Origin of the sequence: Paenibacillus sp. MER 99-2, assembly GCF_023714095.1 — a bacterium.
GTDB lineage: Bacteria > Bacillota > Bacilli > Paenibacillales > Paenibacillaceae > Paenibacillus.
The window spans coordinates 230,686-461,371 of record NZ_JAMAUZ010000002.1; the positions used below are offsets into that span (position 1 = coordinate 230,686).

Below are 230,686 nucleotides of genomic sequence, written 5' to 3' on the forward strand. Positions count from 1 at the left end.
AAACCTGGAAACCGATGTGGCATATAACGGACAATCAGGAATGCTACAAGTAATCAATGAAAAAGATACTTATTCGCTAATTATTTTAGATGTGATGTTACCGAAAATGGACGGTTTTCAAGTATTATCTGAAATAAGAAAGTACAGTAATGTACCCGTACTTATGCTGACGGCTAAAGGAAGTGAGCCAGATAAGGTAACAGGTCTTAGCCTTGGAGCAGATGACTATTTAACAAAACCGTTCAGTATTAATGAACTTATCGCTAGAATACAATCTTTGATTAGAAGATATACCACGTTTAATCCTGGAGATTCCGTAAGCATTCTTACCTTTAAAAGGATGGTTATTGATAAAGAAATAAGAACTGTTCAAGTTGAGGGCAAGCTAATAGATCTAACAGGCAAGGAGTTTGATTTATTAGTATTATTAGCTTCTAATAAGGGGCGTGTGTTTACGAAGAAACAAATCTATACACAAGTTTGGAAAGATGATTATGCTTATGATGACAATAATATTATGTCTTTTATAAGCAAGTTGAGGAAGAAAGTAGAGCCTAATTCAGAACAGCCATTTTATATTTTAACGGTACACGGAGTAGGTTATCGTTTTAATAAGGAGGCTTAATTATGGATTGGATTTATATTCTACTTTTGGTTCTAGCTTTTTGTCTTGTTGTTATCATTTATTTGGGAACGAAACTATTAACAATTTCTGAACAACTCATAATTATTGAGGATTCTTTACTGGATATTAAAAAAGGAAATTGGAATCGTCGTATTTTGGTAAATGAAAATGATATGACTAAAAGAATTTGTTACTCCATAAATGATATGGCAATGAATAGTCAGGCTCAACTCATACAGTTAAAGCAATCTGAACAGGTTTATAAGCGACTTATGACGAGCTTATCTCATGATGTAAGAACACCTTTGACTTCTTTAGTTGGCTATTTAGAAGCAATTCAACAAAAGTTTGTTACAGGCAAAGAAAAAGAAGAATATCTTGAAATCGCTTTAAACAAAGCACATCATTTGAAGGGTTTTGTTGAAGCTTTATTTGATTGGGTCAAACTAGACGCAAAAGAACAAGTTTTTAAACTTGAACAACAGGATATAAACGAATTTACTCGTGATATATTAGTGAATTGGATATCAACTTTTGAGGAAGAAGATTTAAAATATAGTATTGATATTTCTGAAGAAGAATGTTTTATCCAATTAGATCCAAATGCTTATACAAGAATTATAAATAATTTAATTCAGAATGTTATTGAACATAGTGGGGGAACCAGTATTGATCTACAAATAAGTGAAAATGAACAAAGCGTTATGATCCAGATTAGTGATAATGGGAAAGGGATCTCTCCTCATGACCTGCCACACATATTTGACAGACTGTATCAAAGTGACGAATCTCGTTCGACTAACGGAAATGGTTTAGGGCTTGCTATTGCGCGAGAACTTGTTCTTTTGCATAAAGGAACAATCCATACTCAAAATCAATTGTCTGGTGGTACAACATTTATAGTAAATCTTCCGAAAGCTCTTTAATTATTGAGGGCTTTTTTATTATCAAGAAACAAACAAGATTTCAGCAAGGTTTTGGCAAGTTTTGTTTGATAAACTTTAATTAAAAGGAGGGATCCGTATGACAGAATATATCATAGAAACTAAACGACTTACTAAAAACTATAGGGATCAGAAAGCTGTAAATAATGTGAATATGCATGTGAAAAAAGGACGTATTTACGGTTTACTCGGTCGTAATGGTGCTGGTAAAACGACAATTATGAAAATGATTTTAGGGTTAACGTCTACCTCTTCTGGTGAGGTAGATGTATTTGGTAAGAATATTAAAGGTAGAGAAAAGCAGGTATATCCCAGAATTGGAGCAATTATTGAAACCCCTGGATTTTATCCAAACTTAACTGGAACAGAAAATTTGAATATTTTTGCAAAATTACGTGGTACAGCTGCTCCTAATGCTGTGAAGAACGCATTGGAAGTCGTAGGATTACCATATAAAGATAAGAAGCTTTTCGCTGAGTATTCCCTCGGCATGAAGCAGCGTCTGGGTATTGCTAACGCTATTTTGCATGACCCAGAACTATTGATTTTGGATGAACCCACAAACGGTCTTGATCCTATCGGTATTGCAGAAGTTAGAGATTTTATTAAGAAGTTGAGCATTGAACGTGGAAAAACGATTCTTATTTCTAGCCATATTCTTTCAGAAATTTCATTACTTGTGGATGATATTGGAATTATCGACAATGGTATTCTGTTGGAAGAAACCAGTATGGATGAACTTAAACGTAAAAATGGCAAGTACACTCTGCTTCAAGTTTCTGATGCTGCTAAAGCTAGCTTGATTTTGGAGCGTCAATTCGATTTGAAAAATTATTCTGTGCAAGACGATCATACGTTGCAAATCTACGATAATTCTCTGGATATGGCTTCTGTTAATAAGGCTCTTATAATGGGAGATGTGTCGGTTATTAGTTCCCAGCTCTGTAATGATACTTTAGAGGACTACTTTAAGAAAATTACGGGAGGAGATGGCATTGCTTAAACTTATTCAAATCGAATTTTTTAAGTTGCGACGCAGAAAATTTGTGTGGATGATGCTGTTTTCAGCTCTTATCATGCCATTTTTATCATACTTACTATTTAAATATGCGTGGAGTACAGGCGGTGACCCTGTACAGTTTTATAAATGGTCGGCGTTCGGACTTACACTTTTTATTGTCTTGCCTGTTGTTTTAGGAATACTAAGCACAATGCTAATGTACAATGAAAATCAATACGATATGCTTAAACAAATTTGGATTGTGCCTGTCAGCAAAATGAGGTATTTCTTTAGTAAATTTTTTGTGGTTCTAATTTATTCTATTTGCTTCATGATTGTTACAGCTTTAGGTTCCGTTATATTTAGTATACTTCTTGGCGGCCTTGCATTGGATTGGCAAAATACTTTGTTTTTGATAAGAAAGTCTTTGGAGATTGGTGTTATAACAGCTTTTGCTATGTTGCCGATCCTGGCAATTGCTACCACGCAAAAAGGATATATTCTTCCCGTTGCTATAACCCTAATTTATGCTTTTCTTGGTTCGATTATAGTGTCGATAAATATGTATATACATCCTTTACCTAGTATGGCATTGATCGTTGCTCGAAACGGAGATATTCCAGGTCTGAATGATACACAGGTAATTAGCATTCCTTTGGCGTTTTTTAGCATTTTTGTCTGGGGGATTGGTTCCGTTCTCCTTGCAAACGTTGCGTTAGCAAGAAGAAAGTGAGGTGTTCATCATGCGAACATTACTTTGGGCGGAACATCAGAAGATTCGGCGTTTAAGTTTTGTTTGGATTGCAATTTTCGCAACAGTTATGGTGGCAGTTATTGTGTTTTTATCCGGATTAACAGACAATGACGGCATCAGAGATATAGATACTGCTGGTTGGTATATGGCTGTGGCTCAGCCACTGGGAACATTTTTCGTTCTTCCAGCGGTTATTGCTCTCTTAGGTAGTTACATGATATGTCGCGAAGAACAGGAGCATACAATTGAATCTCTTCGACTTATCCCCGTGAATGAGGCGAAGTTGACCCTTGCAAAAATGATCATAACCCTCATATATAGTATTCTTTTTTACTTATTACTCTTTGCTATAACATTGTTAACTGAAGCGGGTTTACATTTTTCTGATTTATCCATAGGGATGGTCATGAATTTTTTGAAAGCTTATATTTTGGATGGTCTATGCATATTCCTTGCGATCTCACCTATTATTGCTTTGGTATCGTACATGAAAAAGGGATATTGGATTGCGTTAGTGATCACGGAATTTTATTCTTTTATTGGATTATTTGCGAGTACATCAAATACCCTAAAAGCTTTATATCCTATCACAGCTGTATTTACCATCTCTGGCTACTATGAAGCATCGGCCAGTCAGGTTATTCTTAGTTGCATTAGCTTACTGTTTTGCGTAGGGTTTTCTTCTGTAATACTTGCTAGCATGAAAAAATACAAATGAAATAAATCATCTATCTATCAAACCTAAAAACCATGCTCCAAAAGAGCATGGTTTTTAGGTATCTCATTTACGGAGAAGAAATATTTCGACCCTCTCAAGTAGATCAATATACTTAAAACAAAGTACCCAGATATCTGAAAAGCAACATTAGAATATGTTAACAGATTAGAGGAAATCATGTGACTTTGAAAGAAGAAAGATAAGGATATATAATCCAAAAAACAGCAAGTGTGATGATAGTTAAATGATTTTAATTGAAGTAACGATAACCTTTGACAGGAAAGGTGGATTACATTGTTTTATGTTAATACAAGAGCAATCATTGAAAGACAGTTTGATGATCATATCGAAATTGTGATTCAGAATAGAGTAAAACCGAATGAGCCATTAACTATTGAACTTCCTGGAGGTCGCATCGAACCCTTTGAATCATTAACAGAAGCATTGAGGAGAGAAGTTAAAGAAGAAACGGGTCTAGATATATCTGAAATTGAAGGAGAGGAATTAAGAATAGTTACTGAAGGAAATCACTTTGAAGTAGAATGTGTTAAACCATTTGTAGCGTACCAAACTATAAAAGGGCCAGTGGATTCTCTAGGTTATTACTTTAGATGTAAAGCAAACGGAGAGTTGCTTGAAACGGGAGATGAAACATCAGGGATTAGATGGATCAAGATAAGAGATCTAAAAGAACTATTGGAAGAAAATCCTCTTCAATTTTCAGAAATAGATCGAGCTGGAATACAATATTATATAAACGAAACACTCGTATAGAATTTTGGGAGGTATGTATCAATGGGGAAAATAGTTGCAATCGGTGGTGGCGAAATGCGGTTTCATGAGACTCTGCCAATAGACAGGTACATCGTTGAGTTTGCAAATATTGAAAACCCAAAGCTACTATTCATTCCAACAGCAAGTAATGATGCTCAAGGCTACATTGATACTGTTACGGCTATATATGGTGAGCAATTGGGTTGTACAGTTGATACGCTATGTCTTGTCGATCAAGACATCTCGGATGAAACCATTAAGAACAAGATCCTATCCTCAAATATCATTTATGTAGGTGGCGGAGACACTGTTAGAATGATGGAAATATGGAGAACTAAAAAAGTAGATCAATATCTTAAAGAAGCATTTGCACATAATATAGTATTATCGGGTTTGAGTGCTGGTTCAATTTGTTGGTTTTTGGAAGGCCATAGCAACAGTAGTATAGAAACCAATCGTGATGGATGGTGGGATAGAGAGCAAGTCATAGGACTTGGGCTCATTCCCGCTAATCATTGTCCGCATTATAATGAGAATGGACATGAAACATTCGATGACAATATGATCAATGAAGAAGTTCCTGGCATTGCTCTTGAAAACAATGTCGCTATTGTAATAGAGGAAGATATGTTCAAGATAGTAAAGAGTAATATAGAAAGCAAGGCATATGTATTGAAAAAATGTAACGGTACAATGAATAAGACTGAATTGGATAATTGTGATTTCCAACCATTATCAGATATTTTATAACTTCTAATTGAGGAAACTGTCGAGAGCTGAAGAAGTAGCAATTCAACGTAAGAGTGTAAGGAATAAAAAGGATTAGATCACAGTTCATAGAATACTACCTTTATACTTGAAGAAAGGTGGTATTAACATGTATTTTCCAATAAAGATTCGTCACCTCTCTCAATTCTAAAAAATTGAGGAGGATAAATATGAAAGTAAACGATAATTATTTAAAAGAACAACTAAAGCATGTTTATTGGTTAAATGGTGGTTGTTGCGCGGGGAAGACCACCATGACAAGGAAATTTGTGGAGGAATTGAGATTTCAAACTCTTCGGGATGATGTCTTGAAGTATAGACCATTCACTAGCCATCTTGAATACCCTGCGCTTCAATACCCTCATCCTAAATTGGATTGGGACAAATGGTTTAACAGACCGAATGATGAACATTGTGAATGGCTTTTTCAAATTGTCAAAGAAATGATGGAGTTTTTTGTCATCGATTTGTTGAAGATGCCTAATGATCAGCCAATAATAATAGACCTAGGGATCATGCCAGAGGAAATATTGCCGTTTATCCCCAAGGAAAGAATGGTATGCCTCTATACTTCTGATCAAGAGATTGAGAGGCTATATTATTTTAGAGAAGATCATAAAATGATTCTGGATGTTATTAACCGTACGGCTAATCCAGAGGAATCAATAAAGAATGGTAACAAAAACATGGTGAAGTTTTCTCACGATATTAAAGAAGCCTGCATTAAACATGGTATCAAAACAATAGAAAGAACACCTGAATTGAGTGTTGATGAACAATTTAAATTAGTTCGCGGGCACTTTGGAATATGAATTAATGAACTCTATTAATGAACGCCACCAGGCTGCCGAGATTAGGCAGCCTGGTGCATTAACGCAACTTTTATATCAATTTAGTTCAACTAAAAAATGTAGGGGATGATTACATTGCAGATCAGAGAAGCTACGATTCATGACGCTGAAGGAATTGCAAAAGTTCATGTGGATAGTTGGAGAACGACATACAAGGGGATTATTCCAGAGGAGTTTTTAAAAAATCTATCTTATGAACAAAGAACTGAATTATGGATTAATAATATCAAGAGAACAGACAGTTTTGTGGTAATAGCAGAGAACACTGAAGGAGAAATCATTGGATTTGCAGATTGTTGGAAGAGAGAGACCAATACGATCCCTGACTCAGGAGATCTAACTTCAATTTATATACTTGATGAATACCAAGGGCAAGGAGTAGGAAAGGAACTACTTAAACATTTATTTTTTCGATTCAATTCATTGGGTTACCAGAAAATATTCGTTGATGTTCTAGAGGATAACAAGACACGCTTTTTTTATGAGTATTATGGAGCTCACTTATCTACATCAGTTCAAATAAAAATTGGAGGGAAAATTCTTAACGAATTAATCTATGAATGGGATAACGTTGATGAAGTATTAGCAAGATTAACTAAAACCGATTAGGGGGAAGTTATGAATTATCAAATCATTGACTTGAGAGATTATCCCGACCTTTTAAAGGAAACTATTGAGTATGTTTCCGAACGATGGGGATTAAATAGAAGAATATTTGAGGATTGTATAACTTCCAGCATGACAACGAAAAGTCCATTACCCCGATGGTATTTTATGATGAATCAAGATGAGATCATTGGTAGTTACTCATTAATGAATAATGATTTTGTAAGTCGACAAGATCTGTGGCCATACTTATCCAATTTATATATTGAGGAAAAAGAACGAGGAAAGGGTCTTGGGTCAGTCTTGATGACGCACGCGAGACAAGAAGCTTACAAACTCGGTTTCAGTAAATTGTATTTATGTACAGATCATATTGATTATTATGAGAAGTACGGCTGGGTACATTTATGCAATGGGTATCATACGTGGAACAGAGAGTCCCAAATTTATGTGATTGATACACAATAGGAGGAGAAATGAATAAGGTAAATCATTTTGAAACGAAGCTTGCACCTCGTTATGATGACAGTGACCCTGATCAAGAAGGAAATAAAAATGTGGTTTTTGCTGATTGGATCATTGATGGGAAATCCCTCTATCAGATGTTTAAAAAGTACGATTTTGTACCAAGCTTAGGCTGGGGGACAGAAGAGGAACAGCAAGAGTCAATTGATTACTTTCTGCTGAAGCAACTACACCCAGACTTATATTATAGGTACCCCATATTAGTGTGTCCTTGGTGTAAGGATGAAGAGTGCGGTTATGTATCAGTATTGATTGAAAGGGAAGGGGATTTTGTAAGTTGGAGCGATTTTAGATTAGAACCACATAATAGAAAAATTGATCTAGAATCGTTCACTTTCAAGTGGAAAGATTACGAGAGAGAGATTATTCGTACATATAGAATGGCAGCGATGCATAACTAGAGATGAAGTTAAAAAAAGAAGACAGGAAGGCGAGAAAATTGAATTTAATGCAACTTAAGATTCCAGCAGGTTATGCAGTAACATATAACAAATTCTACGATGTAGATCCTATTCTTAGTGCAGATCGTGACTACTTTATTGAGAATTGGGGATTCTTCACAGAAGATTTATTACAGATCGTTAAAATGAAAATCAACAATGGGAAGTGGGTTATTCCTGAAAGAGAAGACACGCAACTTTTTGATCTAGGATGGTATCCAGATTCAGATATTAACGGTTATTACCGTCTGGAACTAGTTGATGGGGATTGGAATGAAATTAAAAGCATTTCTACTAAAGATCGATTTGTAATTAAAGAGCAACTTGAAGAATGGTTGGAAGAACAACTAAGAGTGTAAACAGAAACAACCGAGATCTGAAGATTATTTGAATAAATACGCTCAGAAGGCATACAGGGAGGTTACTTCAATAATAACTCCAGGAGGATTCTACTAATGAGGAAGAGACATTCTATTGAAAAAGCAGAGTGGTCAGAAACAAGAGAAAAGGAGTATGAGCAAGACTGTAGAGATATTGTGTTTAAGTTCAACGATGAGCTTGTTCAGCGGGAAGGCGTCATTTATTTAAATAGAAAAGATGGTCAAACTGTAGTAATAGAGTCTTTGAATCAAAAAACATTATGGTATGAAACATGGTTAACGATCAAAGACATCTACAGTACATAGTGATATGAAGATTTAATAAACGCTCAAAAGCAGGATAAATTTGTTGAAGACCCTAAGATCCTATGAGAGTAACATCAGGTAGTTGATAACTACGTATTATTGAAAGGTTAGAGAGCCAGATGGCCGATGTCACCGTCCAACATTAACAACTTGCCTGATCCACTCAGGCTCACTGGTTGCTGCCCGCACTAAACAATCGGCACAGTCTGCAAAGGGAAGTGCTCCAAGAGGATTTATGCGAGCTAATGGGCCTGCTGTATATTTTAAAGTACCCTCGGCGTATTGAAGCACGGATGCCCGTACAATGACCCATTCTAGCTCACTTTGTATTAACGCATGCTCTGCAATTGATTTATCCTCAATGGCTTTCCAGAATATACGGCGCATCATACGAACTGCCAATCGATGGACGGGAGACAGCTCTCTGCCGTTGCTCAAATTAATGCCGCTCTGCATGATTAGGCGCTTCACACCCGCACGTTGACAGGCTGCTATCATATTGGGCATACCTTCGGACATGACAGTACCGGGTGAGAAGTTAGCCGCCATAACATTCATGCCAGCTCTTAGATTTAGAAATTTCTTGGCAGCATCCGGCGAAACGTTACTGGGCGGGCCGATGCAACTGATGACTACTTCTGCACCAGCAATGGCTCTGACCAAACTGGATTCGTCAAATACATCTCCCTGTCTGATGGTGAGTCCCTCCAAGGGAGATATCATCTCTGGCCGACGAGCTATGGCTACAACTTCATGGCCAAGTTCAAGTGCACGTTCCATCACTTTCCTTCCCGTTCCTCCTGTTGCTCCAATAACTGCAATTTTCATAATAATGAACTCCATTCCCATCCATGCATAAATGCACAATAGTGTATTAATAGTCTATTACGTATAATGATAGACAGAAATGAGAACGCTACAAGTCTTAAAATGAGTGATTTTGTGCATTAGTTCACAGTTCCTCTAGAAGTGTGTAGTATTTATTTAGGAAGCTGGTGGTTGTGAAGTGACAAAGGTAGATCGCAGAATTCGCAAATCCCAAGAGGCTATAAAAATGGCTGTTATTCATTTGATGATGGAAAAAGAATTTGATCAAATTACGATTCAAGATATTTCGGACAGAGCAGATGTTAGTCGAAGGACCATCTATCTTCACTACATGGACAAATTCGATCTCCTGGATCAGCTCATCAAAGAACATATTGATGACTTAAGAAGGATCTGCAATTCTACAGACGATGACGCGGATTATAAGGATATGGGGTTGGTGTGGTTCCAGTACTTCGAGAAGCATTCGATGTTCTTTTCTGCATTACTAGCCAGTAAAGGTAGCCCTTTTTTCCGCGAGCAGTTCCTTATGTTCTTCATTGAAGAATTGGAGAAAGGAAACGGCATGTCCGAAGAGGGGAACCCCGAATTAACGGAGGGGATGAATGTGGATATTCAGTTTCTGGGATCAGCGATCGTTGGCGTAGTGGAGTGGTGGTTTAAACAAGGTGAGCCACTTGCACCTTCTTTTATGGCGCAGCGAGTGGGCGTTTTGCTTGAAAGAAATCTTGAGGTTTGAATGTTAAATCAAAGAAGAATGTTAGATGGAATTCGAGTAGAATAATTCTAAGAGGGGGGATATACATGGAAACATGTGAAATGCAGAAAAATCAATCTTACAAAGGAGAGGTAATATGTTTATAGACCTTTTTAACAGACTCAGTATCACAGTACCTATTGCATTCATTGAGGAGTTAGAAACTCACCATAAGAAACAGAAGGATCAAGATTACTTGTTAAGATTAATGGCATTTGACGAAGTCATTGAAATGGCCGAATTATTGTCTGAAATGAAGGCGTATCAAGACATTATTCCTTTATGGACAGATGATCATTCGAACTACATAGGTTTACAGGTTCAAGGTGCTTGCAAATACAGAATTAGTTATATCGATCATGAAGAAACAGATATATCTCCAGGTTTTAGAAGTATACGTTCATTTATATCTGAACTCGAACAACATCCTAGTTTTTATTGGGATGAATTGAAGAAAGACTATCCGTCAGATATAGAAGTTAGTCATGCTGAGATGGAGGAAGACTTACGTTGTATTGATGCGTTAAACAAGTTGGTAAGTTCTAACCAACAAATAGATGACGATATTCGTTGTCAGTATATTTTTTCAATTATGGCGTTAACACCGAAAAGAAATCTTGATTCATTAATAAAATATTTAGATGATGAAGATATGTTTGTTCAAGAGAGGGCATGTGAGATTCTTGGTTTTCATAGATACATTCCAGCGAGAGATAAGTTAATAGAGGTTTCGACAAACGGAATGCATAATGGGAAACTCGCAGCGAAAAGAGCGTTAGCAAGAATAAGAGAATAGACCCGAGGAACATTTTAATGGAGCAAAAATATAAAGGAATAAGAGAATATAACGATGAAGAAATCCAAGATATATTGGAGCGGGAATCAATAGAAGAGCTAATTTTATTATCGCTGTCCGTGGGACTATATCACCCCAATTGGAAGTATGCTCAAAACCTATGTCTAAAGTTGTGAAGGAGAGTGAACCTTTGCATAACACAGCATTTTGGCATATCCGTATGCCTTATCATCGGTCACTAATACTAATACTAAATGATAAAGGAATTCATCGATGAAATTGTACTTATTTATTATTCAAGGCTTTTATGTATTAACTCTAATTCCTTGGTTCATCATTTGGGGATTATCTTTTATGGCATTTGACAGTGGAGTTTCAATGTGGGGAATAACATTAGTGACGATCGTTACGTTGTACCCTCTGGCTGTTGTAATTTGTTCGGTTTTATCTTGGTTATTAAAGAAAAAGGTGAAGACGATAAGTCTAATTCTTATTAGTGCATTTCCATTACTGTGGGTGGTTTCTTTCGCAGCATTGATCCTAGGATAGGACACCAAGAATATGAGAGTAAGTTGTGAGCAAACAGTTCGAATCAAGGAGGTGCGAGAGATGGAGTCTTTATCCGTTCGATTGGAGATTGAAGAACTCATTAAAAAGTTTTCAATCAACAGGAAAGAGGTGTTCGAAGTTCGAAAAGATCAATGGAAGACAATTCTAGATCATATCGAAAAGCATTTTCTACATAAGACTCATTACACTCAAGACTTGCATTGGGGATGGAATAGACTTCAAGAACCGTATTACGCATTGAGGTTTATCGAGCAACCTTATAAATCTGTTAAAGAGATTATTGAAGATGAATCTATTTGGTTTATTGCTGAAGACCACAACGATAAAATGTGGGTTTATGAAGGGGAAAAGAATATTATTTTCGATAAAATAATTCCTGAACTTTGTCATTTGGACGAATACTTTCTGGTATCGAAGAAATATGAATGGCTTGTATGTGAGGATCATCATGAAATTGTACATTTTTCAGGTGAAGGCATTATTCATCAAGCGAAGAAGTTTGAATTAGAGAACGAGAGCAAGATATTTAAGTAAATACACAGTCATCACGCTTCGTACTTCATATTACATATTTTTCACGCTGTGACTCCTCACGGGTCTTATTGAAAGGGTGGATGGAAGTTGATACAAGGAGAATTAATTTATAAAACAATAGACTCGCTTAAGAAAAGATTGAAAAATAACAACCTGCTAGAATTACAGCTTCAGGAGGGTTATTTAACTCAAGCTACCTGTACGTTTAATGATCCGGCAGATGAAAGTGATTTAATCGAATTCCAAAGGAAATTAGGGTTTGAACTTCCGAATGATTATATTAACTTTTTGAAGATAAGTAATGGTTGCTCGTTATTTGACCATCCGCAATACGGAGGAGAGGCGTATTTATATAAGTGGCAGGATATCCAAGAAGCAACGTATGAGAGTTCAAACGAGGGGTATCTGAAGATCGCCTATATCTACCAAGATAATATCGTAATTGATCTGAAAAAATACAGCGAAGGCTCAAATAATTACTTAATGGTTAAGGGGCACATAGACAACTTTGATGAGTCGAGACCCTTTAATATGAACTTCGAGTTGTGGTTTGATCGATTTATTATCAGTCAGGGAGATAAATTTTGGGACTGGTCAATATATACGGCAGAAAATTACTATAAATTAAAAGGATAAAGTACGCCTAGGCGATGTACTTTGTATGAGAGGAATTCAGAATGAATTATAAATTTATGTTGAAGGGTTACCCATTATATTATCTATTTATATTTTTACCAATTGGCTTTCTCTCTGTAATTACTCTATTAAGTAAATATATTGGGGATGGCCTTCGAGTAATACTACTGATAACAACTGGAGTGATTATGATCGCTCTAGTTATTAAAAATTGGATAGATTCACAAAAGGATTATGAAGTCGTTCTATTGCCCGAGGGAATAACAGTAAATAAGACGAACTATTCGATTAAACAAATTAGTGAAATGCGAATAGGTACTAATCTTCTTCAAATTCAACTTTCCGATAAAAATAAAAAGCTATCTTTCTCGTTAAAAAGTCAGGATAAAGATAGCGTAATCAAGGCATTCAAAGAATACTGTGAAAACACCGGGATAAAAGCAAAGGATTATCGAAGAATATAAAAGTTGCTTAGAAAAGCATAAGTAACCTGTAACATGAATACCATCGGTGAAAGTGGTGTCCCATTTCCAATAATACATACTGCCTCAAAAATAAAAAGATGCTGCCATTTAATTATAACTGCAGCTTATGATCGTGCTGCATGACCAATTGGCATCATACAGCAGGAAGAAGCGCCACGACGATACACGCGTGGCGCTTTTTGCCATGCATCACGATGAAGCTCTCGTGATGCTCCAATGACAGCATCGTGGTATTCATACACGACCCAATGCGTTAAGGTGCTACCTCTTTGACACAGCACCTTAACCATATGTGGCTTGCCAATGTACAGGCTGCAAATGCAAGGAAATGCTGTGAAATGAAACAAACGAGACTAGGGCGTGTCTCAAAACTCGCTGAAGTGCATCTTTCACCGCCTTTTCGCCCCCTGCTGCGTCACTTTCCCTTGACGTGCCCCGGCACGCCTGCGGAAAACTTCCTGACTTGGAACGAAAATTCGGCAAAATCTGCGGTCTTCGGAGTTTTCAGACACGCCCTAAAATATTCTAAAAAATATCAGAATGTGTACTGACTTAAGGATTGTAATAATACTATAAATGAAATGGGTTTCATGAAATCCTTTTCAAGTATACTCTACAACTTGGCTAATGCTCTTCAAAGCGAAGTGTGAATCTAGGTTTTCAAATCCCATTAAGGCGGCCTTGTAATGATTCAGATTGTTCAGGGCAGTCATCAAAAAGCATTTTGTAAGCTTGATTCAGTTTTATCAACTTTGAGGGGGAGCGTGTGTAGGATGAAGTTTGAGCCAGAAGAAAAGATCACTTTACGAGGAATCGAAATGGATGGCTGGGGTGGTGGAGGTACATAATCCAACACCGGGAAGTGTACTTTGTTCAATATTTGTAAGCGCTTAACAAGCCCTGAACAGGCTATGGCGCTCACGTTTGCATTGGAACAGATTAAGATCACTTACTTGAGGGAGGCCGCCCATGTTGAAAAAAATGATGTCTAACCCAATGATGATGCTCGTTTTATTTGCCATGTTAATCATGCTTTTGTCTGCATGTAGTGGTACAAATAACAAACCAGCCGATCCAGTTGCTCAACCAGCTGAAGTAGAGACGAACACAACACCAGTACAGGAAGAGGAAGAGGACAAGGAAGAGGCTGTGCCGGTGCCAGATTTAGACGGTCGTGTTATTCGAATTTCTCACTGGTGGGATGCTACACCAAAAGGAGATTCAGAATCGGATGAACTTGCCCGCGAGCGTATTCAAATGGTGGAAGAAAAATATAACGTAAAGATCAAATATTTGAATACGGAATATTGGTCTACCTCTGAAAAGCTGTCTTCCTCTGTGCTCGCGAACGAGCCATTTGCTGAAATAGTCCGGGTTCCTGATGGATTTATCTGGGGACTTATGCATGGTGGTTTTCTGACACCACTGGATGATTACCTTCAAGATACTCGTGTGGAGCAGGATGTTGTTAATGCTATGCGCTTTGGAGGCGACAAGGTGTACGGACTCGAAAGCTGGTATACACCTAATGATAGTGGCATGTTCTACAACAAGCGTATATTCAAGGAGGCTGGTCTGAAAGACCCCCAGCAATTGATGGACGAAGATAACTGGAACTGGGATACAATGCTGGATGCGGCGAAAAAGCTAACGGTTGATCGTAACGGTGACGGTAAAATGGATCAGTACGGACTGGCTGGAGCGCATTACGTACTTTCTGAGATGCTGGTCGCGAGCAACGGAGGCAAATTATATGATGAGCAAACAGGTACAGTGACGTTTAATTCACCCGAATCTATGGAAGCGCTTAATTTCCTGCATGGTCTGTACAATGAGCATAAAGTGGTGAAGGCCAACGGAGGTAACGACTGGGAAGATCCAGCCAAATTCTTCGGAGAAGGCATCATTGCCATGTATCCGGGTGGACTCTGGGAGATCGAAGGCCGGATTCTAGATAAGATGAAGGATGAGTGGGGTTATGTATACATGCCGAAGGGACCTCAAGCGGAGTCGTACTACGAACCATTCGGTCAGGCTACAGCTTACGTTGTTCCAAAGGGAGTGAAGGACGCAGATGTGATCGTGAAGATTTGGGAAGATCTACAAGACTTCGATAATTGGCAAGATAACCGTAGGCTCTCGCTCGAAAATATTTTGCCGGATGAAGAATCCATTGCCAATGCGATGAATGATAATGGCCAGGTGCAGCGCCTGTTTGGTGGTCGCTTTGGTGGTCTGGGCATTAAGGATCAACTGGACAAAGTAACTGAGAAATTCATCAAAGGCGAGATTACACCTTCAACAGGTGTTGCCCAGGTTATCGGACCTGCACAGGCTGCGGTGAAAAAAGTGTTAAGCGGGGAACCATCCGAGAAAAAATAGTTCGAGTAATCAGCGTTAACCAACAGGACGGCCTCATTTCTGATTTCATCCCAAAATCGCTATGCGGGCCGTCTATCTAATTCACTACAGTCTGCTAAAGGGGGGCATCGGGTGAAGTTTACATTATCCCGAGTGACGCTTATCGTCGTTATGCTAATCCTCGTCATGGTGTACACGATATCCAGTTCCGGTGCAAGCGGCAATGCAAAGTCCGGGAATCGAACATCAGATCCGAGCCGTGTGATGCCGATCTCTGAATCTGCTTCTGAGGGTAGCTACGATTATTATTTGCAGCAATTCCAGAACGAGAAGCGACCTTCCAGGGAAATTGTCATTCGCGGAGCTGACTATACAGCTGCGGAAGGAATGGAACCTAAGATGATCACGGAGCTTGGTGGTGAGAATGGCAAGTTCATAAGAACAGAGGAGAGCGGTTCCGTGCAATGGGAAGTGCATGTTCCTGAATCGGGCATGTATCACATGACATTGCGTTATTACCCGATCCAGGGTAAAAGTTCCGCAATAGAACGTGAACTATGGATCGATGGCAAATTGCCTTTCGATAGCGCACGTAATCTGAGTTTTCATCGTGTATGGGTCAACGAGAAATTCGAGATCGAACAGGATAACAGAGGTAACGACCTGCGCCCACGTCAGACGGAGGCACCGATGTGGCAAGAATCGCTTCTGAGAGACAAGGAGGGCTATTATGAGGAGCCGTACCAGTTTTATTTTTCTGCAGGCAAACACTCATTGACGCTTGTGTCCACCCGGGAGCCTATGGTTATTGATTCGATCATACTACACCAGTATGAACAACCGATATCCTATGCAGAAGTGAAGCAGGAGTATGAGAGACAGGGATATACGGAAACCAGTGGACACGTGATCAAAGTTCAAGGTGAACACGCCAAGTACAAGTCATCACCAACGTTGTATCCAATCACTGATCGATCAAGCACATCCACGGAACCGTACGATGTATCCAAAATCAGAATGAACACCATCGGCGGAAACAACTGGCGTGTGCCAGGACAATGGATTGCATGGGAAATGGATGTGCCGGAGGATGGACTATACAAGATTGCGATCAAAGGTAGACAGGAATTGCTGAGGGGGATTTATTCCACCCGTTCGCTGCAGATCGACAATAAGGTTCCCTTCCGTGAAATGATGCAAATTCCGTTCTTCTATGACTCGAATTGGCAGATGAATGTGCTTGGCAGTGAGGACGAACCCTACTTATTTTATTTGACTCAAGGAAAACATGAATTGCAGCTTGAGGTCAGTCTGGGAGCGATTGCGCCTCTGATCCGTCAGGTGGAAGCCAGTGTGCTCGATATCAATGCGATGTATCGCAAAATTCTGATGATCACAGGCAACGTACCTGACCCCTATCGGGATTATCAATTAGAGAAACAGATTCCGGATATGGTGAAGGTATTTCGCGAACAAAGTGACATCCTAAATGCCGTATCTGAAGAGTTAATTCGTTTAACGGGGGAAAAAAGTGATAAGACCGCGATATTGACTAAAACAGCCTATCAACTGTCCGATCTGGCCGATAAGCCAGAAACCGTGCAGAAGCGGCTGGGTCAATTCAAAATCAATGTAGGCAGCGTTGGCTCTTGGCTTCTGGAGGTACGCGAACAGCCGCTGGAAATTGATTATCTGCTGCTTGCTTCACCTGATGAGAAGCTACCGAAAGCGAATGATTCGTCCTTCCGAAAAGTTGGACACGAAATTTCGTCTTTTTTCCATTCATTTTTCGAGGATTATGACACCATTGGCAGCACATCTGATGAAGACAAGTCTGTTACGGTATGGATTGGTACAGGCCGGGATCAGGCACAGGTGTTGAAGGCCATGATTGACGATACGTTTACCCCGCTTACAGGCATTGGTGTGAACCTCAAGCTGGTGAATGCGGATGTTTTGCTGCGTGCTTCCCTGGCAGGAGAGGGGCCGGATGTGGCTATGCAGGTCGGAAATGATGTGCCTGTCAACTTCGGAATGCGTAACGCGGCAGAAGATCTGTCCAACTATCCCGGCTATGACGAATTAATTAGGCAGTTCAGGGATAGTGCAATGGTTCCCTATAACTATGAGGATCAAGTATTTGCACTGCCGGAGCAACAAATCTTCAATATGTTATTTTACCGGAAGGATATTTTGGAACAGCTTGATCTGGAGCCGCCGCAGACATGGGAGGACGTCTACGCCATGATCCCGGTGCTGCAGAAGCATAATATGGAAATGGCTTTGCCGCTTGCTCAAACGACAGGTGTACCCGTATTGGAAGTGAATCGGGCGTATGCCATGTTGCTGTACCAGATGGGCGGTTCGTTTTATTTGGACAATGGCTCCAAAAGCGGTATGGACACGGAAACGGGGCTGGAGGCGTTCAAGGAGTGGACGAATTTCTATACCAGCTACAAGCTGCCACTCACCTTCGATTTTCCAATGCGCTTTAGAACCGGAGAAATGCCTATAGGCATTATGGATTACACCTTTTATAACTATCTGTCCGTATCTGCGCCTGAAATCAAGGGGTTATGGGAGTTCATTCCGGTTCCCGGCCTCAAGCAGCAAGACGGAAGTATCAAACGAGATGTGGCGAGTGGAGGCACGGCGACCGTTATGCTCAAGCAATCGAAGCATAAGGATGCGGCCTGGGAATTTATGAAATGGTGGGTCAGCAAGGATGCCCAAGTTCGCTTCGGACGTGAAATGGAAGGTCTGATGGGGGCGGCGGCGCGGTATCCAACGGCGAATATTGAAGCGTTGCAGGAGTTACCTTGGCCTGTCCGCGATTATCGAAGTCTGGAAGAACAATGGGAATGGGTTCAGGGGGTTCCAGAAGTTCCCGGAGGTTACTTTACGGGTAGGCATCTGGACAATGCTCTGCGTGAGGTCGTCAATAACGGGACGAATTCCACGGATGCCTTATACGATTATGTGCAGGAAATTAACTACGAAATTCAGGAGAAACGAAAAGAGTTTAAATTGGACGGAATGCACTAGGGAGGGACTCTTTTGCAGAAGGCTAATATGGTGACCAAAACTGGTTCTCAGCCCAAGCGTACGCCTGCCGGCTTACCCGGGAAGTGGGAACTTTTTAGGAGAGATATCAAGCGGGATAAGCATCTCTATATCCTTCTTTCGCCCTACATGTTGTTATTCTTCTTGTTTACCGTGTTTCCAGTCATGATCTCCATCTTCTTCAGCTTCACCAATTTCAACATGCTGGAGTTTCCAGAGTGGGTTGGTTGGGAGAACTACTCCAAGCTGCTCTGGAATGATGATGTGTTTCTAATAGGTCTTAAAAATACAATTATTTTCTCGGTGATCACCGGTCCAATCAGCTACATTGCCTGCTTTGTATTTGCCTGGCTTATTAATGAGCTGAATCCAAAGGTGAGAGCCTTCATGACACTGATCTTTTTTGCACCGTCTATTTCAGGCAATGTGTTTTTTATTTGGCAAATTATTTTCTCAGGAGATTCGTACGGCATTATGAACGGTTTCCTTATGAAAATAGGCATCATTTATGAGCCAATCCTGTGGCTACAGAATCCCAAATACATGCTTGCGATCATTATGCTTGTACAGCTATGGCTCAGCCTTGGAACCAGTTTTCTTGCGTTCATTGCCGGTTTGCAGACCGTGGATCGCACCTTGTATGAAGCAGGAAGTATCGACGGGGTTCAAAATCGCTGGCAGGAGCTGTGGTATATTACCTTGCCTTCGATGCGTCCGCAGCTCATGTTCGGAGCTGTTATCCAGATTACCTCGTCCCTTGCCGTTGCCGAAGTGGCTACTGCGCTGGCAGGTTTCCCGAGCGTACAGTACGGAGCACATACGATTGTTACTCACTTGATGGATTACGGCACGATCCGCTTCGAGATGGGCTACGCTTCTGCTATTGCAACGGTGCTGTTCAGTCTGATGCTAGGTTCCAACCTGCTTGTTCAAAAGCTGTTAAAGAGAGTGGGGGAATAGCAGATGAAGATGGCCTTGCGTATGAAAAGGAAAATCAACAGATCCTGGCAGGTCGATATCTTGCTTTTCCTTTTGCTCGGCGGATTTGGCGCTTTTATGGTCATTCCGCTTATCTATGTGATCAATAATGCGTTTAAGCCGCTGGATGAACTTTTTATTTTCCCACCAACGCTGTTTGTCCGGAATCCAACGTTTGAAAATTTTTCAGATCTATTTCAAGTGATGAAAAATTCATGGGTTCCATTCTCAAGATATATTTTCAACACGGTGTTTATTACTGCGGCAGGCACGTTCGGACATATTATGCTAGCCTCTGCGGCGGCTTATCCACTGGCTAAATACAAGTTCCGTGGGCACAAAATCCTGTTCACCATCATCGTGTTGTCTCTGATGTTCTCCCCGCATGTAACGGCTATTCCCAATTACATGATCATGTCCACGCTAGGCTGGCTCGATTCCTATCAGGCCATGATTATTCCCGCCTTTGCTTATCCGCTGGGTCTGTACTTGATGAAGCAGTTTATGGAGCAAATACCGGATGCGCTTCTGGAGGCGGCAAAAATGGATGGAGCCAGCGAATATCGGATTTTCTTTCAGGTGGTCATGCCACTTGTCAAACCTGCGTGGTTAACGCTGCTCATTTTAATGATGCAGATGTTGTGGGGAACGGATGGCGGCAGCTTTATCTATAGTGAGCAACTCAAAACGATGCATTACGCCATGGGACAGATTGTCCAGGGTGGAATAGCTCGTGCGGGTGTGGGCGCTGCCGTCGCTGTCATCATGATGACGGTGCCGATCGTGACGTTTGTATTGTCTCAGAGCCAAGTCATCCAAACGATGGCATCATCCGGCATGAAGGACTAAGTGAGGGGGGTGTTAGAGATGAAAGTAAGATCATGGCTAATCGTTCTGGCAGCTTCCCTGCTGATCTCCGGATTCGGACATAACGTGGCTCATGGGGCACCGTATGAGGGATATACCTACAATTACTGGGGTAATTCGGTCAAGTCTCCGATTGCTTTTCTCCCCTCCAGAGTGATCACGGGTAACGACGCCGGAACGGGAGCATGGCAGTCTCCACTGGATTTGTATGCTGCACATAATGGCTTGCTCTATGTCCTGGATTCAGGCAATGGACGCATTGTCGTATTGAACGATAAATGGGAAACGATGCGAGTCATCCAACATTTTGAGCACGAAGGCAAAGAGGATAGCTTTCTGAATCCTGAAGGGCTGTTCGTTACGGAGTCAGGTCAGATTTACGTTGCCGACACCGAGAACAGACGAGTCGTGGAGCTGAATCCGGACGGGACGTTCGTTCGTGCCATTGGTGCGCCAGAGTCGGATGTCATCAGTGATACATTTGAATATTTTCCTAGGAAAGTGATCGTCGATAAGGCTGGACGCATCTATGTTGTCGGTCGGGGTGTCTATGAAGGGCTGATCGAATTTGATAGTGATGGGCGCTTTACGGGGTTTATGGGCACGAATCGTGTGCAGTTTGATCCGGTTGATCTATTCTGGAAAAGCGTGTCCACCAAGGAACAGCGGGAAAAGATGATTCGATTTATTCCACTGGAGTTCAATAACGCAGATATTGATGAAGGCGGTTTCATCTATACAACGACGGCAGATAAAAACACAGCTTCGGCGGTGAAAAAACTTAATCCGTCCGGCATTGATGTACTTCGGGTCAACGGGGAATTTGCCCCAGTGGGGGACTTGAGTATCAATCGCTCCTCCTTCATTGATATTCAGGTGTCCGACAATGGGGTCTACCGTGCTCTCGATTCGACGAGAGGGCGCGTGTTCACGTACAACGAGGATGGCAACTTGCTGTATGTGATTGGTCAGCTCGGCAATCAGAAAGGTACATTCAAAAATCCGGTTGCCGTTGAAAGTTATGGGGACGCCATCTATGTGCTGGACCGTGATCTCGGCCAGATCACCGAATTCAAGCCGACAACATTTGGAAGCCTGGTGAACGAGGCCAATCGTTTGTACAGCTCAGGCAAACATTCGGAAGCTGCAACGTTGTGGCAAGAGGTGCTGCGACTTGACGCCAACTATGAAATGGCCTATGTAGGCATCGGCAAATCAATGCTGAGAGAAGGGAAGTACAAGGAAGCGATGACCCACCTGAAGCTTGGCAATGATCGGGAATATTACTCCAGAGCTCTGGCGAAATATCGGAGAGAATACATGCGGGAATATTTCGGAATCTACATGACGGTGGCGATCGGAGTGCTTGTCAGCCTAATCATCTGGCGCCGAATCGCTAGATCGAGGAATGAGAGGGGAGCCCGAGATGTCGCTAATTAAGGAAATCAAATACTCTCTACATGTCGCTGTACGTCCATTCGACGGATACTGGGATCTGAAGTATGAAAATAAAGGCAGGCTGCGTGTGGCGTTACTGGTGCTGCTCGGTGTTACCATAACGATGATTCTGAAACGTCAGTACGCCGGATATGTCGTCAATGACAATTACCCCCTCTCTTTGAACAGTATCAATGAGTTGAAATACATCATTCTCCCCTTCCTGCTCTGGTGTATCTCCAATTGGTCACTGACCACGCTGATGGACGGAGAAGGCAAGTTCAGGGATATTCTGATTGCAACGGGATATGCCATGCTTCCCCTTATTCTGATCAACATTCCGAATATATTACTGAGTAATGTGATTACACTACGTGAATCTTCTTTCTATTATTTATTTGACTCAATAGGGGTCATTTGGTTTGTCTGGCTGCTTTTTATAGGAACCAAAACGGTGCATCAGTATTCAGTGATCAAAACGATTAGCACGATGCTGCTCACCCTGGTTGTTATGGGGATCGTTATCTTTCTGGGCCTGCTTTTCTTTAGCTTGATTCAACAGATTATCAGTTTTGTGTACACCCTCTATCAAGAGATCACGCTGCGCAAATAGGAGAAGGAAGGAGGTGTCAGAGGTGAACAAAACTCGTACGATGTTTGCCATAACCATCATGATCGGCAGCTTGTTGATGACTCAAAATATCAACTATGCAGAGTCGGTCTATGAACGAGCGGTGACCACAACAGTTGAGTCTGAACAAAAGACGACAGAGTCTATTCAGGCTGACGCAGATCCATCCATAACCAAAGAGCTGGCAAATAAAGCTGCAAGCCACAACGTAATAACTGTTCCTGACGGTATGGAAGCCGTAGCTGAGAATGAGGAGCTGATTCTGTATCTCCAGCCGGAAACAACAGAGATCGCGACGCTCGATAAGCAGCATGGTGAGATGTGGTTTTCCAATCCGCAGGATCGGGAACTGGATGCCGTCGCAACTGGATACAACAAGTCCCAGCTGAATGTACAGCTCGAATTGACGTATTACGATAACGCCGGAAATGCACTCAAATACGACAATTATACACATAGTGTTCAGAGTGGTCAGTTTGAGATCGAAAAAGTCGAAGACGGCGTTAATATCGTGTATACGCTGGGTGAAGTCAAGAGCGATATTGAAGCCATTCCCAAATATATTAGCGAGGATCGCTTCAGGACTTTAATCCTCGATAAACTGGAGGAAAAGGATCAGAAAGAGTTAGAGAAGCGTTTTCGTTATGATGAGCAGAACAAGCGTTACGAAAGACGGGATTCATCGCTGAAAGGTGTTGGTTTGTCCAAAGTAACCCGAATTCTGGAATCCATTGACTATGATGATGTGCAGATCGCGATTGACAAGGAAGCCTACGGGGAGGAAGGAAGCGGGCTTGAGAATGTCATCGTACCAGTGCACTATCGACTCGAAGATGGACGTCTGAGGGTATCGATCCCTGAGAACGGTATCCAGTATCCGGATTCCATGAAGATTCAATCCTTGTCACTGCTACCTTTTTTCGGAGCAAGCGGGCCTTCTGATGAAGGATACAGTCTGGTGCCGGACGGATCAGGATCACTGATTTACTTTAATAACCAAAAGACGTATGCATCACCGTATAGCACTACCTTGTATGGTGATGATCATGCTGTTAATCAACTTACCCAGATTCAGAAGGAACAGAAGGCTAGAATTCCTGTGTATGGCATGAGTTACGGAGACAAAGGGTATTTGGCTATCATTGATAAAGGCGATACAGTCGCATCCGTCGAGGCGGATATCAGTGGCAGATTGAATGAATACAATACCGTGCATTCAAGCTTTTCGCTGAGCAGTATGGAGGAAGTTACGCTCACAAATGGATGGCGTTCCAGCACGGTCAAACGGTTTCAGGCACAGCCTTTCCATAACGAGATGGCAGTCATCTTTGAGTTTCTGGGTGCGGATAATGCGAGCTATTCAGGTATGGCTTCGGCGTATCGGGATTATCTGGTTGAGCACAAGCAGCTGATGCGTTTGGCTGATGATACAGCACTGCCATTTTACTTAGAACTCATTGGCGGCATTCCGAAGAAAAAGTTCTTTCTGGGCATACCCTACAATGCTTATGAGCCGTTGACAACCTTTGAGGAAGCACAGGAAATCTTGAAGGAGATGCAGAGCTACGGTGTGAGCGACATTCAGCTTCGTTACTCGGGGTGGTTTAACGGAGGAATCCATCACGACATGCCTCAGTCGATTGATGTTGATAAGAAGCTTGGGAGGGCTCAGGGTTTGCAAAGCCTGCAGGCATACACGGAGCAGAATGGCTTCGGATTTTACCCGGATGTGTCTTTTCTGGAGGTGTTTCCGGAAGCTAAGGCGTTCAAGAAATCATATGCTTCACGTCAAGTTACAGGCAAGCTTGCTCAGTTGTTCCCATACCGGATATCTACATTTACGCGGGATGAAGAGGCTTCACCAGGATATGTCGTCAGCCCACAAGCCGTACCTGGCATTGTGGATGGATTTTTGCAAGACTATACCCGGCTGGGACTTTCGGGCGTGTCACTTCGAGATTTAGGGGATCAGTTGAACTCCGATTTCAATCGTACAAGTGTGGTGAATCGGGAGCAGGCGAAGAAGGTTGTAGTCGAGCAGCTTGAGAAGCTTCATCGTTCCGATGCGTCACTTCTTGTGGAAGGTGGCAATGTGTATGCAAGTGCCTACACCCGGCATATTGTGGATGCACCTATGAGTAACAGCGGCTTTAACATAACCGACGAAGCAGTTCCTTTTTTCCAACTGGTATATCACGGCTACATCCAATATGCGGGAAAAGCATGGAATATGGCTGACGATCAGGATTCCCTTGTACAGATGCTGCGAGCGATTGAAACCGGATCAGCACCTTACTACACATGGTTCTATGCGGATCCATCTGCAATTAAGATGACTGGATTTGACGAGTTGTATTCAGCAGATTATCGGCGCTGGATTCAGGAATCAGCCGAGCGGTACCAGCAGATTAGCGATGTCCTGAACGACGTGCAGAATCAAACGATTGTGAAACATGAGAAGCTGAGCGATGGTGTCTATCAGACGACTTTTGAAAAAGGAAAAACGATCATTGTCAATTACAACGATGTTACTGCGAACATTAACGGCGTAAGTGTGGCAGCGAAGAGCTACCATGTAGGAGGAGGTGACATGCCGGAATGAAAATCAAAAAGTTATCTCTTGAACAAAAAAACAGATATTACGGTTTGTATTTCATTCTGCCCTGGTTCATCGGGTTCCTAATTCTGTTCATGGTGCCGTTAATCTCGTCGTTTCGATACAGTATGAGTAATCTTCAGGTGTCTAATGAAGGGTTCACCCTAGAGTTTATCGGTTTGGGCAATTTCCGCGAGGCTCTGTTATCCCATGAATCCTATGTACGAATGTTGACGGAATCGGTTCTGAATATTGTGGTAAATACACCACTGATTATTATTTTCAGCCTGTTTTTTGCCGTCATTCTGAATCAGAAGTTTCGCGGACGGGTTTTGGCAAGAGCAATCTTTTTCCTGCCGGTTATTCTGGCTTCGGGCATCATTGCTAGTATTGAAAACGGGGATTTGATGCAATCCGTTGTACGCAATGCCAATGATATGACCGGTGGGGGACTGTCCGTCTTAAAAAATCTGGATCTGACCATTATGCTGCTTGAATCCGGTATGAGTCCGATTCTGGTTGAATATTTAACTGGTGCGGTAAGTCGAATTTATGAGATTGTCAGTCAGTCCGGAGTACAAATTCTGATTTTCCTTGCAGGCTTGCAGTCGATCTCACCATCACTGTATGAAGCGGCCAAGATTGAGGGGTCGACGGGATATGAAGCCTTTTGGAAGATAACATTCCCCATGCTGAGTCCATTAATTCTGACCAATCTGGTCTATACGATTGTGGACAGCTTCATCAGTGACCAGACCAGTCGGCTTGTGGTGGATACCGCCTTCAAGAGCTTTAATTTTGGGCTCAGTGCGGCGATGTCCTGGATATATTTTGCCGTTATTGCACTGATCTTGTGGGTGACGACTGCCCTTGTGTCTCGCAAGGTCTTTTATCAGAATTAGCAATCTCGAAGGAGGCATGACATGAAGACAGGAACCGCATCAGGGCAGCGAACTGCAAAAAAAGAAGGGCTAGAGCGCCTAACCTCTACAGCCTACTGGTTTGAATCCATTAAAAAGTGGCTGTGGATTTTGGTACGATTCGTCCTGATATTTGGCATTTCATTCGTTATTCTGTATCCCATTTTATTGAAGATATCGATTTCCTTTAAAAGTATGTCCGATCTGTATGACCCGACAGTAATCTGGATACCCCGCGAATTCACGCTGGATAACTTTAAACTGGTATTCACAGCAATGAACTACCCCAGTGTGCTGATGAATACCCTATGGTTGTCGTCTGCTGTTATGCTGCTTCAGACGATAACATGTGTACTCGCAGGCTATGGGTTCGCAAGGATCAGGTTCAGAGGAAGTGGTTTGTTGTTTGCCGCGGTGATCTTTACCATTTTGGTTCCTTCACAGACGATCATGATTCCACTTTATCTGAATTTTAAAAATTTTGATGTGCTTGGCTTGATTGAACTGTTTCGGGGCAGTCCTGCGAATCTGATTAATACGTATTGGCCGTTCCTGATCTCTGCATTATTAGGCATGGGTGTGAAAACAGGTCTGTATGTATACATTTTCCGCCAATTTTTCAGGGGCATACCGCGTGAGATTGAAGAAGCAGCATACGTTGATGGTGCAGGCTATTTCAAGACGTTTGGACGCATTATTTTACCAAATGCAATACCCTCTATGGTTACTGTAATGCTGTTTTCGTTTGTATGGCAATGGAATGACTCGTTCTTCACCAATATGTACCTGAACGAGCCCAAGGTGATGTCATCGATGATGTCTTCCTCCGGATATACGATCGCAACGTACCTGACAGGCGGTGGGCAAGCCGCAGAATCGTATACGCAGGATCCATTTTTCATGTCCATGATGATGAATACAAGTGTGTTGATGGCTATTCTGCCACTGCTTATCATCTATCTGTTCGTTCAGCGACATTTCGTAGAAAGTGTGGAACGTTCCGGACTTGTGGGCTAGACATGATTATAGAGAATGGCTGCAAGAGAAGAGGCTGGAAGGTTAGGACAGTAAGCTTGCAATCGCATGGGTGCCACTGTACCGAGTGGTGCCTGTATTGCAAGTAAATGTAGATGCTTTGGCTGGCAAAGAGGAGGAGATCATAGATGGGGAAAACGCTATCGAAGTCAGAAGGGTCACCGGATGCGGTGGTAACGGTTAGTGGGGAGCTTCGCTACCAGATGATGGATAACTTTGGCGCATCGGATGCATGGTCCATGGAACCGTTAGGCAAGCATTGGACTGAGGAGAACAAAAACCGGTTGGCGGATCTGTTATTTTCGAGAGAGAAGGGCATCGGATTATCTGCATGGCGTTTCAATATTGGTGCAGGTTCCGCAGTAACCGATCAAGACCGAATTCCCGACCCTTGGAGACGCGCAGAAGCTTTCAAAATGTCGGAGGATGGAGAATACGACTGGAGCAAACAGTCCGGACAACAATGGTTCCTGCAGGCTGCACGTGATCGGGGGGTGGAGACGCTCATTGCATTTGTGAATAGTCCGCCGGTATGGATGACCAAAAACGGTCATGCCCAGCCAGATTCCGAAGTGGGCTCGACCAATCTGAAACAGGGGTACGAGGGGACATTTGCAACTTTTCTTCTACATATATTGAACCATTTCCATGAGATTGGACTGTCCTTTGAATATATCAGCCCGATTAATGAGCCTACCTGGGACTGGAACCAGGCTTGGCAGGAGGGCAATCGCTATAACAACGAGGATATGAGACGTGTTATTCTGGAGCTGCATCGACAATTGCGGTTAACCCATCTGGGAACACGGATCAGTGCGCCCGACGGGGTGGAAATTACTTCACTGCTGGACGACGCGTATTATCGCCAGTTTGCAGGCAGTGGTACGTATTCGAGTGGTGCCAACAAGCTGGGTACAGGCCAATACCGGGAATACATTAAGGCACTGATTGGTGATCCTGAGATGAAGGAAGCGGTGGGCAACAAAATAGCTTCACACTCCTACTGGTCGGATTACAGCCATCCAGGCGACGATCGGCTAGTTCGACTCAGACGGTTATTGAGTGACAATATGAAACATTATGATGCAAGTTCCAAATATTGGGTGACGGAATATTGCATTTTGGGTGATTACGGTCCTGGTCGGGACCTGGGCATGGAGCCTGCACTGCATGTTGCACGAACCATTCATTTCGACCTGGTGGAAGCAAACGCAGCTGCGTGGCAGTGGTGGACAGCGGTATCCAAAGTGGACTATAAGGACGGACTGATCTACACCGATTTTCAGGAGGAGGGCGATGAACAGAGCATTGTAACCTCCAAAATGTTGTGGGTGCTGGGCAACTACAGCAAGTTCATTCGCCCCGGCGCACAGCGAATCGGCCTGACGGGTCTTGGTGAAGAAGCAGACAGCGGATTGCTGGGCTCTGCCTATGTGCATGATGAAGAGCAGACGGTGACCGTGGTCTTGGTGAACCATGGAGAACGTGACAAATGTATTCAGCTTAACCTGCATAATCTCGGCGTGAACGGAGTCGTTAACACACTTGAATGTTACGTGACGAATGCCGGGCTGGATTTGGTTGATATGGGGCGTGTTAAGGCAGGCGATGAACAATCCTTTCTCGTAACGATTCCAGAGCAATCGGTAGTGACTTTGACTGGTGTAGTGGAGCTAGGCTAGGTGTGATGTCGTGCAGCATATTCAGTAAATTCAGTAGTTTTACACGCTGCTGCTAGATTAATAAACTGCTGCCATGTCGGTACAGTAGCTTTAGATTTGTGCTTCAATTCGCATCATGCATCAGCACAAAAGAAGCGCCACGACGATACAAACGTGGCGCTTTTTGGCATCCCATCATAACGATGTACTCGTGGTGTTGCTGCAATGTATTCGCACACATTTAATAATTGAATCGTCATATAGAACTTATCTATAAGCAATCCGTTGACGATGAATCGGCTGAAATGATATTTTTAGACCAATTCCTACTTAACAAGTAAGAATTGGTGGTATAAAAATAATAACCAACATGACGGGGGAAATATTCATGAAAAAATGGTCACTTTTAACGGTTACTACTGCACTGCTTGTGGCATTGACAGGATGCAGCACTGGAGAGGAAACTTCAACAGCAACGGGAGCAGATGGAGCACAGGCGCCGACCAAAATTATTGTAGGGACAGGCACACAGTTTCCGAATGTAGCCTTTATTGACGATAATAACAAGCTGACAGGTTATGATGTAGAGCTGGTCAGAGAGATTGATAAACGTCTGGATGATTACGAGTTCGAGTTTCAGACCTTGGAGTTCACCAACTTACTGTTGAGCCTAGAAACGAACAAGATTGATATGGTTGCACATCAAATGGAGAAAAATCCGGAGCGTGAGGAGAAGTATCTGTTTAACAAAGAAGCATATTCACATTGGAAAAACAAAATTGCTGTTCTCAAAGACGACAACTCCATTCAATCGATTGACGATTTGAAGGGCAAAAAAGTATTTACGACAGCAACCAGTGCACAAGCGATCCTGCTGGAAAACTACAATAAAGAGCATGACAATGCACTTGAGATTGTTTATTCAAGCGGTGTAGCCAACGATTTCATCTCACAACTCAAGTCGAAACGGGTTGCAGCTTCGATTGCTGCGGACTTCACGCTTCCACTGATTGATCCTAACAACGATTTGAAGCTAGTCGGTGCGCCGCTTAGTGAATCCGACACGCTGTTTATGTTCCGCAAAAATGACCCTGAAGAGCAGAAGCTCGCTGACCGTGTTGACGAGGTGCTGAAGGAAATCAAGGCGGACGGTACATTGAAGCAACTGAGTGAGCAATGGCTTGGGTTTGATGCTACGGAATCGGAGACCAAATAACACGTAGAGAGGTTGTTCAAAAAATTCGCTTTTGATTACGAAGGATGCCATGAGGCATCTCAGCATCGAATATGGGATTCAGCCGAAATAAGTGGAGGCTTACGAAGCTTGTTTCCGTTGGAAACAATGTAGTTGCTCACGTAGTTTTGCCTACGCTCCGCTACTCCATTTCTATCTTTATCCCATCTTCTCGGTACTGAAAACCGATCTTTTTGAACACGCATTTAGAGAGGTTGTTCAAAAAGTCCGCTTTTCAATAAGCGTACTTTGAACAACCTCTTAGAGGAAAGGCAGGCCGCAACGATGGGCGCAACATTTGAGTTCAGCTATATCATTGACTACTTTATTAAACTTCTACCCACCATCAGCACTACGCTTCTGATTGTAGTTAGTGCGATGGTGCTGGGACTTGTTATTAGTTCTATCGCAGCACTGCCTCAAATGTATAATATCCCAGTGCTGAATCGGTTATCGAAACTGTATGTATCCTTTTTTCGTGGTACGCCGATCTTGATTCAGTTGTTTTTATTCTATTATGGATTTCCAGAAATATTGAAGTTGTTTGGTGTAAATACGGATCGTGTACCAGCCCTGTATTTTGTTATTTTGACCTACGCGCTGAACAGCGGAGCATTTATGGTGGAGATGATTCGTGCCTCCGTCGCTTCTGTGGATCGTGGTCAGGTTGAGGCTGCTTATGCAATTGGCATGTCGGGGCCACAAGCGTTTTTCCGCATTGTATTGCCACAGGCGATTGTCACGGCGTTGCCGATCTTCTCGAATATGGTCATTGGCAGCTTGAAGGATACTTCGCTTGCTTTTAGCGTGGGTGTTATGGAGATGACAGGCAAATCTTCTACGCTGGCAACGATGTCCCGGCATTTTATAGAAGCGTACATTTCACTGGCTCTCATTTATTTCGTCTTAAGCTTTGTGCTAGAGAGACTGTTCCGTGTACTTGAGCGGAGAGTGCAGAAAAGGGGGTTTGCTCCAATATGAGCTTTGATCTCTCTTTTGTGTGGACCGCCTTTGTGGAGCTTCTCGGTGTAATCCCGATTACGCTGGCAATTACGGTTGTATCAGTTGTTTTCGGTTTCCTCATCGGTACGGCCGTTGCACTTGTTCGTCAATTTCGAATTCCTGTGCTGAGTCAACTGGCGGCTGCCTACGTTACATTTGTTCGCGGCACACCGATGATTACCCACCTCTTACTGATTTATTTTGGGGTGCCCATGTTGCTGGATAGTGTGTCGGAATCGCTCGGGCTTGGATTTAATTCGGCATCTATTCCGTTGATCGGCTTTGCTTATCTGGCATTTTCACTTACGGCTGGAGCTTATGCGTCCGAGATTGTCAGATCTGGTTTGCTTTCGGTGGATCGCGGGCAGATTGAGGCCGCTTATTCTCTTGGTATGACTGCGACAAAGGCCTTGCGCAGAATTGTGTTGCCGCAGGCTTTTGCAGCGAGTCTACCCAACATTTCGAACATGCTGATTGGTATGTTGCATGGTTCAACGTTGGCATTTGCCGTATCGGTGGTCGAGATTAATGCCAAGGCACAGATTGTTGCATCAACGAATTGGAAGTTTTTTGAGGCATATGTGGCAGCTGCTCTTATTTTCTGGGGTCTGACCATTGGTATTGAAAGACTGAGCGCGCTGGCAGAGAAGCGGTTCAGAGCGTACAGTCGGGGAGGCGTGTCATGATTGAACTTAAGCAAATACACAAAAGCTTCGGGAACAACAAGGTGCTGACCGGAATTGACCTAAATGTGGCACGTGGTGAGGTAGTTGCGATTTTGGGGCCAAGCGGTTCGGGCAAAACTACACTTCTGCGCTGCATTAACTATTTGGAAAAACCGGATTCCGGACATATCACACTCGGAGATTTCACCTTGGATTATAAGAAGCATGGCAAAAAGGACATCCATGCCCTACGCCAAAAATCAGCAATGGTATTCCAGCAATACAATTTGTTCCGCCACAAAACGGCGCTGCAAAATGTGATGGAAGGTCTCGTTGCTGTCCGCAAAGTGCCAAAGGATGAAGCACGGGCGCGTAGCGTTGCCTTGTTGGAGAAGGTGGGTCTCGGAAATAAGCTTGATTCGTACCCTAGTGAGCTGTCAGGTGGACAACAGCAGCGCGTTGGCATTGCACGAGCCTTGGCGATGAATCCGGAAGTTATTTTGTTCGATGAGCCAACCTCTGCTCTGGACCCGGAACTTGTCGGCGAGGTGCTGGCTGTTATCCGTCAAATTGCGAAGGAAGGCATTACGATGATCATCGTTACCCATGAGATGGGTTTTGCTCAGGAAGTAGCGAATCACGTTGTATTTATGGATGGTGGAGTCATTGTTGAGGAAGGGGAACCCACTCAGTTATTCCGATATCCAAAAGAGGAACGTACGAAACAGTTTCTTAAACGAATTACGCCTGATAGCGCGTATTCCATATAGGGCACATTTGAGGAGGAAGGCATATGTCATTTACATTGGGGATTTTGGATCAAAGCATTGTGTTTCCCGGCCAAACGGCTGCGGAAGCGCTGAATAATACAGTAGAACTTGTGAAGCTGGCAGAGTCGCTTGGTTATGATCGGTTTTGGGTAGCTGAACATCATGACTCGGAAGGTGTTGCCGGGTCGTCGCCAGAAGTACTGGTATCTTATTTGCTCGCACAGACCCGTACGATCCGGATTGGCTCTGGAGGCGTAATGCTCCAGCACTACAGCCCATATAAAGTAGCGGAGAACTTTAATGTACTTGCAACGCTGGCACCTGGTCGAGTGGAACTGGGCATCGGGCGTGCACCGGGAGGTTTACCTCGTTCTACGAAGGCGCTGCAAAAAGGGATCGCCGAACCAGAAACGTTGGAAGAAAAATTGGTGGAACTTCAAGACTTCTTGCATTCCTCTGCGGGTGAACACCATGCACAGCCTGGGCTATCTGCTCATCCGTTGCCGGTAAACCCAGCAGGTATTTACATGCTGGGTACGAGTGTTTCCAGTGCTGAATTAGCAGCAAGGCAGGGGCTGCCTTATGTATTTGCACTGTTTATTAATAGTGATCCTGAGACAGCGCGAGCTGCGCTGGACACCTACCGCGATCTATTCAATCGTGAGCAGCATGGGGAGCCACAAGCCACTCTGGCCTTATCTGTTATTGCAGCAGATACGGAAGAAGAGGCAGCAGAACTGGCAGGACAGCACAAAAGCGTACGTGTGACATTGGCCAGTGGCAAAACCGTTAATGTGCAGACACTTGAGCAAGCGGAGGAATTCGCAAGACAAGCGGGAGAATCGTATACAGCGGTTGAGCGTGAAGCGGACATCACCCGTGGCACGAAGGAAACCGTACGGGAGCGGTTACTTGAACTGTCGGAGGAATACGGTGTAGATAGCTTTGTATTTACAACGATTGTCCCTGATTTTAATAAAAGAGTTCGTTCCTTCCAGTTGCTTAAAGAGGCGTTTACAGAAGAATTGGTGTGACCATATCACGTTTAAATTAATGATACAGATCGGAGAGCGGTAATTATGGGGAACACAGTAAACACGACGGAGTCAATCATTTCCGCATATACACAGGCGTATAACGAGATTGAACAGGAAATTGCGGGACTAAGCGAGCAGCAGGTGAGATGGAAGTCATCTCCAACTTCGTGGAGTGTTACGGAGGTGCTGGCACATCTGGTGGATCATAGCATCGTTGTTTCCTTTCGAATCCGTGAAATATTAGCGGGATCACAGGTAAAGTTACCTGCGTTTGATCAGGATGCATGGGTTGCTGGACAAAAAGCGAATGAGGAACACGTATCCAAACTTATTGCGATTGCTCACGGTTTGGTTCAATACAATTCTGGACTTCTGGAGCGGCTTGACGAACAGGAATGGAACAAAACCGGTATTAATTTTAAAGGCGAGACGGTTTCTCTTTCCGCGATCATTCCAGCATTTGTTGCTCATGTGCAGCACCATGTGAACCAGATTCGGAGAATTAAGCAGGAAGCAGCCGGAAAGCAGGTGCTGTGATGGGAAATATAGAGGCAGAGTTCAATGGAAGGCAGCATACGACGGAGGGTGCGAATGGTAGCGAACCTTTCATTAGAGAGGCCACTCCCGAAGACATTCATGTATTGGAGGCAGTTCTGCTGGATGCGTATAGCCAATATGAACAGGAACTACCTGATGATGTATGGATTGCGTATAAAGCAAGCATTGTAGAAGCGATTGAGCAATCGTCAACGGTAGCGAAGCTGGTAGCTGTGCTTGACGGAGAAGTTGTAGGCAGTGTGTTTGTGTATGCCTCATCCGAAACGGCTTACGGTAGGCCAGAGCTTGGCATTCACTCCCCTGTTATTCGTCTGCTCGGCGTGACAAGCAAGGCACGTGGTAGAGGCGTGGCTACGGCGTTAATTCGAGCTAGCGCCCAATTCGCTAGAGAGAGTGGAGCGCAAACGTTGCACCTTCATACGTCGGATATGATGGGGGAGGCTATCCGTCTCTATGAGCGACTGGGCTTTGAACGAGCCTACGATAAAGAATTTACTACAGGGCAGGCGCTAGTCAAGAGCTATTGCTTGCAGCTAGCCAACACTCCACTGCTTCAATAAATGCGACACTGCGGGAGGTATGAATCATGAGTAAACCCAAACAGCTTAAATTAGGCAGTATTATTCTGGGCGTTGGTGGAACGATGTCTAGTTGGCGTCATCCGAGTGTACCCGTGGATGCCAGCGTTAATCTGGACTTTTACACACAGCAGGCACAGACGGCGGAGCGAGGTAAATTCGATCTTGTGTTTATTGCTGACGGATTGTCTATTAATGAAAAGTCCATTCCTCACTTTCTGAATCGCTTCGAGCCATTGACGATTCTGTCCGCGCTTGCGGCAGTCACCACTCGAATCGGGCTGGTGGGGACGTTATCCAGCACGTACAGTGAACCTTTTAACGCAGCTCGTCAGTTTGCTTCTCTTGATCATATCAGCAAGGGACGTGGAGGCTGGAATCTGGTGACATCACCGCTGGAAGGTTCGGCAGCCAATTATAGCAAGGAGCAGCACCCATCTCATGGGGATCGTTACGAGATTGCAGAGGAGTTCTTGGACATTGTGCGTGGTCTCTGGGATTCATGGGAGGATGATGCCTTTGTACGGAACAAGGAGACGGGTGTCTTTTTTGATGCTGATAAGCTACATGCGCTTAATCATGAAGGCAAACATTTCAAGGTAGCGGGGCCACTCAACATTGCACGTACCAAACAGGGACAGCCTGTCGTGTTCCAGGCGGGTTCATCAGAGCCCGGCAAACAACTCGCGGCGAAGGGAGCCGACGCAGTATTTACGGGACAGAACTCCATCGAAGATGCCAGAGCATTCTATCAGGATGTGAAGCAGCGTACGCTTACGGAAGGGCGCGGAGTTGATGACCTTGCCATTATGGTAGGCATTGTTCCCATTGTTGAGCAAACGGACGAAGCGGCGGAGCAGAGATACCAGGAGTCTATAAACCGCATACCGATTACGGAAGCGCTGGATGTGCTGGCCCGGTTCTTCGACCATCATGATTTTCATCAGTACCCGCTGGACGAGCCATTCCCGGAGCTTGGCAATATAGGACAAAACTCATTCCGCAGCAGCACCGATCGCATCAAAGCGAGAGCTCGTGAACTAGGACAGACGTTGCGACAGGTCGCGCTGGAAGCGGTGGCGCCGCGTACTCCTTTTATCGGATCACCTGAGACGGTAGCAGATACGCTACAGCACTGGTTCGAGACGGGAGCAGCCGACGGCTTCATTGTGCATCCGATTAGACCGGAAGACCTTGATGTTTTTGTCGATAACGTTGTGCCCATTTTACAGGAGCGGGGTGTGTTTCGTAACGATTATGAGTTTGACACACTGCGAGGCCATCTCGGGTTGCCAATACCGGAAAATCGTTATGCCCAGCTGAAGGAAGCGAATACCGCATTTTAAAATGTGTGTTCAAAAAGAGTTGAGAGGAGAACGGTTATGTCTAGAGAGGGTCAATTAAAGCTGGGCACATCCTTGCACGGCGTAGGTTCCAGTGTTTCGGGCTGGAGACATCCGGATCTACCGGCAGATGCAAGTATTAATATCGATTTTTATATTCAGCAGGCTAAGCGGGCGGAGGCAGGCAAGCTTGATTTTGTATTTATTGCAGATGGTTTACATATTACCGAGAAGTCAATTCCTCATTTTTTGAATCGTTTTGAGCCACTTACGGTTTTGTCTGCCCTGGCAGCATCAACTCGAAACATCGGTCTTGCGGGAACGCTGTCCACTTCCTATAGCGAACCGTTTACCGTGGCTCGTCAGTTTGCGTCTCTGGATCATCTCAGCGGTGGACGTGCAGCGTGGAATGTGGTGACCTCGCCATCGGAGGGTGTGGCCGACAACTTCAACAAGGGAGGCCATCCCGATCATGAAACCCGTTATCGCATGGCAGAAGAGTACGTAGAGGTTACGCGGGGACTGTGGGATTCGTGGGAAGATGATGCGTTAATTCGAGACAAGGAAAGCGGCGTTTTCTTTGATCCGGAGAAGCTGCACAAGCTCGATCATAAGGGTGAGTTTTATCAGGTAGCTGGCCCGCTGAACATCGCGCGTTCGAAACAGGGTCATCCTGTCATTTTCCAAGCAGGTGCGTCGGAATCAGGACGGAATTTTGCTGCGAGTACAGCAGATGCTGTCTTTGTTCATGGGAATTCATTGGAGGAAGCCAAGACGGTATATGATGACCTGAAGCAGCGGGCTGTCTCCCACGGACGCAAGCCGGAGGACATTCTGATTCTGCCGGGCATTGCACCCATTGTAGGGCATACCGAAGAGGAGGCGCAGCGTAAATATGATGAGGTTGTCCGTCTTGGCTCCGTCGAAGATGCGGTTCAATACTTGAGTCGTTACTTCGATTATCATGATTTTACGCAGTATGCTCTGGATGAGCCTTTCCCGGATCTGGGCGATTTCGGCTCTAATGGCTTCCGAAGTCTGACGGATCAGATCAAAAGAGATGCGAAGGAGCAAGGGTTAACGTTGCGCGAGGTTGCTCTACATGTGGCACAGCCCCGCCCCCTATTTTTTGGAACACCTGAAACGATTGCTGACAGGATGCAGCTATGGTTCGAGCAGCAGGCGGTGGACGGCTTTATTATTCTCCCAACGGTACCGAATGGTCTGGAGGATTTTGTAGAGCTGGTTGTACCTGTGCTGCAACAGCGTGGTCTGTTCCGCACGGAGTATGAGCGCGATACGTTACGTGGCAATCTGGGACTTTCTGTTCCGGTTAACCGTTATGTTGCTCAGGGTAGCTGAATTGGTTTCTAATCGTGGAAGGGTGGTTTCCAAACGAAGGACAGGTGGAATTTCATTATGAAGGACAAGAGGTTGTCCCATTAGTCATGAATCATGACGGGGATGGCCTCTTTTTGCTTCTGACGGATTGTCAAGCCAAGTGCGACAGTTCATCTGAAAAGGATTCGTGAGCGGTTCTCCACCCCAGGCATTTTCGTGGTCTGTGATTGATCAAGTCCAGAGCATTTTCCAGAGCTTCATCCGTGATTTGGGCGAAATCCGTTCCCTTGGGGAAGAACTCTCGCAGGAGTCCATTAGCATTTTCATTTGAGCCGCGTTGCCAGGAGGAATAGGGATCTGCAAAATAAACCTGCACGCCATGAACGGCTTCTAGGCTGGTGTAACAGGCAAATTCCTTGCCACGGTCTGCCGTAGCGGTTTGAAATGCATGGACAGGATACTGTGAAGCCGCTACTCCAAAGGCAATCTCCATGGACAACGCGGTACGATCCGGCATGCGAATCGCGGTGTACAAGCGGGTTTTCCGTTCGATAAATGTCGCTACGCAGCCCTTGCTTTTCCCACGATTTGAAACCACCGTATCCAGTTCCCAATGGCCGAAGGTCTTCCGGTGACGAACCTCTTTCGGACGTTGAGAGATGGGCGTGCCTACAGCAAACTTGCCGCGTGTCTCTGCTGGCTTCTGCCGTTTCCCTTTGTGTCTGAGGATGGCAAGCACGCCTTTCACCAGACGTCCGGTATAAAGCCAACGATAGATCGTTTTAAAACATACCATGGATTGACCCTCCTGACGCATTCGTTCTACGATCTGCTCTGGAGACCAGGTTGCGTGGAGCTTATCTTCAATGCGACTCGCGAGTTCCAGATTCCACTTACCTGTGGAAACGGACGCCTTACGGCGCTGGACATAGCCCTCTTGAGCGTTCTCCACGCCGTACAGGTGATCTACTGTATTTCTGCGGAGTTCCCGGCCAATGGTGGAATGATGTCTGCCCAGTTCTTTGGCAATCGCTCGGGTACTTCTCCCCTGCCGATGGAGGATTTCTAGCTTGCTGCGCTCAATTATGCTAAGATGTGTGTAGCTCATGGTGGATTCTCCTTGTGTGAATGTGGTGTAGGAACCTTCATTCTACACGAATCCGGCCATGGGCCATTTTTTATTTATTTCCAGTAGGTGTCGCACTTCATATTACAATCCGTCTTCTAAAAATAACTAGTTTAAATCCACTCCATATGACCACTACAATATTTAGTACTAATAGACCGATATACCCGTCTGTGATCCTCGTACGTTCAACCCACTTATTCACTAACTCTCCTGAGAGAGCTTGTTTGTGCAAATACGTTTCTAGTGTGTCATGGTTGATCTCGTCGATATATATGAGTGGAAATTCCATGCTGTTGGTAGAAGCTAACGGTGGATAGAAGTCTACCCATTTCTGCCCTGCCCATCTGTCATACTTATAGAGGTTGTTCAAAAAGTCCGCTTTTGATTACGAAGGATGCCTAGCGGCATCATCAGCATCGAAGCTGGGATTCAGCCGAAATGTCCGTTGCTCACGTAGCTCCATCTACGCTCCGCTACTCCATTTCTAGCTTCACCCCATCTTCTCGATACTGAAAACCGCCCTTTTTGAACACGTACTTATACCTAAAGTCTACGCTGGAATCGAGGTCAACCCACCTGGAATTACCTAATATAAGTAAAATACATAGTGTAACGATACTCAAAATTAACCCCTTATTCTTCAAAATAAAGCACATCCTTATGTTGTTTGAATTACATTTATTTTCAAGTATACCTTGTGTTTTTGAAAATAGATATTTTGAAATGATGTCGCTTTAGTCCGGTTGAAATGTCGCAAAAGTACATGGTAACGCGATGTGAAGATCGTTTATACTCGCCATATACTACGATAATGAAAATCATTATCACATATAAGGGGGATTCATCTTGATTAAAGGAACAGAGGGGAAAACGGCGATAAGTAAGGTATACGCTACCCAAAAATCACGATTTTTAATGGGTCTGATGCTGGCACTTGTGCTTGTATTAACGGCTTGTGGTGCCGGAGCAGGTACAAACGGGAGCAATGAGTCTGCTGCAACGCCTGCGGAGACACCTTCGAATACAGAAACTCAAGCTGCTGGAGCTTTTCCTGTAACGCTCAAACATATGAAGGGTGAGCTAACACTAGATGAGAAACCACAGAGAATTGCTGTGCTTGATGTTAAGTTTCTGGATCAAATGTTAGCTGTTGGCGAGAAGCCGGCAGGTAGTGTAATCGCTGGAGGTAACACCGACTTTCCAGAATACTTAGGTGATGAGCCGAAGGATGTGCAAGTTCTAGGTACGCGGGACGAGCCTAATTTGGAAGCCATTGTAGCTTTGGACCCGGATCTGATCATCATGACCGACTTCCAAGAGAAGCAGTATGAGAGTGTGAGCAAAATCGCACCTACCCTCGTTCTCGACTTCTACGAAGACTGGCGTGATACGTTAGCTACGATTGCTCAGATTACAGACAAGCAGGATGAGGCAGAGAAAGTACGCACAGCGTATGAAGAGAAAGCGGCTGGAGTTAAGGCGCAACTGACAGAGAAAATGGGAGATGAAACGATAGCCCTTATTCGTCCGAGAAAAGAAGGCATTCGTGTTCATGGTATCGAGCATCGTACAGGAGAAATTCTGTATAAGGACTTAGGTTTGAAAATGCCTGCACTTGTTGAGGAGATCAAAGGTGATACTTCTGTTGAAATCTCGATGGAGAAAGTTCCTGAGATCGGCGCAGATCGTTATTTCGTACTGTCAGATGAGCTGTTTGCAGCAGAGGCAGAGGCAATGGTTAGTAATCCAGTATGGCAATCTCTAGATGCAGTGAAAAACAACCTTACTTATGACGTAAACTCAACTCTATGGATCGCATACTATGGTCCTATCGCGATTAACCTTATTGTAGATCAAGCCTCAGAAGCGCTGCTGGGATCGAATTAATATGGATCAGTATCTCTCGAGTGACTTATGGAAAGAAACCGTGGAGGATCATTCGATTCTGCTTGGTAAGCCGCCTGAGAATAGTGTTCGTACCATTGCTTTGAGTGAGTTACATGATGAAGCGGCATGCCGAGAGTATATCAGCTGGTTTCAGGAGTATATTGATGCGCCTGACATGAAGGTTGCCGCTTCCATGTTAGCTAAGCGAATTGGTTATCTGTGGACAGCTCCACTCGTGACCGCAATGACGTTTCATCATCAGCATGTGTCGTTTCAGCTGGAGAACAGCTTCCTTTATCATCCGACGCTCTCACCTAATGAGGGCGGTACACGTTTTCCTTTTCTAGCGGTGAATGGGCTTCAAGCAAAAGAACTAACGGGAGAAAGAAACGTGTGGCGGGAAAAGGTAGTACAGGAGATGTTTGCACAGCAGCTTACACCGTTGTTACAAACGCTTGCTGTGGTTGCTCCTCTTTCCATGAGCATTCTCTGGGAGAATATTATGGTACGTATTGGCCCGCTGTATACTCCTGATGAAGACGAAGAAGAGCAGAACATTCAGAACATTCAAGCCGATTTTTCATATCTCACGCAGGTGGCATCTGGGCAAATCTTTGGTGTGAGAAAGAATCCGTTAACACGCTTCACGTACATTAAAGACAATGTTCCAGTTGCGAAAAGCGAACGAATCACGTGTTGTTTCTATTACCAGATGTCAGGGGAATATTGCAGAAAATGTCCGAAGATTGACAATGAGAATGAATCTCAATTAAAATGACAAGAGCAACAACTTTACTTTTGCTAAGGGACTCGCTTGGATGTTAAAGGTGTACACCTATTCGGGCGATCTGCTCTAGCAAAGAATGCTATTGTCAGGAGATGAGAGAAATGCCGCTGCAAGAACAGACAAGTCTATGGAGTAATACGGCGATCAAGGTGCTTGACGTGCATAGCGGAATTTTGCAGACAGGCAGCGTTCTTAGCGAAACCGAATTAACATCCAATGTGTTGCTGCTGGCAGGCGGCGCAGAAAGGGAGCTCTTAATAAATGGTGAGGTTTGCCATGTAGGGGCTTCTTTTGCTGCCCATGTGGCTAAGGGGGCATCCTTTACGCTGACTGCTAGAGCGGACCATATTCAATATATTGTGATCATGTACGAGGCTTCTTCTATGGAAGGAGCTTCCCTTATCATGCCCTCCTATTGCAAACATCCACTGAACATTTCATTTGTTCAGAATTCGGTAACCCAAGCGGAATGGGTTCAGGTGGCTGAGAAAATCGTAGTGAAATGGAGTCGTGGAGAAGGACTGGAACGGTTTCATGCCAATGCATTGTTGCAGGGAGTAATCTACGAGCTCATTATGGAGTATGAAGGCAGTCAGGGCGGAGCAGAATCAGATGTGGTGAATGTTGTCACTGCATATATATCGGGACATTATCGCCAGAACCTGGAGCTGAAGGAGCTTGCCGCACTTGCTGGATGTAGCGTGAGGCAGCTACAGCGACGCTTCAAACAAGAGAAAGAGCTCGGGCCGATGGAGTACGTCATTCAGCTACGGATGGAGAGTGCGGCGAGGATGCTGCGTCATACGGATGTTTCCATTGGTGAAATTGCTGACAAAATGGGCTATCGCGACATGTACTATTTCAGTCGAGCGTTTAAAAAATATTTTGGAGTGCCTCCGCAGCGCTATAGGCTTTCGGTCGCTTCGAGAGATACACGCTTAACTAATCCCTTACTGCGAGACCGCACAGCTTCTTCCTATGAGTCTGCACAAGGCCCGGTGATTTGCCATATGCGTGGTGAATACTGTGTCACGAGTACTCCTCAGCGTATCGCTGTACTCGATGTTCAATATGCGGATCATATGCTTGCGCTGGAGTTATCTCCAGCAGGTAGTGTAGGAACGGGAAGTACGGTGATCAATTTTCCTCAATACATTAGAGCCGGATTGCAAAATACCGCATTACTCGGAACGTATGAGTACCCTGATCTGCCTGCGGTGGAACGGTTGGCACCGGATCTGATTATCTGTACCGAGGTGCATGATCAGCACTATGAACGATTAAGTCGCATTGCTCCAGTTCTCATGTTCAAGCGTAATGAGAGTTGGCAGACCATTCTGAGCTTGTTCGGTGAACTAACGAGTAAGCGAGCAGAAGCCAAGCGTATTATTGCCGATTATCATCGACGAACGGCACTCTTGTCAGAAGAGCTTGCTCCAGTATTAGCAGGCAAAAGCGTGGCATTAATTCGTCCGCTGGAGTCTCTGGTTCGCGTACATTCGCCGTCTCATCGTACAGGTGCTGTGCTGTACCGTGATCTAGGTCTGCCTGCTCCGTTAATTGTCGCAGATACCTCCGACACGGCCTATCATATTTCGGTAGATAGACTACCCGTTGTACATGCTAGTCACTACTTTTTACTCAGTAATGAACTCATTCAGGATGGCATATCTGCGACAGAGCACCGTGTGTGGGGCATGCTTGATGAGGGTGAGCGACAACACATACACTCGGTCGACGCCGCAACCTGGATTGGCTGTTATGGACCGACAGGCATTAATGGAATTGTGGATCAGATTGCGCAGGCCTTTTTGGCTTGAGGGGGAGTACACTGTAACCCACCCTATTTGCAGTCTGGTTCCTTGGCACGTACGACCTCAGGGAGCGATAGTGTCTTAGTACTTAGAGAATCGTATTTCACAAGAACAAATCCTAATCATCAGGATGAACATTTAATAATGTGATTTTTGATTAAGCAGAAGCTTGAAAAATAGAAGTGTTTTTGATATCTGTTAAAATTCAGCCTAATCTTTCCGATATAATTGTTACATACTTATGGGAATGGAGAGGTGAAATGTTAGAAAATATCAGTAACTATCAAGCTTATATAGCTTTCTTAACTCCGTTATTAATCGCAATTATTTCAGGCACTTTGTTATTACTAACAAATAAGCATGAGAGAGTCTTACTATCTCCAAGAAAAAATCTCTATCGAGTAATAGTAAAGATTAGTGCTTTATCTGCAATTGGAACTGTTATTGCTTTATTTTTTATTTTGCTTGGAGATACGTTTCTTAGCGACAGCACCTTTCAGTTCACATTGCCTTATATCCTTTTAGTCTTTGTGATATATTTTGTCGTCATGTCTTTCTTTAATGGATGGTTTGAAAAGAAAGAGGCAATATATCATTGGGTTTATCTTGAAAAATATAATTATGAACCACTAATAATACATAAAGTTACTTTTAATAATAAATTGATGCTAACATCTGTACCTTCACTTACTGATGATATTCACGACCTCGGTCACATTGTCGTTGAAGATATTTCAATTTTAAACGATGTAAAGATTCACTTTATAGGGCCTAAAAAATACAGAAAAATCTTTTTTAAACGACCTGAACTATCAGATGTTATTAATGCAATTAAAAATAAGAACCCACACAAACCGGACGAGATGATCATTCAATAATCACTTCTTCTTCTTAAAATGTTATTGTACATTTACTTAATGTAAAATCTTAAAGTCTTCATGTTTTCAATTCAAGAACTGGCATGTATCTATGTGGTCTTCTCTCCGCGCTATAAATACTCTTTTTAACGTGGAAATGCGATTTATAAATTTCTTGTATCAAAATGTTACTGAACAAGATCCTCTTTCTAAATAGTCCTGCTTTCTAAATCAATTAGATTATTTTTTATAAAGGGATATTGAATAATTTAGGAGAATTTCGAAATAATGAATGTAACCGCTATGCTATCCTTGTTAGGTGCAACATCATTTATCGCTCTGTTTGGTATGCTGATTAAATCTTTAGCTATGATTAAATCATCAAAATTTGAGAAGATCATTATGAATGATCAACAAAGAATAACCAGAGGAATTCTTATAGTTTCATACTTAACATTAATTAATGCAGTTGCTTTTGGTATCTGGATTTTCTTTTTCAGAAACCCTGTAAGTTGGAATTATATTATGATTCAGTTTCTTATCATGGTAGTGTTTGGCATAATTATTTTCACTATTACAATGTACCCTTCAATAGTTAGAATAAATTATAATTTTTTCTTAAAACTTGAAAATAGGAAGTACTACATTATAAAAAGCACTTCTACTGGAGAAATAATATTAAGTACAACCCCCAAACTTTATTCAGAAATAATTTTGATAAAGAGAGAGGACTTGTATAATAAGACAATTTATCAAGAACGATCTACTTAGTTGTAGGTCGTATTTTTTTAGAAACTGAATAAGAAATGATTTGGAGGTAAACTTGAGAAGGCTGCCGCCCACTTTATAACATTCACGCATCGGGCTTACGCTTTTGGTAGCTGACATGGGTTCGAGGAAATGGTTGCTTCCCCACCTTCTATCGCTCTAGCACCAATAGAGCAGATTTCTTCCTATACGTTGAAATGATACAGTAATCTTCGAATAGGAAGAAGGTGGATAAATAGAATTGCTAGTTGAATTTGAGTTTATTTCTAGTTATAAAAAGATTGAAAATTCTAATTGGGAAGATGAAGTTAACTTAAAGGAGTCACATTAAAATGATTATGTGTTAAGGCTTTTAGATTTTTTTCAAGGAAGCAGGAAACTAAAGAAGAAGCTAGAGCAGGTAGAGAACGCAATCATCTGAAGTTACTAATTTTTTTTCCTTTCTGAAGCCTTAGTTGGCGAAGTTTTTCCCTTTCTCTTTTTCTTGATTCTTCAAGTTGTAATTCTTTTTCTTTTTCTTTAATAACTATCCGGATAACAATTAAGTGACGATCCATTAGATTAACGTTAAAAGTTTTAATTGCCAATTCAGCCATAAAATAAGCAGCGAGACCAATAACTATAATGCTAGTGGTAGCAGTTACTACTACATTCTGGTCGAATTTTAAAGAATTTGAAATTGTTGCATATGCTGCAATTGTCAAACCGAAGATAGTAACTAAGGAAAGAATATAGTTTGTCATTTGATTATTCTCAACATATCGCGGACTTTTTAGTGTAATCTCCTTTTCAAGATCTTGTAAAGATTCTAAATTATACTCGCGATAATATCTGAAAAAATCTGAATTTACATCAGATAATTTATATTCAGGTGTGAATGAAAGTCCTTTTAAGAATCTTCTTGATGGTCTTCTCAAATTCAAATGAACCCATTTGAAATTCGAGATATCCACAAGCATAAAAAATAGAAAAACGATAACGGGTATAGCATAAAAAGTCAGCGATGTCATTAAGAGATCCTCTTTTCATCTTTTACATTGTTATACGAAGCAAATTTAACTGAAGATTCAGATTTTTCAGCATAATTTTTCGGGAATGCTTTGTTATTTTACATTGATCCGAGAGGAGCAGATTAGGATACTTTTATGGTCAAATAACAATAACTCGTTATTAGAATACCAACCTCAATTTATGTAGAGAGTTAGTAAAGGAAAAACACAATAACGGCTAAACAGTCGGGCAGGAAAATAAGTAATGTTAAGGTTTAGGTTTGTTATAGGCGAAATTACAGCCGATATGGTTTTACATATCTGGGAAGAGTTTGGGAGCAGCGAATCTAACGGCATCAACCGAGACAGAAACTATGTGGTATTAATTGCTAATATCTACACCGAGCTTAAGATACTGAATTCAAGAAACAATCAGACGCAGATGAGGCTTAAAATGGTGATGCAAATTAGGGAAGGGTGATGGAGACGTTCCCCTCCACTAATGAATAACGAGCAAGATACAGGTATTTAAAGACAAAATATTATTGATTGAACTTAGCACTGTTTACATGGTCAGCGCCCTGAATCTTCATTTAAAAACTCGAGCCGAAGCGTGTATAGCCGCTTCGGCTCGGGTTTTAATGCTCTACTTTTCCCAAATCCCAATCCTTACTTCCCACTAACCGACTTGAACCAATCATTCACTTCTTGCGTAATCTGGTCTCCGCCGTTGGATTTCCAGTTGGCGACGAATTGGTCGAAGGCATCGACTGGCAGTTTGCCGTAGATGATCTTATTGAACGTTTCCATCTCGGACTGGCGGAGCAGGTTCCATTTGGAGACCATGGTTGGTGTGGCTGCGCCAGTGAAATAGTTTTGTTTGCGAATGTCGATCTGAGACATGACGACTTTGGCAGCGGCCCAGTTTTCAGGTTTGCGGAACTCGGCCATTTGTTTCTCGTAAGGCGTTTCGGGCTTCTCTCCGTCAGCCAGCTTCACGAGGGTTTTCATGTACAGGTCTGGAATGCGTGCTGGACCCGTCAGGAACGGGAATTCGTTGGAGAAGTCTTTGATTTTCTCCTTGTCACTGGTTGGTTGACCGTCAATGATATCCCAGTCGTATCCTTTGGCGAAGCCGTATTCGTAATCACTGCCTGCAGCCGGGTTAGCCAGGTTATCAAGCAAGTAGTTATAGTACAGGAAAATCGCTTCTGGATGCTTGGCATCCTTATTGATCATGATACTGGCGTTCACACCAGAGTTCTGCCACTTCGTACCGATCTTGCCTTCTGGGCCAGCCGGAATAGGATAGGCTTTGTATTTGGCACCAGGTACGTTCTTCAGCAGATCAGGTGCAGGCCAGTCAGGTACCCAGTTCGCGCCAGGCAGAATGCCAGCGGTGCCAGCAGTCCAGCTTTCAGCGGATTTACCTTCGTCCCACAGTGCGGAGTCGGCGTGGATGTACCCTTTGTTCATCCATTCATTTAGCTTGGCAAGAGCTTGCTTGGCACCTGGATTAATGGAGCCGTATTCGAGATTACCATCGGCGTCCTTATTCCATTGTTCCTGGATTGTGCCGTATGCACCGAATAACCAGTCGAGCGAGCCCATCCAGGTATTCGTGTTATTTTTCAGCGAGATCGCCAGTGGGAATACTTTGTCCGGAGACAGACCATCCGGGTTCTCGTTCTTGAATTTGTCCATGATATTTTCAAGGTCTGCGATGGTTTTCGGAGCTTCTAGATTCAGCTTCTCCATCCAGTCCTCTCTGAGCCAGAGCAGGGTATCGTCGTTATCCGTGTACTCCATGATTGGCATGTTGTATTTTTTGCCGTCTTTGGTAAACGGGTACCACAGCTCAGGATGCGCTGCTGCGTGATCTTTGAGTGTTTGGTTCGCGTACTTGTCGAACAACTCATCAATGGCGATGAATTGACCGGAGTCGATCAGCTGATTCGTCAGAACAGCGTTGGTTGGTACGGTTACGAAATCAGGCAGTTTCTCACCAGACGCAATCGCGAGCTGCAGCTTCTGTCTGTACTGATCGTCATTGGCCGGATACCATGTATCCTTATGCTTCATACCCAGCGTTTCCAGCATCCACCGATCGTGCACATTGTTTTCTTTTGTATCGCCTTGCACGTATTTCTTCGGCATCAACACCGAACTGAATTCGATAGGTGGATCGTATTTTCCATTAGCAAAAGCAGCTTCTGCTTCAGCCGAACCGGTTGCTGGTGTATTATCGTCAGTACCATTTTCACTCGCAGTCTCACCGCTGCCGCACGCAGTGATCGTGATGAGTGCGATAACCATGAGCAGTGACCACCATGTTTTGAATTTGATCATTGTTCAATCCCCCTACGATGTATGATCTTTACTAATGCATGTTCAAAAAGGCCGGTTTTCAGTACCGAGAAGATGGGATGAAGCTAGAAATGGAGTAGCGGAGCGTAGATAGAGCTACGTGAGCAACTACATGTTTCCGAAGGAAACAAGCTTCGTAAGCATCCCGCTTATTTCGGCTGAATTCCATATTCGATGCTGAGGATGCGTGAGGCATCCTTCGTAATCAAAAGCGAACTTTTTGAACAACCTCTACAAGTGTAACTGTACCAATTTGGGTGGGAGGGCATCTATATGAGTTTGTTAGTTTTGATAGGACTCTATTATGTTATTAATGCTGGTCTCTATACTCCTGCGGCGTAACGCCGAACTGACGCTTGAATACTTTGATAAAATAAGCCGGGTCCATATAGCCAATCTCCATGCTGATTTCATATACTTTTTTGCTGGTTGTCACCAGCTTGTGACACGCTCGATCCATACGTAGGCGCGAGATATATTCACTAATGCCTTCGCCTGTTTCAATCTTATATATCTTGGATAGGTGAGTCGGATGCAGATTGACATGATCGGCCAAGGCACGCAAAGACACATCCAAATGCAGGTTCTTATCGGTATAATCCTGAATTTTCTTCACGTACTCGGAGCGAATATCTTTGATCTCGTTGGACGTGCCTTCTTTGAGTTTGCCAAGCACGCTAAGTGACCATTTCCGCAGTTTTCCAATCGTGGAGAAGGCTTCTCCGCTCTGAAGAAACTCGATATCGCTGCCCATTAAATTTGCCAGTGTGAGCTTGTTACGGTGTGCGAGATTAGTGAATGAAGCCGTAATGAGAAAACCAGCCTCCATGCAGTGTTCCCACGATTCCGACCATTTCTCATCTAGTTCTGTGCAGACAGCGAGAATTTTCTCTTCCGCAGCATCCCATTGCCCACTCTCTAGCAGTTGTACTAACGTAGGCGGGGTATACAGTACGTCCAGCGGTCCTTGCGCTGTGGGGGATTCCACGTCGCTGACCCGCATCACGAATTCGCGCTCGTCTCCAACGATCTGCCGAAAATAGGCTGAGGCTTGACAAAAACGGGGATAGAGCTGATCCGGGAAAGCAAACCATTCAGTCATAACGATAGAGAGGGAGCCCTTGAGGAACTGCTTGACCTTGGATTGAAGCTGAATCGATAGCTTCTCCAAAATGGTTTCTTTGCCAATATCGCCTTTGCGCTCCTTTAGTTGCAGTAAGAACACCAGATAGCCATGCTCTTCTTTGACACCCCATACCTCCATAAACTCACCCATAATCTCCTCCGCCATATTGATGATGGCATATTCGATCAGTGTCTGATCATGGCTGTCATATTGACCGAATTCCTCTTCCAAACGCACCAGCATGAGCGCAGCATCCCCCGCATGGAAAGGTAAACCATAGTTAGCAAGCTTACGATCCCATTCACTAGCTGAGTAGCGATGTCCCTGCAAAGCCTCCAACAGGAGTCGTCCCCGCAAATGAGGCAGATTCTCCCGTAACGTAAACTGAGTTCGCGTAAGTGAGCTTACAAGCTCCCATTCATTATTGAGTTGGTCGATTGCCTTCTGCACGGCACCCATTAATTCATCATCTGTAGGCGGCTTGAGTAAATAATCTACGGCCTCATACTGGATAGCTTTTTTGGCATATTCAAATTCGGAGTACCCGGATAAAAGAATGCATTTTATTTTTTTGTCACGGACTCGAATCCGTTCAATCAGTTGAATTCCCGTCATTTCAGGCATTTGAATGTCTGAGATCACGATATCAATCGGGTGTGTATCAATCATTTGTAAAGCTTCATGCGCCGAATAGGCTTTATGCACCTGTTCGATCCCCAGCGTATGCCAGGGTTTGGTCATGGATAGATTATCTACCCAGTGTGCTTCGTCGTCTACGATGATCATCTGCATGATGTTAGTCTCCTTGGGTGTATATAAGTCTTGAGGTTAAAATCAAGGGATAGATGATGTGAACAAGGGTGCTACGGATTTGAAGGGTTCTTTCGATCGCTGTTATCCCCAGATTTTATTGAATCTTTTCTAAAGGTGAAATCCGGGGATAAAGGTGAACGCTTCGCTTCTACAGAATCCCTTCAATCCTTCGCTTTGGTTCACATAAAGTTTAAGCCTTTATTTTAAAGAAAGACTTTTATAAAGGTGAATTAGTATTAATTTAAGGGCGAAGCATAACCTCTTATGTTAGTTTCGGTTTCCTCGTTCGGGATCTGTATCTTCCTTTGAAATCTCCCAGACGATCTCGGTTCGGAATCCGCCAAGGGGGGATGATCCGAATCGGAGGTAGGATTGGGTACCGAATAGGTGCATGATGCGCTGGTTGGTATTCCAGAGACCGCAGCCCATTTCCTCTTGCAAGGGCTCCTGCATTTTCATGTTCAGTGCTTCGTACTGTTCTGGGCTTAGGCCAGGGCCGTCGTCATCGATATATATTTTGCCTATTCCGTCCTCGCTCTCGCCAGTTATTCGAATTTCCCCGGAAGAATAGGACTTCGCCACGCCGTGAATGACGGAATTCTCGACCATCGGTTGCAGCATTAATCGCGGCACAGACTGCTGGAGCATGTTCTCCGGAATGTCAATGTGATACTCAATGCGACCGTTGCGCAACTTCTGAATATCCAGATAGTTGATGAGCAACTTAATCTCTTCCTGAAGGGAAGATGTCTCTCGTTCCATTCGGGTCGTATAGCGGTAATACGCACTTAGGTTATGCGCCATGGACACGACGGCTTGCTCGTCCTTCATCTGAGCCATATTAATGATATAACCAAGACAGTTATATAGAAAATGCGGATTAATCTGCGCCTGCAACTGCTTCAGTGTAGCTTCTCTGGCTCTAATTTTCTCATGAAATACATTCTCGATCAGATCTTGAATCTGATGGGACATGTCGTTGAACCGACGGAACAGGAACGAGAACTCGTTCTGCTTGTTACTATGCAAACGCACGGAATAGTCTCCTTGCTCTACACGGCGTAAGCCTTTGATCAGTTTTTTGATCGGATATTGCACGTTCCGGTAGAGCAGGATCGACGCCGAGATGCCCACCACCAATAATAAAATCATACAAGCATAGAATAGATTCCGGCTGAGTGAGATTGGCTGAAGAATCTGATAGAGCGGGATGACATCAACCAGATGCCAGTCCAGATACGTGGATTTCACGGAGCTAACCAAGTACTTTTTCCCACCCAGCTCAACGACATCCTGCGTTGTATCTTCTGAAGAGTGTGTATCCAGATAACGAATGAGTTCTTGGGATAACTGCTCATCGGCACTACGATTCAGAATGGGGGCGTCACCCTTGTGATAAAAGAACGGATCGCCTTGTCCGCCAGCTTTATACGTATCCAGCATATTTTGAATGTTCTCATAACTGAAACTTGCTTCAATGACGAGGTTGCTTCCTGTGAGTGTCCCCGGTTGAGCCAAGGAGTCGGTAAAGAACCAGTAGAAGGACTGCAGCCCTTCTTGAGGTGTTGTCCCTTGATCCCCATAGGTCCACTGTCCACTCATATTTTTCTTCAAATAATCCTCATCATACCCGGATGAACGGTTGTAGTTGGCGATAACATCCTGATTCTGTTGGGAATACACGGCATAGCGAGTAGGCCATATATCTGTAACGCCGGATTGCAGCGTCATCTTCTCTTGTATGACATAACGGGTCTGCATCTGATCATACCGATCGTCCCACATGTTCAATCCGTTGAAGGCTCGCACATTCGGATCGCGAGAGAGAATCAGGCTGAAATCCATCATCTGATTAATGCGCGAATCGATCTGGCTGGACAGGAACGTCAGCTGCTTCGTGTTCGAGATCTGCAACTCATTACTCACCACGTCATAGGTGACGCTATTCGAGTAGGTGTACATGATGAGGATGGGGATGAATAACACCACTATTAACAAATTTATTTTGGCAAACAGGCTAAAGCGTGATCTCGCCTTGGCTGGAAATAATATTAAGCGCTTCCATGTATGCATGAAAATTCTCCTTTACCTTCACTTTCAGACTACATAGGCTGAACTAAACATTCACACGGAAACGGAGAGGACAGAAAGAACCTGGAGAAGCGGAGCGGTCGCTTGAAAGCTTTCTGAAGGAAAGCTACATCGGAAGCATAGGCTATCCCCGGATTTTTCCCTTTGAAGAAGGGAATCAAAAAAAATCTGGGGGTAACAGCGATCGGAAGGTTGTTCTGTCATCGGAGTGATCGTGTGATATAAGTTTAGATCAAACTAACAAAACCCTATCGAGCCTAACAATGTTATATAGTCAGACCTCAGAATGGCTTGATACTATTTATATCAGAGAACCCCATCACACACAAAAACTTTTTTTGGGAACAGGAGAAGCGCTATGGAGGCTAAATTGGAGGGTAAACGAGTCCCGCAGGCCAGTCTTGGAAACAAGCTGGATCATAAGAGAAAAAAACGTTACAAACAGCCGTGGATTCTACACTTCATGGTGTTGCCTGCGGCCATTATGGTCTTTATTTTTTCATATATTCCGATGTCGGGCATTCTGATGGCATTTCAAGATTACAAACCTGCACTAGGTTTTTTTAATTCGGAATGGGTGGGTCTGAAGCATTTCAGGTACATGTGGGAAAATGATTACTTCCTGCAAATTACGTGGAACACACTGTTTTTTGCCTGCTCCAAAATTGTCATGAACCTGATCATTCCATTTGTCTTCGCCTTATTGCTCAATGAGGTACGGAAGATGGCGCTCAAAAGAACAATCCAGACACTCGTGTATCTGCCACACTTCTTGTCCTGGGTAACACTGTCCGGTATTTTGATCGACATTCTGGCGCAAACGGGCATCGTCAATCAGTTCCTGGTCTCGGTATTCGGCATAAAGCCAATCTTCTTCCTTGGGGACGGTAACTGGTTCCGGTTCACGGTCATTGCGAGTGATGTCTGGAAAGAGTTCGGCTTCAACACAATCATCTTTCTTGCAGCCTTGTCAGGCATCAATCCATCACTCTATGAAGCAGCGGAAGTGGATGGAGCAGGGCGCTGGAAGCAAACGATCTATATTACCATCCCGGCACTAATCCCAATTGGGATTGTAATTGCAACACTGGCACTGGGTAATGTACTCAACGCGAACTTCGACCAGATCTTTAACTTATACAGTCCATTGATCTATCAGCAAGCGGATATCATTGATACGTTTGTGTATCGGGAAGGTCTGTTAAGTGGGCAGTTCAGCTTCGCTACCGCGGTGAATCTGTTCAAATCGGTCATCAGTCTGATCCTGATCGTAATCTCTTACCGACTGGCTTACCGTTTCGCCGGATACCGAATTTTCTAGAAAGGATGACGAGCCATGTATCATAAAACGCTGCCCTATCGCATATTCAGCATCTTCAACAATGTGTTTCTGACCATCCTTTCGCTGCTCTGTCTGCTGCCGCTTTATCACTTGCTGATGGTATCGCTCAGCGCGTCTGCACCTGCTAATGCCGGATTGGTCACGTTCTGGCCGATTGGATTCACGCTCGAAGCGTATGCCAAGACATTTGATAATTCCAACTTCCTGTCCTCGTTGTGGGTATCCGTAGAACGGACGGTACTGGGTACCGGGCTTGCGCTCATCGTCAATACGCTTGCGGCGTATGCGCTGTCCAAGGAGACACGGGTGTTCCGTGCACGTAACATCTATCTGTGGTATTTCGTAGTTACCATGCTGTTCAGCGGAGGACTCATTCCGGGGTATATCCTTATTCTAAAGCTGGGACTGATGAATACGCTGTGGGCGCTGATTCTGCCAGGTCTTGTGGCGGTGTTCAACATCATTCTGCTACTGAATTTCTTCCGCACGGTGCCGAAGGATCTAGAAGAGGCAGCGTTTATTGATGGCGCAGGACACTTTCAGTCATTTATCAAAATCTATCTGCCCGTCTCCGTGCCTGTTATCGCCACCGTGTCTCTGTTCATGATGGTTGGGCATTGGAACGCATATTTTGACGGGATCATCTATATCCGTGATTCGGAAAAGCTGCCACTCGCGACGTTTATGCAGACGATCATCGTGCAGGCAGACATGACCAAGCTTGATCCTGAAGCGATTGCGAACCTGTCGCAACGGACGATCCGGGCATCACAGATTTTCATCAGTGCACTGCCAATCCTGCTGGTATATCCGTTCCTGCAACGGTATTTTGTAACCGGGATTGTGGTTGGAGCGGTGAAGGAGTAGGTGGACGGTTGTATGTAGTAGAGCGAACAAGAGGATCGTAAAAAGGGAGCTACTGAACTGGGGAAGGCCAGGGAGGTAGCTTCTTTTTTGCTGAAATATTTCGTAGGAATTATGAATAATTGAATCCTTATATTTATCCATTTTAATAGTATAATAATGGAAATATACGTTAGATCATCATTCGTAGATAAGGAGAACAAATACAATGGTCATAATGGTTGAGCCATCCGCTGAGCGGATTGGGCGTTGGATCGACGCCTATGTTCCTAATAAAGATCTATTTTTTCTCAGGGAAGAGCATCTCATTAAACTAGAAATGCACCTTAACGATGTGTTGATTTTTCCGAGCAAAGAATTCTTTCGTCATTCCTCATTTAATCAGATACAGTTTGTTAATAGCTTTGAATATTGGAAAATAGACAAAGAAATACAATACGTACTTGTCGCTAACCCGAATTGGTTGTGTTCTCTCTCAAGTGAAATGCAGAAATGGATTAACCATATTCAGCTTACGGTACATCGTGGTTTGATCTTACCGATCTCGTTGCTCACTACTCCTTATACATTTCCTGAGGAACATCTGGTGAAGGATCATGAAGAGGAATATGTCGTTCTACACAGTAAACTATGGAGTGAGCTTCCCTATGAGGTGAAGTTGGATCTGCTCAAAGGATATGCTAAGAAGTGGGATGATTGGAACGGTTATGCGCTGGATGATTCTATTCCTCTTCACTTGCAAAGATATGCCAATACGTTCCCAGCTGAGGGAGGTGGGAATTGTTTAGCTGCAACATTGTTCGCTGTATCTCAGCAAGAATGGATTCTGAATGAATGGGTGCATCCAGAGACATTTGCAGAAGGACTTAAGAGAGCCAATTATGTCATGAGAGATACAGAGGAGCTTCGTACGGGTGATGTTGTTGTATGGATGGATGCTAACGATATCGTTCAACATGCCTCGTATCATATGGGACAAGATCTGTTCTTTAATAAGGATGGTCAGACTTTTTTTAACCCTTGGAAAGTAATTGATTGGAAGGCACTCAAGCTGGAATGGGCGAGTTACACCTATAAGGTGTATCGGAAAGAAATTTAACATAAAGAAACGCAGCCCGATGCTAATAAATTGTATGTTATACATATCGTTTGTCGCTGACACAAACCATTACACTGAACTGAAGCTGTCATATAGAAGTTTTAAAATTTGGTAGACGATGTTTAAAAGGGGCTGTACGAATGTCAGAGTATACTATTAGGTTCATTCAAATCACAGATGTTCATGATATTTATATATTAAATCAGCATTTTAATTCTCAGTTTGTAAATTTCGGTGTTGAACAGGTTAAGCAAAAAATCGAAACCATTCTTGAACATACCAGAGATGTGGTCTGGGTTTATGAGCAGAATAATGAAGTTCTTGGATATATCCACGGTAGCCCGTATCAACTGTTATTCTCAGAGCCGTTGGTCAATGTACTGGGGTTTGTTGTTAAAGAAGGATATCGAAATCAGGGAATCGGGGGACGTTTAATTCAACATTTGGAATCATGGGCTCAGGATGAGGGTTATTATGGGATTAAACTGTTGTCACACCCTAGTAGAAAGAATGCACATGCCTTTTATGAGAAACGAGGATACCAGTTTACCAAAGATCAGAAGAATTTTATCAAGGTGTTGATTGGAGTAAAAGTAGGAACATACCTTTTGAATTAGGGACATATATTATACATGCATGGAATTATCAAATAGAGGAGGGAAGTACCATCAATCCAAAACTTGATAAAGATGCGCAGCGCTTTATTACTGATTATATTCGTACATTTAATCATAACGTATTAAAATATGATCCTAATAAAAGTAGGTTAATAAAAGAAAAAGAAATAATTAACACAATAAATTATATTTGTTCTATGAATAGAAAGAGCTATAGAGAGATTCATAAAAATTTAAATGAAGATATAACATTAGCATTGGTCGGACTGACATACACTACTTATTTTAGTTTAGCTGTAAATCAAGAAGACCACAAAAACCCAATGCTTGATGATTTTTTGGATATAACATCTGATAGTTTAACACCTAGTATGCTCTATCAAAATATGATAACTATAATTAGCAATCATGTATTAGCTATCATTAGATTAGTCGAGGGTGGACTGGACACTTCAGCAAGAGCATTAATTAGAGTGTTGGCAGAAACGATTTTTATTTTTATTATTGTGTTCTCTAGTAAAGATCACTTTGATAACTACTGTAATGGAACAAACGATGAAGAAGCTAGATCTATTTGGTACAAGTTCTTTAGTAAAAAGAAAATACACGTAGAACTTAAAAAAATTGAAAAAAGAATTGGATTGCCAGAAGAAATTGTTAGTGAAATTAACGAAATTAGAACATCTATTTATAAAGAATATTCTAGCGTAGTTCATTCGTCAGCATATACTAGTGTTTTAGGTTCATATGCTTTTGATTTTAATGTAGATCAATTACAAATAGGCGTGGGAGGAAAAGCCTCTAAAGCTTCTAAAAATACTTTGTCCACATTGAATTGGTTGTTATTCTATTTCGCAATAATGACTAAAGGAATCGTTAGCAACATATTTGAATTTAGGCCTAAATCAGATAACGAAACGTGGAGAATTGTCCTCCCTATAAGAGAATGTTTTATTGAATTGTATCTAAAAGTCACTTATAAAGATGATCACAAAAGCATTATCTCAAAATTGTAACATAGCGGTAATACAGTTCAGAACAAGTGTAAAGTTATGTATGAATTAGCTGTAAATTTAAAGACCATTGCCCCCACATTCTCAACTCTGTTATAATGCCGGTATATCTACTGCATTGGGGGTTATACCGTGGCAATATTGGCTGTGCCGGATTGCTCGTTCGCTAGAAAGGCCTTACGCAAAGCCTGAATAGGGGCGGACTTTGTGTAGGGCGCGACGAGAATACAATCGATCGCCCTGTGAGTACGTGAGTACCATCAACAACATTTTTCATCCCGCTGGCTTTGCACCTTATTGGATTGATCAATAACTATAAGGGGCTGAACGCCATGCAAACACCATTTATTCATAATCACCAATTTAATTATATTAACAAACAAGCAGAATTCCTGATCAAAACGCTACGCTCTGTCGTGGATCCTAAAGTATTGGAAACCGTTCGTTATACGGTCGGCACGAATGTCATTGAAGTCTTTGATGAGCTGACATCGGAACAGAAGCATCTACTGGAGCGGTTATCCACGTATGATACGCCGCATGACGTGCAATTGTATCTGAACGAGCTGGAAGCATATCTGATTTCGTTTCCGCAAATATCGGCGAAGCAGATTCAGAAGTTGTTTCCTAAGGCGAAAAAGCTCAAGTTGCCTGATCTCGAATCTATCAATTATGCACATACGACCTATCTGAGATGGATCGACATTGCGACAAGTCGTTTGTTCATCGTGTACTCTCACGAAGGCCAATTCTTCGGTATTGAGGGACGGATTACGGCTACGAACAAGAAGGGATACTGTATGTTCTGTCATCGCCATCAGGAACTCGGATTCTTCAACGTCAAGACCAAGAAGCATTCACCAGATCACTTTAGTGCCATTGGCCAGTATGTATGTATGGATAACGATGCTTGTAACCATAGCATTAGTGATATAACGATGCTGGAGAAATTTCTTTTCTCGGCAGTAAAATAAGGTAGTTACACAGCAAAAAGGTCGCTCTTCGGAGTGACCTTTTTTCGCTACATTGATGCGTTATGATCCTTATTGCGCCGGAATATCCTTAGCATAATCCAATCCTAGCTGATACGCGTAGTTAAGCAATTGATCATAATGCTCTGGCTCGGAACCCAGCGTTTCATACAGAAATTCAACCCTTGAACGAGACACGCCGCAGTAATCGGCAATACCGACGTTGAGCAGATTCTGAATGGACTCATCATAATTACGCTTTTGCATCTGTTGTTCTGTCACACCTGAAAGGGCAATCCATAATATTTGCTGATGATGAAGCTTATTTGCGCCGTAGGCAAATCCGTTATTAAATACACGATCAATATAACCCTTCAGCATAGCTGGCAGATGCCACCACCAGAGAGGGAACACAAAAGCTACGGCATCATGCTTCTTCAATCGGGCCATCTCCGTTTCAATCTCAGGAGAGTACACTTGAACTTGTTGGGTAAGGTTTGGTTCATCTCCTTCTAGGAGGAGAGGGTCGAAGCCAATGCCGTGTAAATCCAATATCTCCGCACTGTGACCAGCCTCAGTTAGACCTTGCACAAAACGATCAGTAACCTGAAAAGTCAGGGAATTCTTCCTCGAATGCGACACAACAACTAATACGTTCATACGTATAGTTCACTACCTTTCTCGATCACGATTAATAGTCATACCCTATTGCCAATGCTATTATAGACAAGGAATGAAATCGTTGGGAAGAACGCACTTTGAAGTTCTATAGGAAGAAATAAGTTCTATAGGAACATGAAAGTACCCTAGTTAACTGCAATTAACATTCAATACACAATAGTAGTACGCAAGAAACAAGAGGTTATGTTTTCGCCTAGCAATAGCTTGAATCAGGAGGGAAGAACGTTGACAGAGGATGGACATACGAGTGCTCCCAAGAAATACAAAGTAGGCGTGGAAGCTGCCTTGGAAGTCATGGGTGGGAAGTGGAAACCTTTAATTATCTACCATTTGACGACAGGGCGGAAACGTACATCGGAGCTGCGAAGGTTGATCCCCGAAATCACGCAGAAGATGCTGACAACACAGCTTAGAGGTCTGGAAAAGGATGAGATTGTGCAGCGAAAGGTATATTCGGAGATTCCGCCTAAAGTGGAGTATGAGTTAACGGACTATGGCTGGGGACTTAAGCCTGCCCTAGATCTATTATGTTACTGGGGTGAGGAGCACCTGGACAAAGTTTATGGAGATAAGTCCAAGGTGCTAGAGGAGTTCGACTCTTCAGAGAAGCGTTGACCCTGTAGCGAGGGAATAGGAGAGTGGCTTCTATTGCACGGCAAAATTTCGGTTGACACCGTTTTCATGAAATGATACATTAAGGCTATAATTTGAAATGGGTGTTACTGATTAGATCAGGCATTACCATGTTGAAAATACCTTATGTATTTTCAAGATGGATTTTTGTGTTTTTTAAGAGGTGGGGTCAGTAAAGTGAGGTATATTAAAGCCTTCAACAATAACGTGGCTTTAGTTAAAGATCTCTCTGGACTTGAATGGGTAGTGATGGGTACTGGAGTAGGTTTCCAAAAGAAAAAAGGAGATCTGATCGAAGAAGAGAGTATTCGCCGGAAGTTTGCAGCAGAGGATTCAGCAGCGAAGAAACCTCTCGTGCAGGTATTGGATCATATGGACCCTGATGTTCTCGATGTAGCGGTAGAAGTGGTTAAAAATGCGGAAGTTTCGCTTAATACGACGTTCGAGAATAACATTTATTTAACCATCGCCGATCATTTGAACTTTGCGATCAAACGAGCAAATGAGCAAATTGAATACGTTGAAACGAATCGTTGGGAAGTCAAAAATCTATATCCGAAAGAATATCTCGCAGCTCAAGAAGCTATCAGGCTTGTATTCGATCGCCTTGACGTTCTTTTGCCCAAAAGTGAGGAAACCTTTCTAACCTACCATTTCGTAAATGGACAGCAGACTAAAAAGACACGGATTGAAGAAACGTTGAAAATGACCGAAGTTATTAATCGAATTATTGAGGTTATCCAATATCATTTTCAAGTCAAGCTGGATGAAGAATCGTTAAGCTACACGCGGTTTATCACCCATCTGCGTCACTTTTTTATTCGTCAATTCAAGCAAAATCACATCGAAGACCAAGAGGTTGATCTCACGATCGTCGAAGTGGTCAAGAGCAAGTATCCTCGTTCCTATCAGGCAGTTGAGAAAATTGCACATCTGCTCGAACGGAAATATGGTTGGTCGCTGTCGCCTAATGAAAGACTGTATCTTGCTCTTCATATCTGGCGTTTAACCAGCCAACTAGAAACTAAATAGGTCAACCGTGGAATTGTTACTGAATCATCGATTCAGGCGTTACCCAAACATATGAGAGCCAACGAGGCTCTACGTTGTTTGGGTATTTTTTTCGAAATTGTGGAGAGGGGATTCGCGATGAAAGCATATCAAGAGCTAGCTAAACAGATTGTAGAGAAAGTCGGAGGGAGGGAAAATGTCGAGCAGTCCTGGCATTGTGTGACGCGCTTGCGCTTCTTGGTGAGTGACAAGGAGAAGATTAAGCTAGAAGAGATCAAACAGTTAAAAGGAGTCATCGGTGCTCAATTTTCGGGTGATCAATTCCAAGTCATTATCGGTAATCAGGTCGCTGATGTATTCGCAGAGGTGGAACCTCTAGTCGGCACAGGTGGAGCGCAGGCAGCGAGCGGAGAGAAAAAAGGCATAATCTCCTCCGTCTTTGACTTCATCTCAGGTGTATTCACCCCGCTTATTCCAGCGCTTGCCGGTGCGGGTCTGCTTAAAGGCTTCCTGGCGATGTTTGTGACATTTGGCTGGTTGAGTAATCAAAGCGAGACGTATCAAGTATTGAACATGATCGGAGACGGGCTCTTTTACTTCCTGCCCTTGTTCCTTGCTGTAACCGCTGCACGCAAAATTAAGACGAATGAGTATGTTGCACTCGCGCTTGCTGCACCGATGCTGTATCCAACCATGGTCAACGCGGTCAATTCGGGTGGAGAGATTACGAGTTTTACCATTTTCGGTGGGATTACCATTCCGGTGATCAATTACTCTTCATCAGTTATTCCGATCATACTTGGTGTCATTCTTCTGAAATACGTAAGTGCTTTTGTAAAGTCTTGGATGCCGAATGTGCTGACGATGATGTTCACACCGTTGCTGTCCCTAATCATTGTGGCTCCGATTACGCTGTGGTTGATTGGACCAATGGGTACCTATGCAGGTAATTGGGTCGCAAGTGGACTCGTATGGTTGTTCGATGTGGCTGGGCCATTAGCAGGCTTCCTGGTTGCTGGATTCATGCCGCTGCTCATTATGACAGGTATGCACTATGCCCTTGTTCCCATTATTTTTCAGAATTTCGCGAGCTACGGGTTCGATCCCATTGTCTCTCCGATGATGCTGCTTAGTAATGTGGCACAGGCGGGGGCTGCATTCGCAGTTGCAGTGAGAAGTAAAAATTCTCAATTCAAACAGTTGGGTGCATCTACCGGCTTCTCTGCTCTTCTGGGTATCACGGAGCCTGCGATGTACGGGGTTAACATGAAATTGAAAAAACCGCTGTATCTCGCCATGATCTCTGCTGGGGTTATGGGCGGCATTGCCGCATGGCTTGGAATTAAGAAACAAGTATTAGGCGGACTGCCAGGGCTCTTCGTTTTACCGGCATATGCCGATCCGTTGGGTAATTCGTATAACTTGGTCATGACCTCGATTCTTTTTGTTGGAGCTTTGCTGGGTGCCTTTGTGCTTGTCATGATCTTCGGTTTCAAAGATATTCCGGCTGAAGGGAAGCAGGAAGAGAAGAGCGCACAGAAAGTTCCGACGAAACCGAAAGCAACGGGTGCCAATCTTACAGAAGCTGCAACGAAAGGGCCAATCAACATCCATTCCCCATTGAAAGGACAGATTGTGAATCTTCATGACGTATCCGACCCGACGTTCTCAGAAGAAGCGATGGGTAAAGGTATTGCAATTGAGCCAGACGAAGATCGCATCGTTTCGCCGGTTAATGGAGAGGTCAGCATTATGCCGAAGTCCGGTCATGCCATTGGTATTAAAGGAGACGACGGCGAAGAACTGCTTATCCATATCGGAATTGAGACCGTTTCGCTAAAAGGTAAGCATTTTACAAGTTTGGTGAAGCCAGGAGATCGTCTTGAAGTGGGACAACCTTTGATTGAATTTGACCGCGCCGCCATTCGTGAAGCGGGTCTTGAGACGGTAACGATGATGATTGTCACCAATACCGCCGACTATTTAGACGTACTGACGATTAACGAAGCAGGTCCTATTTTTGAAGGAGAACGCGCATTAACCATTATGAAATAAAACACAAACTAAGGAGTGATTGAATATGACAACAGTTCAAACAGGCTTTCCAACGAACTTTCTCTGGGGTGGCGCAACTGCCGCAAATCAGGTTGAAGGGGCGTATAACGTAGGTGGCAAAGGGCTCACAACAGCTGACATGGTTCCTTTTATACCAAAAGAAAAACGTGGGTTAAACTTCGCCATTGATGTAAACTCTGATTATATCGAGAAGGCTCTCAACGGAGAAGTAGAAGACCGCTATCCGAAACGTGACGGCGTCGATTTCTATCACCGCTACGAAGAAGACATTGCGCTATTTGCGGAGATGGGTTTCAAAGCCTTTCGCTTGTCGATTAACTGGGCGAGAATTTTCCCTAACGGTGATGATGTAGCTCCAAGTGTCGAAGGACTGGAATTCTATGATCGAGTATTCAATGAGCTAGAGAAGTACGGCATCGAACCAATCGTTACGCTGTCTCATTATGAGACTCCGCTGGCGCTGACTCGCAAATATAACGGTTGGTACAGCCGTAAGTTGATTCTGCTTTTTGTTACGTATGCAGAAGTGCTCTTCAAACGCTACCGTCATCAAGTCAAATACTGGATTACATTTAACGAGATTAATATGATGGGACATAGCCCATATACAGGTGGGGGCGTACTAGTCGATAAGCTTCCGAACCAAACCAAGGAACAAATCGCTTATCAGGCGTTGCACCATCAATTTGTAGCAAGCGCATTGGTGACGAAGCTCGCGCACGAGATCAATCCAGATGCTAAAGTAGGATGTATGCTGGCTAGGGGACAAACCTATCCAGTGACGAACAATCCAGAAGATGTGTTACTCGCACAGCATTATAACGACCTGAACCTGTTCCACACGGATGTGCATGTTCACGGCGAATACCCATCCTTTATGAATCGTTACTTTGCTGAGAACAATATTGTGATTCAGAAGGAAATCGGTGACGATGAAATATTGAAGCAGTATCCTGTTGATTATGTATCGCTGAGTTATTACATGTCCAAGTCGGTTGCATCCAATTCCGAAGATTATGAACAGGTATCTGGTAATCTCACGACGTATGCTGTGAAAAATAAATATCTGGATACGTCCGACTGGGGATGGCAGATTGACCCGAAAGGGCTCCGTATTACGTTGCGAGACATGTACAACCGCTACAGAAAGCCTCTTTTCGTTGTAGAAAATGGTTTGGGTGCATATGATAAGGTCGAGGAAGATGGCTCGATTCATGATACGTACCGAATTGATTACCTTAAGAAGCATATTGAACAAATGAAAGAAGCAGTCATAGAGGGTGTAGACCTGATCGGGTATACGGCTTGGGGGCCAATTGATCTGATCTCCATGTCCACCTCCGAAATGTCCAAACGATACGGATTCATCTACGTGGATCAAGACGACGAAGGTAACGGTACACTGAACAGATCCAAAAAAGATTCGTTCGAGTGGTACAAGCGGGTTATTGCCACCAATGGAGAAGAGCTATAAGTTTGAACAGGTTCAAGAGAATATGAGTTTTGAGTAAAGAAAAGTGTCGGTCCGTGCATTTGTGCATGATCGGCACTTTTTGCCGTTGATATAAAGTTGTTTGTCTGTTATTTATCTGTTCTTCTACATGTTTCCACATGATTAGGGCAGGCTATTTGAAGTGTTTGGAATGGGAATGATGTAGAAAGGGCTGACAGCATGAGTAATGCATCCAAGACTCCAACAAAGGAAAAGAAACTAAAATGGTGGCAACTAAGTCTGCTCGGCGTGGCAGGAACGATTGGAACGGGATACTTTTTAGGTTCAAGTCTTGCCATCTCGTTTGGTGGCCCTGCGGTATTGATCGCTTATGTATTTGCAGCTTTGGGTACATATATTGTTTTTGATGCGCTCGCGCGAATGACGTCAGAACATCCGGAAGAGGGTTCCTTTCGCTCTTATGCAAAGAAGGCTTTTGGGAATTGGGCTGGTTTTTCCAGCGGATGGGTGTATTGGTTTTCCGAATTGCTCATTATGGGGAGTCAGTTGACGGCTCTGTCGATATTTTCCCGATTCTGGTTTCCTGCTGTTCCGCTATGGGTCTTTGCCGCTGGATTTGGCGTAATCGGCCTAGGTATCGTGTTTTTTGGCAACAAAGGATTTGACCGGGTTGAGAATGTGCTCGCCATCATTAAGATGGCAGCTATTATTATGTTTTTGATTCTGGCAATTGCGCTCCTTGCCGGTTGGATTGGAGGAACGAAGTACGATCATAAGGTACCCATGGATATGGCAGCGATTTTCCCCAAGGGTGGAGTAGGTTTGTGGTCTGCATTTCTTTTTGCGTTCTACGCCTACGGTGGTATTGAAGTGCTCGGGATTATGTCTTATCGATTAGAAAAACCTGAGGATGCACCCAAGGCAGGCAAGGTTATGCTCATTTCTTTATCCATTGTATATATCGTATCTATTGGTTTGGCGTTGATCATGGTTCCACTGAGTGCATTTAATCCCAAAGAAAGTCCATTTGTCCTGGCACTGAGTAGCGATCATCTGGCCTTTGTTCCGCACCTGTTCAATGGCGTACTGATTGTGGCGGGTTTCTCGACTATGACGGCATCGCTCTATGCGGTGACATCCATGATTATGACGCTGGCGAAGGAGGGAGATGCTCCGTCGTTATTCTCGCGTAAGTGGAAGCAGAAATATCCCTTATTTGCACTTTCACTCATTGGGTGTGGGCTTATCGGAACTATTGTTATGTCTTTGTTACTGCCTGGTAAAGTGTATGAATATATTACGACTGCAGCGGGATTGATGCTGTTATACAACTGGTCGTTTATCTTACTATCCTCTGGTCGGCTGCTGCAGTCCAAAAAGTTCGATGTCGTTAAACGCTGGATTGGGCTGCTGCTCATTGCGTTTGCAGTGACCGGTGCGCTCTTCCACACACTGAGTAGACCTGGTTTTTTTGTAAGTCTCCTGCTGGTCCTGCTCATTGGAATCAGTGATATCATTGTACAGCGCAGACGAAACAAAAAGCCCTCGGCTCAGTCAGCAAGTACCGAAATGGAAGACGATGAAGCGTATGAATCAAGTACCGAGGAGACAAATGGTTATCACATCACGGGTATACGGCTTCGTAAAAGTAAAGTGAAGTAAAGAAAATTTATGTTATAGTGCGTGTTCAAAAAGAACGGTTTTCAGTACCGAGAAGATGGGATGAAGCTAGAAATGGAATAGCGGAGCGTAGGCAGAACTACGTGAGCAACTACATTGTTTCTGAAAGAAACAAGCTTCGTAAGCATCCACTTATTTCGGCTGAATCCCATATTTGACGCTGAGATGCCATCAGGCATCCTTCGTAATCAAAAGCGAACTTTTTGAACAACCTCTTATAGAAGCAACAAAACAAAGTTCCGAATAACCTCCTCTCCTCGCAATGAGAATGAGGTTTTTTTGGCTTTTAATTACATTTATATAACAGCCAAAAACCACTAATATATCCTTATTATCTCAAACGCGGAGAGTGTGGTAAGATGCTATTAAGATGAGATGATCAGTTAGAGGGGGATAACGATGAGTTATTTGACTGTCTATCCGAGAGCCAAGTTGATGTTAGTATGCATGCTGATTCTTGGATTTTATATGGGTAGAAATTTTTACACTAGCGGCGATGGTTTCTATAAATATACTGCCTTATGTATTATGGCTTTCGCTGTACTTAATGTGGTGATTCTAATCCGTCGTGTATTTTCGCCCAAGCCGAGCATTACTCTATGCGAAGATTATGTGATATCGACCAAAAACAAGAGGTATGACGTCTCCCAAATCGAGTGTGTCTATATGAATTACAAGCGAATTGGTATTAAGCTTCATGGTCGTAGACTCGTTCCTTCGGATCTATGTTTTTATTTTGAATCTAGCCAAGAGAACGCAGGGTTAGAAGAGTTAGAGGAATGGGCAGCACGGAACCAAAAAGAGGTGAAACACAAGTTTTTCCAAACCTTCACGTAGACCTGTGCGTCTAAATATAGGGAGGATTTTCTAATGAAGACATTTGAACAATTGCTAACAAGTGATTGGTATCAGGCCGTTATAGCAGAATTGCTTCAACTTAAACCTCACATCAAATTTGTCGAGCATGGCAGCTATGAAGCGAGCTTATTAATGGATGCTTTTAAGGAACGGAAGTATGTGCTTGAAGGGTTTGGGGCTTCTCTGCCAACAGAAGAAGAATGCATTCGGTGGTTGCTGGAGCAATACAACAATGACAAGGATAACATCATCGCGTTTGTGGTGGCTCGGATCACGTTTAGTGAAGAATTAGATGATGATCCAGACGGGGAATTTCCTGAGGGCGAGGAGCTTGATGAAGGTGATCGTTCTGAAGTTGTTGAGATTCTAGGTTTTGCGAGGTCGGTCATAGCGAGTATGATCATCGAATATGATTTTGTCAAAAATCATCCTAATCAATTAACCGCTTATTATAAACGGACACGAATTCCAGGTGCAGCACAATTTTCGTCACAGATTAAGAAGGTGTATGCCTGCCTGAACTGATTGTTCGTTGTAAGGATTTTCTGGTAGAAATAGAGTAGGGCATATTGAATGCGATCTGTTTAGAAAAATTGAGATAAGCATTCATGTGCAATCACAGATATATAGTTTTAGTTAGTAAGGAGTTGTACTTGTATGGGATTGTTCGGTGTTCTAATAGTATTATTATTGAGCTTTTTTGCGTTTCTCATCATTGCCTTTGTTATACGTTATGCCATAGATTCATCCCAAACGTCAAGAAGACTTGATGTTCTAATTAAAGAAGTCAGGTACTTAAGAGCTGAAGTGAAAAGACAGAATCAAGGTAATTCAGATGACAACAACCATATTATTAATAAAAAAGTGTAGTACCTTTTCAGATCGCTAAGTAAATGATGTGGCAATTGGACGTAAGTACCGTTATAACCAGAGGGGGATTTTAAGAATATGGGCATGTCTGACTATTACCAAAATCTAAGAGACAAGATTGGCAACCAGCTTATTTTTATGCCAGGTGTGGCTGGGATTATTCGTAATGAGAAAGGGGAGATATTGTTTGGTCGTAAGCATAAGGAGTCGACTTGGGGATTGATTGCCGGAGCTATTGAACTAGGTGAGATACCAGCTCAAGCGATGGTTAGAGAGGCGATGGAAGAGACGGGGCTTGTGATCGAACCAGAGAAAATCATTGGGGTTTACGGTGGTGAAGATCAACGGTTTACCTATGCGAACGGCCATCAGGTTGAATACATAACGATTATTTTTGAATGTCGAATTGAATCTGGACAACTTTCTCCCGATAATGACGAAATGAAAGAGCTTCAATTTTTCCCTACACATCAGCTTCCTCCCATGGTAAACAAGTATCCAGATTATATATTTAGTTCCCAGCAGGAAGAGCGGGCGCATTTTGATAAATAAAAGATTAATGGATCTGTATCCTTATAAAATGAAAATGATCGAGATGGAATGGGACAGCAGTACATTTGGTTATTTATCCATTCCAATGTTTATCATGGGTGTGATCGTTTACTTTTTTCCAGACATTTTATATAGGTGCTTCGTCTTCTTGAGATACAGACGTATTAAACCCAATGCGGAATTTGAGGATAACCCACCGAGTGACGATATTCCAAGTTGGATAGAAGTGTTATTAAAAATATGCGGAAGCGTTATGATGATCCTGGGAATTGTATGGTTTTGGTTTTCGGAAGAGTTTTATGCATTTTGGTTTTGAGCAATAAATGAGAACAACGAGAGAGGAAGAGCTATTCTGAGAAGTTCCAAATATACACCATATTACAGTTACATTGGTATTGCTTTCTTTATTCTAACCCTGATTGTCAATTTGAGCTTCAAATGTGGTACAACTTCGGATGAGGGCGTGCTGTTTCTCTTGTCTGTTTCAAATGCGGTATTATTGATGTTTACGTTGCTCTGGGCAGTATTCGGAATCATTGAGTTGCACTTGATCTTGAAAACAAAGAACAGGCTTCAATCCCGACTACGTCATGGTAGGATCAGTACAGAGGAGTATAGGGTCAGCCAGAAAAGTATTAAGTTCAGCCTCGCTATAGGGATAAGTTATCTGGTTATGATCGTCATTCAAATTGGCTACGTCATTCTGAACTGGGATGAAATTAACATCTAGGGAGCAATGTAGTGAGAGTTTTTTTAAGTGTTCCTTATTGGGCTAAGAGCATGGAACAATTTGTACCCAGGAGAGAATAAAATGAATAATCAATGCAAATCAACAATGTACTGAGTTCTTTCAATCCAAAATCAATCATACGTTGGACTTCACCAAGTATAGGTACGGATTACACGCTGGTTGTTAATTCAGATAAATACATATGATAGAAAAAGAAAGGTAGTCATTCATGCAAAAGGTAATTCATAGTAAAATAATGGGTTCGTTTAAGTATGACGAGCAATTTAATACATACGAGCATACGGAAGGGAAAGTGTATTATACGTTAAGGCTTGAGCAAGATTGCGCGAATGTAGACGAGTTAATGAGCAGAGCAGAGAAGATATTCTGTGAGACTGCGGAATTTGAAAACAAGGCTAAGGCACAAGTAGCACATCACTTAATCGATTATAAAAATGATTTTTGGCCCGAATATGATGAGGATGATGAAAACTTAAATTGGGATGATGTTGATGCTGGCAAATATGACGTGTCTATTGAAGACTTTGTAAAAGCTATTATACTGCTCGATATTGAGATTCGGAAGAATCAGATCTACTGTGAGTTCTCGGACGGAGACCTATTTGGTGGGCATCGTATCCATGCAGGGTTTGATTATGAGTATCGTTTGATCCAAGCAGATGTGTAGCTGTGTAATAGATAATTAGATTCATAGAGAAGGGGTGAACATCGAGATGGAGAATGGGATCTTTGAGCATATCGCGTTCCAATCTAATTTAACATTAGAGGAGTTCACGAAAAGCTTAAGTGCATTAATTGATACTGATGCCTTCCAGTTTGATTTTGAAAATGAAAATAATTGGAGCTGGGCGTATGATGAAGACCAGATAGAAGTAAATATATCTAAGCCATTTAAAGAAGGAACTCTGCAAGAATGGGATGACACCGTGCCTGAAGGCTGCAACTTTGGTGTTTCTTTACGTACCAGTAATACGAAAGAACTTCGTCAAAGTGATACATTTTATGAACTCTTCGTACTGGGGAATTTAATTCCGAAATATATCAAAATGATCGAAATGATCATAGGCGGTAAAGCTTATTATCATAGAGGGAAATATAAAAAGTAGGGTAGGTGAACCCATGGGATACGATTTTAGAGGAATAGTCACATCACTTGATGTTATGAAACGATTAAAGGACAAGTATACGAGCGCTAAGGTCATCCCGTTATACAATGGATTAATCGTTATCCCCCTAACAGATGAGCTATATGACGAGATTAATAAGAATCAAGGTACAACCATACCTAACTATGAGTATTTGACGGATATCATTAGTTCCTATTGTAGAGAAATCTCTAAGCTCGGCTTGGTCGCTTATATTGAAGCTGAATATTTCGGAGGAACAGGCTCACAGAATGCAATGGTATGGGACTCCAGTCAGGTTATTTTCGAGGAGACGTTAAGTCAGTCTGCAATCAACCGATCACTTGAAATTTTAGGAGTATGCAAATTACAGGGCAAAGACGAGTTTGATACTGTAGGTTTAGGTAGGCATCGCGATACAGAAGATTGGTAAAGTAAAGAATGGTGAATGATGATGAACATCTATGGTCGTATCAAAAAAGCGAGCTCGTAAGAGAAGGGATTATCTAGGTTACTTAGAATGAGGTGATTAGGTTTACATGGAGATTTCATACCATACGATAGATGTATTGAAACGGAGATACACAGGTACGAGTCAGTTTTACTTTTCGTTGTTTAGACATACTAAGCCTATGGATTTTGCATTACATACAGAGAAAACGTACTTGTTGAAATGCCTTCTTTCCAGTGAAGAATTCATGGAAGAGTATGCTGACTTTTTTCCAATTAACGAGGATGTGTTGGATCAAGCAATGGTGCTAAATCGCTATGAGTTGGAAGGTTCGCTAATCAGTATGTTTCTCCAAGGCACATGTACAGAGCCCATTGTAACTGATGAGATTGAGGCAAGGAAACTATCACAGGCACTGCTCTCAGATCTGAGAGTTGAATTGGATCAATGGGTTGTCTTTAAGTTAGGAAATCCAGGTTGGTCCAAAGCTTCAATGGAGGCAACATTATCCTGCTTCTATATTGTGTTTTACGCAGCACACAGATGTTGGTTCATATTGGGGTTCGAGGATGTTTATTAGATATATGGCATTACGAGATAGATAAAACGAAAGTTTGATTGAATATAACAAAAAAAGCCCACGGTGGACATCTTGTGAGTTAGAAATTTCACTACCCTATCCACAAGCTATATTCCACCGTGAGTTACTTTACATATGTGTGTGACTGTATTACTTCGTAAAGAATGGCAAAGCCTCTTTCAAGACTTCTGCTCCAGACAACGGACCTTTACCTAATGCCCATACTTCGTCATTCACAACCAGCACATGGTTGTTTTTCACCGCATTGATCGTTTGGAAAGTGCTGTTACCCATCCATTTATCAAGGTCGGCCTGAGCGCCGTATATTACCAGATAATCTGGGTTTTCCTGTACTAGTGTCTCCAGATCAACATCGGCAACATCAATTTTACCTGGTGTTTGCTGCTGACTGGATTTGGTTTCATCGAAGCTATATTCTGCCCCCATTTTCTCTAGCAGTGTAGCGATATAGGATGTTTTCATCCAGATATAAAAGTTCTTCTCCAGCACTTTCACTACCATAACTTTAGGAGTGCCGGTAATTTGGGAATGCGTTTGTTCTATATTCGAATTGAACTCACTCATCACCTGATCGTGCTCTTTGTCTTTACCGAGTAATGTTCCGAGCACAGCAAAGTTCTGCTCCATATCACCATAACCGTTGGTGTAGAGGGCGATGGTTGGTGCGATCTTTTCTAGATCATCACGAATCGCTCCATGGACATCAGCATTCGCAATAATGAGATCAGGTTTGAGGGAAGAGATGACCTCCAGATTAGGCTGCTGATGATTGCCTACGAAGGTATAGTCCGTCACTTTGTCTTTCAGATATCCAAGCACCTCTGCATTGTAAGAGCCAGCGATGCCAACGGGTGTAATCCCCAGTGAAACTAACTCATCTGTAAAGGAGAAGTGCAGTGTCACAATTTTTTGTGGTGAACGAGATAATGTAGTGTCTCCCCACGCATTTTTGACGACATAGGAACCATCGGAATTCGAAGTAATGGACGGTGCATTAGTTGCACTGTCTTCACTTGAGCTTTGATCTGTGTTTGCATCGGAAGCAGAAGTCGTCTCGTTATTGTCTGTATCAGCAGTATTGGTAGTTTGCCCCTGATCCGCTGTCCCGCCTGCGGTGTTTCCCGCTGTCTGTCCCCCACAGCCGGCGAGAACCAGTGTCATGATTAAGATGAAGCTCCAGAATAGTGATTTACGGTTCATTAGGTGTTTTTCCTCCATATAAGTTATTTTTTCTGTCCTTGCTTGATGATTAGATATACAAAATAAGGTGCACCAATAAGTGACGTGATGATGCCGACGGGAATCTCCATCGGTGGTACAATGACACGACCTAGAAGATCGCCGAGCATGACAAGTAACGCACCCAAAGCTGCGGTAAAAGGTAGGGAACGGATGAAGTTCTCCCCGGTCAATTTATGGGACAGATGCGGAATGATCAGTCCAACAAAGCTGAGATTACCCGAGATGCTGGCAGCACTTGCGGATAATGCCAATGCCACGAGTAGCAGTAATGTCCGGACGGTACGTACGCGGGTGCCTAATGACACAAGTATCGACTCATCCAGCTTCAACACATTCAGATATCGCACAAGCAGCAAGGCGGCGATTAGTCCAGCTACCGTCCATGGCCATAATAGCTCGGCGTGTTGAAGATTACGTGCGTAAAGGCTGCCTTTGAGCCAGACGAGTGCCTGACTGGAGCTCATGGCGTATTTGACAATTAACATTTTGATGATGGCTTGCAGAGCCGCACTCACAGCGATCCCCACTAGCGCCAGTCGAATCATGGAGTTGCCTTGACGCCGATAAGCCAAAAGGAAAATAAGTACACTTGCTGCTGCGGAACCTGCCATCGAGTAGACTGGAAGCCAGATCGCTGGCGTTAAAGGTGCAAGCAGAATAATAAGCACGGTTACAAGCCCACCACCTGCCGTCGCGCCAATGACATCGGGTGAAGCAAGTGGGTTACGAAGCACGGTTTGCAGAATAGCTCCTGCCACAGAAGCAGAAACACCTACAAGTAGGGCGCAGAGTACACGCGGCAACCGAAGCTCATAGATGGTGCCGGCTTGTGCGCGAAACTGGTTAGCAATCTCGCCAAAGGTAACCGGTGTAGCCCCGAAGCGAAGTGACAGGATAAAGACAACAACGATCATCACGAGTACGGTAGCCATTAGAAGAGAGTAACGACCTTTGCTACGGAAAGATATAATCTTCATATTGCTCATCCGTTCTTCCTCCCACGCATACGCATCAGGACAATGAAGAAGGGAGCTCCAATGAATGCAGTGATAAGTCCAACAGGCGATTCAATCGGGTAGAACAACATTCGTCCAACGAGATCAGCGTATACCAGCAGAACGCTGCCCGTAAGTGCTGCGAGTGGCAGAATGATACGGTAATCTATACCTACCAATGTACGAACGATATGTACGGCCATTAGACCGATGAATCCAATCGGACCGCATATGGCTGTTGCTGCACCTACCAGTACGATAATCGCAATCATAATCCCGCTGCGAACAACAGTGAGTCGCTGTCCCACAGAGATGGCTGTGTCCTCACCCATCGATAACACGTTTAACTGAGCGGCAAATAAACAGCAAACGATGCTCATAGGAGCAAGCGTGAACAGAGAGAATATGACGTCATCCCAGGACATACCTGATAGATCACCCGCCATCCAGCGAAGAAGCTGATACAGATCCGTATCATGGAAGATGATGAGGGTAGTTGTCATCGAGCTGAAGAACAGACTGTTTACAAGCCCTGTCAACACCACACTACTGGAACTGAAACGACTGCGCACACTGAGCAAATAGATGATCATACCGCTTAGTGCTGTCCCAAGCATGGAGGCTGTAACTGTAAAAAATCGAAACGTCTGAAATTGCAGCAAGACCAGCAGTACAGCAATCGCCATATTGGCGCCCTGATTAATGCCCATGACCTCAGGATCAGCCAGATCATTAGACGTTAACGACTGTAGCAGGCAACCAGCAATGCCAAGTGCCGCTCCGACTAGAACTGCTGAGATGATGCGTGGCAGACGTATTGTCATGACCGAGCGCAGCAGTGATTCGTTATCATACCAGCCGAACCAGTTGAACAGAATGGGATCTTTGCGGCTGGACTGCAAATGAAATATCATGGCTAAGTAACAACCACACAGAAGTAGCACGATCAAAGTCAGGTAGATCCATACCCGTTTCGATAGACCCCAGCGTTTTTGAGCAGGAGAGGAATGAGATGTGCTATGAATTGAGAGAGACATGCTGGAACACCTTCATCTCCTTTTCAACGTTCAATTTTAATGAAAATGATTATCATTGTTGCTATAATACATTACAGTTGTGTGATTCATGTGTTTTTAGTGGCAGTTCAAAACGTCCACATGCTAAACCGTACATTTTGAACATGCACTTTTAGGAGGAGTATTGTGAGACGTTCCGTTTTAATAATAGAAGATGAGGAATCCATTCGCGAACTGGTCAGCGATTATTTCACGCAATCCTCTTGGCAAGTAATCGAAGTGGCCAACGGGGAAGAGGCACTGGAGTTATTCGAGACTCGTCCAGTTGATCTCGTCATTGTGGATCTGATGATTCCGAAAGTGAGTGGCTGGAATGTGTGTAAGCAGATACGCTCACAATCCACGGTGCCCATTATCATCCTGACTGCCAAATCCGAGGAGGAGAACAAGCTGCTTGGTTTTGAACTGGGAGCGGATGATTATGTGACCAAACCCTTCAGTCCAAGAGTGCTGGTTGCTCGTGCAGAGACGCTGATGAAACGTGTGGAGCACACGGTGGGTCAGGAGGATCCGATGATTTCTTTTGGAAATACGGTCATTTACGAGAGAAAACGTCTTGTGGAGATTAACGGTCAGCCTATTGAGCTGTCTTATAAAGAGTATGATGTGCTGCTGCATTTGCTGAAAAATAAGAACTTTCCGTTAACGCGTGAACATCTGTTAAATCAGGTGTGGGGCGTGGACTATTTTGGTGACCCTCGTGTCGTGGATACACATATCAAAAATCTACGCAAAAAGCTCGATGCAGACGCTCGTTACATTCGCACGGTGTTTCGCATCGGTTACAAATTTGAGGTTGAGTCATGAAGCCAAGAGGCATTGTATTTAAGCTGTTTGTGGCGAACCTGGTATTCTATATCGTCTTCTTCGCGGCAGTTGTGGCGGGGCATTTCTGGTTCTTCGAACGTTTCTACCAGCATGAGCGTACGACTGAACTCGGGAAAAAGTTAGCCTCCTTCGCTTCGGATTACACCCAGCAGAAATGGCCTGCTGAGAAGACGCCAACCGTTATGGGCAGCTTCATTACGCAAAATCATGTGCAAATGGCGATTCTGGATACAGACGGAGAGGTTCGTTACGATAACCCGTTCCGCATTCAACTGAGTACAGACGCAGGGCAGCCGTTATCCATTGCAGTCTCCTTTTTTCCGGATATGTCCGCATTGGCGGCATATGGCTTGCAGCCTGGCGATCGCATAACGGTACAGGGAGAGTATTATGTGGAGCAAGGGCATTCGTTATTCTCTCCCTATGTCATTCGTAAGAATGGCTCGCCTGCGGTAGGATCACTGCCGTATAATGCGAATCGAGAAGGCGTTATCGAGGTGAGCGGAACGATTGATTCTCTATTGTTGCCAGCACCCGGACAGTGGAATAACAGAGAAGGCATTATGGCTGCTGCGCTTAAGGTGTGGTTTCCTCTGCCAACAGAGTATAACGAGCAGGTGAACCGGGGAGAAGCATTTCATATGGAGTGGAAGGAACCCATTAGCGGGGTACATAATCTCGTGTTTGTCCAGCCCATCTTGCGTGATGGGAAGGTGACCGAGTATCTTTTTGCACTAACACCGTTAACCCAGCTGGGCGAGGCATTTGGCGCACTTGAGGTATATTATGCCTTTTTCAGTATTACCGGGGGATTGCTGCTTATTGTGGTTCTTTCGTTCTTATTCTCCAAAATGGTCTCACGTCCGCTATTACAGCTGAACCGAAACGCGGCACGTATGGCGAAGCTTGATTTCACTGCGATCTCTTCTATTGAAAGTAAAGACGAACTGGGCAGTCTGTCAGAGAGCCTGGTCAGCCTCTCTTCGAATCTGGATCGCACACTGAAGGAGCTTCAATTGACGAATGAGAAGCTCGTCCTGGAGATGGAATACAAAAGTAAGATGGAAGAGCTGCAAAAGCGCTTTGTTTCCGATGCATCTCATGAGCTCAAGACACCGATTAGTGTTGTGAAGGGGTATGCCGAAGGGCTTCTGGACCAGATCGCCGAAAATAAAAGAGAGCGATACATCCGTACCATTTTACGAGAAGCGGATCGCATGGAGAAATTAGTGCTAGACATGTTGGAGCTTACTCGGCTGGAAGCCGGAGCAGTGAAGTTACATGGTGAGTTATTCTCGGTGAATCAACTTGCATTAGAGTCCATGGAGAAGATGGAGCAGCTTGCGAAGGCGAAGCGCATGGAGATTCAAATTCAGGGAGATCGGAATGTGCATGCTTGGGGAGACCCCGAGAAAATCGAACAGGTACTCCTGAACTATCTCAGTAATGCCATTCATAACGGTACCGAAGGAAGCCAAATTCAGATTCTCATCCAGCATGATGTACAGAAGCAGAATGTCTGTGTTTCGGTAGAAAATGAGGGGCCGACCATTGCAGAGCATGAATTATCTCTGATCTGGGATCGTTTCTATCGGGAAGAGGACGCTCGCAGTCGCCAGGCAGGGGGAACCGGTTTGGGATTATCCATTGTGAAGGAAATTATACAACTGCACCAGCAATCGTACGGGGTTGTGAATACGCCTAATGGAGTCAGATTTTATTTTACATTAGATGTTCCATTGGAGGGGTGAGCTTATTAAAGTACAGAACTATAAAATCGTACCAACACCTAATGACACGTTCCAATTATATGTTAATGGTCAATTGATCACTCAAAATCTGTACGATCTGGGCGCAGAACTCAATATGATTCAAATTGATGTGTGTGAACATTGTTTTTACCCCGGATGCTCGGATTCGGGATATGTAGAGGTTCTGGATCTCGGTGAATATGTTGTTTGGAAAGAACCACTCCGTAATCAATATTCATCTTTGAACCGAGAATTTATGGCGGCCTCGGGCATTCGATATGGAAGTATATTTTGGAGTCGAGAATTATACACGGCATTGCAGCAAGAGATCCAATCCTTAGGAAGAACAGTACATGTGGATGGAGAGCGTTATTTGATGAGTGAGGATGTCTATGATCTGTGGAGAATCAATGGTTCAAGATCATATTCACCAGAACGGCATGATACGTTTTCGCTCGCGACACTATTGGAGAACCAGATTGGGATGTACGCAGAAGATTTGACGGAAGAAGAATGCAGGGCTTGGTTTAATGAAGCGAAGAAACAGCGAACAGTGCCGAATCGTCAGGTCATTCGAGTTCAAGAAATCAATTATACCATGAAGAAAATCGTGATGATGTTCGACCAACCTGTATACAGAGAATGGGATTGCTTATATATTGATGGGAGCGCGTTGTATTACAATGTGGGAGAAGGTGTCGTTGCGAGTATTGCAACGAATTAGTGTCATATTGGGTGTGTGATCAAGTTATAAGGAGGAATGCCTGTGGAATTAAGACCAATCATATCGATAACGATGGATGAATTTGCTCAGCTCGGTCATTTTGGATATGTATCCACGCGTAAATTAGAATGTTCAAGAGAAGAGACGGAGATACCTTACTCTTACACGGTACGACTCCATCTCATTGATGTAGATCCGCCGTATGTGAAGGAAGAAATGAATGATGAAGAGGATCTGAAGCGATATAACCAGCTTGTTACATTAGGTTATTCGTATGGGGTGTATGTCGATCAGAAGTTAGTAGCGCTTGCGATTGCTGAGCCTCAATACTGGAATAATACGTTGTTAATCTGGCATCTTCAGGTTCATGAGCGCCATCAGCGGAAAGGGTACGGCAAGATTCTTATCGATAAGATGGCCGACTTGGCTAGAGACAACGGGTTACGAGCGGTGACGGTTGAGACGCAAAATACCAATGTAGCCGCAGTACAGTTCTATATGCAATGCGGATTTCAGATCGAAGGATTTGACCTCTCGCTATACTCCAATAACGATACAAGAAGTGAAGAGGTCGCACTGTATATGCGCAGGAAGATTCCACAGCATGAATAACTAGAAGGAGTTGCAACGTTGAAGAGGTACGATAAGGGAAGAGTAAGACTGAAATGGTACGAATACACCATTATTCATTCATTTAGCTTGATATTACTAGTGCTATTCTTGAGTTTAATAAGTGTAGAACCAAATGAACTCCAAGGTTTCATTGAGTTGTTCGTTCAGGTCAACATCACCGGGGCATTAGCCATCGCCGCACTTGTGGCGAGCATTGGTACCTTTAGATGGGATCATTATATCAAAGGATTAAAAGGGGAAGGCATGTTATCCAGTAACTATAGAAAAGCTTACATAAATAAGAATGCTAAAAATCCATTGTATCTCATTTTATTTATGATCAGTGCCTTTATTCTTCTAAGCATTGTGACGTTAATTGCCAGTGTGTTCCTTGGTGCAAGTGAAGTATCTATTCTCATGGTAAATATTAATATTGCACATGTGGTTAGATGGGCATGTCTTAGTCTGGTTGCAATCAACTTAGCCTTGAGCATTATTATGATTCAGTATTCACTGAAATATATGAAAGAGCTTCTCTATAGATAGAGGATAGCAATGAATTAGGAGCGAAGAAATATGGGACAGAAGCAGTTCTGGTTTTATATCAAACGAGAGATGACGGATTTTATCCAGGACGTTAACCTGTTCAGTGGCTTGGATGACTCTCATCGAGATTATGAAGACACATGGGAATGGTACGAATATGGCTCTAACGATCTGAGTAATGAAGAGGTGTATATCAATATCTCAAGAGAGCACAACGGGGGACAAGCTAGTTATGAATGTGCGGTCAGATTAAAGTATCATAACTCAGAGGTTGAGATTCATACAGTTGGACTAGGCATCTCAATAGAATTAGGTGTAAAAGTATATTATGGTCAAGTCGCCTATGAAGGCGGGAATCAGTATACATATCAAGAGGAGCTTAGTTGGGGACTATAAACAAAAGAGGAGGTAGTGAAGATGAGCAGTGTTACGCTAAAACAACTTTCGACCCAGGATCAAGCAGCCATGTTGGATCGTGAATTCGTTAATCATTTTCCATGGTATCGTTCGGGCAATTACTTTGCAAAGTGTTTGGAAGAGAATGTACAAGGAAAGCGAGTAACCTTAATGGCATTCCACAACGGGGGACTAGCGGGCGCTTGCCACCTGTTACATCACTCCGAGTATCCGTTTTTTAGTCATGAAAATATTCCGGAAATTAATGATCTCAACGTATTTCCTGAATTCAGAAGAAAGAAAATTGCCAGCGCATTACTCGATGAGATGGAGAAGATTGCAGCTCAAGATTACACACGTATTGGTCTCGGCGTAGGGTTATACCAAGATTATGGCAATGCCCAAATGATGTATACCAAGCGTGGCTATGTCATGGATGGGAAAGGGATCATGTATAACAATGTTCAAGTGGTACCTGGACAACCTGTGATGGTAGATGATGAATTATTGCTGTATTTAGTGAAGGACTTGGGCATATAGTGTTGTAAAAGGATTGCATTCTAGAGGCAACACCGTATTGTCTCTAGTCATCGGGGAGAGTGGCCGTATTGATTATCATGTCAGAGATCATATTTGCTATATTGATCGGTGTGGTCATTCTCTTCCAAGCTGCATTAGCTGCTGGTGTGCCATGGGGCGAATACGCAATGGGTGGAAAATTCCCCGGTCAATACCCCCGGTTTATGCGTATTATTTGTTTGTTTCAGATCGCCGTTCTAATTCTGATCGGTGTCATTGTTTTGAGTAAATCAGGTTTGCTATTGCCTGCATGGTCAGCGTTTGCAGATACGGCGATTTGGTTTATTATTGCCTACTTGGTGCTCGGCACGATAATGAATCTTATGACACCAAGTGTGTGGGAACGAAGAATCTGGACACCTGTAACCCTGCTACTTCTTATAACGAGTCTAGTCATTGCATTGTCATAAGATGATATGTAGCAATAACATAGCAACGATAACGCCCTGGCATGTATGCCAAAGGGCTCTTTTCATTGTTAATGATCCTCATTTATACTAAATGGAAGTTATGAATATACATAGAGAGAATCAGGAAGGGGAGACTGTATTGTGGTGTGGATCTTTTACTTTGGAGCAGCGATATTCATTATCATAGGCATTGTAGTAGGGCGTAAGATGAAAGGAAATCGTTCCATAAGAGGCCGAAGAAGACGTCGGAAGAACATGTACAGAAGTACCAATTTACCTCAGAATCTTGGATTACGCAAAGAGATTGCATATAACCAGACCATTCAGAGACTGGAAGCTAGCTTCCAAACACATTTCTATACACATTCTGAAGACAAACTGGAATTACGGCTGCAACAGGAGCATCCTTACATGAGCAAACTAGAGTATCAGTGGAAGCTGCTGGAGCTCAAGCGGTATTTCATTATGGCCTCACTGCTGAAGCAGGTGCCTATGTTCAGTGAACAGGTGGATCAGTTGTGGCATGAAATGCTGATGTTTACAAGATCGTACGCCGATTTTTGTGCAGAATTCATGGGTGCCATGGTACACCATGAGCCAGCAGTTACTCGCAGTGATACGCCAGGTGCGCGTGCTTGGTTTGACTGGGTGTATTGTCAGCTATTTGAATTCACTCCCTACAGCTCTGCGATCTGGGGTGATTTCTTCAGATATCCGTTATCTAGTGATGTACAGAGGCTGATTGTGAAGGGGGAACGTTCTGAACTGGTGAACCAGCTTTTCCATGCTAGGCGTACACAGGAGGAGCCTGAGACAGCGCAAGTGGTTTCTTATCTAATGGAACAGTTACAACGATCAGCCAACCTGAACGAGAAAGAGTTATCTCTTGGAACCTCAGGTTCAGGTACAAGTAATGTGGCTCTTCTCATGGCAAGTGCAATGGTATATTACTCCATACAAGATGAGTTAACGTATGAAATGCATATGGACAGTCTGGAACAAGACATGTTCCCGAGGGAGAAGGGGGCTTCGTCAAGTAGCGGTTGTTCGAGTAGTTCCAGTTGTTATGCAGATCATTCCAGCGATCATCACAGTCATTCTTCTGGAGATTCCGATTCCTCATCAGGTTCATCCTCAGACTCCTCTTGCAGTTCGTCCAGTTGCTCATCTTGTGGCGGTGGTGGAGATTAAGACACGGACTATGGAGCAGTGCGAATGCACGAATCAGCGAAAAAAAGGAAAGGGGCTATTCCCACTTGCGGGAATAGCCCCTTTTTTGAATGGACATGTTGGCTGTCCAATTTAATGATGATGGTGCGCATGCGCATCCGGTGCGTCGCCTTTTACGGTGCATAATACGGAACGATCATGCATGTGTTTCTCCGATTCAACCTGTAAAGTCACATGTTTAATTTCTTTATGCTCTAGCAGATGTTCAATCTTCTGAACCAACACTTCGGATGCATACACATCCATCTTGCCATCTACTACGATATGAGCGGTTAATGCGTTTAGATTGCTGGTAATCGACCATACATGTACATCATGTACACCTTGCACGCCGTCTACGTTTTGGATCGTTTGTACAAGGTCATTCAGATCTACATTCTTAGGTGTACCTTCCATGAGGATATGTAAAGATGATTTGGTAACGAAGAATCCACTTCGTAACACGAGTACAGCCACAATTACACTTGCTAATGGATCTGCCCAGCCCCAGCCGAAGAACATCATGAGCAGAGCTGCAGCAATAGCCCCAACAGAGCCGAGCATATCACTGATGACATGTAAGTATGCGCCGCGCATATTCAGATTTTTCTCCGTGTCACTGCCTCGCATCATAATCCAGGCAACCAGAATATTAATGAGCAATCCAATCGTACTGATAATCAGCATGCCTACGGTGGCTACTTCGGGTGGGTTAATGAAGCGACCAATGGCTTCGTAAAAGATATATAGGGAAATACCGATAAGGGTAATTCCATTCAGTGTAGCGGCTAGAATCTCAAAACGCCGATAACCGTAGGTTTTACCTGTGTTCACGGCTTTCTCACCAAATGTGAATGCTAACAAAGCAATTCCCAAGGCAATGGAGTCTGAGAGCATGTGGCCTGCATCTGATATTAATGCCAGGCTGTTTGTTATAAACCCACCAACGGCTTCAACGAACATATACAGGGTAATAATGATAAAGGAAACGAGCAGTACTTTCTTGTTGTTGGTGTCAGCATGAGTATGACCATGGTCGTGATTGTGATGATGTCCAGACATACGATGTTCTCTCCTTTTTGCATAAAGTGTCTCATTAAGAAGTGGGTAATGAAAATAAAAAAGTTATACTTACGAACTTATTATGAACATATGAGCAATCGTTCATATGATATGTTTTTATTATAAAAGCACCTCATATCAGTGTCAACCAGTTTCATTAGAAATATGAGTATAAAAATGTGTCAAGGTATACTCACAATCATTACATTTTATTTAACCTGAAGTTATTGAATGCAGTTGATTAAGCTTGTGGTATGATAAAATATAAAATAAGGGAAAAACATGAAAAAATGGCTTATCGTATCAGTACATAAAGAATCCTACTTGTATTATTAGAGGAAGAGAGCGGTTAAGTGGAGGACATGTATGCAAAATCAGACTAAGAAAATATTGATGTGGATTAATGTTATGTTGTTATGTGCAATATTAATTTGCATCTTAATCTATTTTATGAACAATAGTAGGCAATATAACGAGGGGAGTCCAGCAACAGCTGATTCTACAGCTGTGAACGATACCCTGTTGTCCCCAGATGAAGCTCCGTTAGAAGCGGAAGAAGTAAATATGATCGGAATGATTGAAACAAAAGATAGCAAGAACCTGGATATTTACATGAGTGCTTCAAGAAGCAATAACTTTGGGCAACTGCCATTCAAGCAAGATGAATCATTCAAAATGGATGTAACGAGTGAAAAAGTGAATGAACTTGAAATTGGACTTATGTCGATCTCCAGTGAGCAAATCTATAGTGAAATTGTTGCATCCGGAACAGGCAGCGTAGTTATCAAGGTATCTGAAAGTGGGATGTACCGAATTTATGTAAATAATCTATCGCCTGATTCTGTACAATTTAAGTTGAAATTAGGGAAGGCGATCGAGGGGCCGATAGATTAAGCGCTGGATTCTAGACTCGGCTTAGGCAGGGTGCTGTCTGTCTTTCTGTTAACGCTAACAATAGAGAGGTAGTTAACTCATGAATGAGATTCAGTATAATCTAAACTTTGAAAAATTGTGCAGTGAGTTAGCGCTTGGCGATGTAGTAGGAACGCCTACAGCCATCTCAGGAGGGTTATTACATAGGACTTATGCCGTAGTTACTAGTCTAAATAAGTATGCCGTGAAGGCACTCAATCCTCAAATTATGCTCAGACCTGAAGCGGTTACGAATTATATACAGTCGGAACGAATTGCGAATAAGCTAGCCGGCTCTATTGCTGCACAACCAGCTATGATCTTCAATGGTAATGCTGTGCACCGTATTGAAGGTCAATACTATCTCGTTTTTCAATGGATTGATGGGAAGACTCTACAGTCTAAGGATGTTACTTCGTTTTATTGTGAACAGATGGGTACGATTCTCGCACAGATACATCGGACGGATTGTTCTTCGGTAATTGATACAAGTCTTCAGCAAGCCCAACAACTAGAAATCGACTGGAACGGCTATATGAAACGAGGTCTGCACGAAAATATAGAGTGGGCTCCGCTATTGGAAAACCATGCGCACAAGCTCTATGAGTGGACGGCAAAGGCTAACATTGCTTCAACAATATTGAGCGTGGATCAGGTGGTCAGCCATCGGGATCTGGAGCCCAAAAATGTCATGTGGCGGCATAATAAACCTATTATTATTGATTGGGAATCGGCAGGATTGATTAATCCACTGCATGATCTCGTTGAAACTGCAATTTATTGGTCTGTGCTGGGTACGGGCAATGTCAGTCAAGTTAAATTCATGGCATTTGTCCATGCGTATCGGAAGCAAGCAGGTGAACAAAAGGCCGATTGGGGCATGGTGTTGAATCATGGTTATGAAGGTAAGTTAGCATGGCTGGAATATAGCTTGAAGCGATCCTTAAAGATTGAATGCACCGATCAAACAGAACAACAGCTGGGAACATCTCAAGTCATTGGAACGTTAGAAAGTCTGCAAAGGTACGAAAATATGAGTGCTGAGATTGAAGGCTGGCTGAATGCTTAATAATCTCTGGAGAGGGAGATGAATTCATGACAAAAGAGGGCTTTACACATTGTTTACAGATGTTTCCGAGTGTGAATATGGCTGCTACAGCAGGGTTTTACGAACGTATGGGCTTCCGGGTTGTACGTTATCTGGATTCAAGTGAACCTCATGTGTGCCTATATATGGATCAGGTTGAAATCGTATTAACTCAATCGAACCAAGAAGCAATTATACCTAATCGAGAAGTGCACGGTTATGGGTACGATGCGTATTTCATCACAGATGCCCAGGAGCAGATGGAGAACACGTTAAGAGAGTTAGGTGTGAATATTGTACGTCCGCTATCTACCACGGATTATAACAATAAGGAATTTGTGTTTGAGGATATTGATCGAAGATGGATTGCGGTAGGTAACAAGCAGTAAGAAGTAGCTGTGAAAAGCTTATTTCTCATTCAAATACGAGTTTTCTGAGACAGGGATGTTAAAAGTGCTAGTCATTTAAAAAACCAGTTGATAATGAGCAACTGGTTCTTCCTAAATTTAGATGGAGTATTCCTTCAACCACTTCAATGCTTGTTCATCATCAGCGAAGAATTTAACGGATTCGGTCGTATTCGATTGTTCTAAATAGTTCATGATCTCGCCTTCTTCAAGGAGAAAAGCAATAGCCTGAGTGTGTTGCAGAAGCTGTTTGTTGAAGAACTTATCCTTCCACGCCTTTTGCACAGAAAAATGATCTGGAATGTATCCTTTTCGATCGACCAACAATTTAAATGTCCGACCTTCGGAAACAAATTGCTGGCAAGCTTGCTCGAAACCTACAAACCATTCGTTAACGTCATCTGTAGTAATCTTACCAGTTAGGTGAGTAACGATTAAATCTGCTGAAATGGTTGTGCTGATATTTTGCTTGTTAATTTGGAATCATCTCCCTTAGATATCATTATACGAATTAGAGGGCTGGAATCAATTATTATGACTGCCAACGATGTATGATTTTATGGATGAGCTTGATATGGAGGGGATTTAACATGATAACCAAGAAGATGCCAAGTCAAGGAATTCAAAATGATCATTTTCCTAATCATATCGCTATGATGATGGATGGCAATGGTCGATGGGCTAAACAGCGTGGATTACCACGAACGGCAGGGCATTACGCTGGTATGAAAACGATGCGGAAAATTATTCGGATCTGTTGCAAGATGAATTTGAAATATCTCACGCTGTATGCATTCTCCTCTGAGAACTGGAAGCGCCCCAAGGATGAAGTGGATTATATTCTGAGTTTACCAGAGCAATTTTTTGATGAAGCAACGTTGCAGGAATTTGACGAAAATAACATCCGAGTACAATTTCTGGGGGATATTCGTAAATTCTCGACGGGGTTAACGGATATGATGCAATCAACTGTGGAACGAACCAGGAACAATGATGGAATGATCTTGAATTTTGCGATGAATTATGGAGGTAGGGCTGATATTATGCATGCCATGGAGCAAATAGTGGCATCCGGCATTCATCCAGATGAGATAACGGAAGAGCTGTTCGAATCGTATTTGTATACCGAAGGTCAACCTTCACCTGAACTCATCATTCGTACAAGTGGGGAGATCCGTCTGAGCAACTTTCTGCTATGGCAGTCAGCCACCTCCGAACTATGGTTTACGCCAACGTATTGGCCCGATTTTAATCAAAAGTTACTGGACAGTGCGATTCAGGAGTACATCGAACGAAAAACAAGAGAATGATCGTTTAGCTTTGCAATCAAAGAGTTGAATTTCCTTTGAAATTAGGAGGGATGAAATATGATCTATCGTAGGAAGACGTACATCATATATTCTTCATTTGTTGAGGAATTTAATGCTTTGTTTAATGAAATCTTGCTGCCTTCACAGCAGAAATATGGTGCAAGATTGATAGGAAGATGGCATATGCCCATCGATGATGAGATTAGCGAGATTTTTGCGATGTGGGAGTACGATTCAATGGAACAATATGAACAGATTGAAGAACAGATTAAGGCAGATGAAGCGCATGTTAATCGGGTTCAGGCGCGGTTTGACCTTATAGGAAGAGATCGTATAAAAACTGCATGGCGAGAAAATATCCAGCAACAGTTCTTCACTTCTACAGTAGATAGAAAGGATACCATTTTATCGCCTCGACCTTAATCAGATGATACAGTCCAATGAAAGGGTGAGTCGTGTTGGCAGAAACCAATAAAACATTACGAACATGTGCACAAGGTCACCAATATTATAAAAGCAGCGACTGTCCTACATGTCCAGAATGCGAGAAGAAACGCAAACCCCTAACGGGATTTTTAAGTCTTCTTAGTGCACCGACTCGGCGGGCATTGGAGCATGAAGGGATCACAACGCTAGAGAAGCTTTCTAATTATCGAGAGAAGGATATTTTGAAGTTGCATGGTATCGGGCCTTCCTCAATGCCGAGCCTTCGCAAGTCCATGGAGGAAGAAGGGTTACGCTTCAAAGATTAATCACAACATCAATTTAATTAATAGGGGGCTTATATCCATGAAGACGATTGCGAGGTACTTTGATCCATTCCCTATCCTGGAAACAGAGCGTACACGTTTACGACCAATCACGTATTCAGATCTGGATGATATGTACGGCTACTGTTCTCACCCGGATGTCTCCCGTTATACCACATGGGACAAGCATGAGAGCAAGGCGGATACAAAGGGCTTTATTGATTTTATCTTAAGTCGGTATGAAGCTGATCAGTTGGGGCCATGGGGAATCGAGTATAAGCCAACTGGGAAGCTGATTGGTAGCTGCAATTATCTAAATTGCGATAGTCATACGATGAAAGTTGAAATAGGGTATGTTCTCTCAAATGATTATTGGAATAAAGGTATTATGACCGAGGTTGTGAACCGAATCATTCAATTTGGTTTTACAGAAGTAGGTCTTGTAAGGATTCAGGCGATGTGTATGGTCAATAATACAGGTTCCGCGAAGGTTATGGAGAAAGTGGGTATGAAGTTCGAAGGTGTTCTGCGTAATTATGCCAAGGTGAAGCAAGAGCTCCATGACTTGAACATGTACGCTATTACCATCGAAGATTACAGATCGCTAAGGGGTGTATGATTGGAGGATATTATGAGGAAAGGAGGAGAACCTTATGCACTTTTATTGCAATTGCGGCAATCGCATTTCAGACACAACCGATTATTTATCTTATAAGGGATATGTCATCTCAGATCAGGACGAGTTTGATTTTCTGGATGAGATTGATCGAGCCATTGAGCAATCGGGGCCTTCCGCGGAAGACAAAGAGAGCGCAGCGATGAACGTCCGAAGGTTATGGGGCGATCTGACTCGAACGGTTTATCAATGTCCAGAATGTGGCACGATTTACTTGGATAATGATAAGAATCAGTTAAGAGGGTTTGCTAGAGGTAACGAGAACACGGAGAAAAATCTATTACGCTCTGCAAAAGGCGATGCATGGCCAGGATTCATCTATGGTGATTGGGTTGATCAGAAGCCGGAATGGAGAGAGAAAGGTTACATACATGCCTCTATTCTGCCTGAGATGAAGATTTACGAAGATTGGGAGAGTCTTGAATCCGACTATATGGTGTTATTTCAGGAGTTGAAGGATAAGAACCTTCTACGATCAGGTCTATTGAAGAAAAATGGAGAATGGATTCATTCATGGTGGAGAGATCAGGAGTCATAGAATCATAGAAAATAACTACATAGAATAGGAAGTGTTAGTGTAATGCAACCACATATGGAAGAGCAAAAAGTAGATTCACGTCCGTTAGGTATATCTGGGCTTGGTGGGTGGCTGGTTCTTGTACAGATTGGACTTTATCTTACAATGATTATGGTTCTAGTCCAATTATTTCGGTACTCCTTAACAGCTTTGAACCCAGAGACATGGGAGATTTTAACGTCGAACCAATCGAGCTTTTACCACCCTTGGTGGGGGCCGATCATTATGTTTGAAGCCACATATAATGCGCTGTTCTTCGTATTTAGCATAGTTACGCTTGTTATGTTTTATCGAAAGAAATCGGTATTCCCTCGTCTGATGATCATATTTTATAGTGTTAGTTTAGTTGTGAGCATCATCGATTATCTGTTGTTGCTTCAGATTCCTATTGCGAGAGAACTTGAAGATGGAAGTGGTTTAACCGGAATTGTAAGGTTGATTATCACCTGCGCAATATGGATTCCTTATTTTATAAAGTCAGAAAGAGTTCGAAATACGTTTATCCGGTAAGCGGAGGTTACTAATCAGAATTTACCTGTACAGTAGCCCCTGTCGTAAGCTTGAATTTTCAGCGATAGGGTTGTCGCACATTCAGTCAAAGGAGAGATTTAATGAAGCTTCATTTAGAGTATGGAGATACCAACTTCATCGGATTAGTTAATGCAGACCGATACCAATCATTTGTAGGCGAAGATTGGGAGCTGAGTATGCTGTTACAACATTTTGCTGATGAGATGAAGAAAGGTAATATATTGGTTTGTCAAATGACAGAAGAGGGGATAGAGCACTCCTGGACAGTCGAAGTAACGTTTGAAGAAGAATTCACTGTCGAGCATTGTTACCGAAGAGCTGCAGGCTATATTCAAGTAACGGATGGTTTATTAGTTCTGGTGGATTATACCTGTCTAACGATGGCTGCTCAATTTGATGATTGTGCGGTACCTGACGAGAATTGTTCTACATATACCATTTCATTGAAGAACGGGATGTACAAAGTGCATATCGTACAATTCTATAATGCAGATCGTGAAGAATATGTCGGCGGTGATGGCGCTGAACTAATTATAAACTTTACAGAAGTGCATGAGCTGGGTGCAAACGAAGAGAAGGTCATATGGTGCAGTTACACTTAAAAGTATAGAACGTACATAATGTCATATCGGACATCACCTGTAATCCGTTATAATCTCCAAGTTGAAAAACATGGAATAACGCAATCAGGAGGTACACCGAATTGGCAGCTAAAAATAGGTATAAATCACTTGAACTTGAAACGCCCGGCGTATATGAGCTTGAAGGATTGGAAGTGGGAGTGACATCCAATTGTAATTACAAATGCGACTATTGCTGTGCATATAATCGAGATGATGGAGAATGTATTAGTGCTCAGGAGGTTATCCGGATTATCAGTGAGCTTCCACGGCTCAAACGAGTGCGTTTGTCTGGGGGAGAAGTGACCCTGAAATATCAGGACTGTTTGGAGATTGTGACGTATTGTGCAGCCCATGGCATTGACACACAGTTGAATACAAATGCAACCTTGCTGACAGAAGAACGAATACATGCTTTGCGTGATGCAGGATTATCCAATATTCATATTTCGTTTAACTATACGGAACCAGACGCGTATGCAGCGTATTACCGGGTACATCCAAGGATGTATGAACGGTTGGAGCAGAACATTCGTCTGTGTACCGAAGCAGGATTAGAGACGGTGCTGGAAACTCTGCTATTTGAAGGCACGCAAGCGAATATGCGAGCCATTAGTGAGAAGGTCTACGACATGGGCGTTCGCATTCATGAGATTCAGAACAGCATTGTGATGCCACATAGCAATTGGAGTCAGATTACACCGAAGGAATCTCTTGTTCATTCCGTTAGGGAACTCATTACACATAAGAAGCCGGATACGACCCTTTATTTCACGTGCATGGATCGCTTTGCCGATCAATTAGGTTTCCGAGAGGAACCTGGCGTTTATTTCTCGAATTGTGTGGACGGAACCAAGCAGCTGCATTTACATGGAAACGGGGATATCCTCATCTGTGAATTATGCCACCCGGTGGTCATCGGTAATATCTATCAAGGTACAACCCTAATAGATATCTATTCGAACCAACCCCGTGCGTTATCTGATTTTCTAGAAAAGTTGCCTTGTCCGGCATACGATGCACTTTTCCCCAATGAACAAAACGCATAATCGAAGTAAAAGCACCGGGCAGGTTACTCCTGCCAATATGTTGTAGATTGTTAATTGAGATTTATTTGAGATGCGGTCGTCATCTTACCTGTAGAAGGTTATCTGGACTCCTAGAGCGGAGAAAGGGTAACCTTTTTCTTTTGCAAATTTATATCTATACCAGTCTAGATAATATCTAATCCAATCCTCTATAACAAATAAATCGACAGCGGAGGTAATAGCAATCTCTGAATGATCTATTCAGATTCATTTAAGCTACTCAGCCTATTATGGCTGTAAGAACTTAGATGAAGAGGTGAGCTTCCATGTTGAAGATCTATGAGAAACCAACCAAGCAAGATTCATATAGAAGAGAAAATGACCCAGGAAGTTCGGACAAACACAATCCCCCGAAACGGCTGCGGAAATGGTTAATTGTTACGCTGGTCCTTAGCATAACGATTGGTTCCATACTCTATAGTCTAGCTGACCGTTATTTGATCAGGCATGTGGAAGTGGTCGTTGCCGACGACACAACTAACACTGCATCTCTTGCATCCAATGAGACCACACAGACAAGCAGTGAAGTGAATGCAACATCGGATGACTGGAACTATACCAGTGATGATATGCAGATTAACATTGAGAAAGTTCAGACCGGGACGGGTTCGGATCAGATTACTTATTATGTAGCGGATGTGACGGTAGCTGACGCAAGTAGTCTGCGCACAGCACTGGCGGATAACAGCTTTGGCACGAACATTATTGAGAACACATCTGATATTGCTGCTGCGAATAACGCGATCTTTGCCATCAATGGTGATTATTACGGCTTCCGAGATGATGGCGTTATTATCCGTAACGGTACAGTATACCGGGATAGTCCAACCCGTGATGCACTCGCATTGTTCAATGACGGTACGATCAAGACTTATAACGAGACCGAAGTTTCTTCCTCAGAGCTACTTGCTGAAGGAGTGACCAATACGTTATCTTTTGGACCTATTCTAATTCAGAATGGTGAGATTGTGAGTGATTTTAGTAGTGTGAAAATCGATACCAACTTCGGCAACCGCTCTATACAGGACGCGAATCCTCGCACGGCCATAGGAATGATTGCTCCGAATCACTATGTGTTCGTCGTAGTGGATGGACGCCAGGATGAGAGTCGTGGTATGACACTGGCTGAACTTGCTGCTGTGATGAAAGACTTAGGCGCAACCGAGGCTTACAACTTGGACGGTGGAGGATCGTCGACAATGTACTTTATGGGTAGAGTTGTCAATAATCCGCTGGGGAGAGATCAGGAACGCGGCGTCAGTGACATCCTGTATCTCAAGGAGGGTGAAGCATCATGACCATATTAATTCCTGCATATGAACCAGATGTGCGTTTACTGAATCTTATTTTGCAATTACAGACATTTGGTCTTGGCCCCATTGTGATCGTGGATGATGGCAGCGGACCTGCGTACCGAGGAATATTTGAAACGGCCGAAGCGTATGGATGCACCGTGCTCACACATATCGTTAATTTGGGGAAAGGGCAGGCACTCAAGACGGGATTTCAACACATTCGGGAGAGTAACTCGACAGGTTATGTTGTCTGTGCGGATAGTGATGGACAGCATCTCCCGCATGATATTAAACGAATATTCGATGTGTTGCAGGAGCAACAGACACCTGGCATCGTACTTGGCAGCCGTCAATTCAGTGGGAGAATTCCACTGCGCAGCCGATTTGGTAACACGGTTACCCGGGGTGTGTTTGCTCTTACGACAGGCACCAAAGTATATGATACACAGACAGGACTACGGGGGTTTCCATATTCTATGTTAGGCTGGCTGCTTCAGATTCCTGGGGAACGATTTGAATATGAGATGAACATGCTGTTGACTGCCCACCAAGAAGGGTATGTAATTACCGAGGAGTATATTGATACGGTGTATCTGGATCATAATCGTTCGTCTCATTTCCGCCCATTGGTCGATTCGTTACGAATCTATCTGCCGATCCTTAAATTTAGCACGTCTTCGGTTGTATCGGCGCTGATCGATTTTGCCCTATTATTCATTATTCAATATTTCACACATCATCTATTTCTGGCCGTGGTTACCGCGAGATTATGTAGTTCCATCTTCAACTATACAGTTAACCGGAAATATGTGTTCACAAGGGGACAAACGTCCAAGGTTCACCAATCGTTCCCCAAATATTTTGCACTCGTCATCCTCGTACTACTATTGAATTATGGTCTGCTGTACTTCTATAACGAAACCTTAATTCTTCCGCTCATTGCGGCAAAATTGTTGACAGAGGCGTCAATCTTCCTGTTCAGTTATTGGGCACAGCGTCGATTTGTTTATTCGTAAGCGCATCATGAATCACATCAGGTTAGCCAGTACATACTGGTTAGCCTTTTTGTTTTTTTTAGTCAAAAGCATTTCTTATCGACTACAATATGGGTTACGATGTAATAAATCAGAAGTAAACCTCTTATAAAGGAGCTAATCTATGTATTTAAAAAGTGTAGAGTTGTTGCACGATCAAGTTAGCCATAAGAACCAGCATCCGTTCGATATTCCAACTGTCGCTTCTTTGGGACGGCTTGAGTTTAAGCGCAACATTACATTTTTTGTAGGTGAAAATGGCTCTGGTAAATCTACGCTACTAGAAGGTATTGCTTATCAATGCGGGTTCAATACGGCTGGAGGCGGGCGCAACAATTATTATGATACACATGCGTCCGAATCTTCATTAGGTCATTACTTGCGGCTAGGTTGGTTGCCCAAAATATCCAATGGTTTCTTCATGCGCTCCGAATCCTTCTATCAATTTGCATCACATGTCGAGGAGGTTGGTTCTCTTAAACACTATGGAGGTCAATCCTTACATAAACAATCGCACGGCGAGTCCTTTCTGAGCTTATTCATGAACCGGTTCAATTCAAAAGGAATCTATTTGTTAGATGAGCCAGAGGCGGCATTATCCCCGGCGAGACAGCTATCGTTACTGCGTATTCTGCATGACCTTTCGGATACCTCTCAGTTCATTATTGCAACGCACTCTCCGATTATTCTGGGTTACCCCGGAGCAAGCATACTGAGCTTCGATCATGGCTCCATTCAGGAAGTGGAGTACGAGGATACCGAGCATGTTCAGATTACCCGCAGTTTCTTGGAGAACCGAGACCGGATGCTGAAGGAGTTACTTAGAGATTAATCATTAGTACATATGGACATTAAGGAGGAAGTTTAGTGAAAATAGGTTTGTTGATTGTTGATATGCAGGAGCATATTGTACGGAATCGAGTAGAGCAGTCCAAGATCGATCGCGCATGTGAGTATATCAATCACGTTGCAGATGCGCTTCGTTCACAGAATCATGTGGTGGTTCAGATTCAGGATGTAGAAGGTATGGATGAAGCTAAACCAGAGGAATACCGCTGTATTCCTGAGATCGATGTGAAGCATGGCGACCTAGCCATCACCAAACAAAATTCCAATGCGTTCTGGCAGACGGAACTGGAGCAGGTGCTGCAAAGTCAGAATGTAGAGCTGGTCATTATCTCCGGATTTGCGGTAGAGGAATGCGTGACTTTTACTTATCATGGAGCAGAGGAACGAGGTTTCAAGCCGGTTCTATTACAGAATGGGATTCTAAGTGCACACCCGGATGCGATAACTTCAGCGCTTCGGGATCGCAACGTAGTGTCCTATCCTGTAATCGATTATTTGGTGAAATAAGTGTAGACTTGATAGGAATCGGCCTTGGTCGGTTCCTTTTTTGTAGCTACAAGAGTATGTGCTATGCAATAAAACACGGACATTTTATACAAGAGTAGCAAGGAGGAGCGTCATGTTTATTATTGTGGCTAATAAGGGCATGCGAAGCTGGATCTCGGGTATATTTGATAATGAGACCACAGCAGAACAGTATATAGATACAATTCCAGATGAATTAAAAGAGTTCCAGCAACGGATCGTATTAAATCATCTCAACTATCCGTTTTATATCGTGGAGCGAGAGGGGTTTCAATTTTTAACCCAAGATGAAGTTATTGCAGTATTGGAGCAGACGGAAACTACAGAGGATGAAGATGAAGTTCATTTTAACCTCTATACCATTGAATCAGATTATCAGCCTCGAATGCCGGGCACCGATTATATGGGCATCTTAAGGCATGAACATGTGACCAATGAGTTTATGCAGTGGTATAAGTCGAAAGGGATCAATTTCTTACATCAAAGAGGCATCCTATGTTCGAAATAATAAATATGTGTGAATTTTGATAAGTAAGGAGTCTGAGAACGTAATTATGAAGCATTTGCTCCTAGTTGATGATGATGCCCATATACGGGCGCTTTTGAGGTATGTCATGACCAAAGAAGGATATCAAGTGATTGAGGCAGAGGATGGTGTGGAAGCCATTGAACGGTTAAGAGAGAACAGTATTGATCTGGCCATCATCGATATTATGATGCCAAGGATGGATGGGCTCGAACTATGTGATGTTATTAGGCAAAATTACGACATTCCGATCATCATGCTCACGGCGCGGGACCAGCTTTTGGATAAAAAGCAAGGCTACCTCCAGGGTACGGATGAATATGTGACGAAGCCATTCGAACCAGAAGAGATGGTTTTCCGAGTTAAGGCATTGTTCCGTCGTTACAATCGTACTTCCAGTGATATGATCCGAATGAATCGAATCGTCATTGATCGTAAAAATGTTGAGGTCACGGATGGCGAATCCATTCTATTCTTGCCCATGAAGGAATTCGAACTGCTCTCTCAGCTTGCCCAATTTCCGGGTCGACTGTTCTCTAGAGATGAATTAATTCGTCTTGTGTGGGGAGCGGACTATGAGGGAGATGATCGTACAGTAGATGTACATATTAAGCGGCTTCGTCAGCGTTTTGCTGAATATGTGGATGATTTCGTTATTCAAACGGTACGGGGGATCGGTTATAAGATTGAGGTGAAGATTCCTTGAGATCATCGTTATACTTCCGGGTGTTCATGATTACCATCGCAGTTATTGCAGTTAGTGGCATTCTAGGTTTTCTGTTCTCTAATATCTATTATCATGTCAAATTAAAACCGTTTAATGATGAAAAGTTGGTTGGCATTGCGCAACAAATAAAACGATTTGCAGAACAACAGCCCGAAGGTATGGATTCTTATTTGCATAACGCCGCAGCACTTGGCTATGAAATCTATGTTACAGATGGACAAGCGGATGAGCGATATTATGGTCGTGAATTCCGGGAAAGGGATCTGGATCAGTCATCGATTAAGCTGGTTCTTGCTGGTGATGTCTACCATGGCGTTGCCAAATTCCCTAATCAACCCTTTATTACAGGCTTTTTCGATAATCGATTAAGCAATACTGTAGGCGTGCCGATGCAGGTCGATAATCAACAGTATGCCTTGTTTATACGTCCAGATGTCATGCTGCAATTTGGGGAATTGCGCATATTTTTTGCCTTGATCGGATTGTTGACAGTAGGAATAAGTGTTGCCCTTTTCTTAATTAGTACAAGGTATTTAGTCAAGCCAATTGAAAGTTTAACCGATGCAACCAAACGAATCGCGCAAGGAAACTACAACCTGAGATTACCTACCAAACGGCGGGATGAGATTGGACAATTGGCTGAACATTTCATGACGATGAGCGGTGAACTGGAACGAGTGGAGCAGGGACGTCAACAGTTTGTATCCAACGTATCCCATGAAATTCAGTCACCACTTACTTCGATTCAAGGATTCGCCAAGGTGCTTGCTGAGCGCGATCTCTCGCTAGAAGAACGTAAACACTACGCATTTATTATCGAGGAAGAGAGTCGTCATCTTTCCTTGCTTAGTAAACAGCTGTTATTACTTTCTTCATTGGAACAAGGACAAGAAACATTGACTCAGAGTACATTCTCCCTAAAGGATCACATTCGCCAAGCGGTTCAAGTGTTACAATGGCAGCTTGAAGAGAAGGAATTACTTATGAAAATGTCTGTGCCGGATTCAATTCTGATCCGGGGGAATGATGTGTTGCTTATGCAGGTCTGGATGAATCTGATCGGCAATGCTGTAAATCACATACCGAAGGGGAGAAGTATTACAATCCGTGCTGAGGAAGTAGATAGACAATGCATCATTACCATTAAAGATACGGGCGATGGCATCGCTCCAGAACATATACCGTTTTTGTTCGATCGTTTCTATCGTGTAGATCGTGCGCGCGAACGTGCTTCTGGTCGTACAGGTCTGGGACTGGCTATTGTCCACAAGATTGTTCGAATTCACGGAGGAACGATTGAAGTACAGAGTACAACAGAGGGAACCCACTTCACAATTATATTGCCTCAACTGTAACATGTTGTTCATTTGCCGTTCATTTTCGCTTCCTATACTGAGGTCATAACGAAGGAGGGAAGCAGAATGTATTTGGCTATTCGAGAAATGAGATTTGCTAAAGGGCGGTATGCCTTAATTGCTACGATTATGGTGCTTGTTGCCTTTCTGGTTTTGTTTGTCACCGGTCTTGCACAGGGGCTGGCATATGATAATGCAGCTTCTGTTAAGAATATGACGGCAACTCATTTTGTGTTGGAGCAGAATTCGAATCATCGGTTTACCAGGTCTCAACTGGACAAGAACCAACTGGATCAAGCTCGCCTTACCGTAGGTGAGAGTAATGCAGAGCCACTTGGTGTGAAGATGACGACCGTCATTCCAGCAGGAGATACGAAGAAGGTTGATGTGACCTTGTTCATGGTGAATCCCGATGGTTGGTTATCGCCAACCGTCAGCGAAGGGTCTTCTATTTCAGAGCAGCAGGTGGGACAAGTGATGGTTGACCGGAAGTTGTCTGAGTCAGGGGTTCAGCTAGGAAGCATGATTGAGGATCAAGCTTCGGGTATGCAATGGACGGTGAGTGGATTTGTGGAAAATGAGTCCTTTAGTCATTCTCCGGTTGTGTTCTTGAATGACCAGGATTGGCTTAAATTACAGGCAAGATCGTCTACATCTTCAGGTGCTGATAATGCAGCAGAGAGCATCGTGTACAATGCCATAGCGATGAAGGGCTCTTCGGCGGATCAGATTGAGAACGTCGTGAAAGCTATGCCCGGAACAGAAGTGATTACAAAATCTGAAGCTATATCGGCTATCCCCGGTTACAAAGAAGAGCAGGGCTCACTAGTGATGATGATTGCCTTTTTATTTGTTATCTCTGCCTTTGTTCTGGCAGTATTTTTCTATGTGATTACGATTCAGAAAACGAGTCAATTCGGCATTCTAAAAGCCATTGGCACAGGTACTGCTTATTTGGCAAAAAGTGTGGCACTACAGGTATTGGTTTTATCTGTCGGTAGTTTGTTAATAAGTGTGCTTCTGGTTCAAGCTTTTGAGTCCATTTTACCAGCAACCATGCCCTTCCAATTAGGTTTTTCTACGCTGGTCTTGACGTGTGTCTCCTTTGTCGTTATGTCGCTGGCAGGTTCGTTATTTTCGGTATGGAAAGTAGCCAAGATTGATGCCTTGGATGCGATTGGGAGGACGGCAGCATGAGAAATAGACTAGTACTGCAGGGAATTAGACGAACCTTTGAAGATGGTGGAAGTGAGCGAGTAATACTGAATGACTTAGATCTTGAGGTTGCCGAAGGGGAATTGGTTGCGATTATGGGGCCATCTGGTTCAGGTAAGAGTACATTCCTATCCATCGCTGGTGCTCTTCTGGAACCCCAGCAGGGGCAGGTATTGCTAGATGGAAAGTCGATTACGGGTAAAGCTTCGAAGGACATTGCAGATATTCGACTTCGGAACATTGGATTCATTTTTCAAAGTGCTAACTTAATTCCGTATCTGAAAGTTGAAGAACAATTGATTTTGGTCGCCAAGCTGGCGGGAGTGGATAAGAGTGAAGCTTCTAAGCGGGCAGCCGCATTACTTGATACGCTGGGCTTATCAGCAAGGAGAACCGCATATCCAGACAAGTTGTCAGGTGGGGAGCGTCAGCGTGTTGCCATTGCGCGAGCCTTAATGAATGATCCAGCAGTTCTACTCGCCGATGAGCCAACAGCTAGTCTAGATGCAGCGCGAGGGCATGATGTCGTTAGCCTGATTGCGAAGCAAGCGAAAGAGCAACGCAAAAGTGCTGTGATGGTAACTCATGATGAGCGCATCCTATCGCTCTGTGATCGGGTACTCTATTTGAAGAATGGGAAACTGAACGCGAAATAAATATGGTCTAAGGTTACATTCTAACTTAAATGAAATAGAATTCTTCCCTCTAAAGTAGGCAGTTTGAAACAACATTCAACTGCTGCATTAGAGGGATTTTTGTGTAAGACAGACTTACTGAACTCTCCATTTGTAGGAAACGTTGAGGATAGAGTCTCTTCGCATTTTCCATTTCATGGGTTATGATGAAGAAAAAAGTGATCAGGTGATTAAGATAACTACGTATATTATGAATCAAGGGATCTGGTAACAACTGACCATCAAGTGGATTGTTTTCTTCAAGGCGGGGAGAAAAGAACTTACGTTACTATTGAAGAAAGTGGTCACTTCCCAAGATATGAACAAAAGAAGAAGTATGCAATGGAGATTCAGCAATTTATTATGAGTCAACATGAACTGAAATAGACCCGAGGAGGACGGGATAGCATGAATGAAATAGCAATGCCCCGAACGGCAGCACATCTGGTTGAATCGTTGCGAATGACCAATACTGGAACTTCTGTTTTTATCGAGATTCTAGTCCTCAGTGGTTCTCATATCGCGGAGACAGATCGGGAGAAGGAATTTGTCATCTGGTTGGCACAGCGAGATCAAAATATCATTGGACGTGGAACAGTCGGATTCGATCTGGACGAAATGCCCTGGTTAGAACATGATCTTGAACCTATGAAGCAGTTTATGTTGCGGATGATTGATGGGGCGAGAAAGAAAACTCAGTGGCAGATGTTAGACTATGAGCCTAGCGAAGATTGGTGCCATGTGACACTTGATCATTTCGCCGCTATGATGCAGGCGTTCGACCAGAGTCATGTCGATGAACAACAATATATAGAATGGACTACGCTTGATGAAGAAGATGATTACGAACCGACAATCCCTGTAGGTTATCCTAAGTGTGCACAACATGATGTGTATCTGTCCTGTTTGGGTTGTGTGATCTGCAACTCCAAGAAAGGGGGAAATGATTAATAATGAAAGTATACTGGGACAAAAGATTTGAGAGCAAAGAGATGGTGTGGGGGGAAGAGCCAAGCCGAACGGTTAATCATGCGATGGACGTATTCGCAAGCTATAACGTTCAAACGGTGTTAGTACCCGGATCGGGCTATGGTCGCAATACCCGACATTTGTCTTGCCACTTTTCAGTTGTGGGTCTGGAGTTCTCTAAGTCAGCAATTGAAATGTCGAAGGGCTGGGATGAGAAGACCCGAGTGATAGAATGTTCTATTTTAGAACCGTTCAATTTAGAGAATAAATGGGATGCAATATACTGCTACAATGTGCTACATCTGTTTCTAATGGAAGATCGGATGAAACTGATTCACAATAGTATGAAACAATTACGTGATCAAGGCATCATGTATTTCACATGTTTCTCAGATCAGGATCAACGCAATGGGCGTGGAAGCGTGCTGGAGGACAATACATATGAATATAAAGAGGGAAAAGCAGCTCATTTCTTTACAGAACAGGACCTAATTCAGCATTTTGCTGGGATGCGAGTTATTGAAACGGGACTATTAGATGAAGAGATCCCCAGTAGTGAGACGGAAACCGAGAAATATAGCTTAAGATATATCATTGTTCAGATGGTATAATTTAAAAACAAAGGAGTGGTCCTATGCCTTGGCCGATGGTTCATTTTGCCGTTGCATCTCGTCTAGTAGCGAATCCATCACCTGAATTTCTATTAGGCAGTATTGCACCAGATTCGATTCATGTTAGAAGCAATATCACTAGAGCTGACAAAGCCAAAACACACTTGATGATTGAAGAACATGTATTTGTTACTGACGAGCAACTGAAGGATTATTTTGAGATGAACAGACAACAAGCGATGCAGGATATACGATTTATGGACTACTTGTGTGGTTATATTGCGCATATTTACACAGATCGGGTCTGGACGTTCAATATCTATCCGCCATATGAGACTCTTCCAGACGGGAGAAAGATCTATACCAAGGATGTCACGAAGCTGGAATTCCTTATTCTACAGCAGGATGGTGCCAACGAATGGATAGATAAGCTGAAAGTAGGTCAAGCCTTCGACTTAGGTGGTCTACGAGAGCATGAAGTCTATCGGTATCGAGATGAGAAATGGCAATTTCTCAAGACACCGGAACATGAACCAATAGAAGATCCAAGCGTTATATCGTTAAGTCTAGTGAATGAGTTTATCACGAATACAGCCAATGAGATTAGGGAGCTATATCAGCAATCGGGAATTATGAAATGAGAGGACGAATAATAACATGACGAAATACATAACGGAAATTACTGATCTAATGCGCAAATATCCAAGGGCATCGGCAGTTATATTATCTGCTATCGCAATTAATCTAATCTATACGTTAGGCAAAAACATAGGCACACTCATCTATCAGCTAATTCACTAAACGCATAGAAGTCAGATAAAGGAGCGCTGATTCGGAATATGAAGAATTCAATCCGTCTCACACGGTATGATCGGCAGTACGATGATGCATTAGCGAATTTTTCTCTCACAGGTGAACAGTTTCGCTTTACCGCAATGCCTGTAGAAGTGATTGAGGAAGCGATTCAGAATGAAAATAAATACCCCATCGTTATTTTGCATGAAGATACGGTAGTTGGCTTTTTTATTTTGCACCGATACTCTGAATATGCAGATGAACACGTTGATCGTGAGACAAGTCTTCTGATCCGGGCGTTATCGATCTCAACCGAATATCAGGGGAAAGGATATGGCCTTGAAGCTATGCAAGCTTTGCCGTCATTTGTGCAACAGCTTGTTCCAGATGTGAATGAGATCATACTGGCCGTGAATGAGGGTAACATCCCTGCCCAGAAGTTATATCTCAAAGCAGGGTTCGTGGATACAGGTAGACGAATGATGAAAGGGCAAGTTCTCCAGTTTATTTTTCATTATAAAATGCGATAGGGGGAGGGAAGATGGATATCGTCATGAATTTAGAACCCCATGGTTGGCTGGATATCTTCATCACACCGACATCTGGTGAACGTATCGAGATCCCGGCTTCATTTCTTACGGATGCCATTCGTGATCTAGTAGATAAACTTATTGCCCTGAGAAAGGGAGCAGACGATGTAGAAATTACGATACAGACAGAGCCAGGGGAATATCGATTCTGGATTAAGAAGCAATCGGCTAGCCGAGTTCGATTTGAAGTGTATGAAATGAGTGATAACTTTAGCTCAGAAGCAGTCCATGAGGGACGCCGTTTAATGTCAGAAGAAGTCCCGATGGTACGGTTATATAAATTAATGTATAGAGAACTAAAGAAAATGAAAGATTTAGGACTTGATGAGTATAAAAAGCGCTGGAGTGGAGAATTTCCACAGAGTGGATTCACTCAAATAGAGAGATATGTTCAGAACTAACGAGGTGAACGTTGGATTTCAGAATACTAATGAAGATGACATGAGGAGGAGATCATGTACGCTGTCATTGCTAACGTGATTATAGACAACCAGCTCCGAACTGGTGCCAAGGTGTTTATTTTATATTGTCATGGCATGGCTGAGAGTCCTAAGGTTTATGGAATGGCCAAAGGTGGCAAGCTCATTGAGAAGTATATCTCATACAAGAAACTTAAGAAGTTCAGGTCTCAGTGGATTCCCGAGCACATCAGGCATCGCGTTCGTTGGTCATATGAGGATCGAGCCAGTGCAGATCGGAGAGCCAAACAACTGGAGTTGATGTGGACCAACGTCCGTGTACACGATACTTCTGGCAAGTTAATTAAGGATGGCGTGTCTGCTAGTAAGGTTGATGAGATAGCTAAAAGCATGAACTTTATGGATCGTCGTTATGTTTTTGATGAGAATGAGGATTAAGAGGCTGCTCTGTAGAGTGGCCTTTTTTGATATAGAGAGGAAGCAAAGTGCAACAAACCTGCAAGTTCTTGCAACAAAACGCCGAACCGTAGGTATAGCTTAGTTTGGCATGTATGATGAGTCGTAAGAGGAGGGACATTTACGTGAAGCTTATATTTGAGATCAGTTCATTGCTTGATCGAGGTACAGCCAAGATTGTTACACATCCAGAGGAACAACAGCACTGGGATTCGATCCGAGAAGCTATTCATCAAATGGATACCAAGATGGTGGTCATCAATGCTAAAAACAACCGCAATGTGCAGATTAAGCTCAGTTCGATCGCTGTCATCCAATCCGAAGATCGGTTGTGCAGTGTACGTCTGATTACAGGTGAGCACTACTTGCTCCCCAAACGCTTAAAATTTGTGGAAGAGGATCTACGTGATCAGCATTTTGTCAGAATTAATAATCAAACGATTATTAACACAGCTTGTATTCAAACATTCGCAGCAACCCAGCAGGCCAGAATTCAAGTCGAGCTTGTGGACGGCTCCAGCTATTATGTCAGTCGGTATTACATCAAACAATTCAGGGGGAAATTAGTATGATACAACAACTACGCCAATCGTTCTTTCAAGTATTCACATTGACTTCGTTATGGGTGACGCTTCTGTTAACGGTTTTTGATCCGAACCATTCCATTCGGTTGACTTATCTATGGAATGTTGCTGGAATTGCTGTTATTGCAGCGCTAATATTCGGGGTTATGTATGATGCATTATGGAACTATTTTACTCTCAAGCCGGTATGGAATATTGTCATTACATCTACAGTGAACATACTCGGTGGAATGGCGATGGTTTGGTTATATTCACCAGATATGTTTGATGTGATCGCACCTTGGTTCCCTGGAATGTGGTTACTATCCATTGTGCTGCATATCCTTGCTTTTTATTTTTATGCTAAAATGGATAACAAGAAAAAAGTGGAAGAATTAAATCGGATACTGAAGTAGGTAAGGAGGTTACATGAATAAAAAAGGTAGAAACGTTATCCTTGTTGTTCTATTCGCCATTTTAATTTTAGTGTTTACGAATCCCAATGAAGCAGATTATGACCAGTGGTTGGCGGAGGAACATGGTATTCGTTATACGAGTTCTCCCGAGATGGGTAGAGAGTATGTGATGTCCAAGAATGGTGTGGATCAGAAGATTGAAAACCGTAGGGGTACTATCCAGCATGCTGGAATCTATACCATTTATGACAAGCATTATACGGATGCTGAAGGTAACGATATCAATATCAAGGCGTTCGGTATTCTGAAAATGCTATTTGATCGATCTTAATCTGTCCTGGTCATAAAATGGATCAATGACGAGTGAGTAAATTTTATTATTTCCTAGTTATGAAACTAAAAAAGAGAGTTGACTACCATACGCCCATGCTATGATTTTACATCATGCATCGTGGCGTATTTTTGTTAAGCCATATATGGCAGGATCGTATAGATATTCGGCAAATTCCACATTATGGGTTATGATGTACTATAGAGAAAATTTAACAATAGCAACGAAATAATGAACAGCGAAGTTTCTCATACATCCGGTCGTAACGTGTGTTCCATAGTTAGGGAAGTGCTCTTGGTAATTTGGTTTTTCCATATTATAAAAGGGGGAGTCGAGAGATGCGGAAGGTAAGTGTGCTTTTACTGGTACTCGTTGTTCTCGTAATAACTGCCTGTCAAGATCAATCTACAAGTGAACGTGTGCGAGAATCAAGCTCAAAGCGAGCGACCAATAATGAAACAGAACAGATCACTACCGAGAACGAATCATCGAGTGAAGTCGTTGTTGCGCCGGTAGAAGAAGAACCTGTGTATTTGGATGAAACGAACTATTCAGGCGACGAACTTGAAATTATACAACTAATCAACGCTCGGATACGTTATTTATGGGAAGAGGATGAACAGCAGTATCTACAGTTGTTCCAAGAACAATCAGGAGTTTCTAGCATACCAAGTTATAAGATAAAGAACGTTATGTTCACGAGTGATCTTACCATTAAAGAGCAACGAACATTGTACGAAGGGCTGGTTTTCCTCGAAGAAGTTAGAGATGATGGAAGAGAATCGCTGAGTATGTATGTGTTCACTAAAATCAAGGACGAGGGAGACTCTGCTCGTTGGAAGTTTGCTGGGATTGATTAAGTCTAGCAAGTTAGTTGCATGTTCCGCTAATAGGGATATGTAACTTGTACATATTACGATTTTGATTATGGAGGTTCGATTATGTCAGTTTATGCACTAAGTGTCATCGTAGTGACTGCACTACTACTGATTATTGGGAAACGAAGAAAAAGCAAAGTTTTATTTGGGTGGGGGGTAGTAGGTCTTACCTTGATGCTAATCACAATGGGGCCAGCGTTTATTTTCGGATTTATGGATGGATTTGCTGAGGGCGTATCAGCTAGATAGTAGAATGCGATGGAGGGCGTTATGGAATACATAGGTAAGCATGTGCGGATTACGCAAGCAACGGAGGAAGATCTTGATTTTCTGTGTAGGCTGGAGTGTGATCCGAGCATCTGGGTGTACGAAGAGAGTGTAGAGTCAGATGCAGAGAAGGTAAGGGAGAAGTATCGAGAACAATTTCCTACAAATGTAGATCGATATGCTTACGATTTTATCATTAGATGTGTAGATGATGCCGAGAACACGCCGATTGGACTTGTGCAGATATGGAGCTATGTTGATTTTCGGAAGAGCTGGGAATTAGGGTTCGGTATGCTGCCGGAATATACTGGCCGAGGTTATGCGAACGAAGCCATTCGTTTGTTGCTTCAATTTGCTTTTGCAGAAGTGCAGGCTCACAAAGTGGTTGGGATGTGCAATGCACAAAATAAACGGTCAGCCCTTCTGATGGAGAAGGTGGGTATGAAGCGGGAAGGTATCTTCAGAGAAGAATTATTCTGGAATGATCAATATGTTGATCAGTACTTCTTCTCGATCCTCAAGAGTGAATTTTTTGCAGACACAGGTGTAGAAGGAGTCTAACAACATGAAGGCAACGAAACAAGAAAAGTAAGGAGTGGTGGGGGATGTTTGAGATCGTTGACATTAGACAGAAGCCAGAACGGGTACAAGATGCTGTGCAGTATTTCTGGAAGCAGTGGGGAACAGAAACGAGCTTTTATTTCTATCGAGATTGCATGGAGCGTTCGGTTAAAACGGAGAGTGATGTGCCTCGATTTTATGTGATGTTGGATGGGGAACGGATTATTGGAGGGTACGCGTTATTACGTAGTGATCTGAACAGTAGGCAGGATCTATTTCCGTGGTTTGCCTGTCTCTATGTAGAGCCTGAATACCGAGGGAAGAAGCTTGGCGAACAACTACAGAACCATGCGATTCGTGAAGTGCAGACTAAAGGTTACGACAAGCTGTACCTCTGCACAGATCTAACCGACTACTATGAGAAAAATAACTGGACTCATATCGGCAAAGGTTATTTGCTAGATGATGAGGAGACACGGATCTATGAATATAAAGTATAAGGAATTGTTCGATCGTCCTTCTACTTTATTTGAGTGAATTAATTAGTTTTGTAAGTACACTTGAATTCCAACCTTGGAACGGAGTGAGAACATCGAACAGACCTTGTATGTAGCTCAAACGTTGGCAGAGAAAGTGATTCGTATGGCAGGGCAAGTTTCCAGTCCTTGGAGTGATTTACGAGCGTTTGGTGGATCGTTTGTATGTGGCTTCAAAAGGAAAAGGAGCATATTGTAATCAGGTCAAGTTAGCCGTAAGCAAGAGAGAAGATATTCATAGAGGTACAATCGGCTGGATTCAAGGCCATCAAGTGCAGAATGAAATGCAAGCGGTTAACTTACGTCAGCATGTGGATGTTCGTTTCAAACGGATGATGAGACTGTGGGCACCGACACTACAGTGGTGTATGCTCGCCAAAGGGCATATCGATGGCATTATCCTCTATAACTCGGAAGGGGACGATCTTTATTCAGGGCTACTTATGGCTCAAGAAGCAGGGGCGGTCGTTATGAACTTTGAAGGAAAGCTTTTTGAGAAAAGCCATCCTGAACCCTACCTCATTGCATGCCATCCGGATCATCAAACCTATTTCCTCAACATCGTGAAGGAAGGATTGGAGGTATAGAGATGATTACTGAACTTCAACGGCAGGATTTCCATAAGGTGAATCATATTATCGACACTCATAGCACACTTGAGGTACGGGCTATAGTGTCCGGCTTTAATCCGGGTCGCATTTATGTTGATGATATTTGCGATATCAAGGCTGCTCTCGTGTGGATTCAGGGGCAAAGAGGCTTTCAACTGATCGGAGATCCGCAGAGTGAATCTTTTGCGAAGGAACTATCTGCATTTATGACAACGTATATTGAACCTGAATTAGTAGATTTAACACTCGATTCCGTGGAAATTGGCGTACAGGATGGCCGCTGGGAAGGGATACTGCGTAATATGGCAGGTAAGCGAGAACTCTCCAGTGATAATCAGCATGTATATCGATTCCATTCTCCACAAGGAACAGAACGTGTGGGAGGCATTGAAGAGACCGATGCAGATGTTCAACATCTAGATGGGAAGGCCGTCCAACTTGTGAGAGTAGATTCTGCGCTTATACATGATCTCAAGTTCGCTAATTCATCCTTTCTGGAGGACAAGATTACTTACTTTTGGAATACAGTTGATGACTTTTTACAGCATGGTTTCGGTTATATGTTAGTTCATGAACAGAACAATGAAATTATGAGTATCTGTCTCTCAGGATTTGTTGCAGGACAGACACATGCTATTGATATTGAAACTGTGGAGGCGTATAGGAACAGGGGCTATGCTGCTGTTGTAGCAAAAGCTTTTGTAGAAGCGTGCAGGCGTGAGGGTCTTCAGCCGTATTGGGATTGTAGTCCGGATAATACAGGTTCGGTTCGATTGGCTGAACGTGTAGGAATGGTTTTCGATTTTGATTACAGCGTATATTGGTATCCATTATCGTCAAAATTGGGCGTATCGTTATTTTGTTATGTGAAGGGGAATGGACATGAATGAATTGTTACAACAGCAAATGCAATTTCTGATTGAGATTGATAAATTGAAGACGATTGAACGACAGACCCGAATTATTCATGGTAATCGACGCGAAAATGATGCAGAGCATTCCTGGCATCTCGCAATGATGGCCTTGATCTTACAAGGTCACGCGAATCAGGATGTGGATCTGCTTAAAGTGTTAAAGATGTTACTGGTTCACGATCTGGTAGAGATCGATGCGGGAGATACATTTGCTTATGATACGGTAGGTTATACGGATAAATATGAGCGGGAAATGAAGGCCGCCAAACGATTATTTGGAATTTTACCCCATGCTCAAGCAGAAGAATTAATTAATCTTTGGTTAGAGTTTGAAGCAAAAGAAACGCCAGAAGCTGCATTTGCTTCATCACTGGATCGTATGCAACCAGTCATACATAATCATCAGAATGAGGGAGATACCTGGGTGAAGAACAACATCACCAGTGAACAGGTATTGAATCGAAACCGTGAAGTCGAGAGAGGTTCCGAGACGCTGTGGGCATACGTACAAGAGATTGTTCAGGATTCTGTCGATCAAGGGATTTTAGCGAAGTCAGCGCCACAACTAACCTCGGAATAAATGTAGTTTGAGTTTGGAGGAATGAGGAGATTTATGGGATATATCACGGAACTAAGGACACTATTGGGCTCGCGACCACTAATTTTGACAGGCTCCTGTGTGCTGGTGTTTAACGAACAGGGACATTTGCTTTTGCAGAAACGCACCGACAGTCTGGATTGGGGAACGATTGGAGGTTCAATGGAGCTGGGTGAATCCTTGGAGGAAACAGCAGCACGTGAATTGTACGAGGAAGCAGGCCTAAGAGCGGGAGCGTATCGACTCATTACTGTTTTTTCAGGACAGGACATGTATTATCGATATCCACACGGTGACGAGATATATAATGTGATGGCTGTATATGAAGCATTGGACGTAGAAGGGGAACCCCGCATTATGGACGATGAGGGATTGGAACTACGTTACTTTGATCTATCCCAACCGATTCCAGAGATCAATCCGATTACAGCATATGTATTACAGAATACAGGATATATCAAAATGCCTGATTAGGAAAAATGTGCTAATATATAACACTACGATTTAATTTATATTTTAGCAGGAGGTACTATGATGAGTTTTGACTTTATTACATCTTTGGTCATGTTATATTATTTCGCAGTTGCTGGGCTTGTTCTATATGGTCTTATTGTATTTATTAGACTTGGACATCGGGGAATCAAGGCACTCGATATTTATCTAAGCGAGAAGCGCGGGGATCGGCAATAGAAATAGAATTATCATTTTTCTCTCAGTGTTTTGTTGATCTATTATTGGTATGATTGCATTATCACTCCATTTAAGAGAGGTTAATGATATGGATACCTTTTTGGAACAAATTAATGAGCTACAGGTGATTCAGAAAGATCTGGTAAGCATACACCCCATGTTTGCAGAGTATTATCCGGTGGTTGTAGCCTACGAATCTCTTCTATATATCTACGATTATTCTATAAATACACAGCAGTATGAATGGGTCAAAACCGTTCCAGATGACATGAACATTCCAGAAGAATGTATGGCAGCGTTTCCCGTATCTCATATGGATTGGCGCGTATGTGCAGTTGTTACCGATGCGGTGTTTCAAAGCTTTGAACAGAAGGTCTATCTGTTTCATGAATTTGTTCATTGCTATGTGTATGAACAATACAGAGAGCAGGTTGGCGGACGCATTGGTATTAAAAGCACGATGGAGCAGCGAAAACGGGTAAGCTGGGAAATTGATTATGAGTTTCCGTATGACGATGAGACGATTGTTGGCATCATGGACGAGCTTATCCTTGCACTAAAGCATAAGGACATCCAGCAGGTAAGAGAGATTAGAACACAGTTGTTCAGCTCGCTTAGTATCGAAGCCGGTGAATTCTGGAACTGGCTGGAGTGGAATGAAGGCTACGCTCGATATATCGAGAACTTAATCCGAGCAAAGTTCGAATTGCAACAGAATCACGTGGGAACAGAGAAACCGTTTAGTCGGCTTGTTTTCTATGAAACGGGTTCAGCCTACATTGATTTGCTTGTTCAAGAGCAGCCAGCGCTTCATACAGACCTAGCGCAGTTATTTGAACAGCTGCAAGCTGAACGAGTGAATGTTGAATTGAAACGGAGAGAATTAGACGTATGAATCACCGGATTACCATTCATCCCTTAACGGCATCAGATGTGGACGGCGCCAATCTTGTATTTGAGACAGCCATTCGAGGTGCGTTTCAGGACGAAGGTTTGGACACTCTACATGATGAGTTTTGGGATGAAGTGAATGACAAAAAAAGACTGCTCCAAGTAGTCTTGCAACAAAGCCATAATCAGGATGAAACGATGTTCTTTCTCCTAGCGAAGAGGGAAGATACAGTCGTTGGGACGATTTCCTTTGCGCCTTGTGGTGAGATCATTCGTAAGGGCACCAATCAGGAACTGGCAGATATCGGTGAACTGGGTACGTTGTACATTCTACCTGAGCTACAAGGTCAGGGGATCGGTTCTGCTCTAATTCAGGCGTTAATCGGTGAACTTCAGCGGCGTGGTCTAGAAAAGTTTTGTCTGGATAGTGGTTATAAGAATGCCCAACAGCGATGGAAACGGAAATTCGGTACGCCTCACACCGTGTTACAAGATCACTGGGGAGAAGGTACAGACCATATGATCTGGCTGTGTGACGTAAAGGATTTTGCAGCAACATAATATACGAAAAAGAAGAGAGGATCCCAGCTTATCAACAGAGGAATCATCTCTTCTTTTATAATGTAATTTAAATAAGCAATCGGAATCTTAATTCCAATTCCATATCTCTACGCGATTTAGTTGGAATTGATGAAATTCCGGCAGCTTTGTTATCTTCTCCAACTCACGTACAGGACCTGTAACGACAGCACCATAGACTTGCACGCCATTCTTTTTCAAATAGGCAAGACGCTGTTGATCTATATCTGAACCATTGTATTGTACGTTATTAGTCATCCACTCCAGATCAGACATCATCGCTTGAACTTGCTCTTGCATCTGTTCTGCCTCGTCTGGTGCAAAATAGGCATACCAACTAGAACCAGTTTCTCCGAATAAGGTAAGAGGTTTGAGCGTGAGATGAGGCGTCATATAGTCGTACATACCCGAGCGTGAATAGGAGATATCTAACTCCTTCAATTCACCTGCATAGATTGACATCGCGGTTACCCCAACATCGTAATTGGCGAGAAGCTTCATGAGTTGTTCTGGAGAGATTAGATTTTTCACGGACAGGGATAGCTCTGCAACATGCCCATCATCAATTTTAGCAAGCCTGTTCATATGATTACTATCACTCGAATCAGTGGTGGGAACAGTCTGGTCAGATACAAGCGAGTATGGGAGGAAGAATGGCCCTGTATTGTTGCCGTTCATATATGCTCCTGTATTGGTAATCGTATAGCTCAATTTGCCGCTGATACTTAGTTCCGCTTCAATCTCTCCAGTGATTACTTCCCATGAGCCTACTTGTCGATATATTTTCAGATTCGCTTTTTGTGTTAGAAACGGACTAACCTCAAAAGCTCCATGAAACGGTTTTTCTACACGCAGCCCATCACCGTGCATCTCTACAACTGATACGATGGAACGTAGGAAGTCATTGCGTACTTTTGATTGATCGAAGTAGATGTGTAGTGATGATACATAGATGTGGTAGACGATAAATACGAGAAATAGAGCACCTCCTGCGTTAAGGAAAAATTTCCATCTCGTCTTCCATACCATGCGTTTGAACTGTTTTTGACCCCATTCTGGATGAAGATTCTCGAAATCTTCTTCTTGAAGGACACGCTGCTCATCATGTTCTGTGTGATTAGACATTCTCAATTGTCTCCTTTCATTTGAAGCATCTCTGCTTTGAATCGTTCTCTGGCACGAAAAAGGGTGACCTTGACCTGGTTCATATTCATATCCAGAATTTCGCATAGCTCCTTGTAAGATAACTCGTTCATTTCTCGTAGTAACAATATGGTTCGATACTGTTCAGGAAGCTTCTTCATCACCTGTTGAATACGAATGGTTCGTTCACGAGCGTTAAGCACTTCCTCTGGAGAACGGTATGTATTTTCTGCGCCTTGCTGTTCCAGTTCTCGATTCAGTTGCATTTCTCCACGTTGTTTACGATACCAATCGATAAATAAGTGTCTAGCGACTTTATACAACCACGCTCTGGCGTAGCTTGCATGTTCGGCTTTCATAGATACCATAGCTCTGTAAAATGTTTCTTGAACTAACTCCTCAGCCGTCTCCTGAGATCCACACATACGGTAGAGATAGAGATGCAGGGAGGATTGGTACTGCTTGAATAGTTCGGCATATAGATCACTCCTCATTTCAAGTTTCCTCCTCCTTCTCTTAAGACAACGGGGCAATGTCAATTATGTTACAGTACATTTGCAAATATTAGGAGGTTTCTTTGGTGGACAAGAAAAAGCACATTCAGGAAATGATTAAAATTGTATTTATGGATATAGACGGAACCCTGTTAAATGAACTTGATCGAACGATATCCCCTCGTACAGAGAGAGCAATTCAAGAGCTACATCACAGAGGAATCCAAGTTGTTCTGGTAACAGGCAGACCCTATAGTTTATGCGAGGAATTCAGGAGAATGGGCATTGATACGATCATTTCAGCCAATGGTGCCCTCATTAAGAGTGGAGAACAAGTGATCCATAAGTCTGTACTATCTCCAGACATGGTAAGAACGTTTAGCGAATTCGCACAGGAGAATGGTCACGGTGTTTCCTATTTCACAGAGTCGTTTGCTATGAACGGTAAATATGAAACAAATAAGCGTATCACAAATGCATTACAAGATACCTTGGGCATTATGGATTACCCTGACACTCTACCTTCGCTTGAGCGTGAAATTTATTGTCTCTGTTTATATGCAGATCAAGCGGAAGCGGAGTATATCATAGGCAGTTTCCATCCCTGAATTTCGTACGTTTCCATGAGTATGTATCCAATGTGTTAGAAGAGAATGTAGTATGCAAGTCATCCGCTGCTGAGAAAGTACTCACGTTTCTAAACATTTCCCGAGAAGAGGCGATGGCGTTTGGAGATGGAGAGAATGATATCGATCTGTTGGAGTATGTTGGTCTTGGCGTTGCGATGGGGAACGGAGGAGAACGCATTAAGTTAAGTGCAGACTATGTTACGCGAAAAGCAAGTGAGGATGGGATTACGCATGCATTGAAGGTATTTAAGCTCATCTGATGATATCCTAATTATGGATTTTCATGTAGAATGATGTGAATCTTCTAAAAAGAAATAAGGAGGAATTTTCCCTATGATTGCACCTAAACTGCAACCAGGAGACGAGGTTCGTGTGATCTCCCCATCAAGAAGTCTTTCCATCATAGATGAGCAGCATATCCAGCTTGCCAAACAACGACTGGAGGCATTGGGGCTAATCGTCTCTTTTTCAGCTAACGCATATGAAATGGATGATTTTGCTTCGTCTTCTATTGAATCGCGAATTCAAGATTTGCACACGGCCTTTGCTGATCCACAAGTCAAAGGTATACTGGCGACCATCGGTGGGTTCAACTCCAATCAGTTGTTGCAATATATCGATTATTCGCTTATTCAAGCCAATCCGAAGCGATTCTGTGGCTATTCTGATATTACTGCATTGAGTACCGCTATATATACGAAGACAGGGCTGATAACCTATTCGGGTCCTGCGTTCTCGACGTTTGCTATACTTCATGGTAATGAATACACCGTCGAGTTTTTCGAGAAAATGATGATGGGATCGGCCGATTCAATTCACGTTACACCCTCTGAAGCATGGAGTGATGATGCGTGGTATCGGGATCAAGAGAACCGTCAATTTATTACGAACCAAGGGCCGGTGATTTTGAACGAAGGACAGGCAGAAGGCACCATTATTGGTGGGAATCTATGTACACTGAATCTACTTCAAGGCACAGAATATATGCCTTCTCTAGCAGGGGCAGTCCTGTTCGTTGAGGACGACTATATGGCTGATCCGTCTACATTCGATCGTGATTTACAATCACTTATTCATCAGCCCGGGTTCGAACAAGTGAGAGGGCTAGTCATTGGTAGATTCCAGAAAGCATCGGGAATGACGCCTCAATTATTAGATAAAATTATACGCAGCAAGCGGGAATTAACGCACATTCCGGTTATTGCAGATGTCGATTTTGGACATACCGCACCACATTGTACTTTCCCGATTGGGGGCAAGACGAAGCTTAACGCACAAGGCACGAGCGTAGAACTCTGGATTTCCGAATGAGAACCTAAATCAAGGGGGTGGGAAAATGGAGAGTAAAATTAAATTTTATGAAGAAGAATTCCATAAGTTCCAACCATACAAACACTTTATTTCACGAATAAGAGAAATGGAGAAAAAAAGTAGTTATGGAGCTACACTTGCCATGAAATGGACGGAAGTTGTAAAGCAAATAGTAACCCGTGAAACTTACCCAGCCATTCACCCGACGGGTCAAGAGACTTTTTCATTATACGTAGAGTTCCCAACAGGGATATTTGAATATGCCTTAGACATAGATGGAGCTAATTCTTTCATTCAGGAAAACAACATTGAACCAGTTAAAGTTTCTCCAATAAGTATCATGAGTTCTGTGGACTTAGGTAACATCAATAGAGATCCGAACAAAATAAGACCAAATCATAAAAATCCTATAATGATAGTCCAGAGTCAACATTTAACTGATCATAAGCCTTATTGTGTTAACGGGAACCATCGCATATATGAAGCATATCGAAACAACGATAAATCAATAGAAGTATTTGTATTTCATGAATTGGAGTTTGTTCCTTTCTTTTATAATATCCTCAGCAAGGCTACTTATTTCTTGGAGATGGATTATATGAGTGTCATTGGCAATAAAGAGGATGTTACACAGAGTGAAGAAGATGCTTTTGTGTATAAATTATAAACAGCCCCCCATCTGTACCTGCGTCAGGAGTTTGAATGCAAACCTGCCACAGGCAGATTGGAGGGGGAGTCCTATGCGGATGAAAAGGTTGTTTTGAAGCGACGATTTCGCTGCTCAATAATCTTCTCATAGTCTTCGATAAGTTGGTCGAAGATGTTCTCCCATGACCGCTGCTGTGCAAGCTTTCGCCCATGTATTCCCATGGCTTTAAGCTGCTCAGGATGGTTTGCCCATAGACCTATCTCACGAATGAGTGCATCTGCACGACCCGGTTCAAACAGAATGCCACTACGATGGTCAGCAACAAGATCCCGTACACCTCCAGCATTAGCCGCTAATACAGGCAAGCCCGAAGCCATGGCCTCCAGGACGACATTGCCGAACGTTTCTGTACAGGAAGGAAATACAAATAGATCTGCCGAAGCATACATATGAGCAAGCTCATCCCCATGAAGATAACCAGTGAAAGTTACATTTGCTGGTGCTTGTTGACGCATTTTGGGGAGCAGTGGCCCATCGCCAACTATAACCCAGTGAATACGCGATTGCAGCTCAGCTGGTAAATGCTGCATCGCCATAGTAAGTGTGCCGATATCCTTCTCAGGCGCGATTCGTCCAACGTAGAGCAGAATGAGCGGAGCAGTAATCCCGTGACGAATACGGAATTCTGAATTTCGCTTATCCGGCGTATATAGATTGCAATCAATTCCACGCGACCATTGTTTTAATCGCTGAATGCCTTGTTTGTGTAACGATTCGAGAGTCTCCAGTGAAGGGGCAAAGGTGGCATCGGCTCCGCGGTGGAACCATTGGACATACTTCCAGTAGAGGGGAATCATGCTTTTTAATCTGTAGTATTCGAGGTAACGATCGAAGTGGGTATGATAGGATACGACATGGGGAAGATGGTTTTTGTGAGCATAACGGAGGCCAAGCAGTCCCATATTGAATGGTGTGGAGATATGTAACAGATCCGGCTGGAATGCCTGCAGTTGTTTGTAGGTGGAGGTTCTGCTGGGAAGAGCAATTCGACATTCGGGATAGAGGAAAAAAGGGATATTAGCAACAGGCCGCACCGGAAAATCATCATTGCTCTCGATAATGGAGTTCGGAGTGAACAACAGATGTTTGATCCCTCTGCGCTGCATATGGGTACTCCAGCGTGCGAGCGTGGCGGCTACGCCATTGGTATCTGGAGCATAAGTATCCGTGAACAAGGCCAGGCGCATGATCATCCCTCCCGTGACTCTTGATGCCAAGATCATAACAACCGTTCATTATGCAGAAGTCAACGGTACGTTAACTTATTGCGTTTTCTTGTAAATTGTATGAAGCACCGATGAAGCGGATCAGCTTCTTATCCTGGCAGGTACTCTGTCGGCAGTAACTTGTATAGCATATTCTGCTATGATGGGATGAGGTGTCGGCGCATTCTGTCAGCACATAGTGGTAAGTCATCATGTTAATTTGTTCGTTAAAGATCGAGAATTATTGGAGGCAGAGAATGAAACAATTAATAGAAGAATTACAGCAATTATTACCTTTGGATCAGCTTGAATCCATGTCAGGTGAAGAAGTTGTAGGTAGCGTAGCGATGGATCTATACCGCGCTGAATTTGCTACCATTAGAGAATGTGGACCAGACATCCCGCAAATCTTACGAGAAATGATCCTTCTTATTGAACTAGACACGGAATTATCGATGAATGGAATAGCTGGATATTTAGAAAATTCAAGTGGGCAATTTATAAGTGAAACGACAGCAGTGTTACAGCGAATTGGTAATGGGACGGATGCAGAGATTATGCAGAGCATTCAGGACATTTTATCCGCGAACGGAGTGAGTGTTGCACAGCTTAGAGAGAATGTGAATGGGTTGTCAGAGGGGGAAGTAACGAATTCCTTGGAAGTGCATGGACAGCAGGTTCATGAAGTGATGCAACAGGTGCAGCATGTAGCGGAAGGATTATTAATGCAATCTGACAATGAAGAAGTATTTGAAATGCTCTATCAGTATGTGGATGCCAACATGGACAGTTTGAAGCAGCAGTTGGAGCAGCTCTTATCTGAATAATGAAGCGAACTTAAGATGTATACGCGACGAGCGTGATACGGAGGAGTGGACTTACGTGATTGTGATGATCAATGGAGCATTTGGCGCGGGCAAAACGTCTGCTGCGAACCAGCTACAGCCGTTAATTCCAAACAGTATGATCTTTGACCCTGAAGAGATTGGCTATATGCTGCGAAAGGTGATTCCAGAGGACGTAAGAATGAAGGAAGAGCGCACAGACGATTTTCAGGATATGGAGCTATGGAAAATACTTACCGTAACCATAGCCCGTGAACTGAGGCATAAGTATGATAAACATTTAATTGTGCCGATGACAATCTATGATACAGAACGCTTCGAATATATTCATCGTGGGCTTAGTGAATTAGACAGCAATCTGTATCATTTTACGCTAATGACTTCAATGAATACATTGCATGAGAGGTTAGCCAAACGTGGCGATAAGTTAGGTGGGTGGACGTACCAACAAGCGGTTAAATGTCTAGAGGCATTTCAGGATGCACGCTTCGAACAACATATTGTAACCGATGATCTAACTACGGATGATGTGGTCAAGCACATTTATTCCAACGTGATGCAGAAGGAACTGACTGTGGAATAGCGCTCAATCCTACAATCCTTAGGAGGACTAAACGATGAAATTGAACAAACGGCTGGTGGTTGAATCGATTATCGTAAGTCTGTTGTTAACTGTGGGTATTATCTGTTGGCAAATCATCCAAGGCATGATCCTAACGTATCAATATGAACCGGCTATTGTAAACAGCTATGCTTCTGTGGAGAAATTACAATCTACAGTTGCGTTTGGAACGGTGGTTCGAGCCGATCTGACATTCATGTTAATGAGTGGAGCGGGACTTATCCTATTCACATGTTTGTACTACTATGTTCGTTCAAGAATCAAGCAACGGAAGGCACATTTTTAACGAAATGCTCGTGAAACAAATCTGGATGCATGTGAAACAGACATAGATACTGTTAACAAATACATGCTGGGTTATCATTCACCCTTCAATTAAAAATAGTTCGCTATCTTCCCTGAGTCCTTCTGGACTCGGGGTTTTTGAGTTAATCTAATGTTTTTCCGGTTCGAAGGGGAAATTTTGTATATCCAAGCTGGTCAAACAATCCGTTACAATGATCTTGTAAGCGCTTATCGTGTTGGATAGAGAGAGGAGAGACAGGAATCATGATTACAACAGATCAGATTTATCTGGATCAATCATTGCCTAACAAAGAGGATGTATTTCAATTCATTTCCGCCGAAGCTGAACGTTATCACATTACGAGCAACCGTAAACAGCTTGAAGCAGATTTGTGGGAGCGTGAACAAGTCTATTCCACGGGGTTGCAGGATCACTTTGCAATTCCTCATACGCAGAGCGAAGCGGTGATTCGTCCAGCGGTAATGGTGATTCGTTTGAGCGAGCCGATTGACTGGGATTCTCATGATGGGAAGCCTGTGAAATACATTTTTGTCATACTGGTACCGAAGGGTCATGTGGACGTATCTCATCTGAGGATTATTTCCTCACTAGCTACATTATTACTCGAAGATTCATTCAAAGAGGGCATTGCAGCAGCGGCGAAGCCGGAAGATGTATATGGCTTGCTTCATCAATATACGGAAGGACTGGTGTCATAATGAAAATCGTAGGTGTAACGTCATGTATCGCAGGACTTGCCCACACGCCAATGGCAGCAAAAGCATTGGAGAAGGCGGCAGCGCAATTGGGTTACGAGATCAAAGTTGAGCAGCAAGGTGCGATGGGTCAAGTGAACAAGCTGACAGAGGAAGATATTGCAGCGGCTAATTTTGTACTCATCGCTTCGGATCAAACGGTAAAGGATATGGAGCGGTTCGGGGATAAGAAGGTCGTTCGTGTCAAAATCGGTCATGCGGTTAGTCAGGCTGAAGCGGTGCTAACCAAAGCAGTAGAAGCGGTAAAAGCACAATCCTAAATTATCTTCCATATGAGGAGAGAGTAAGATGAGAAAATGGTTTGGTGAAGCAAAAACACATCTCATGACAGGTATATCCTACCTGCTGCCAGTTATTATCGCGGGTTCCCTGGTTGTAGCGATCTGTAAGATCATCGCGTTATCGATGGGCATAACAGACCTTGATCCATATAAAGATGGAAGCGGATTCTTGCATATTTTATACCTGGTCCAAAATGTAGGTTGGAGTGGTATCGGGCTACTGACCATTGTACTGTCTGGTTACATTGCTTATTCAATTGCCGACAAACCGGCGCTGGCCGCTGGTTTAATCGGTGGGGTATTGGCCCAACAGACAAATGCAGGTTTCCTGGGCGCGCTCATTTCAGGTTTCTTTGCCGGATATATCACGCTGTGGGTCAAAAATAAAGTTAAAATCACAGGCCCAGCCGCGGGTTCGGTACCCTTAATCATTTTGCCATTGATCACTGTGGGACTGACGGGTTTCCTGATGGCCGTTGTTCTTGGCGGACCACTGGGCGCACTTAATGATTATCTGATTACATGGGTACAAAACATGAGTCAGAGCGGAACCAATACAGTTGTGCTTGCTATCATTCTGGGTGCAATGATCGGATTCGATCTCGGTGGACCAGTGAACAAAGCCGCTTGGATGGCAGGTAACGCGTTGTTCCTGTCTGGCGTATATCTACCCAATGTGTTTATCAACATTGCGATCTGTATTCCACCACTTGGCTACGGTTTAGCAACATTGCTGATGAAGAAACGTTTCTCCAAAACGTACCAGGAAGCGGGTAAAGGTGCTGTTATTATGGGTGTCATCGGCATCACAGAAGGAGCAATTCCCTTTACTTTGCGTAATCCTGCGAAAATGATTTTGGTCAACATGGTTGCCTGTGCATCAGGTGCAGCATTAACCGCGTTGCTCGGCGCACACATCATCATGCCACCAATCGGTGGATTGTACGGTGCAATCTCCGTAGGTACACCACTTGCGTACCTTGCCGGAGGTATCTTCGGGGCACTCATTGTTGCGGGCGGAACGATGCTTGTTAACTTCCGTGATGAAGAAGAGAAACAACCTGCTGAAACGAAGGAAGCTTCTGTGAAGAAAAATGGCGAAGAGATTGAACTGGTTTTTGACTAAATAAATGAGAATTTATTAGAACCAATATGTATTCAACTAAACTTTTACACGAGAACGGAGAGGACAGAAATAACGTGAAGAAGCGAAGCGTTCGCCTGAAAGCTTTCTGAAAGAAAGCTACATCGAAAGCATATGCTATCCCCGGATTTTCCCTTTATAGAAGGGAATCAAAAAAAACTGGGGATAACAGCGATCGGAAGGTTGTTCTGTCATCGGAGTGGTTAGTGTAAACATCTTTTAGTTGAACTATATAGAGCTAAATAAGCAACTGGAGGGATACAGAGATGAGTGAGAGAGAACGTACGAAGGTGCATGTTATTCCACACACACACTGGGATCGGGAATGGTACTTCACCACCTCCCGTTCCAAAGTGTATCTAGTCAAACATGTCAAAGAAGTGCTGAATGCACTGGAAACTATCGAAGGATTTCATTATTACCTGCTAGATGCTCAGGGCTCCTTGTTGGATGATTACATCCGTTGGTGCCCAGAGGACGAGGAACGTATTCGCAACCTAGTTTCAGCTAAACGACTCATGACAGGCCCGTGGTATACCCAAACAGATCAGTTGGTCATTTCCAGTGAATCCATGGTTAGAAACCTGTACTATGGAACGGAAACAGCACGTAAGTATGGGCATTCGATGAAGGTTGGGTATGTGCCAGATGCGTTTGGACAATCAGCACAAATGCCGCAAATTTATCGGGAGTTCGGAATTGAACGCTTCTTGTTCTGGCGCGGGGTGTCCGATAATACTAATCCGCGTACTGAATTTACCTGGGAAGGATCGGATGGTAGTCAAGTTTTCGCTGTTCAGATGCCATTTGGATACTACTATGGAGGAAACATTCCAGAGGATGCCGAGGATTTGCAGCCGTATTTGGAAAAACAGATTGGCGCGCTTGAGAACAAAGCATCAACGCGGCATGTTTACTTCCCCAACGGCTTCGACCAAGCACCGATTCGTTTGAATCTGCCTCAATTGATTGAACGCTTCAATCAAATAGATGACAAACGGGAATATGTGATGAATGAGCCGGAACGCTTCATGGCAGAGATTGAAGCAGACAGTCATGATCTGCCGGTACTCCGCGGTGAGTTAATGGAAGCCAAGCATATGCGTATTCACAAATCTATTTTCTCCACGCGTGCAGATCTCAAGCAACAGAATAACCAGATCGAGAACTTCATTGCGAACATCTTAGAGCCTGTACTTGCCATCAGTCACTCTCTAGGGCATGAATATCCGCATCGCATTGTGGAAGATATCTGGAAGTTGATGTTTGAGAATGCCGCGCATGATAGCATTGGTGGATGTAATAGTGATACTACGAATCAGGACGTTGCTTTCCGTTACAAACAGGCCAATGATATCGCACGCAATCTACTAGATTTGCATATGCGAATGATTGCTTCGACCATTGAACAGGAGGAGACATTTGCCTTTACCCTGTTCAATACTTTACCGTATGTTCGTGGGGGTGTTACAGAGATTGAGGCGTACATTCCAGAGGAATCGTTTGTCATTCGTGATACGAAGGGAAGAGAACTGGCTTATGCGATTGTGGAAAAAGTAGATCAGACAGATTATGTGTTAGGGCAACACATTGATCTGAATCCAAGTCGTAAAGTCTATCTCCCAGATCGTGTATACCGTGCGAAACTACTGGTAGAACTGCAAGAGGTTCCAGCGATGGGGTATACTCAGATCATCTTTGACTTTAGTCAGGGAACAGCACCAACAATTGAGCGACGCAACGAGCAGCATATCGAAAATGAATTCTTTGCCATCGTTGTTGAAGATAACGGTACTTTAACCATTACAGATAAAACCTCTGGGCAGACGTATGCCAATCAGATGGTGTTTGAAGATAATGGTGATGACGGAGACTCTTATAATTATTCACCGCCGGAGCGGGATCTTATTGTATCCTCCATTGGCAGCAAACTGAATGTGACTACAGCGAAGACAACCGTTCTTGAAGAACTTCAACTGGGATGCACACTGAATGTGCCTGCCGATCTGCATGAACGTGAAGCGGGTATAAGCTCGGGACAACTACCAATCCAAGTTCAAGTAGGACTTCGTAAGGGTGAGCGATTGATCCGCTTTGAGGTTCAGGTACAAAATCAGGTGCTTAGCCACCGACTACGTGTACTCTTTGATACAGGTCTTGCTTCCTCCTTGTCCATTGCAGATCAGCCTTTTGGTGTCATTGCTCGTCCTACGTCCTTACCTGAGGTAGAGGTGTGGGAACGTGAGAAGTGGCAAGAGAAGCCGATCACGATTGAAGCGATGCAGAGTTATGCGGGACTAAATGACGGTAATCGTGGCATCGTAGTGATCACCGAAGGAGTGCGTGAGTACGAGATTGTAGGCGAGAAGATGGATACTATTGCCTTGACCTTGTTCCGTACGTTTGGTTTCATGGGTAAAGAAAATCTCGTGTATCGCCCGGGGCGAGCTTCAGGAGAGAAAATCGTTGCTACACCAGATGCCCAGTTGCTAGGTGAGCTGAGCTTCTCGTTTGCATTGTATATCCACAATGCTGGACTGGATGAAGCGAGGGTAGCGCATGTTGCGCGTGAATATTTAACACCGATCGCCAGCTATCAATTATGTGACTTTTTGAATGGCCGATTGATCTTCGCCTTCCGTGATGAAGAGCGTACGTTGCCACAGAACTATAGTTTGATGTCCTTTAACGAGGAATCCAATGCTGTACTCAGCGCGTTCAAGAAAGCGGAGCATAGTGATGGATATATTATCCGCGTATTCAACCCGTACTTGAAGCAAAATGCACAAGCAACAGTTCAGTTTAATCAATCGGTTTCGGTGGAACGAGTATCCCTGGCAGAGCAGTCTTTAGAGCCTGCACAGGTTATTGCGGATAAAGAGCAAGTCATCTCATTACCTGAGCTTACCCATTGCAAGCTGATGACCATCCTTGTATCTAAGGCAGATTAATATAAATACTGTTCACAGTCAGATATAAACAGATGCGTTTTATCGAATGCTCAGCTTAGACGGATCAGAGAGGAGGTCGGATATCGATATGATTTTTCCATACAAACGTTTGCAGAAGTTGTTTCTCCTTCTTCATGGTGAAGGACAGGATCAGGCATGGACAAGCCAGGCTCTTGCGGAGAGGTTAGAGGTCACAGTGAGAACCATTCGGGACGATCTGAAGAAGTTGGAGAGTATCCTTGTGCAACATGGAAGCAGACTGGAATCCAAACGAGGCAAAGGATACTCCATCGTAGTTGATGAGCCCTCGAGTTATGATGAGCTGCTTGAAAATCGGCACAATCTTCAATCCGGAAGCTTGCCTATGCCTGGATCGCCTGAGGAGAGAATACGATTTGAATTGTTTAAATTGCTAAACGAACCAGGTCATATCAAAATGGAAGACCTCGCTGATCAATTGTTTATAAGCCGTGCAACGATGAATAATGATCTGAAGATCATTCGTCAGATTCTGGAGAATTATCAATTGCAGCTCTGCATTAAGCCTGGATATGGCGTGCAGGTAACCGGGGATGAGAAAAACATCCGGTATTGTCTCGCTGAATATGCTGACGTGCGTGATGAACAATTACAATTGGCTCCGGATGGAATTACAGTCGCGCAGGAGCAATTGTTACAGCCTGTTGATCCAGCCCGAATTCGGGAAGTGGTGATGCGACATTTGCGTCATAAGCATGTTCGGATTGCTGATCTGGCTCTGAAGGATCTGATCACACATTTGGCTGTTATGATCCTACGTGTGATGCAGGGTCATGGGCTAGAGAAGTTTGACACGGTGGAGGCGAGTGGGCAGGATCAGGAACTTTCTCTGCAAATGATTAAGGATCTGGAGGAGTTGTACTCCATTCGTTTCTCTGCCGGAGAGTGCGATTATCTGTTATTGCATATCATTAGCAAAAAAATGACAGCTACCGATTGGGATGGTCTATCGGATGATCCTCTATATGTTACCGTTCAGCGGATGCTAGATTATGTCTATGAACGATACAGTTATGATCTGAGAGATGATGAACGATTTCCGCGTGACCTTTACGCCCATCTGAAACCTATGATTACACGACTAGAGCATGGGATGAACATGCGTAATCCACTATTGGGACATATCCGTAAATATTACCCGCTGGCGTATGAGATTACGATTGGTGCGGTTAAACAGCTACAGACGTATGTGCCTTATGAAATTAATGATAGCGAGATTGGTTATCTGGCATTGCACTTCGGAGCGGCGTTGGAACGCAAATATCAGATTCCTCATCGAAAACGAAAGTCCGTCCTGCTTGTATGTGGCTCAGGTTATGGAACAGCACGTATCCTTGAATCGCGTCTGCGCTCATTGTTTGCGGAGCTTGAGGTATCTCGCGTAGTATCCTTACGTGAATATGAGGAAATGGTGAGTATTCCCGAGGATATGGTGATCTCCACCATTCGCTTGCGAGAGTCTAAGGGCAAGCCTTCGGCTGTTATCGCTGCCATTCCTTCAGAACGCGATATGGCAACCATTACGCACATGGTTCGTTCTAGTGATACTCAAGAAGAAATGACGTTGCTACGCTATTTCGACCCTGAATTTTTCATGTATCGTACGGATCAGCCTGACAAGTTCAAGCTCATGTCTGAGATGAGTGATATGTTATCAGCGCGAGGTGTAGTGACAGAACGGTTCTGGCCTGCATTACAGGAGCGTGAGGAGATGGCTTCTACCGCTCTGGGTAGAGGCATGGCCATTCCCCATCCATTGGAGCTAAGCTCTACACGGACAGTTGTCTCCGTCTGTTTGCTGGAGAAGCCTATTCGTTGGGATGATGAGAATGAAGTACACGCGGTATTCATGTTATCGATATGCAAAGAGGATTATGAGCAAGCGATGGGCATCTACGATCTATTTGTGGAATTGATCCGTCAGGAGGAACTACTTGAGGGATTGCGCACCTGTGATGCCTTTGAGGATTTTGCCCAGATCGTACGTCATACACTGAGTACCAAAAGTACAGATGCATATGCTTAAGTAGCAAAAGGTATGATCGGGATATTACATGTAAGCTAACAAACAAGCAGTTCTCTATCCGATTAACGGGGGAGAACTGCTTGTTCGTTTATGATTTCTTGTATATTGTTTATGTTCGTTAATTATCGTTTGTCTATCGTTCTATATCACTTTCAATTAATTATATGTGCTTCGAAATAACTTCTTCCAGCCCTTGTGCCACCGATTGTGGCCCACGTGCAAGATGTCGCTCATACAGGTGTAGGCGGACAAAGCTCTCATCTGTACCCATCGCTTCTGAGAAAATGGCACTAAGCCCTCTCGCGCGACGATCAATCTGTAGCAGCAGCTCTAACGAATCGTCCATCGGATAGAACAGAACCTCCAGTTCATCCAAATATCCACGGAACTTATTGGTTGGTACGAACTCGAATTCCTGAACAAAGGGCAGATTGCCGCCAAGTTTAGGGGCGTAGTCATTGGTAACCTCACGCAACTTGAAGCCAAGGATGTCAATGGCATCTAAGACGGTACGCATCTCTTGGGTGGGTACAACACGTAACAAATCCCGATCGGAAGGATCCACAGCACTTGCAATATCAAGACCTGTTTCCACCCATACCTCAGCACTATGTAACGTGAGTGGAAGATTTTCCGGCAGGTCAAACGAGAACTGTTTCTCCAACTTCGCGCCTGGTTGCAAGGTGAAGCCATCGGTTAACAAAAACTTGGCGATAGTTGCCTTCTCCTTGAATTTACGATCATCGCGTTCCCGTAGGTAATGAGTGTGAATGCTTAGGTATATCCGGTCGACGCTCTGTTCGACATCACCACCTTGTATGTATACCGTTCCAGAAATAACACCGCCAGGGATAACCTCTGGGTTATCTAACTCTGTATTTACTTTTGCCGCGCCTACGCCAACACTAGCTAACATTTTCTTAAAAAATGACATTTGCTCAACCTCCGGATCAGTTCGATTTCTGGGAAAAAATACGACTTCGACCTTTATACGGAATGTGACGGATTGCCGTTTCAAATTTTATCGTATAAAATTCTCGGAATAGTGGGGGAAATGAACGGTCATTGTCGAATATAGTTAAATAAAGGAATATGCGGAGGAGGAATCGGATGGGACTGGAATGGTACGACATGATTGCGAGACGTAACGGAGGGTATCGGGGCAGGGCGAAGTTTATCGTCGAAGGACAATCAGCGGAAGATGTGTTTGAGAAACGGTTAATTGAAATGTTACCTCTTCATACTACGGTACTTGATGCGGGATGTGGCCATGGTGAGTTTACACTGCGAATGTCAGCTTACGCTCCGTACATTACCGGTTTCGACAACTCCAGCGAGATGATACGGATTGCATTGTCGGGGCTAGCATCGTCTGATGTGAGCAATGTAGAGTTTGTACATGCTACGACCAAGACGAAGATGCCATTTGTGGATGAACAGTTTGACCTAATCTATGATCGCCGTGGACCAACATCTATCATTGAACATGACCGAGTGCTTCGCAAAGGCGGAACAATCATTGGTATTCATGGTGATGTGAGCAAGGTGAGGGAGCGGTTGTTGAATAATCATTATGAAGATATTGCGATTGAAGAATTCAACGATGCTGTTCTGGTGTTCCCCAATGAACATGAGTTTGCACTTTTTCTCTCCGATACGCCAGGAAATCCAGACTATACGTCGCCTGAACTTCAGGAAGCATTTCATGCCAAACTAGATGAAAGTCTGGTTGACGGACGAATTTGTGTAAAGGAACGCAAGTATATTTGGAAAGCTGTAAGAGCAGGTGTGTAATGCTATATATTCAGAAGAACGAAATTAACATTTAAACTGAGGTGTGGAGGGAATACATGATAGATTTGAGATATCCTATTGGATCATTTGAACATTCGGGGGAAATTACAGTAGCTCAGAGAGAACAGTGGATAGAGGACATTGCACAGTTACCGGCTAACGCTCGTCAAGCTGTAGAAGGATTGAGTCCAGAACAGTTGAGCCTACCTTACCGGGACGGGGGCTGGATGGTCAAACAAGTGATCCATCATATGGCGGATAGTCATATGAACAGCATGATTCGATTCAAGTTGGCACTGACCGAGGATAACCCAACGATCAAGCCGTATTACGAAGACCGCTGGGCTGAGCTTAGTGATTCACGGGAACTGGATATCGAATTTTCCCTGCAGATTCTAGATGCATTACACCGCCGGTGGGTCGGATTGTTACATACCTTAACAGATGCGGATTTTGCCAAATCATTCTATCACCCAGGCTCACAAGAAACGACTAGATTGGACTACAACCTAGGCTTCTATTCCTGGCACGGCAGACACCATGTTGCTCATATTACTTCACTTAGGGAACGATTAGGTATATAGAATTGTTGTAACGTAGTAACCTTTATATGGATTAATAAGGACGTCTCAGTGGAGCAATTTGCTTTCCTCAGACGTCTTTTTGTATGCCCATTTTATACGTATAAATCATGGGGGTTTTTCAAGAAAAATAGAGAACTTATGGGTAAAAATGTTATAATAGAGTGTGCTGTAATTTTGAGGAATTGATGTGTGAAATGCTGATTATGTAAGAGATTTTCATCTGAATGAGGAGGCAAAAGCAATGGAAAAAACAATTAAAAATATTCAAGATGTATATGACATGTTAGATGCGGAATTTCGTTCTGCAAAACAGTTTTGGGAACCCTTTTATGAAGATCGCAGCAGACCGATTCCCTTTTTCCCGAATAAGCCTGATGAGAATCTGGTAGCACATGTGAACTCAGGTTTGCTGACTGGAGGCAAGGCTCTAGAGCTTGGTTGTGGGCCGGGTAGAAATGCCCTCTATCTGACGCGTGAAGGTTATCAGGTGGATGCATACGATCTATCCGAAACGGCCATTGCATGGGCAAAAGAAAGAGCTGAGGAAGAACAACTCCCCGTTAACTTTGAATGTCGCTCTGTATTTGAATTATCTCCTCAGGCTGAATATGATCTCGTATATGATTCAGGCTGTCTGCATCATCTGTTACCCCACCAGCGTATACCGTATCTGGAGATGATCTATAATGCGCTTCGACCAGGGGGCTACTTTGGCATGACTTGTTTTGCTCCGGGATTCGGAGGTATGGGCGGGCCAGAGACGGTTATGGATGATTGGGATGTATACCGGGAGAAATCAATGAAGGGTGGTCTAGCATTCACAGAAGAGAAGCTCCGCTATATGCTGGAGGAATCGTTCGAGTGTGTGGAGTTACGTCCGATGAAGACGATGAATCAGGAAGATGCTGAGTTTGGCATACCCATCCTATGGGTGACGTTGTGGAAGAAGAGAGACGCATAAATACATAGATCGTGTAGTTTACACTTAAATTAGGAGGATGACGAATGAAAACAGAACATTATATCATCACAGGTACTTCTAAAGGCATTGGGATGCAGCTAGCAGATGTGTTATTGGAAAGAGGAGCTTGGGTTCACGGTATTTCACGAGGAACTCATGAGTCGTTAATAGATCATTCTCAATATACACATTACACGTATGACCTTAGTGATCATGCGGGAATCGATGAGCTGATGACTCGCATTCTGGCACAGGTTTCAGCGCAGGAAGCGGAGTTTGTTGGACTAATCAATAATGCAGCCATGGTTGAACCGCTAAAGCCCATAGATCAATGTAATGCCGCAGAGATCAGTCAGAGCTTAAATATTAGCTTGGTAGCACCCATGATATTAAGTTCTTCTTTTATTCGCCATAGCAATGCTATGAATGTAAGACGGAAGATTGTAAATGTTTCTTCTGCATCAGGGGAATATCCAGCGCCCGCTATGGGAACGTACTGCACAGCCAAAGCAGGAATGAACATGTTCACACAATGTCTTGCAGCAGAACAAGGTGGCGCGGTAAATCCAGTTGAAGTGCTCACATTTGACCCAGGTATGGTCGATACAGCGTTGCAGGCTGTGGCACGAGGTAAGAGCGAAGCGGAATTTGCGCTGTCTGCACTATTCAGTCAAGCTTATGAAGCAGGTCAACTGCAAGATGCGAGAGATGTCGCTGAGCGACTTCTAGCCCAACTGAAATAGCAAACATAGTCTGTCTGAGGTTCAGTCCGAATTGCGCCACCAAGGAGTGAGTTTTTGAAGAAAATAAGTTGGATCATCTTATCGCTCTTGATTATTGCTGCAATAACCCTATTGATCGTTAGAGCCAACAGCTTGAAGCTTGCTTTATCTTGGGGAGGATATTCAACGTCATACTCTACTTACCATCAGGGATATAATGCGAATCAGCTTGAATACAAGGTAATTGAGGCAGGAGAAGAGGATAAGCCCATTTTGCTCTATTTGGAACGCAATCGATTTGGTTTTTGGAAGATTTTATTCGACAGCGGACAGACCCCAGATGCCAAGTTTGCGCACATTTTATGGATGAATAAGGGCGGATTTAAGACATTTACTTTTCAGGATGATCCAACGTTTTCAACGGAGTGGAACTATCTGGCTGTCGGAACAAACGCTGTGAAGCAGATTGAGTTATCACCTGACTGGCTCCGACCTGGAACAGCCTTCAAAATCCAGCAGACACGCGAATCGTATAGCATTTATCTGATCACATATACGGATCCTGAGGATGGTGAGAGCATGGATATGTACCAACTGCTGCTCGACAAAGGAATGATTAAATAATCTAATGTTCAAAATTATGCTTATCGAGGACGACGAATCCTTATTCAATGAAATGAAGGAACGATTGAGCCAGTGGTCATATGATATTTATGGTGTGCAGGATTTTGGCAAAGTGATGGAGGTATACAGTAGTATTCAGCCTGAACTTGTCATCATCGACATTCAGCTACCGCAATATGATGGATTTCACTGGTGTCGATTGATCCGGGCGCATTCCAATGTGCCTATTATCTTTCTGTCTTCACGAGATCATCCTACGGATATGGTGATGTCTATGCATCTGGGTGCTGACGATTTTGTGCAGAAGCCCTTCCACTTTGAAGTGCTGATTGCGAAGATCCAGGCGACGCTGCGGCGCGTGTACAATTACAATACAGAGCGAGTAGAATTACGAACTTGGCGAGGTGCAACGATTGAGTATGTGAAAAATGCGCTTACTCGCGATCAGCAAGCAGTTCTATTAACGAAGAATGAAATGTTGATTCTTAAAGTGCTTGTCGAACACAAAAATCAAATTGTGACCCGTGAAGAACTCATCCGTAGTCTGTGGGATCATGAGCATTTTGTTAGTGACAATACGTTGACGGTGAATGTGAATCGATTGCGGAAGAAGCTGGAACCTATTGGCTTAGATTCGTATATTGAAACTCATGTGGGACAAGGTTATCAGGCTACGGAAGAGGCAAATATATGATTAGGCAGTATTTACGTGAGAAGCTGACTTGGTTGTTGCTCCTGATTTTCATACAGCTCATCACTTTGTTTGTGGCTTATATGGATACATCTATTCCTTTTGAAGCGTTGGCTTATATCGTGTTGCTTCAGGTTGTCATATGTATTGTGTTTATCTGGGCGAGATACCCGAAAGAGACGCGTTATTACCGAAAATTGACTGCTTGGGATCATACATATGATCTCGCCGAGCTGGATCAAGCGGATAGTCCGTATGAACGCATTATACATAATGCTGTGGCTTCTCAAACCGAGCGTTACCGGAAGGAATCAACTTCTCATTTTCTATCATTAGAACAGGAGAAGGACGAGATCCTCTCTTGGATTCATGAGGTCAAGACGCCACTGACGGCATTACAGCTAATGATTGAACGGATGCCTGACGATCGCTTGCGGGCACAGATGACGTATGAATGGTTGCGTATACATCAGCTCTTGGATCAACAGCTTCATCAGAAACGCATTCCGTTTATGCACAATGACTTGTTTTTGGAAAATACGGAGATTGAGCCTGTAATCGTTGGTGAGGTTCGAGCGTTAAAGTCATGGTGTATTTCCAAAGGCATTGGGTTCGATGTATCTTTATCTGCCACTCATGTACTGACAGACAGTAAGTGGCTAAGCTTCATCATTCGCCAGCTTCTGAGTAATGCAGTGAAATATAGTGATTCCTCCGATATTGTTATCATGAGTGAAGAGCATGAGGGGCATGTTGTACTTACCATTCAGGATCAAGGGCGAGGCATAGAGGCTCAGGATCTACCGCGTATTTTTGATAAAAGCTTCACATCCACTAATGGGCGGCTCGAAGGAACGGCTACGGGTATGGGACTGTATTTAACGAAGCAGGTTGCGCAGGCTCTTCGGATTGATGTTCATGTGTACTCCGTTCCGGGAGAAGGCACAACGGTACAGTTAACCTTTCCACGAGAGAATGAAATGGTGCGGCTTGCAGGCATGTGACGATAATGTCACATGCTTTTTGGTTTTGTTAGATCAATCGAAGGATAAATAATCCCGTTCCCCTTATGATAAAAATTGTTCAGAGAGCCGCTTTTGATTACAAAGGATGCTAGAAGCATATCGAGGAGGAGTGAGTGGGACATGTTCATTTTGGAAGCGAAGAAAATATATAAAATGTATGGAGATAAATTTAACAAACAAGAGGTGTTAAGAGGTATTGATCTAGGGGTGCGCAAAGGGGAGTTTGTTGGCATTATGGGACCTTCCGGGTCAGGTAAAACAACCTTGCTAAACGTTCTGTCCTCAATTGATCGTGTCAGTCAAGGCGCTATAGAGATTGAACGCAAGGAGTTTACTGGGATGAAGGAGAAGCAGCTTGCTGAATTCCGTAAACAACATCTCGGTTTTATATTTCAGGAGTACAATCTACTGGATACACTTACGGTAAAGGAAAATGTACTTCTTCCACTATCCGTCACGGGTATAGCGAAACAAGAAGCGCATCGTAAATTCGACCACATTGCAGGGGAATTAGGCATTGCTGAACTAAAGGATAAATATCCGTCTGAAATCTCGGGCGGGCAGAAACAGAGGACTTCGGCTGCACGTGCATTCGTTCATGATCCCAGTATTATTTTTGCAGATGAGCCGACAGGAGCATTGGATTCCAAGTCAGCTTCCGATCTGCTTGGTAAGCTCAGTGATATGAACACTAAACATCAGGCGACGATTATTATGGTTACACATGATCCGGGAGCTGCGAGCTATTGTAGCAGAGTTATTTTTATTCGCGATGGTCAGATCTATACCCAATTGAACCGAGGGAACGAGTCACGTCAGACCTTCTTCAATGATATTATCAAAACGCAGGGTGTACTGGGTGGTGTGCAGCAATGAGTCTAAACCACATCATTATTCGCAATTTGCGCAAAAATCTGAAAAATTATTATCTCTATGTTTTTGCACTAATTTTCAGCGTTGCCTTATATTTCTCATTTGTGACATTACAGTACGATTCATCCATGACTGAAGTGGAGAACTCCGTTAAAGGTGCAGCTGCGATAGGTACATCATCGGTGTTATTAATCGTCATTGTAGCCATTTTTCTGTTATATGCGAATACGATCTTTATCAAACGTCGCAGTAAGGAGATTGGATTGTTTCAGCTTATTGGATTAACCAAAGGTAAGATTTTTCGAATTTTGAGTGTAGAGAATTTCATTCTTTATTTCGGTTCTATGATTATTGGGGTGTTGATCGGATTCCTTGGATCGAAGCTGATCCTAATGATTTTATTTAAAATTATTGGTGTAGATGCCATTACGAAGTTGGTCTTCTCTCCGATGGCGTTAGTGCAGACGATCATTGTTTTTGTCGTATTGTACATGCTGATCATGTTGATGAACTATACCTTCATTCGAGCACAGAGTATTCTTTCGCTCTTTCGTGTCTCTTCAACCTCGGAGCAGCGACAAAGCCAGATGTCAACGGGGCAGGTTATCGTAGGTGTATTAGGCATTATCCTCATCGTATTCGGCTATGTCTTGTCAGCCCAATTGTTCAGTGGAGCCGCACTCGATATGCAGCAATTGATGGTAACGATGCTTGTGATCCTGTTCTCTGTTATATTGGGCACTTATCTGTTCTACAAAGGTTCCGTTAGTTTTCTGTTTAATCTGATTCGCAAAAGAAAACAGGGTTACCTATCTATTCAAGAGGTGTTATCGTTATCATCTATTATGTTCCGCATGAAGTCGAATGCCTTGTTGCTGACCATTATTACAACGGTCTCGGCTCTTGCCATTGGCATGTTGTCTCTAACATACATTTCATATTATTCGGCAGAAGCTCAAGCGCGCGAGAGTGTGCCAGAGGATTTTTCGTTTGCACAAGCGAATGTAAAGAATCGATTTGTAGCTGAATTGGATCAGCGAGAGATTGCTTATGAGGTAAAGCACAGACAATCGATCTTCATTGAAATTGATGGAAAAGATATCATGAATGAATCTCAAGGTAAGGAGTTTTTGTACAGCAGTGTCGTGAGCGACCAGATGGTGGATGACTTGGATCTCACCCCGGGTGAAGTGGTCTTTATGGGGTATGGAAACGTCGTTCGGCAATTAATTCCGATACGGGAAAAAGGTTCTATTGTTCTGCATGGGATGAAGCATAGCATCGATCAGGAGTTAATTGGAACCTCGAAGCAGGGAGTGCTCCCTACGTATTATACGAAAGGAACACCGGTCGCTGTGGTGGACGAATCGGTCTATCAACAGCTTCAACAGGATCTCGATCCTAAGCTTCAGGAGAAGGACACAGCCGATTATTATGGTGTGCAGATTCTGAACTCGGCTCAGGTGGAGGAAGCTTACACAATATATACGGCACTAGACTTGCATGTACCTAATTTTGCTCAGATCGAAATTCGAAACAATCAGCGCACCAATATGGGTCTTATTATGTTTATCGTAGGTTTCTTAGGTCTAACCTTCCTGATTACTTCAGGATGTATTCTATACTTTAAACAAATGAACGAAAGTGAAGAAGAAAAGCCGAATTATACGATACTACGTAAGCTCGGCTTCACCCAAGCTAATCTATTACGTGGCATTCAACTGAAGCAGTTATTTAACTTCGGTATCCCGTTAGTTATTGGATTGAGTCATAGTTACTTTGCCGTGAAGTCAGGCTGGTTTTTCTTCGGAACTGAACTCGTGACACCGATGGTGATCGTGATGATTGTATATACAATGCTGTATTCCATGTTTGGGTTATTATCTGTCTTGTATTATAAGCGTGTGATTATGGAGTCATTGTAGATCAGTGATTAGGAGAAGAGAGTCTTTTCCAGACACTAATAAATTAGCCTTAGTTCTGTATCCTATGGGATTGCCAAGCTAAGGCTATTTCGGAGTTATAAGACACACTCTAGTCATTAACTAATGGAAAAAAAGGAGGATCGAGGAAGTTTAGCGAAATAATGATCAGGTGGAGTTCATTACATATGGAAAAAAGCTTCGCTGCTGAGGCGATAAGATACGAGGTTAATAGAAGGGATGGTAGAAAGAAAGATGTCCAATTATAACTTAAATTCAAGTACTGCAGAAGATTCTCAGTATGTTCGTCAGCAATTAATAGCGTATAATGCAAGTCATATATCGACTGAACTCAGAGATCGGTATGAGGAACTAAACTTCCATGTGAAAAATGAGTCTGGCGAGATTGTGGCCGGTATACTCAGTACACTGTGCTGGAACTGGCTTGAAATCGATATTCTGTGGGTAGATCCGCATCAGCGTCATCAGGGCTATGGCTCTAAGCTTCTGCTTGAGGTGGAACAGCTTGCACGCGAGAAGCAGTGTGATTTTGTTATGCTGAACACCTTCTCTTTTCAAGCGCCGGAATTTTACAAGAAGCATGGGTACACAGTAACGACAGTTATTGAGAATGCCCCAACAGGGCACACACACTACTATTTTAAGAAAGATCTTTAAATGAGAGCTTGCTTCATCGTTTAAGGTCAACAGGGGGAATCCATCATGGTAACCGTAAGAGCTATTGAACTTCAGGATTTGCCAGCATTAAGCCACTTATACAATGAGCTGATGGGAACACCAACAAACGAGGTTCAGATGCAGAAGATGTTTCGATATATTCAACAGAATGGGCATTATTATATCCTTGGAGCATTCCATGAGGGGAAGCTGGTCGGCTCCGTGATGGGCATTGAGTGTATGGATCTGGTAGGTCAGTGCAAACCATTTATGGTGGTGGAAAATGTGATTGTATCTGAGCTGGTGCGCAGGCAGGGCATCGGCCAAAAGCTAATGCTACAGATCGAACGGATTGCGAGAGATCTCGCATGTGGTTATATGATTCTGGTATCTGGTGACCAGCGGAAGGAAGCTCATCAGTTTTATGAGAAGCTAGGGTTCAAGGATGAGAAGGTACAGGGGTACCGGAAGCACTTTAGCTGATCTCCGTAAGCCCTGCCGATAATCTACAAATGTTGGTAAAATATACAGAGCTCTTGCTATCAAATGTCTTATGAGTACAAGGAGGTTTTATATATCATGCGTGTGATTGATAACATTAAAGTTTGGGGGGAACCGCTGGAGAATGCAGTGAGTCAGGCTGTTACTTGCTCGCAGTATGGAGATGTGCTTGGTGTGGCATTAATGGCGGATCATCATAAAGGATATTCTCAACCCATTGGTGGTGTGGTCGCCTACCGTAATATGATTAGTCCTTCAGGTGTGGGATACGATATTGCCTGTGGCAACAAGGCGGTACGTACAAATCTAATGTGGGACGATATTGCTCACGGGATTGCGAAGATAATGGATGAGATTAACCGGGTCGTGTCATTTGGGGTGGGACGGAACAATCCTACACCGATTGACCACGAATTGTTTGATGATACGAGCTGGAAGCTATTTGACACCATCGAGCCTAAGCTAGAGCAGAAGTTAAAGACGCTGGCACGCAACCAACTCGGAACCGTGGGCAGTGGTAATCATTTTGTGGATATTTTCGTGGAAGAAGCTACGGGCAAGGTGTGGATTGCCAATCACTTCGGAAGTCGTGGATTCGGTCATAAAGTGGCGAGTGGTTTCCTTAACTTGGCAGCAGGGCGTGAATTCAGCGGGAAAGCGCCTGGTGAGTCGATGGATCAGCCTCCTACACTGTTTGATCTAGGTAGCGAGATGGGTGATATGTACTGGAAGGCGATGACACTTGCGGGTAGATATGCATATGCAGGACGTGACTACGTCATCGAACAGGTACTGGATATCCTCGGAGTTCGCAGCGAATACGCTGTCCATAACCACCATAACTTTGCTTGGAAAGAAGATCATTTTGGCGAAGAAACTGTCGTGGTAAGGAAAGGTGCAACACCGTTATCCCCAGGACAGCTTGGTTTTGTTGGAGGTAGCATGGGAGATATCTCGGTCATTGTCGAAGGGATTCACAGTGATGAGAATACGGAATCTTTCCGGAGCACTGTCCATGGAGCAGGACGGATTATGAGCCGTACACAGGCTGCTGGCAAAATGAATTACAAGCTTCGCACACGTATGGGTGGAGAGATTAGTGAAGAACAGATGCAACAAGCCATCCGTGCGTATGGCGTAGAGCTGCGTGGTGCAGGAACGGATGAAAGTCCGTTCGTGTATAAGAAGCTGCAGGATGTGCTCCATGCCCATGCAAGTACCTTGAAAGTGAATCATATTCTGCGTCCGGTTGGCGTGGCAATGGCCGGGGGCAATGAGTTTGATCCGTACAAGGATTAATATCTAAAGCAGGTGAATCCATTGAAAAATTGTGCCTTATACAGCTCACAGTTTGACTTAGAGCAGCTTCATGAACTTATTCGGTCATTGTATCCCCAAGATCGGATCGAGCTGAATGAAGATAAAACACATATTACCGTAATTCAGAAAAAGTGGTTTAGCAAGAAAATCAAAGGATTCAACATCATGACGAGTCGAACGCATCCGGAGCAATTTACAACCATGATGCAAGGCATGATGAATTTTCTTGGCCAGATTGATGCAAACCGTCCTCTTCTCCAGGAAAAAGTATTGATCAAATGCTCAACCTTGAATATGGTGATTGGCATTGAGACAGATGAGGACATATCCGAGGATTTCTTCAATGAGCTGTTGCAACTCGCGGATCAACTCGATGCGCTCATCTTCTGGGGCGGTGGCTCTCTGTTGAACGCTCAAGGACAACTGTTACTTGATACGAACGGTGATTCAGAAGTTGAGGATTACACAGTAACCGCACATCCAAGCCTGTTGGATGAAGCGCAGCCACAGTCGCCATCTGGCATTCAGCGTAAGGAGCGATCTGAACGAATTTTAACAGAACAGGGCATTCCATTTAATCCACATTTGCCTTCTAGAGCTGGAGAGGAACATACGAGAATTCGATCTCTTGATAAAGTTGCAAGACGTGCAGTGGCTCTATGTCTTGCGGCTCTCAAGGGAGAATGTTTGGGTGCTGGTGAAAGTGCAGAAGATACCGCCGCGCTTGTCCAAGAGGTTATCGATAAATATGATGCAGGTTCATTCTTCTCGCCAGCCGAGCGAAGCTTTATTCAACAACATGGGGCGGAGCAGCAGGAGGTAATCTCCTTCTCGTGGGGATATGAAGCTTATCATGTTATGCTGTGGGCACTTGGTTATGTTCAAGAGTTAGGTGCTCCAACACAGCTATGTAACGTGGGACAAGCGGTAGGATATTTGCAGCAATGTGACACGTTTGAAGACTTTGTATCTCAAGCTTCATTCCGTGATGCAAGTGAAATCCTAGACGCTGCAGATTTAATCTATCGGTATAACTGGGTCTGTGTAGACAGTCGCGTGAAAGGGACTACACCACCTGCGGGTCTGAATGGAGGGGTAGCCTACGAACGACACCGGGCGTTGAATTGGTTAATCTGTTATCTAGATCAAGAGTGGGATGATGTTAGAACGGATACCTAAGCATGCGACTGGGTGTCGGGAAGAAAAGAAGTTAAACTGCAAATGCAAGCGTAAATACCCCAAGCCATTCATGAATGGTTTAGGGGTATTTGTCATGAGTATGATAACAATCGTTTAACATGTCCAAATCTGAAGATGCAGTCTAATACTTGCATGTCAGCAGCCGATAATGGATTCTATCGCTAATCATGTAGAGCTACAGGATTACAAGCATGCATTCTTAGGAGAACCATGGGGCTGACGGTGGTATAGATCAACCGCTATGCCGGCCGAACTGTTCTCGAATAATAACATCTGCGAGAATGAGCTTTTTTTCCACATTACTTTCAGGATTCACAATACGCCATAACATCTGATCCACTGCGCGTGCACCAAGTAACTCCTTGTTGACGTTGACACTAGCGAGCATAGGAATGTCGTTATATACATTATCAAAGCCTGTGACGACACACTGATCAGGTACGCGAATGCCCATACTTTCTAGCGTCTGAATGGTAGAGAGGGCATAAAAGTCATTGGCGCACACAAATACTTCAGGTAAGTTGGTTTCGTTAAACTGCGAACTGAAGGTCTTGCGAAAGTCCTCAAGATCCGGGCTGCTAAGCTCGGGAATCTGGTTGAGTTCAATCCCGTGTCCCACAAGAACTGAGCTGTAAGCCAGCCAGCGTTCATAGAAACTGTGTGCATCATGGATGTTGCCTACAAACTGGAAACGTTTGAATCCCTTTCGAAGCAGATAGAGCATAATGTCACGCATGGACGCAAAATTGTCCGTGAAAATACTGTCACTATGGAAGACGGGATCTAGATGATCGACCATCACGACAGGTATACCCAGACGTTTAATCTCAAGCAGGATCGGTGTGGAGATGGAGCCTACCGTAATGATGCCTCGAATGGCATCCGGATTTAATAACGTAAATAATTGGTCAGCAGAAGGCTCTGTCAGTGTCAGTATATTAATACCCTTCTGATTAAGCCTGGAGGATATCCCATTAAAGACGGGGCCCCAGTATACGGATTCCTGATTCTGATAACGGACGTTAGGAAACAAAATTAAAATCGTTCCGCTCCAACGTATGTTTTGTGGATCATTAAGATCATTACTATTGTGGACATCCCCCGATAACGCAGCGTTATCTTTGAAATATCCAAGCTTGCCTGCGGCTTTAAGGATAACATCCCGTGTCTGGTCGCTTACTCCTGATTTTCCAGATAACGCGCGTGAAACCGCAAATTTCGACAAGCCCGTAAAGTGTGCAATTTCCTGGATTGTTACCTTCGTCTTCATCATACCATCCTTACACTCGTAGTTCTGCCGTATTGTCTACAACGAATTATGAAACTGATTCTAGTATACATGATTAATTTCCCTGAATCGAATTACAGACAGACATTTCAAGTGGATAGCTCTAGGTGGGTTTAAACGGATTGTGAAATGCTAAGATGAGTGAGGTTACACGAGAATTAAGGCGAATTTTGTCTAAAAAATTATGTTTTGTTATTTTAAATAAATAACAAAAACAAAAATATTGATTGGTTCTCTATTCGTGTGTACTCAATAGGTGAGATGGATAATATGCTTTAAAATAAGCGTTTTTATGCCCTGTAATTGCATTCTAACAGAAGAATTAGAAAATGTTAACAACAAAAATGTTGACGCTTACATTATGCTATGTTAAATTTTGTTTGTTAAAACCAAACGAGAAAATAACAAATGGTGGTGGTCATGTATTTTCTTTAGGGCATATGGGGTGCATCGGTTTCGGTTTGGCCATGATTTGTAAACACATTTGGGGAGGTTGTTCTAATCATGATTAGAAAACGGAGCTTTTTTCCTATTCTTTTATTGGTGTTCATGCTTTTTGTATCCGCTTGCAGTGGAGGGGGAACAGCACAGACAGCCAGTGAACAGGAAGGTACGACGAATTCTGGCAATACGACAGAAACGGTAGAAGCAAGCACGGAAGTTGAAGAACCTGCAGCGGATGTTCCGAATCTGAATGGCCGTGTCATTAAGGTTGCAGCATGGTGGGATTTGAAACCAGCTGGAGAGACTGCGTCCGACAAAGCACGTTTGGATAAAATTGCTGAGGTTGAGAAGAAATACAACGTGACCATCGAATTCGTGAATGTACCGTTTGAAGAGTACATGAACAAATTCACAACGACTGCCCTTGCTGGCGAGCCGTTCGCAGATATTGTACAGATGGAATATAAATCTGCACTCCCGGCTGTTCTCAAAGGGCAGTTATTGCCGATCTCTGAATTTACCACGAGTGAGAACAATATCAATCAGGAAGCTAACTTGATGACGAGATTCCCGTCTATTGCAGGTAATGATTACGCATTTGACTCACCGACAAGTATTGGTCTGGGTCTTCACTATAACCGCGACTTATTCAAGAAGCTGTCGCTGCCTGATCCACAGGAACTGTATAACAACGGCGAGTGGACTTGGGATAAGTTCATGGAACTTGCTAAACAGGCAACCAAAGATACAGATAACGATGGCAAAATTGATGTCTATGGATATTCTGGCTGGGTAATCGATGCACTGCGTCACTTTACGGCAGCCAATGGCGGTACGATCGTAGATGACGGGAATTCCAAAGAAGGCTTGTCTGATCCGAAAACGATTGAAGCGGCTGAATTTATCAAGCGCCTGTATAACGTCGAGAATGTTGTGAAAGTGAAAACGGGCGACAAAACGAATTGGGAAGAGAGTAACACATTCAAGGATGGAGACGTTGCTCTGTTCACTGCTGCCGAATGGCAATTAGGAGATCTGACCTTTGCAGCTGGAGTCGTACCTATTCCGAACGGCCCTCAGGGCGATAAGTCTGTAACGTATGCAAACAATGCGGCAGCAGCGAAGTTCATTCCTAAAGGGGTAGAGGATCCGAAGATTGTCTACCAAATCTATGAAGAGACCTTCGACATTCCACAGATTGAAGAGTACCCAGGTCAAGATTACCTGGAAAGCCTCTACTCAGACGAGAAGGACATCGCGATGATTCGTGAGCATATCGCTGGCACAGGTCGCATCTTGCTGGATGATGCCTATGCGGGTTATCCAATCGGTGATTATGTAAACGATATCATCAAAAACAATGCTTCCGTTACGGCAACAGCAGAGAAGTATAAAGCACAGGCTCAAGCTGCTGTGGATAAGCTCAGTAAACAATAACAACAGCAATAATTAGGGTTGGTCTGAAAACTCCGAAGGAAGCAGATTTGGCCGAATTTTCAGACACGTCCTGGGTTGGGGTACCTCGTATCTAAGATGCAGGAGTACCCCTTTTCCTAAATCCCAAAAGAGGAACGCTGGCATCAGCCTTGATGAGGAGGACTCGTAGGATGGCTGGAATTCTACAACGAAAGAAATGGATCCTGCCTGCCGTAATGGTCATCGCAGCAGCCGGGGTGATTTTTTATTTCACATCGGGGACAGATGCGGAAAGTGCGGATGTTCCACCCGGCGGTTTGCCGGCCATTGAAGTGGATGCTATCTTGCAGCAGACAAGGCAGAAAAAAGGGTATGAGCAATATTTGTCTAAGGTAGGCGAAGCTGCTCGGCCGAATGTGGATATAACGATTGAAGCTGGGGAGTATACACGAGCCAGTGGCGGCGAGGTGCAGACACTCGATCATTACGAGGGCCTGGAAGGAACATCGCTACATACCGGTGAGACCGGAGAGGTCGACTGGATGATCAGCGTACCAGAATCGGGATGGTACAACCTTTCTGCAACGTATTTCCCTGTAGAGGGCAAGAGTTCCGCGATTGAACGTGCACTGTACATTGATGGTGAACTTCCGTTTGCGGAAGCCGCCTATTTGCAGTTTGATCGGTTATGGAGCAATGAGAAAGATGAGGTTCAGCAGGATAATCAAGGGAATGATCTTCGTCCCAAACAGGTGGAGAAACCGCGCTGGGTAGAAGAAACTTTTCAGGATTCAGACGGTTACGAACAAGAACCATTCAAGTTTTATTTGGAAAAAGGGGAACACACACTAACGCTGAAATCCTCTCGGGAACCGATGGTATTACGTTCTTTACGATTGTTCAATGACAAACCGGTAGCTCCGTATTCGGAGATGGCACAAGCGCAGAATAGCGATTCATTCCCGCAACCGAAGGATGTGCTCATTCGCATAGAAGGGGAGGCTGCCGTTGCCAAGTCTTCTCCAACGTTATATCCAACTAGCGAAAGATCAAGTTCAGCAGTGTCTCCTTACAGCGCTTCCCAGGTACGAATCAATACGATTGGCGGCTATAACTGGCGTTTGCCGGGACAATGGATTGAATGGGAAGTGGATGTGCCGGAGGATGGACTTTATCATATCGGATTTACGGCGCAGCAAAATTTTGTGAAAGGGATCTATTCCACCCGCAAGTTAACCATTGATGGCGAGGTTCCATTTGCTGAGATGATGAAAGCTCCTTTTCGGTATCAGAGCGATTATCGTGTAGATGTGATGGGCGGAGATGAGCCTTATAAGTTCTTGCTGGACAAGGGAAAACATGTCATTCGGCTAGAAAATAGCCTAGGCGATTTCGCACCACTGATCCGCAATGTAGAGGATAGCTTGTACAATCTGAACTCCATGTATCGGCGAATTCTGATGATCACAGGTACTAAGCCTGATGAGTTCAGGGATTACCGGGTGGAGAAGCAGATTCCGAATCTGCTGGAAGTGTTCAGTGGAGAGAGTGAGCGTTTGAAGGAAGTTGCCGCTCAGCTTCGCATCTTATCCGGTCAATCGAGTGATCAGGAGGCGCTGATCAAAACGATGGCGCAACAGCTCGATGAGATGATTGAGAAGCCAGATACCATTCCGAGAAGACTCGCTGCTTACAAAACAAATACAGGTGGACTCGGTACATGGGTGCAGCAAGCGAGAGAGCAACCACTGGAGATTGATGCACTCTATGTCACCTCGCTAGATCGTAACATTCCTGAAACGGGCATGGGGCCAATGGCCAAAATCGGGCATGAAGCGAAAACGTTCTACAACTCATTTTTCATCGATTATAACCAGATCGGAAACGTTGCTACATCCGAAGATCAGCGGACAGTGACTGTCTGGATCGGTAGCGGACGAGATCAAGCGAACACAATGAAAGCGATGATTGATGAGACGTTCACCCCTGAGAGCGGCATTAATGTCAATCTGAAGCTGGTGAATATGGGTACGTTGTTGCCAGCTACGTTATCAGGCGAAGGGCCAGACATTGCGATGCAGATTGGCAATGACCTGCCTGTGAACTTTGCGATGCGGAATTCAGCCATGGATCTGACACAGTTTAGTGATTATGACGCAGTGGAACAGGAGTTTAGGGAAAGTGCGATTGTCCCATATGCCTATGATTCTGGTGTATATGCACTCCCCGAAACGCAGACGTTCAACATGTTATTTTATCGTAAAGATGTGCTTGCTGAGCTCGGTCTTGAGGTGCCTCAAACGTGGGATGATGTCGAGAGCTTACTTGCGATCCTGAGCAAAAATCATATGGAATTTGGCATGCCGATTGTAACGCAGGCGAACATGCAAGGTGTCAACATTCCGCCGAACTCACAGTATGCAACGATGCTGCTGCAAAATGGCGGTGCGTTCTATCGAAATAATGATAAGGAATCGGATCTGGATTCTCGTATCGGGATTGAGACGTTCAAAAAATGGACGGAGTTCTACACCGACTACAAGCTGGAACGAGAATATGATTTTGCCAATCGCTTCCGTACCGGGCAGATGCCTATTGGCTTGACGGATTACACGATGTATAACCAGCTATCTGTCTTTGCACCTGAGATTCGTGGCCTGTGGGGATTCGTGCCCGTGCCGGGAACCGTACAGGAAGATGGAACACTGAACCGCGATACGCCGGGTGGTGGTACTGCGGTCATGATGTTACAGAGTGCGAAGGATCAAGAGGCTGCATGGGAATTTATGAAATGGTGGACCAGTACACCGATTCAAGCGGAATTCGGACGTGAGATGGAAGGTTTGATGGGAGCCGCTGCACGTTATCCGACTGCGAATATAAAAGCTTTGGATTCACTTCCATGGCCTGCTGAGGATTACGCTAATTTGAAGGCGCAATTCGAAACGGTGAAGGGTATTCCTGAAGTGCCAGGCGGTTACTTTACAGGACGCCATCTGTTTAATGCGTTTTACAAAACCGTCGTAGGTCAGGTGGAAGCAAGAGAATCCATCATGGACTATACCCAGTATATTCAGGACGAGATTCGGATCAAGCGTAATGAATTTGGTCTTCCGTAAGCAGAGGGAGGGTTAACAGTGTCACAAATATCACTCCGAGACGGACAAAACAGTCCTCCTGAGAAAACGCCGAGAATGGGCATGAAATCATGGTGGAGCTGGAAGCTCCAGGAAATGAAGGCCAGCAAACATTCCTATGTACTGCTCGCTCCTTATATGATCCTGTTCACCATGTTCACCGTGATTCCCGTTGTCATCTCAATCATATTGAGCTTCACCTACTTTAACATGCTGGAATTTCCGAAATTTATTGGTTGGCAGAACTACACCCGATTATTTCTGGAGGATGACGTATTTCTGATTGCGATCAAAAATACGTTGCTGTTTGCCATCATTACAGGACCGATCAGTTATATTGCTTGTTTCGTTTTTGCCTGGATTATCAATGAGTTGACTCCGAAATGGAGAGCGTTTATGACGTTGATTTTCTACGCGCCCTCCATTTCGGGCAATGTCTATTTTATCTGGCTGATGATTTTCTCGGGCGATCGGTACGGGATTGCGAACGGTCTGTTAATTAAATGGGGATTTCTGCTTGAGCCGATCCAATGGCTGAAGACGGAAGCCTACATTATGCCGATCCTCATCCTGGTGCAATTGTGGCTCAGTCTTGGAACAGGCTTCCTCGCGTTTATCGCAGGTCTGCAGACGGTAGATCGGACGTTGTATGAGGCAGGGGCTGTAGATGGAATCAAGAACCGTTGGCAGGAGCTATGGTACATTACGCTGCCTTCGATGCGTCCACAGCTGATGTTTGGTGCGGTGATTCAATTAACGACCTCCTTCGCTGTAGCGGATGTATCCATTGCACTTGCAGGTTTCCCAAGTGTCAACTATGCCGCTGAGACGGTGGTTACGCATTTGATTGATTTTGGTACCACGCGGTTCGAGATGGGGTATGCCTCAGCCATTGCGACAGTGCTCTTTATGATTATGGTGGGCACGAACTTGTTGGTACAGAAACTGCTGAGAAGGGTGGGAGAGTAACGATATGGCCGCCATTACAACAGCCAAAAAGCGGGTGAACCGCTCATTATCCGGAAGCATCTCCCTGTTTGCCCTTCTACTGGTGTTCGGTGCGTTTATGGTACTGCCTCTCATCTATGCGATCAACAATGCGTTCAAGCCACTGGATGAGATCTTTACTTTTCCACCGACCCTATTTGTTAAAAACCCAACGTTAAGCAACTTCACCGATTTGCTGAACCTGCTTAGCGATTCATGGGTTCCATTCTCACGTTATATTTTCAACACGGTATTTATTACAGGAATCGGCATCGTGGGTCACGTGCTACTGGCTTCTGCGGCAGCATACCCACTTGCCAAACACAAGTTCCCGGGCAAAGTATTCATGTTTCAGGTGGTTGTACTTTCCCTGATGTTCACACCTGCCGTGACGGCAATCCCGAACTATATGATCATGTCATGGTTAGGATGGATCGATACGTATTGGGCTGTTATCATTCCGGCATTTGCCTATTCGCTAGGTCTGTATCTCATGAAGCAATTCATGGAACAGATTCCGGATGCATTGCTGGAAGCAGCAAAGATTGATGGCGCAAGTGAGTATCGCATTTTCTGGTCGATCGTCATGCCGAATGTGAAGCCAGCGTGGCTTACTTTGATTATTCTGTTATTCCAGATGCTGTGGGGAAGCGATGGCAATGGATATATCTATAGTGAGCAGTTGAAGACCTTGCATTATGCTGCAGGGCAGATCATTCAGGGCGGAATTTCCCGTGCCGGAGCAGGTGCAGCGGTTGCATTGATCTTGATGAGTGTGCCAATTACGCTGTTTATTTTCTCGCAGAGCCGCATCATTGAGACGATGGCAAGCTCAGGCATGAAGGATTAAGGGGGAACGATATGGCACGCACAGTGAAAAGATGGCTAAGTCTTCTGGCGGCAGTATCCCTGTTGCTGGTGAATGCCATGCCTGCGGCAGCCTCCCCGGCGCCGTATGACAGCTATAACTACAACTACTGGAAAGAAGCCGTTCCTTCACCGGATGCTTACCTGCCTCAGCGAACGATCTCAGGCAGTGATCTGGGAATTGGCGAATTCAAAGATCCTGGTGATATGAACGTCTCTTCATCTGGTCAGATCTATATTTTGGACAGTGGGAACAGCCGTATCGTCGTCTTGGACGCGAACTATAAGCTCTTACGGGTTATTGATGGTTTTATGCTGGATGGCAGCAAGGAGGCATTTAGCGTTCCGAGCGGACTATTTGTGGATGAAAATGAACAGATTTACATTGCAGATACCGGCAACAGTCGCGTCGTAGTGTTAGATGCAGAAGGGAACCTGGTACATACCATTACGAAGCCAGAATCGGACATTTTGGCGACTGATTTTCAGTTTCAGCCTTTGAAGCTGACCGTGGATCGTGTGGGCCGGGTATACGTTGTGGCACAAGGTGTATATGAGGGCATTATGCAGTTTGATGAGAACGGTCAATTCATTGGTTATGTAGGAACAAATAAGGTTGAACGGGACTATGGCGAATATATCTGGCGCATGTTTTCAACTAAAGCTCAGCGGGCTCAGATGGTTCTATTTGTACCTACCGAGTTCTCGAATGCAGATATCGACCATAAAGGGTTCGTATACGCCACCAATATTGATCCAGGTTCGAACGAGCCGATCAAGCGGCTGAATCCTTCGGGCGAGGATGTGCTCAAACGATTCGGTTACTACGATGTCAAGGGAGACATCCGTTTCCGAAATAGCACCGGCCCATCCAAGTTAATTGATGTGAAGGTGTTAGGCAACGGCATGTATAGTGTGCTGGACGCCACGCAGAACCGAGTGTTCACTTACGATGATGAAGGCCATCTGCTGTATATCTACGGGGGCAAGGGTAACCAGGTCGGTACACTCAAGACTCCTGTTGCGATTGAGCAATCCGGTGATCATTCGTTAGTGCTGGATCGGGGCAAAAGCAATTTGGTAGTCTATGAGCCCACTCGATTCGGTTCAACGGTGAATCAGGCTGTTGCTCTGCATTATCAGGGCGAGGACACGGAGGCCGTGCATCTCTGGAAAGAGGTGCTTAAGCTGAACGCTAACTATGATATCGCATATATCGGCATCGGTAAGTCATTGCTGATGGAGAAGAAAAACGAAGAGGCTCTTGGTTACTTCGAGCTAGGCATGGATCGCAAGAGTTATTCTGTCGCATTCAAACGACATCGGAGAGAGGTCATGAAGGAGAATTTTGGCACATTTCTAACGGTTGCTATTGTGGCGGTCTTTGTTCTGATCCTTGTTCGATTGGCGGTTAAATGGAAACGGAGGAGGCAGATCGATCGTGAAGCAGGATTACATTAAGTTTCCGTTGCACCTCATTTTTCACCCCATTGATGCATTCTGGGATCTGAAGTCGGATAACCGGGGTAGGTTAGCTGTTGCTTTTAGTGCACTCGTGCTGACGATTATGATTATGATTTTGCAAAAACAGTACGCAGGTTTTCTGGTCAACTATTCGGACCCGCGGACACTGAACAGCATTCAGGAGATCTTAACGATTGTTGTGCCGTTCTTTCTCTGGTGTACAGCCAATTGGGCTATCACAACCCTGATGGAGGGTGAAGGCAAATTCAAAGAGATTGTGCTGGCGACAGGTTACTCGCTTATCCCACTTATTTTGATTTATGCACCGATGATTGTGATTAGTCGGTTTATGGTTCAGGAAGAAACGGCTTTCTATTATCTAGCAACGACGATTGCCTTCATCTGGTTTGTGCTTTTGTTGTTCATCGGTACAATGACGGTACACCAGTATACTGTTATCAAAACCGTTATTACGATGGTGCTGACCGTTATTGTTATGGGGATTATCATTTTCCTTGGTGCGCTGGTGTTTAGCATGCTTCAGCAACTATTCGAATTTGGCTACAATATCTATCGCGAATTGATTTTTCGGACGTAAAGGAGGCGGCATCGGTGAACAAAAAGCAACGACTATATACGGTGCTGGCCGGCGGTATAGCTGTGGTGATGATTGCAGCCGGGCTGCTGTATATAAATAACCGGGGCATTCCTGCTGTAGAAGTTGCAGCTTATGTCCAGACGACAACAGAAGCGCAGCCAACCGAGGTGGAGGCACTTCGTTTCTTGACAGACTCATCTGAGGGCGTACCGGGTATGAAGCTGGTGGCCGAGGATGCGGGTCTCGCGCTCTACTACAATGAAGAGACAACCGAAATAGCGGTTCGAGACGGAAATAGCGGACAGATCTGGTACAGCAATCCGGAAGCGCGGAATGAGGATGGTCTGGCCTCGGGATATGAGAAAGAGGTGTTATCCTCTCAGCTCAACGTTTCCTTCCGAGACGCAATTGGCACGTTGGAGAATTACCCTAATTTTAGCTCCAGTATTAGTAACAAACAATTTGTCGCATCCAACATTGAACAGGGAGTTCGCGTGAATTATACCCTCGGAGATACATCGCTTGGCATTAATGCGTTGCCTAAACTGATCAGTAAACAGCGGCTGGAAGAGAAGGTACTTTCCAAGCTGGATGAAACTGCAGCGCGATACACTTCTGCTCGTTATTATCCAAGCAAAGCGAATCCCGATGTACTTGAAAGATTGGACGGACAGATATCTAAACAGCTTGTTCTAAACAAGATGCTGGATGCATTCCAGACCGCAGGATACAGCGAAGAAGATCTAGCCTATGACAATCAGGAGAATGGTGTCGAGGGTGGAGGCACATCGGAGAAGCCTAGTTTCGAAATTCCAGTAGAGTACCGGTTAGAGGAAGGAACACTTCTTGTAACGGTACCACTGAGTCAGGTAAAAGAGAGTGGGCAGTACCGTATTCGTAATATCGATCTGCTCGCTTATTTTGGTGCTGCCGATGCTGAGGAAGAGGGATATATGTTTGTACCTGACGGTTCGGGCAGCCTGATCCATCTGAACAATGGGAAGATCAAGGAAGAGCAGTATGTTCAACGTGTCTACGGTATGGATCCCAACGATAATTCTCTCAGTCGTCCTCAAGTAAGTGAGTCTGCTCATATGCCTGTCTTTGGACTGAAGAACGGTGATCGTGCTTGGTTTGCCATCATTGAGAAGGGTGATGCGATGGCTAGCATCGCAGCGGATATCGGTGGCAGACAAAATAGCTACAACCATGTATATAGCAGCTTCTCCTTACGCGGTGAAGATGAATTGGAAATGTATACGTCACAGAAAATACAGGAGATTCAGTTGCTTAGTGAAGAGCCGTTTCGTGGAGATATTCAGGTACGCTATCAATTCCTTCAAGGGAATGATGCCAGTTATTCCGGAATGGCGAGGTTATATCAGCAACAGCTAATGAATCAAGATGTATTGAAACCATTGGTTGATCAAGAGGATATTCCTTTCTATGTGAACGTGCTTGGTGCGGTGGACAAAAGGGCTTCTTTTCTTGGCGTGCCTTATCGCACTACATTAGCGATGACCACTTACGAGCAGGCGAGTACCATTGCAGAAGAACTTCAGCAAAAGGGTCTGAAGCATGTGCAAATGAGATATCAGGGATGGTTTGGTGGAGGATACAGTCACCATACGCCAACACGAGTGAAGCTGGATTCGGAAGTGGGAAGTTCGTCGGAGTTGAAGCAGCTCTCTGAACAATTGCGTGAATCAGGGGGTGCGCTTTTCCCGGATGTGGCCTTTCAGCATATCTATCACAATGACTCTCGGTTTGCACCTTCCGCAGATGCGGCGCGTTTTGTCACCAAGGAGACTGCCCAGTTGTATCCATACAATCCTGCCTTGAACCGAATGGATCAGAGCAGAGACGATTACTACCTACTCTCAGCAGCCAAGCTTCCCTATGTAGTCAGTGAATTCGCTGAGAAGGTTGGCAAGTTGGAGCTACAAGGGTTATCCCTGCGTGATCTCGGTCAGGTGTTAAGCTCGGACTATCGGGATAGTCGGGTTATTCATAGGGAGACGGCGAAGAACATTGTGCAAGAACAGCTTGAAAAGTTACAGCAGACTTACCCGAATATGATGCTTTCATCGGCTAATGCATATGCCTGGGGCTATGCTCAGCATATTGTGGATGTGCCAAGAGGCTCAAGCCGTTTCAATATCACCGATGAGGAAGTACCTTTTTACGAGATGGTCATTCATGGATACAAAGACTATGCTGGCTCACCTATGAATACATCGGGAGATCAAGATCTACGCAAACAATTGCTGCGTAGTCTGGAGCTCGGAGCAGCACCGCAATTTCAATGGACTTATGAACCATCGTCACTTATGAAGCTGACGAATTACGATTCGGCGTATGCTACGGACTATGCATACTGGGTGGATGAGGCTGTAGAGCTATATCAAGAAGCCAATGAAGTACTCCGTGGTTTGAGAACCCAAACGATTGTAGACCATAAGCGGATACAGGACGGGGTCGTGCAGGTCAATTACAGTGGTGGTGCACAGATCCTCGTTAACTATACCTCTGAGCCGGTTACGGTGGATAACATCGTTGTGGATGCGGCGGATTACGCGCTGAAAGGAGTCAACCGATGAGAACGATTCGATTATCGCTAAAATCACGGAGAGCGTTGCTTGGCCTTGCGTTTATCTCACCCTGGCTGATAGGCTTCATCTTTCTCTTCGTAACACCGTTGCTGCAATCGATTCGGTTCAGTTTGAGTAATTTATCGGTTGCCCCTGGAGGATATGTACTGGATTTCGTTGGGTTGAAAAACTTCAAGGATGCAATCCTGGTCGATGCCACCTTTAACCGTATTTTGTTAGATTCGGTCGGTGCGATGCTGCTGAATGTTCCGATGATCCTGTTCTTTAGTTTGTTCACGGCGACGTTATTGAATCAGAAATTTAAGGGGAGAACGATGGCGCGTGCGATTTTCTTTCTTCCCGTTATTCTGGCTTCAAGTGCAGTAGCAGCGGCTGAGTCTGCGGGATTGATCAATATGATGGGGGATGCTTCTGCAATTGATTCGTCTGTGGACGGAGGTGCTTCCTTCAACGTTGTATCCATTGTGCGCATGCTGTCTGACGTGGGATTACCTATGGCTTATGTTGATTATATTGTGGAAGCCATTATGCGTATTTACGAGATTGTCAGCAGTTCAGGCGTACAGATTCTGATCTTTCTTGCCGCACTGCAATCGGTGCCTGGTTCGATGTACGAGGTAGCGAAGATTGAAGGTGCGACAGCTTATGAGTCGTTCTGGAAAATTACATTCCCTATGGTCAGCCCGCTGATTCTGACGAATGTGATCTATACTATTATCGATTCATTTGCTGGAAGTCCGGTTACGGAGGCTATTTATCAGACGGCATTCAAAACCCAAAACTTCGGTCTTAGCTCGGCGATGTCCTGGCTATACACGATCGTCATTGGACTCGTGCTGGTTGTTGTCGGCTGGGTGTTGTCCCGGCGAGTTCATTATAACTAACAGACCGATTAGATTACGCCTGAAGGAGGCATTAGACTATGGCTGCGTCCGGAACAGATCGCATGGTAGTCGTCCCCAAAGAAAACGTTCATATGCATAGGGTGCGAAACAAAACATCGGATCTGCTCTATTCCATCTTCCGATATGCACTGGTCATTGGAATTTCGTTTATTATTCTATATCCATTGTTTCTCAAAATTTCGGTTACCTTCAAGGATAAGCAGGATATTTATAATCCAACAATCTATATGATTCCGCAGCATTTCACGTTGGATAATATTAAACTTGCGGCGCAGGTGATGGATTACCTTCCTTTGCTTGCGAACACGCTCTTATTTGTAACCATCACCACCATACTCACGGCAATATCTTGTGCTCTTGCTGGATATGGGTTTGCACGTTTTTCTTTTCCGGGCAGTAATGTGTTATTTGTACTCGTCATTCTTACGATTTTGGTGCCAACCAGCACCTTGATGGTGCCGATGTATCTGCACTTCCGTAGTTTCGACTTTATGGGTATTATTCATCTGTTTACCGGGCGAGATGGGATTAATCTGCTCAATACGTACTGGCCTTCCATTATTACAGCAGCAACTGCGGGAGGGCTAAAGGCAGGTTTGTTCATTTATATTTTCCGTCAGTTCTTCAAAGGCATGCCTAAAGAGATTGAAGAAGCCGCATTGATTGACGGTGCGGGTGGATTTCGAACATTTGCTAGAATTATGTTACCCAATGCCATATCACCATTGATTACAGTCATTCTGTTTTCATTTGTATGGCAGTATAACGATACATTCTACTCGGCATTGTTCATGAGCGAGAGCCCGCTTATCTCACTTAAGGTGGCTTCATTACCTGCACAGGCAAACCAATTGATTCCGCAACTGATGGGCTTTGGTTCCAACACTGGTATGAAGGCAGACCCGAACTATGTTGCGATGATTGTAGACACTGGCATTTTGCTCGCAATTGCACCGTTAATTATTTTGTATTTGTTTGTACAGCGGTATTTCGTTGAAAGTATCGAGCGTTCTGGAATCGTTGGTTAATACAGCAAGACCCAAGTTCTTCGCTAAGAACTTGGGTCTGTTGTTGGTTATGCTGGTATCTAACCTAATCAAAGATGAAAGGGGAGGTTCACATGTTGATTGAGAACGGAAAGACAGGTGTATACCAAAAGCGAAATTGTGGACGTGATCCGTCAATATGGATGGCCCCAGGAGTGGAACCGTCAGGGCGATCTTGGCCCCGAGCGTTACATTGAAGTTCAGGTATGGGATGAGCGCATAATTGAGCCTTATATAGGTTGTTCAGAAAGGTCGCGTTAGATTACGAAGGGAACACGTACTTAGATAGAGTCGTAGGAAATCCGTGTAAAAAAAATCATTCTTTCGTTCAATTCAATTTATTTACAGGATAAATCCCGTTGTTTAACGAATACGATAGAGAAACGAGCTTTCCTAATCCAACGACCAGAGGTGTTGAAATTCATGAATCTATTTGAGCAATGTTCAGGCCAAACGTTATCCTCCAATTTACAATGGTTGAATGAGCCAGCGGAGTGGTTCATTCAGGATGGAGAAGTCACAATTACGGTTCCACCGGTAAGTGATTTTTTCATTGATCCGGCGGGTGCGGCGGTAAAAGCTTCTGCACCATACCTACATACAGTGATTAAGGGCGATTTCAGTATCGTTGCAAGAGTAGAGGTCGATATGAGAGAACAGTATGATTCTGGATGTCTGATGATTATGGCGGATGATGTACACTGGGCTAAAGTGTGTTTTGAATTTTTCGAAGGTCAGCCTTCTATTCTGAGTGTTGTGACACGGGAGAATTCGGATGATTGCGTATCATCCCCTGTAGATGTGAACAAGCCATATTTGCGCATTGCGCGCGCAGGCAACAGCTTTGCGTTTCATTATTCACAGGATGGCGTGAAGTGGAAGCTGGTTCGATATTTCGGCATGGACTGTCCTGAAGAGATTAAGGTGGGTATTGTCGCGCAATCTCCTGTTGGACAGGGAAGCAAGTCAACATTTACAGAGGTAGAGCTTCAATATGGTGTGGACACAGATATTCGCATCGTGAAGTGACGGATATCTGTGTCCGCAAGTTTATTTTACTCGAATCAATAATCCAAATAAGCCCAGTACAGCAAAAGTCAGAAACGCAATTGTGTTGGAGAACGTTTCAATGGTGTAGCCTGCCATGGAAGAGCCTAAGAATTGTCCAACGCCGAGTGCGAGGAAGGCAAGGCTGATCCCAATGGACACATTTGGCGTGAAGAGTCTTGTCGCCCAAACGATAAATACACTAGTCAGGAATATATATGTGCTGCCAAACATGATCGCTGAAGTCAGACTAGCAGTCATCGAAGGCAGCAGGATAACCCCAAGTGAGAGGGATAAGAGCAGAATGCCTAGTCGGTAAGCCCGGCGGATTTCAATCCGTTCAATAATACGACCAGCACATCCACCGAGTATGCCCATGACTCCCATAACGATCCAGAACAGGACAGCTTCCGAATCGGAGGCTCCTTTTTCGTCTGTAAGGAAGTTTCGGGCAAACGTCCAGTAGATTGCAGAACTAAAGCCTGTTAACAGGCAAGCCATAAGTAACACAGCACCGGGTCTGGTTGGTCTCATACATGCCCAGATCGATTTGGTGCAAGGAAGCGTTTTGGTCGCTGGGATGACTCGTCTATTCCATAACAGAACGACAATGCCAATCGCGGCAAATAAAATGTACGTTAAACGCCAGTAATCGGTGAACAGCCAATAGAGTGGACCAGAGACAACAATTCCGAAGCTGGTTCCTGTATTGATCCAACTGTTGCCTCTCGCCTGCAGATGAGGTGCAAGTTCGGCATTAACGGTATTGCCGAGTGCGGGGGACGCCCAGCCTGTGCTCAGACCAGCGAGAAAGATACCGAGTGCAAGCACCCATGCATTCTGAGACAGAGCGATACCTATTAATCCAAGCACGGCACTGATCCCAGCCAATTGAAGAACATAATGATGCCCTCTGTGATTAATGATCAACGGAGCAGTCAGAAGTGACAGGCAGTATGCAATGTAGGTTCCCGAGTTAATCGCGCCCGAAGCAGCATCGTTTAATTGCAACGCTTCTGAGATCTCCGGCATAAACAGCCCATAACTGAAACGCCCAAAAGCGTAACATACAGCGATAAGTGCAATGCCTGGAAAGATAATTTTCTTCATTTTATTCACCGCCTTTTAGATAGAACGATCATTATATTTCTTGCGAAATAAAAAAGTGAGTTGAAATACTAACTCACCCTGTGTACTAGGATTTGAAACTTTTTTCCGTCATGTGAATCAGTTCTCTGCAGACTTCATTAACATCTTCCGTTTCGGCAAGTGCAGTCGAGCCCTCCAGTAGCAGGATAAACTGCAACAGATCTCGGTTACTCACCGAGGGATTTAATTTTTTGATCAGGGTCATTACATGTTTTTTGTGTGCATTTACGATTTGTACGATGACATGATTGGCGTCAGCTCCGAACTCCTCTTTAGCACGCAAAAACAAACATCCTCTGTTCTCATATTCCATGAGCCAGCGTGCATGTCCTTCAGCTAAATTAAGGAAGAGAGGCTTCGATTGATTATCCGCATATTGCCGCAGTTGTTCGAGATAGCGTTGCTCCCGCCGCAGAAGCACTTGGACAATAAGAGCATCCTTCGATTCAAAGTGATTGTATAGTGTCATAATCGCGATCTCGGCATCTGTAATAATACGCTTTAAGCCAATGGCATGAAATCCATGGAGATAGAACAACTTTTCAGCTACGTTTAACAGCATTTCCTTTTTGCTGCTCATCATTAATCATACTCCTTCCGCTAGAAGATAGAACGATCATTATACCTGGTATGTTATAGCCAATCGTCCGAATTGTCAATTTATGTGAATATATCAATGCACTGAGAACCTCGTCGATTTTATCGAGCATATATAAACATGGTATATTTGACATGAATGTTTTAAATGAATAAGTGTGTAAGGGATTAAAGAGTAGATTCAGAGAAGCAAGGAGAGGATTCATATCCTGCACGAAGAGAGATGCATTCAGTCCATTCAGCAAAATAAGATCATGATGCAAGATTTGCAACATGTTCGCAGTCTTCATCTGCCGCAGTGCTACATTGGAGCAGGATACGTCCGTAACTATATATGGGATGAACTGCATGGATACGATCATCGTGAGCTACACGACGATATTGATGTAGTCTATTATGATGCAGAAGATATAAGCGAAGTTCGGGATACGACACTGGAAAAAGAGCTTCAACAGATGACTGGGAATCCCAAGTGGTCTGTGAAAAATCAGGCAAAGATGCATCTGCGTAACCATGCCGAGCCTTATAAGTCGACAGAGGATGCCCTCAGGTATTGGCCTGAGATCGTTACAGCTATAGGTGTACGGATTGACGAGCGAGATAATATTTGCATCTGTGCTCCACATGGATTGGAGGATCTGTATCAGTTGATCGTCCGCAAAAGCCCGTTCTTCATGGATGCAGATTATTATAATCAACGGGTAGAGAAGAAGTGCTGGCAACAACGGTGGCCTGAGCTCAAGATAATCAAGGCATACGGAGGAGAAGCATGAGGAAGATTACAACATTTTTACGAGAGAAAGGACTTTTCATTGATATTATTTTACTTGTATGTCTAGTTATATTTCTAGTGTTCTGGGGTAGGAATTTTGCAGTCACGTTTTTTGGAGCGATCAGTGTGGCCTTTATGATATTGCGTCGTATCAATTACGAGAAACATGTTGTGCTGAAACGTATTATTTTGTCCGGACTAGGGATTGTAGCGGTTTCGTTTATTATTATTGAAGCTCTTGTATTTACCCAATTGGGTGCAAATGATCAGGAAGAAGCGGATTATATCATCATATTAGGATCGGGTATTAAAGGAACCGAGCTATCACTTACGCTCAAACAACGATTGGATGCTGGTCTGGATTATATTCAAGCCCATCCGCAGATCCCCGTTATTGTTTCCGGAGGTCAGGGGCCAGGAGAAGACATCACGGAAGCCCTTGCTATGAAAACGTATCTGATGACTCAAGGGATTAACGCCAATCGGATTATTATGGAAGATCGCTCGACTTCGACAAGAGAGAATTTAGTTTTCTCCAAAAAGATAATTGATCAATCCGGGATAGTGAACCCTGAGATCATGATTGTTACAAGTGATTATCACATGTTCCGTGCCAAGTATTTAGCGGTTAAAAGTGGTTACTCTGCTGAATATGGCATCTCGGCTTCATCGCCAGGCTACCTCAAACCAATCAATATGATTCGTGAATATTTAGCCGTGATCAAGGCGTTGATCTAGATTTACTGCCATGGAGTGCCAAATGCGCTCTGTGGCTGTTTTTATTATAAGAACAGAAATATGTAGTACAATAGGATATAGTTGGAAGAACGTGGGGGAAGAAAGGAATCGAATACAATGAAGACACACATTTTGTTATTTGAAGGCTATGTTTCGTTTGAAATTATGTTAGCCAGTTATTTCATGAAAACCCAAGGTGACGTAATTACCGTTGCATTGGATGAAGGGGCACTTCGTTCGTATGAAGGGTTGTCCGTCAATCCGGATCTGATCTTGAATCAGGTTGATCCATCCATGGTGGAGCTGTTTATTATTCCCGGAGGGGATGTAACCTCACTTCTTAAAAGAGGAGAGTTGATGAACTTTCTTCACATCCTGAATGAACAAACGACTCCAATTGCAGCTATCTGTTCTGGAACATTACTGCTTGGTCACGCAGAAGTGCTGGAGGGGAAATGCTTTACGACTAACGCAGAGGCGCAGATGAGAGACATCACTACCCAAGGAGTGTATATGAATACCAATGTTGTCGTAGATGGCCACATTATAACGGCTAAGGCTAATGCTTATGTTGATTTTGGCATCGAGATTGGCAAAGTCATGAATATCTATTCAAGCTCTGAAGATCTGGAAGAAACGATTGAAGTGTTCAAATATTTCAAAGCCAAACCATGATATAATATGTGGCGTTAATATAGAAGAACGAGATATAGGAGTGAACGGTCATTACTGCATTTAAACTAGTATCTTTATACGAACAAAACCAGATTACAATAAACGAGATGGAAGAAATTGTACGTCTACTGGCACAGGCGCCATTATTATACGATGACGGACAGACCATTCAGGTTCAGGATTTCATGAATGGCTTGGAGATTACGCTGCAGTCGAATGTTCGTCCTGCAGTAAGTGAGCTGTATGAGCTTGCTGTACAGGCTTGCCGTCAATATCCAGATAACTCGACGTATGAGCAATTTCAGGACGCACTCGGATTACAGGCGGAGTTGTGGCAAGAAGAAGTGCTGACACTGGCGATGTGGATGGATTGGTTGAGGCAGATCGCTGAAGGACGTCGAGCTTTACCGGAGTATCATTTTGAAGCTATGCTCGGGGCGTTGCCGGATGGATTCATGATCCATGATTTTTATGATGAGCTGCGATACCAATTGGAGCAGAATTCTGCCAATGATTGGGCGATTCAAGAGCGTGATCGATTGTATGCTGCTATGGGAGCAAAATAGATATTCATTCGATTATGAAACTAGCTGATGCTGTGTTAGCCATATGTAAAAGGTTGTTTGTTAATTCCGTTGCGTTGTGAACACGAATCCTACGTTAATCGTCTTATACCCATTTGGAAATGAGGGGATGGAATGAATAAGGTCGTTTTGGCAGGTGGAACTGGTTTTGTGGGTCAGGATTTTGCTCAGCGATTTAAGCGATTAGGTTATGAGGTATTCATTATCTCACGCCAATCTGGTCATATAGCCTGGGAGGATCGAGCAGGCATTATTCAAGCGCTGGAAGATGCCGAGTTATTAATTAATCTGGCTGGCAAATCCGTGAACTGTAGGTACACAGAAGAGAATCGCAGAATCATTCTGGAGTCCCGCACACAAACCACACGTATCCTCGGGGAGAGTGTCTTGGCCTGCAACAACCCTCCTAAACTATGGATTAACTCAAGCACAGCAACGATATATCGACATGCTGAGGATCGACCTATGACCGAACAGGACGGGGAGATTGGTACAGGCTTCTCTGTGGATGTGGCTACTGCATGGGAGCAAGCTTTTTTTGAATTCAGTTTGCCTTCTACCCGGCAGGTTGCACTACGAATTGCCATTGTGCTGGGGAATGGCGGGGTTATGGAGCCTTTAACGAATCTGGTTCGTTTTAGACTAGGTGGTTCTCAGGGCTCTGGGCGGCAGCAGTTCAGTTGGATTCATATCGAGGATCTGTTTCGGATGGTGATCTATTTACAGGAGCATTCTCAGTTGGAAGGTGTATTCAACGCCTCTTCACCTCATCCTGTTACCAATCGCCAATTGATGGCAGCGCTCAGACAACAATTGAATGTGGGATGGGGGCTTCCTTCACCGCGCTGGATGTTAGAATTCGGTGCTCGCATCATTCGCACGGAGACAGAACTTGTGCTCAAAAGTCGTTGGGTCATTCCCGAGAGATTAGAGCATGAAGGCTTCGTATTCACATATAATACGTTGGATACAGCGCTTGCTGAGATCCTCAAGCAGAAGAATTAATCTTCACGGCAATTCAGTCTCACGAAGAAAGTTTGTTCTGAAGAATAAATGGTTCATAACCATACAGAAACACGATGAGAGGGACAGCGACGACTGTCCTTCTGTTATTCTATTTGCAAGTTGTGGTGGAGATAAATGGACCTAGAATTCGCTCGGCAAACGGAATGAGGAAGAAGGTGAGTATATTGACGACTCTTAGAATGAAGATGGACAATGCACCGGTAGCGTTAATAACCGGCACATCTAGTGGATTTGGGATGCTGACAGCGATCAGTTTGGCGAAAAGCGGATATCTGGTTGTAGCAACAATGCGCGACCTCAGTCGTAAGGAAGCGATCATGAGGCTAGCCGCAGAAGCGGGAATCTCGAATCAATTACGTTACATACGCTTGGACGTCACTGATCCCGATTCGATAACGGAGGCGATGGATGAGATCCTTCGGCAGTTCGGCCGGATTGATATGTTGGTGAACAATGCAGGTTTTGCAGTTGGAGGATTCATTGAGGAAGTACCTATGGCGGATTGGCGAAGACAAATGGAGACGAATCTGTTTGGACTTATTGAGGTTACGCGCGCTGTTCTGCCAGTGATGCGTAAGCAAAGAAGCGGATTCATTATTAATATCTCCAGCGTTAGTGGGTTATCGGGCTTTCCAGGATATGCACCATATGCTACCTCTAAGTTTGCTGTGGAAGGTTTCACAGAAAGTTTACGCCATGAGATGTCGCCATTTGGTATAAAGGCTGTATTGATAGAACCTGGCGCTTATCGCACCCCCATATGGAACAAGGGTATAGGTGAGATTCGTCAGCAGGAGCAGTCACCTTACAGCAAGCAGCTGGATGCAGTGCTTCGCTACTCCCGCCGTACAGGCGAAACGGCGCCTGATCCGCAGGAGGTGGCAGATCTGATCGTTCGGGTCGGACAGATGCGCTCCCCACGACTTCGTTATGCCTTGGGCAAGGGCTCTCGTTTGCTGATCATTGGTAAGGCTCTATTACCTTGGAAGTGGTTCGAGTGGATTATTGCCCGTGGATTGAAATGAAAATAAAGATAGGCAGCTGATGGTTAGAATGTGAAGTGGACTTTCAGGGAGGTGCTTGAACTGTTTGAATTCATTGTAATTGTTCTACTGCTGATCATTATTACACTTCTTCTGCGCATAAATAGTAAATTGCCTAAACAAGATCCTGTGAAAGAGGCGATGGAGCGTGATGCTGCTCGTAAGCAGAAGATATTCCATAACCAGTCAACGAGAGAGTAGAACGAATAATGAACCTATGAACTGCAAGGAGTGGTAAGGTATGAGCAAAGATTCTTCCAACGAATCTATCTCAATTCGCAATATTGTGCATGATGATGCAGAGCACTACTGGCCTTTTCGACTAGAAGCGCTCAAAAATCATCCTGAAGCGTTCGGTGCTTCGTTTGAGATTTCAGTACAGATCCCCATGACTGAGGTGCAAGAACGCATACATAATGAGCCGGATGATTACATTCTTGGAGCATACGCCCAGGATGGTTCTCTAGCAGGAATGATGGGGTTCAAGCGAGAATATGGGCTAAAGTTAAGACACAAAGGCATGATCTGGGGTGTCTATGTGACTCCTGCTTATCGTGGACTTGGAGTGGCTTCTCGTCTACTTCAGGAGGTGCTTGAGCGAGGGAGACAGCTAGAGGGATTGAAACAAATCAATCTATGTGTTGTTACAACGAATGGATCAGCTAAACGTTTATATGAACAAGCGGGCTTTGAGACATACGGAATCGAAAAAAATGCCTTGGAAGTTTACGGTCAGGGATATGATGAAGCTTATATGACTTACTTCTATACGAAACAATAGCAGACAGCCGAGTCTACTGCTACGTAATGCTCATTCGTATTTACGCAATCTCAATTCGTATCTCACAGGAATATACCGTATAATGGAAAATGATTGAGAGAATAGGTGGATATGCAGGTATGCTCGATCTGAGTCTTATAGAGGTTGTTCAAAAAGTCCGCTTTTGATTACGAAGAATGCCTGACGGCATCTCAGCATCGAATATGGGATTCAGCCGAAATGTCTGTTGCTCACGTAGTCCTGCCTACGCTCCGCTACTCCATTTCTAGCTTCAGCCCATCTTCTTGGTACTGAAAACCGACCTTTTCGAACACGCACTTATAGATAAGTCTTATCTGAACAGAACAGAGGTGTGTCAGGCCAATGATCCGAACTTTTGAACAAAAGGACTTACAATATGTCATTGAAGCTCATATCCGTATCTATCGAAATGAGTATAATTATGATCATAGCTTTGCTATTTTCATTGAGGAATCTGTTCAGGAGTTCGGTCGTGCTTGCCATCACAAGAAGCAAATGATCTGGATTGTTGATCTGGACGGAGTTGCCTCAGGTTGCATTGGGCTCGTTGAACTGGATGAACACACCGCTCAATTACGCTGGTTTCTCATTGAACCTGAAGTTCGTAATGAAGGGTGGGGGCGTCAGCTGGTTGAACATGCTATTCAGTTTGCCAGAGAACAAAACTATGCTTCGATCTTATTATGGACTAATCAAGACTTAACAGGAGCACGCAGACTCTATCAATCTCTTGGTTTTCATGTGGTCGAGACCAAGCGGCAGTTCTTATCTGGACAGGAGCTTACGGAGGAGAAATGGGTGCTTCCCCTGACATAACTTGTTGGGGTGAGGATCACGATCTGAATGAATGGATATGGCATAGGCAAGTGACGAGTTTACTTGGAGAAGATCGTACGGCGGAGCATTGGAACAGTGGCAGAGACTGGCTCATGCAGTATAAAATGAAGGAAGAATCAACATACCTCACCTCCAGTCATCATGAGCAGGAATACCGGGTTCGATGGAGCCTGAAAGAATACGTTATAGAGGTGAAACCTTTGAATAAGAAAATTGCATTTTTTGACTCAGGCATTGGTGGTCTAACGGTGTTACATCGAGCGTTGCAACAATTTCCTGAAGAACAGTTTATATATTACGCAGATACTTTACATGTTCCTTACGGACCCAAAGCTGCAGATGAGGTAAGAGGACATATTTTTGATGCTGTAGATGCGATTCTGCACGAAAATGTAAAAGCCATCGTCATTGCTTGCAATACAGCAACCAGTTTGTCTGTGAAGGATTTGCGTACCCGAATCGACATTCCGGTCATCGGTATGGAACCAGCGGTGAAGCCAGCAGTGGAGATGAATCGTGAGAGTGGAAAAAGAGTACTTGTATTTGCCACGGCATTAACCCTGAGTCAAGCCAAATATAATGAACTGGTATCTCGTGTGGATGACCATAACACTGTAGATTCCATCCCGCTTCCTGAACTTGTTGAGTGGTGTGAGCGATTGGATTTTGATGAGGAGAAGGTCACCGCATATTTTCGCATGAAAATGGCGGATCTTGATCTGAACAAGTATGGAACTGTGGTACTTGGCTGCACGCATTATCCATATTACACCGCTATGCTTCGCAAAGTTCTTCCAGCACATGTACGAATCATTGATGGAAGCACAGGCACGGTTAATCGTCTGCAACAGCTCCTTGAGCTGTCTGAGCAGCACGGTGTGTGGACAGAAGATCAGATTACTTTTCTCAGCTCCTCTGGAAAATCGGTAGATCGGGATAATATGAAACGAGCCCTACAATACCTTCAAATGAGCAACTTGTAATCTCGTTTAACAGGAGGATAAGATATGAAGTCCATTTATCTCATTCGACATGCCAAAGCGACGGGGCAGGAACCCGAGTCCGAGCTTACAGCAGAAGGATTGCAACAGGCTGTGCAGCTAGCAAAGGTGCTTGGACAACATGACATCACTTATATTGCTTCGAGTCCTTGGAAACGGGCGCTACAGACGGCGATGCCGCTTAGCCTAGCGTTGTCCCAGCAGATCCATACGGATGAACGCCTTCAGGAGAGAGTGTTAAGCACTCTACATCTGGAAAACTGGATGGATTCGCTAAGACGTACATACACTGACGAAGACTGGACGGAAGAAGGAGGCGAATCTTCTCGTACGGCAACAGCACGTGGCATGAACGTGTTGGATGAGTTGTGGGAACGATCCGAATCAAGCGCTGCAGTGGTGACTCACGGGAATTTATTATCCCTGATCATCCGTCAGTACGATTCATCCTTCGGCTTCGAAGCGTGGAAATCTCTAACGAATCCGGATGTATATGTACTGGAGCGGACGGCAGCAGATGAGTTAGCGCCTTCGATTCGTCGAATCTGGACGAATTGAAAAGCAAAAAAAAGAGTGCTTTAGTCAACAGCTAGAACACTCTTTTTCTTGTAATGTATTGGTGTAGGAATTACAGAGCTGTAATCAATAAGGTTACCCATCCTGCGAGAAATGCGACTCCGCCTAATGGAGTGATGGCACCAAGCTTACGTACACCTGTAATGCTGAGTACATAAAGGCTACCTGAGAACAGGATGATGCCTGCGAACAAAAGCCATCCAGCGAGCAATACAAGCGAAGTCTGTTCCAAGCGATCAGCCAGCAGTCCCATGATGATGAGTCCAAGTCCATGAATCAGGTGGTATTGGACACCCGTCTCGTAAATTTTGATCATGTCAGCGGACAATTTACGCTTAAGTGCATGTGCTCCAAATGCACCCAAGGCTACGGCCAGAAACATCATAATGCTTCCTAATATGATTAACGTTTGCATAGGGATATCTCCTTCATATGGTGGTATTCGGAACATGGAGTGTTCCGAACCCGTCAACTACAGTTTGCGCAATTGAATACGTTGGATGGAGTGATCAGCTTCCTTTTTCAATATAAGTCTGGCTCGTCCCTTCGTTGGCAAAATGTTTTCGTGCAGATTTTTGGCATTGATATCTTGCCAGATCTGACTAGCGGTTTGCACGGCTTCATGCTCGCCAATATTGGCGAAACGGCTGTGGAAGAAGGATTCTGTGTTCTGAAACGCGGTATTGCGTAGAAGCTTGAACCGCTCAATGTACCAGTGGCGTATATGTTGTTCTTCTGCATCAATATAGATGGAGAAGTCAAAGAAGTCGCTCACCAGTAACGGTGTCTCTTTCTTGATTTGAAGTACGTTAATGCCTTCAATGATCAGGATGTCCGGCTGACAGATTGTCTTTTCCTCGCCTGGAATTACATCGTAGGCAAGATGGGAGTAGACCGGAGCTTTAACTTCGGGCTTGCCGGATTTCACATCACCCATGAATTGAATGAGTGACTTGATATCGTAGCTTTCAGGGAAACCCTTTCGATTCATGATGCCCTTTTCCTCCAGCACGGCGTTGGGATATAGGAATCCATCCGTCGTAACGAGGTCGACTTTGGGATTGTTTTTGCCTCTGGCTAGCAGAGCTTGCAGCAGGCGAGCTGCGGTACTTTTGCCTACGGCAACACTACCCCCAATCCCGATAATGTAAGGTACAGGGCCAGCTTCTTTTTTTAAGTAAGAGGCAGTTAACCGATTTAACTCTCGTGAGACACGTGCATATAAGTCAATAAAGTGGGTAAGAGGTAAATAAATATCTTTTACTTCCTGTATAGATACCTCTTCATTTAATCCCTTGAGCTGTTCTAATTCAATTTCCGTCAGCGGAATTGTGGTCTGATGCTCTTGCAGTCCAGCCCATTCCTTGCGGTTGAACTCGATGTAAGGAGAATATAAATTCATGAGATCCCGCTTTCTATATGTAATGTAATCTGTGACACAATCTTTAGTGTACCAAATTTCAGGGAACTGACAACACCTTTACATTTAAAATGGCGCCAGGGCTTATAGTGAAGATGTATAAATAACGGGGTATCCGAAATTTTATACGTAATTTTAACCAATTTACATCATCCCATGTTGAAATGAAATGGGAATTATAACATGGGAGCAGTGTAGAGTCGAATTATACCATGCGGAAGGGTGACAGCAAATGATCGTCTATGAGAGAGAGCATGATTTTGTATTGACCGCACAACAAGAGCATGGGAAAGTAGCTGGAGAGATGGCTTCGCATTGGAAACACGAGTTGCTCGCTGACGCCAGTCACTTTGAAGAGCTTGTTCTTGCGGCAAGAGAGCATGATCGTGGATGGATTGAACTGGATGCTGCTCCGTTCTGGAATGATTATAGTCAGTCTCCGTACTCGTTCCGTGACTTTCCGCTGCGTCCGCGCTTTGTATTTTACCAGAAGGGCATTGCTGAAGTCTGTGCAAAAAACGTGTACGCAGGATTGTTATGTAGCATGATGTATACGGAGTTGTTCCAAAATACACTCGGGGCTAATGCACATGATGATGAAGATATCAGGGAATATCTGAATAGCGAGCGTAAGCAGCAATCGGAATGGATTGCACAGCTAGGTGGTGGAGAGGAGTTACAACGTAGATTACAAAGTGATGTGGACATTATGCTTTTTTGTGATCAGTTGAGTCTGTTTCTCTGTATGGAGGAACCGGGCACTCCTGCGGCACGTTATGAGTTTTTTGCCGAAGGGTTAGGCTGTACATTTGATGCTTGTGGGAGAGAACCGATTCGGGCGGAATGGATATCCAAAGAGAAGGTTGGCTTGTCTTACGTACCGTTTAAGGAAGAGTTTACGGTAGTCATGCCTTATAAATCCGTGCCAAAAGCCAGCATTCGCAAATTCGGTCTGTTACAGGCCTATCGACGTGCGGAGTGGAAAGAACGGAGAGTTTTAATTACAGCGTTGAATCAAGATAGCCATTAATGATGAGTGGTAAATAGGTTGAGATAGACAGACTCCGAGACTCTTCGGGGTCTTTTTGGTACATGGCTTTTTCTAATAATTATGCATGACTACGTGTTGTTAGAAATTAAGATCAGTCGAAGCAGGAAAAACCAGTGGATTACCAGAAATGTTAATGTACAACGAAGGATTGCAGGAGGATACGTATGAGTACACAAATTGAGATTCTGACGATGTGCATGGTGTGGGATAAGGCAAAGGGTAAGGTGTTATTGATGAATCGCCCGGACAGTAAAGGGTTTCCGGGATACATTGCACCTGGAGGCAAGGTGGATTATCCAGAAAGTATTGTAGATGGAGCCATGCGAGAGGTAGAGGAGGAAACTGGACTTAAGGTTACTGAAATTACGTATAAAGGACTCGATGAGTTCTGTGATCCGGAGCAGGGATTGCGTTATATGGTGTTTAACTATCTGGCAACGGCGTTTGAGGGAGAGCTGCTGCAGAATCCGCCCGAAGGTGAATTGATATGGATTCCCTTGGAGCAGGCGCTTGATCTTCCGATGCAGGACTGGTTCGCAGAGCGTTTCCCACGATTTTTCCATGAGGGTACATTCGAACGAAGTGTGATCTGGGAGAAATCCACAGGGCAGACGCTGAAGGAAACGTTTAAAGTCTATTCGGATAAAGTTCTACAATAGCAAGAGATCATCCATATCTATATAGTAATATCCATATATTATGATATAATGAAATTTACTTTGTTTTGAGATGAGGGTTGGTTATATGCATGTAACGTTTCGATCCTCGATAGAGGAAATAGATGTGGAGCAACTGTCAGGACATTTTTTCGATGGTTGGCCGAATCCACCATCTCTAGCTACATTTATGAAGTTATTGGAACAGTCTTATGCTGTAGAACTAGCTATTGATGAAGAGAGTAATCAAGTGGTTGGTTTCATTCAGGCAATTTCAGACGGTGTGCTTAGTGCATATATCCCGTTATTAGAAGTTGTGCCATCGTATCAAGGTAAAGGGATCGGGGCTTCTCTGTTAGAGCGAATGCTTCATCGACTTCAGCATCTATATATGATTGATCTGTTATGCGATGTAGAAATGCAAAATTTCTATGAAAAGCAAGGAATGATCAAAGCGTCAGGAATGCTGATTCGCAACTATTCTAATCAATCAGGTGCAGCAGGAAGTTCATAGAATGAGTTAAAAGAGGTTACATGGCGTGTTGATGCTACGGTGACATGACATGAAGATTTAGCCGATACATAGGCTTCTGCAAACGGGACGTAAATGAATATTGTTACAAAAAGGTGGGATTATCATGAAATTATCGTTCCGAATCTTGGATTGGGAAGAAGAAAAGCCTTATGAGCTTTTGTTGATGGCTGATCCTTCAAAAGCGATGGTTGACGAATACTTGAGCCGGGGTGTTTGTTTTATTGCTGAATATGAAGGAGAGATGGTCGGAGAGTTCGTCTTGCTGAAGACCCGGCCGGAAACCGTGGAGATTGTTAATATTGCAGTTCAAGAAGAGTTGCAAGGACAAGGTGTAGGCAGACATATGATTAAGGAAGCGATTGAAGCTGCACGTAGACTGGGATGTAAGACGGTGGAGATTGGCACAGGAAATTCAAGCTTCCACCAACTGAAGCTGTATCAGCGTTGTGGATTCCGTATTGTTGGCGTCGATCGTGATTTCTTTGTGAGACATTATGAGGAAGAGATCATTGAGGGTGGTATTCGTTGTGTGGATATGATTCGGCTGTCGTTAGATCTGGATACAATTCCAAGGCAGGATGAGAAGTGAACATATATCGAAAGGACTGGGCAGGATGGAGAGAATCATCGATCTGGCTCAGAGCATGGTCTGACCGCTTTAGTGATTGAAGGAGAAGATTTAGTTGTTCGTATGTCTTTGACAGTAGATGAAGCCGAATAAGAGGAGTGGTTCATTTGGAATATATGTGGGTCGCTGTAATCATCGCTGGCTTGGTGGTGACTCCATCTCTTTATCAGATGAATAAGCGGATACGAAGATTGGAAGAACAGGTCAGACATTTGTCTGGCGATAAGAAGGTTCTATAATGGAGCGCCATACACATCTAGGCGTGTACGGTCTATTGGTTTGGGAACAGAAGGCACTACTGATTCAGAAGGCACGTGGGCCTTATCAGGGGAAATGGGACTTGCCAGGAGGTAGGCTGGAGTTCGGAGAAACACCGGAGACAGCGCTCCATCGCGAGATCGAAGAAGAGACTGGGCTTACGGATGTTCGGTTGGTTCTTCGATCCGCGGAATCCAATCTATTGCAGTGGATGTATGAAGGTAGTCCAGAAGAAGTTTATCACATTGGAATTTTATATGATGTATATCTGAAATCAGCAGAGCATGCCAATGATATCAAAATAGAGCCGGATGGCGAAGATTCTCTAGGTGCAGCATGGTTTACGATGGAACAACTTGGTTCGCTCGCATTAACGCCGTTTGCGCTGCATATGATTCGGAATCGGATGAAGCTGTAATTAAATGGCTAACATCGGGGTATAGCGCAGCCTGGTAGCGCGCACCCTTGGGGTGGGTGAGGTCGTGGGTTCAAATCCCGCTACTCCGATTCAAAGCAATAGATTTACTAAAAGTTTAAAGGTAAGGCCATAAATCTTCGGATTTATGGCTTTTATTTGTGTCCACAATTTTTTTAGGCTTATGAAGAACGTAGAAGAAATACGCATACGAATGCTTGGACATCATTGGCAGATTCAGGAATAACAGGTTCCTCACTACCTGCGTCTTCCGTGTTTCCGTTTAAGAATCTAAAAATGCGCTTCTATTCATTGCATTTTAGTGTAAAACACGTACCATTGGTTAATGTTTAAAGTGACCGTTTGTTTTTTGACTTTATCGACCACAATTAAAAAAGGGGGGAATTAGCAACTTTTTGACGTAAGGATCACACCATTTATTCGATTCATCTAATTTATGCATCAATCGAACTAAAAATAGGAAATGCTCCTGAGCGCAAAAGTTTATAGAATAGATATTAGAACACAGAACTTCAGTTGAAAATATTGGAGAATGTGTAACCTTCGAACGGATCAGGACAGTATTCGACATCTGTGCGACGGTATATATAATCATTCTTTTTCTATGATTTTGAAAACGCAGACAAACCTTGACGGGAGCGTCGGAACAACGTTATTACCACCAACAGCACGATTATTGGACTTCATGAAAAATTTCGCTTAAAATGTTGAACGAACGCAAATTACAGCTTAGTCAATGATTTCCGTCAAAAATACGACTAAATCAAGACGGAGGGAACGTCGATGACGATCGTGGAAGGCAACAAGAAACCCTGGGAAAGTTACTATGGACCCAATTTGGGATATGTACAAGAACAATATGAATTATTTTCCGAAGACCCTGGTGCAGTGACACCAGCTTATCGGGAGTTGTTTGAACAATGGGGTGCACCGCCAATGCCTGGCCGAGATGCACATACAACCACTTTTTCGGGTAATGCTCAAAATAACTCGGGAAGCGTGGATATTCAACTTTTACAGAAAGCGGTTACAGCCGGGAAACTGGTTTGGAATATCCGCACGTATGGTCATCTTGCTGCAGATATTGATCCACTTGGGATTAGTGAAGAAGCAGATACCTCTTTGCTCGAACCGAAAAATTTTGAATTAAATGAAGAAGACCTCAAAGCATTGCCGGCTTCCTTGATCTGGGAGGGTGCTGATGGTCAGACGGCAAATGGTTGGGATGCAATCCAGCGTCTACGCCAGATTTACACAGGGCCAATAGCTTATGAGTTCAGCCACGTACATGAAGTTCAGGAACGTGAATGGCTCAATCGTCGTGCGGAATCTCGCACTTCTCCTGCACCACTTAATCAGGAAGAACGTACTGCTCTATTGGAGCGTTTGGTCGAAGTGGAGCAATTCGAAGATTTCCTGCATAAAACCTTTGTGGGACAAAAGCGCTTCTCTATTGAAGGAAACGATGTGCTTGTGCCAATGCTGGATGAAGCTGTACGTATTATGTCACATTCGGGCTCAAGCCATATCCTGATGGGGATGGCTCACCGTGGACGCTTAAACGTACTGGCGCATGTACTGGGTAAACCATATAGCAAAATCTTCTCTGAATTCCATCATGCCCCGAACAAGGATTTGGTTCCATCTGAGGGTTCTACAGGAATCAATTATGGTTGGACGGGGGATGTAAAATATCACTTAGGTGCTAATCGCTTCGTAAAAGAAGGTGAAACGGTACAGGCTCGCTTGACACTAGCGAACAACCCGAGTCACCTAGAGTACGTAAACCCTGTTGTACAGGGATTCGCGCGTGCTGCACAGGATGATCGCCGCGAACCGGGTTACCCGAAACAGGACGTTTCCAAAGCAGCAACGATTCTTATGCATGGTGACGCAGCATTCCCTGGTGAAGGAATTGTAGCTGAAACGCTGAATTTCAAGGCTCTGCCTGGATACCAGAATGGCGGAACGATTCATATCATTGTAAACAATCGCTTGGGCTTCACAACGGATAGCAGTGATTCACGCTCAACGCATTATGCGAGTGACCTTGCAAAGGGATATGAAATTCCGATTATACACGTTAATGCGGATAATCCGGATGCTTGTATCGCAGCGATTCGAATGGCTGCAGAGTACCGGAATCGGTTTAAGAAAGATTTCTTGATCGACCTCATCGGATATCGTCGTTATGGACATAACGAAACGGATGATCCAGAAACAACACAACCGAAAGTGTATGACAAAGTTAAGAACCATCCGACCGTAAGTCATCTGTATCAGGATCAGCTGAAACAGGAATCTATTGTTGACGAAGCGTCCATTAATAGCATTCGTGAAGCTGTGACGAACCGGTTAAAAGAAGCTTACGACCATATGAAGAAAAATGAAGTGCATGAATACTATCAACGCAAGACAGATGAACCTGAAACCGTGAAGGTGATTCCAACTGCGGTACCACTTGAAAATCTACGGAGTATCAATGCAGATCTATTGAAATGGCCGGAAAATTTCAATGTGTATCCGAAGTTGCAGCGGATTCTACAGCGCCGTAGCACTTCACTCAATGAAGGCGAAAAAGTAGATTGGAGCCTTGCAGAGACACTGGCGTTTGCAACTATTCTTGCAGATGGCAAGCCAATCCGGATCAGTGGTCAGGATGCAGAGCGTGCAACATTTGCTCACCGGAACCTGGTGTTGCATGATTCAGAGAATGGAAGTAAATTCTGCCCGCTGCATCATTTGCCACAGGCACGAGCTTCATTTGCAATCTACAACAGCCCATTGTCTGAGGAATCGGTTGTTGGATTCGAATATGGATACAACGTATATTCACCAGAGACACTTGTCATCTGGGAAGCTCAGTTCGGTGATTTTGCGAACTGTGCACAGGTTATTTTTGACCAGTTCGTATCCGCAGGTCGCGCGAAGTGGTCGCAAAAATCAAGTCTGGTTATGCTGCTTCCACACGGTAATGAAGGTCAAGGGCCTGAACATACAAGTGCACGTCTCGAACGTTTCCTACAGCTTGCTGCAGAAGACAATATGACCGTTGCTAACTTGACAAGTGCTTCTCAATATTTCCATCTGCTTCGTCGTCAGGCTTCCCTGACTGAAACCGAAGATGCGCGTCCACTTGTAATGATGTCACCGAAGAGTCTAATTCGTAATCCACGTGTTGCTTCTCCGGCGATTCAGTTCAGTGAAGGCAAGTTTGAGCCAGTGCTGGAACAAGCAGGGCTTGGCACGAAGCCTGACCGTGTTGAACGGATTATCTTGTGCAGTGGTAAAATTGCGATTGACCTTGAGGATGCGTTTGAAAAAGAAGGCGGAGACTTGTCATGGCTGCACATTATCCGTGTTGAACAACTGTATCCATTCCCAGCCGAAGAGATCCAGCGTGTACTCGCACGTTTCAGCAAGTTGAAAGAGCTGGTATGGGTACAGGAAGAAAACAAAAACATGGGTGCATGGACGTATATGGAACCACGTCTTCGTGAAATTGCACCAGAAGGTACAATCGTTAAGTATGAAGGCCGTCCGGAGCATGCAAGTCCTTCCAGCGGTTATCAGCTTGTGCATAGCATGGAACAACAACAGATTATTACATCCGCGTTGAAACAAACGACGAAGAATAATATTCCACTTGGGAGGTAACAACTGTGAGCGAAATTAAAGTACCTGCAATGGGTGAGTCGATAACCGAAGGAACGGTATCCAAATGGCTTGTCAAAGAAGGCGAAACCGTTAATCAAGGTGATGTCCTTCTAGAATTGGAAACGGATAAAGTTAATATTGAAATTAGTGCTGAAGAAAGTGGCGTATTGGAGAAAATTATTCGTCAAGAAGGGGATACCGTTGAAATCGGTGAAACGATTGGTACCCTTTCCGCGGGTGCAGGGGGAGGAAGTAGCTCAGCTGCTTCCCAGCCGGCTGCAACGGAGCAAAAACAAGCGGCTACACCAGCGCCTGAAGCGCCAACTCCGCCGCCAGCACCTGTTGCTGTCGTATCTGAATCTTCTGATAATGGAAACAAGACAGCTTCCCCATCTGCGCGTAAACTAGCGCGTGAGCGGGGCATTGAGCTGGATCAGGTTCAAGGTAAGGATCCAATCGGACGCGTATATCAGGATGATGTGAAGACTCATAATACACAGGCTACTGCTCCAGCAGCACCTTCTGCGAGTAAAGCCCCAGCGGCACCAAGTGCTCCAACCGGAGGCTCCACGTATACTAAGCCAGTTGAACGTCAACGTATGTCTCGCCGTCGCGCAACCATAGCGAAACGTCTTGTTGAAGCTCAACAAACAGCGGCAATGTTGACTACGTTTAATGAAGTTGATATGACTGCCATTATGGATGTTCGCAAACGTCGTAAGGACAAGTTCAAGGAGAAGCATGAGATCAATCTGGGCTTCATGTCCTTCTTCACTAAGGCTGTTGTGGGTGCACTGAAAAAGTTCCCAACCATTAACGCAGAGATTGATGGCGAAGATGTTGTACTTAAGAAATACTATGATATCGGTATCGCGGTATCTGCCAAAGAAGGCCTGGTTGTACCTGTCGTTCGTGATGCAGATCGTCTAGGCTTTGCTGAAATCGAGAGAAGTATTGCCGATCTGGCTTCGAAAGCTCGTTCCAACACGTTGGCACTTTCGGATCTGCAAGGTGGAACATTCACGATTACGAATGGTGGAACATTCGGCTCGCTCTTGTCTACACCAATCCTGAATACACCTCAAGTGGGTATTCTGGGTATGCACAAGATCCAACTTCGTCCTGTAGCAATTGATGCAGAGCGCATGGAGAATCGTCCAATGATGTATATCGCTCTGTCCTATGATCACCGTATTATTGATGGTAGTGAAGCAGTACGATTCCTCGTTACTGTGAAAGAACTGCTTGAAGATCCGGAATCCTTGCTCATCGAAGGATAAGAAGGATAAAGGTATCATCTGATATACTATTCATAAAAATGATCATAAAGAAGCCCCGGAATCAAATGCAGCCTTCGCTGGCATTCAGATTCCGGGGCTTCTTTTTACTTGGCATGGAGCGAATTATACTGAATCAGCGATATCCGTATTGCCGGTGGTAGGAGCTGCGCTAGATAGTACCAGATGGCGATCCAGCCAATGTAATACATCGAGAGCTACATCTGCCCGATTCGTCTCATGCAGCATCTCATGGCGACCGCCAGCGTACAGGCGGTACTCAATATGTTGAAGCTGAAGCTGGCGATATTGAGTCACCAGGTTATGAACACCTTTGCCATTTAAACCGACAGGGTCTTGCTCACCTGAGAAGAGGTAAACGGGCTTATTTTTTGGAATACGTTTCATGTTATTTGGCAGATGTATTTCAATTAGCAGTTTGAAGAAGTCGCGGAAAAAACCTGCTGTACATATCGCTCCGCACATCGGATCATCAATGAACCGTTTAACTTCCTCAGGATCACGAGATAACCAATCAAAAGGAGTGCTCGCCGGGCGAAAGGAACGATTGAATCCACCGAACACCAATGCGTTAAGCAGCATACTCGGATGGGTTGCTCCTTGAAATCCACATTGAAGGAATGCGAGCTTCTCACCAAAACGCAGAAGACCACGTTTGCCGTTGGTTCCCGACAATATAAAGGCATGATAGCGTTCGTGCCCAGCATACATTAGGTGCTGGACAAGAAAAGAGCCCATACTGTGTCCCATTAAAAAGAGGGGAATCTCAGGATACTCCTTAGATGCGACTTCTCCAAGATTGATCATATCACTGGCCATCCAGCGAAAGGCATCTACCCCGGCGTTACCTAACAAATTTGGATCTTCGACCGATTTGCCATGACCGCGATGATCATTAGCATAGACCGCATAGCCATGGCGGGTAAGGCACTCTGCAAACTCTGCATACCTAGCTGCCGTTTCTCCCATTCCATGTGCAATCTGCACCACACCCCGGATGTCAGTTCCAGGATCAGGAAGCCAGCGGTACACATGAATGCGGGTACCTTCATTGCCCACAAGGCCAAAGGTAGATTCCTGCATCTTGTGCCAATCCTCCTTCATTGTTTACATTCAAGCCTGATCTAAGATAAGACGAATCTGTCATCTCACCCTTGAGAAAAGTTAAGGCAGGTAAGAGCGAAGAACAGTGGTATTCCCGTCTAATGTATATGTACCCAGGTTGGCGGGCAATAGATAGCATTGACCTGCGTTTAATTCAATTTTTTCGGACGAGTCGTTGTCCCATGCTAAAGTACCGTTACCTTCGCATACAACTAGAATGGTGAAGCTCTCAGCGTTTGTCGCAAGCTGCCATGGCTTGGTCACGATCCCTTTTTCGACGACGAAATATGGGCATTCGGCCAGCTTCAGCCATTCACCTGAGATTGCGTTGTTCGTTTTCATTGTTGTGGCACCAGCGCCTTCATAGGCAGTGACATTAAGGGAGTCCTCAACATGTAACTCACGGGGCTTACCATCCAGACCTGGGCGGTTATAGTCATAAATCCGGTAAGTTGTATCTGAATTTTGCTGAATTTCAGCCACAACGACACCTGCACATAGTGCATGAACGGTTCCGGCAGGGATAAAGAACGTATCGCCTGCTTCTACAGGAACTTGGCGTAACGTATCCATCACGGTTCCATTTTCAAGAGCTTCCTTCAGTACGTTACGATCAACGCCTTCATTTAATCCATAAATGATATGAGCGCCTGGTTTCGCATCAAGTACATACCACATTTCCGTTTTGCCGAGCTCACCGGGAGGCAGTGCCTCGTAATCATCCGTAGGGTGAACCTGTACAGAGAGATCATCGTTACAGTCTAGAAGCTTGATCAGGAGCGGGAAGCGTCCTCCTTTTTCGGAAACACCTTTTGTTCCTAACCAAGCCGTACCGAGCTGTTCACGCACTTCATCCAGACCTTTACCAGCAAGTGCACCATTTAAGACTTTTGTTGTTCCATTAGGATGATCTGCAATCATCCAACCTTCTCCGATATGACCTTCAGGTGGCGTAAGGCCAAAATTCTCAAGTGCACGGCCACCCCAGACACGTTCTTTGAATTCAGGTTGAAATTGCAGTGGATATGGATTAGTCATTGTAGTCTCTCCTTTAGTATATGAAATGGTGGAATGAATTAATCAACCTATAACCGGTTCGACACCTACATGTATACGGTTGCAGATTATGTATTATAAGTGACCAATGCGAACAATCAACAACTTATAAATGGGTTCAAAAAGATTCGATTTTGTACTGAAAACCGTACTTATTGGAACTCACACTTATTGGTTGACGCGTATTCAGCAGATGGCACTTACAATATGTCTATCGTAACGTATTTGGACAAGTAAGGAAATTACTTCTTCTCGATTCCAATCAAGAAGGGCGAGGTTTCACGTTGTAATTGCCGATAGAGCATGACCTGTGCTTCCGTGACAGGTAAAGCAGAAGCCCATTTCATTACAGCCTCAGCCTCTTGGGAGCCACCTTCATGTCCTGGGTACAGCACAACGGTAATAATTCCTTTTGGCCGCAGTAATGTTAGAGCAGCCTCTAATGCAGCAAGTGTACTATCGGTTGCAGTAATAATGGAAGCATCTGCCCCCTCCGCAGGCAAATATCCAAGATTGAACATTACGGCACCAACAGCACCCTGCCAGTCCTCCGGAACAGCTTCAACCATACGGTCATGGCTTAGCTGTAATAGGGATATAGAGCCAAGTTTAGCACCGTCCTCTTGTTTGCGAATCCGAGCTTGAGCTAGAGTGAGAGCTTCACTTTGGATATCGAAACCGATGACTTGACCGCGTCTGCCCACCTGTTGTGCGAGGAATAACGTATCTGCGCCTGTACCTACAGTTGCATCGATAGCGAGGTCTCCGGGTTGTACACGCGCTGTAATCCATTGATGGGCACAGCTTAGAACAGATAGAAAACCCATCCTATGCTCCCCTCCAGTACTTGCCTTGCCATGTATCACGTTGTCTCAATTCACGGTCAATGGAGTTCAGCACTTCCCATTTATTCAATGACCACATCGGACCGATGAGCAAGTCTCGTGGTGCATCACCAGTGAGGCGGTGAACGATCATTTCTGGCGGTAGAAACTCAAGTGTATCTACAATCAGCTTGATGTACTCATCTTGTTCAAGGAAACGGAGCAGACCTGCTTCGTATTGCTTCACCATCGGCGTTTTGCGCATGAGGTGTAGTAAATGAATCTTAATCCCTTGAACATCCATATTCGCTACGGCACGACCGGTATCCAGCATCATCTCGTGTGTTTCTTGAGGCAAACCATAGATGATATGCGTGCAGACCCGGATATTGTGCTTGCGTAGCTTAGCCACAGCATCTTCATAACACTTCGTATCATGCGCACGATTAATAAGGGTAGAAGTGGATTCGTGAACCGTTTGCAGCCCCATTTCAATCCACAGGTAAGTTCGTTCATTAAGCTCAGCCAAATACTCGATAACGTCATCTGGTAAGCAGTCAGGTCTTGTGGCAATGGACAAACCAACAACTCCAGGTTGTTTAAGAATCTCTTCATAGTACTCTCGAAGTTCTTCAACAGGTGCATATGTATTGGTATACGCCTGAAAATAACCAATATAATGGGCAGTGGGCCATTTCAAATGCTGTTTATCACGAATGGTATTAAATTGTGTAACCAAGTCGTGGCGGCGACTTCCCGCAAAATCGCCAGATCCTCGGGCGCTACAGAATGTGCAGCCACCTTTGGCTATTGAGCCATCGCGGTTCGGGCAAGTAAATCCCGCATCCAACATGACTTTGAACACTTTGTTGTCAAATTCATTTCTCATCTCGTAATTCCAGGTATGGAATCGTTTATCTCCCCAGGAAAGAGGGCTGGGTAGAGCAGGTGCATTCATCTTCAGGAACTCCTTCGGTTGTTCGTGTATTAATGAAACGCATGCCAGCATCTATTCGTGAAAAAGAACAAAAAACGGCAAAATTTGCGTTCCCATGGACTTTTACCATTGTATCAAAAAACTCAAAAAAAAGGGAATGCAGATGCAAAAATAGGCCGGAAAATCGCGGTTTTCTTCTTGCTATAGTTAACACCTTGTGTTATATTTAAATCAACGTCAGACACCATCTAATGGGCAGTATTCATCATAGCATTTGAATTAATGTTGACGTCATGGATCATACTATACCGTGAGGTGATATGAATGAATTCCCAAGTTAAAAACAATGATCTTCATCATGTTTCTGTAGAACTGACGGCTGAAGAGGCACTGGCTTTGACAGGTGTTCGTTTTAATGGAAATCCGAAGGTGAAAGCGGCTGCAAAACAAAAAGTTCGCGACGCTTTCGAAAAGACATTTGATTTTTCGCACCAAGATAAGGTAGACTATGAACTATTAAAGTAGTTGGACCCCAATTCCAAATAAATCGAAGAGGGAATCTTTGAAATTTGCCACTAGTGGCAATTCCGAAGATTCCTTTTTCATTGCTCTTTACAATTGGTCCGTTCTTCGGCAAAATGAATCTGAGACAAGTATGGATAAACGGAGGAATAAAATGCGTTTACGTGGTAGAAAAGGAATCCGAGAAAATCTGGAGGAACAAGTAGATCTCGTTGTTCTAGAACCCAATCAGTACAAAGGAAAATGGTCTGAACTGTTTGGCAATGACCATCCGATCTTTGTAGAATTCGGTATGGGCAAAGGGCAATTTATTAGCCAAATGAGCTACAAATATCCGGAGTTTAACTTTATCGGAATTGATATGTACGATGAGCTCGTTCGTCGTGCTAGTGAGAAAGCTCGTAATGCGTGGAGTCAGGCAGAAGTGGAAACACCACCTAACCTGAAGCTGGCGCTCGCTAATATTGAACAAATTGAGGATGTATTCGAACCAGAGGAACTGGAACGTATTTATCTGAACTTCAGTGATCCTTGGCCAAAAGCTAAGCATGCACGTCGTCGTTTGACACATCCACGTTTCTTGAAAAAATATAAAGAATTGCTCAATACTAGAGGACAAATTCACTTCAAGACTGATTCGGAGACGTTGTTTGAATTCTCGCTCAATTCCATTGCTGACTTCGGTCTGCAGATGACAAACATCTCCTTGAACTTGCACCGGGACGGATTGAATGAAGAACATGTAATGACCGAGTATGAGCAGAAGTTCATGGGCAAAGGTATGAATATTCACCGTGTTGAAGTCGTTGTTGGTGAAGAGGCTTTGCGTGAATATCAACAAATGCGTTTGGACAAGTACAAAGTGCGTGAGACTTCCGAAACAGCTGAAGACACGCAAGAATAATTGATCTACATCAATTGATGTCATTAGCAAAGCGACACAGAGAGCAGTAGCCATAACTCTCAAGTGTCGCTTTTTTGCTTGTTTAAGACTCTGAATGTAATTCTTTGCGGCGATAATCATTAGGCGTAACTCCATTGAACTTCTTGAACATGCGATAAAAATAGGAGCTGTTGGTGAAGCCTGTTCTTTCTGCAATATCTGCAACGGAATTCTCTGTCTCAATTAATAGATCCTGAGCTTTCACAATACGAGTTTCATTAATGACATCGGTTAGCCCTTTTAATGTTAGTTGCTTATACAGTCTGCTTATATAGATTGGAGACATGGTCAATTCTTCTGCTATAGAGGTAAGGCAGAGGTTCGTGTCCGCGTAATCCCGCTCAATAATGCTGTTAATTCGGCGGATTAGCTCATCATGTTTAAGTGTTCGCTTCTCCTCCACCTTGGAGCCTAGTTCATCGAACAGTTGATAGAAGTGGGCATGCACTTCACTAAGATCCTCGGCCTCATGGAGAGGTAGCATCGTGCCATCCGAAATAGAGTTAAGCGTCAGCTGGTTATTCTTTTTGAGTGTGTTGCGTACATGGTTTAGTGTCATTGTAAGATGTGAGAGCGCGAGCTGGAAGACATTGAACGGATACGTCGCCGTTTCATTAACGATCGTAGTATACACCTGTTTTGCTTCCTCTGTTTTGCCTGTCATCAAACAATCAATGAGCTGTTTTTCCTTACCAACAGGGAAGGCGTACTCTTTGGCATGATAGGCTATGATGTCTGACGTGTACAGTAGACAGCCAGAACCATGGAATAGTCGATGCAGTGAGGCTTCCGCTGACCTTGCATAAGATGCAATGCAGTCCTCAAGAGACTGTTCTTCTGGTCCGATTGTAAAGGATATGGAGCATTTCAGATGTAGCATGACCGCATCCTGTAGCATGAGCAGTAACTCCTCGATCTTTTGCTCTCCTACACCCACTGCATGTTGACCCGGATCTTTCTCGTTGAAAATAAGCGTAATCAGATCCCCGCCCATATCTATGGCTTCGGAATGATACATCGTTTCAATTGTTTCTGTACATATGTTCATCATCGCGTATTTAACCAACTTGACCTCGTCCCGGTAGGTGTCGCAGAAGTCGGCAAAGTGATCGATTCGAAGCAAGACAAGTCGAGAGCTACGCTGCACATCCAAGGATGAACCGTAGAACTTCATACGCTCTGCAAGTAACCCACACGTAAACGTCTCACGTCTCTGGAGAGCTCCACGCAAATAATCTTGTCTGAGAATGTGCAGGCTTCCTCGCCGCTCTGCTTCCATCACACGCATGCGAACGAGAACTTTATCAATAGGATGATATAACTTGCGCGATACAAGGTAAGACAACAGCAAACCAATAACCAACAGTCCAAGGCAGAATAGGACGGTATGGGTTCTCATATTCCGGATGTCTGTAGTAATCAGGTCGTAAGGTGTAATTCGCACATATCGCCAGCCTAGATTATCAGGAGAGGTATAGGTAATGAGTGATTTTTCCCCATCCACTTCTGCGGTGAAGAATGCGGACTTGGCTTCGTTTTGCAGAATAGGCTGTATAAACGATTCACCAGAGAGATCCTTCATTAATGCCCGTTCACCAAAATCAGACAGTAACTCGCCTTTCTCATTAATAATGAATGTACTGCCAGGCTGATCCTCTGAATTGATGTTGGGACTTAGCCAGTCATCCTTGATGTTTACAATGACAGCATAATTCAGCTTGGCATTATCGTTGATCGTGTCATAGCACAAATAGGTGTAACTGTTGACCTCGGTTTCTTCCGTCGTGCCAACCTGATATGTACGTGGGATGGGGACAAAGGGTTTATAGTCATGGAATTGCCGAAGAATCTCCGTGATCCCGTGATCGTCAATGTCAGAGATGGATTGTTGTCCGGTACGAACACCATCTGAACTGATGAAGAACTCATTGCTTTTGGAGTTGTACACATAGATGGATTCGATAAAAGGAAGGGACATGCGGTAGTTATCAAGCTGCTCCATGGCGGGAGTAATCTCATATATGCTCGGTTTGGAGTATAGGAGTAGAGCGGAAATCGTGTAATCCTGATAAATCTGATAAGACAAGGATTTGGCGGTCTCTGTCATTTTGGAAACTTCACGACTCGCCTGTGTGAGACTATCCATATCGGTACGATAGACTTGGCGAAGAGCAATGCGATTATAATTGGCGTATAAAATGACAGTAGCAACAAGCAAGGTAGCGACCGTGCTGATGATAATGCCAACCAGAATCCGTGTAAACACCTTTTGGCTGTCTTCGGAACGTTTACGCACTACTTTTCCCCTCCATTTCTAATGTATACATGATGGGTGAAGCATCGTTTTGATCAAACAAAGTTCATTCACAGAAGTCCATAGTCATCCAGAGGTGGCAAAATAAATTATATATTATGTATACGTTTACATCAATGCTGTACATAGGATTGGGCTGTCTTTCCAAACGTAAAGTTCAACTTTCGCTTGATTGTTCACTACGCCTAGCGTATGTACGATATCAACATTTGTGAACGTTCAGCTGTTCATTTCACTGTTCGTTCAAATTGTTCATATTCACTTTGGCAAGATCGTTCATTTTCCGGACGGATGATTCAGTATTCAAGAGCGGCAGGGGCATCTACAATAAAAACCAGAGCTCCACAGCGCACCAGCGCCGTCAAGAAATTCGGGAGGGATCGAGCCATGCTCAAAGAATTGAACAAAAACAAAATGTTGTTTCTGATGCTGCTACCTACACTGATCTTTTTTCTGATTAACTCGTATTTTCCGATGGTCGGCATCTACTACGCGTTTACGAGGTATGATTTTGAAGGTGGTTTGTTCGGTAGTCCATTTGTAGGTTTGGAGAACTTCAAATTTCTCTGGCAATCAGGAATGCTCCTGAAGCTGACCACGAATACCGTGGGTTACAATCTAGCCTTCATTATATTAGGAAACGGACTCGCTATCTTTTGCGCAATCATGCTCAGTGAGATCAGGGGCAAAGTGTTCAAAAAAGTTACCCAATCCGTTATGTTTCTACCGTATTTCATTTCATTTGTACTACTAAGTGTAATCGCCTACAACATGTTCAACTACGAATCCGGTTTTGTGAACACAGTGCTGAAACGCTTTGAGGCAGGGCCGGTTGATATCTATAATACGCCGTGGATCTGGGTGTTTCTGATCATCATCTTCTATCTGTGGAAGAACCTCGGATATAGCATGGTCATCTATCTGGCTGCCATCACAGGCATCAGTGATGAATACTACGAGGCGGCTCGTATGGATGGGGCGAATATCTTTCAACGTATCTGGTACATTACGGTTCCGATGTTGAAACCAACGTTTGTTATTCTGCTGCTCTTCTCATTAGGAAGCATTATGAAGGGGCAATTTGATCTCTTTTACCAACTGATCGGAAACAACGGGGTGCTATATAATGCCACCGATATTATTGATACGTACGTATATCGCTCGTTGAAGGTGACCTTTGATATTGGCATGGCGACAGCTGCTGGGCTGTATCAATCACTGTTCGGCTTTATTCTTATCATGACGGTCAATTACATCATTCGCAAAGTGAATGAGGATTACGCTTTGTTCTAGAACGCCCAATAGGCAGAAGGGAGACCAACTATGCATACTCGTGCCAGAGATTCGGAATTCACAATGCTCTTTCAAGTGATCGCGTACACCTTTATTTTGTTTCTTTCCATTATCTGTTTGGTGCCATTTTTACTGATTTTGTCTGGTTCATTCAGCAGTAATGAATCCATCGTAAGGGACGGATATCACCTGTTTCCCACCGATTTTTCACTGGAAGGTTATAAGATGGTATTCAAATTCCCTACACAGGTACTCAAAGCCTATGGCGTCACTGTATTTACGACCGTTGTAGGAACAGCGCTTGGACTATTCTTCATCACAATGGCGGGCTTTGTGCTACAGCGCAAAGATTTCAAATACCGGAATACTTTCTCCTTCTTCATCTACTTTACGACCTTGTTCGGTGGAGGACTTGTGCCTTGGTACATCATGCTGGCGAATTACTTTAACTTGACCGATACGTACACCGTATTGATCTTCCCTGGCCTCATGACGCCATTTCTCATCATTCTAATGAAAAATTTCATTCGATCCGCTGTTCCTGATGAGCTCATTGAGTCTGCCAAAATTGATGGCGCGAATGACTTCCGTATTTATTTCAGCGTTGTATTGAATTTGGCGATGCCCGGCATTGCCACAGTCGGACTTTTCCTCGCGCTCGGATACTGGAACGACTGGTTTACATCATCGCTGTTTATCAACAATCCGGATATGTATCAATTGCAATTCTATCTATACAACACGATGAACACGATTACGTTTATAGATCAGATGGCGATTGGAACAGGCATTACCCTGAGCCAAGATGTACCTACTGAATCGACCAAGATGGCTATGGCGATTATCGTGACAGGGCCGATCTTGTTCCTGTATCCGTTCGTCCAACGTTATTTTGTCAGAGGTCTGACGATTGGTGCGGTTAAAGGTTAGAACGCGAAACCGATATGGCTTCAGGGCGGTTGCAGTCTGAACTTTCCTGTACCACATCGGATCTGCGCTAACATATACGTTTCAACACAAAAAGGGAGGATGCATATGCGAAACAAAACATTTCTTCGGCACCTGTCTCTAATCATTGCCTTGATGATGTTTGCTGGGGTGCTGGCCGCATGTAACACCGGTTCGGGGGAATCGACACAAGGCAGTGCAGAGGGAGGCTCTTCAACTTCCAAAGGAGACAAAGTAACCCTGCAATTCTACATGCTTGGTGATGCACCGAAAGACCTACCGACCATTGAATCAGAGATTAATAAATTGGCTGAGGCTGATCTGAACGTTAACGTCAAATTCAATTACACCTCATGGACAGACTGGGATCAAAAATATAAATTGCTGCTCTCCTCGGGGCAACCGATAGACCTTATCTTTACGGCCGATTGGACATTCTACCAATCCTATGCCAAAAAAGGTGCGTTCCTGGCGCTGGATGAAATGCTGCCTAAGGTTGCACCGACACTGCAAGCGCATGTACCAGAGGATATGTGGAATGCAGTCAAAATCAATGAAAAAATCTATACAGTTCCTTCCACATGGATTGAATATGTAACCGAAGGCATTGCTTACCGTGAAGATTTACGTGAGAAATATAATTTGCCTAAGCCTGAATCCATGGAGACGCTTGAAGCGTACCTTGAGGGGATCAAAGCGAATGAACCTGATATGATACCGATCGCAGACAGCAATGCGAATCATACACATGGCATTCGTCAATTGAACTCTAAGCTCGTAAATACAGCAGGTCAGTTACCTTACGGTCTGGACATCATGTATGAGTCACCTTCCAATGTTGCGTCCTATTGGGGTTCAGCACAGCACCTGGAAGATCTGAAGACTTATAAACGCTGGATGGACAAAGGATTTTTCCCGAAAAACGTACTGAATGTGAAGGACACCTCCAATTCACTACTGCAAAATGGCAAAGCAGCTGTGATTCTCTCTGGAGAGAATCCGAACAAATTCAATGCCGACGTGATCAAGATTCAGTCAACGCATCCAGATTGGAAGTTGGGTTATTTCCCATATCCGAATGCGAAAGGGTTTGCACAACCGGTTCATCCGATTCATAACGGTTTTGCGATTCCACGTAGCAGTAAAAATCCAGAAAGAGCATTGGCGTTTTATGAGAAGCTTGTAACGGATAAACGATACAACTGGCTTACTGAGTATGGCGTAGAGGGTAAAAACTTTGAAGTACAGGATGGCTACTACAAGATGATTGGCGATGCTCAAACCAACGGTTTCCCACGTGAAGGGATGAATGGCTGGGCATGGCGGAATCCGGAATTCATGCTGTATGACAAATCATTTGACGATGTGCTGACCATGTTCGAGGAACTCGACAAAATTAAGAAGCCAGATATTTTCACTGGATTTGCAGAGGACTGGACACCTTATCAGGCTGAAAAGGCAGCACTGGAGCAAGTGGAGAAACAGTATCTCTACCCGCTTAACGTAGGCTTAGTAGCCGATGTCGAGGCAGGTCTGAATACATTTATGGAGAAGGCGAAGCAGGCAGGACTTGAAAAAATCCAAAGTGAATACACGAAACAGTGGCAAGAATATCTGAAATCAGCAGGAATTCAATAGAGCTGTATTTGAAGTGCAACGATGTTGAACGAAGCTACTGATAGGCATTAATTGTAATGCGGAGATCGTGAGGTTTGCTATCTTGAACCAATATACAAAAAAAGGTATCTTCATTTCGAAGATACCTTTTTTGTATGGATGGGAATTTGCTTAGAAACGTTAAACGCTTGAATGGTCTGTTGGATAAGACCGAATCTCTAATAAATCAATAATGCTCTGCGCACTCTGTGTTGGATGATACTTGGCAATTTGCGCCAAATGACGTTTACGTTTTCGGACAATATCCGGGTATTTATGTAGCAATCGATTCATCCATTTGACCACAATATCTAGCGAAGTAATCGCTTCTCCAAGCCCTCTAGAAGTAAAATAATGAACATTCTCTTCTTCCTGACCCGGAATCGGATTATGAAATAACATCGGAATACCCTTGGCAAGTCCCTCACTGCACGTCATTCCACCTGGCTTGGTGATGAGCAGATCTGAGACCTCCATTAGTTTATCTATCTCGTTGGTGTACCCGATGATATGAATATTTTCTTTTTGATATATAGGATTCTGTTCCATACTAATTCTTACTTTGTCATTCCGCCCTAAGCAGAAAATGAGCTGAATATCCTTGTGCCAACGGGTAAGCATCTGATTCACAACTTCATCACTGAGCATTCCCCAACCACCGCCCATGACTAAGACCGTAGGCATATTTTTCAAATTAAACCTGCTCCGAATCTCATCTCGTCCGGGGTGCTCCCAAAAGTTAGGGTGAACCGGTATGCCTGTTACTCGAATTTTGTCTACAGATACACCTCTTAGCATCAGTTTGGACTTCACCTCATCTGTAGAGACGAGGTATAAGTCCACCTCAGGGCTGATCCATGTACCGTGCGCATCATAATCGGTAATTACGGTACACAGTGGCACTTGAACGCCCAGCCGCTTGAGTCTGGATATCACAGCACTTGGAATAGGGTGTGTACAAACGATGACATTTGGGCGAAGCTGACGAACAATGCTCCTTGTGTGAGTATAGAACAGCTTATGCAGCGCCAAAGTAGTCAATCGATTCAGCGACTTTTTATATTGATGTTTGTATACATAGCCGACTAACTTGGGCTGGTTGGTAACGGTTTTTTTGTATGCTGTAATAATTAATGGTGCAACTCGGGGATTAAGGAAGCTTCCGAGTTCAAGGACTTTGGTCTGCACATCTGTAGAAAGTTTGCGCAAACTGCTGGAAAGAGCGTAAGCCGCTTGGGTGTGTCCTGCACCAAAACCTTCTGATAATAGTAGTACTCGTTTTTTTTCCACGCTTGATTCACCTGTTCCTGCTAGGTTTTCCTTCGTCTAACATATCGACTTTAAGTCCAGAATGCAACTGTTGCGAGTGCGACCAAAGTACCGATTGTAGCACCAGCAAGGACGTCGGAAGGATAGTGCAATCCCAGGTATATACGGGAAAATCCGACAACAAGCGCTACAGGCAACAATACGCTGAGAAGAAATGGATCCATTGTCATAAAAGGCACCGTAACCGAAAAGATGGCGGTAGTGTGTCCAGATGGGAATGAATGATCCGTCAAAGGATTGCGGAACGTGATCGTGTCTGGTAATGCAAGGTAAGGCCGTATACGAGGATACAGCTTCTTGGCGATCGCCACGGGAATATGGCTAACGGCTAAGGCTACACAGGCTTGGAGTCCTGTTGTATTCCATGGAGCCGGTGCGAACAACCATATTAACAGTGAAATGGCGATGGAAGATGTTGCCCCGCCAAGATGGGTGAAGTAATAGAGCCAAAAATTCATAAACCGATTATGAAGTCGACCATTAATCCACATAAACACATTTCGATCATACTCTTGAAACTTAACAAATAAACGGCTCATATTGGCCTCCTGCCAGTCAGGCCGCCCTAGAACGTGTCACAAAAATTGCTGTAGTGCATCTTGTACCGCATTTCGCTCCCTGCTGCGTCACTTTCCTTTGACGTGCCTGGGCACGCCAGCTGAAAACTTCCTTACTTGGAACGAAATTTCGGCAAAATCTGCTTTCTTCAGAATTTTTAGACACGCTCTAATTGGCGGCAGTATTTCCGGGTAAGTTCTGGTTCCGGTTTTTTGTCCTGATTACTATATAACCGTTTTTTAAGATGCTTAGGCTATTTCAGGGATATGTTTATCATATTTTTAAATGTTGTCCTTTTCAAGAAGAAGACATGTGAAGAAAGTAAAATTCATGTTAAAGAGTGGATGAAAACCCAACTTAACATTTTGACTTGGACGAGCCAAAAAAGATACAATGATTCAATGCTGCCGAAATGAGGTAAGAAATTGTGTGATTTATATTAAACTTTTGTTGAACTTTTTGGGCTTGGTTTGCGTTATTTAGATGTGTAGACTCTGAAGCTATATAGGCTTGGTAGAAAAAAAGCAGGGACTATAGAAATAAAAAACAAGCAAACGGCTGAAAATAAGACATAACTGGCATGAATGCAAGTGTACAGCATCGCGGAGTGCCAATTCAGCGTTTAATGTTCACATTTCTGCTTCAGGAAGTGAAATTGCGGTTTTGACAAATGGCTAAAAAGAATCCAAAATCGATAAAGCAGCCAATTAGGTTCTAGCCAAGTTTGAAACATTGTTCAAAGCACTCACGTAGTACTCAAAAGAACAGGGTCATATTCTGCACAACCAAAAAAATAAGATGCAGAAGCAGGAAGAGAAACGCTTGTATTTAGTAAAGGGTTTGAATAAAAGGGGGTAACAGAGAACGATGTTGGACGCTATATTCGTCACGCTGCAGGTGCTATTGGCACTGCTAGCCGTGTACCAATTCACGTTTTCGCTGTTCGGTCTGTATAAGAAAAAGAAAAAGAAAAACTACCCAGCGACGAAGTCATTTGCTGTACTGGTCGCTGCGCACAATGAGGAACAGGTCATTGGTGCATTGATGGAGAACTTGAAAGAACTTGATTATCCGGAAGATCTGTACGATGTATTTGTTATCTGTGATAATTGTACAGATGGAACAGCTCAAATTGTCAGAGACCATGGATTGAACGCATGTGTACGTACGAATGCGGATCTTAGAGGTAAAGGGTATGCCATCGAGTGGATGCTCAAATATCTGTGGAAATTGCCACGTCAGTACGATGCAGTTGTGATGTTTGACGCGGATAACCTGGTAGATCGTAACTTTTTGCTTGAGATGAACAATGATCTTTGCAACGGAGCGCGCGTGATCCAAGGTTATATTGACACGAAGAACCCAGAAGATTCTTGGATTACAGCAGCTTATGGTGTATCGTACTGGTACATTAACCGTCTGTGGCAGTTGTCTCGTTACAACCTGAACATGGCGAATTTCCTTGGAGGTACAGGAATGTGCTTCGAGACTAATTTGCTGAAAGATATTGGTTGGGGAGCAACAAGCTTGGTAGAGGATCTAGAGTTTACGATGCGTAGTGTGCAACGTAATGTATATCCGGTCTTCAACTATGACGCTAAGGTGTTCGATGAGAAACCATTGACGTTTAAAGCTTCAGCTAGACAACGTCTTCGTTGGATGCAAGGTCACTTTACTGTTGCGCGGAGATATTTCTTCCCATTGCTGTGGCAAAGTATCAAAGAAAGAAGTTTGGTCAAATTTGACCTTGCCGTATATGGCGCCAACGTATATGTAGTATTGCTAACCTTCTTGCTGACGGCAGTGATGTGGGTAGATACAGCCGTGTTTAACGGTCCGAATATCGCCAATGTGTATGGGTACTTCCCATTATGGGTAGGATTTGTAGCCATCGGTTTGAACATTTTGACGTTCTTGTTGTCAATGGCGCTGGAGAAGGTTACTTTTGCCAAAGTATATCTATACCTGGTGTTGTTCCCGATCTACTTGCTCTCTTGGTACCCAATTACGTTCTATGCATTCTTCACACAGAACAACAAACAGTGGAGCCACACGCAACATACACGTGTTGTACGCTTGGATGAGGTACAGAGCAAGCAAGGGTAATGCTTGGATATTTCGGAGTAGTTAGTGAGCGGGTTTACAATGGGGTAAAATTAAAATTGTAAAGTCGTTGACAATGACTGCGACAGATGATATAGTATTTAAGTGCGTTAAACAAATAGTGATACGGAATCACAAGAAGAAGTCCGACTTCTCACCTGACCAACAACTGTTGGCTGGTCAACGATCCCAATAATTTATGAAGTGTATACTCATGAAGAATTGTGTTGATTACAGGGATGTCGGTAGCTTAACCGGCATCCCTTTTAATTTTGCAGTACAGTATTGAAAATGACCTGGAGGTGGACGGTTATTAGTAAAGATCACATGATTAATGATGAGATTCGGGCAAAGGAAGTACGCCTTGTCGGAGCTGAAGGAGAACAAATTGGGATCAAGCCGATTCGTGAAGCACTACAAATGGCGATTGATCTGAACTTGGATCTGGTCAATGTGGCACCACAGGCTAAACCGCCGGTGTGTCGCATCATGGACTATGGCAAATTCCGCTATGAGCAACAGAAGAAAGAGAAAGAAGCCCGTAAGAACCAGAAAATTGTTGATATTAAAGAAGTATGGTTCCGTTCCAATATTGAGGAGCATGATTATCAGACGAAGCTTCGTAATGTAGTTAAGTTTTTGAAAGACGGCGACAAAGTGAAATGTTCTGTTCGTTACCGCGGACGTGAAATTGCGCATGCCGCCATTGGTCAACGGATTTTGGAACGCGTTAAGGTAGAGGTTGAAGAGCTTTGCACCATTGAGCGCCAACCAAAATTGGAAGGCCGCAGTATGATCATGATTCTGGCTCCTAAAGCCTGATAACATTGAAGGAGGAAACACAAAATGCCTAAAATGAAAACACACAGCAGTTTGAAAGGACGCTTCAAAATTACCGGTTCCGGTAAAGTCCTGCGTTACAAAGCTCACAAAAACCACTTGCTTTCCCACAAATCAAAACGTGCTAAGCGCGTTCTGAATGGTAACCCAGTTATGGCTGCAGGTGACGTGAGACGTTTGAAACAAGGTTTGGCTAACCTGAAAGGCTAATTCAGTACAGTACATTCCGTATGGGGGATCGGCTACGGCCGTACACATACCACGGATACATTTAATATTTATTTGGGAGGTTCTTTAATATGGCAAGAGTAAAAGGCGGTTTTGTAGTACGTCGTCGTCATAAAAAGGTTTTGAAACTGGCAAGAGGTTATTTCGGTTCCAAACACCGCATTTTTAAAACAGCTAACGAGCAAGTAATGAAATCTTTGGTGTACGCATACCGTGACCGTCGCAACACAAAACGTAACTTCCGCAGACTGTGGATCGTTCGTATCAATGCTGCAGCACGTCAAAACGGTTTGTCTTACAACAAATTGATTCATGGATTGAAACTTGCTGGTGTAGATATGAACCGCAAAATGTTGGCTGATCTGGCCGTTAACGACATCAATGCGTTCAACTCTTTGGCTACTGTAGCTAAAGGTAAAATCAACGCCTAAACTATATTTATACAAGCCGCCGTACCTAGGCGGCTTTTTTTACGCCAGATTCTGCGTAAAGAATATACAACTGTCAGGAAGGGCACACTGAAAATGGCGGTTAAAGGTATGGCAGTATTATGGTAGTACATAAAAGTTGGATAATCAAATAGTACAAATGAAAATGGTTTATTTTTAGTTGATGATCCTCATTATGGAATATATTTGTTATATAACATCACATCGTTGTAACGTTAGCGTGTTAAACTGCTAAATTTTTAAGCGCTTTCAACAATAAAAGTGCAAAAATAAGTGCTTTTTGGTTATGAAACATCTAGATTTTAACACTGGTTAAATGTATAATCACCTCTAGTAGGCAAGTCCTAAACTTTTCTCTCTAGTCATAATGTTCGGTTTTTCGACAGTTGATCCGGTAAAGTTAAGGGTGGAATGTGTTTAATATGTCGAATTAAGCATACATTCCATAACTAAACCGTGCTTGGCATCTGTTCTTCCGAGCAATATGGAACGGAGTAGAAATTAGGTATATATCATTAAGGGGGAACTAAAGAAAATGAAGAAGATGCTCAGCTTGTCTTTGGTCATGTTGCTGGCAGTATCCGTAATGCTCGCAGGTTGCGGAAGCAAACCAAAAGAAGAAACGAATGCCGGAGGAACTACAGGTGGCGAAGCTACTGAAGCGAAATCCGATTTGAAAATTGGTATGGTAACTGACGTAGGTGGAGTTAACGATAAGTCCTTTAACCAATCCGCTTGGGAAGCTCTGCAAGCAACTGAAACTGAAACAGGTGTAGCTGTTAAATACCTGCAAAGTAAATCCGATGAAGAGTACATTCCTAACTTGAACGAGTTCGTTAAAGGTGGATATGACCTGACTTGGGGTATCGGTTTCCAATTGGCTGATGCAATCAAAACGGTTGCTGACCAAAACCCAGATTCCAAACTCGCGATCATTGACAGCGTAGTGGATTCTCCCAACGTTAAATCTGTAACTTTCGCTGAAGAAGAAGGATCTTTCTTGGTTGGTGTTGTTGCAGGTCTGACAACGAAAACAAACAAAATTGGTTTTGTAGGCGGTATGGAAAGCCCACTGATCAAAAAGTTTGAAGTTGGATTCAGAGAAGGCGTAAAAGCAGTTAACCCTGACGCTCAATTCATCTCCAACTACACAGGTGCATTTGATAAACCTGACCTTGGTAAAGCAGCAGCAGCAACACTTTACAACGAAGGCGTAGACATCATCTTCCACGCTTCTGGCGCAACTGGTAACGGTGTGTTTAACGAAGCAAGCGCTCGTAAGAAACAAGGCCAAGAAGTATGGGTTATCGGTGTTGATAAAGACCAATCTCTTGAGTTCGGCGATGAGATCACTTTGACTTCCATGATCAAAAAAGTTGACGAAGCGGTTAAACGCGTAAACCAAGAAGTTGTTGATGGTACATTTGCTGGTGGTTCTGAGAACCTGACACTGAAAGAAAACGGTGTAGGTATCGCTGATACTTCTACTGCTAACGTTCCTGCTGATGTACTTGCTAAAGTTGACGAGTACAAAGAAAAAATCATCAACGGCGAAATCAAAATACCTACTGAGTAATTGATTTCAAAGTTATGCAAATGAATAGTCATAGAGGCCGGTCTTGACCGGCCTTATGATTGTCATGAGACTTGTTCTAGCATCTGAGAATCATCTGATCCACACGCACAGTGAAGTAAGCCTATAAGCAAGAAATCGCTGTTTGAATGGCAGTTATTATTCCTAATAAACGTCGCTAGACGTTTTTCTTACGTTTGTGGAACCACACTATATCAGGTATAAGGGTGATTACATGGGTGCAGCAACCCCCGTCGTTGAGTTAAAACAAATCACGAAGCGTTTTCCAGGCATTGTTGCCAACGACGCCATCAGCCTTCAGCTTCGTAAAGGCGAGATTCATGCTCTACTAGGCGAAAACGGCGCTGGTAAATCAACATTGATGAATATTGTATTTGGTCTCTATCAGCCAGATGAAGGTTCCATTGAGGTGAATGGCAAGCCGGTGATCATCGATAGTCCGAACAAGGCCATCGATCTGGGAATCGGTATGGTGCATCAGCACTTTAAGCTCGTACAGCCGTTCACGGTAACAGAGAACATTATTTTGGGATCTGAGCCAACAAAGGGTCTCAACATTAATTATAAAAAAGCTGCTGCAGAAGTGCAGCGTCTGTCTGAGCAATATGGTTTGAAAGTGAATCCACATGCCAAAATACATGATATTTCGGTCGGAATGCAGCAACGTGTAGAGATCGTGAAGACCTTGTACCGTGGCGCTGATATTCTGATTTTTGACGAGCCTACAGCAGTCTTGACGCCTCAGGAGATCAAAGAACTGATGATCATTATGAAAAAGCTCGTAGCTGAAGGTAAGTCCATTATTTTGATCACACATAAGCTGAAAGAAATTATGGAAATCTCCGATACCGTAACGATTATTCGTCGTGGTAAAGTCATCGATTCAGTGAAGACTGCGGAGACTAATCCGAATGAACTAGCCGAAAAAATGGTAGGACGTAATGTCACGTTTAAGGTCGATAAGAAGCCAGCTACACCAGGTGCTAACATTCTGGAAGTTAGCCAGTTGACGGCTAGAAACAAAGAGGACATGCCTGTTCTTAATAAGCTGAACCTCAATGTGCGTGCAGGAGAGATTGTCGGTATCGCTGGGGTAGATGGTAATGGACAGAGTGAGTTGATTGAAGCACTTACGGGGCTACGCAAAATAGAGAGTGGCTCTATTAAGCTGCAAGGCAAAGAGCTTGCTAATCTTTCTCCACGACGTATCTCGGAATCGGGCGTAGCTCATATCCCTGAAGATCGTCATAAACATGGACTTGTTCTTGATTTTTCAGTCAGCGAAAATATCGTACTGGAGTCGTATTATAAATCGCCATACACACGTAAAGGCTTCTTGAACTTCGATGCAATTAAAAAGCAAGCGAAGCGTCTTGTCGAGGCATTTGACGTGCGTACACCGAGTATTGAAACCAAAGCACGTTCCCTGTCTGGAGGTAACCAACAAAAGGCTATTATTGCCCGTGAGGTTGATAAAAACCCAGAACTGTTGATTGCTGCTCAGCCAACCCGTGGTTTGGACGTAGGGGCGATCGAGTTTGTACAGAAGCAATTGATTGCACAACGTGATCAGGGGAAAGCAGTGCTATTGATTTCATTCGAGTTGGACGAAATTATCAATGTCTCCGATCGGATTGCTGTCATTTATGAGGGAGAGATCGTAGGCGAGGTGCTGCCAGAAGAAACCAATGACAGGGAGCTCGGCTTGATGATGGCGGGCAGCACCCAAAAGAGAGGTACAGTGCATGAATAACGTATTAAAATGGTTTACCCGTGATTCATTTATTTTACCTGTTGTAGCGATTATTATGGGTCTGATCCTGGGCGGTATCGTAATGCTGATTGGTGGATATAACCCAGTTGAGGCTTATGGTGCGTTGTTTAAAAAGGTGTTTGGAGACATGTACAACTTCGGTGAAGCTGTGCGTGAGATGACTCCGCTTATTATGACTGGACTTGCCTTTGCCTTTGCATCTCGCGCTGGTTTGTTTAATATCGGGGGAGAAGGACAATTCCTCGTTGGTATGACAGCAGCAACATTTGTAGGTGTGAAATTTACAGGACTACCGATCTTCATTCATGCTCCACTCGCTTTGATCGCAGGTGCAGTATTTGGTGGACTGTGGGCAGCTATTGCAGGTTATTTGAAAGCTAAGCGTGGCGTCAATGAAGTTATCAGTAGTATCATGTTGAACTGGATTGGTCTGTATTTGGCCAACTTGATTGTGCGTCAGTTCTTGCTGCAACCAGGGGAGAACCGCTCACAAAATATTGGTGAATCAGCATCGATCAGTATCGCGTGGTTGTCTGAGTTAATGGGTAACTCTCGTGTACACATGGGAACGATAATAGCCATTGTTCTGGCTGTGCTCTTCTACATCTATATGTGGAAAACGAAACAAGGATATGAAATTCGTGCTGTAGGATACAACCCGAATGCAGCTGAATATGCGGGTATGCATGTCAACCGTAACATTGTCAAAGCGATGTTCATTAGTGGTATGCTTGCTGGTTTAGGTGGAGCATTCCAAGTGTTGGGTGTATTCCAATACCAAACCGTTATGTCCGGTTCACCGGGAACAGGTTTTGATGGGATCGCGGTTGCTTTGATTGGTTTGAATCACCCATTTGGTGTGCTTCTAGGTGCGTTGCTGTTCGGTACGCTCACTTACGGTTCTGCGGGAATGAGCTTTGCCGCGGATGTACCACCCGAGATTATTCGGATTGTTATCGGTTCGATTATCTTCTTCATTGCGGCACAAGGCATCGTGCGCTGGGTACTTAAACCGTTCTATTCCAAGCGCAAGAAAGAGAAGGTGTTGTAGATGGACTTGTTGACAATCGGGCAAATTATCAATACGACGCTTGTCTTTGCCACGGCATTGATTTTTGCATCCTTGGGTGGTATTTTCTCAGAGAAATCAGGTGTAACTAACCTGGGTCTTGAAGGTTTCATGGTATTTGGAGCGTTCGCAGCGGGTATTGGTGCGCACTATGCCCAAGAAGCAGGCATGGACGGAACAACATCCGCTTGGATGGGTGTTCTGCTTGCCATTGTACTTGGCGTAGTTGTATCGCTTATTCATGCGGTTGCTTCAATCACGTTTAAGGCTGACCAAATTATTAGTGGTATCGTAATTAACTTTTTGGCGGCAGGTAGTACACTGTATTTGGTTAAATTGTTGTTCGAAGGTTCAGGGGATTCTCCGCTCGTACAAGGATTTAGCAAATTTAATGTGCCCCTGTTACAAGATATTCCATTGCTTGGAGAAGCTCTGTTCAAGAACGTATATCCAACGACATATCTGGCCATTGCGTTTGTATTTGTGACGTATTACATCATGTACAAAACGCCGTTTGGTTTGCGTCTTCGTTCCGTAGGGGAACATCCAAGTGCTGCGGATACTGTAGGTGTGAAGGTGCTTAGATATCGTTATGTCGGCGTAATGATCAGTGGTGCGCTCGCAGCAATTGGTGGAGCTGCCATTACACTAACGACGACAGGAACATTCTCGCATAACACAGTTTCTGGACAAGGTTTTATCGCGATTGCAGCAATGATCTTTGGTAAGTGGAACCCGATTGGTGCGTTCATCGCAGCATTGTTCTTCGGATTCTCACAAGCCATTCGAAACTATGTGCAATTGTTCGATTGGTCTCAAAGTATTCCCCAGGAAATTATTTTCATGTTGCCTTATCTACTCACGATCATTGTGCTTGTTGTAGCGGTTGGGCGTTCTTCTGCTCCGTCTGCACTTGGAGAGGCATACGATCCAGGGAAAAGGTAAACAAGCCAAGTATGTTAAACAACTCCAAATTGCATTGCAAAAGATCCGCTATGTGCGGGTCTTTTTTTTCTGTAACAGTGAACTTTTGTTATTATCTCTAGATTGGGCATTGAACCCATATTTCGTGGTAGGGACAAAGAAACAGGCGAAGCGAGCCATGGACGAATACACTGTTCTGAACGATGCGAGGAGGAGGGGAAAGTATGAAACAACATGTTACGCGTCATGCGGCTAGGAAATTGATAGGCAAAAATATTATTGCCGTCAAAAAGGATGGTACTCGAGTTACCGGAAAGCTGCTGAAAGTGTCCGGAAATAAATTGGTTTTGAAGCGGATGGATGGGAAGAAGGTACGTACAAAGGCAATTCTGCCACTTGTTTTATTTGATCTGCTCGCCATCGCGACTTTACCTTATGCTTACGGGTCAGGCCCAGGTTTCGGAGGTGGTTATGGTCCTGGTTACGGCCCTGGCTACGGACCAGGCCCGAAACCGGGTCCAGGATATGGTGGTGGTCCAGGTTACGGACCAGGTTCTGGATTTGGACCATATGGACCAGGACCACGTCCACCAGGTTTCTTTTAAGGACTACGCATTTTAGTGTAATCAGATTCTTTTTTCCATTTCGTAGCATCGGCTAATCATAATATAGCGAATCGTACTATAGCCATTTTTTTGATAAAAGTGTAGACCTTTCATGTTCCCTTCATCGACCATGACCTTGGATCTTTTGCAGCCTCTTGATGCAGCGAATTGCTCGGCTTTGAGTAACAAGTTTTGTCCGTAGCGCTTTCGTTGCTCTTTTGTGGCAACGGCCATCATATCCACATACAGAAGTTCACCATGCATGAGAAAATGGATGAATGCGATTGCTTCTTGGTCAGGCTCCGATGAGACAACAAAGGTCATGCCCCTGTTCATTCGCAGGGGTATTTCTTTGCGTATTTTATTGATTTCACTTTCACTCATATGAGAAAGGGGAACAAGTTGAGAATCAATCAGTCTCATAATGGCAGTGTCATCCAGCTTAGATTTGCGTTGCCGAATAACCATAGGGAGCCTCCTCTCTTAACCAGTCATGCTGCTTGTGTATCCTATGCCTGGAGCAAGATAAAAGGTGACTGAATGAGAGTAGTAGGTTGGGGTTACATTAGTTCTTGGAGATGAAAAGTGAGTGTGTTTAAAATTTTTATCAAAAACAGGTATTGACTTATCGCTCAGAGGAATCATATAATGTTCCTAACATTTAACGAGAATATTTCATCGGCTATGAAGAGGACGAAGTTTTAAGGGCTCTTTTGCTCAGAGAGTGGCTGGATCTGCTGAAACCACCACCATTATCCCTTATATACGAGCTCACCTCGGAGCTGTTTTCCTGAAAAGCATTGGATGTCACTCCAACTGGTTATTAGGGAAAATCGTATGTCTGCGTTACAGACAACAGGTATAGATGACGGATATGTCCGTTAGGACTATTGTTTTTTGTACCTGGTAAGGTCCGTTATTGCGAAATTTCGGACAAAGTTGGGTGGTACCACGGAAGCGATAACCTTTCGTCCCTCGCAAGCATGAACTTGTTTGCAGGGGATGGAAGGTTTTTTTTGTAACTTCTAATGTCAGAATGGTGTGAATTTCGAGAGGAGGATGACTAATGGGTGCTCAAATTCCAGAAGTACGATCAACAGAAGAATTACGTGAAAAATGGATGAAGCCGGAGGTCATTAGCGGTTCCGAGATTTTGCTAAGAAGCCTGTTGCTGGAAGGTGTAGATTGTGTCTTCGGTTACCCTGGGGGTGCAGTACTTTATATCTATGATGCGATGTATGGTTTCGAGGATTTCAAGCATGTATTAACTCGTCACGAACAAGGTGCCATTCATGCGGCTGACGGATATGCACGTGCGAGTGGTAAGGTAGGCGTATGTATCGCCACTTCCGGACCAGGGGCAACCAATCTGGTTACTGGAATTGCAACAGCGTATATGGACTCTGTTCCTCTCGTTGTGATTACAGGTAACGTTGTCTCCAGCCTGATCGGATCGGATGCTTTCCAAGAAGCAGACATCACGGGGATTACAATGCCAATTACGAAACACAGCTATTTGGTAAAAGATGTTAAGGAACTACCGCGTGTCATTCACGAGGCATTCCACATCGCTAATACAGGTCGTAAAGGTCCGGTTCTGATCGACATTCCAAAAGATGTATCTGCGAACAAAACATTGTTCGAGCCAAGTACTGAACCTGTTACGCTTAGAGGGTATAATCCTCGTACTGTACCGAACAAACTGCAGGTTGATCGCTTGGCACAAGCCATTCAAGAAGCAGAGCGGCCGATGATCCTTGCAGGTGGAGGCGTTGTATACTCTGGTGGACACGAAGCACTCTTCGAGTTTGTTGAGAAAACAGGTATTCCAATTACAACAACTTTGCTGGGTTTAGGCGCTTTCCCAAGTGGACACGAATTGTGGACAGGGATGCCAGGGATGCATGGTACGTATACCTCGAATCTAGCTATCCAACAATCGGATTTGTTAATTAATATCGGAGCACGTTTCGATGACCGGGTTACTGGTAAACTGGACGGTTTTGCGCCACACGCCAAAATTGTACACATCGATATCGATCCAGCCGAAATTGGTAAAAACATTGCAACAGATATTCCAATTGTTGGTGATGTGAAGACCGTGCTTGAGATTGCGAACAAAGAAGTGCAGCGTGCAGAGCGTGCAGATGCATGGAGAGATCAGATCAAGCAATGGAAACAAGAGAAACCTTACAGTTACACGGATTCGGATGAAGAATTGAAACCGCAATGGGTTGTCGAGTTGTTAAATGATACAACTAAGGGCGAAGCAATTGTAACGACGGATGTTGGGCAGCACCAGATGTGGGCAGCTCAATATTACAAATTCAATCAGCCGCGTTCTTGGGTAACCTCAGGTGGTTTGGGAACAATGGGCTTCGGATTCCCTTCAGCAATCGGTGCTCAAATGGCAAATCCAGACAGACTGGTTATCTCCATTAACGGTGACGGCGGAATGCAGATGTGTTCCCAAGAACTAGCAATCTGTGCAATTAACAACATTCCAGTGAAGATTGTTATTATCAACAACCAAGTGCTTGGAATGGTACGTCAGTGGCAGGAAATTATCTACGAGAATCGCTATAGTCACATTGATTTGGCGGGAAGTCCTGATTTTGTTAAATTGGCAGAAGCCTACGGTGTTAAAGGATTGCGCGCTACGAACAAGGAAGAAGCGGAGCGAGCTTGGCAAGAAGCACTGGACACACCGGGACCAGTCGTTGTAGAGTTTGTTGTACGTAAGGAAGAAAACGTATATCCAATGGTTCCGCAAGGAGCGACAATCGATCAAATGCTGATGGGGGATGCTGAGAAATGATTAGACATACAATTTCGATTTTGGTCAACGATCAGCCGGGCGTCCTTCAGCGGGTATCAGGTTTGTTTGGTCGACGCGGTTACAACATTGAGAGTATTACGGTGGGTCAATCGGAAGAGCCGGGTTTGTCCCGGATGGTCATTGTCACCATTGGTGATGATAAAACATTGGAACAGATCGAGAAACAATTGTACAAGATCATTGATGTCATCAAAGTTGTTGATTTCAGCCTGAAACCTATGGTTGCTCGCGAGCTTGCGCTAATTAAAGTAAAAGCAGAGCCATCCGAACGGCCTGAGATTATGGGTGTTGTGGAAACTTTTAGAGCAGCCGTAGTCGATATCGGACCTGTTAGCCTGATGGTGCAGGTGGTAGGAGATACAGACAAAATTGATGCCATGATAGAGTTACTTAAACCGTACGGTATTCGTGAACTCTCTCGTACAGGCGTAACGGCATTGGTAAGAGGAAACGCATAAATCATTATGAATTTTCTTTGAAAATGTAGAGAACGACGAAATCCGGCATTGCTTGCAATTTAACATTTTAGTGATGTAACGCTTGAAAAGAGAAATACACACCCGCATTAACGAGCGGGTGTCTGAACGGATCGAATCAGACCAACTCACGTTAAGTCAACTTAACGTGTCGGTCCCTTGAGACACCCGCTCATTAATGAAGGGTTCTTTACAATACAAAGGAGGACTTATAAACATGCCAGTAACTACTTATTATGAACAGGATGCAGAGCTTAGCGTATTGAAAGGAAAAACGATTGCCGTAATTGGTTACGGTAGCCAGGGTCATGCCCAAGCTCAAAACTTGCGTGATAGCGGATTGAACGTAGTCATCGGACTTCGTGAAGGTAAATCCTTCGATACTGCAAAAAATGATGGATTTGAAGTTCTTTCTCCAGCTGAAGCAACTAGCCGTGCGGATGTCGTTCAAATCTTGTTGCCAGATGAAACGCAAGCTTCTGTTTACAAAAACGAAATCGAACCAAACCTCAAAGAAGGCGCTGCATTGCTCTTCTCCCACGGTTTCAACGTTCATTTCGGCCAAATCGTTGCTCCAAAAAACAGCGATGTATTGCTGGTAGCTCCTAAGTCCCCTGGCCACATGGTACGTCGTACTTACGTGGAAGGATTCGGTGTACCGGGTCTGATCGCGATCGAGCAAGATGCAACAGGTAATGCAAAAGCAATTGGTTTGGCTTATGCAAAAGGTATCGGTTGCACACGCGCAGGCGTTATCGAAACTTCTTTCCGTGAAGAAACAGAAACAGACTTGTTCGGTGAGCAAGCGGTTCTGTGTGGTGGTGTAAGTGCCCTGGTTAAAGCTGGATTCGAAACGTTGACAGAAGCAGGATACGCTCCTGAAATGGCATATTTCGAGTGTCTGCACGAACTGAAATTGATCGTTGACATGATGTATGAAGGTGGACTTGCAAGTATGCGTGATTCCATCAGTAATACAGCTGAATACGGTGACTATGTAACTGGACCTCGCGTTGTAACTGAAGATACGAAGAAAGCAATGAAAGAAGTACTGACGGATATCCAACAAGGTAAATTCGCACGCGACTTCATCTTGGAAAACCAATCCGGACGCGCATTCTTGACAGCAACTCGTCGCAACGAAGCTGAACACCCAATCGAAGTGGTTGGCGGACAATTGCGTGAGATGATGCACTGGATCAAGAAATAAGCATCTCGTTTAAGGAATTATAGCAATTCACAGAGTTTCAACTGGAAATAGCGGCCGTGCTTATGCGTGAGCCGCTATTACTGGTTTAAAGGAGCAAGGGGGATGGTTGCCGTCTGTTAACGACGGTAATGAATTGAACCCAATTGCCTGAATAATAATCAAGTCAAGGAGGTGCGAAGCGTGCGTAAAATCTATGTATTTGACACAACGCTACGTGATGGAGAACAATCTCCGGGAGTTAACCTGAACACTCGTGAAAAGGTGGAGATTGCACACCAGCTGGAGCGACTTGGTATTGACCGGATGGAAGCAGGTTTTCCAGCGGCTTCTCCAGGGGATCTGGCAGCAGTCAATGCAGTAGCCAAAGCGGTGAAAAATATTACAGTAATTGGACTGTCTCGTTCGAGAGAACAAGATATTGATGCTGTAAAGGAAGCGCTGAAAGGTGCACAGGATCCGTGTATTCACGTGTTTTTGGCGACGTCACCCATTCACCGTCAACATAAACTCCGCATGGACAAAGCGCAGGTGCTTGATACGGCACGCTCTGCGATTCGTTATGCCAAGAAAACGTTCTCTAAAATTGAATTCTCTCTGGAGGATGCAGGACGTACAGAGTACGATTTTCTCGTAGAAATGGTGAATATGGCGGTTGAGGAAGGCGCGTCCGTTGTTAATATTCCAGATACGGTCGGATATCTGAGCCCTTATGAGTACGGTAACATTTTCAAACATCTCAAAGAGAATGTACATGGGATCGAAAAAGTACAGCTAAGTGCTCATTGCCATAACGACCTGGGCATGGCTACAGCAAATACGCTGGCCGCGATCCTTAATGGTGCTGACCAGATTGAAGGCACAATTAACGGAATTGGTGAACGTGCGGGCAATACAGCAATCGAAGAAATTGCGATGGCACTGGAGACACGTCAAGAATTTTTCCAAGCCAAAACATCGCTGCAACTGTCTGAGATTGCACGGACTAGTCGTCTCGTGAGTCGTTTGACAGGTATGGTTGTGCCTGGAAATAAAGCGATTGTTGGTGCGAATGCATTCGCACATGAATCCGGAATCCACCAGGATGGCATGTTGAAAGAGAAAACAACGTATGAGATTATGACGCCAGAGACCATTGGTCTGAAGGAAAGTAAACTTGTACTGGGTAAACATTCCGGACGTCATGCATTCCGTGAACGTTTGATCGAGCTGGGTTATGAGTTGGAAGATGAAGCGCTGAACCGCGCATTTGGCCAATTCAAAGATCTGGCAGATAAGAAAAAAGAAGTTACCGATGAAGATCTACTCGCCCTGATTGAAGAGAAATTGCAGGATGCACCTGAGGTGTATAAACTGGAGTCTATCTTTGTAACATACGGGGATGAATCTGTTCCAACAGCGAAAGTTCGCATCACAACCCTCGAGGGTAATACGATCGAACAGCAGGCTGAAGGAAATGGATCTGTAGATGCGATCTACAATGCCATTGACCTGGTTAGTGGAGAAGAGGTAACTTTGTCCGATTATTCGATCAAGTCAGTTACACATGGTAAGGATGCATTGGGTGAAGTTCATGTTGTTCTTACCCAAAATGAGGTGTCTGTACAGGGGCGTGGGGTAAGCACTGATATTTTGGGTGCAAGTGCGCGTGCCTATGTAGACGGTCTGAACCAATTGATCGAGAAACGAAAAACATACACAAACCGAGTGAATGTGAACCTATAATTATACTTGTGTTGTGCGAAGGCAACGTGTGAATTCGCTATGTTACGCCTGAGCTGAAGTACATTTACTGAGAATCACATGTTGGTAAAACCAGAAAAGTCTGACCTCCTTAGCGTTACAAGGGTCAGACTTTTTGGCTACCATATAATTTTATCTAACAGCATGAGTAACGTTATAACTGCTGCTTTAATCAGATATGAGTACGATATCAGGATTCATTCTGATGTTACCACGCATAAGCGTTCGGGGCATGTCCGCCAGGGCCTGGGAAAATTTCATCCAAGCGCTTAAGAACTTCTTCGTCAAGCGTTACTTCCAGACATTTGAGCGCAGTCTCAAACTGCTCTAATGTACGTGGGCCGATAATAGGTGCTGTGACTGCTGGATTCGCGGCTACCCAAGCGAGTGCTACTGTATCCTGTGGTTCACCGAGTTCACGACATAATGCCGCGAATTGCTCAAGTTGTGATTGCTGACGTTCGATCCGTTCGGAGATACCGCCACTGCGCGTTCCTTCCAGCTTTTGAAGCGCATTACGTCCGAGCAGTCCACCATCCAGTGGGCTCCATGGAATTACACCTAAGCCCAATTCTTTGGCTGCGGGAAGAATTTCCAGCTCAGGTAAACGACAATTGAGGCTGTATTTATGCTGTTCGGAAACGAGACCAAGGAAATGGCGGTTTTTAGCTTCACTCTGTGCAATGGCAATTTGCCAAGCGGCAAAGTTGCTTGAACCTACATATCCAATTTTTCCCTGATGCACTGCGTTCTCAAATGCATGCCATAGTTCGTCCCAGGTAACGACAGGATCAACATGGTGCATCTGATATAGTTCAATATGATCCGTTTGCAGACGGCGGAGGGAACCTTCGAGGTGGCGTCTGATTTTATATGCGGATAGCCCAGCTTCATTGTTCGGGCCATCGTTCTCATCATGCATAGAGCCGTAGACTTTGGTTGCGAGAACAACCTTCTCACGTCGGCCGCCACCTTGGCTGAACCAACGACCAATAATTTCTTCTGTCAGGCCTGAATTTTCGCGCCAGCCATAAATGTTAGCGGTATCAAAAAAATTCACTCCTGCATCCAGCGCGGCATCCATGATGCGAAAGGCTTCTTTTTCGTCTGTGATCGGTCCAAAATTCATGGTACCGAGACAGATGCGACTAACCTTGAGACCGGATTTACCCAAATACGAATATTGCATGGTGATTATCCCTCCTGCGTACCTGATTTGAATTCAGCTATATTTTACCTTACCAAGAGAAGTGGAACAACTTATATACGTTAAGATTGAACTGCTTATAGGTAAAATCTATTAAAGTCATAGATTGTATATCTTGGTCAAATGACCTCAAAATATGATACAAAAGAGAGAGTTAATATGAGAGCGTTACTTCGTGAATAGTTATAATGAATCGATACAAGGAGTGGACAACCCATGGCAGAAGTGAAAAAAATTGCAGTCATTGCTGGAGATGGAATTGGACCAGAAGTCGTAGCTGAGGCTGAAAAGGTACTTAAACGCACAGAAGAAGTATTCGGCTATCGTTTTGAAACAGAGCATGCTTTGTTTGGCGGAATTGCCATCGATGAGAAGGGTACACCGCTTCCTGAAGAAACGTTGACGGTATGTAAAAGTGCTGACGCAGTCCTGCTCGGAGCTGTAGGTGGCCCTAAATGGGACAATAACAGTAAGGAGCTGCGTCCTGAAACAGGTCTGCTTGGTATTCGTAAAGCGCTTGGACTTTTCTCCAATCTACGCCCGGCAGTTGTGTTTGATTGCTTGAAAGACGCGTCCACACTGAAACCGGAAGTACTGGAAGGTACGGATCTCATGGTTGTGCGTGAGCTGACTGGCGGAATTTACTTCGGTGAGAAATTCAGACGTGAAGGTTCACAAGGTGAAGAGGCTGTAGACACTTGCGTATATAATGTAACTGAAGTGGAGCGCATCGTTCGTCAGGCCTTCGAAATTGCTCAAGGCCGTCGTAAAAAACTCGCTTCTGTAGACAAAGCGAACGTACTCGAAACATCCCGCCTCTGGCGTGAAGTCGTTAACCGGGTAGCACCGGATTATCCGGACGTTGAAGTGGAACATGTGCTTGTTGACAACTGTGCAATGCAGTTGCTGCGTCGTCCAGCTAGCTTTGACGTCATCGTAACGGAAAATATGTTTGGCGATATCTTGAGTGATGAAGCAGCAATGCTGACAGGCTCTATCGGTATGCTCGCATCTGCATCTCTTGGAGAAGGCAGCTTCGGTCTGTACGAGCCGGTACACGGCTCTGCGCCTGATATTGCGGGTCAAGGTTTGGCGAATCCAATCGCAACGATTCTATCACTTGCTCTGATGTTCCGTACAACCTTTGGTTATGCTGAAGGCGCAGATGCGATTGAAGCAGCTGTATCCAATGTGCTGAATGCAGGACATCGTACCAGCGATATCGCTGTAGATAAGAGCACAGCAATCAGTACAACGGAGATGGGCGACTTGATCGTCGCAGCAATCCAGAAACAGGCGTAATTATACGATCAACAAGACAGCCCTTTGTCTCCTATTATGGAAGATACAGAGGGCTGTTCCTTTATGAGATTGGCACGAAAAATCCTTATTTATAATTATTATAAAAAAATAACGTTTATAATCTTGACTTTGAGAAGTCCGGATGATAACATTTTACTTGTACTTGTTATCAAGTATCAAATTCATTTAATGACAGGAGAGACGCCCTGCGTTTCTACCTGATGATGAGCAATCCATATGGATGCTTACATAATCCCAAAGGAGGAATTTTTAGTTATGGCAGAACGTTTGGTTGGTAGACCAGCACCAGATTTCGCAATGGAAACAGTATCAGGAGACGGACAAGATTTCGGTTCCGTGAAACTGTCCGATTACCGTGGCAAATGGCTCGTATTCTTCTTTTATCCTTTGGACTTCACATTTGTGTGCCCAACTGAAATTACAGCTTTGAGCGTTGCTGCTGAGCAATTCAAAGCTTTGGATACTGAAATCCTTGGCGTGAGCGTGGACTCCGTACACAGCCACAAAGCTTGGATCAACACACCTGTAGACAGCAATGGTCTGGGTCAATTGAACTTCCCACTCGCTTCCGACATCACGAAGCAAGTAGCTAAAGATTACGGCGTTCTGATCGAAGAAGAAGGCGTAGCATTGCGCGGCTTGTTCATCATCGATCCAGAAGGCGAATTGAAATACCAAGTCGTTAACCACAATGATGTAGGCCGTAGTGTTGAAGAAACACTTCGTGTACTGCAAGCACTGCAATCCGGCGGATTGTGTGCAATGAACTGGAAACCAGGCGACAACAACCTGTAAGCCAGAATTAACTTGAACGCATCATGTTCAAGCCCTCATCCCATACGGGATTGAGGGCTTTTTGCACCCTTTTTCCCGGATCGAAAAAGGAGTTGTCCAAAGATGTTTAGATTCGTATGGAAACGTGTTAATGATGTATTATAAGAATGATCATATTTTATCCTCGTGAAAGAGGAATCGAAGGGCATAAAGGCGAATAGGGTATGGAAACCCGGTAAATTATCCGGTATGATTGCTCTCATATAATGAAGCATGTGAAATCCGTTGGAACTATTCCCTTTTCGGTAAGTGCTACAGGTGTACGGGATGTGATTTGCACACATTTTGATCCCGACACGTAATAAGGAGGGTGAACAAAAATGAGTTACTGTTGTGGGGCAAGTATGGTGGGAACAAAGGGCACGCTGAAGCATTACCGCACCCAGGTTCATAATGTTCCCCTGCTGTTTTGTCCGGTATGTCATCGGGTTGAGGTGCATTACAAAGTTGAAAACGAATATGAGATTCTTGCGGAGTATGCACATGGAGACGGTGCTTCCGAAATTGATTTTCAAGACTATGTCACAGAAGACGAAGATGCGATCTTCGAAAATTGTGTGAATCGCGAAAGCGAGGATGCCATGGTCATCGTGCAACGCCAGATTGATATGTCTCTCGATCTGCTTCGACTTGCTAAGGAAATGAAGGATGAGAAATGGGAAAGTGAGCTCAAGCGTCGATTAGCCGTGATGAGCCAGCGCAGACTCAAAATCCAGCACAATAAAAGTGGCTTGTAGATCTTTTTGATGCATATGGTTTCGATTGAATTCCATGATAGGTTGGAAACAAATGATGCTAATTGGCAGGCTGCGAATCCAAAGGGGATTGCTCGAACAACGTCTATAAGAAATATAAATAAACGAAGCTTTTTCGCTATGCTCGCGAATCAGCTTCGTTTTTGTGTATTGAAACTTAGCTATTTCGAGGTTTTTCTTAAAATAATTTCCATTCGACACTTTCTCCGATTGACTCCATTCTATAAACTTGTCTATGATAAAAACAGACTTGCAAAAGAGGCGGAGCAAAAAGTGTTCGTGTATGGGAATAGGAGAAGGTCAGAATGGAACATACGTATATCGTTTTCCGGATCGATTGTTGGTTACCGGAGATAAACCAGCTTGGGTTCCGGACGCACCATCCATATTTTCGGCTCAGCCCCCTAACGAAAGGGCTCCGGTAAAGATCGGCCCTTCCTGTTTCTGTGATGATATGATGTCCGAATGGCAAGTTTATCATTTACGTGAAAAGGAGGAACCTGACGTGATTAGTGAAATTCAGGATACAGTCCCTCAATTAACGAATGGTTTTCCGCCTGTACCTCTGGATAACAACAAGTACGAGAATGTCCTGGAGCATCTGGATAGCGGTATTATGTTGTTTGACAGCAATGGTGTATTGACGTTTATTAACGTACAGATGGCAAAATTGTTGGAGCTTCCGCGGAGCCTGCTCAACGGATGCACACTGATGCAAATGATGCATCTTCCCCAGATGAGCCGATTCAAGAAAAAGAAAATTTTACGTATCTATCGGGAAACCATTTTTCATCGTAAGCGATATCATGAACTAATTGATGAGTATGGCAGGCACTGGCTGGTTACGGTTACCTATGGCGATCAGATGGATGGAGACTTTCTGTTCAGCGTTAAGGATGTATCCGACTACAAACAAATTGAACAGACGGCCTATCAAAATGACAAGCTTGCGATGTTGGGGCGGATCTCGGCATCGATTGCTCATGAGATTCGTAATCCTCTGACAGCCATTCGTGGATTCATCCAACTGCTACGTCCACACTTGTTGCAGCTAGGTAAAGATGAATACGCCAGAATCATACTAACTGAAATCGATCGAGCCAACGATATTATCTACGAATTCCTAAATTCCTCCAAACCGTCAGCGCCCCAGAAAACCATCATGTCTGTGGACTCTTTGCTCAAAGAGGTGGTCTTGCTGACTGAAAGTGAAGGCTTAATGAAGGGGTGTGAAATTACCCTGGATGAAGCAGAATTACCATTGAATGTCTCGATAGATGTGAAACAGATTAAACAGGTTATTTTGAATATGGTCAAAAATGCAATGGATGCGATTGAAGATGTGGGCGAGGAACATACCGGCTTAATTCGGATATCGACCAGCACGGAAAATAAATTTGTTCAGATCTCCATAGTGGATAACGGTCATGGAATGGATCATAATACGCTTGTACGTTTGTTCGATCCATTCTTCACAACGAAAGAAAGTGGTACAGGGCTTGGTCTGTCTGTTAGTTATCGCATCATTAAGAATCATGGAGGAACGATCTCTGTGGATAGCAAGAAAGGGGAAGGCACACAGTTTAGAATTATGCTCCCCCTCGTGTAACTTCAAAGGTGTAAACAACGAACAGGAATTGGTCAATTAGCCGATTCCTGTTGTTTTTTGTTAAACTAAATAGGGTTATAGTTAAAATGAATGCGAATACATAAATGTAGCTTATGGAAGGAAAGGTGATTGCGAATGGATATTCAAGGAATGGAGCAGATGAACAAACAGCTGTTGAATCATGTGGGTCAGGTGATCGTGGGCAAAGAGAATACGATGGAGCTGGTTTTAACAGCCATCATTGCCTCAGGTCATGTCTTACTTGAAGATGTACCAGGTACAGGGAAAACAATGCTTGCCAAATCAGTGGCAGCTTCGCTCGATTGTACGTTCCAACGCATCCAGTTCACACCGGACTTACTACCGTCGGATCTCACAGGGATTCATTTCTTCAATCAGAAAACAGGGGATTTCGAATTCAGACCCGGTCCATTGTTTGCCAACCTTGTTCTTGCAGATGAGATCAATCGTGCTACACCGCGAACTCAGTCCAGCTTATTGGAGTGTATGGAGGAACGGCAGATCAGTATTGATGGTTCAACAAGGCAACTTGAAAATCCATTTATCGTCATTGCAACGCAAAATCCAATTGATAACCAAGGAACGTTTCCTCTGCCAGAAGCACAAATGGATCGATTCATGATGAAGATTCGTATGGGGTACCCGAGCGAAGGTGAGAGTGTAGAAATTCTAAGACGTACTGTGGCAAGCCGCTCAGTTGCTGATCTATCGAGCATTATAACTCGTGAGCAGCTAATTGCCGCTCAGCAGACCTATAAGTCCGTGCAGATCGATGAGGATCTGCTGACGTATATCATCCAGCTGACCGAAGAAACACGCAAGCATCCAGAGCTATCCCTAGGGGTTAGTCCACGGGGAGCACAGGCTCTACTTAAGGCGAGCCAGGCATGGGCTGCTTTGCATGGCAGAGATTACGTTCTACCAGACGACATTAAAGGCTTAGCAGAGCCAGTACTCGCACATCGCTTGGTGTTCCGCAATCGAATGCGTCAACAGGAAGGACTGGCAGAGCGAATCATTCAGGATATTCTGAATCAGGTGCAAGTACCAACGGAGAACATGACTGCTGGCAGTGGGCGCTAATTATGAATTTGCTATGGTTAGTCGTTGTAGGCGGCATCGTTGTAGGGATACATGGCTTGTGGTTTGGGCGCTCCGCATTACGTAGGCTCACGTACTCAAGACAGTTTAGTAAGTCACGTTGTTATGCTGGTGACGAATTGGAGATGATAGAGACCATCGCCAATGAGAAACGTGTGTCTGTACCTTGGCTTCGACTTGAGGCCATGCTGCCAGGATCTTTTGTTTTCCGTACTGGTTCAGGTATGGCGATCAGCCAAGGAGAAATCTATCAGAATCATAAGAGCATCTTTACATTGAAACCGTTTACCCGTATTACACGCAAGCATCCTCTGGTATGCAGTCGCCGCGGGGTATACACGATGAATAGCGTAACCATGACAGGTGGGGATCTCTTTGGAGTATGGCGTACATCCAAGCTTATTCCGATGCCTCTATCTATGGTTGTGTATCCTTCCCTGATTCGTCCTGAGGATCTACCGGCCATTTATCAAGTATGGCAAGGAGAGGTAGAAGTGTCCCGCTGGATTGTGGAGGATCCCTTCCTGATTCTAGGTGTACGTCCATATGGTGCAGGTGACCCCATGAATCGCATTCACTGGAAAGCAAGCGCGCGTACAGGAGAATTACAGGTGTACAAGCAGGGCTGGACAGCAGATCCGCAATCGTGGATTGTAGTCAACATTCAGGAATCTGCTGACATGTGGAGTGTGGTGACGAAGCCGGAGACAATCGAGCAAGCACTTCGTTATGCTGCAACCGCAGTGGTGGATGCCATTGGCCGTGGCCTACCTGCAGGTTTTGCTCATAACGGTTATCGAATAAGTGGTGGACATGAGCCGTTAAGGATCGAACCAGACTACGGCAGCCCTCATCTGGAGTTATTGTTAGAGGCGATGGCGGAGATCGAAATGAAATGTATGGTACCCATGGAGCAGTTCTTGCGCGATGAGGTACTTCGTAATGAAGAAGCTCAACAGGCGAGAAGTTATCTATTGATTACAACTTATGTGTCCCCAGCGATGGAGTATGAAATTGCACGCTTGCATGAACAAGGACATCGTGTGACCATTCTTCCTGTAGAGCAAGTGACAACGAGTAACAAGGCGGTGAGTGCATGAATGATTCGCTCTCTTCGAAGGTTAAGTTGGGAATTTCGTTCACTGCAACTCTGTTAATCGGTATCTACATCTATCCTATAGTGACACTCACCTCACTTTACGCGACTGGTTCATTACCCTACACGTTAATGTTCTACTATATTATTGCTGCAGGGTTAGCGGTAATCGTCCAGCATCGACTTCCTCGCTTGGGTAGCAATGCATTCTACCGATTGGGCGTAGCTATTGGACTAGGTGCACTTATATTTCTAGCCGTTAAGCTTACGTCATCTCTCCCATGGCTTGAACGATATACAGTTGGGGTGTGGGGGATGATCTCCGCTTATATCGGACTTACTTCAGAACCTGCTCTTCGTTCAACTGCGACATTGAGATTACAGCTTGTAGGGGTAGCTAGTTCGATTCTGCTGAGTATGGCTTCCAGTTGGGGCGAACCGTTTAATTTGTTGCAGCCATATGTGACAAGTTTATATGTATCAGGTGTCATTAGCTTCGCTGGCTGGATGATAACCTTGTATAGTTCGCAAATGGATCGAGCCATACTAAATGATGGCCAAAGAAGGATGGTTCTACGGGAATTTGCGAGAGCTAACCGCCAGCGTTTAATGTGGATTTTAATTACAATCGCGTCCATTGGAGCATTTCCAAGTCTTGCTGCCTGGTTAGGTCCTCTGCGTGATCGCTTGCTAGCCTGGATCAGGGGATTATTGAGTAGTTCAGGGCAGGAGACACCTTTACCACCGACGGAACCCATGAATACACCCATGTTGCCTGAACAGATGCCCGAAGGAAGCTCAGAGCCTTCTATTTTTTGGGATATACTTGGCTGGGTAGTTCTTATTATCGTGATCCTGGTCATTCTATGGTTTACGATGAAATGGGGTCAAGGTGCACTGCATAGACTTATGGAGCGTTTAAAAGGCATGATGAATCCCAAAGAAAAGAAGATGGCACCACAGACGGAATATATGGATATCAGTGAGACACTTGCAGCTCCCACCAGAGTTCGAAAGCCTTGGTTTCGCAAGAAAGAGCCTCTACCCACGCAGGACAGAGATCGAATCCGTTTTTACTACCGAAAATGGATCAACAGCGCTACGCGTAATGGGGTTCATATTGAAGTTTCACAGACACCTCTGGAAGCGGGCGAGAGTATTGAGCGTGAGGGATCGAAGCAAGCGGATAAGAGGTTATCTACGATTTTGCCAGATGCATATAATGCTGTACGTTATGGGAAGAAAGCGCCGGATACTGCCAAAATGAATGAATTGGATCAAATATGGAAGTCCTAGTTACAGAATAGCTCGTTTATCCCTTTACTTTTCTTGTCACGTTCAAGTATCATGAGAGGAATACACAAGTTGGTCAGAAAAGGAGCAGACAAATGAAGACAAATCATTGCAAAATTGTAGATTGTACGATCCGGGATGGCGGGTTGGTTAATAACTGGGACTTTAGCGTGGACTTTGTTCAACAGCTCTATGCTGGATTGAATGAAGCAGGCGTTGATTATATGGAAATTGGATATAAAAACTCTCCTAAACTGCTGAAGGGTGCCGAAGAGGCAGGCCCTTGGCGTTTTCTGAATGATGACTTCCTACGCAAAGTTATTCCGCAAAAAGGAAACACTAAACTGTCTGCACTCGTAGACGTTGGCCGTGTGGACGAGAATGACATTTTGCCACGCAGCGAAAGCATGCTGGATCTGATCCGTGTGGCATGCTACAGCAAAGATGTGGACAAAGCACTTGCGCTGGTGCAAACGTTCCATGATCGTGGGTACGAAACAACCCTGAACATTATGGCATTGTCTAATGTCATGGAGAATGAGCTGCTGGAAGCATTCGAGATGATCAAAGACAGCTCTGTAGACGTTGTGTACATTGTAGACTCCTACGGTAGCTTGGATCATAATGACGTGAAGTACCTTGTAGAGAAATTCAAAACACATCTTCCAAACAAACGTCTTGGCGTGCACACTCACAATAACATGCAGCTTGCATTCTCCAATACACTTATAGCTGCTGAGCTGGGTGTGGAATTGTTGGATGCCTCAGTGTACGGTATGGGTCGTGCTGCAGGGAACTGCCCAACGGAATTGTTGGTTGCTCACCTCAAGGGAACTAAATACAACTTGCGTCCTGTATTGGGTGTATTGGAACAACTGATGGTTCCTCTTCGTGAAAAAGAAGAGTGGGGCTATATCCTGCCATACATGATTACAGGCACATTGGACGAGCATCCTCGTTCTGCCATGGCACTTCGTTCTTCTGAGGATAAAGACAAGGTTGTTGATTTCTATGACAAACTGACAACACCAGAAGTGAATTTTGATAAGTAAGCATAAACATGCATAAATCTATAAAAAACAGTCCAATAGACTGTTGCTAAACTAAAAAAACACGTTCTCTTTATGGAGGACGTGTTTTTTTAGTTCTAATTACCTTGTTTCTCGATGAGTCATGAATAATTATTCCTATATACGATTATTTTTTTGTTCACGTCTGCGGATATAAATGTTATTATGTACCAGACAGCATGTTGAAGCATGTAATTTGAACGTTGGTAAAATAAATAAAATGTCGAATGATGTAACTCTTGAAAATTTTCAAAGCGCACATCACAGATGAGAAATGTTATTCAGGATAGGTGACCCCGGGAAGGAAAAGTATGCATGAAGGTTAAACTGCAAGATCAGAGAAAAGTAGTCATTTTTGCCCTAGTATGTGGCGTATTGCTTTACTTCGTTAGTCAATGGTTTCGTTCCTCTACAAGCTCTGATCTGATCATATCAGGTTACCCGGTTTTAATGCTTTTAAGTGGCTTCGGTGCAGCGGCAGCATGTATTGGGATTTATAATCAAAGTCTGTTGTTCCAAACGCCCAAATTAACCCTTCGGAGGGTTTTACTGACCACCCTATTTTTATTAGTGGGTCTATTTCAACTGGTTCATATTGTTCTATTCGCCGAAGAGATGCCGAATGGTGCGATGATCGAATCCGAGCTTTCGTTGAAAATGATGACACTAGCATCCGTAGTATGTGCGATCGGATTATTGTTCATTTATACAGTGAGCGAAAAGGAAATTGCTTTACCACGCAAATTCCTGCTGTTTAGTGGAACACTGGGTGGATTTGTAATTCTGTACACTTTGGGAATTCAAGAGTGGAGTGGGTTACCTAAACTGCTTGAAGGCGATGTGCTCAGTCATACATTTACGCAGTTTCACTTTATGGTAGGTGTCTTATATGGCATATCTGCTATCGTTTTATTTTATAAGTGGAAGAAAAATAAAGATGGAGACCTGCCTTACATTCTGTATGGCACGCTAAGCTTTCTATTTGCGGAATGTTACTGGGTCTCTGCAACAATGGTGAATGATATCAACCTGTTAATGGGGTTATTGAGCAATTGTATCGGTTACTATTTTGTTCAAAAAGGGTTATACACCTCGGTGGTTGATACACCTTTCCTCAAACAGCAGGCCGCTGAAGCGCGGATGAATTACATTGCCCATCATGAAGATGTGACAGGACTTCCTAACCGTCGTCGTCTTTCTCAGAGACTCAAAGCGATGATGGACGAAGCGGTAGTCCACGAACAGCTTGTAGGGGTACTGGTGCTGAATATCAATCGCTTCAAAACCATTAATGATTCACTGGGGCAACAGGCAGCCAATCGAGTTCTACATCAGGTAGGACAACGTCTGAAGCATTCCTCTCTGCCTTGTGAAGAAGTATTTGGTCTGGGAAGAGACGAATTCGTCATTGCGATGACAGATTTTTATACAACCGATACGGCTTTACGCCGTACAAGATCCATTTTGCAGCTTTTTGAAAAACCGGTCATGGTCGATGGGAATGAATACCATCTGACTTTAGGAGTGGGTATGGCAATATTCCCTCATGATGGTGAGTCGCCTGAAGAGATCATCCAGAATGCCGATACGGCGCTGCACAATGCGAAGGAGCAGGGGCTGGAGCTGAATCGTTATGCACATGCCATGCAGATGAAGGCTCAGGAGCGTCTTCAACTGGAGAATGACCTGCGTAAAGCGCTGGATCGTGGGCAGTTCTATCTGATGTACCAACCACAAGTAAACCTCGAAAGTGGCCTTGTCGTAGGCATGGAAGCCTTGGTGCGCTGGCAGCATCCACAGCGAGGATCGATATCCCCTGCAGAATTTATTCCACTCGCGGAAGAGAGCGGCTTGATTGTTCCGTTGGGTGAATGGGTGCTGCGTCAGGCATGTAAACAAAATAAAATCTGGCAAGAAGCGGGATATCGTAAGTTATGTGTATCCGTGAACCTGTCGATGAGACAGTTTAGACACTCCCATTTGCTGGACAATATCAGTGGCATACTTAATGAAACGGGTCTGGAGCCAGCATGGCTTGAGCTTGAAATTACGGAAAGTATGACTTTTGATAAAGATCGTGCTTTTGAGCAGTTGCGCAAAATTAAAGAGATTGGTGTCCATATCAGTATTGATGACTTTGGCACAGGATATAGCTCTCTTCACTATCTGAAGGACTTGCCGATTGACCGACTCAAAATCGATCGTTCTTTCGTCAACGAAGTGATGGAAGATCGCAACAATGCAGCGATTGTATCCACAATTACATCGATGGCGCACCATCTACAGTTGAAGGTTACAGCTGAAGGCGTAGAGAATGAGGATCAGCTCGTATTTCTACGTGATCAGCATTGCCATGAGGCGCAAGGATACTTTTTCAGCAAACCGATCTTGGCATCGGATTTCGAGACGAAGTTTCTACGAGATGTTGATAAACCAGCAGGATAAGGCAACGGTGAGGACAGGAGCGTTCAGGCGCTGCTGTCTTTTTTTAGATAATAGAATTTATAAGTTCTCAGCGGAGCTGAACCATTCGATTATCGCAACAAAAACGACAACGAAACGCGGTCTGTCTTCTATGAAGGTACGACGATAGATGTCTTTCTTATGAAAATGGTGTGCTGAATGGAAATAAAAGTTGCACATCATTGTTGCTCATGCTATATTATTATTGTAAAATTAATGTTAACCGCCTAACACATGTAAAAAGATAATCTTTAGGTTGTTAAGGCAACTGATATCTCATCAGAATATTGGCGTGATTCTTATCATGCGGGTGTAGTTCAATGGTAGAACTTTAGCCTTCCAAGCTAATAGCGTGGGTTCGATTCCCATCACCCGCTTAATTTAATGCTTAAATCCCTTGCTGTATGCAGTAAGGGATTTTTTGCGCATTCAACCCTGATTCAGGATCTGAGGAATGATCTTGCTGACCTTTGCTTTTCTACCAACATCTGTTACAATAACAGAGAAATTGATACTACACATGAATGAGAGGTAACCATACGTCCCATGAAGTAAGACACATGAACTGAACCCAAGTTAACTGCAGACGTTTTTTTATGACGCAGTCAGCCAGTCCGGCTGAGCAATGAGGGGATTCGTGTGTCCAAATTCAGCAATGGGATCAAGTGTAGAGTGAGTAGGCTATATTAGCCATACCCGATGTTTGGGTTTATTTGCTTATACTTGGGGATATCTTTTGCCTGTTTTGTGATGCTTTTTCCAATCCTGAATTGCCCAACCGCCGGCTGATGCCAGCGGTTTTTTTGTTAGGAATAAGGGGAGATGTATTTCCTGCTACTTCCTGCAATGACCGCAGAACCTATTTTGGAAGCGGGAAGGATGAGGCCTCATGATGACATTGGTACGCTTACATGAAGTATCTAAAGAATGGAACGGAATAGAATTGTTTACAGGATTGCAGCTGGAAATTAATGAAGGGGAGAGACTGGCGATTTTGGGCCCCAACGGTTGTGGCAAAACGACTTTGCTACGCATGATTTTGGGTGAAGAAGAGGGCGGAGGAAGGATCGAGCGCGCTATACCACAGCAGAACTGGGGATTTATGCGCCAACGCTCTCAGATTGAACCTGGGATAAAGGTGCTGGATGCAGTCCGTAAGGAGAGTGGCCGAATTTACGAGGTGAAGCGTAAGCTTACCGAACTGGAAGGACGCTTAAGTGCATGTGGTGCTGGGGAAGAGCAACAATGGATGGAAGCCTACACGTTAGCGATGGAAGAGTACGAGCAATTGAACGGTTATATGTGGGAGACTGAGGTTGAGAAGGTCTTAACACGTCTGGGATTAACATCCGAGCATTGGAGCAGGCCTTACGATTCCTTAAGTGGTGGACAAAAGACAAAAGCTAGGCTTGCTGGATTATTGGTCAGTAAACCGAAGTTTCTCATTCTGGATGAGCCAACGAACCACTTGGATGAAGAAAGCATGCGCTGGTTAGAGAGCTGGCTATCTGCTTACACAGGCACACTCTTGTTTGTGTCACATGACCGAACGTTTATTGATGAGGTGGCAACAGGGGTCATTGAATTTAACTCAGACAAACTCGTCAAGTACAAGGGTGGGTACACCGCATATAAAGGTCACAAAGAACGAGAATTAAGAGAACAGGAGGCTCTGTATCGTAAACAAGAGCTGGAGAAAAAGGCGTTAGAAGAGACAATTCGCAACTACCAGCAGTGGTTCCATAAAGCGCATAATTCAGCAACTGACGTGGAGGTCAAAATCACCCAAAGCTTCTATAAAGCCAAGGCAAACAAGAACATCTCTCGTTACCATGCCAAGCAAAAGCAGCTTGAACGGTTGGAGAACGAACGCGTGGATAAACCACGTGAGGCCACACGTTTGAAAATGGAATTAAATATGAATTCTCTCGGTGCACGCCAGCTCCTAAGATTGAATCAGGTTGAATTTGCGTATCCTGCGGGTAATCCTTTATTTCACGAATTGAGTGTTGTTGTGGAGCGTGGAGATCGTTTGGCTGTGCGAGGTCCCAACGGTACGGGGAAGACGACATTGCTTAAACTGATGATCGGAGAGCTTGAGCCGGTAAAAGGGGAGGTGACGAGGAATCCCAGTCTGAAGATCGGTTACTTTTCACAAGAACTCGAAGGACTTCCCGAAGAGCAGACATTGCTGGACAGCTTGCTCAGTCTGCCCTCCATGACCCAAAGTGCGGCACGCACGATTCTTGGATGTTTCCTCTTTTCTAGAGAAGATGTGTTCAAACGAATTGGGGATCTGAGCATGGGAGAGAAGTGTAGAGTAGCTTTCCTCCGGTTGTACTTTGGAGGAGCCAACCTGCTCGTGCTGGACGAACCAACTAACTATCTCGACATTGATACGCAGGAAGTCATGGAGAATGTATTAAAACAGGCTTCAGGTGCATTGGTCTTAGTCTCGCATGATCGAATGTTAACCAAGGTGCTTGCCAATCGGTTACTCGATCTTAAGCCGGATGGGACAGGGGTCTACTTCGAAGGCGGAGTAGAGGATTGGGAACAGTCCCATGTTCTAAGAGCATCAGCATTGCAAAACAGAGATTCAGATGATGAACGATTGCGACTGGAGATGCGATTGTCTGAGCTCTTATCGCCTATGAATAGTGTCACAAGAGATACCGAGGATCAGACAAAGCTAGAACCGGAAGCAGAACGAGCGAAGGAAGCTGAGGAAATTCAGTGGATTAAGCAGCGGCTGGGTCAACTGCATCAATCCAATTGACCTGTATGTGTAAATGGCATGTATTTATCTCCTTGTTTTCGACTAATATCGCTGCATGAAGGTTGCTATTTCATTCGATATTGAATATAATAATGAACGATCATCAACAGCTTGCCTCGAAGAGAGGTTGCAGTATTTGAAGCCTGTTGATATAGGTTTTCTTAACATGTAAACGCAATGATGGAGATAAGTAAGCAGTGCCTCTGTACAGGGAGGAAGCGCCATAGATTGAGAGCGTTTCTGTAGAACAAGGCTGCCGAAATTCACTCCGAAGCGGTTCCCTGAACTTGATGATGCACATTGTGCTGCGACAGTAGGGGTAAACGGTTAACGGTCGTTATTCCGTACAAAGTGAGATAGACGTATTGCAAGCCAGTAGGGCGCAAGCAATATCGTTGTCTAACAAGGGTGGTACCACGGTCTTTTCGTCCCTTTTGGGGAGAAAAGGCCTTTTTTTGTTGCAAATTACACCATAAAAAGGGGGCATTTACACATGAAAGAACGTTTAGAGGCATTGAAGATCGAAGCGTTGGAACAGTTGTCTGGCGTGAACGATCCACAGACGCTGGGTGATCTGCGTGTAAAGTATTTAGGGAAAAAGGGTGCATTGACTGAGATTTTGCGCGGTATGGGTGCACTGAGTGCAGAGGAACGACCAGTCATTGGGCAGGTTGCGAATGATGTACGTGGTGCAATTGAGGAAGTCATCGATAGCAAGCAAATTCAGTTCCAGCAAGAAGAGACGGCGAAGCGTCTGCAATCGGAGAAAATTGATGTCACTCTCCCGGGGCGTCGCGGACGTCAAGGTGGATTACATCCTTTGACTAAAGTGGTGCAGGAGATTGAAGATATCTTCATCGGTATGGGATACCGTGTAGCAGAAGGACCTGAAGTAGAGATGGACTACTACAACTTCGAGGCTTTGAATCTGCCTAAAAACCACCCGGCACGTGACATGCAGGACTCCTTCTATGTTACAGAAGACTTGCTGATGCGTACCCATACGTCGCCTGTTCAGGTGCGAACAATGCAGAGCATGAAGGGCGAAGTGCCTGTCAAAGTCATCTGCCCAGGTAAAGTGTACCGCCGCGATGATGATGATGCAACGCACTCCTTCCAGTTCAACCAAGTCGAAGGTCTCGTGATTAGCGAGAACATTCGAATGAGCGATCTGAAGGGAACTTTGCTGCAATTCGTACGCGAAATGTTCGGTGCTCACACCGAAATTCGTCTGCGTCCAAGTTTCTTCCCATTCACTGAGCCAAGTGCTGAGGTAGATGTAACGTGTGTACAATGCGGTGGGAGCGGCTGTCGTGTATGTAAACAAACAGGATGGCTTGAAATTCTTGGCGGTGGTATGGTTCACCCGAAAGTATTAGAAATGGGTGGCTACGATCCTGAGAAGTATAGTGGATTCGCGTTTGGTATGGGTGTTGAGCGTATTGCCATGCTGAAGTATGGCATCGACGATATCCGTCATTTCTATAACAGTGATATGGCATTCCTCAAGCAATTTGGACGCCTATAATCTTAAAGTGCGTGTTCAAAAAGGAAGGTTTTCAATACCGAGAAGATAGGCGTACCAAGCATTGAGCGCCAATACTAATTTATAGATAAAGGAAGTGAACGTCCATGAGAGTATCGACAGATTGGCTGTCTGATTATATTTCCCTAGAAGGTGCGACGCCACAGGAATTGGCTGAGAAGATCACCCGGGCGGGTATTGAGATTGATGTAGTAGAGAACCGGAACCAAGGCGTAAACAAAGTTGTTGTAGGATACGTAAAGAGCAAGGAAAAGCACCCAGATGCAGACAAATTAAACGTATGTTTGATTGATGCTGGTCAAGAGGAAGACTTGCAGATCGTATGTGGCGCGAAAAATGTGGATGCAGGCCAAAAGGTAGCTGTAGCCCTTGTTGGCGCGAAACTCCCTGGCGGGTTTGATATCAAAAAGGCGAAGCTGCGCGGCGTAGTTTCCCTTGGTATGATCTGCTCCGCAAAAGAGCTGGGTATGAACGACAAGCTTCTTCCTAAGGATCAGCAGGAAGGCATTCTCGTGCTACCAGAGCAGACGGAAATCGGAACACCAATCAGCCAAGTGCTTGGATTAGATGATCATGTGCTTGAATTAGATTTGACTCCGAACCGCTCTGACTGTTTGAGTATGCGTGGTGCAGCGTATGAAGTAGGCGCAATTCTGGGACGTGAAGTAAATTTGCCAGATCCGAAGCAAAAGCTTGTTGAAATCAGCGATGCTGCTGCGAATCATATCTCAGTCGAGATCACAGCTAGAGAGCAATGCGCTCACTATGCGGCTCGTTATGTTACAGGAATCAAGCTCGGTGCTTCCCCGCTCTGGATGCAGAACCGTCTCATGGCGGCGGGTGTTCGACCAATCAACAATATCGTAGATATCACGAACTATGTCATGCTGGAATATGGTCAACCATTACATGCCTTTGATGCAGATAAGCTAGAGAAGGGTCATATTGACGTGCGGATGGCTAAGGAAGGCGAAACGATCGTGACGCTTGATGGCCAAGAGCGTAAGCTTGAGCCACATATGCTGATCATTACAGATGGCGTGAAACCAGTAGCCATCGCTGGGGTAATGGGTGGTGAGAATTCCGAGGTATCGGAAGGAACGGTTAATCTGTTGCTGGAGTCCGCCAAGTTCGATGGCGGAACAGTTCGGAAAACGTCGCGCCAACTGGGGCTGCGTTCCGAAGCAAGCATGCGTTTTGAAAAAGAAGTTGATCCAGGAGCAGTAATTACAGCCCTTGACCGTGCGGCAGAGCTGATCCAGCGTTACGCTGAAGGTGAAGTTCATCAAGGTACGGTAGAAGCTGGTGCGGTTGAAGCAGAGAAACGCATCGTAAAATTGTCTCTGGATAGACTTAATCGTTACCTCGGAACAGATCTGTCCTTGCTTGAAGTTAAAACGATCTTTGCTCGGCTACATTTCGCTTGTGGCGACGCTGAACAGGGTATTCTCGATGTGGAAGTACCAACGCGTAGAGGCGACATCACAGTAGATGTAGACTTGTTCGAGGAAGTTGCTCGTCTCTATGGATACGACAATATTCCTACAACACTTATTGAAGGGCCAACAACCCCTGGTGCGTATACTCGTTCCCAAGCGATGCGTCGTACAATCCGTGGCGTGCTTGCAGGTAGCGGCTGGCAGGAAATGATCAGTTACTCCTTCGTACATCCAGACAAAACGTCACTGTTCCCTGCTCTTACAGGGGAGAGTAAACATGTGAAGCTGGCCATGCCGATGAGTGAGGATCGCAGTGTGCTTCGCACAAGCATTTTGCCACAGATGCTGGATGCAACAGTATACAATATGAACCGGAAACAGGATTCACTGGCAGTGTTTGAGGTGGGCAGTATTTTCTTTACTGAGGAAGAGCAGCTGACTAAGCAGCCTCATGAAATTCCTGTTCTGAGCTTGCTGATTACCGGAAATCGTGCAACTCCGCAGTGGAATGTTGGGGCAGAGAAAGTGGACTTCTTCGACTTGAAAGGTGCGCTTGAGAACCTGTTTGCTTACCTCGGTCTGGAGCAACGCATTCGCTTGGTAGCGAACAGCCCAGAAGGATTCCACCCAGGACGTTCTGCTTCAGTATACTTGGATGGAAAAAATGGAGAAGAAGGCAAGCTGATCGGTACGATGGGTCAATTGCATCCAGAACTGCAACAACAATATGATCTGAATGATGTATATATCGCTGAGATCGGACTTGAAGCTATCTACAGTGAAGCTGATGCGGATATCCGTTATCGTGAGCTTCCGCGTTTCCCGGCAGTGGAGCGCGACATTGCTGTCGTGGTAAACAAAGATATTGAAGCCGGTGACATGATAAAAGCGATTCGTGAATCAGCAGGTGAACTGCTACAGACGGTACAGGTATTCGATGTGTTCACAGGCAGCAAGCTGGGTGAAGATAAGAAGAGTGTAGCCATGGCACTAGTCTATCGCAATCGTGAGCGCACGCTTACGGATGAGGAAATTACCGAGGTGCATGCTCGCGTAGTTGCTCGTCTAGAGGAGCAATTCGCAGCTGAATTGCGTAAATAGAACAGAAGTCAATTTTTTGAACAAAGATTAGCAGGAATTGCTTGAAGTCACATCGAATCCTTAGCATATAGAGGATCGATGTGACTTTTTTGGTTATACAGCTTAGAATCAACATACAGACTTGAAGGAGGGCACAACTGTGACTACACCTGATCGTACACGCGTCACCGTAGATATCTACGGGACTTCCTATAAACTGGTTGGCAGCAGTGCCGACTATATGAAACAAGTAGCTAACTTGGTAGATGAGCGTATGAATGCCATCTCCAAACATCACTCTCGCTTAGACACGCCGCGTATTGCGGTGCTAGCAGCAGTACATATGGCTGAGCAATCTCTTCAGACCCAGGAAATCCGGAATGAATTGAAAATGCTAACAGGTGAACGTACTGAACTTCGTAATGAAGTTAATCGATTGAACAAAGTACAAAGTGAACATCAACAGGAACTGGAACGCCGTGATGTAGCTTTGGCTGAAGCAACCAAGCTCAAGACTGAGGCTGAACAGGCTTTGGTGAAGCTGCGTGAGGAACAACAGGCTGAAATAGCCAAATTAAATTCCGCTCTGGAGAACGAGCGTGCACAAGCAGCGGCGAGAGAGCAGAAGCTCCAAGCTCAAACCTCAGCACAATTAAAAGAGAAGGAAGAGAAGATGTTAGCTCGCCTGAAAGAAGCCGAAGACAAGGCAGCGGGTCAGCTTAAGGCTGTTCAGGCACAGGCTGCAACTCAACTGAAAGAGGCACAAGCAAGTGCCAGAACACAATTAGAGCAAGCAGAAGCTAAAGCGGCTACCCAATATAAGGAACTGCAAAATAAAGTGGCTGCTCAGCTAGAAGAAGCAGAGAACCGGGCTGTTGCTGAGCGAGAGCAGCTAGAAGTGCAGGCCGCACAGCAGGTTCAGGCTGCTAAAGAACAAGCAGAAGCTGCGATCTTGTCAGAATTAGAGCAAGCGGAGACTCAGTTGAAACAAGCGAAGGACGAAGCAGAACTGAAGTACAACGCGTTGAAGTCTGAATTGGAGCAGCGTATCCAGGAAGCAGAGCAATCTGCTACAGATCAGGTGCTAGAGCTCACTGAGAAGGCGAAGCAAGATCGGTTATTGTTGGAGCAACAGGCTGACGAGAAGCGTCTTGCAGAGATTGAGGAGCTGCAGGCTTCGTTCCAAGAGTCATCGGAACAGGCTGAATTGGAATGGATGGAGAAAGAGGCGGCTTACGAAGAGCAGCTGCAGCAAGCGAAGCAAGCCGCGACAACTGAACTTGCGAAGGCTCGTGCCACTGCAGAGACTAGATTACAGGAAGAACAAGAGAAACTGCAGCAGCAGTTGGAAGCTGAGCGTGAACAGGCTGAGGCTCGTCTTGCAGATGTAAGCACACAGCTTAATAATGTGGCTGAGCAACTCCAACAAGCTCAAGAAGTCGTTGCGGATCAAGAACAACAACTTCTTAGTGAGCAAGAGCAGCTTCAAACATTACGCGAGGAACAAGTGGCTCGTAAGCAGCAACAGGAAGTTCACACACGCCGTATTACGGAGCTTGAGCATCAGCTTGAGCAATTGAAGAATGATCGTACCGAGCTTCAGGAACAGTTGCGCGAAACAGAAGCACTTCTGCAGCAGACGCTTGAAACAGAACAACAATGGAAAGAACAATATAACGAAACGATTGAACGTGAAACATCTCTTACCGCACAGCTTCGCAAGGTTCAAGAGCAACAGGGCACATTGGAACAGGAGCTTCAGAAGCTTCGTGAATCCGAAGCGAAGTCGGAAGATGAGCAGCGCAGACTGCAAAAAGTGCTGGAGCAGGCTCATGCAGCTGTGCGCACATTGCAGCATGAGATTAGCACTTTGGCACAGAGTGAACAGTCTTGGAAAGATCTTGCCGAGCAGCGTCGACTTGAAATGGAAGAGTTGGAAACACAGGTTCTTGAGGCTGTCGAACAGAATGAGACGCTGGAAGCGGGAGTTCAATCTCTACATGATGAATTATCTGTCGTGAAGGATGAAGCACAACGTCACAGAGCTGCCGTAGAACGTTTCGAAAGCCAGGCTGAAGAACAAGAACAACAACGCCTACAACTTGATGGCGAGATAAGTGAACTTCGAGAGGAACTGAACAAGCTGCAAGAGAGCTATAAGCAGATCCGCCATGATTATGGAGATGCTCTTCAGCGCGAAGAGGACTACACTCGTCAGCTTGATGAGCTGGCTGTGGATAAGGATACGCTTGAGCAGCAGCTCTCTGCTACTCGTAATGAAGTTCAACAGATTTCTGCACGAATAGATGAACAGGCAAGCTTGCTTGCGCAGACGGAGGAAGAAGCATTGGAATGGCAGATTAAGTACGAAGAGTTAACTGCCAAACAATCAGACTTGTCTTCACGTTTGCAGGCGTTAACTGAAAGAGAAGAGCAGCTTGAAGAACAACTCCGTTCCAAAGCAGCAGAGTCGGAGCAAAAGGATCAAGTTTGGCAGCGACGTGCCGACGAGTGGGCAGCACAGGAGCAATCCTGGCAAGAGCGCTGGACTGCATTGGAGAATGAGATGAATGTCTGGCAGAAGGAAAGTGCTGCAAGTGCTGAGAAGGTTGAAGAGCTGGAACAAGAGCGACAGCAATTAGATCAGCTACGTGAGGAGGCTACTTCTGACAAACAAGCTCTGGAGCATGAACTGCTCGAGATCAGTGACCGTTATGAGCTTGCTGCGAATCAGCTTCGCTTATTACAAGTGGAACGTGAAATGGAGCAAGAGAAGGCGGAGCAACTGAACACGGAGCATCGACAGTTAAAAGATGAATATACGAAGTTACAGACGGAGTATAACGAATGGATTGAATTGATTGAACAGGATCAAAACTAACCTCTGTTAGGTTTGGATATCATCCTGGCATCGATTTCTTATAGTGCATGCTCAAAAACGGGCTTTTTGAACAACCTATTGTACAATTTGTTATAATAAGAGAAAGAGCTCCCTATGTAACGGGGGCTCCTTGTCTTGGGTATCTATTCTTCAACAATAATTTTGGAGATCATGCTACTGTGCCCGCTACCACAGAATACAGAACATGACATCTCGAATTCGCCGACTTGGTCAGGGATGATCACTTTTGAAGTGTTTTGGATGTCTAGTTGCAGCTTAAGTTCAGGTACAAGCAAGCCGTGATTTCCATTGGTGTTTTCGTAAATAATGTTAACGGGAACCCCTTTTTTGAGATGATACTCGGGTTTGTCGAACTCATAGTTGCTTGCTTTGATCACGAGTTCCTCACTTGCAGTAATTCCGGGATCAGCATCGCTGCCATTACTTGAGTTTCCTGATCCACATGCGGCAAGAACCATAATCAACATGCAAGCTATGAGCCATGCTATACTTTTTTTCATCATGTGCCCCCTTATGTGTAATATAGATGAAATTTGAATAATTCTTCAGTCATCATACCGCAAATTGGCAATGCCTGTACATGTGGGCTATGTCGTTTTATTGAAAATTAAATTGTTGTGCCTTAGTTCTCGTTCCGATATAAGGAAATGCCATGGATAGGAACATAAAAAAACCTCATCAGGCTTTGAAGCCATCAGAGGTTTACGGGAGAGCTGTGTTACGGAATTTAGCGCTATAAGCCAGGTGTAATCTAAGAACGATCTTTAGATTCACGTCCAGCTTCAAATGGTGTGGATACTGGGATGAACAAATCAATAATCCCGATAACCAGCGCGGCCAAAATGGCTCCAAGCAGGGTGACCTCAACGTGGTCGACAACATATTGACCAAGCCAGATCACAAGTGCACTGACAATGAAGCCAACGATTCCACGACCGAAGGGTGAGACCCTTTTACCAAATACGCCTTCAATGATCCAACCAAGAAGGGCAATGACCAGAGCTAGCATGAGGGCGCTCCAGAAACCACCAACGGCAAAGCCAGGTACAATCCAACTGACGACCATTAAAACAATGGCTGCGATAATGAATCGTACAACATGTCCCAAGAAGTTCAACGTGTTTACCTCCTTATATTCAGATCGGATTATGCATTAGGCATCCTATTTACTCGGGGACGTTGCAAAATCCTGACACCTGTAGTTTGTGGCGTGATGTCATAACTTATGTGTGGAAGGATTCGTTAAATAGCGTTAGAATGTTTCTTTCGCTATAATACAGTTATAGTTTGGAAGGAGTTGTACACTTGGATACGAAAATTTTACACACATTGGAATACCGCAAAATTTTAAATACATTGCAAGGCTTTGCCCAAACGACAATGGGTAAGAAGAAAGCGGATACCCTTGAGCCTGTTGGTGACTTAGAGGAAGTAAAAAGATTGCTGCAGCAAACGGACGAAGCCTTTAAGTTTGATCGATTGAAGGGTTCACCATCTTTCGGTGGTATTGTTGACATTACAGCCTCCATTAAACGTTCAGAAATTGGGGGCACCTTGAACCCACATGAACTTCTCGGGATTTCGAACACCACTCTTGCTTCACGTAGACTCAAACGGCAAATTGCCACACTTCATGAAGATGAAAAGGTGGAGTCGCTGTTCTTCATTAGTGATCAGCTGTCGGAGCAAAAAGCACTAGAAGATGAAATTCGTAGCTGTATCGAAGATAATGCTGAAGTTGCTGATAGTGCGAGTGTTACGCTTGCACAGATTCGTCGTGAACTTCGGGGCGGGGAAGCTCGGATTAGAGAGAAACTCGATTCCATGATTCGTTCTTCAACTGTATCTAAAATGTTACAGGATCAGTTGATTACCATTCGTGGTGATCGCTTCGTAATCCCAGTAAAAGCAGAGTATCGTTCTTACTTCGGGGGAATTGTACACGATCAGTCCGGTTCGGGTGCAACACTGTTTATTGAACCAGAATCAATCGTTGCGATGAATAATAAATTACGTGAGACTCGAATCAGGGAAGAGCGCGAAATTGAAGTTATTTTGCAGAAATTGACCGCTCTTGTCAGTGAGCAGGCAGAGTGGCTGTTGGATGATGTCGATCTGTTGGGGACACTTGATTTCATATTTGCGAAGTCACGTCTTGCGCGTGAACTGAAAGCAACCTTACCGCGTATGAATGATCGCGGCTTCATTAAGCTGAAGAAGGGGCGGCATCCGTTAATTGCCATTGAGAATGTTGTACCAACGGATATTGAATTAGGTAATGATTATACCTCGATTATTGTCACAGGGCCGAATACGGGCGGTAAAACAGTCACGCTCAAAACGATTGGATTGCTCAGTCTAATGGCGATGTCTGGATTGTTTGTCCCTGCTGAAGATGGAAGCCAGCTCTGTGTATTTGATGCGATCTATGCGGATATTGGAGATGAACAGAGTATTGAACAGAACTTGAGTACATTCTCCAGCCACATGACCAACATTATTCGGATTTTGAAAAACATGACCACGAAAAGCCTCGTTTTACTCGATGAGCTTGGAGCGGGAACAGATCCGGCGGAAGGTTCAGCACTAGCGATTTCCATTCTGGAGCATATGCACCAGACAGGTTGTCGTATGGTCGCTACAACGCATTATAGTGAGCTGAAGGCTTATGCTTATGAACGCAAGGGTGTTATCAATGCAAGTATGGAATTTGATGTGAATACATTAAGTCCAACGTATCGTTTGCTTGTGGGTGTCCCTGGTCGAAGTAATGCTTTTGCCATTGCGGAACGTCTGGGGCTTCCAAGCAACATTCTCGATTATGCACGTGGTGAGGTAAAAGAAGAGGATCAGCGAGTGGAGAATATGATTGCTTCACTCGAAGAGAATCGACTGACAGCCGAGCAAGAGCGTGAGAAAGCTGAACACTTGCGTGCAGACATGGAGAAGCTGCGTAGTCGTCATCAATCCGAATTGGAGAAGCTGGAACAGCAGCGTGACCGCCGGATTGAGAAGGCCGAAGAAGATGCCCGCCTGATTGTGGACAAGGCTAGAGCAGAAGCGGAGAAAATTATTGCCGAGCTGCGTCAGCTAGCTATGGAAGAAGGCGCATCAGTTAAGGAGCACAAGCTGATTGCAGCTCGTAAACAGTTGGATGAAGCTGAACCAGAGAAACGGAAGAAGACGGTTAAACGTACTTCATCTGCTCCGAAGGCTCGTGCTATTGGCCCAGGCGATGAAGTATTGGTGTACAGCTTGAATCAGAAAGGCCACGTTGTGGAGATGTCTGGAAGCAAGGAAGCAGTGGTACAGCTTGGTATCATGAAGATGAAAGTATCACTGGACGATCTTGAGCTGAAGCAGTCTGCTTCAACAGTAGTAACACCCAAACAAAAACCTGTGACAGGTATGAAACGAACTCGTGATGACAACGTCAAGAGTGAGCTGGATCTGCGCGGTGCTAATCTGGAAGAGGCTCTGATGGAGACGGATCGTTTTATCGATGAAGCGTTCCTCTCCAACCTCGGTCAGGTATATATTATCCACGGTAAAGGAACAGGAATTTTACGTTCCGGTATTCAGGATTATTTGCGTAAGCATAGACATATTAAGAGTTATCGGTTGGGTAATTACGGGGAAGGCGGCAACGGTGTTACCGTAGCAGAGCTGGAATAGCTAACCCAAGCCGTGAATCAATACATTTCCGCATTCTTGGTCAGCTTGAATGCGGAAGCGGGAAGGGGAACCGTGCGTGAAAGGGACGATTGACCAATTGCTGTCCCATCCCTTGGGGATGGTGCTCGGTTTTTTTTCGGTAGCCATTATGGAGCTTCTCATTTTTCTCGCTTGCTTCGAACTGGTTACCAAGTACAAGTGCTGGGATGAGATTAAGAAGGGAAATATTGCGGTTGCTATGGCAACAGGCGGCAAAATTTTTGGTATATGTAACGTACTTCGTTTCTGTATTCAAGCCAAATCTTCAGTCTATGAAGCCATGACGTGGTCATTTCTAGGTTTTATTCTCCTGCTCGTTGCCTACTTCTTGTTTGAATTTTTGACCCCGGTGTTTTCCATTGATAAGGAGATAGAAGCAGATAACCGGGCGGTTGGACTGATTTCCATGATTATCTCGGTCTCGCTATCCTTTGTTATTGGCGCGAGCATCATGTAGGAGGTCTTGCGGCATGAAACTATTAATTCGGATTTTGTTTGCTGCATCCATTGTATTTTTCACCATTGGCGTCATTTATGTTATGAATACTTGATGGTTATATAGAAAGAGAAAGGTTGATTAGATATGGAAACAACAGTATGCCCTTGGTGTCACACGGAGATTGTATGGGATGAGGAGCTGGGACCTGAAGAAGAGTGCCCACATTGTCACAATGAACTGAACGGATATCGCACACTTAACATTAACATCGGAGACGAAGAGGAGATTGACAACGAAACAGACGTCTACGAGGATGATGAGGTGCACGATCATCAAGGTAAAGATATTTCTGATTTATGGGGCGATGAGGTAGAACTGAAACTACCAGAATTGCGTACACTAACCAAGTATGCGGATGAGGGGAATGAACTGATTCAATACGAAGAAGGTGTGGAGAAGCAACTCGATCATCAGGAAGAAGTCCCAGAATGCCCACATTGCCGTGAATTCATGTTGTTAGCAGGTACTCAACAAGCAGATCAGGCAAACTTTACATCTGTTCCTAATGGTGCTGCGGGAACGGGCGATCTGTTGTCACCTCCGTTCACAGTGCAGATGTATGTCTGCTCAGGATGTTTCCAGGTTCAATACAGTCTGTCAGAGGATGATCGTCTTCGTCTGATTCAGAATCTGAGTGCGAAGAAATAAATCATTTACTAAAGCTTGATCAAAATAAAATGATAGCTATGCCAAAGATTCATCATGTTTTCCTAGCGCTTGGGGTACGTTAAACCTGAGACCTACCTGTAAAGTGCTCACTTCAGGTGGACAAAGGGGGAGCAGATGAAGATATCTTTGGGTCGACAATCCATTCTGCTTTTGGGCGTGAATGGATTGTTTGTGTTAGCAGGTGCTTTGTCGGGAACATTTCTGAATGTGTACTTGTGGAAGAGCAGACCAGACTACGCGATGTTAGGTTGGTTCACGGTCAGTCAGCAACTCGCCATCGGGCTCACATTTTGGATTGCTGGTAAATGGGTCAAGGAACATAACAAAATGAGTGCGTTGCGACTGGGGACAGCGTTATCAGGGCTTTTTTATATGACAGTTCTCTGGGTTGGTTCTAACGCTGTAGACTGGATTTGGCCTCTAGGCATACTGCTTGGGTGTGCGCTAGGTCTGTTCTGGATTGCATTTAACGTTGTATATTTTGAAATAACGGATCGCGATAATCGGGATTTATTTAATGGCTGGGTTGGCTTGTTAGGATCGATGACAGGTATTATCGGGCCATGGTTCTCTGGTCTAGTTATTTCCCGAATGACAGATAATACGGGATATCGCCTTATTTTTACGGTGTCTCTGGTCATTTATGTGATAGCAGTTGTGTTCAGTTTCTTTCTGAAGAAAAGAAAGGTGAGCGGTACATACCGCTGGTCTGAGCCTTGGCTCCAGCTGTCCAAACCACATAGTCCATGGAGACCACTTGCCCTAGGTTTATTTGCTCAGGGAGTACGCGAGGGTGTATTCGCATTCTTGATCGCTCTGCTGGTCTATGTGGCTACTGCTCAGGAGTACAAATTAGGGCAGTTTTCGCTCATTACTTCGTCCGTGGCACTTGTAAGCTATTGGGCAGCTGGCAAATGGTTTAAGCCACAGTATAGAGCAAAAGGGATGCTCATTGGAGCCGTACTGCTACTGGTTGTGCTCATGCCGCTTCTCTGGAAAGTGACCTACGGTACCCTGTTAATCATGGGAATCGGAAGTGCACTTGCGATGCCATTGTACATTTTGCCGATGATCTCAGCGGGTTTTGATATGATGGGCACGAGTGGTGAAAATGTCGAGAAAAGGGTAGAACTT

The 230,686-nt window shown here is 44.0% G+C and carries 230 protein-coding genes, 2 tRNA genes and 2 pseudogenes (2 of these 234 running past the window's edge); 202 read left to right on the plus strand and 32 right to left on the minus strand.

The window, feature by feature from the left end; translation table 11 throughout:
• The 13 genes from M3636_RS11920 to M3636_RS11980 all read left to right on the plus strand — a co-directional run.
• On the plus strand, window positions 1-625 hold the 3' portion of the coding sequence (locus tag M3636_RS11920) for a response regulator transcription factor (RefSeq protein ID WP_128100888.1). 74 nt of this gene lie to the left of the window's left edge; the window shows 625 of its 699 coding nt (coding positions 75-699); its start codon lies off the left edge, out of view; its stop codon occupies window positions 623-625.
• A gap of 2 nt (window positions 626-627) precedes the next feature.
• Window positions 628-1,551 (plus strand): sensor histidine kinase, encoded by a 924-nt coding sequence (locus tag M3636_RS11925; protein ID WP_251382664.1) that lies wholly within the window; start codon window positions 628-630, stop codon window positions 1,549-1,551.
• Between the two features lie 97 nt (window positions 1,552-1,648).
• Window positions 1,649-2,572 (plus strand): ABC transporter ATP-binding protein, encoded by a 924-nt coding sequence (locus M3636_RS11930; protein WP_251382665.1) that lies wholly within the window; start codon window positions 1,649-1,651, stop codon window positions 2,570-2,572.
• On the plus strand, window positions 2,559-3,302 hold the full coding sequence (locus M3636_RS11935) for an ABC transporter permease (RefSeq protein ID WP_251382666.1): 744 nt from the start codon (window positions 2,559-2,561) through the stop codon (window positions 3,300-3,302). Before M3636_RS11930 ends, M3636_RS11935 begins: the two co-directional genes overlap by 14 nt.
• A 10-nt stretch (window positions 3,303-3,312) precedes the next feature.
• Window positions 3,313-4,041 (plus strand): ABC transporter permease, encoded by a 729-nt coding sequence (locus tag M3636_RS11940; RefSeq protein ID WP_251382667.1) that lies wholly within the window; start codon window positions 3,313-3,315, stop codon window positions 4,039-4,041.
• Between the two features lie 294 nt (window positions 4,042-4,335).
• Entirely contained in the window at window positions 4,336-4,815 is a 480-nt protein-coding gene (locus tag M3636_RS11945; RefSeq protein ID WP_251382668.1) for an NUDIX hydrolase, read from the plus strand.
• A 21-nt stretch (window positions 4,816-4,836) separates the two neighbouring features.
• Window positions 4,837-5,565: a Type 1 glutamine amidotransferase-like domain-containing protein gene (locus tag M3636_RS11950; protein WP_251382669.1), complete on the plus strand. Its 729-nt coding sequence runs from the start codon at window positions 4,837-4,839 to the stop codon at window positions 5,563-5,565.
• Window positions 5,566-5,753: 188 nt separating this feature from the next.
• Window positions 5,754-6,395, plus strand: a complete 642-nt coding sequence (locus M3636_RS11955) for an AAA family ATPase (protein ID WP_251382670.1) — start codon at window positions 5,754-5,756, stop codon at window positions 6,393-6,395.
• Between the two features lie 114 nt (window positions 6,396-6,509).
• Window positions 6,510-7,043, plus strand: coding sequence for a GNAT family N-acetyltransferase (locus M3636_RS11960; RefSeq protein ID WP_251382671.1), 534 nt, complete (start codon window positions 6,510-6,512; stop codon window positions 7,041-7,043).
• 9 nt (window positions 7,044-7,052) lie between these two features.
• Window positions 7,053-7,508, plus strand: a complete 456-nt coding sequence (locus tag M3636_RS11965; protein ID WP_251382672.1) for a GNAT family N-acetyltransferase — start codon at window positions 7,053-7,055, stop codon at window positions 7,506-7,508.
• Window positions 7,509-7,516: 8 nt separating this feature from the next.
• Complete coding sequence (locus tag M3636_RS11970) at window positions 7,517-7,966, plus strand: oxidoreductase (RefSeq protein WP_251382673.1); 450 nt, start codon at window positions 7,517-7,519, stop codon at window positions 7,964-7,966.
• Between the two features lie 47 nt (window positions 7,967-8,013).
• Window positions 8,014-8,364 carry a hypothetical protein gene (locus tag M3636_RS11975; RefSeq protein WP_251383063.1) on the plus strand — a complete coding sequence of 117 codons (351 nt, stop codon included), beginning with the start codon at window positions 8,014-8,016 and terminating at the stop codon, window positions 8,362-8,364.
• A 96-nt stretch (window positions 8,365-8,460) separates the two neighbouring features.
• Complete coding sequence (locus M3636_RS11980) at window positions 8,461-8,691, plus strand: hypothetical protein (protein WP_251382674.1); 231 nt, start codon at window positions 8,461-8,463, stop codon at window positions 8,689-8,691.
• A 129-nt stretch (window positions 8,692-8,820) separates the two neighbouring features.
• On the opposite strand, the gene M3636_RS11985 is transcribed toward M3636_RS11980, so the two are convergent.
• Window positions 8,821-9,519, minus strand: coding sequence for an NAD(P)-dependent oxidoreductase (locus tag M3636_RS11985; protein ID WP_251382675.1), 699 nt, complete (start codon window positions 9,517-9,519; stop codon window positions 8,821-8,823).
• 178 nt (window positions 9,520-9,697) lie between these two features.
• Between M3636_RS11985 and M3636_RS11990 the strand changes: the two genes are divergently transcribed.
• From M3636_RS11990 to M3636_RS12110, 25 genes are all read left to right on the plus strand, one after another.
• Entirely contained in the window at window positions 9,698-10,258 is a 561-nt protein-coding gene (locus tag M3636_RS11990) for a TetR/AcrR family transcriptional regulator (protein WP_251382676.1), read from the plus strand.
• A 115-nt stretch (window positions 10,259-10,373) separates the two neighbouring features.
• Window positions 10,374-11,072, plus strand: coding sequence for a HEAT repeat domain-containing protein (locus M3636_RS11995; protein WP_251382677.1), 699 nt, complete (start codon window positions 10,374-10,376; stop codon window positions 11,070-11,072).
• A gap of 609 nt (window positions 11,073-11,681) precedes the next feature.
• Complete coding sequence (locus M3636_RS12000; protein ID WP_251382678.1) at window positions 11,682-12,176, plus strand: DUF6756 family protein; 495 nt, start codon at window positions 11,682-11,684, stop codon at window positions 12,174-12,176.
• An 87-nt stretch (window positions 12,177-12,263) separates the two neighbouring features.
• Window positions 12,264-12,812 carry an SMI1/KNR4 family protein gene (locus tag M3636_RS12005; RefSeq protein WP_251382679.1) on the plus strand — a complete coding sequence of 183 codons (549 nt, stop codon included), beginning with the start codon at window positions 12,264-12,266 and terminating at the stop codon, window positions 12,810-12,812.
• Window positions 12,813-12,853: 41 nt separating this feature from the next.
• On the plus strand, window positions 12,854-13,276 hold the full coding sequence (locus M3636_RS12010) for a hypothetical protein (protein ID WP_251382680.1): 423 nt from the start codon (window positions 12,854-12,856) through the stop codon (window positions 13,274-13,276).
• A 707-nt stretch (window positions 13,277-13,983) separates the two neighbouring features.
• Window positions 13,984-14,145 (plus strand): hypothetical protein, encoded by a 162-nt coding sequence (locus M3636_RS12015; protein WP_251382681.1) that lies wholly within the window; start codon window positions 13,984-13,986, stop codon window positions 14,143-14,145.
• Window positions 14,146-14,266: 121 nt separating this feature from the next.
• Window positions 14,267-15,679, plus strand: coding sequence for an ABC transporter substrate-binding protein (locus M3636_RS12020; protein ID WP_251382682.1), 1,413 nt, complete (start codon window positions 14,267-14,269; stop codon window positions 15,677-15,679).
• A gap of 150 nt (window positions 15,680-15,829) precedes the next feature.
• Entirely contained in the window at window positions 15,830-18,703 is a 2,874-nt protein-coding gene (locus M3636_RS12025; protein ID WP_483311521.1) for an extracellular solute-binding protein, read from the plus strand.
• A 12-nt stretch (window positions 18,704-18,715) separates the two neighbouring features.
• Window positions 18,716-19,681: a carbohydrate ABC transporter permease gene (locus tag M3636_RS12030; RefSeq protein ID WP_251382684.1), complete on the plus strand. Its 966-nt coding sequence runs from the start codon at window positions 18,716-18,718 to the stop codon at window positions 19,679-19,681.
• 9 nt (window positions 19,682-19,690) lie between these two features.
• Entirely contained in the window at window positions 19,691-20,548 is an 858-nt protein-coding gene (locus tag M3636_RS12035; protein ID WP_442952600.1) for a carbohydrate ABC transporter permease, read from the plus strand.
• 18 nt (window positions 20,549-20,566) lie between these two features.
• Window positions 20,567-22,006 (plus strand): SMP-30/gluconolactonase/LRE family protein, encoded by a 1,440-nt coding sequence (locus M3636_RS12040; protein ID WP_128100909.1) that lies wholly within the window; start codon window positions 20,567-20,569, stop codon window positions 22,004-22,006.
• A complete protein-coding gene (locus M3636_RS12045) occupies window positions 21,993-22,616 on the plus strand; it encodes a Yip1 family protein (RefSeq protein WP_128100910.1) in 624 nt (207 codons plus the stop codon). The genes M3636_RS12040 and M3636_RS12045 overlap by 14 nt, the downstream gene beginning before the upstream one ends.
• Before the next feature lie 22 nt (window positions 22,617-22,638).
• Window positions 22,639-25,236 carry a DUF5696 domain-containing protein gene (locus tag M3636_RS12050; RefSeq protein WP_128100911.1) on the plus strand — a complete coding sequence of 866 codons (2,598 nt, stop codon included), beginning with the start codon at window positions 22,639-22,641 and terminating at the stop codon, window positions 25,234-25,236.
• The gene (locus M3636_RS12055) at window positions 25,233-26,132 is read left to right on the plus strand and encodes a carbohydrate ABC transporter permease (protein ID WP_251382685.1); all 900 of its coding nucleotides are present in this window, start codon (window positions 25,233-25,235) and stop codon (window positions 26,130-26,132) included. The genes M3636_RS12050 and M3636_RS12055 overlap by 4 nt, the downstream gene beginning before the upstream one ends.
• Before the next feature lie 21 nt (window positions 26,133-26,153).
• A complete protein-coding gene (locus tag M3636_RS12060; RefSeq protein WP_251382686.1) occupies window positions 26,154-27,167 on the plus strand; it encodes a carbohydrate ABC transporter permease in 1,014 nt (337 codons plus the stop codon).
• A 146-nt stretch (window positions 27,168-27,313) separates the two neighbouring features.
• Entirely contained in the window at window positions 27,314-28,867 is a 1,554-nt protein-coding gene (locus tag M3636_RS12065; RefSeq protein WP_251382687.1) for a glycoside hydrolase, read from the plus strand.
• 367 nt (window positions 28,868-29,234) lie between these two features.
• A complete protein-coding gene (locus tag M3636_RS12070; protein WP_145410684.1) occupies window positions 29,235-30,062 on the plus strand; it encodes a transporter substrate-binding domain-containing protein in 828 nt (275 codons plus the stop codon).
• Between the two features lie 303 nt (window positions 30,063-30,365).
• The gene (locus tag M3636_RS12075; RefSeq protein ID WP_056699109.1) at window positions 30,366-31,061 is read left to right on the plus strand and encodes an amino acid ABC transporter permease; all 696 of its coding nucleotides are present in this window, start codon (window positions 30,366-30,368) and stop codon (window positions 31,059-31,061) included.
• A complete protein-coding gene (locus M3636_RS12080; protein ID WP_251382688.1) occupies window positions 31,058-31,768 on the plus strand; it encodes an amino acid ABC transporter permease in 711 nt (236 codons plus the stop codon). Before M3636_RS12075 ends, M3636_RS12080 begins: the two co-directional genes overlap by 4 nt.
• Window positions 31,765-32,517, plus strand: a complete 753-nt coding sequence (locus tag M3636_RS12085; protein ID WP_251382689.1) for an amino acid ABC transporter ATP-binding protein — start codon at window positions 31,765-31,767, stop codon at window positions 32,515-32,517. The genes M3636_RS12080 and M3636_RS12085 overlap by 4 nt, the downstream gene beginning before the upstream one ends.
• 23 nt (window positions 32,518-32,540) lie before the next feature.
• A complete protein-coding gene (locus tag M3636_RS12090) occupies window positions 32,541-33,551 on the plus strand; it encodes an LLM class flavin-dependent oxidoreductase (protein ID WP_128100915.1) in 1,011 nt (336 codons plus the stop codon).
• Window positions 33,552-33,596: 45 nt separating this feature from the next.
• Window positions 33,597-34,091: a DinB family protein gene (locus M3636_RS12095; protein WP_251382690.1), complete on the plus strand. Its 495-nt coding sequence runs from the start codon at window positions 33,597-33,599 to the stop codon at window positions 34,089-34,091.
• Window positions 34,091-34,672 carry a GNAT family N-acetyltransferase gene (locus M3636_RS12100; protein WP_251382691.1) on the plus strand — a complete coding sequence of 194 codons (582 nt, stop codon included), beginning with the start codon at window positions 34,091-34,093 and terminating at the stop codon, window positions 34,670-34,672. Before M3636_RS12095 ends, M3636_RS12100 begins: the two co-directional genes overlap by 1 nt.
• Before the next feature lie 26 nt (window positions 34,673-34,698).
• Window positions 34,699-36,036: an LLM class flavin-dependent oxidoreductase gene (locus tag M3636_RS12105; RefSeq protein ID WP_128100918.1), complete on the plus strand. Its 1,338-nt coding sequence runs from the start codon at window positions 34,699-34,701 to the stop codon at window positions 36,034-36,036.
• Window positions 36,037-36,072: 36 nt separating this feature from the next.
• Window positions 36,073-37,395, plus strand: coding sequence for an LLM class flavin-dependent oxidoreductase (locus M3636_RS12110; protein ID WP_251382692.1), 1,323 nt, complete (start codon window positions 36,073-36,075; stop codon window positions 37,393-37,395).
• A 130-nt stretch (window positions 37,396-37,525) separates the two neighbouring features.
• Here M3636_RS12110 and M3636_RS12115 read toward each other — a convergent pair whose 3' ends face one another.
• Complete coding sequence (locus M3636_RS12115; RefSeq protein WP_251382693.1) at window positions 37,526-38,482, minus strand: IS30 family transposase; 957 nt, start codon at window positions 38,480-38,482, stop codon at window positions 37,526-37,528.
• A gap of 867 nt (window positions 38,483-39,349) precedes the next feature.
• Between M3636_RS12115 and M3636_RS12120 the strand changes: the two genes are divergently transcribed.
• The 5 genes from M3636_RS12120 to M3636_RS12140 all read left to right on the plus strand — a co-directional run bounded on the left by M3636_RS12120 (window position 39,350) and on the right by M3636_RS12140 (window position 44,619).
• Window positions 39,350-40,390 carry an ABC transporter substrate-binding protein gene (locus tag M3636_RS12120; RefSeq protein WP_251382694.1) on the plus strand — a complete coding sequence of 347 codons (1,041 nt, stop codon included), beginning with the start codon at window positions 39,350-39,352 and terminating at the stop codon, window positions 40,388-40,390.
• A 1-nt stretch (window position 40,391) separates the two neighbouring features.
• Complete coding sequence (locus tag M3636_RS12125; RefSeq protein ID WP_251382695.1) at window positions 40,392-41,168, plus strand: (2Fe-2S)-binding protein; 777 nt, start codon at window positions 40,392-40,394, stop codon at window positions 41,166-41,168.
• Window positions 41,169-41,278: 110 nt separating this feature from the next.
• Window positions 41,279-42,997: a helix-turn-helix domain-containing protein gene (locus tag M3636_RS12130; protein ID WP_251382696.1), complete on the plus strand. Its 1,719-nt coding sequence runs from the start codon at window positions 41,279-41,281 to the stop codon at window positions 42,995-42,997.
• 254 nt (window positions 42,998-43,251) lie between these two features.
• Window positions 43,252-43,869, plus strand: coding sequence for a hypothetical protein (locus M3636_RS12135; RefSeq protein ID WP_251382697.1), 618 nt, complete (start codon window positions 43,252-43,254; stop codon window positions 43,867-43,869).
• 267 nt (window positions 43,870-44,136) lie between these two features.
• A complete protein-coding gene (locus M3636_RS12140; protein ID WP_251382698.1) occupies window positions 44,137-44,619 on the plus strand; it encodes a hypothetical protein in 483 nt (160 codons plus the stop codon).
• Between the two features lie 410 nt (window positions 44,620-45,029).
• Here the strand turns inward: M3636_RS12140 and M3636_RS12145 are convergent, their stop codons facing one another.
• The 4 genes from M3636_RS12145 to M3636_RS12160 all read right to left on the minus strand — a co-directional run bounded on the left by M3636_RS12145 (window position 45,030) and on the right by M3636_RS12160 (window position 51,984).
• On the minus strand, window positions 45,030-45,626 hold the full coding sequence (locus M3636_RS12145; protein ID WP_251382699.1) for a hypothetical protein: 597 nt from the start codon (window positions 45,624-45,626) through the stop codon (window positions 45,030-45,032).
• A 648-nt stretch (window positions 45,627-46,274) separates the two neighbouring features.
• Window positions 46,275-47,954 (minus strand): type 2 periplasmic-binding domain-containing protein, encoded by a 1,680-nt coding sequence (locus M3636_RS12150; protein ID WP_251382700.1) that lies wholly within the window; start codon window positions 47,952-47,954, stop codon window positions 46,275-46,277.
• Window positions 47,955-48,282: 328 nt separating this feature from the next.
• The gene (locus M3636_RS12155) at window positions 48,283-49,890 is read right to left on the minus strand and encodes a response regulator transcription factor (protein WP_251382701.1); all 1,608 of its coding nucleotides are present in this window, start codon (window positions 49,888-49,890) and stop codon (window positions 48,283-48,285) included.
• A 288-nt stretch (window positions 49,891-50,178) separates the two neighbouring features.
• The gene (locus tag M3636_RS12160) at window positions 50,179-51,984 is read right to left on the minus strand and encodes a cache domain-containing sensor histidine kinase (protein ID WP_251382702.1); all 1,806 of its coding nucleotides are present in this window, start codon (window positions 51,982-51,984) and stop codon (window positions 50,179-50,181) included.
• 481 nt (window positions 51,985-52,465) lie between these two features.
• On the opposite strand from M3636_RS12160, the gene M3636_RS12165 reads away from it, so the two are divergent.
• From M3636_RS12165 to M3636_RS12190, 6 genes are all read left to right on the plus strand, one after another.
• Window positions 52,466-53,323 carry an ABC transporter permease gene (locus tag M3636_RS12165; protein WP_174715334.1) on the plus strand — a complete coding sequence of 286 codons (858 nt, stop codon included), beginning with the start codon at window positions 52,466-52,468 and terminating at the stop codon, window positions 53,321-53,323.
• A gap of 15 nt (window positions 53,324-53,338) precedes the next feature.
• The gene (locus tag M3636_RS12170; RefSeq protein ID WP_251382703.1) at window positions 53,339-54,211 is read left to right on the plus strand and encodes a carbohydrate ABC transporter permease; all 873 of its coding nucleotides are present in this window, start codon (window positions 53,339-53,341) and stop codon (window positions 54,209-54,211) included.
• A gap of 205 nt (window positions 54,212-54,416) precedes the next feature.
• A complete protein-coding gene (locus M3636_RS12175; protein WP_251382704.1) occupies window positions 54,417-55,307 on the plus strand; it encodes a hypothetical protein in 891 nt (296 codons plus the stop codon).
• A gap of 140 nt (window positions 55,308-55,447) precedes the next feature.
• Entirely contained in the window at window positions 55,448-55,924 is a 477-nt protein-coding gene (locus M3636_RS12180; protein WP_128100935.1) for a GNAT family N-acetyltransferase, read from the plus strand.
• 197 nt (window positions 55,925-56,121) lie between these two features.
• Window positions 56,122-56,940, plus strand: a complete 819-nt coding sequence (locus M3636_RS12185) for a DUF5677 domain-containing protein (RefSeq protein ID WP_251382705.1) — start codon at window positions 56,122-56,124, stop codon at window positions 56,938-56,940.
• A 329-nt stretch (window positions 56,941-57,269) separates the two neighbouring features.
• On the plus strand, window positions 57,270-57,911 hold the full coding sequence (locus tag M3636_RS12190; protein ID WP_251382706.1) for a FusB/FusC family EF-G-binding protein: 642 nt from the start codon (window positions 57,270-57,272) through the stop codon (window positions 57,909-57,911).
• 69 nt (window positions 57,912-57,980) lie between these two features.
• Here the strand turns inward: M3636_RS12190 and M3636_RS12195 are convergent, their stop codons facing one another.
• Window positions 57,981-58,568, minus strand: a complete 588-nt coding sequence (locus M3636_RS12195; RefSeq protein WP_251382707.1) for an NAD(P)H oxidoreductase — start codon at window positions 58,566-58,568, stop codon at window positions 57,981-57,983.
• A 315-nt stretch (window positions 58,569-58,883) separates the two neighbouring features.
• Here M3636_RS12195 and M3636_RS12200 point away from each other — a divergent pair, with 315 nt between their 5' ends.
• From M3636_RS12200 to M3636_RS12255, 12 genes are all read left to right on the plus strand, one after another.
• Window positions 58,884-59,204, plus strand: a complete 321-nt coding sequence (locus M3636_RS12200; protein WP_235540720.1) for a winged helix-turn-helix transcriptional regulator — start codon at window positions 58,884-58,886, stop codon at window positions 59,202-59,204.
• A gap of 195 nt (window positions 59,205-59,399) precedes the next feature.
• Window positions 59,400-60,254, plus strand: coding sequence for a PRD domain-containing protein (locus tag M3636_RS12205; RefSeq protein ID WP_056699045.1), 855 nt, complete (start codon window positions 59,400-59,402; stop codon window positions 60,252-60,254).
• A gap of 117 nt (window positions 60,255-60,371) precedes the next feature.
• Window positions 60,372-62,288: a beta-glucoside-specific PTS transporter subunit IIABC gene (locus M3636_RS12210; protein WP_251382708.1), complete on the plus strand. Its 1,917-nt coding sequence runs from the start codon at window positions 60,372-60,374 to the stop codon at window positions 62,286-62,288.
• 25 nt (window positions 62,289-62,313) lie between these two features.
• The gene (locus M3636_RS12215) at window positions 62,314-63,783 is read left to right on the plus strand and encodes a glycoside hydrolase family 1 protein (protein WP_251382709.1); all 1,470 of its coding nucleotides are present in this window, start codon (window positions 62,314-62,316) and stop codon (window positions 63,781-63,783) included.
• Window positions 63,784-63,981: 198 nt separating this feature from the next.
• A complete protein-coding gene (locus M3636_RS12220) occupies window positions 63,982-65,424 on the plus strand; it encodes an amino acid permease (RefSeq protein WP_251382710.1) in 1,443 nt (480 codons plus the stop codon).
• A 417-nt stretch (window positions 65,425-65,841) separates the two neighbouring features.
• Window positions 65,842-66,279, plus strand: a complete 438-nt coding sequence (locus tag M3636_RS12225; RefSeq protein WP_251382711.1) for a hypothetical protein — start codon at window positions 65,842-65,844, stop codon at window positions 66,277-66,279.
• Window positions 66,280-66,312: 33 nt separating this feature from the next.
• The gene (locus M3636_RS12230) at window positions 66,313-66,825 is read left to right on the plus strand and encodes a hypothetical protein (RefSeq protein ID WP_251382712.1); all 513 of its coding nucleotides are present in this window, start codon (window positions 66,313-66,315) and stop codon (window positions 66,823-66,825) included.
• A 423-nt stretch (window positions 66,826-67,248) separates the two neighbouring features.
• Window positions 67,249-67,722, plus strand: a complete 474-nt coding sequence (locus M3636_RS12235; RefSeq protein WP_251382713.1) for an NUDIX domain-containing protein — start codon at window positions 67,249-67,251, stop codon at window positions 67,720-67,722.
• Between the two features lie 959 nt (window positions 67,723-68,681).
• The gene (locus M3636_RS12240) at window positions 68,682-69,140 is read left to right on the plus strand and encodes a DUF2262 domain-containing protein (RefSeq protein ID WP_251382714.1); all 459 of its coding nucleotides are present in this window, start codon (window positions 68,682-68,684) and stop codon (window positions 69,138-69,140) included.
• Window positions 69,141-69,186: 46 nt separating this feature from the next.
• The gene (locus M3636_RS12245; protein WP_251382715.1) at window positions 69,187-69,579 is read left to right on the plus strand and encodes a hypothetical protein; all 393 of its coding nucleotides are present in this window, start codon (window positions 69,187-69,189) and stop codon (window positions 69,577-69,579) included.
• A gap of 13 nt (window positions 69,580-69,592) precedes the next feature.
• On the plus strand, window positions 69,593-70,030 hold the full coding sequence (locus M3636_RS12250; RefSeq protein ID WP_251382716.1) for a hypothetical protein: 438 nt from the start codon (window positions 69,593-69,595) through the stop codon (window positions 70,028-70,030).
• Window positions 70,031-70,136: 106 nt separating this feature from the next.
• A complete protein-coding gene (locus M3636_RS12255) occupies window positions 70,137-70,628 on the plus strand; it encodes a hypothetical protein (protein WP_251382717.1) in 492 nt (163 codons plus the stop codon).
• Between the two features lie 150 nt (window positions 70,629-70,778).
• Here the strand turns inward: M3636_RS12255 and M3636_RS12260 are convergent, their stop codons facing one another.
• From M3636_RS12260 to M3636_RS12270, 3 genes are read right to left on the minus strand one after another with little or no spacing between them, the layout of a single operon-like run.
• Window positions 70,779-71,849, minus strand: a complete 1,071-nt coding sequence (locus M3636_RS12260; RefSeq protein WP_251382718.1) for an ABC transporter substrate-binding protein — start codon at window positions 71,847-71,849, stop codon at window positions 70,779-70,781.
• Between the two features lie 23 nt (window positions 71,850-71,872).
• On the minus strand, window positions 71,873-72,877 hold the full coding sequence (locus M3636_RS12265; protein WP_251382719.1) for a FecCD family ABC transporter permease: 1,005 nt from the start codon (window positions 72,875-72,877) through the stop codon (window positions 71,873-71,875).
• Window positions 72,874-73,923 carry a FecCD family ABC transporter permease gene (locus M3636_RS12270; RefSeq protein ID WP_251382720.1) on the minus strand — a complete coding sequence of 350 codons (1,050 nt, stop codon included), beginning with the start codon at window positions 73,921-73,923 and terminating at the stop codon, window positions 72,874-72,876. Before M3636_RS12270 ends, M3636_RS12265 begins: the two co-directional genes overlap by 4 nt.
• A gap of 165 nt (window positions 73,924-74,088) precedes the next feature.
• Between M3636_RS12270 and M3636_RS12275 the strand changes: the two genes are divergently transcribed.
• The 9 genes from M3636_RS12275 (at window position 74,089) to M3636_RS12315 (ending at window position 80,999) form a co-directional block, all read left to right on the plus strand.
• Entirely contained in the window at window positions 74,089-74,769 is a 681-nt protein-coding gene (locus M3636_RS12275; RefSeq protein ID WP_251382721.1) for a response regulator transcription factor, read from the plus strand.
• Window positions 74,766-76,541: a sensor histidine kinase gene (locus tag M3636_RS12280; protein ID WP_251382722.1), complete on the plus strand. Its 1,776-nt coding sequence runs from the start codon at window positions 74,766-74,768 to the stop codon at window positions 76,539-76,541. The genes M3636_RS12275 and M3636_RS12280 overlap by 4 nt, the downstream gene beginning before the upstream one ends.
• Before the next feature lie 115 nt (window positions 76,542-76,656).
• Entirely contained in the window at window positions 76,657-77,265 is a 609-nt protein-coding gene (locus M3636_RS12285) for a hypothetical protein (RefSeq protein ID WP_251382723.1), read from the plus strand.
• Between the two features lie 42 nt (window positions 77,266-77,307).
• On the plus strand, window positions 77,308-77,877 hold the full coding sequence (locus M3636_RS12290) for a GNAT family N-acetyltransferase (RefSeq protein WP_483311517.1): 570 nt from the start codon (window positions 77,308-77,310) through the stop codon (window positions 77,875-77,877).
• 18 nt (window positions 77,878-77,895) lie between these two features.
• Entirely contained in the window at window positions 77,896-78,423 is a 528-nt protein-coding gene (locus M3636_RS12295) for a hypothetical protein (protein WP_251382725.1), read from the plus strand.
• A 30-nt stretch (window positions 78,424-78,453) separates the two neighbouring features.
• Window positions 78,454-78,819 carry a hypothetical protein gene (locus M3636_RS12300; RefSeq protein ID WP_251382726.1) on the plus strand — a complete coding sequence of 122 codons (366 nt, stop codon included), beginning with the start codon at window positions 78,454-78,456 and terminating at the stop codon, window positions 78,817-78,819.
• Between the two features lie 21 nt (window positions 78,820-78,840).
• On the plus strand, window positions 78,841-79,359 hold the full coding sequence (locus tag M3636_RS12305) for a GNAT family N-acetyltransferase (protein ID WP_251382727.1): 519 nt from the start codon (window positions 78,841-78,843) through the stop codon (window positions 79,357-79,359).
• A gap of 77 nt (window positions 79,360-79,436) precedes the next feature.
• Window positions 79,437-79,808, plus strand: a complete 372-nt coding sequence (locus M3636_RS12310) for a hypothetical protein (protein WP_251383064.1) — start codon at window positions 79,437-79,439, stop codon at window positions 79,806-79,808.
• Between the two features lie 141 nt (window positions 79,809-79,949).
• Window positions 79,950-80,999 (plus strand): glycine-rich domain-containing protein, encoded by a 1,050-nt coding sequence (locus tag M3636_RS12315; RefSeq protein WP_251382728.1) that lies wholly within the window; start codon window positions 79,950-79,952, stop codon window positions 80,997-80,999.
• Window positions 81,000-81,110: 111 nt separating this feature from the next.
• Here M3636_RS12315 and M3636_RS12320 read toward each other — a convergent pair whose 3' ends face one another.
• Entirely contained in the window at window positions 81,111-82,079 is a 969-nt protein-coding gene (locus tag M3636_RS12320) for a cation diffusion facilitator family transporter (RefSeq protein WP_128100961.1), read from the minus strand.
• A 366-nt stretch (window positions 82,080-82,445) separates the two neighbouring features.
• On the opposite strand from M3636_RS12320, the gene M3636_RS12325 reads away from it, so the two are divergent.
• The 3 genes from M3636_RS12325 to M3636_RS12335 all read left to right on the plus strand — a co-directional run bounded on the left by M3636_RS12325 (window position 82,446) and on the right by M3636_RS12335 (window position 84,467).
• Entirely contained in the window at window positions 82,446-82,973 is a 528-nt protein-coding gene (locus M3636_RS12325; RefSeq protein WP_128100962.1) for a hypothetical protein, read from the plus strand.
• Between the two features lie 79 nt (window positions 82,974-83,052).
• Window positions 83,053-84,060 (plus strand): aminoglycoside phosphotransferase family protein, encoded by a 1,008-nt coding sequence (locus tag M3636_RS12330; RefSeq protein ID WP_251382729.1) that lies wholly within the window; start codon window positions 83,053-83,055, stop codon window positions 84,058-84,060.
• 26 nt (window positions 84,061-84,086) lie between these two features.
• Window positions 84,087-84,467, plus strand: a complete 381-nt coding sequence (locus tag M3636_RS12335; protein ID WP_128100964.1) for a VOC family protein — start codon at window positions 84,087-84,089, stop codon at window positions 84,465-84,467.
• A 117-nt stretch (window positions 84,468-84,584) separates the two neighbouring features.
• On the opposite strand, the gene M3636_RS12340 is transcribed toward M3636_RS12335, so the two are convergent.
• The gene (locus M3636_RS12340) at window positions 84,585-84,962 is read right to left on the minus strand and encodes an STAS/SEC14 domain-containing protein (RefSeq protein ID WP_128100965.1); all 378 of its coding nucleotides are present in this window, start codon (window positions 84,960-84,962) and stop codon (window positions 84,585-84,587) included.
• Between the two features lie 113 nt (window positions 84,963-85,075).
• Here M3636_RS12340 and M3636_RS12345 point away from each other — a divergent pair, with 113 nt between their 5' ends.
• From M3636_RS12345 to M3636_RS12530, 38 genes and pseudogenes are all read left to right on the plus strand, one after another.
• Entirely contained in the window at window positions 85,076-85,795 is a 720-nt protein-coding gene (locus M3636_RS12345; protein ID WP_251382730.1) for an undecaprenyl pyrophosphate synthase, read from the plus strand.
• Between the two features lie 57 nt (window positions 85,796-85,852).
• On the plus strand, window positions 85,853-86,218 hold the full coding sequence (locus M3636_RS12350) for an NIPSNAP family protein (protein WP_251382731.1): 366 nt from the start codon (window positions 85,853-85,855) through the stop codon (window positions 86,216-86,218).
• A 35-nt stretch (window positions 86,219-86,253) separates the two neighbouring features.
• Window positions 86,254-86,547, plus strand: coding sequence for an RNA polymerase alpha subunit C-terminal domain-containing protein (locus tag M3636_RS12355; protein ID WP_251382732.1), 294 nt, complete (start codon window positions 86,254-86,256; stop codon window positions 86,545-86,547).
• A gap of 37 nt (window positions 86,548-86,584) precedes the next feature.
• Window positions 86,585-87,163: a GNAT family N-acetyltransferase gene (locus M3636_RS12360; protein ID WP_251382733.1), complete on the plus strand. Its 579-nt coding sequence runs from the start codon at window positions 86,585-86,587 to the stop codon at window positions 87,161-87,163.
• Between the two features lie 34 nt (window positions 87,164-87,197).
• The gene (locus M3636_RS12365) at window positions 87,198-87,758 is read left to right on the plus strand and encodes a hypothetical protein (RefSeq protein WP_251382734.1); all 561 of its coding nucleotides are present in this window, start codon (window positions 87,198-87,200) and stop codon (window positions 87,756-87,758) included.
• A 42-nt stretch (window positions 87,759-87,800) separates the two neighbouring features.
• Window positions 87,801-88,307, plus strand: coding sequence for a DUF2569 domain-containing protein (locus M3636_RS12370; RefSeq protein WP_251382735.1), 507 nt, complete (start codon window positions 87,801-87,803; stop codon window positions 88,305-88,307).
• A 101-nt stretch (window positions 88,308-88,408) separates the two neighbouring features.
• Window positions 88,409-88,930: a hypothetical protein gene (locus tag M3636_RS12375; protein WP_251382736.1), complete on the plus strand. Its 522-nt coding sequence runs from the start codon at window positions 88,409-88,411 to the stop codon at window positions 88,928-88,930.
• Window positions 88,931-89,031: 101 nt separating this feature from the next.
• Complete coding sequence (locus tag M3636_RS12380) at window positions 89,032-89,997, plus strand: radical SAM protein (RefSeq protein ID WP_251382737.1); 966 nt, start codon at window positions 89,032-89,034, stop codon at window positions 89,995-89,997.
• A 305-nt stretch (window positions 89,998-90,302) separates the two neighbouring features.
• A complete protein-coding gene (locus tag M3636_RS12385; RefSeq protein ID WP_251382738.1) occupies window positions 90,303-91,334 on the plus strand; it encodes a phosphodiester glycosidase family protein in 1,032 nt (343 codons plus the stop codon).
• Window positions 91,331-92,347, plus strand: a complete 1,017-nt coding sequence (locus tag M3636_RS12390) for a bifunctional glycosyltransferase family 2/GtrA family protein (protein ID WP_251382739.1) — start codon at window positions 91,331-91,333, stop codon at window positions 92,345-92,347. The genes M3636_RS12385 and M3636_RS12390 overlap by 4 nt, the downstream gene beginning before the upstream one ends.
• 142 nt (window positions 92,348-92,489) lie before the next feature.
• Window positions 92,490-93,197: an AAA family ATPase gene (locus M3636_RS12395; RefSeq protein WP_251382740.1), complete on the plus strand. Its 708-nt coding sequence runs from the start codon at window positions 92,490-92,492 to the stop codon at window positions 93,195-93,197.
• 35 nt (window positions 93,198-93,232) lie between these two features.
• Window positions 93,233-93,721: a cysteine hydrolase family protein gene (locus tag M3636_RS12400; RefSeq protein ID WP_251382741.1), complete on the plus strand. Its 489-nt coding sequence runs from the start codon at window positions 93,233-93,235 to the stop codon at window positions 93,719-93,721.
• Window positions 93,722-93,833: 112 nt separating this feature from the next.
• Window positions 93,834-94,247, plus strand: a complete 414-nt coding sequence (locus M3636_RS12405) for a hypothetical protein (RefSeq protein WP_251382742.1) — start codon at window positions 93,834-93,836, stop codon at window positions 94,245-94,247.
• A gap of 46 nt (window positions 94,248-94,293) precedes the next feature.
• Window positions 94,294-94,971 carry a response regulator transcription factor gene (locus tag M3636_RS12410; protein ID WP_251382743.1) on the plus strand — a complete coding sequence of 226 codons (678 nt, stop codon included), beginning with the start codon at window positions 94,294-94,296 and terminating at the stop codon, window positions 94,969-94,971.
• Window positions 94,972-94,997: 26 nt separating this feature from the next.
• Window positions 94,998-96,347: a sensor histidine kinase gene (locus M3636_RS12415; RefSeq protein ID WP_251383066.1), complete on the plus strand. Its 1,350-nt coding sequence runs from the start codon at window positions 94,998-95,000 to the stop codon at window positions 96,345-96,347.
• Window positions 96,348-96,413: 66 nt separating this feature from the next.
• Window positions 96,414-97,544, plus strand: a complete 1,131-nt coding sequence (locus tag M3636_RS12420) for an ABC transporter permease (RefSeq protein ID WP_251382744.1) — start codon at window positions 96,414-96,416, stop codon at window positions 97,542-97,544.
• On the plus strand, window positions 97,541-98,218 hold the full coding sequence (locus tag M3636_RS12425) for an ABC transporter ATP-binding protein (protein ID WP_251382745.1): 678 nt from the start codon (window positions 97,541-97,543) through the stop codon (window positions 98,216-98,218). The genes M3636_RS12420 and M3636_RS12425 overlap by 4 nt, the downstream gene beginning before the upstream one ends.
• A 426-nt stretch (window positions 98,219-98,644) precedes the next feature.
• Window positions 98,645-99,187, plus strand: coding sequence for a hypothetical protein (locus M3636_RS12430; protein ID WP_251382746.1), 543 nt, complete (start codon window positions 98,645-98,647; stop codon window positions 99,185-99,187).
• A 2-nt stretch (window positions 99,188-99,189) separates the two neighbouring features.
• Entirely contained in the window at window positions 99,190-99,816 is a 627-nt protein-coding gene (locus M3636_RS12435; RefSeq protein WP_251382747.1) for a class I SAM-dependent methyltransferase, read from the plus strand.
• 23 nt (window positions 99,817-99,839) lie between these two features.
• Window positions 99,840-100,457 (plus strand): zinc dependent phospholipase C family protein, encoded by a 618-nt coding sequence (locus tag M3636_RS12440; protein ID WP_251382748.1) that lies wholly within the window; start codon window positions 99,840-99,842, stop codon window positions 100,455-100,457.
• A gap of 16 nt (window positions 100,458-100,473) precedes the next feature.
• A complete protein-coding gene (locus tag M3636_RS12445) occupies window positions 100,474-100,617 on the plus strand; it encodes a hypothetical protein (RefSeq protein ID WP_164848647.1) in 144 nt (47 codons plus the stop codon).
• A 38-nt stretch (window positions 100,618-100,655) separates the two neighbouring features.
• Complete coding sequence (locus M3636_RS12450) at window positions 100,656-101,141, plus strand: GNAT family N-acetyltransferase (protein WP_251382749.1); 486 nt, start codon at window positions 100,656-100,658, stop codon at window positions 101,139-101,141.
• 11 nt (window positions 101,142-101,152) lie between these two features.
• Window positions 101,153-101,602, plus strand: coding sequence for a hypothetical protein (locus M3636_RS12455; protein WP_251382750.1), 450 nt, complete (start codon window positions 101,153-101,155; stop codon window positions 101,600-101,602).
• A gap of 54 nt (window positions 101,603-101,656) precedes the next feature.
• Window positions 101,657-102,058: a hypothetical protein gene (locus M3636_RS12460; protein WP_251382751.1), complete on the plus strand. Its 402-nt coding sequence runs from the start codon at window positions 101,657-101,659 to the stop codon at window positions 102,056-102,058.
• Between the two features lie 143 nt (window positions 102,059-102,201).
• Entirely contained in the window at window positions 102,202-102,648 is a 447-nt protein-coding gene (locus M3636_RS12465; RefSeq protein WP_251382752.1) for a LytTR family DNA-binding domain-containing protein, read from the plus strand.
• A complete protein-coding gene (locus tag M3636_RS12470) occupies window positions 102,645-103,055 on the plus strand; it encodes a hypothetical protein (protein WP_128100985.1) in 411 nt (136 codons plus the stop codon). Before M3636_RS12465 ends, M3636_RS12470 begins: the two co-directional genes overlap by 4 nt.
• A gap of 13 nt (window positions 103,056-103,068) precedes the next feature.
• Window positions 103,069-103,386, plus strand: a complete 318-nt coding sequence (locus M3636_RS12475; protein WP_251382753.1) for a hypothetical protein — start codon at window positions 103,069-103,071, stop codon at window positions 103,384-103,386.
• Window positions 103,387-103,724: 338 nt separating this feature from the next.
• Window positions 103,725-104,246, plus strand: coding sequence for a hypothetical protein (locus tag M3636_RS12480; protein WP_251382754.1), 522 nt, complete (start codon window positions 103,725-103,727; stop codon window positions 104,244-104,246).
• A gap of 81 nt (window positions 104,247-104,327) precedes the next feature.
• A complete protein-coding gene (locus M3636_RS12485) occupies window positions 104,328-104,513 on the plus strand; it encodes a hypothetical protein (protein ID WP_251382755.1) in 186 nt (61 codons plus the stop codon).
• Between the two features lie 21 nt (window positions 104,514-104,534).
• A complete protein-coding gene (locus M3636_RS12490; protein WP_251382756.1) occupies window positions 104,535-105,092 on the plus strand; it encodes a GNAT family N-acetyltransferase in 558 nt (185 codons plus the stop codon).
• A 44-nt stretch (window positions 105,093-105,136) separates the two neighbouring features.
• The gene (locus M3636_RS12495) at window positions 105,137-105,592 is read left to right on the plus strand and encodes a GNAT family N-acetyltransferase (protein WP_251382757.1); all 456 of its coding nucleotides are present in this window, start codon (window positions 105,137-105,139) and stop codon (window positions 105,590-105,592) included.
• Window positions 105,593-105,756: 164 nt separating this feature from the next.
• Window positions 105,757-106,215, plus strand: a pseudogene (locus tag M3636_RS12500) (inositol monophosphatase family protein); the annotation flags it as partial.
• A 2-nt stretch (window positions 106,216-106,217) separates the two neighbouring features.
• Window positions 106,218-107,129, plus strand: coding sequence for a GNAT family N-acetyltransferase (locus tag M3636_RS12505; RefSeq protein WP_251382759.1), 912 nt, complete (start codon window positions 106,218-106,220; stop codon window positions 107,127-107,129).
• Window positions 107,122-107,733, plus strand: a complete 612-nt coding sequence (locus M3636_RS12510) for an HD domain-containing protein (protein ID WP_251382760.1) — start codon at window positions 107,122-107,124, stop codon at window positions 107,731-107,733. Before M3636_RS12505 ends, M3636_RS12510 begins: the two co-directional genes overlap by 8 nt.
• A gap of 33 nt (window positions 107,734-107,766) precedes the next feature.
• On the plus strand, window positions 107,767-108,225 hold the full coding sequence (locus M3636_RS12515; RefSeq protein WP_251382761.1) for an NUDIX hydrolase: 459 nt from the start codon (window positions 107,767-107,769) through the stop codon (window positions 108,223-108,225).
• 60 nt (window positions 108,226-108,285) lie between these two features.
• Window positions 108,286-108,441 carry a hypothetical protein gene (locus M3636_RS12520; protein WP_186323504.1) on the plus strand — a complete coding sequence of 52 codons (156 nt, stop codon included), beginning with the start codon at window positions 108,286-108,288 and terminating at the stop codon, window positions 108,439-108,441.
• A gap of 88 nt (window positions 108,442-108,529) precedes the next feature.
• Entirely contained in the window at window positions 108,530-109,336 is an 807-nt protein-coding gene (locus M3636_RS12525; protein ID WP_251382762.1) for a hypothetical protein, read from the plus strand.
• Complete coding sequence (locus tag M3636_RS12530) at window positions 109,333-109,893, plus strand: GNAT family N-acetyltransferase (RefSeq protein WP_251382763.1); 561 nt, start codon at window positions 109,333-109,335, stop codon at window positions 109,891-109,893. Before M3636_RS12525 ends, M3636_RS12530 begins: the two co-directional genes overlap by 4 nt.
• An 87-nt stretch (window positions 109,894-109,980) precedes the next feature.
• Here M3636_RS12530 and M3636_RS12535 read toward each other — a convergent pair whose 3' ends face one another.
• Both M3636_RS12535 and M3636_RS12540 read right to left on the minus strand, forming a co-directional pair.
• Entirely contained in the window at window positions 109,981-111,036 is a 1,056-nt protein-coding gene (locus M3636_RS12535) for an anti sigma factor C-terminal domain-containing protein (protein WP_251382764.1), read from the minus strand.
• A 2-nt stretch (window positions 111,037-111,038) separates the two neighbouring features.
• Entirely contained in the window at window positions 111,039-111,548 is a 510-nt protein-coding gene (locus tag M3636_RS12540; protein ID WP_251382765.1) for an RNA polymerase sigma factor, read from the minus strand.
• 113 nt (window positions 111,549-111,661) lie between these two features.
• On the opposite strand from M3636_RS12540, the pseudogene M3636_RS12545 reads away from it, so the two are divergent.
• The 3 genes and pseudogenes from M3636_RS12545 to M3636_RS12555 all read left to right on the plus strand — a co-directional run bounded on the left by M3636_RS12545 (window position 111,662) and on the right by M3636_RS12555 (window position 114,155).
• Window positions 111,662-112,437: pseudogene (locus M3636_RS12545) on the plus strand (Cof-type HAD-IIB family hydrolase).
• A 73-nt stretch (window positions 112,438-112,510) separates the two neighbouring features.
• The gene (locus M3636_RS12550; protein WP_251382766.1) at window positions 112,511-113,488 is read left to right on the plus strand and encodes a S66 family peptidase; all 978 of its coding nucleotides are present in this window, start codon (window positions 112,511-112,513) and stop codon (window positions 113,486-113,488) included.
• 25 nt (window positions 113,489-113,513) lie between these two features.
• A complete protein-coding gene (locus M3636_RS12555) occupies window positions 113,514-114,155 on the plus strand; it encodes a hypothetical protein (protein ID WP_251382767.1) in 642 nt (213 codons plus the stop codon).
• Window positions 114,156-114,226: 71 nt separating this feature from the next.
• Here the strand turns inward: M3636_RS12555 and M3636_RS12560 are convergent, their stop codons facing one another.
• The gene (locus tag M3636_RS12560; protein ID WP_251382768.1) at window positions 114,227-115,384 is read right to left on the minus strand and encodes a glycosyltransferase family 4 protein; all 1,158 of its coding nucleotides are present in this window, start codon (window positions 115,382-115,384) and stop codon (window positions 114,227-114,229) included.
• Window positions 115,385-115,659: 275 nt separating this feature from the next.
• On the opposite strand from M3636_RS12560, the gene M3636_RS12565 reads away from it, so the two are divergent.
• From M3636_RS12565 to M3636_RS12600, 8 genes are all read left to right on the plus strand, one after another.
• Window positions 115,660-116,229, plus strand: a complete 570-nt coding sequence (locus M3636_RS12565; RefSeq protein WP_251382769.1) for a DMP19 family protein — start codon at window positions 115,660-115,662, stop codon at window positions 116,227-116,229.
• 64 nt (window positions 116,230-116,293) lie between these two features.
• Window positions 116,294-116,830 carry an AAA family ATPase gene (locus M3636_RS12570; protein WP_251383067.1) on the plus strand — a complete coding sequence of 179 codons (537 nt, stop codon included), beginning with the start codon at window positions 116,294-116,296 and terminating at the stop codon, window positions 116,828-116,830.
• 34 nt (window positions 116,831-116,864) lie between these two features.
• A complete protein-coding gene (locus M3636_RS12575) occupies window positions 116,865-117,155 on the plus strand; it encodes a hypothetical protein (protein WP_251382770.1) in 291 nt (96 codons plus the stop codon).
• A gap of 263 nt (window positions 117,156-117,418) precedes the next feature.
• Entirely contained in the window at window positions 117,419-117,874 is a 456-nt protein-coding gene (locus M3636_RS12580) for a PTS sugar transporter subunit IIA (protein WP_251382771.1), read from the plus strand.
• A complete protein-coding gene (locus tag M3636_RS12585) occupies window positions 117,874-118,191 on the plus strand; it encodes a PTS fructose transporter subunit IIB (RefSeq protein WP_251382772.1) in 318 nt (105 codons plus the stop codon). The genes M3636_RS12580 and M3636_RS12585 overlap by 1 nt, the downstream gene beginning before the upstream one ends.
• A gap of 28 nt (window positions 118,192-118,219) precedes the next feature.
• Entirely contained in the window at window positions 118,220-119,338 is a 1,119-nt protein-coding gene (locus M3636_RS12590; protein ID WP_239292607.1) for a PTS fructose transporter subunit IIC, read from the plus strand.
• A 284-nt stretch (window positions 119,339-119,622) separates the two neighbouring features.
• Window positions 119,623-122,307, plus strand: a complete 2,685-nt coding sequence (gene mngB, locus M3636_RS12595; RefSeq protein ID WP_251382773.1) for a mannosylglycerate hydrolase — start codon at window positions 119,623-119,625, stop codon at window positions 122,305-122,307.
• A gap of 88 nt (window positions 122,308-122,395) precedes the next feature.
• Window positions 122,396-124,372, plus strand: a complete 1,977-nt coding sequence (locus M3636_RS12600; RefSeq protein ID WP_251382774.1) for a BglG family transcription antiterminator — start codon at window positions 122,396-122,398, stop codon at window positions 124,370-124,372.
• A 160-nt stretch (window positions 124,373-124,532) separates the two neighbouring features.
• Here the strand turns inward: M3636_RS12600 and M3636_RS12605 are convergent, their stop codons facing one another.
• The gene (locus tag M3636_RS12605) at window positions 124,533-125,306 is read right to left on the minus strand and encodes a sporulation protein (protein WP_251382775.1); all 774 of its coding nucleotides are present in this window, start codon (window positions 125,304-125,306) and stop codon (window positions 124,533-124,535) included.
• Between the two features lie 176 nt (window positions 125,307-125,482).
• Here M3636_RS12605 and M3636_RS12610 point away from each other — a divergent pair, with 176 nt between their 5' ends.
• From M3636_RS12610 to M3636_RS12670, 13 genes are all read left to right on the plus strand, one after another.
• Complete coding sequence (locus M3636_RS12610) at window positions 125,483-126,166, plus strand: class I SAM-dependent methyltransferase (RefSeq protein ID WP_251382776.1); 684 nt, start codon at window positions 125,483-125,485, stop codon at window positions 126,164-126,166.
• 56 nt (window positions 126,167-126,222) lie between these two features.
• Window positions 126,223-126,750, plus strand: a complete 528-nt coding sequence (locus M3636_RS12615; protein ID WP_251382777.1) for a YfiT family bacillithiol transferase — start codon at window positions 126,223-126,225, stop codon at window positions 126,748-126,750.
• Between the two features lie 241 nt (window positions 126,751-126,991).
• The gene (locus M3636_RS12620; RefSeq protein WP_251382778.1) at window positions 126,992-127,711 is read left to right on the plus strand and encodes a class I SAM-dependent methyltransferase; all 720 of its coding nucleotides are present in this window, start codon (window positions 126,992-126,994) and stop codon (window positions 127,709-127,711) included.
• A 44-nt stretch (window positions 127,712-127,755) separates the two neighbouring features.
• Entirely contained in the window at window positions 127,756-128,454 is a 699-nt protein-coding gene (locus tag M3636_RS12625; RefSeq protein WP_251382779.1) for an SDR family NAD(P)-dependent oxidoreductase, read from the plus strand.
• A gap of 54 nt (window positions 128,455-128,508) precedes the next feature.
• Entirely contained in the window at window positions 128,509-129,057 is a 549-nt protein-coding gene (locus tag M3636_RS12630) for a hypothetical protein (RefSeq protein WP_251382780.1), read from the plus strand.
• 4 nt (window positions 129,058-129,061) lie between these two features.
• Window positions 129,062-129,751 (plus strand): response regulator transcription factor, encoded by a 690-nt coding sequence (locus M3636_RS12635; protein ID WP_251382781.1) that lies wholly within the window; start codon window positions 129,062-129,064, stop codon window positions 129,749-129,751.
• Window positions 129,748-130,752: a sensor histidine kinase gene (locus tag M3636_RS12640; protein ID WP_251382782.1), complete on the plus strand. Its 1,005-nt coding sequence runs from the start codon at window positions 129,748-129,750 to the stop codon at window positions 130,750-130,752. Before M3636_RS12635 ends, M3636_RS12640 begins: the two co-directional genes overlap by 4 nt.
• Before the next feature lie 141 nt (window positions 130,753-130,893).
• Window positions 130,894-131,649, plus strand: coding sequence for an ABC transporter ATP-binding protein (locus M3636_RS12645; protein ID WP_251382783.1), 756 nt, complete (start codon window positions 130,894-130,896; stop codon window positions 131,647-131,649).
• Window positions 131,646-133,571: an ABC transporter permease gene (locus tag M3636_RS12650; protein WP_251382784.1), complete on the plus strand. Its 1,926-nt coding sequence runs from the start codon at window positions 131,646-131,648 to the stop codon at window positions 133,569-133,571. Before M3636_RS12645 ends, M3636_RS12650 begins: the two co-directional genes overlap by 4 nt.
• 252 nt (window positions 133,572-133,823) lie before the next feature.
• A complete protein-coding gene (locus M3636_RS12655) occupies window positions 133,824-134,246 on the plus strand; it encodes a GNAT family N-acetyltransferase (RefSeq protein WP_128101015.1) in 423 nt (140 codons plus the stop codon).
• Between the two features lie 45 nt (window positions 134,247-134,291).
• Window positions 134,292-134,729 carry a GNAT family N-acetyltransferase gene (locus M3636_RS12660; RefSeq protein WP_251382785.1) on the plus strand — a complete coding sequence of 146 codons (438 nt, stop codon included), beginning with the start codon at window positions 134,292-134,294 and terminating at the stop codon, window positions 134,727-134,729.
• Between the two features lie 96 nt (window positions 134,730-134,825).
• Window positions 134,826-136,046 (plus strand): RtcB family protein, encoded by a 1,221-nt coding sequence (locus M3636_RS12665; protein ID WP_251382786.1) that lies wholly within the window; start codon window positions 134,826-134,828, stop codon window positions 136,044-136,046.
• Between the two features lie 12 nt (window positions 136,047-136,058).
• Entirely contained in the window at window positions 136,059-137,246 is a 1,188-nt protein-coding gene (locus M3636_RS12670) for a DUF4272 domain-containing protein (protein ID WP_251382787.1), read from the plus strand.
• A 253-nt stretch (window positions 137,247-137,499) separates the two neighbouring features.
• Here M3636_RS12670 and M3636_RS12675 read toward each other — a convergent pair whose 3' ends face one another.
• On the minus strand, window positions 137,500-138,540 hold the full coding sequence (locus M3636_RS12675) for a LacI family DNA-binding transcriptional regulator (protein ID WP_251382788.1): 1,041 nt from the start codon (window positions 138,538-138,540) through the stop codon (window positions 137,500-137,502).
• 519 nt (window positions 138,541-139,059) lie between these two features.
• On the opposite strand from M3636_RS12675, the gene M3636_RS12680 reads away from it, so the two are divergent.
• The 11 genes from M3636_RS12680 (at window position 139,060) to M3636_RS12730 (ending at window position 153,060) form a co-directional block, all read left to right on the plus strand.
• Window positions 139,060-140,436: an ABC transporter substrate-binding protein gene (locus tag M3636_RS12680; protein ID WP_251382789.1), complete on the plus strand. Its 1,377-nt coding sequence runs from the start codon at window positions 139,060-139,062 to the stop codon at window positions 140,434-140,436.
• Between the two features lie 170 nt (window positions 140,437-140,606).
• Entirely contained in the window at window positions 140,607-143,534 is a 2,928-nt protein-coding gene (locus M3636_RS12685) for an extracellular solute-binding protein (RefSeq protein ID WP_251382790.1), read from the plus strand.
• Window positions 143,535-143,609: 75 nt separating this feature from the next.
• Window positions 143,610-144,521 carry a carbohydrate ABC transporter permease gene (locus M3636_RS12690; RefSeq protein ID WP_128104371.1) on the plus strand — a complete coding sequence of 304 codons (912 nt, stop codon included), beginning with the start codon at window positions 143,610-143,612 and terminating at the stop codon, window positions 144,519-144,521.
• Between the two features lie 4 nt (window positions 144,522-144,525).
• Window positions 144,526-145,389 (plus strand): carbohydrate ABC transporter permease, encoded by an 864-nt coding sequence (locus M3636_RS12695; protein ID WP_128101020.1) that lies wholly within the window; start codon window positions 144,526-144,528, stop codon window positions 145,387-145,389.
• 11 nt (window positions 145,390-145,400) lie between these two features.
• Entirely contained in the window at window positions 145,401-146,867 is a 1,467-nt protein-coding gene (locus M3636_RS12700; protein ID WP_251382791.1) for an NHL repeat-containing protein, read from the plus strand.
• Entirely contained in the window at window positions 146,848-147,468 is a 621-nt protein-coding gene (locus M3636_RS12705; protein ID WP_128101022.1) for a Yip1 family protein, read from the plus strand. The genes M3636_RS12700 and M3636_RS12705 overlap by 20 nt, the downstream gene beginning before the upstream one ends.
• A gap of 14 nt (window positions 147,469-147,482) precedes the next feature.
• Entirely contained in the window at window positions 147,483-150,068 is a 2,586-nt protein-coding gene (locus M3636_RS12710; RefSeq protein ID WP_251382792.1) for a DUF5696 domain-containing protein, read from the plus strand.
• A complete protein-coding gene (locus M3636_RS12715; protein ID WP_128101024.1) occupies window positions 150,065-150,964 on the plus strand; it encodes a carbohydrate ABC transporter permease in 900 nt (299 codons plus the stop codon). Before M3636_RS12710 ends, M3636_RS12715 begins: the two co-directional genes overlap by 4 nt.
• Before the next feature lie 38 nt (window positions 150,965-151,002).
• On the plus strand, window positions 151,003-152,013 hold the full coding sequence (locus tag M3636_RS12720) for a carbohydrate ABC transporter permease (RefSeq protein WP_251382793.1): 1,011 nt from the start codon (window positions 151,003-151,005) through the stop codon (window positions 152,011-152,013).
• Window positions 152,014-152,112: 99 nt separating this feature from the next.
• Window positions 152,113-152,292: a hypothetical protein gene (locus tag M3636_RS12725; protein ID WP_251382794.1), complete on the plus strand. Its 180-nt coding sequence runs from the start codon at window positions 152,113-152,115 to the stop codon at window positions 152,290-152,292.
• A gap of 162 nt (window positions 152,293-152,454) precedes the next feature.
• Window positions 152,455-153,060: a DUF1349 domain-containing protein gene (locus tag M3636_RS12730; RefSeq protein WP_145409137.1), complete on the plus strand. Its 606-nt coding sequence runs from the start codon at window positions 152,455-152,457 to the stop codon at window positions 153,058-153,060.
• 21 nt (window positions 153,061-153,081) lie between these two features.
• Here the strand turns inward: M3636_RS12730 and M3636_RS12735 are convergent, their stop codons facing one another.
• Together M3636_RS12735 and M3636_RS12740 are read right to left on the minus strand one after the other, a co-directional pair.
• Window positions 153,082-154,188 carry an MFS transporter gene (locus M3636_RS12735; RefSeq protein WP_251382795.1) on the minus strand — a complete coding sequence of 369 codons (1,107 nt, stop codon included), beginning with the start codon at window positions 154,186-154,188 and terminating at the stop codon, window positions 153,082-153,084.
• Between the two features lie 85 nt (window positions 154,189-154,273).
• Window positions 154,274-154,810: a TetR/AcrR family transcriptional regulator gene (locus M3636_RS12740; RefSeq protein WP_251382796.1), complete on the minus strand. Its 537-nt coding sequence runs from the start codon at window positions 154,808-154,810 to the stop codon at window positions 154,274-154,276.
• Between the two features lie 268 nt (window positions 154,811-155,078).
• Here M3636_RS12740 and M3636_RS12745 point away from each other — a divergent pair, with 268 nt between their 5' ends.
• The 11 genes from M3636_RS12745 (at window position 155,079) to M3636_RS12795 (ending at window position 162,860) form a co-directional block, all read left to right on the plus strand.
• On the plus strand, window positions 155,079-155,597 hold the full coding sequence (locus M3636_RS12745; protein WP_251382797.1) for a nucleotidyltransferase family protein: 519 nt from the start codon (window positions 155,079-155,081) through the stop codon (window positions 155,595-155,597).
• Complete coding sequence (locus M3636_RS12750) at window positions 155,594-156,334, plus strand: YdcF family protein (RefSeq protein ID WP_128101029.1); 741 nt, start codon at window positions 155,594-155,596, stop codon at window positions 156,332-156,334. The genes M3636_RS12745 and M3636_RS12750 overlap by 4 nt, the downstream gene beginning before the upstream one ends.
• Window positions 156,335-156,451: 117 nt before the next feature.
• Window positions 156,452-157,009, plus strand: a complete 558-nt coding sequence (locus M3636_RS12755; protein WP_251382798.1) for a DJ-1/PfpI family protein — start codon at window positions 156,452-156,454, stop codon at window positions 157,007-157,009.
• Window positions 157,010-157,116: 107 nt separating this feature from the next.
• Window positions 157,117-157,575: a hypothetical protein gene (locus tag M3636_RS12760; RefSeq protein WP_251382799.1), complete on the plus strand. Its 459-nt coding sequence runs from the start codon at window positions 157,117-157,119 to the stop codon at window positions 157,573-157,575.
• 132 nt (window positions 157,576-157,707) lie between these two features.
• Window positions 157,708-158,598, plus strand: a complete 891-nt coding sequence (locus M3636_RS12765; RefSeq protein WP_251382800.1) for a TIGR01777 family oxidoreductase — start codon at window positions 157,708-157,710, stop codon at window positions 158,596-158,598.
• Window positions 158,599-158,804: 206 nt separating this feature from the next.
• Window positions 158,805-159,644, plus strand: a complete 840-nt coding sequence (locus M3636_RS12770; protein ID WP_251383068.1) for an SDR family oxidoreductase — start codon at window positions 158,805-158,807, stop codon at window positions 159,642-159,644.
• A 30-nt stretch (window positions 159,645-159,674) separates the two neighbouring features.
• Window positions 159,675-159,863: a hypothetical protein gene (locus M3636_RS12775; protein ID WP_251382801.1), complete on the plus strand. Its 189-nt coding sequence runs from the start codon at window positions 159,675-159,677 to the stop codon at window positions 159,861-159,863.
• 40 nt (window positions 159,864-159,903) lie between these two features.
• Complete coding sequence (locus M3636_RS12780) at window positions 159,904-160,443, plus strand: GNAT family N-acetyltransferase (protein ID WP_251382802.1); 540 nt, start codon at window positions 159,904-159,906, stop codon at window positions 160,441-160,443.
• 363 nt (window positions 160,444-160,806) lie between these two features.
• On the plus strand, window positions 160,807-161,280 hold the full coding sequence (locus M3636_RS12785) for a GNAT family N-acetyltransferase (protein ID WP_251382803.1): 474 nt from the start codon (window positions 160,807-160,809) through the stop codon (window positions 161,278-161,280).
• 221 nt (window positions 161,281-161,501) lie between these two features.
• Entirely contained in the window at window positions 161,502-162,284 is a 783-nt protein-coding gene (gene murI, locus M3636_RS12790) for a glutamate racemase (RefSeq protein ID WP_251383069.1), read from the plus strand.
• A gap of 24 nt (window positions 162,285-162,308) precedes the next feature.
• A complete protein-coding gene (locus M3636_RS12795; protein WP_145409146.1) occupies window positions 162,309-162,860 on the plus strand; it encodes a histidine phosphatase family protein in 552 nt (183 codons plus the stop codon).
• A 70-nt stretch (window positions 162,861-162,930) separates the two neighbouring features.
• Here the strand turns inward: M3636_RS12795 and M3636_RS12800 are convergent, their stop codons facing one another.
• Both M3636_RS12800 and coaA read right to left on the minus strand, forming a co-directional pair.
• On the minus strand, window positions 162,931-163,293 hold the full coding sequence (locus tag M3636_RS12800; RefSeq protein ID WP_251382804.1) for a DUF423 domain-containing protein: 363 nt from the start codon (window positions 163,291-163,293) through the stop codon (window positions 162,931-162,933).
• A gap of 57 nt (window positions 163,294-163,350) precedes the next feature.
• A complete protein-coding gene (gene coaA, locus M3636_RS12805) occupies window positions 163,351-164,280 on the minus strand; it encodes a type I pantothenate kinase (RefSeq protein WP_251382805.1) in 930 nt (309 codons plus the stop codon).
• A 250-nt stretch (window positions 164,281-164,530) separates the two neighbouring features.
• Between coaA and M3636_RS12810 the strand changes: the two genes are divergently transcribed.
• From M3636_RS12810 to odhB, 9 genes are all read left to right on the plus strand, one after another.
• The gene (locus tag M3636_RS12810; protein WP_128101037.1) at window positions 164,531-165,328 is read left to right on the plus strand and encodes a DUF3891 family protein; all 798 of its coding nucleotides are present in this window, start codon (window positions 164,531-164,533) and stop codon (window positions 165,326-165,328) included.
• Window positions 165,329-165,513: 185 nt separating this feature from the next.
• Complete coding sequence (locus M3636_RS12815; RefSeq protein ID WP_128101038.1) at window positions 165,514-166,008, plus strand: 8-oxo-dGTP diphosphatase; 495 nt, start codon at window positions 165,514-165,516, stop codon at window positions 166,006-166,008.
• An 85-nt stretch (window positions 166,009-166,093) separates the two neighbouring features.
• On the plus strand, window positions 166,094-166,519 hold the full coding sequence (locus M3636_RS12820) for a GNAT family N-acetyltransferase (protein WP_251382806.1): 426 nt from the start codon (window positions 166,094-166,096) through the stop codon (window positions 166,517-166,519).
• A 124-nt stretch (window positions 166,520-166,643) separates the two neighbouring features.
• A complete protein-coding gene (locus M3636_RS12825; RefSeq protein WP_128101040.1) occupies window positions 166,644-167,129 on the plus strand; it encodes a GNAT family N-acetyltransferase in 486 nt (161 codons plus the stop codon).
• 146 nt (window positions 167,130-167,275) lie between these two features.
• On the plus strand, window positions 167,276-167,407 hold the full coding sequence (locus tag M3636_RS29530) for a hypothetical protein (protein WP_260865854.1): 132 nt from the start codon (window positions 167,276-167,278) through the stop codon (window positions 167,405-167,407).
• Window positions 167,407-167,844, plus strand: a complete 438-nt coding sequence (locus M3636_RS12830) for an NUDIX domain-containing protein (protein ID WP_128101042.1) — start codon at window positions 167,407-167,409, stop codon at window positions 167,842-167,844. Before M3636_RS29530 ends, M3636_RS12830 begins: the two co-directional genes overlap by 1 nt.
• Window positions 167,845-167,859: 15 nt before the next feature.
• Window positions 167,860-167,933, plus strand: a tRNA-Pro gene (locus M3636_RS12835).
• A gap of 712 nt (window positions 167,934-168,645) precedes the next feature.
• Window positions 168,646-171,519 carry a 2-oxoglutarate dehydrogenase E1 component gene (locus M3636_RS12840; protein ID WP_128101043.1) on the plus strand — a complete coding sequence of 958 codons (2,874 nt, stop codon included), beginning with the start codon at window positions 168,646-168,648 and terminating at the stop codon, window positions 171,517-171,519.
• A gap of 5 nt (window positions 171,520-171,524) precedes the next feature.
• The gene (odhB, locus tag M3636_RS12845; RefSeq protein ID WP_251382807.1) at window positions 171,525-172,799 is read left to right on the plus strand and encodes a 2-oxoglutarate dehydrogenase complex dihydrolipoyllysine-residue succinyltransferase; all 1,275 of its coding nucleotides are present in this window, start codon (window positions 171,525-171,527) and stop codon (window positions 172,797-172,799) included.
• A gap of 123 nt (window positions 172,800-172,922) precedes the next feature.
• Here the strand turns inward: odhB and M3636_RS12850 are convergent, their stop codons facing one another.
• From M3636_RS12850 to mnmL, 4 genes are all read right to left on the minus strand, one after another.
• The gene (locus tag M3636_RS12850) at window positions 172,923-173,900 is read right to left on the minus strand and encodes an alpha/beta fold hydrolase (RefSeq protein WP_251382808.1); all 978 of its coding nucleotides are present in this window, start codon (window positions 173,898-173,900) and stop codon (window positions 172,923-172,925) included.
• A gap of 81 nt (window positions 173,901-173,981) precedes the next feature.
• A complete protein-coding gene (locus M3636_RS12855; RefSeq protein WP_251382809.1) occupies window positions 173,982-174,959 on the minus strand; it encodes a type I phosphomannose isomerase catalytic subunit in 978 nt (325 codons plus the stop codon).
• A gap of 260 nt (window positions 174,960-175,219) precedes the next feature.
• On the minus strand, window positions 175,220-175,804 hold the full coding sequence (gene mnmM, locus M3636_RS12860; RefSeq protein ID WP_251382810.1) for a tRNA 5-(aminomethyl)-2-thiouridylate-methyltransferase MnmM: 585 nt from the start codon (window positions 175,802-175,804) through the stop codon (window positions 175,220-175,222).
• A 1-nt stretch (window position 175,805) separates the two neighbouring features.
• Window positions 175,806-176,759 carry a tRNA modification radical SAM protein MnmL/YtqA gene (gene mnmL, locus M3636_RS12865; protein ID WP_056698715.1) on the minus strand — a complete coding sequence of 318 codons (954 nt, stop codon included), beginning with the start codon at window positions 176,757-176,759 and terminating at the stop codon, window positions 175,806-175,808.
• Between the two features lie 303 nt (window positions 176,760-177,062).
• Here mnmL and M3636_RS12870 point away from each other — a divergent pair, with 303 nt between their 5' ends.
• Together M3636_RS12870 and trmB are read left to right on the plus strand one after the other, a co-directional pair.
• Window positions 177,063-177,263 (plus strand): hypothetical protein, encoded by a 201-nt coding sequence (locus tag M3636_RS12870; protein WP_128101048.1) that lies wholly within the window; start codon window positions 177,063-177,065, stop codon window positions 177,261-177,263.
• A gap of 151 nt (window positions 177,264-177,414) precedes the next feature.
• Window positions 177,415-178,164 (plus strand): tRNA (guanosine(46)-N7)-methyltransferase TrmB, encoded by a 750-nt coding sequence (trmB, locus tag M3636_RS12875; protein WP_145409189.1) that lies wholly within the window; start codon window positions 177,415-177,417, stop codon window positions 178,162-178,164.
• An 82-nt stretch (window positions 178,165-178,246) separates the two neighbouring features.
• On the opposite strand, the gene M3636_RS29760 is transcribed toward trmB, so the two are convergent.
• Entirely contained in the window at window positions 178,247-180,499 is a 2,253-nt protein-coding gene (locus M3636_RS29760) for an AraC family transcriptional regulator (protein ID WP_251382811.1), read from the minus strand.
• 405 nt (window positions 180,500-180,904) lie between these two features.
• On the opposite strand from M3636_RS29760, the gene M3636_RS12885 reads away from it, so the two are divergent.
• The 3 genes from M3636_RS12885 to M3636_RS12895 all read left to right on the plus strand — a co-directional run bounded on the left by M3636_RS12885 (window position 180,905) and on the right by M3636_RS12895 (window position 184,396).
• Complete coding sequence (locus M3636_RS12885; protein ID WP_128101051.1) at window positions 180,905-181,810, plus strand: ABC transporter permease; 906 nt, start codon at window positions 180,905-180,907, stop codon at window positions 181,808-181,810.
• Between the two features lie 30 nt (window positions 181,811-181,840).
• Window positions 181,841-182,740, plus strand: a complete 900-nt coding sequence (locus tag M3636_RS12890) for a carbohydrate ABC transporter permease (protein ID WP_056698705.1) — start codon at window positions 181,841-181,843, stop codon at window positions 182,738-182,740.
• A 99-nt stretch (window positions 182,741-182,839) separates the two neighbouring features.
• The gene (locus M3636_RS12895; protein WP_483311518.1) at window positions 182,840-184,396 is read left to right on the plus strand and encodes an ABC transporter substrate-binding protein; all 1,557 of its coding nucleotides are present in this window, start codon (window positions 182,840-182,842) and stop codon (window positions 184,394-184,396) included.
• Window positions 184,397-184,555: 159 nt separating this feature from the next.
• On the opposite strand, the gene M3636_RS12900 is transcribed toward M3636_RS12895, so the two are convergent.
• Window positions 184,556-185,704, minus strand: a complete 1,149-nt coding sequence (locus M3636_RS12900) for an MGDG synthase family glycosyltransferase (protein WP_251382812.1) — start codon at window positions 185,702-185,704, stop codon at window positions 184,556-184,558.
• Between the two features lie 50 nt (window positions 185,705-185,754).
• Window positions 185,755-186,282 (minus strand): phosphatase PAP2 family protein, encoded by a 528-nt coding sequence (locus M3636_RS12905; protein ID WP_128101054.1) that lies wholly within the window; start codon window positions 186,280-186,282, stop codon window positions 185,755-185,757.
• 886 nt (window positions 186,283-187,168) lie between these two features.
• On the opposite strand from M3636_RS12905, the gene M3636_RS12910 reads away from it, so the two are divergent.
• From M3636_RS12910 to M3636_RS12950, 9 genes are all read left to right on the plus strand, one after another.
• The gene (locus M3636_RS12910) at window positions 187,169-188,407 is read left to right on the plus strand and encodes a glycosyltransferase family 2 protein (protein ID WP_128101055.1); all 1,239 of its coding nucleotides are present in this window, start codon (window positions 187,169-187,171) and stop codon (window positions 188,405-188,407) included.
• Window positions 188,408-188,731: 324 nt separating this feature from the next.
• Window positions 188,732-189,226: a translation initiation factor IF-3 gene (gene infC / locus M3636_RS12915; protein ID WP_128104375.1), complete on the plus strand. Its 495-nt coding sequence runs from the start codon at window positions 188,732-188,734 to the stop codon at window positions 189,224-189,226.
• Between the two features lie 24 nt (window positions 189,227-189,250).
• Window positions 189,251-189,454, plus strand: a complete 204-nt coding sequence (rpmI, locus tag M3636_RS12920; protein ID WP_017689665.1) for a 50S ribosomal protein L35 — start codon at window positions 189,251-189,253, stop codon at window positions 189,452-189,454.
• 89 nt (window positions 189,455-189,543) lie between these two features.
• Window positions 189,544-189,903 (plus strand): 50S ribosomal protein L20, encoded by a 360-nt coding sequence (gene rplT / locus M3636_RS12925; protein WP_095288335.1) that lies wholly within the window; start codon window positions 189,544-189,546, stop codon window positions 189,901-189,903.
• Between the two features lie 553 nt (window positions 189,904-190,456).
• On the plus strand, window positions 190,457-191,497 hold the full coding sequence (locus tag M3636_RS12930) for a BMP family lipoprotein (protein ID WP_145409159.1): 1,041 nt from the start codon (window positions 190,457-190,459) through the stop codon (window positions 191,495-191,497).
• A gap of 232 nt (window positions 191,498-191,729) precedes the next feature.
• Complete coding sequence (locus M3636_RS12935) at window positions 191,730-193,268, plus strand: ABC transporter ATP-binding protein (protein WP_145409160.1); 1,539 nt, start codon at window positions 191,730-191,732, stop codon at window positions 193,266-193,268.
• Window positions 193,261-194,340: an ABC transporter permease gene (locus M3636_RS12940; protein WP_145047995.1), complete on the plus strand. Its 1,080-nt coding sequence runs from the start codon at window positions 193,261-193,263 to the stop codon at window positions 194,338-194,340. The genes M3636_RS12935 and M3636_RS12940 overlap by 8 nt, the downstream gene beginning before the upstream one ends.
• Complete coding sequence (locus tag M3636_RS12945) at window positions 194,341-195,303, plus strand: ABC transporter permease (RefSeq protein WP_128101057.1); 963 nt, start codon at window positions 194,341-194,343, stop codon at window positions 195,301-195,303.
• 203 nt (window positions 195,304-195,506) lie between these two features.
• Entirely contained in the window at window positions 195,507-195,887 is a 381-nt protein-coding gene (locus tag M3636_RS12950) for a hypothetical protein (RefSeq protein WP_251382813.1), read from the plus strand.
• Between the two features lie 21 nt (window positions 195,888-195,908).
• Here the strand turns inward: M3636_RS12950 and M3636_RS12955 are convergent, their stop codons facing one another.
• Window positions 195,909-196,355, minus strand: a complete 447-nt coding sequence (locus M3636_RS12955) for a GNAT family N-acetyltransferase (RefSeq protein WP_251382814.1) — start codon at window positions 196,353-196,355, stop codon at window positions 195,909-195,911.
• A gap of 598 nt (window positions 196,356-196,953) precedes the next feature.
• On the opposite strand from M3636_RS12955, the gene ilvB reads away from it, so the two are divergent.
• From ilvB to M3636_RS12975, 4 genes are all read left to right on the plus strand, one after another.
• Window positions 196,954-198,705, plus strand: coding sequence for a biosynthetic-type acetolactate synthase large subunit (ilvB, locus tag M3636_RS12960; RefSeq protein ID WP_128101060.1), 1,752 nt, complete (start codon window positions 196,954-196,956; stop codon window positions 198,703-198,705).
• Window positions 198,702-199,184, plus strand: coding sequence for an acetolactate synthase small subunit (gene ilvN / locus M3636_RS12965; protein WP_251382815.1), 483 nt, complete (start codon window positions 198,702-198,704; stop codon window positions 199,182-199,184). Before ilvB ends, ilvN begins: the two co-directional genes overlap by 4 nt.
• A gap of 235 nt (window positions 199,185-199,419) precedes the next feature.
• Complete coding sequence (gene ilvC / locus M3636_RS12970; RefSeq protein ID WP_056698659.1) at window positions 199,420-200,412, plus strand: ketol-acid reductoisomerase; 993 nt, start codon at window positions 199,420-199,422, stop codon at window positions 200,410-200,412.
• A 180-nt stretch (window positions 200,413-200,592) separates the two neighbouring features.
• Complete coding sequence (locus tag M3636_RS12975) at window positions 200,593-202,134, plus strand: 2-isopropylmalate synthase (protein ID WP_128101062.1); 1,542 nt, start codon at window positions 200,593-200,595, stop codon at window positions 202,132-202,134.
• Between the two features lie 226 nt (window positions 202,135-202,360).
• Here M3636_RS12975 and M3636_RS12980 read toward each other — a convergent pair whose 3' ends face one another.
• A complete protein-coding gene (locus M3636_RS12980) occupies window positions 202,361-203,341 on the minus strand; it encodes an aldo/keto reductase (protein WP_251382816.1) in 981 nt (326 codons plus the stop codon).
• 234 nt (window positions 203,342-203,575) lie between these two features.
• Here M3636_RS12980 and leuB point away from each other — a divergent pair, with 234 nt between their 5' ends.
• From leuB to zapA, 14 genes are all read left to right on the plus strand, one after another.
• Window positions 203,576-204,661, plus strand: a complete 1,086-nt coding sequence (gene leuB / locus M3636_RS12985) for a 3-isopropylmalate dehydrogenase (RefSeq protein ID WP_056698648.1) — start codon at window positions 203,576-203,578, stop codon at window positions 204,659-204,661.
• A gap of 276 nt (window positions 204,662-204,937) precedes the next feature.
• The gene (locus tag M3636_RS12990; protein ID WP_128101064.1) at window positions 204,938-205,477 is read left to right on the plus strand and encodes a peroxiredoxin; all 540 of its coding nucleotides are present in this window, start codon (window positions 204,938-204,940) and stop codon (window positions 205,475-205,477) included.
• 359 nt (window positions 205,478-205,836) lie between these two features.
• Window positions 205,837-206,253 (plus strand): hypothetical protein, encoded by a 417-nt coding sequence (locus M3636_RS12995; RefSeq protein WP_024628323.1) that lies wholly within the window; start codon window positions 205,837-205,839, stop codon window positions 206,251-206,253.
• Between the two features lie 523 nt (window positions 206,254-206,776).
• Complete coding sequence (locus M3636_RS13000) at window positions 206,777-207,880, plus strand: PAS domain-containing sensor histidine kinase (protein WP_128101065.1); 1,104 nt, start codon at window positions 206,777-206,779, stop codon at window positions 207,878-207,880.
• Between the two features lie 135 nt (window positions 207,881-208,015).
• Window positions 208,016-208,984: an AAA family ATPase gene (locus tag M3636_RS13005; RefSeq protein ID WP_251382817.1), complete on the plus strand. Its 969-nt coding sequence runs from the start codon at window positions 208,016-208,018 to the stop codon at window positions 208,982-208,984.
• A gap of 2 nt (window positions 208,985-208,986) precedes the next feature.
• Window positions 208,987-210,102, plus strand: coding sequence for a DUF58 domain-containing protein (locus tag M3636_RS13010; RefSeq protein ID WP_251382818.1), 1,116 nt, complete (start codon window positions 208,987-208,989; stop codon window positions 210,100-210,102).
• Complete coding sequence (locus tag M3636_RS13015; RefSeq protein WP_251382819.1) at window positions 210,099-211,394, plus strand: hypothetical protein; 1,296 nt, start codon at window positions 210,099-210,101, stop codon at window positions 211,392-211,394. The genes M3636_RS13010 and M3636_RS13015 overlap by 4 nt, the downstream gene beginning before the upstream one ends.
• Window positions 211,395-211,486: 92 nt before the next feature.
• Window positions 211,487-212,443 carry an aldolase catalytic domain-containing protein gene (locus M3636_RS13020; protein ID WP_128101069.1) on the plus strand — a complete coding sequence of 319 codons (957 nt, stop codon included), beginning with the start codon at window positions 211,487-211,489 and terminating at the stop codon, window positions 212,441-212,443.
• 333 nt (window positions 212,444-212,776) lie between these two features.
• Window positions 212,777-214,906, plus strand: a complete 2,130-nt coding sequence (locus tag M3636_RS13025; protein ID WP_251382820.1) for a bifunctional diguanylate cyclase/phosphodiesterase — start codon at window positions 212,777-212,779, stop codon at window positions 214,904-214,906.
• Window positions 214,907-215,230: 324 nt separating this feature from the next.
• A tRNA-Gly gene (locus M3636_RS13030) sits at window positions 215,231-215,301 on the plus strand.
• Between the two features lie 512 nt (window positions 215,302-215,813).
• The gene (gene abc-f / locus M3636_RS13035; RefSeq protein WP_251382821.1) at window positions 215,814-217,703 is read left to right on the plus strand and encodes a ribosomal protection-like ABC-F family protein; all 1,890 of its coding nucleotides are present in this window, start codon (window positions 215,814-215,816) and stop codon (window positions 217,701-217,703) included.
• Window positions 217,704-218,196: 493 nt separating this feature from the next.
• Window positions 218,197-219,231: a phenylalanine--tRNA ligase subunit alpha gene (gene pheS / locus M3636_RS13040; RefSeq protein WP_145409170.1), complete on the plus strand. Its 1,035-nt coding sequence runs from the start codon at window positions 218,197-218,199 to the stop codon at window positions 219,229-219,231.
• Window positions 219,232-219,335: 104 nt separating this feature from the next.
• Window positions 219,336-221,789: a phenylalanine--tRNA ligase subunit beta gene (pheT, locus tag M3636_RS13045; RefSeq protein WP_251382822.1), complete on the plus strand. Its 2,454-nt coding sequence runs from the start codon at window positions 219,336-219,338 to the stop codon at window positions 221,787-221,789.
• A 139-nt stretch (window positions 221,790-221,928) separates the two neighbouring features.
• Window positions 221,929-224,649 (plus strand): cell division protein ZapA, encoded by a 2,721-nt coding sequence (gene zapA, locus M3636_RS13050; RefSeq protein ID WP_164848651.1) that lies wholly within the window; start codon window positions 221,929-221,931, stop codon window positions 224,647-224,649.
• Between the two features lie 143 nt (window positions 224,650-224,792).
• Here zapA and M3636_RS13055 read toward each other — a convergent pair whose 3' ends face one another.
• Window positions 224,793-225,170 carry a cupredoxin domain-containing protein gene (locus M3636_RS13055; RefSeq protein WP_128104376.1) on the minus strand — a complete coding sequence of 126 codons (378 nt, stop codon included), beginning with the start codon at window positions 225,168-225,170 and terminating at the stop codon, window positions 224,793-224,795.
• Window positions 225,171-225,421: 251 nt separating this feature from the next.
• Window positions 225,422-225,787: a phage holin family protein gene (locus M3636_RS13060; RefSeq protein ID WP_128101075.1), complete on the minus strand. Its 366-nt coding sequence runs from the start codon at window positions 225,785-225,787 to the stop codon at window positions 225,422-225,424.
• A 188-nt stretch (window positions 225,788-225,975) separates the two neighbouring features.
• Here M3636_RS13060 and M3636_RS13065 point away from each other — a divergent pair, with 188 nt between their 5' ends.
• From M3636_RS13065 to M3636_RS13080, 4 genes are all read left to right on the plus strand, one after another.
• Window positions 225,976-228,345, plus strand: a complete 2,370-nt coding sequence (locus M3636_RS13065) for an endonuclease MutS2 (protein WP_251382823.1) — start codon at window positions 225,976-225,978, stop codon at window positions 228,343-228,345.
• A gap of 49 nt (window positions 228,346-228,394) precedes the next feature.
• On the plus strand, window positions 228,395-228,841 hold the full coding sequence (locus M3636_RS13070) for a DUF350 domain-containing protein (RefSeq protein WP_128101076.1): 447 nt from the start codon (window positions 228,395-228,397) through the stop codon (window positions 228,839-228,841).
• A gap of 126 nt (window positions 228,842-228,967) precedes the next feature.
• The gene (locus M3636_RS13075; RefSeq protein WP_251382824.1) at window positions 228,968-229,531 is read left to right on the plus strand and encodes a hypothetical protein; all 564 of its coding nucleotides are present in this window, start codon (window positions 228,968-228,970) and stop codon (window positions 229,529-229,531) included.
• 135 nt (window positions 229,532-229,666) lie between these two features.
• Window positions 229,667-230,686 carry the 5' portion of an MFS transporter gene (locus M3636_RS13080; RefSeq protein ID WP_251382825.1) on the plus strand. The gene runs 198 nt beyond the window's last position, so only the first 1,020 of its 1,218 coding nucleotides appear in the window; the start codon lies at window positions 229,667-229,669; the stop codon falls past the right edge of the window.

Bases quoted from the DNA above. Each gene is read 5' to 3' on its own strand.
- M3636_RS13020 (WP_128101069.1), top strand. From the start codon at position 211,487: ATGAAGACAAATCATTGCAAAATTGTAGATTGTACGATCCGGGATGGC.
- M3636_RS12350 (WP_251382731.1), top strand. From the start codon at position 85,853: ATGATCTATCGTAGGAAGACGTACATCATATATTCTTCATTTGTTGAG.
- M3636_RS12770 (WP_251383068.1), top strand. From the start codon at position 158,805: ATGGACAATGCACCGGTAGCGTTAATAACCGGCACATCTAGTGGATTT.
- ilvC (WP_056698659.1), top strand. From the start codon at position 199,420: ATGCCAGTAACTACTTATTATGAACAGGATGCAGAGCTTAGCGTATTG.
- trmB (WP_145409189.1), top strand. From the start codon at position 177,415: ATGCGTTTACGTGGTAGAAAAGGAATCCGAGAAAATCTGGAGGAACAA.
- M3636_RS12715 (WP_128101024.1), top strand. From the start codon at position 150,065: ATGAGAACGATTCGATTATCGCTAAAATCACGGAGAGCGTTGCTTGGC.
- pheT (WP_251382822.1), top strand. From the start codon at position 219,336: ATGAGAGTATCGACAGATTGGCTGTCTGATTATATTTCCCTAGAAGGT.
- M3636_RS12935 (WP_145409160.1), top strand. From the start codon at position 191,730: ATGGGTGCAGCAACCCCCGTCGTTGAGTTAAAACAAATCACGAAGCGT.
- ilvN (WP_251382815.1), top strand. From the start codon at position 198,702: ATGATTAGACATACAATTTCGATTTTGGTCAACGATCAGCCGGGCGTC.
- M3636_RS12930 (WP_145409159.1), top strand. From the start codon at position 190,457: ATGAAGAAGATGCTCAGCTTGTCTTTGGTCATGTTGCTGGCAGTATCC.
- M3636_RS12840 (WP_128101043.1), top strand. From the start codon at position 168,646: ATGACGATCGTGGAAGGCAACAAGAAACCCTGGGAAAGTTACTATGGA.
- M3636_RS13015 (WP_251382819.1), top strand. From the start codon at position 210,099: ATGAATGATTCGCTCTCTTCGAAGGTTAAGTTGGGAATTTCGTTCACT.
- M3636_RS12695 (WP_128101020.1), top strand. From the start codon at position 144,526: ATGGCCGCCATTACAACAGCCAAAAAGCGGGTGAACCGCTCATTATCC.
- M3636_RS12375 (WP_251382736.1), top strand. From the start codon at position 88,409: ATGAAGCTTCATTTAGAGTATGGAGATACCAACTTCATCGGATTAGTT.
- M3636_RS12150 (WP_251382700.1), bottom strand. From the start codon at position 47,954: ATGATCAAATTCAAAACATGGTGGTCACTGCTCATGGTTATCGCACTC.
- M3636_RS12195 (WP_251382707.1), bottom strand. From the start codon at position 58,568: ATGAACGTATTAGTTGTTGTGTCGCATTCGAGGAAGAATTCCCTGACT.
- M3636_RS12045 (WP_128100910.1), top strand. From the start codon at position 21,993: ATGTCGCTAATTAAGGAAATCAAATACTCTCTACATGTCGCTGTACGT.
- M3636_RS12820 (WP_251382806.1), top strand. From the start codon at position 166,094: ATGCATGTAACGTTTCGATCCTCGATAGAGGAAATAGATGTGGAGCAA.
- M3636_RS13070 (WP_128101076.1), top strand. From the start codon at position 228,395: ATGCGGAAGCGGGAAGGGGAACCGTGCGTGAAAGGGACGATTGACCAA.
- pheS (WP_145409170.1), top strand. From the start codon at position 218,197: ATGAAAGAACGTTTAGAGGCATTGAAGATCGAAGCGTTGGAACAGTTG.
- M3636_RS12070 (WP_145410684.1), top strand. From the start codon at position 29,235: ATGAAAAAATGGTCACTTTTAACGGTTACTACTGCACTGCTTGTGGCA.
- M3636_RS12785 (WP_251382803.1), top strand. From the start codon at position 160,807: ATGATCCGAACTTTTGAACAAAAGGACTTACAATATGTCATTGAAGCT.
- M3636_RS12720 (WP_251382793.1), top strand. From the start codon at position 151,003: ATGGCTGCGTCCGGAACAGATCGCATGGTAGTCGTCCCCAAAGAAAAC.
- M3636_RS12615 (WP_251382777.1), top strand. From the start codon at position 126,223: ATGATAGATTTGAGATATCCTATTGGATCATTTGAACATTCGGGGGAA.
- M3636_RS12440 (WP_251382748.1), top strand. From the start codon at position 99,840: ATGCCTTGGCCGATGGTTCATTTTGCCGTTGCATCTCGTCTAGTAGCG.
- M3636_RS12850 (WP_251382808.1), bottom strand. From the start codon at position 173,900: ATGCAGGAATCTACCTTTGGCCTTGTGGGCAATGAAGGTACCCGCATT.
- M3636_RS12300 (WP_251382726.1), top strand. From the start codon at position 78,454: ATGGGACAGAAGCAGTTCTGGTTTTATATCAAACGAGAGATGACGGAT.
- M3636_RS12660 (WP_251382785.1), top strand. From the start codon at position 134,292: ATGGTAACCGTAAGAGCTATTGAACTTCAGGATTTGCCAGCATTAAGC.
- M3636_RS12000 (WP_251382678.1), top strand. From the start codon at position 11,682: ATGGAGTCTTTATCCGTTCGATTGGAGATTGAAGAACTCATTAAAAAG.
- M3636_RS12590 (WP_239292607.1), top strand. From the start codon at position 118,220: ATGAGAAAATGGTTTGGTGAAGCAAAAACACATCTCATGACAGGTATA.
- M3636_RS12620 (WP_251382778.1), top strand. From the start codon at position 126,992: ATGGAAAAAACAATTAAAAATATTCAAGATGTATATGACATGTTAGAT.
- M3636_RS13025 (WP_251382820.1), top strand. From the start codon at position 212,777: ATGAAGGTTAAACTGCAAGATCAGAGAAAAGTAGTCATTTTTGCCCTA.
- M3636_RS12320 (WP_128100961.1), bottom strand. From the start codon at position 82,079: ATGTCTGGACATCATCACAATCACGACCATGGTCATACTCATGCTGAC.
- M3636_RS12325 (WP_128100962.1), top strand. From the start codon at position 82,446: ATGCAAAATCAGACTAAGAAAATATTGATGTGGATTAATGTTATGTTG.
- M3636_RS12255 (WP_251382717.1), top strand. From the start codon at position 70,137: ATGGAGATTTCATACCATACGATAGATGTATTGAAACGGAGATACACA.
- M3636_RS12025 (WP_483311521.1), top strand. From the start codon at position 15,830: ATGCTAATCCTCGTCATGGTGTACACGATATCCAGTTCCGGTGCAAGC.
- M3636_RS12600 (WP_251382774.1), top strand. From the start codon at position 122,396: ATGATTTTTCCATACAAACGTTTGCAGAAGTTGTTTCTCCTTCTTCAT.
- M3636_RS12905 (WP_128101054.1), bottom strand. From the start codon at position 186,282: ATGAGCCGTTTATTTGTTAAGTTTCAAGAGTATGATCGAAATGTGTTT.
- M3636_RS12015 (WP_251382681.1), top strand. From the start codon at position 13,984: ATGATTCAGATTGTTCAGGGCAGTCATCAAAAAGCATTTTGTAAGCTT.
- M3636_RS12155 (WP_251382701.1), bottom strand. From the start codon at position 49,890: ATGCAGATGATCATCGTAGACGACGAAGCACACTGGGTAGATAATCTA.
- M3636_RS12110 (WP_251382692.1), top strand. From the start codon at position 36,073: ATGTCTAGAGAGGGTCAATTAAAGCTGGGCACATCCTTGCACGGCGTA.
- M3636_RS12080 (WP_251382688.1), top strand. From the start codon at position 31,058: ATGAGCTTTGATCTCTCTTTTGTGTGGACCGCCTTTGTGGAGCTTCTC.
- M3636_RS12870 (WP_128101048.1), top strand. From the start codon at position 177,063: ATGAATTCCCAAGTTAAAAACAATGATCTTCATCATGTTTCTGTAGAA.
- M3636_RS12735 (WP_251382795.1), bottom strand. From the start codon at position 154,188: ATGAAGAAAATTATCTTTCCAGGCATTGCACTTATCGCTGTATGTTAC.
- M3636_RS12395 (WP_251382740.1), top strand. From the start codon at position 92,490: ATGTATTTAAAAAGTGTAGAGTTGTTGCACGATCAAGTTAGCCATAAG.
- M3636_RS12510 (WP_251382760.1), top strand. From the start codon at position 107,122: ATGAATGAATTGTTACAACAGCAAATGCAATTTCTGATTGAGATTGAT.
- infC (WP_128104375.1), top strand. From the start codon at position 188,732: ATGATTAATGATGAGATTCGGGCAAAGGAAGTACGCCTTGTCGGAGCT.
- M3636_RS12130 (WP_251382696.1), top strand. From the start codon at position 41,279: ATGCCGCTGCAAGAACAGACAAGTCTATGGAGTAATACGGCGATCAAG.
- M3636_RS12330 (WP_251382729.1), top strand. From the start codon at position 83,053: ATGAATGAGATTCAGTATAATCTAAACTTTGAAAAATTGTGCAGTGAG.
- M3636_RS12415 (WP_251383066.1), top strand. From the start codon at position 94,998: ATGATTACCATCGCAGTTATTGCAGTTAGTGGCATTCTAGGTTTTCTG.
- M3636_RS12950 (WP_251382813.1), top strand. From the start codon at position 195,507: ATGAAACAACATGTTACGCGTCATGCGGCTAGGAAATTGATAGGCAAA.
- M3636_RS12885 (WP_128101051.1), top strand. From the start codon at position 180,905: ATGCTCAAAGAATTGAACAAAAACAAAATGTTGTTTCTGATGCTGCTA.
- M3636_RS12460 (WP_251382751.1), top strand. From the start codon at position 101,657: ATGTACGCTGTCATTGCTAACGTGATTATAGACAACCAGCTCCGAACT.
- M3636_RS12940 (WP_145047995.1), top strand. From the start codon at position 193,261: ATGAATAACGTATTAAAATGGTTTACCCGTGATTCATTTATTTTACCT.
- coaA (WP_251382805.1), bottom strand. From the start codon at position 164,280: ATGAATTTATATTCTCCTTACATCGAGTTCAACCGCAAGGAATGGGCT.
- M3636_RS12065 (WP_251382687.1), top strand. From the start codon at position 27,314: ATGGGGAAAACGCTATCGAAGTCAGAAGGGTCACCGGATGCGGTGGTA.
- M3636_RS12475 (WP_251382753.1), top strand. From the start codon at position 103,069: ATGAATAAAAAAGGTAGAAACGTTATCCTTGTTGTTCTATTCGCCATT.
- M3636_RS11930 (WP_251382665.1), top strand. From the start codon at position 1,649: ATGACAGAATATATCATAGAAACTAAACGACTTACTAAAAACTATAGG.
- M3636_RS12825 (WP_128101040.1), top strand. From the start codon at position 166,644: ATGAAATTATCGTTCCGAATCTTGGATTGGGAAGAAGAAAAGCCTTAT.
- M3636_RS12750 (WP_128101029.1), top strand. From the start codon at position 155,594: ATGAGGAAGATTACAACATTTTTACGAGAGAAAGGACTTTTCATTGAT.
- M3636_RS12810 (WP_128101037.1), top strand. From the start codon at position 164,531: ATGATCGTCTATGAGAGAGAGCATGATTTTGTATTGACCGCACAACAA.
- M3636_RS12655 (WP_128101015.1), top strand. From the start codon at position 133,824: ATGTCCAATTATAACTTAAATTCAAGTACTGCAGAAGATTCTCAGTAT.
- M3636_RS12125 (WP_251382695.1), top strand. From the start codon at position 40,392: ATGGATCAGTATCTCTCGAGTGACTTATGGAAAGAAACCGTGGAGGAT.
- M3636_RS12535 (WP_251382764.1), bottom strand. From the start codon at position 111,036: ATGTCTAATCACACAGAACATGATGAGCAGCGTGTCCTTCAAGAAGAA.
- M3636_RS12540 (WP_251382765.1), bottom strand. From the start codon at position 111,548: ATGAGGAGTGATCTATATGCCGAACTATTCAAGCAGTACCAATCCTCC.
- M3636_RS12890 (WP_056698705.1), top strand. From the start codon at position 181,841: ATGCATACTCGTGCCAGAGATTCGGAATTCACAATGCTCTTTCAAGTG.
- M3636_RS12420 (WP_251382744.1), top strand. From the start codon at position 96,414: ATGTATTTGGCTATTCGAGAAATGAGATTTGCTAAAGGGCGGTATGCC.
- M3636_RS12385 (WP_251382738.1), top strand. From the start codon at position 90,303: ATGTTGAAGATCTATGAGAAACCAACCAAGCAAGATTCATATAGAAGA.
- M3636_RS12800 (WP_251382804.1), bottom strand. From the start codon at position 163,293: ATGCAAACGTTAATCATATTAGGAAGCATTATGATGTTTCTGGCCGTA.
- mnmL (WP_056698715.1), bottom strand. From the start codon at position 176,759: ATGAATGCACCTGCTCTACCCAGCCCTCTTTCCTGGGGAGATAAACGA.
- M3636_RS12135 (WP_251382697.1), top strand. From the start codon at position 43,252: ATGTTAGAAAATATCAGTAACTATCAAGCTTATATAGCTTTCTTAACT.
- M3636_RS12605 (WP_251382775.1), bottom strand. From the start codon at position 125,306: ATGTCATTTTTTAAGAAAATGTTAGCTAGTGTTGGCGTAGGCGCGGCA.
- M3636_RS12610 (WP_251382776.1), top strand. From the start codon at position 125,483: ATGGGACTGGAATGGTACGACATGATTGCGAGACGTAACGGAGGGTAT.
- M3636_RS12665 (WP_251382786.1), top strand. From the start codon at position 134,826: ATGCGTGTGATTGATAACATTAAAGTTTGGGGGGAACCGCTGGAGAAT.
- M3636_RS12040 (WP_128100909.1), top strand. From the start codon at position 20,567: ATGAAAGTAAGATCATGGCTAATCGTTCTGGCAGCTTCCCTGCTGATC.
- M3636_RS12650 (WP_251382784.1), top strand. From the start codon at position 131,646: ATGAGTCTAAACCACATCATTATTCGCAATTTGCGCAAAAATCTGAAA.
- M3636_RS12215 (WP_251382709.1), top strand. From the start codon at position 62,314: ATGACAACAGTTCAAACAGGCTTTCCAACGAACTTTCTCTGGGGTGGC.
- rplT (WP_095288335.1), top strand. From the start codon at position 189,544: ATGGCAAGAGTAAAAGGCGGTTTTGTAGTACGTCGTCGTCATAAAAAG.
- M3636_RS12895 (WP_483311518.1), top strand. From the start codon at position 182,840: ATGCATATGCGAAACAAAACATTTCTTCGGCACCTGTCTCTAATCATT.
- M3636_RS12815 (WP_128101038.1), top strand. From the start codon at position 165,514: ATGAGTACACAAATTGAGATTCTGACGATGTGCATGGTGTGGGATAAG.
- M3636_RS12370 (WP_251382735.1), top strand. From the start codon at position 87,801: ATGCAACCACATATGGAAGAGCAAAAAGTAGATTCACGTCCGTTAGGT.
- M3636_RS12570 (WP_251383067.1), top strand. From the start codon at position 116,294: ATGATCAATGGAGCATTTGGCGCGGGCAAAACGTCTGCTGCGAACCAG.
- M3636_RS11950 (WP_251382669.1), top strand. From the start codon at position 4,837: ATGGGGAAAATAGTTGCAATCGGTGGTGGCGAAATGCGGTTTCATGAG.
- M3636_RS12090 (WP_128100915.1), top strand. From the start codon at position 32,541: ATGTCATTTACATTGGGGATTTTGGATCAAAGCATTGTGTTTCCCGGC.
- M3636_RS12235 (WP_251382713.1), top strand. From the start codon at position 67,249: ATGGGCATGTCTGACTATTACCAAAATCTAAGAGACAAGATTGGCAAC.
- M3636_RS12515 (WP_251382761.1), top strand. From the start codon at position 107,767: ATGGGATATATCACGGAACTAAGGACACTATTGGGCTCGCGACCACTA.
- M3636_RS12190 (WP_251382706.1), top strand. From the start codon at position 57,270: ATGCAAACACCATTTATTCATAATCACCAATTTAATTATATTAACAAA.
- M3636_RS12170 (WP_251382703.1), top strand. From the start codon at position 53,339: ATGTATCATAAAACGCTGCCCTATCGCATATTCAGCATCTTCAACAAT.
- M3636_RS12210 (WP_251382708.1), top strand. From the start codon at position 60,372: ATGAAAGCATATCAAGAGCTAGCTAAACAGATTGTAGAGAAAGTCGGA.
- M3636_RS13075 (WP_251382824.1), top strand. From the start codon at position 228,968: ATGGAAACAACAGTATGCCCTTGGTGTCACACGGAGATTGTATGGGAT.
- rpmI (WP_017689665.1), top strand. From the start codon at position 189,251: ATGCCTAAAATGAAAACACACAGCAGTTTGAAAGGACGCTTCAAAATT.
- M3636_RS11985 (WP_251382675.1), bottom strand. From the start codon at position 9,519: ATGAAAATTGCAGTTATTGGAGCAACAGGAGGAACGGGAAGGAAAGTG.
- M3636_RS12260 (WP_251382718.1), bottom strand. From the start codon at position 71,849: ATGAACCGTAAATCACTATTCTGGAGCTTCATCTTAATCATGACACTG.
- M3636_RS12520 (WP_186323504.1), top strand. From the start codon at position 108,286: ATGAGTTTTGACTTTATTACATCTTTGGTCATGTTATATTATTTCGCA.
- M3636_RS12220 (WP_251382710.1), top strand. From the start codon at position 63,982: ATGAGTAATGCATCCAAGACTCCAACAAAGGAAAAGAAACTAAAATGG.
- M3636_RS12100 (WP_251382691.1), top strand. From the start codon at position 34,091: ATGGGAAATATAGAGGCAGAGTTCAATGGAAGGCAGCATACGACGGAG.
- M3636_RS12430 (WP_251382746.1), top strand. From the start codon at position 98,645: ATGAATGAAATAGCAATGCCCCGAACGGCAGCACATCTGGTTGAATCG.
- M3636_RS12580 (WP_251382771.1), top strand. From the start codon at position 117,419: ATGATTACAACAGATCAGATTTATCTGGATCAATCATTGCCTAACAAA.
- M3636_RS12405 (WP_251382742.1), top strand. From the start codon at position 93,834: ATGTTTATTATTGTGGCTAATAAGGGCATGCGAAGCTGGATCTCGGGT.
- M3636_RS12780 (WP_251382802.1), top strand. From the start codon at position 159,904: ATGAGCAAAGATTCTTCCAACGAATCTATCTCAATTCGCAATATTGTG.
- M3636_RS12530 (WP_251382763.1), top strand. From the start codon at position 109,333: ATGAATCACCGGATTACCATTCATCCCTTAACGGCATCAGATGTGGAC.
- M3636_RS12435 (WP_251382747.1), top strand. From the start codon at position 99,190: ATGAAAGTATACTGGGACAAAAGATTTGAGAGCAAAGAGATGGTGTGG.
- M3636_RS12410 (WP_251382743.1), top strand. From the start codon at position 94,294: ATGAAGCATTTGCTCCTAGTTGATGATGATGCCCATATACGGGCGCTT.
- M3636_RS12955 (WP_251382814.1), bottom strand. From the start codon at position 196,355: ATGGTTATTCGGCAACGCAAATCTAAGCTGGATGACACTGCCATTATG.
- M3636_RS11940 (WP_251382667.1), top strand. From the start codon at position 3,313: ATGCGAACATTACTTTGGGCGGAACATCAGAAGATTCGGCGTTTAAGT.
- M3636_RS12995 (WP_024628323.1), top strand. From the start codon at position 205,837: ATGAGTTACTGTTGTGGGGCAAGTATGGTGGGAACAAAGGGCACGCTG.
- M3636_RS12640 (WP_251382782.1), top strand. From the start codon at position 129,748: ATGATTAGGCAGTATTTACGTGAGAAGCTGACTTGGTTGTTGCTCCTG.
- M3636_RS12485 (WP_251382755.1), top strand. From the start codon at position 104,328: ATGTCAGTTTATGCACTAAGTGTCATCGTAGTGACTGCACTACTACTG.
- M3636_RS11970 (WP_251382673.1), top strand. From the start codon at position 7,517: ATGAATAAGGTAAATCATTTTGAAACGAAGCTTGCACCTCGTTATGAT.
- leuB (WP_056698648.1), top strand. From the start codon at position 203,576: ATGGCAGAAGTGAAAAAAATTGCAGTCATTGCTGGAGATGGAATTGGA.
- M3636_RS11965 (WP_251382672.1), top strand. From the start codon at position 7,053: ATGAATTATCAAATCATTGACTTGAGAGATTATCCCGACCTTTTAAAG.
- M3636_RS12200 (WP_235540720.1), top strand. From the start codon at position 58,884: ATGGGTGGGAAGTGGAAACCTTTAATTATCTACCATTTGACGACAGGG.
- M3636_RS12165 (WP_174715334.1), top strand. From the start codon at position 52,466: ATGGTGTTGCCTGCGGCCATTATGGTCTTTATTTTTTCATATATTCCG.
- M3636_RS12565 (WP_251382769.1), top strand. From the start codon at position 115,660: ATGAAACAATTAATAGAAGAATTACAGCAATTATTACCTTTGGATCAG.
- M3636_RS12450 (WP_251382749.1), top strand. From the start codon at position 100,656: ATGAAGAATTCAATCCGTCTCACACGGTATGATCGGCAGTACGATGAT.
- M3636_RS12645 (WP_251382783.1), top strand. From the start codon at position 130,894: ATGTTCATTTTGGAAGCGAAGAAAATATATAAAATGTATGGAGATAAA.
- M3636_RS11975 (WP_251383063.1), top strand. From the start codon at position 8,014: ATGCAACTTAAGATTCCAGCAGGTTATGCAGTAACATATAACAAATTC.
- M3636_RS12690 (WP_128104371.1), top strand. From the start codon at position 143,610: ATGGGCATGAAATCATGGTGGAGCTGGAAGCTCCAGGAAATGAAGGCC.
- M3636_RS13005 (WP_251382817.1), top strand. From the start codon at position 208,016: ATGGATATTCAAGGAATGGAGCAGATGAACAAACAGCTGTTGAATCAT.
- M3636_RS12270 (WP_251382720.1), bottom strand. From the start codon at position 73,923: ATGTCTCTCTCAATTCATAGCACATCTCATTCCTCTCCTGCTCAAAAA.
- M3636_RS12185 (WP_251382705.1), top strand. From the start codon at position 56,122: ATGAATAGAAAGAGCTATAGAGAGATTCATAAAAATTTAAATGAAGAT.
- M3636_RS12525 (WP_251382762.1), top strand. From the start codon at position 108,530: ATGGATACCTTTTTGGAACAAATTAATGAGCTACAGGTGATTCAGAAA.
- M3636_RS12175 (WP_251382704.1), top strand. From the start codon at position 54,417: ATGGTCATAATGGTTGAGCCATCCGCTGAGCGGATTGGGCGTTGGATC.
- M3636_RS12495 (WP_251382757.1), top strand. From the start codon at position 105,137: ATGTTTGAGATCGTTGACATTAGACAGAAGCCAGAACGGGTACAAGAT.
- M3636_RS12225 (WP_251382711.1), top strand. From the start codon at position 65,842: ATGAGTTATTTGACTGTCTATCCGAGAGCCAAGTTGATGTTAGTATGC.
- M3636_RS12755 (WP_251382798.1), top strand. From the start codon at position 156,452: ATGAAGACACACATTTTGTTATTTGAAGGCTATGTTTCGTTTGAAATT.
- M3636_RS12365 (WP_251382734.1), top strand. From the start codon at position 87,198: ATGCACTTTTATTGCAATTGCGGCAATCGCATTTCAGACACAACCGAT.
- M3636_RS12145 (WP_251382699.1), bottom strand. From the start codon at position 45,626: ATGACATCGCTGACTTTTTATGCTATACCCGTTATCGTTTTTCTATTT.
- M3636_RS12425 (WP_251382745.1), top strand. From the start codon at position 97,541: ATGAGAAATAGACTAGTACTGCAGGGAATTAGACGAACCTTTGAAGAT.
- M3636_RS12505 (WP_251382759.1), top strand. From the start codon at position 106,218: ATGATTACTGAACTTCAACGGCAGGATTTCCATAAGGTGAATCATATT.
- M3636_RS12345 (WP_251382730.1), top strand. From the start codon at position 85,076: ATGATAACCAAGAAGATGCCAAGTCAAGGAATTCAAAATGATCATTTT.
- M3636_RS12470 (WP_128100985.1), top strand. From the start codon at position 102,645: ATGATACAACAACTACGCCAATCGTTCTTTCAAGTATTCACATTGACT.
- M3636_RS12115 (WP_251382693.1), bottom strand. From the start codon at position 38,482: ATGAGCTACACACATCTTAGCATAATTGAGCGCAGCAAGCTAGAAATC.
- M3636_RS12760 (WP_251382799.1), top strand. From the start codon at position 157,117: ATGGAAGAAATTGTACGTCTACTGGCACAGGCGCCATTATTATACGAT.
- M3636_RS12745 (WP_251382797.1), top strand. From the start codon at position 155,079: ATGATGCAAGATTTGCAACATGTTCGCAGTCTTCATCTGCCGCAGTGC.
- M3636_RS12020 (WP_251382682.1), top strand. From the start codon at position 14,267: ATGTTGAAAAAAATGATGTCTAACCCAATGATGATGCTCGTTTTATTT.
- abc-f (WP_251382821.1), top strand. From the start codon at position 215,814: ATGATGACATTGGTACGCTTACATGAAGTATCTAAAGAATGGAACGGA.
- M3636_RS12555 (WP_251382767.1), top strand. From the start codon at position 113,514: ATGGAGAGTAAAATTAAATTTTATGAAGAAGAATTCCATAAGTTCCAA.
- M3636_RS12685 (WP_251382790.1), top strand. From the start codon at position 140,607: ATGGCTGGAATTCTACAACGAAAGAAATGGATCCTGCCTGCCGTAATG.
- M3636_RS12055 (WP_251382685.1), top strand. From the start codon at position 25,233: ATGAAAATCAAAAAGTTATCTCTTGAACAAAAAAACAGATATTACGGT.
- M3636_RS12230 (WP_251382712.1), top strand. From the start codon at position 66,313: ATGAAGACATTTGAACAATTGCTAACAAGTGATTGGTATCAGGCCGTT.
- M3636_RS12550 (WP_251382766.1), top strand. From the start codon at position 112,511: ATGATTGCACCTAAACTGCAACCAGGAGACGAGGTTCGTGTGATCTCC.
- M3636_RS12445 (WP_164848647.1), top strand. From the start codon at position 100,474: ATGACGAAATACATAACGGAAATTACTGATCTAATGCGCAAATATCCA.
- M3636_RS12455 (WP_251382750.1), top strand. From the start codon at position 101,153: ATGGATATCGTCATGAATTTAGAACCCCATGGTTGGCTGGATATCTTC.
- M3636_RS13055 (WP_128104376.1), bottom strand. From the start codon at position 225,170: ATGAAAAAAAGTATAGCATGGCTCATAGCTTGCATGTTGATTATGGTT.
- M3636_RS12095 (WP_251382690.1), top strand. From the start codon at position 33,597: ATGGGGAACACAGTAAACACGACGGAGTCAATCATTTCCGCATATACA.
- M3636_RS12480 (WP_251382754.1), top strand. From the start codon at position 103,725: ATGCGGAAGGTAAGTGTGCTTTTACTGGTACTCGTTGTTCTCGTAATA.
- ilvB (WP_128101060.1), top strand. From the start codon at position 196,954: ATGGGTGCTCAAATTCCAGAAGTACGATCAACAGAAGAATTACGTGAA.
- M3636_RS12310 (WP_251383064.1), top strand. From the start codon at position 79,437: ATGTCAGAGATCATATTTGCTATATTGATCGGTGTGGTCATTCTCTTC.
- M3636_RS12490 (WP_251382756.1), top strand. From the start codon at position 104,535: ATGGAATACATAGGTAAGCATGTGCGGATTACGCAAGCAACGGAGGAA.
- M3636_RS12795 (WP_145409146.1), top strand. From the start codon at position 162,309: ATGAAGTCCATTTATCTCATTCGACATGCCAAAGCGACGGGGCAGGAA.
- M3636_RS11955 (WP_251382670.1), top strand. From the start codon at position 5,754: ATGAAAGTAAACGATAATTATTTAAAAGAACAACTAAAGCATGTTTAT.
- M3636_RS12945 (WP_128101057.1), top strand. From the start codon at position 194,341: ATGGACTTGTTGACAATCGGGCAAATTATCAATACGACGCTTGTCTTT.
- M3636_RS12635 (WP_251382781.1), top strand. From the start codon at position 129,062: ATGTTCAAAATTATGCTTATCGAGGACGACGAATCCTTATTCAATGAA.
- mngB (WP_251382773.1), top strand. From the start codon at position 119,623: ATGAGTGAGAGAGAACGTACGAAGGTGCATGTTATTCCACACACACAC.
- M3636_RS12585 (WP_251382772.1), top strand. From the start codon at position 117,874: ATGAAAATCGTAGGTGTAACGTCATGTATCGCAGGACTTGCCCACACG.
- M3636_RS12700 (WP_251382791.1), top strand. From the start codon at position 145,401: ATGGCACGCACAGTGAAAAGATGGCTAAGTCTTCTGGCGGCAGTATCC.
- M3636_RS12980 (WP_251382816.1), bottom strand. From the start codon at position 203,341: ATGCAATATTCGTATTTGGGTAAATCCGGTCTCAAGGTTAGTCGCATC.
- M3636_RS12250 (WP_251382716.1), top strand. From the start codon at position 69,593: ATGGGATACGATTTTAGAGGAATAGTCACATCACTTGATGTTATGAAA.
- M3636_RS12625 (WP_251382779.1), top strand. From the start codon at position 127,756: ATGAAAACAGAACATTATATCATCACAGGTACTTCTAAAGGCATTGGG.
- M3636_RS12675 (WP_251382788.1), bottom strand. From the start codon at position 138,540: ATGATGAAGACGAAGGTAACAATCCAGGAAATTGCACACTTTACGGGC.
- M3636_RS12740 (WP_251382796.1), bottom strand. From the start codon at position 154,810: ATGATGAGCAGCAAAAAGGAAATGCTGTTAAACGTAGCTGAAAAGTTG.
- M3636_RS12730 (WP_145409137.1), top strand. From the start codon at position 152,455: ATGAATCTATTTGAGCAATGTTCAGGCCAAACGTTATCCTCCAATTTA.
- M3636_RS12140 (WP_251382698.1), top strand. From the start codon at position 44,137: ATGAATGTAACCGCTATGCTATCCTTGTTAGGTGCAACATCATTTATC.
- M3636_RS12830 (WP_128101042.1), top strand. From the start codon at position 167,407: ATGGAGCGCCATACACATCTAGGCGTGTACGGTCTATTGGTTTGGGAA.
- M3636_RS12245 (WP_251382715.1), top strand. From the start codon at position 69,187: ATGGAGAATGGGATCTTTGAGCATATCGCGTTCCAATCTAATTTAACA.
- M3636_RS11935 (WP_251382666.1), top strand. From the start codon at position 2,559: ATGGCATTGCTTAAACTTATTCAAATCGAATTTTTTAAGTTGCGACGC.
- M3636_RS12280 (WP_251382722.1), top strand. From the start codon at position 74,766: ATGAAGCCAAGAGGCATTGTATTTAAGCTGTTTGTGGCGAACCTGGTA.
- M3636_RS12390 (WP_251382739.1), top strand. From the start codon at position 91,331: ATGACCATATTAATTCCTGCATATGAACCAGATGTGCGTTTACTGAAT.
- M3636_RS12035 (WP_442952600.1), top strand. From the start codon at position 19,691: ATGGCCTTGCGTATGAAAAGGAAAATCAACAGATCCTGGCAGGTCGAT.
- M3636_RS12560 (WP_251382768.1), bottom strand. From the start codon at position 115,384: ATGCGCCTGGCCTTGTTCACGGATACTTATGCTCCAGATACCAATGGC.
- M3636_RS12855 (WP_251382809.1), bottom strand. From the start codon at position 174,959: ATGACTAATCCATATCCACTGCAATTTCAACCTGAATTCAAAGAACGT.
- M3636_RS12575 (WP_251382770.1), top strand. From the start codon at position 116,865: ATGAAATTGAACAAACGGCTGGTGGTTGAATCGATTATCGTAAGTCTG.
- M3636_RS12010 (WP_251382680.1), top strand. From the start codon at position 12,854: ATGAATTATAAATTTATGTTGAAGGGTTACCCATTATATTATCTATTT.
- M3636_RS12335 (WP_128100964.1), top strand. From the start codon at position 84,087: ATGACAAAAGAGGGCTTTACACATTGTTTACAGATGTTTCCGAGTGTG.
- M3636_RS12075 (WP_056699109.1), top strand. From the start codon at position 30,366: ATGGGCGCAACATTTGAGTTCAGCTATATCATTGACTACTTTATTAAA.
- M3636_RS11925 (WP_251382664.1), top strand. From the start codon at position 628: ATGGATTGGATTTATATTCTACTTTTGGTTCTAGCTTTTTGTCTTGTT.
- M3636_RS12180 (WP_128100935.1), top strand. From the start codon at position 55,448: ATGTCAGAGTATACTATTAGGTTCATTCAAATCACAGATGTTCATGAT.
- M3636_RS11980 (WP_251382674.1), top strand. From the start codon at position 8,461: ATGAGGAAGAGACATTCTATTGAAAAAGCAGAGTGGTCAGAAACAAGA.
- M3636_RS12240 (WP_251382714.1), top strand. From the start codon at position 68,682: ATGCAAAAGGTAATTCATAGTAAAATAATGGGTTCGTTTAAGTATGAC.
- M3636_RS12990 (WP_128101064.1), top strand. From the start codon at position 204,938: ATGGCAGAACGTTTGGTTGGTAGACCAGCACCAGATTTCGCAATGGAA.
- M3636_RS12285 (WP_251382723.1), top strand. From the start codon at position 76,657: ATGATTCAAATTGATGTGTGTGAACATTGTTTTTACCCCGGATGCTCG.
- M3636_RS12265 (WP_251382719.1), bottom strand. From the start codon at position 72,877: ATGAGCAATATGAAGATTATATCTTTCCGTAGCAAAGGTCGTTACTCT.
- M3636_RS13010 (WP_251382818.1), top strand. From the start codon at position 208,987: ATGAATTTGCTATGGTTAGTCGTTGTAGGCGGCATCGTTGTAGGGATA.
- M3636_RS12360 (WP_251382733.1), top strand. From the start codon at position 86,585: ATGAAGACGATTGCGAGGTACTTTGATCCATTCCCTATCCTGGAAACA.
- M3636_RS12765 (WP_251382800.1), top strand. From the start codon at position 157,708: ATGAATAAGGTCGTTTTGGCAGGTGGAACTGGTTTTGTGGGTCAGGAT.
- M3636_RS12680 (WP_251382789.1), top strand. From the start codon at position 139,060: ATGATTAGAAAACGGAGCTTTTTTCCTATTCTTTTATTGGTGTTCATG.
- M3636_RS11995 (WP_251382677.1), top strand. From the start codon at position 10,374: ATGTTTATAGACCTTTTTAACAGACTCAGTATCACAGTACCTATTGCA.
- M3636_RS12060 (WP_251382686.1), top strand. From the start codon at position 26,154: ATGAAGACAGGAACCGCATCAGGGCAGCGAACTGCAAAAAAAGAAGGG.
- M3636_RS12910 (WP_128101055.1), top strand. From the start codon at position 187,169: ATGTTGGACGCTATATTCGTCACGCTGCAGGTGCTATTGGCACTGCTA.
- M3636_RS12160 (WP_251382702.1), bottom strand. From the start codon at position 51,984: ATGCATACATGGAAGCGCTTAATATTATTTCCAGCCAAGGCGAGATCA.
- M3636_RS12305 (WP_251382727.1), top strand. From the start codon at position 78,841: ATGAGCAGTGTTACGCTAAAACAACTTTCGACCCAGGATCAAGCAGCC.
- M3636_RS12085 (WP_251382689.1), top strand. From the start codon at position 31,765: ATGATTGAACTTAAGCAAATACACAAAAGCTTCGGGAACAACAAGGTG.
- M3636_RS12105 (WP_128100918.1), top strand. From the start codon at position 34,699: ATGAGTAAACCCAAACAGCTTAAATTAGGCAGTATTATTCTGGGCGTT.
- mnmM (WP_251382810.1), bottom strand. From the start codon at position 175,804: ATGGGTTTTCTATCTGTTCTAAGCTGTGCCCATCAATGGATTACAGCG.